The following is a 230,686-nucleotide window of genomic DNA, read 5'->3' on the forward strand; positions in this document are numbered from 1 at the left end:
CCGCTAATTACGGATTCGACCGAGTACGGGTCGGGGTGCGACTCGTCGCGGGCTTTTGTCCCGACACAGTCCGGACTTTGCTATCGCGTTTCGGCGCCGTTCCAGCAGTCTGGTCAAAATGTCGGTTCAAGGCACTGGTGATGATGTCGGTAATGTCATCAGCGTCGCGATGAAAAACCACCGAGGAATTCAAGTCAGCGGCAATCGACCGCGGATCCGAATCAATCGACTTGGGCCGACGGAAACGCATGACCAGCGAATAACCTTTTCGTGTCGCGAAGACCTGGACGATGTCTTGAACTTCGCCGTGGATCGTCTTGTAGATCTCAGCTTGGCGGCGCTTGAACTGTCGGTCCTTGTTTTGGACCTTGGCTTCGAAGGCCGCTTTCTCCGTGGTGAAACGGCTTTCCAGCGCGGTGTAATTGTCGCTGTCCTTTTTGAAGGTGGAATCCTTCAGTTGTCGTTCAGCCGCTTGCAGCCGTTTGAACGAACCTTCCAGTTCGGCCTTACTTTTCTCCATATCGGCTTGGAGCTCTTCTTGAAGAACGGTAAATTTTTTGTAGTTCTTGAAGACCTCCTCCATGTCAATCAGGCCCACCTTGTTACCGGATTCGCCGGAATTGCCCTGAGCGTAGGCTTGCGAGAAAATCAACGAGGCTCCGACCAGAGCCATCGTGACGGCGAAAATCAATCGTGTCTTTGTCACGGCGTTTGCACTCCTTTGCTGTGCCAAACCGGAAGGTGACGCCCGGTGTGATGTGTTGCCGAATTGCCGGCAACCGTCTTTTGATCGAATCACGATCAACATTGTTAGCTACTAAAAAACTGCTTGCCGATCACATCAAATGCCCGCGAAAGCGGCCCTCAAATAGGCCGTCCTCATGAGATCCATTCGTCACGACCTTCTGGCATTTCATCGTGCAGCTAAGCCGTGCATCCTCGCACGACCTGACAACACGCATAAAAAACTGTTGAAAAACCTTCAGGGAGGTGACCTCGAATGCGGCCGAGATGGTCTGCAGAGAAAGCACTGCGGGCCATGGAACCGGTTCGAGACGATTGGATTGTGTCGACTGAGGCGGGTATTTTGCATAACCGGCCAAACAGGTCAATACGAGACTGACACCGTCTCATGCGGAAAATGCTCATTGCTGAGAAACATTTTTTCAAACGCCTGGGCCGAAACGGACGTTGTACGCACACTGCTTCGGATAAAACCCGCTTCCAGTGCCCTGCTCTGCTTGGCGGATTGCGTTGAAGCAATAGTCTGATCGTAAGCGGATCGATTTCCCCCCCCACATTTTGAGATGAAATGACCGTGAGAAAAGGAAACCGCTGTGGAATCTGGGACTTGAGTTGGGACGTACAGCGTGTCTAATTGCGACAACCGGGGTCTAATTGCTACAACCGGGAGAATCACTGCCCGACTCTGGCATCGACGCGGTTTGAGATGGCACTTGTCGAAGGGTCGTTCATAGCGATAGACTGAACTTGAACTGATCGCACGCCAGGGCTGCGCACCCCCCGCGATAAAGTAATCGATGAAGTAATCTATTGATCACACACTTCGATGTACGGTCCGAGAATGAATGAGCGGGGTAGGATGATGGATGAGGTCATTGCGACCAAAGACAAGGGCGCCGAGGGGATCCGCTACGCGTCGTTGAAAAAAACGCGAGCTCGTGCTGAAGAGATCCTAGAAGCGGCTGCCGAAGTGTTTACGGTCAAAGGATTTGACGCGACCTCGATGAACGACATCGCCAAGGCGGTCGACCTGACCAAAGCGGGGCTGTACCACTACATTCGCGGAAAACAGGATCTGCTGCACGCGATCATGGATTTCGCCATGGATGCCATCGAGATGCAAGTCTTGGAACCGGCACGTCAGATCGCCGATCCGACGGAGCGACTGGAAATGACGCTCTACAAGCATATTCATTTGTTCGAGAATTATGGCACGCATGTCACGATTTTGATCGATGAAATGACGGCACTGACTCCCGCACACCGGGAACACATTATCCAGCGCAAACGCGCTTATCTGGATTTTGTACGGAATACCCTCTGCGAATTGAAAGCTGCAGGCCGGATGCGCGACCTGGATGTCACCATCACGTCGCTGAATATCCTCTCCACCATCGTCGGCATGGCGCGGTGGTACAACACGGATGGAAAAATGCCGCTGGATCACGTGTCGGAACAGACCATCCGTTGGATTTTGCGCGGCGTGCTGAAAGACGAGTAGGCGAGTCGCGTAACCGGTCGAGTGAAATCGTCGATTTTCAGACGAGTGGACGTCACGGCATCTTTATTTATTTTGGGTGCCACTGGCTTTGCCAGTGCAACTTGAAAAGCATGCGATACTTGCGAAACACTGGCAGAGCCAGTGGCACCCGCGCGCCCCGCTTTTTCCCCGGCAAGCTAGAAGTGCAGGCAAAATTTTTGCACCGGTCGTCATTTGAGCGAATTGCGCGCGCGTTGGAGGTTTTGCTTAGCGGCCTCAAATTGGGGACTGATGGCCAAAGCACGTTCGAAGCTAGCGGCAGCCTTTTGCATTTGACCACTTTTGGCAAAGGCGATTCCTAGCGAGTTGTGCGCCGAGGCCAAATTCGGTTCCAGTTGTATCGCCTTTTCGAGGTGTTCGACGGCCTCTTCGATTTTATTTTGATTCAAACGGACATTCCCCAGTTCCTCCCAGGAACCAGGATGCTTCTCGTTCACTGAAATCGACGTCTCAAAGCATTCAGCTGCGAGATCGAGCTGATTCAATTCTTGATAGGCCAGTCCCAAGTTGTAGTGGGCCCCCGGATAATTCGGGTCGCTTTCGATGGCTCGCTGAAATGACTTGGCAGCTAAATCCCATTCCTTCAACCGGCGATGAACGTGGCCCAGGTTATAGTGTGCGTGAGCATAGTCCGGCTGCAACAGGAGAGCCTTTTCGTAGGTTTGTTTAGCCTGTTCGAGCTGGCCATTTCTTTCGAAGTCGTACGCAGCCATGCAAAGAGTTTCGGCATCCTCCGGGAGTTTGGAGGCTGCCAGCTGCGAGAGTCGCCCCGCCTCTTCGTACTTGCGTGCCCATGACAACACTTTAGCCAGGTTGCGGAGTGCGGTTCCGTGGGCTTGATCGTCGATACTCGCCATGACCTGTTCATCGATTTGCTTTCGAGATTCTTCGTTCCACTGACTTTGCGGCTTGACGATCCCTTGCGACTCCAGTTCGTTGAGCAAGCTCAACGCCAATTCTCGATAGCCATCGATGGTGGGATGGACGTGGTCTAAAAACCATTCCTCGCCTGTGATCCCGGTTTCGGTCTTGGTTTCAACCAGCTCTTGAAAATCGACGAGCGGAACCTCGAACTGAGCAGCGACCTCTTTAACAACCGTCTGCATTTCGGGCAATATCCGCAGTGGGCAGACATCTTCGTCAATCGCACGCTGGAAGGCCTGTTTGGCTTCGGGATACTGTTTGAGTGCATAGAGAATCTCACCCCGTACGAAATGCGCTTGCGCATAATGCGGATCGATGGCGATGGCTTGATCCACTGACTTTAACGCTTCTTCAAATTCCCCTGACTGTTGTTGAGTAGCCCCCTGCTTCATAAGTTCCTGCCAGCGGGCGACCTCCCCCGGCTTTAAACCTTCGCTGTGCTGATTTTTGAAGGGGGACATATTGCGTTCGTTGGCAGCCGGATTCACCATCACCACGCGCGCGCCGACGGACCGAGCGATTTCGATCATTCTTTCGAGGTTGAACCGAAAGTGCTCAATGGTCTGTGTGCGTTGTTCCTCATCCCGGATATAGTCATCCGGTCCGATGGAACCGTCGAGAATCGCCTCGACTTCTTCGGGAAGCTTGTTGGTCGCCGAAGAACTCTGCGCACCACCGCCACGGCCCAGCATGGTGCGAACCGAGGCATAAATCCGCGATCGCGCCACGAGGGCTCCCGTTTCGCGCACGGCGCTGGGCGTGGCCATCAACTGGCTGTAGGTCCGCCGTTCTAGAAATTCGTTTTGGCCGCAATAAATGATGAACAGATCCGGTTGATATTCAACCAGTTCTTCCATCAGAGACGCGACACGATAACTGGCATAGCTGATGCCGCCGACATTGATCACTTCCCAGGGATGGCTGGGATCAGCAGCTTTTAAGTACGTGCGCAACCAGCCGGCGAATGAAGTCACGTCGTTATACGGGCGGCCGTAGGTTGTGGATCCCCCGACACAGAAAATACGATAATCGCCTTTTACCTTCTCCGCGGGGAACGCTTGCGGATTGAACCATTGCAGTTTTTTGGAGGCAGTGGCGTAGACCGTCGTCCCGTCGGGTGTCCGGACTTCTTCAAACAATGGCGACCGGGACGTGAATCCGACGAACGGATCTTCGTTGTAAGTGATCGGATTCACCCCAAAGGCGGCAAGCATCAGTTCCATGGCTCCGAAAAAGACCACGGTGGCCACGATCGAAAAGAGAACCTTCTTCAGCGGGGAAATCCGGCGACGTTTCTTCGATTTTTGGGGCTTCTCAGCGTTTGACGAAGCTGGTTCGCTTGGAGGTTCTGCCATCGATTTTCCCTTAGAAGTGCTGCCGTGAAACAACTCAGAGCAATTAGAATCTCTGGTTTTTCCTGATGTGGCTTCAGTTATTTTCGAGTACGGTAGAGACCCTGTCAAGGGGGTGGCAGACGGGCCAAACGACCGGCGGCGGTCGCATACTTCGCCAAGCCCAACACCGTGTTGGCAAGGCTTAGTCTTTCAATCACCTGATCCAGCGTACGACTGTCATTGCGATGTTACGTTGTTTGTGAAAATCCTTACCAAATCCAAAACTCTGGTGTTTCGCATCGGAATCCACTGTGGTGCGTCTCTTGGCGTGGGGGGCCGTGTGCGACGGCAAGCCGTCGGTTTGGGGACTGACCTTCCGACGCCTTCAAATCTGTGTTGCATCTGTGGCTAATTAACAACGTTGTATTCGTTCCGGCTCCGCCGCGCTGGGTGTTTCTTCTGCCGAGAAATCGAATCCATTTCTTTTTTCCAATTGTTGCGAGATTCGTTTATTCGGAACGGAACATTCAAAGCGTGGAGTTCAACGCAGCCTGCCTCCTGTTTTGACAAATCACGGCGGCCAATGCTACGCTTTTTTCAATTCCCGGCGATTTCCTGTGCCCCTCACCACTCACGCCTCTTTCGGAACCGGTTATGTCCCCTACTACGCTCAATGCCCCGAATCGTTTGCTCTCGATTGACCAACTGCGAGGGTATGCGATTTTTGGGATGATTCTGGTCAATTCCAAGGGGATGTTTGGGGTCAAAATCGAGCAGTTGAGTCACTTCAAAGATCATTTCACCTATGCCGATACGATTGCTCCGATTTTCATGTTTGTCGTAGGAATCAGCATGCGTTTGTCCTGGCTGCGTCGGAGTGAGGTGACCGGCATAACTGCCACGCGGATCGCCATGGTGAAGCGGTTCACCACGTTGGTGCTCATCGCCTTTGTGATCTATATGGGCTGGCTGTGGGATGCGCTCATGGACATCGGTCTAGCCGGGCTCTTGGCGGTCATGTTCATCGATAAGTCCCCCAAAGTGAGAGCTATTGCCGCTTGCAGTATGGCATTGCTCTACCAGGCCCTCGTCAGTTTTACGGTTTACGGTCCGTGGATCATGAGGACGGGAGACCTGACGGACGAAAATCTGCCCTATCTGTTCAAATGGATTCCGTATCAGTCGACCCTCTTCGATGTGCGGATTAACGGGGGCCCCTTTGGGCCATTGAGCTGGTGCTTTATCTTATTGCTGGGGACGATTGCTTACGACATCATGAAAAGCAATGATCGCCAGCGGATCGTCACCTATTGCCTGTCGCTGGGTATCGGTTTGTGTGCGGCGGGCTGGGCGCTCAGCATGCCGTGGGGAGACGTCAAACCATTGTGGCCCATCACGGCTTATCACATGACCTTGCCGTTTCCGCTCTGGTCCACGGGCCTATGCTTTTTGACGTTGCTGGCCTTCTATTTCCTCTGCGACGTGGGGGGAATTCGCATCCCCACATTCACCTCCGTCAGCATGAACGCCCTGTTCATCTATATCGTGCAATGCGTGATTTCCGAAACCGAGGCGCCTAAGGAAATCATCACGAAGAGTTTCGAGTGGATCCAAAAACCATTAGTCGAATCCAACCCTTCACTCGACGTCCCACTGGGGATCTGCGGAATTCTGGCCTACTACGGACTGCTAGCGGCGCTGGCCTATGTGTTGCACCGTAAGAAGATCTACATCAAAGTTTGAGTGGATCGTGTTTCAGTCGCTCGCAAGTTCTCCCAATTTAGTGACTCGCAATTCGATCGTCATAAAAATACGTCGACAAACGTGGGAGATCAACAAGCTCAGGATTGCAAGCCCGTCAGAAAGGCAACAACCATGTCGAAATATCACGATGACCGGACCGCTGCATCAGACCCGATCGGCGTCTACCTTTCTCGGCAGTTGCTTCACGAGCATTTTCCGAGAAAATCATTCTGGGACCATATCCAGAAGCTTTTGGGATTCGCTGAGAAGTTTGAAGAGATGCTAGATGAACATTTGAGTTTTGGCGATTCCCGTGCCGCTGTCGTGGTCACTCCCGATCCTTTACTTGTTGCGGCCTATACCGACGAATTTGACTGCACGGCCGTGCTCGCATTTCCTGAAAGCATTGTGGCCGAGTTCGGCCCGTTCAAGACGGGGGACCGGCTCTTGACTGTGAATACGTACCGGCCAGGTGGACCTCTGGTGGCTGATCTTTGGAATGGGGAAAGAAGTTATCGCCGGTACGCCAATTTCTTTCCGGTCATCGTCGATTTCCTGTCCGAAAATAAAGCACAGATCAATCGTCGCAAAAGTGCCATCAGCGAAGAGGAATGGGAACGCTGCCTGTCACAAGCGCAAGAATACCTGGACAAAAACAACGGCAGATTTCGAAATGGCTCCCCATTAAGAAGCTATCGGCCCGCCTAATCAATTTCAACGCAGGTTTCTGGGGACAATTGCCTAGGAGCGCTGGCCCGCGAGCCAAACCCCAACCCGCCCTTGACACCTTTTCCCGCATGCACGATTCTTGCACGCGTGGCTGCGCAGTCGTTTTTCGCAGCAACGCATCGATTTTTCCAGCAAAGTGAGATCCTCCCGGATGGCTGATGCTCCTACGCTTGTTGATATTCAAGGCCTCAAGACCTATTTCCACACCGATGGCGGAATCGTCAAAGCAGTCGATGACCTTTCGATCAAGATCAAGGAAGGGCACACGCTGGGACTGGTGGGGGAATCAGGGTCCGGCAAATCGGTCACCTCACTGACCATCATGCGGCTGTTGCCCGAGGTTTCGGCCAATATCGAAGCGGGGTCGATTTCGTTTCTCGGCCGCGACCTGGTCCGGCTGCCTGATGCGGAGATGCGATCGATTCGGGGTAAAGATATCAGCATGATCTTTCAGGAGCCGACCACCTCGCTGAACCCCGTGTTCAAGGTGGGCAAACAGGTGATGGAAGCGATCATCCTGCACCAAAAAGTCTCCAAGTCCGAAGCCCGCAAACGAACAATTGAGTTGTTCGAAGAGGTCGGTATTCGCGATGCGTCGCGGCGGGTCGATAGTTATCCGCACGAAATGTCGGGCGGACAAAAACAGCGGGTGATGATCGCTATGGCGCTCAGTTGCAACCCGAAATTGCTCATCGCCGACGAACCGACAACGGCCCTGGACGTAACGATTCAGGCGCAGATTCTGGATTTGATTCGCGAATTGCGCGACGAACGGGGCATGTCCATTTTGTTCATCACGCACGACCTGGGGGTGATCGCCGAAATCGCCGACGATGTCGCTGTGATGTTCAACGGCAAATTGGTCGAATACAACACCATCCTCGAAATCTTCACCAATGCCCAGCACCCCTACACCAAAGGCTTGCTCGCTTGCCGGCCGCAATTGGAATCGACCTTCCGGCGGCTGCCGACGGTGGTCGACTTTATGGAGACCAAACAGGTCGGCGACCAGACCGAAGTCATCGAGCGGGTCGTTGACGAAGAGCGAATGAAAGCCTTGGTCTCCAAGGGCCGCGGACGCTTGTTGCATCCCAAGGCGGAACTCAAATCGATGGGGCATCCATGGGAGGAAGGGCAACACGAAGCCGATACAACAACTGTCCCGGACGGTCAGTCGCCGGTCCTCGCCGTTGAGGACTTAAAAGTCTATTTCCCGATCAAAAAAGGAGTCCTGTCCCGGACGGTCGATCACGTCCGCGCCGTCGACGGGATTAGCTTCAACGTCTACAAAGGGCAAACTCTGGGCTTAGTGGGGGAATCGGGTTGCGGGAAAACCACAACCGGCCGGGCAATCCTGCGGTTGGTGCAACCCACGTCGGGGAAAGTGACCTTCGAGGGAATCGATGCCACCACGGCCAGCGGTTCGGAACTCCGTGCCATGCGACGGCGGATTCAGATTATTTTCCAAGATCCGTATGGCTCGCTGAATCCCCGCATGACCATCGATGCGGCCCTCACCGAACCAATGATGGTGCACAAACTCGGCGGGTCCCGCAAAGATCGCCGCGAGCGAGCGGCCTCGCTGTTGGAAGAAGTCGGCCTAAAAGGGGATTTCCTGGGACGGTATCCGCACGAATTTTCCGGCGGCCAACGCCAACGGATTTGCATCGCCCGTGCCTTAGCGGTCGAGCCGGAGTTCATCATCTGCGACGAATCGGTCTCTGCCTTAGATGTCTCGGTCCAAGCCCAAGTGCTGAACTTGCTCAAGGACCTGCAGGAAGAACATGGCCTGACGTACGTCTTCATCAGCCACGATTTGAGCGTCGTCAAATTCATGTCGGATATGATGGCCGTCATGAATATGGGAAAAATCGTCGAGTTCGGACCCTCGGAAAGCATCTACGCCAACCCGGTCGAGGAATACACCCAACGCTTGATCGAGGCGATCCCCAAGGACACGATCAAGAATATCGAACGCCGTCAGAGCGATCGCATTGCGGCGCTGAAAAAACGCCAAGCGGGGTGATTCACCACGGAGGCACGGAGGCACGGAGGCACGGAGGCACGGAGGCACGGAGGCACGGAGGCACGGAGGGCACAGAGGTCGGAACCGCAACTCAGCGTGTCCGTTTTTCTTAGCCACAGATTGAACACAGATAAAACACAGATTTTCAACGTGACTCTCGAAAATCCCAAACCGACCGCTTGCGGTCGCGCACGGCGTCCGCTTATCGCAAGGCGATGCAGTGAGAACTCTGTGTCATCAATCTTCTGATCCGTCCTCACATTTACCAGTGAAGACTCATGAGACAGTCGCGGCGAACAATTGGACAATGTACAATCATTGACTGAACATCCTTATGATTGTGGACATTGTACAAAAAGACCATGGATTACACTGTTATTATCGGCCTGGAAGTGCACGTGCAATTGCTCACCGAGAGCAAGATCTTTTGTGGCTGCGCGAATAAATTCAACCCTGACCATCCCAACACGCAAACCTGCCCGGTCTGTCTCGGACTGCCCGGGGCGTTGCCGGTGATGAACCAGGAGGCGTTTCGGCTGGCTGTAAAAACCGGCATGGCGCTCAATTGCGACATCCCAAAGTTCACCAAATGGGACCGCAAACAATATTACTATCCCGATCTGCCCAAGAACTATCAGATCAGCCAATACGACTTGCCGTTCAGCCAGGATGGTTGGGTCGAGATCGCTGTCGATCCCGAGCAGGACGAACCGCGCAAGATTCGTCTGATCCGCGCGCATCTCGAAGAAGATGCCGGCAAGAACATGCATGACGAATCGGGCGGCGGTGCGGATAGCCTCGTCGACCTGAATCGTACCGGCACGCCCCTATTGGAAATTGTTTCCGAACCGGATCTACGCTCAGCCGCCGAAGCCAAGGCGTTTTTGCAAGAACTCAAACTACTGTTGGGGTACCTGGAAGTCTCCGACTGCAACATGCAGGAGGGGAGTCTGCGGTGCGACGCCAACGTCAACCTGCATGTGCACCAAGACGGGAAGAATATCCCCACGCCGATTGTTGAAGTAAAAAACCTCAACAGTTTTCGCGGCGTGGAAATGGCGATCGACTATGAGATCAAGCGGCAAGTCAAAGAATGGGAATCGAGCGGCAAAACCATGGGGGAGGTCGCCAAGGAGACCCGTGGTTGGGATGCGGAGCGAGGCATGACCTTCTCGCAACGGGGCAAGGAAGAGGCGTCGGATTACCGCTATCTCCCCGACCCCGACTTGGTGCCGGTGATCGTCAGCGAAGAATTCTTAGAACAGATTCGCAACGACACCTGTGAATTTCCCGCCGACCGTCGGACGCGAATTCGCGAAGCGTATAGCTTGTCGCAATATGATGCGGCGGTGATCGTCGACCAGGGCCGCGCATTCGCCGATTACTATGAAGACGTTGCCGGGCATTGCGGCGACGGCAAGCAAGCGGCCAACTGGATGACTCAAGACGTGCAGCGTGAGCTGAACGAACGCAACATCGGTATCCAGGACTTTCCGCTACATTCCTCAGTACTGGGCGACGTGTTGAACCGGATCGTGAAGAAAGAAATCACGACCAAGAGCGGCCGCGACCTGTTTGCGGAGTTGCTCAATATCGACAGCGACGAAATCATCACTGCCGAGCAGATTCATCAAATCATCGTCGACAAAGGACTGGCGGTCGTTTCCGACACCGGCCAATTGGAAGGCGTGATTGCCGCCGTGATTGCCAAAAACGCCAAAGCGGCCGAAGACCTTCGCGGTGGAAAACAAGCCGCCGCTGGGCCGTTGATCGGTCAAGTGATGCGCGAAATCAAAGGCGCCGACCCAGCGATAGTACGGCAGATGATTCTCGATGCGGTACAGGAGTAACGGTGAGGCTTGAGGCGACAGGCTTGAGAATAGTGGTTTGCCGGTCGGTTTGTTCAACTTTGGGCCGTCGGGTTATGGCCGAACTCCTTCGGCATCTTTGTCTGTCTGTAGGTAGTAGCTGACATCCCAATCGGAAATCGCCTTCATTTGCTTAGCGGTTCCGAAGTACGTGCCTCCGAACGGTTTACGGGTGGCAGTATCATACATCGTCAGATGCAGGACTCCACGGTGTTTGATCGTAATCTTCAGGGTGAATTCTTTTTGCCCTTTCCGCACGAGAACTGTCTGTATCGAGTCGGTTTCCTCAATACCATCGCCTTCGGTCTGCGTTAGAAGGAGAGACAATTGTGCCTCTTCACGACTATCTAAACGGATACGTCCCCGGACCGTGACGGAATCACCCTGCTCCAACCGAGGGGAAGTTGCGGTGATGTCCATGATCTCAATGACGTCCCCATCGAGGTAGGCCTTGGGGCCGAGCACTGCTGTGACCGAATCCTGAGCAGGAGGCCCGGCAAGAGCCGTTGAAACAATCAGTAGCGCAAGCGGCAGTGAAGTCGTCATAATCTCCCCTTTTATATTCTGGAACGGAAATGTTTCCCCTACAGAGTGTTAGGCCCGCCAAGGTTGACCAACCGCAATTAACGAACACCACACATGCATAAGATTTCAGAAAACCGTTGCACCGGTCAAGTGCAAAGCTAACCCGTGACTAGGTTAGATGCCCCCGGTAGCGAAACAGAAATGTCCGAAATCCCCCCGGTCAAGAGGACACGGAGGCCATAAGCCCCGCGTGCGATGTCTGGTCTATCTTTTGTGTTCGTCGCACACGTCATCCCGCTAAAATTGCTTGAACGCGCATCGATTCGCGTGTAGATTTGTGGTTTCTACAACGATTTCACCTACGAGCATACGGGAACTGCAAATGTCGATGTCGATCTCGATTGCGATGGTTGCATTTGATAAAGGTGCCAAAATATCGCGATCGGCGGTCTATAAACATTTGCAGGCGACTTGGCCGAAGCTGCCGGCAGCGACTGCCAGCGAGAAGACCGATAGCCTGTTTAGTTTTCAGTTTGGTGAAACATCGATCATTTATGGGCTCATGCCTGCGCCCATTCCGTGGTCCGATCTGGAGGGGCCTTGCAAATCGAGTTGGTTGTGGCCCGAAGCTTCGGAAAAAATGCGCGGCCATTCCAGCCACGTAATCGTAACCGTCGCGTCGGACCGCCCCCCCATTGAGCGGCAAACGCTTTTAACGCAGGCGACGGCATCATTGGTGGCGACGACTACAGCCACTGCGGGAGTCTATTGGTGTGGTTCCACATTGGTGATGGCGCCGGATATGTTTTGCGATTTCGCCATCAAAGTCATGCCGGAAAGTCCGCCGCTCTTTCTCTGGATCGATTTCCGTACGGGAAGTAGCAAAAACGGCGAGGTGCGGGGCTTCACGAATGGAATGCGGTCGTTGGGGCACATGGAATTAGAAGCACTGGACGCATCCGAAACCCCCGGTGGATTGAAAGAACGCTTCTTCGGCTTAGCTGGCTACCTGCTCGAAAACGGCCCGGTCATCAAAGATGGCGACACGATGGGCGAAGATGAGGACGAACGGATTCAGGTTGTCTACAGCGACTCCACCTTCGGCCAAGAGGAACAAGTGATGCGACTGGTGTACGAGCCCACGAAGCAAAAGAAATCCTGGTGGCGCGGTCGGAATTAACACGCTGCGGTTTCCCGGAGCAGTTAGTTTGGGACCTGCGGTTATCAGATCGCAATCGAGTGATCGATGACAATACATTTTGAATAAGAGCGGTCTTGCTTCAAAGTCATGTCCGAACACGATCGCAAAAAATGGGATGCCAAATACGCTGACGTCGACGAAGTCGGTGCGGCTGGGGAAAATGATTGGCTCACCCAACAGGTGCAAAACATCCAACCGGGCCGGGCATTGGATTTGGCCTGCGGGCTGGGGGCAAACGCCATTCTGCTGGCGCAGTGGGGATGGACGGTCACCGCCATCGACATCTCGCCGGTGGGATTACAAATCGCCGCTCGCAGCGCTGCTGCAGCTGGTGTGCAGGTCGATTGGCAGGCGGCCGATTTGGAGACATGGGAACCTCCGGCGGCAACGTTCGATCTGGTGACGGTTTTTCGCTATCTCGATCGTGAGCAGCTGCCGCAACAGATTCAAGTGGCGCTCAAACCGGGCGGAACGCTGTTGTATGAGACGTTCGTCGAAGGTCCCAATAACACGGTCGGCGGCCATGTTCGCAACCCAGCCTTTATTCTGCAAAGCGATGAACTGCCGACCTTGTTTCCTAAATTGGAAGTCATCGAGTATTCTGAAATCCAAGTCGGCGACCACTACGTCGCTCGATTGCGATCACAAAAACCCGCTCCCTAAGTATCGAGGCGCAAAGAGATCATGCCCGACGTCGATTGGAAACCGCTAGATTTCGATCCAGAAGCGCGCCCCGCCACGGATGCAAATCCAATTCGTAATGTCGCCCAGGGGAATTGCCCTGCCGTCGTATTCCGGCAAGCGTTTCCTGCCGAACAATGTGCAGCGCTGGTGCAATATCTCATCGACGAAGATTTGATCTACGACAGCACCACAGCCCTGGTCGCTGAGAAAGCAGTCTCCGCGGGAGTGACTGACAAGTGGACCGGTTTGAATCTCAATCCCGACGGCAGCCCGCGTCGGCGAATTGATATTGGGACCAGCCTAGGCAATATCGGTGAGGATCAAGAACGCTTTCTGAGTGAGTCAGCCGAGACGCACCGCCTCTTCGGGCGATTATTCGCCGACCGGCCCAATCCGATTCAAGTGATCTATGATCGGTTGCAAGACATTTCGCCCGGCAAGTCGGTCGTGACGGCTCACGAACCGGACGGGCGGCAATACGGCCCGGCAATCTTTCGCGTGCATTACGGCGGATACGCCTACGGACCCCATTTCGACAGCGTCCACAATCGCGAAAAACGGACCAACTATGCCGTCTACAAATACCAATCGCAATTGGCCGGCGTGCTCTGCGTGCAAAACACCACGCTCAACGGCGTGACGGCGCAAGGAATTATTCACCGTCAATTTTGGAATGAGCAAGTCGATCCCTGGTTGGCATCGGGACGGTTTCACGATTATGCGGAACAGCAAAACATCGACCGCGTGCAAATTGAATTGCAGCCGGGAGATTTGTATTTTTTCAACACCGGCCTGATCCACGAAGTCCCCGGTGTCCCCGGTGACCTCCCGCGAATCGTGCTGGCGACATTCATTGGCTACAGTGACGATGAAGACGAAGTGATGGTGTGGAGTTAGCCAGAACGCGTACACTCTAGCAAGATTTGCCCGCTCTTCGAAATTGGATTATAAAAGTCCCCATGGTTCACTCGGCATGCAAATCGAATAAGAAAAACCAACAAGCAAACGGAATCCAAAAGCCCTTCCCTTGTCGATGAGCGGCAAGTAAAAACCTTTACCTCCGGCGTCATGCGCCCCAGACGTCAGTGATCGACGGATTTTAGAATCCGCCACCTGTTCAAGCTCGTAAATCATCTGACTCAAGGGCTCTAATTTCACCGAGGGGAATTACCATGAAAATGCGTTGGGAACTGTGTGACAGGGCAGGAGTGGCTGTTATCGGATTGGCTTTGGCGTTCGCGGCCTTCGCGATCCCTCCTTCACTGTGTGCCCAAACTGTAGAACGCCAAAATCATCCGTTGATCGTACCATTGTATCCCGTTCGATTCGGTGACCGATCCTTGGAAAGCACGATTCGCACAGACGAACGCTATGGCCACGACGGTTTGTTCCAAGGTCCGCGGGGATGGGTCTATTGGAATTACCTCGAAAATCCCAGGCCGATCCAGAATTCCAACTTGTGGCCCGACATGCGGTCGACCTATTTCATCGGGCGGTTTGCAATGCCCGCCGGAAGTTCGATGACCCTGCGCGGTACATTTCCCTATGCGCGATTTTTCCAATTCGCGCTCTACCGGTTCGAACGAAATACGTTTGTCGCCTTTGGGGAGTCGTTGCGCGGACCGGACATCGAACCGGACTTGGGGTCGACCAATCCATTTCGAGTCGGCGCGAATCGCTTAGAGGAGGACCGAGACTTTACGATCCATCTCCTTGCTGAGGATCCCCCCAAAGATAGGGCACAGCGAGCCAAGAATACGCTGTATATCGGCCGGAAGGGCAACGATATCGAAGCCGTCATCCGCATCTATCTAGCGGACCAGAATAAGGACGGCACGGGTTGGGGGCCTCCGACTTCGCCATTTGCCAAGCACGGTTTACCAACCTACGAAGCCACACTTGCAGACGGAACCCAATTATCGTCTGAGCAAGTGGTCGAGCAGTTTGCTAAACCGATCGTGGGCGAAACCCAAAAGCCTATGACGGTGGATCAATGGGTACAGCTCGTCCAGGCCAAGGACAACGACCCCCAAATGCCCCCCGAAACGACACCTGCTCGTCATCCGCCTCGTTGGGAGAAGTTTTGGACGATTGCCTATTCCGTCGTGGGCATCTTCAAATCGGCTGAAGCCCGCGCCAAGATCCGATATGCCGGTGCCATGGAGGGGGGCGGCGAGGGGCCATACCTCGTCACCTATCTGTCCCGCCAGTACGGCCCGGTCTACGTGATGCAGGGCAAGATGCCGACATTCCCCGATACCTATGCCGGCAAAGACGGCAAGGGAGCCGCCACCATGCCGGCCGCGCAAACACAATATTGGTCGCTGGTCAGCTGCGAATCGGTCCCCAGCGGTCAGGTTGTGGATGGTCTCAGCGATTTTCAGATTCCCCTGGATAAAGACCGTAACTACACCATTGTTGTTAGCCGTCCTGAAGACCGCCCCAAAAATGCAACACGCGAGAACGGCGTAGCTTGGATCAAATGGAGCCCGCGCGGCGAAGGGCTGGAGGATCCGAGAAATCGACCGGACTTCGGGATGTTGATCCTGCGGATTATGGGAAATGCCCCCAGCTGGAAGCAGCGCCCCGACAATATCTTGACTCCCGGCACTGCGGAAGAAGTGATGGGGCCTTATTTCCCCAAGGGCCGCTATACAACCAAAGAAGCATTTGAGTCGCAGGCCGCAAAAGCGACCATGATCACCGGCCAGGGCAAGACGATGACGCTGACAATGCAGACATTGCCCAACGCGCGCGGCTATCAATACTGTGAGTTGGTGTTCAATTACGGCACAGCCGGCAACGAGATCTACAGTACATCGCCATTGGCCCAGGCCGACCTCGATTGGTGGAATAACCTTGATCTCAAAGCTCTCGCCAAGGAATTCGGCGCAGAGTCTGTGTATAAGAATGGACCGCAGTGGTGGTCGATGGATGAAGTTGGGGTAATGGCATCTGAGCCTGTGCCAGTCGCCGGTGCAAAAATGGTTTTTGGCGCGCATCTTCCCGCCGGCACGTTGAAGATCCCGAATTACACCGTTTTCAATCCCGCCAAAACACAGAACCTTTTGTGGAAAGCGGGCAAACCCGTGTATCAACTCATAGATCCTGACGGCCATGTCTACGTACTGCAGGGACAAAAGATACCGAAAGATTCGATCGCCTCGCTGGGAAAACGATTAAAAAAAATGCCTGAAGGATGGAAGTTTCGCGTGAAGGTTTTGGACGAAGATTTGGTGATGAAATTGTCACCCCAGAAACCGATTCCTTCTGTCCAAGACGAATTTAACCAGATCTACATTCGGATTCCGGAATAGCGTCTGATTTCGGTGGTGCAGTTTTTGTGAAGTCATCCCCTAAGTCGGGGCCCCTGCCCGGTCCACAACCTTTGCGAGCAACTTTCAAACATGTCAGAAAATCCGGAAAATCAAAACCAACCCCTCGAAGGGCATGCGGCGCATGCGCGGGAGGCAGCCAAGACCGGGGTGTTGGGCTTCGCCGTGGTGACGTTGTCCGATACCCGCACGGCGGAGAATGATAAGTCGGGGCAATACCTGCACACTGCGATCGCAGCTGCCGGGCATCGCGTCGTGCAGTATGCCGTGGTCAAAGACGAACCGGCCGATGTCGCCGCGCAATTGCAATCCGCTCTTGATGATCCCGAGGTGGCGATCATTGTGACCAATGGCGGAACGGGTATCGCCACGCGCGATACGGCCTATGAATCGGTCGTGGGCATGCTGGAAAAACAGCTCGATGGTTTTGGCGAGTTGTTTCGCATGTTGTCCTATGAAGAAATCGGCGCCGCCGCCATGCTCAGCCGCGCCGTCGCCGGCATCGCCGCCGGCCGCGTGATTTTTTCACTCCCCGGCTCGACCAAAGCCGTTCAATTGGGAATGGAAAAACTGATCCTACCGCAGGCCGGGCATTTGTATTACGAGTTGCACAAGGATGGCGGAACGGGGTGAGGCTTGAGGTGACAGGCAAGAGGGATGGTGCTGAGCGGTGATGGCTGAAGCCATCGCATCGAGAACCCCCGTAAACGGGGGTAAATTTCTGACTGAATATCCGTCACACAAACCCGACGTAAACGACGGGCCTAATACCCGCTTTCAGCGGAGAAAGTCCCGTAAACGGACTCGATAGATTGCTGATTTGCTGGGCGCGAAGTCAGACGACCACCACAAGACAGCAACCACTCGCCACTTCTGGCCACCGGCCACTGACCACTTCCCCACAACCAGAAACTGAATAGCCACCACAGCAACCGTTTTCTATGATGTCCGCATGGATGCTCCCAATGCTGTTCCCGAAACCTCACCCTCGCCGCTGCGCCGGTTGTGGGGCGTCGTCAAATGGGTCTTGTTTGCTCTGCTGTTGGTTGTGGTCAGTCATCGCGGGTGGGGATTGTGGAACGATGTGCAAACCAAGGATGTGCAATTGCACTTTGGTTGGCTCGCCGCGGCGGTTGTGTTGTATATCGCTGCTTGGACTCCCGCTTGGTGGTATTGGCGATGGCTGTTGTCGGCCGGGGGTGATGATATCTCTGCGCTCCAAGTCGCCCGCGCCTACTTTTGCGGGCATTTGGGGAAATATATCCCCGGTAAAGCAGGCGTGATTTTGATTCGGGCGGCAATGATCGCCGGGGCGGGGGGCACGTTTGTCCGTGGCGGACTGACTGCCGGATATGAATCATTGACAACCATCGGCACCGGCGCGGCCGTGGCGGCAATGCTTTCGCCATGGATCTTTCCCGGTCTCCCGCAACGTCCCGGTTGGGAATGGCTGTCGTCGGTTCCCGGTTATCCGTACACTGTTCCGGCAGTGGTGATCGTCGCCTGTTTGGCGGCATTGCCGCTGATCGCCAAACTGTTTACACGGTTGTCCCGCAAGGCGGGTGGCAGTTCCGGCACGGCGGATTCAGACTCTTCGTTGCTAGAGAGTTCCCTCGTGGCGCAAGGGGTTTCCACGCGACTGCTGTTGGTGGGATCGCTGATGGTCATCATCGGTTGGTCTGTGCATGGTTTGGCGCTGGGCTGTATCATTCGCGGCAGTGGCGTCACAGACGTAAGTCTCCTCGACTGGCCGTTATGGACCGCCACCATTGCTGCGGCCATCTCGGTTGGATTTGTGGCAATTTTCGCGCCGGCCGGGATTGGGGTTCGGGAATTGATTGTGGTCGAATCGCTGAGAAATTACGTCAGCCCGCAACAAGCGATTGCGGTCGCGGTACTGTTGCGATTGGTGTCGTTAATCGGAGAATTGATTGCGGCCGGCGGATTGTGGCCGTTTGGTGCGAAGATACAGCTTGATGTAAAGAATAGTGAGGGAGCGACGCCATAATGCTATCGATTGTGATCCCCGTCCTGAACGAATCGGAAAGCCTGCCGCAGTTGCACGCGGAGATCGGCACCGTCGCGGCACAAGAGAATCTGGACGTCGAACTGGTCTTTGTCGACGACGGCTCGACAGATGATTCCTGGCAGGTCATCGAGAAACTCGCCGAACAGGACCAACGCGTGCGGGCGATTCGTTTCCGCCGCAACTTCGGCAAAGCAGCAGCCCTCTCGGCCGGATTGGAAATGGCGGACGGGGAATTCATCATGTCGATGGATGCCGACCTGCAGGACGACCCGGCGGAGATTCCGCGCTTTCTGGAGAAACTCGCCGAAGGGAACGACGTCGTCAATGGGTGGAAGCAGCGGCGGTTGGACCCTTGGCATAAGGTGTATCCCAGCAAAGTCTTCAACTACATGGTCAGCAAACTGACCGGGTTGAGTCTGCACGATCACAATTGCGGCGTGAAATGTTTCCGCAGCCAAGTCGCTCAGGAGATCGAACTGTACGGCGAGTTGCATCGCTTTGTGCCGGTGCTAGCGCATGCGCAAGGTTTTCGCGTGGCGGAGTTGCCGGTGAATCATCGTTCGCGAGAATTCGGGCATTCCAAATATGGAGTCCGACGTTTTCTGCGAGGGTTTTTGGATCTACTGACGGTCAAATTCCTGACCGGTTTCGGCCAACGACCGCAGCACATGCTGGGCGCGACCGGGTTGTTGTTCTTTGGGATCGGCGGTTTGGGGATTGGGTACCTGACCTTGGTGTGGATCCTGACCAATGTGTTCGAATTCGGATTCGGCCCGATCGGCGGTCGGCCGTTGTTGGCCTATTCGATCGCGTTTGTGCTGCTGGGCGGCCAGTTGATGTCGTTGGGCTTTTTGGCCGAATTGGTCGTGGCGAACAGCCCCCGCTCGACGCGACGGTATAGTATCCGCGAGCGAATTGCGGGGGCCAATCAGGCCGAGGAGGCTGAGGGAACCTAAGCTGGCGTCGAGAGGATTTGTCCGGCCAATAGCTCCCCCGGGAAGGTTTGCACTAGCGTTGCCGTATTTGTAGGGTAAAATATCCCTAAGCCTGCTCACTGTTGGTCGGTTCAAAACGAGTGATGCTTGTCACCGCTAGGGAGGTGTTTATGGTCGATCCTCAAGATGAACAAACGTTGAATCTCGAAGTCGATTGCCTCGATGAATTAGGACGCGCCCTCTCTCCAGAGCAATCCGACGATCCGCAACTACCGGTCGATCAAACGATCCCGGTCCCCGGCCATTCCTGCCACCGCGACTCAAAGCCCAGCGAGCTGAGCGCCAGCGATTTCGGTATTCCCGAAGCGTAGTCGGCGCAGCTGTGCTCGATCACCCCGCCCGCAGTTGGCCGCGTGTCAGTCGTTGAACATAGGTGACCTGGGTGTCACTGGCTTTGCCACTGTTTCGTAAGTATCCCGCGCCTCTCAAGTTGCACTGGCAGACCCAGTGGCACCCGGCCTAAATCATCATTCCGCACAATGTACTCGTGTTGTACGGCGCTGTAGCTGCGCGCGAAACCGCGTGCGTTAGTTCCCCCCAGGCAAGGTACAGGGGGCGGTGCGCGCAGCGGGGTTTTGCGCGTCTGGGTAGAAATTTCCGCATAAACGAAAAAATTGGCGATTTATCGTTTGCAGAATCGGTACCACACGGGTAATCTTAACCGCAGATGTGGGGAATCGACCCAAAATGTTCTTTAACAACCAGTTGATTGTGGGTTTCAGGCCCAGTAGAATAAACGTTCGTGGTCACCGTGATCACCAACGCTTACGCATCCTGTTTTTCCACCCTTTCCGAGTCAGCGAGTTCAGCCTTGGCGACCGCACAACTCATCACCGGCGAATTCCGGCGGTCCTTAGATGACCGTTTCCGGCTCAGTTTGCCGGCCGAGATGGCGACAGCGGTCACCGATGAATCGGGTGAAACGATTCTGACCAAGGAACAATACGGCTGCATTAGCTTGTGGCGGGCGGAAGAGTGGCAAAAACGGATTGATGACGGCCTGGGATTGATACAGCAGAAGATACAAGCGGGCAAGATGGAGCAACGCTGGGAACAAGTCCAACGTTTTGGGCGGTTGCTCTCCACCCGGTCGCGAACCGTCAAATTGGCGAATCGAGCTCGGTTGGTGATTCCAGAAGGCTTTCGCGAGTTTCTGGATGTGCCGGCCGGCAGCGATGTCATGCTTGTCGGAGCATCGATCTGCGTTGAAATCTGGAATCCACAGGCTTGGCTCGACTACTTGCGTGGTGAGATGCCGGAGTTCGGACCGCTGTTTAAAGATTTAGCGGACTGACCCCTCTTTCACGCAAAAGCAACTTTTATGCATGCACCAGTTGATATGCCCGGCACGTTTCGTGAGAAGGTGATTAGACTTACTCGGTCACCCCTTCCTCTGCCAAAACGACCCATTCTTGAGTGTCGCTAACACGCATTCAGACCATGGACGGACAATTCGGCAGGGATGCCGCTTTCTCTAATAACGGCCGGGCATGTCGCATTCTTTGGGCGCAATTCCAGCGCTGCGACATCGATACGACGATTCGTTCAGGGATCGTTCTGTAGAGACAAACCCGCAGCGCTTGCCATTCAACAACTATCTCAAAATGGCTGCCCTTGCCAATTTTGGAGAATTGGAAACAATAGAGTGTAGCCCCACCTCGATATCTCGTATTTCATCATCATGCTTATAACGGGGCAAAACTGGAGAGGAGAGGTTGTCGAAATGAATGACTTTGTAGAACCTTTGGGAATGACGATTTTGATCCGCAAGGACGAAAACCGTCAGGTCACCAAAGGAGGAATTGTCCTACCGGATCAGGCGGAGATTCCCACAATCACTGGCCGGATTGTCGAGGTCAGCGCTCAGATTGAGCGCGATGACGACTTCCCGGTGCGCAAATATGATAAAGTGCTGTTCAATCCCAAGCACGCCATTCCGGTCGATCTGGAATCGGATAATGTACTCTTTGTTGTGCCGATTGAAGATGTGGTGGCTGTTTTTCGCCGGGCCCCGGATCGGGCACCGACGGCAAGTTCGACCGATGAAGACGCGAGCGACCGCCTGGACGGCGACGAATTTGAAGACTAACGTGTGTGTGAGGCGATTCTCGCGATGGTGCGGGACTTGGCTATGACGATTGACGGATTAATCGCAACAAAGGACAACCGCACGTGCCCGACGCCGCTGGAGAACCGACGCCTACGAATCCGCCTGCTGCTGCGGAGGATCGCCACATTGACTGGTTGCCGGCCGGGAGTTGGATCCTCTACGATCTAGCGAACACGATCTACGCCGCTGCGATCACGTACGTGCTCATGCCGTATTTCAGCGACACGTACAAGTATTATACCCCCATCGGCGTCACGCAAACGCTGACGATGATCGCCTCGGGATTTGCGGTCCCGATGATGGCTTCGATCTGTGATCGCACGGGGCAAACGCGGTTGTATTTGACGGTGTTCACTGTCATATGCATCGGCTCGATGTTTGGTTGGGCCCTCTGGACGACCGAGTTTGCGCTGTTGGCTTTTCTAGCGATCGGCGGCTTCGCTTATCAAAACTCACTCGTGTTTTACAACGCGCTGTTGCCCTCGGTGGCGCCACGTTCGCGCACCGGTTTGATATCGGGTCTGGGGGTTGGCCTGGGCTACTCCGGCACGATCGTGACGATTCTTATCGCGCTGCTACTCACCAAGTATTTCGGCTTGGGATTTAAAGCGACGTGCGGCGTTTGTGCGGCGCTGTTTCTGCTGACCGCTCTTCCCTGTTTGTTGTTCGTCAAAGAAAAACGGCACATTGACCGCCAGCCGCTTTCGTGGGAGGTTGTGCGTGAACGGGGCGCCGATTTGTGGGGCACGATTCGTGCGATGCCTCAGCACCGCACGGTGATGTTTTTCTTTCTGGGGAATTTCTTTTTGGTCGACGTGCTCAACACGGCCATCCTGTATTTCGCCGCATTCACGCAAGTCATTTTTAAGGCCCAAGCTGAGGCCGGAGATTTGTTTCTCTTCGGCATGAAGTTTGATCAATCCAGCACGTTTGCCATGATCATGGGATTGGCGCTCTGTTCGTTGGCACTGGTGTTTGGCAGTTTCAGCGGGTGGTTGTCGGACCGAATTCACCCGTTGCAAGTCTTGCGCGGCTCAGGCTGGTGCCTGTTGGTCGGCTTGGTCGGTGCGATTCTCACCGGGGGCAAATCACCGGCGTTGTATCTACTGACTTTGGGCGGCGCGGGAGCATTTGGCTTGGCCGGAATTTGGACCTCCGGCCGCAAGGTGCTATTGTTGGTCGCACCTCAAGAGGACATCGCGCAGTACTTCGGCCTGTACGGAATCACGCTGAAGCTATCCGTGATCGGCAGCACGACGTTTGCGTTGGTCTCTGACACGATCTTCAGATCCGAAAAAGCCAAACTCGGTTTCGAGGTCGCTCAAACCCAGGCCCAAAAAATCGCGGTCGATCTCGCACATTCGCACAGCCAGAAGGTCGCCATCGCCTGCCAGCTCATCCAACTGCTGTTAGGGCTGGGCTTGCTGTATGTCATCAACTGGCGCGATATTCCGGATCGAGATTTAGACGACGTCATCGCCGCTGAAATTCCCACGGCGTGATTGAGGGGCGTTGGGACGTCTGCTGTAGCGCGAAAACCCTCACCCCCGGCCCCTCTCCCAGGGGGAGAGGGGGGAGTAATGGGGGATGACGCTGTGCGCTTTTCACTGCTCCCTCTCCCTCTGGGAGAGGGTCGGGGTGAGGGGCAAGCAACGTTAGACGCACAAGACTTAGCAGTTCAGCTGCCCCCGCCAACGAAACTTGGCTCGTTGAAGAGCGCGGTAATTGTGGCTTCTTGCGGGTTGCGTTGGGCTCGGGGTTGAGGTGCGTTGGGGCGTCTGCTGTAGTGCGAAAACCCTCACCCCCGGCCCCTCTCCCAGAGGGAGAGGGGGGAGTAATGGGGTGCGATTTCACTGCTCCCTCTCCCTCTGGGAGAGGGCCGGGGTGAGGGGCAAGCAACGTTGTGCGATCCCCTGCTAACAAGTCGTCCCGCATCGGCTGCGGGACATTATCCCCACAGCCTATTTCGCGGCTTCGGCGACGCTGCTGGCGAGTTCCGTCAGCTCTTCGGGCGCCATCTTCCGCATGTCTTCGTTGATCCGCATCGAGCAGAACTTGGGGCCGCACATCGAACAGAACTTGGCGCTTTTGAAGGTTTCTTGCGGCAAGGTTTCGTCGTGCATTTCACGAGCCCGTTCGGGATCGAGCGACAGTTCGAATTGGCGGTTCCAGTCGAATTCGTACCGCGCTTTGGAAAGTTCATCATCCCGATCACGAGCACCAGGGCGATGGCGGGCGACATCGGCGGCGTGGGCGGCGATCTTATAGGCGATCACCCCTTCGCGGACGTCTTTGGCATCGGGCAGTCCCAGGTGTTCCTTGGGAGTGACGTAACACAGCATCGAAGCGCCGTGTTGTCCAGCGATGGCAGCACCGATGGCGCTGGAGATGTGGTCGTAACCCGGCGAGATGTCGATCACCAACGGGCCGAGCACGTAAAACGGCGCGCCGTGGCAGACTTCGATTTGCCGTTCCATGTTCATGGGAATCTGATCCATCGGCACATGCCCTGGACCTTCGATCATGACTTGGTTGTTCTTCGCCCAGGCACGCTTTGTCAGTTCGCCCAGCGTATCGAGTTCGGCGAACTGCGCCTTGTCCGACGCATCCGCCAGACAGCCGGGACGCAATCCGTCGCCGATGCTCCAGGTAACATCGTACTGGTACATGATGTCGCACAGGTCTTCGAAGTGCGTGTAGAGCGGATTTTGTTGGCGGTGGTGCATCATCCATTGTGCCAGCAGCGAGCCGCCCCGGCTGACGATTCCCGTGATGCGATTCATCGTCAGCGACAAATGCTCGATCAGCACGCCGGCGTGCAGCGTCATGTAATCGACGCCCTGCTTGGCCTGATGTTCGACCATGTCGAGCATGTCTTGCGGCTTCATGTCCAAAAATTCGTTGAGGTTCTGCACGACCTGATAGATCGGCACGGTCCCGATCGGGACGGGGGACGCGTCGACGAGGGTTTGGCGGATCTCATCGATCCCCGCTCCGGTGGAGAGGTCCATCACCGTGTCGGCACCATAGTGGACGGCGGCGTGCAGTTTGTCGAGTTCTTCACCGGCATCGCTGGTGACGGCGCTGTTGCCGATATTGGCGTTGATTTTGCACTTGGCGGCGATGCCGATGCCCATCGGCTCCAGGTTTTTGGCAAGGTGGACTTTGTTGGCCGGGATGACCATCCGTCCGGCGGCAACTTCGTCGCGAATCAATTCCGGCGCTAATAGTTCGCGAGCAGCGACGAATTCCATTTCGGGGGTAACTTCACCCTTGCGGGCACGTTCGATTTGGGTCATGGCAGCGACCGCCTCCGTTGCGTGTGGTTCGATCCGAGGTTTTCGGCTTTATCGGCCGGTCGTCTCGCGGTAATGTGGAGTCGTGATAGGTGCGGCAACTGGGAGGGCAAACGCCATCGTGTGTCCTCCCGTTGCTAGTTCTATCGTAGTTTTCCGGATGGGAATGTCAACGCGGCGGGCTGGAAGCGGCATTTGCCGCACAGCCGCCCTAGCCTTTGATCAACGGTGGAGCGCCCAAACCATGTCCGAGCCCAGTCAAGTCATCTTTTCGTTCGGATCACAACTCTGGAAATTCTTCCCCCAAATCGGTGGGGTCGGAGTGATTTGGCTTGTGGGGCTATATCTGTGCTATTCCCGCCGCGACCTCCCCCAAACCCCACGGATGTTGATTGCGATATCGCTGGGGACCCAGTTGTTTTCGCTGTTCGCGATGATGGTATTCTCATGGATTGTGATGACGATCATGAATGAAACCAGCAATTCCCACGACGATATTCGCTGGTTCGCATTGGTCTACAATTACACTCAGGCGTTTTTGCGGATGCTGGCCCAAGGGTTGATGCTGTACGCCATCTTCGGCAACTTTCGCAGTCGCCCCAACTGGGATGCGGTGGCGATGGAGTCGGAGATGCCGGAGGAGTAAACCACGACGATTGGGATCGTTACTTGTGGTCGCTGTTGGGGCTGAAGTCCTGCTGCGGGTCCTCAGGTTCGGCAGCTGGCGGTGCGTCTTTGTCGTGCGCGGCCAGCCATTCCCGCAAATGCCGGCCCAATTCTTGGCCGATTTCTTGTTCGTCGCCAAAAATAATATCGGCGCCGCTGATGGCGAGGTCGTTGACATCGCGCTGGTAACGGGACCGCACGACCACGTGTGCATTGGGGGCCAAGCCGCGGACCGCCTCGACGACCATTACAGCTGTCCGGTTGTGCGGCACGGTGACGATCACCGCTTTTGCGTCGCGGACGCGGGCGTGTTCTAGGACCTCGTATTGCGTGGCATCGCCAATATGCCCGTCAAATCCCAACTCCTTCGCTTTTTTGACACCCTCATGGTTTAAGTCGACAACCACAACTTTGATGGACGAAGCACGAAGCGCACCAGCGGCGATTCGGCCGGCGGGTCCAAAACCAACGATGACGATGTGTCCGGTCACAGCGGTCGTCAACGCGCCGGGTGGGCTGACGCTACGGCCCCGAAAGACGAACTTTGCCAACCGGTAACCGACGCGTCCCGCATAGGAGAGCAATAGCGGGCTGAGCAGCAGTGAGACAATTGTTGCCGAGACAATCAACAAATGGGTCTCACGCGATATCGCGCCCACCGTGCGTGCGACCGCGCCCAGGACAAACGCGAATTCGCCAATTTGCGACACACTGATTCCGGTGGTCGCTGCAACGGCCGGGGACTGCCCCAGTCGCTGAAAGATAATCCACGTCACCGCCAGCTTGACGAGCATGATTGCTGCGGTTGCCCCCACGACCAGGAAGAGATGGCTGGCAATCCAAACCGGATCAGCAATCATCCCAGCCGATCCAAAAAACAACGTCAGCAAGACCACGCGGAGCGAAGAGACGTCGGCGCGGATTTGCGTGGCGAACGGCGAGCCTCCCAAAATCATGCCCGCAATGAACGCTCCCAACGCGGGTGAGATCCCCGCGCGGTGCGCCACCCAGGCCGAACCGAGTCCAATCACCACAGCCAGGATCGTTGTCAACTCACGGTTGCGGACCAACGTCAATCCCCCCAGCGCGCGGGCGGCGACGACGTTGAGCAAAATGTATAAACCGGCAATCAACAATCCGGCGGTTAGCATGATCCAACCGACATTCACGGCGATCTCACGAGCTCCTTCTCCACCGGCGAGTACGGCAATCAGAATCGCCAGTGGGACCACTGCGATATCCTGCACGAGCAAAATCGCCAAACTGTTTCCGCCGTAGGGCGTATCGATTTCGCCGCTTTCCATCAACGTCCGCAGGACCACTGCGGTGCTGCTCAGGGCGACCATGGCGCCGACAGCGACCGCTTCGCGGATGCCCAGGCCATATAAGCAGGCGACGCCGGTCATCGCCGCCAGCGTGACGGAGACCTGCAAAATCCCGCCAATCAGCGCTTTGTTGCCCAGTTTGCGGAGCCGTGCCAGCGAAAATTCGAGTCCTAAGCTGAACAGCAGCAGCGCGACTCCCAGCTCGGCGATCACCTCGATTTCCTGTTCGGATTTGACGAGATGGATGCTGCCTGGGCCGCCCAATAGCATTCCCGCGATCAGATAACCGACGAGCGGGCTTTGTCCGAAACGGGCGAAGACGCCCCCCAGGATCAGCGCGCCGGCGAGCAAGGCCACGATTTCAAACAGAAGTTGCCAGATGTCCAACGTTACAACCCTTCTTCCACGATGAGCGCACTCACAATGGTGGTGCGTCGCAGAAGAATACACGCCGTATCAAACCCAGCACAAGAGCCATCAAGGCCCGCGGTTGCACAATTCGACGTCGTGGCCAAATCCCCGAGCCTTGCCGTGGACCTGGAAGCGAACCCTTGCCTTCAGAAAGCAATACCGAAAGACCGCAGCGCACGTCTTCAGCTGCTACTTGCGTTTTTTGTCGAGGTTCTGCTTCAGTTCCTCGGGATCGACCTGAGAGGCGATGCCTTCGGCGGGGACTTCAGCGCCGGCGGTCCAGGCAATGGCGTTGAGAACCAGCTTGCGGAAATCGTCGTCGCCCCAGTTGTTGTGGAAGTGCCCCCCGGTAAAACCGAAACCACGGCCGCCGTCGGGACGCTCGATGGCCCAGCTCAATGTTTCTAAACGACCGGGATGTTCAGCTGCCGCTTGGGTGCGACGCACGTCATCCGGCGGGGTCGCCTGGACAATTGGTTGGACATGGTCCGCTTCAACAGGAAACCGGATGTTGAAATACCATTCGTCGTTGAGATGAAAGGGTTTCACGCCGCGCGTGATTGGATGCTCGGGCAGGCTGTCGACGTTGGCGATCCAATGCGGATTGGTTGAGTAGTCGGTCTCGTAGTAGCCGCCGATCCAATCCAGGTATTCCGGTCCGCCCCGCTCTTTGGGGACTTCGACGGCGTAGTGCACACAGGCTAGGCCGACCCCTTTTTTCATGAGGTCGTGCATCTCCCGCAAATTTTCCCCTTGGATTACCGGATGCCGCGATCCGCCATCCATGAACAAAAAGATGGTATCGGCGTTGTCAAAAGCGGTCGGATCTTTGGGCCAGCCGTTCAAATAACCTTGGGCCAACAGTCCGGGGACTTCGTTGACGCAGCGTTCTAACAATAGCACTCCAGCATTGAATTCGTGATGCCCCGGCGCGTGACTGGGGGTCCCGGCAACCATCACGACCTTTTTGCCTTGCGCCAGTTTAAGGCGTTTGAGACGGATGTTGCGAAACTGTACGGTCATCGGCGGACCGGCGTGCAGTTGCAACGCCAACAAACCCTGCATGGCCCGTTTTTTGGCATCATTGTCGGTCAGGTCGATGGTGACATGCCCATTGATCTTGTGGATCAAGTGGTTGCCTTCGGCGATGATCGTGTAGTCGTTCCAGTCCTCTTTTTTAATCGACTTTTGAATCGCGGCTGGATCGCCGACGGAACCTGAGGGCGTGATTTTTCCGTCCGCTCCGATGACCACTTTTTGCCCGCGTAGCGCTAGAATCCCGCGGGCCTTTTCTTCGTAAAGAATGCCCGAATACTTCTCACCCGCTTCGTAGTCGGCTTGATATCCGCTGAGCACCCATTTGTCGACAGCCTTGCTGCGATATTGAATGCCGCTGTTGCCGTCGATGATTTTGACTTGCAACCGCAGTTCAAAGTCGTCGACTTTGCCACCTTCCCAAATCAGGAACGTGTTGCCCTTTGTGGGATTTTCCTTGGTCGTCTGACCGGTGATCGCACCGTCGCGGACCGACCAAAACTTGGGATTCCCATCCCAACCGGTGAGGTCCTTACCGTTGAAAATGCTTTTAAATCCCGGTTCCGGTTCTTCAGCATGGGCGAGTGTCGCGCCCCAAAGGACGAGACTCCCTAGGAACAAAACCAACAGGCGGCGAGATGTAGCGGTCATGGAGTCCTCTCTGCGATTTGTCTTATTTTTAGGTGTCGGCGGGGGGTAGCTGGCTGTGTTGGGTCACACGAAATACGGTCAAAAAATGGCCCGCATTTCGTGCTTTCCCCAAGTCTACAAAGTTTGCCCAAATTGCACCAGAAACCGGAGAGCCAAGTTGTTGGGCCAAACCCCACCTGCCAGACGTCGCGCCGCAGCTTGCGGCTAGGCAGGTGCTGCACCCGCGTCGTCCATGCCGGACGGCATATTCTTGGCGGCAAAGGCGAGCATGACCATCGACCAACCGCCGATCAACATGTCGATCCCGACAAACAGCCCGATGACCCACAGACCTGATTCGGGCCATTCCTGCAGAATCATCCCGCCCAACACGATTGACACCACACCGTGCAACAACAGCCAGATCTTGTGTTCCATTTTTGTCATCAGGCAGATGGCAATACGAAAAATGCCGCCGGCAATCAACAGAATCGCGATGAGCATGGTAAACGCGACCGCACCTTCCAGCGGATTTTTAATGAGCACGATGCCCATCAGAATATACAACGCCGCACTGACCGCATCGATAAAAAAGCCCTTCCACTGTTTCCGCCAAAAGAAGTTGGCTGCCTGAATCACACCGCTGAACAGCAGCAGCCAACCTAAAAACATAACGGTCAGGCCAGTCATCCAGACCGATGACCCGATGGCGGCCATGCCGGCGATAATCAAAAGCACTCCCAGCCCCAGGAACCAACCCCAGTTGTGACGCAGTTCTTGAATTCCGACGAGCATTGCTGGTGACGACGGGCCGAGTTGATCTTGTGACATGTGCGTGTTTCCTTTGTCGCGGATAAGGTTTTCTATGAGAGTTTTCAGACAGAACGGCAATCTGCAACAACAGCGGGCACTTGGAGCCCCCGCTAAACTACTCGACAGCTGGGGCCAGTTTTTTTTGCAGGACGATATATCCTAGCACACCCGAAATGGCCGAAGCGGTCAACACGCCCAATTTTGATTGGCTGTCGAACGCTTGGTCCGTAAAAGCAAGCCCACTGACGAACAACGACATGGTGAATCCCACACCGGCTAAGCAACTAATGCCCCACAGTTGTCCCCAGGTGACGCCGGCGGGCATCGCGGCTAGTCCGCTGCGGATGGCCAACCAGCTAAACAGCATCACACCAATTTGCTTGCCGACGATCAATCCCAACATCACGCCGAGCCCCACGGTGATGGGGGCACCTGAGAGACTCTCGATGTCGATTGGCACGCCGGCATTGAGAAGCGCAAATAGCGGTAAGATGATAAAGGTGGTGATGGGGTGCAGTCGGTGTTCCAGATTGATACCTGCCGGGATCATATCCTCGCTGGCAACGTAAATATCGCTCAGGTCTTCCAGTTGTTTTTGATCGCCGATCATACTATCCCGCGTGAATTCGGCCGCTTCGAGCTCATCGAGCTTGCCGCGGCAAAGTTTGAGATACTCTCGGGGATCAATTTTTGCCCGCACCGGGACGAGTAGCGCGATCAACGTGCCGGCAATCGTGGTATGCACTCCCGAGGCCAAGACCGCCACCCAAACGGCGACTGCTAACAACAGATAAATTCCGGTGTGACGCACATTCATGCGGTTGGCAACGAATATCCCAGACAAAAATGCCGCCGCCACGGCCAATGCCATGATGGATATTGTGTCCGTATAAAAAATGGCGATCACGACGACCGCTCCCAGGTCATCCACAATGGCCAATGCTGTGAGAAAAACTTTGAGCGAAACCGGTACGCGGCTGCCAAACAGCGATAGCGCGCCCAATGCAAAGGCAATATCGGTCGCCATGGGGATTCCCCACCCCCGCATGCCGGGGCCGCCAAAATTCAAGAACGTGAAGAGCAGCGCCGGGACCAACATCCCCCCCAAAGCCGCACCAACCGGCAAGGCCGATTTCTTGAGTGAGGAGAGCTCGCCGACCAACAACTCCCGTTTGATTTCCAAACCGACGACGAAGAAAAAAATGGCCATCAACCCATCATTCACCCAGTGATGCAGGCTCATTCTGAAATTGTGCACATCTGCAAACGAGGTCGCCCCTTCCGGCCCCCAATCGAGCCCAATATGTTCGTGCAAGACATGGTGATAGCTCTCGGCCCAGGGAGAGTTGGCCCAGATGAGCGCTATCGCTGAACAGGCTAGCAACAAGATGCTGCCGGAGACTTCCGATTGGAAGAAACGCTGAAACGTATTGGGAGAACTACCGGAAGCCGGTGAACCCATGCCTTCGTCCTTATCAAACATCGGTGAGGAAATCGTGGAACGCGGACATGATAGCGGCTAGTTGTGCCACCACGCCAGAACAAATAACAAGGAGTCCGTGGGAGGGAAGTCTGGAGAGTCGGCAGGTGCTGCCCACAAGCTGAACATCGCCTGGATCGGTGGGTCGCTAAAACGACTTCTGGTGGGATCAGGGGTCGTTGACGTGCAGTAAGATTTTCAAAGTATCCGTGGTGCGTGCGATTTCAAAGGCTTCCAATGCAGCGGATAACGGCAGCCGGTGATCAATCAAGGGAAGGACCTCCACTTCGGCATTTTCCAAAGCAGACACAGCCCGGTCAAACGGTCCGCAGCGTGATCCGACGACCGTGATCTCATCAATCACCAACGGGGCCAACGTCATTTCCGGCGTTCCCGCCACGGTGGTTTTGAGCACAATCGTGCCACGTGGTTTGATAATCTGGCAAGCCGTCGGCAATCCGCTGGGAGATCCTGTGCAATCCACCACCATATCCGCACAGCGGTCGGGCGAGAGGTTTTCTAACAGCTCGGTGGCAATCCCCAATTTTTCCAACAGGTCTAATTTCCGACGATGTTTGCCGACCACCGAAACCGTTGCTCCGGAGAGGCGGATCACCTGCGCGCACAAGTTGCCCAACCGACCATCCCCGAGGACCACAACCTGCATCTCTTTGGAGAGCGGAATCTGCGCCGGAATCTGGAATGCCGCTGCCAATGGCTCGGTAAAGACAGCCGCCTGAGTAGAGATTTCATCCGGTACCCGATGCAGATTCGCTTCCGGGATAGCAATGTAGTCAGCAAAGGCGCCGTCGTGATTCAAAATGCCGAGTACCGTGCGGTGCGGACAATGTGTGGCCAGCCCCTGCCGGCAAGTTTCGCAGCTACCACAGGAGCAATTGATTTCACCCACAACGCGTTGCCCGGCAAAGCGTCCCGTTTCGGCAACGCCCACAAATTCGTGTCCTAAGATGCCGTGAAACCCCATGTAGCCTTGGACGAGTTGCAGGTCGGTCTCACAGAGACCTGCCAGCAGCACGCGGACCAACACTTCGTTTTCGCGGCAAACGGGCTGCGGAATATTCTCGCGAAACGAGATTCCGGTTTCATCAAACATGACAGCGCGCATGGAACGGTCACTCACTTACGGTTTTTGACGGGGCGACCGAGAACGGACGTTCAGACCAGCACATCCCAGATCCGATTCAAGATCAGCAAAATCCCCAAGCCGGCCCACATTCTCATTTCGTAACGGATCCAGCGGGGATCGCTGACGCGCTGCTGCCAGGGAATCAACAGTCGATAGGGGACCTGAGCGAGGATGACCAATAACACCAGCCACCCTAATCGGTGCACGCTCAACGACTCGGCCAGTTGACCATGGACCAGATGAATGGTGCTCCGCGTCATCCCGCAAGCGGGGCATTCGACTCCCAGCCAACTTCGGGAATAGCATATATCTGGCAGCTGCCAGCTTGAATTGCCGAGGAGAGACACGTGGTCGGTCCCCACGACCTGCAGGAACCAGCCGGCCAATGGGATCAACACAGCCAATGCTATCCAAAACCAATCGCCGCCACGAATCCGCCGCCGTACTGCGGAGGCAGCGGACAAACGGCCGGACGAGTTGGCGGGGGCAATCGGCATGTGGAAGCCGCAAACAACAAATAGGGACGAAGGGGATTCGATCACTCATCTGTCGACGTCGACATTCGGCGTCTGGCCCACAGTAAATGGTGGATGCAAAAATCGGGAATAGTCCGGCGCAATTGCACATTGGAGAGTCGGGGCGTATTTTCTATAGTATGCGGACCGAAACGGCCTCGCAATCGAGTTGATCGACCTAGTTCACATTGCCGGTGACATCGTGCATGCCGCCGGCGGATCGGAACGGATAACCAAGGGGAGCCAGATGACAGACAGTGGCCCAATTTTACAGATCTACAGTACCGGACCGATGACGGTCTTGGGGTTTGGTGGGCGTGAAATTCTCGATCAATTGGATATTGGCGCGTGCCGCAGCGAAATCATTGCGCTGGTGAAAGAGCACAGTACGGAAAAACTGGCGTTTGACCTGACAGGTGTCAAACTGGTCCCCAGCGGCATGTTGGGGCTGTTGGCTTCCCTCAGACAACTGAATGTGGAAGTCCACGTCTGCAATCCCAGCGACGATGTGCGCGAGGTCTTAGAAGTCACCAAGCTGGATCAGATCTTGCAGGTCTATGATGTCGAGATCGAGAAGGGCGAGCAGTGAAGCACGCTTTGGTTGCTCATCACGACAGACACGCTTGAACGGAGGAGGTCCCTTTAAAGCCGCAGCAACGACATGCTCACCCGCAAGAGTCTTTGGTCCAGCATGATGGCATTGGGATCATTCAATTCAAACACTACGCAAATGAATTCCAGCCCCTTAGCATAGGCGATCTCGTAGGATTCACCGATGATGACCGAGGGGACGGTGATCTTTGAGAATTGAAACTCCGATTTTGAAAGTCGTGCCTTAATTCCCCCGGCAATGATGTTCGTCAGTTCGCCAAATCCATCGATGATTTGGGCAGAGAGCGTAGAAAAATCATCTTGCAGCAATCCGCCGACGACCTTCATTGCTAGCGTCTCGGAGGAGTTCACCGTCACAAATCCGGAAGCACTCCCATGCACGCCGATCAGACCGGTGATCGTCCCATTGCCCGGGATCGGCACCGACGAAGTTCCCACGCATGAAGCGACCAAACCGCCCATTGACAGTGCGTCTTCCACGCTGGTAGAAATGGCACGAAATAGCTTTTCGTTCACTGGCAGGGTGGCTGTCGGATTGTCACTGGCTATTGCCGCTACCATGTCGTCTCCTCTGAAGTCTGCAGACGCCAAGAATTACATCACAGGCTTTCTTATCGACCCTGGGGTTGGCGAATGTGCGAACCAATCTCAAAACGAACGGTAATGGTTGGCAATTCCCAGCGAGCGACCGTTTGAGTGGCTCAAGTCATGTGTTATTCGTAACATTTCAAACCGTCAGAAACGTCAAGGCTTTGCTTGCCGGGAGAGTTTGATCGGGACCAGTGTGAATTACCCTACAGATATAACACTCCCAATCCTTTAATTGTGTGATATCGATCCTTATTGCCATGTTCTGTCCTTAACGAAGAATCGTTCGCCTTATGAAATCGTCGGCGATCCGCATTGGCGTTTTGGTTGTGCTCGCCGTCGTCGTCATTGCAGCGATTGCGATTCTGCCCACCAAAGAGTACTTGCTGCAATTTGTCGAAGCGGTCCAGCGGATGGGGTCCACCGGCCCGGTGGTCTTGGCAGCCGTCTATGTGGTGGCGACGGTTTTATTTGTCCCGGGATCGATCCTGACCTTAGGGGCCGGCTTTCTTTGGGGAGTGCCGATCGGCATTGTCACGATTTCGGTGGGCAGTACGCTCGGCGCAGCAGCAGCGTTTGGGTTGGGACGTACATTGTTACGTGACGTGATTGCCGCCAAGGTTGCTAAGAATGAAAAGTTTCGCTTGATCGATGCCGCTGTCGGTGAACAGGGATTCAAAATCGTGCTGTTGACGCGGCTTTCGCCGGTGTTCCCTTTCAATCTGCTCAACTACTCTTTCGGCCTCACGCGCGTTTCATTCCGCGATTATATCCTCGCCTCCTGGATCGGCATGCTGCCCGGTACGGCGATGTATGTGTACATCGGATCGGCTTTGAAAAGCTTGGCGGATCTTTCTACGGGAAATTATGACGGTGGCTTGGGGCAAAAACTGCTGTTTGGATTCGGTCTGGTCATGACCGTTGTCGCTACGGTTTTCATCACCCGCATCGCACAAAAATCGTTGCGAGACGCACTGCCGCCCAGCGCACCCACTGAAAACCACGAAGCCCAGCACAGCTCCGACCAATCACCCCCTGACGGAGACTCACCCGTTGTCTGATCCGATTGAAGTCCTCCCAGCCGATCCCTACAACGCCGAGCTCGTCGCGAACGTGCACCCGTCGGACTGGGAAAATCCGCAACCGCAACCACGGTATCATCTCGTGATCATCGGAGCTGGCACCGCTGGACTGGTCGCAGCCATCGGTGCCGCCGGATTGGGTGCCAAGGTGGCGCTGGTGGAACGGCATCTGATGGGTGGCGATTGTCTCAACGTAGGCTGCGTCCCCTCCAAAGCGCTGATCCGTTCCTCGCGCATTGCTGCTCAAATCCGCCATGCAGCTGAGTTCGGCGTGAATGTCGCCGGCGAAGTCACTGTCGACTTCGCCACCGTAATGCAGCGCATGCGGCGGTTGCGGGCCGAGATCAGTCCGCACGACTCGGCGGCGAGATTTCGCGACAACGGCGTCGATGTCTTTCTCGGCCAGGGAACTTTTACCAGCGGCGATAAGATCGAGGTGGATGGACAAACGTTGAAATTCAAGAAAGCCGTGATCGCCACCGGCGGGCGGGCAGCAACGCCCCCGATCCCCGGACTCGACGAGGTGGCCTATCTCACCAATGAAACTCTGTTTTCCTTAACCGAGCTTCCCCGCCGACTGGCCGTCATCGGCGGCGGTCCGATCGGCTGCGAAATGGCGCAAGCCTTTGCCCGCTTCGGCTCGCAGGTGACCTTACTCCAATCCGCCCCGCACGTCTTGCACCGAGAAGATGCCGCCGCAGCAGCCATCGTTCAACAGGCCTTGATCGCCGATGGCGTAGACCTCCACGTCAATTGTGACATTGATTCCGTCCGCGACGACGGTACTGAAAAATCAATCACCTTCACCGCAGGTGGAACATCACGGCAGATCGAATGCGAGGCCATTCTGGTCAGTGCCGGTCGGGAACCGAACGTCGAAGGGCTTGGCCTGGAAGCTGCCGGGGTTGAATACGACAAAAAAACCGGCGTGGTCGTCGATGACCATCTCCGCACAACGAATCGCAATGTCTTCGCAGCCGGCGACATCTGCTTTCCCTACAAATTCACGCACACCGCCGATGCCATGGCCCGCATCGTCATCCAGAACGCGCTGTTCAAAGGCCGGGCGAAAACGTCGTCGCTCAACATCCCGTGGTGTACATTCACCGACCCAGAGATCGCCCACGTCGGGCTCTCCGACCACCAAGCCCGTCAACAAGGTATCAAGGTCGAAACATTCACGCAGGAACTGTCCGGCGTCGACCGGGCGATTTTAGATGGCGAAACGGATGGCTTTATTAAGATTCACTTGCGGCGCGGCACCGACAAAATCATCGGCGCCACCATTGTCGCCTCCCATGCGGGAGAGATGATCTCACAAATCACGACAGCAATGACCGGCAACGTGGGCCTTGCAAAGATCGCCAAAACGATCCACCCCTACCCCACCCAAGCCGAAGCCATCAAACGCACCGCCGACGCCTACAACCGCACCCGGCTCACACCGTTGGTGAAAAAGCTGTTCGAGAAATGGCTCTCCTGGACGCTGTGAACTAAAGCTAGCCCGACACGTCCAACAATTCCCGCACGCGGTCCAAGATCTCGGCTGCTTCTGCCATGCGGCCGGGGCCGACTTGGCCGCAGCTGAGCCAGCCGCTACCTGGTTCGATGAACAGCACGCCATCTTCGCGCAGTTGTGCGATGTTGCGCTGCACAGATGGCTTTTGCCACATTTCGCTATTCATCGCCGGCGCCATCAGGATTGGGCCGGTATGCGTCAGTGCAATGGTGGAGAGCAAATCGTCGGCGAGACCGTGTGCGAATTTTGCCAGACAATTTGCCGAGGCGGGAGCCACGACCAGCAAATCCGCACGGCGGACCAAGCCAATGTGCTCCCCGATATGGTGTTCTTGGGGCTGAAAGAGTTGCCGATGCACCGGGCGGCCGGTCAGGGCTTCAAACGTCGTCGCGCCGATGAATTTCTCGGCGGACGTCGTCATGACCACCGAAACCCCCGCGCCGGCTTGAACCAACCGGCTGCAGAGTTCGGCCGTCTTATAGGCAGCGATGCCGCCTGTCACGCCCAATAATACTTCGCGGTCATTCATGGATCGTTCTCAATCTGGCCGGGGCGGCGGGATCACCCTGCCATTCCCAGTCATTGAATACAAAACCTATCCACCGAGCATGATGCGTGACTGAAATATGTCCTAGAGATCTTCCAGGCTGGGACCGGCATCGTCACCGTCGGCATCCGGACCTTCGTCGGCGGCAATCGCCAAGTTGCCTGTGTTGTCGAGGTAGATTTTATCTTCCATGATTTCGCGAATCACGATTTCCATGGCGTCCTTGGATTGAATTTCCACCAAGGGCCGGGAACCGCGGTTGAGCGCCACCATTCGCTTTTGAATCAATGTGGACAGTTTAAAACGGCCGCCCACTTTATTGACAATCTGTTCTTCCATCAGTTCATCGTACAATGTCTTAACCCTCCGCACTTGCAAGTATGTGACAGATCTCGGAGACCGCTCGGTCCAAGTCGTCGTTGACTACGATATGTTTGTATTCTTTAGACAGTTTCAATTCTCGACGAGCCGTTTCCAGTCGCTGCTGGATCGCATCCTCCGACTCCGTCCCGCGGTTGCGCAAGCGTTGTTCATAGTCCCCTTCCGAGGCGGTTGTTAAAAACACCGACACGGCGTCAGGATATTCCTTGATGATCGACAACGCGCCTTGGACGTCGATTTCTAAGAAGGCCCATGCCCCGGCTTGTTGGGCGCGAGTCAGTTCGCTACGCAGTGTGCCGTACCAGTTACCGTTGCCGTGCACTTCCTCGCATTCGATGAATTCTCCGGCTTGGCGTTTTTGCTCAAACTCCTCTGGCGACAAAAAGTAGTAATCCCGCCCGTTGACCTCACCCGCGCGCGGTGGTCGTGTTGTGGCTGAGACCACCTTGACCAACTGCACCGGCGCCACGTTCACCAGACGGTCCACAATCGTCGACTTTCCGCTTCCACTTGGTCCGGAAAGCACTAAGACGCGAATATCAACAAAAGAGCGAGTTTCCGGTGCGGTCACGGTGCAAGCTGAGTTCGACAAAATGGATTAAGGGGTAATTGTGTGAATTCAATTCCCGTTTCGACACGGCAGTTTACCGGTCGGCCGGGGCGGGCCTATTCTATATTCTGCAACATTTCCCGCATTTTTTCGATGGCGGCCTTCATTTCCACCACGCTGTGGGCAATTTGCACGTCGTTGGCCTTGGAACCGATCGTGTTGATCTCGCGAAACATCTCTTGGCTGAGAAACTCCAGCTTCCGCCCGGACGACGACTTCTCGTTCAGAAACGCAGCCAATTGATCCAGGTGGCACTCCAGACGCGCGATTTCTTCGTTAATGTCGGCGCGGTCGGAAAAGATGCTGACGTCGCGAATCAGGTTGGATTCGTCGACCTTGGCATCCGTTTCGGCCAATGTCTTTCTTACGCGGTCTAGGATTTTCTCGCGGTATTCACTGACCACCAACGGGGCGCGTTCTCGTGTTTTTTGTAACTGTGTGGCAATAATCTCTTTTTGCAGGAGCAGATCCTCACGCATGGACCGGCCTTCTTCTTCGCGAAACAGTTGGAGGTTCTTGAGTGCTCCGTGTAGGCAGTCTTGAATGATTTTCCAGTCGGCGTCGATGTCGATGTTGCGTTTACTGTCATCGATCACAGCATTGGGCAGGGCCAACAAATCAGTAAGCGGCCCGACCGCCACGTCACCCATTTTTGCTGCGAGTCCTTGCAACTGCTCACTGAGAGTCTGCAGCGCCATTTCATTGAGCCGCACATCGGCAGCTGTGGCAACCCGTTCCACGCGGACCGCGACCATCACCGTTCCCCGCGAGATATACTCGCGCGCGATCTTCTCGATTTCGCCTTCGAAAGCACCGTACACATCGGCGCATTTGATAGACAATTTGAGGTAGCGATTGTTGACGGTACGTACTTCGACGGACACGCTCATGCGGTCGTCTTGGTGGCGCGTTTCGCCAAACCCGGTCATACTCAACAGCACGTCGATTACGCCTTGTTGCTTATATCAATGGCCATTCGCCGATTGCGGCGTAACTGTGGGGGTCCGTCCCGAAACTATTCCTGCTTTTCGGGAGTGCCGCTCTTCGTCTCAGAGGGGGGAGTTGCCGGTTGCGTTTCTTCTTCGAGTGAACCCAGGTCCAACTCACCGGCCGCTTCATCGCCGTCGGCTTTGGGAGTGGCGTCCTGACCTTCCGCATCCCCTTTGTCCTCACCGGCACTCACACCGGCAGTCGGATTATTGCCGAGGGTTCCACCTTCGTACAAGCTGTTCGGCTTGACCACAAAGATCGAGACGCAAGCCAACACGACCCAAAACACGGCGAGTCCCACCGTGATTCGTGTGAACACGTCGCCCGCTTTGGTCCCGAAGGCGCTTTGCCCCCCGGCTCCGCCCAAGGCACCTGCCAGCCCGCCGCCACGACCTCGTTGCAGCAGGATAATAAACATCAACAACAGACCGGTGATGGTCAGCAAAACTAAAATGAAAGTTCCCATGACTTCCTTTCAACGCCGCCGCGGATCGGCGTCAGCAAATTAAATGGACGTGCCCCGTGGCGTTGGTCCCGGTGGTCGTGAATAGGTCAAATGCAATTTAAGACGTGGCAACTTGCCGCGCCGCTTCGATGATCGGCACGAATAAATCCGTTTTCAGACTCGCGCCGCCGACCAGAACACCGTCGATATTCGGCTGCGACATCAATTCCGCAGCGTTGTCCGGTTTGACACTGCCGCCGTAGAGGATCCGCGTGGCCTCGGCGACCTCTGAATTGTAACGACCCGCCAGCCAATTGCGAACATGAGCATGGGCGGATTCCGCTTGTTCTTTGGAAGCCGTCACGCCGGTGCCGATGGCCCACACCGGTTCGTAGGCCACTGCGACCTGCGCCATATCCGCGTCGCTGACTCCCTCCAGCGATCCGGCCAATTGTGCGTCGACGACCGCTTCGGTTTGATTGGCTTCGCGATCGCTCAACAATTCCCCCACGCAGAGCATCACTTTCAGCCCCGCTTTGAGTGCTGCGGCGACCTTTTTATTGATCAGTTCATCGGTTTCGCCAATCACGTGACGCCGTTCGCTGTGCCCCAAAATCACCCAGCCGCACCCGACGTCAACGAGCATGTCGGCCGAAACTTCGCCCGTGAATGCCCCTTCAGGTTCGTGATAAACATCCTGTGCGCCCAATTGCACACCACTGCCATCAACGGCCCCGCCCACGGCCCGTAGATACGGGTAAGGGGGACAAACCAACGCGTCAATCGCTGACTCATCCGCCGGAACAGCCGCTGCGACCCCCTCAGCGAGTTGCTTTGCGGAGGCTCCCAGCAGGTTCATTTTCCAGTTCCCGGCAACAAATAGCCGCCTCATAACACCATATCCTTCAAATTAGCTCTCTAAGAATTTGCCGCCAGTCTGCACATTGAGCAACTGCGGCACAAATTGTATGTTCAACGGTCCCCCCACCGGCGGTCGATTGCCATAAGGCACTGCAGCGACGCAAATGCGGACCTTCGCCATCGGGAGACGACTCTGATCGGGAGGGAGGGAGCGCCCCGTCGCGATTCTCGTAACCACGCGGGGAAACGTCAAGGCGGACGCAGCCCAGAAAATCCCCGTAGTTTGCCAAGAACAGTCAGGACCGTTGCACAAAACCAACTGTTCCGTGCACAACGCAGCGATCTATCGAGGGAAAGTGGTTATTCAATCGACGGACTGCGGGGATACGAACCTAGCACTTCGATCCGCACCGCACGCCGTTCCAGTTCTGACAACGCACGTTTGACCCGGGCCTCTTTGGCATGTCCTTCAAAGTCCAAGAAGAACAAATAACCACCTTCCGGCCCCTTGAGCGGAAACGACTCGATCCAGGTGAGATTGACCTTGTTTCGCTTGAAGATCGCCAATGTGTCGGCCAATGAGCCTGGTTTGTGCGAAATTTGCAGCAGAATCGCGGTCTTATCGTCGCCCGACGCCTTGTTCACGTGATCACCGATCACAGCGAAGCGGGTGACGTTGTTCTTGTTGTCTTGAATGTCCTCGGCCACGATCTGCAGGTCATATTCAGTCGAGGCCTGCCAACTGGCGATGGCTCCCACACCCTGCTTGTCTCGCGCCAATTGAGCGGCGGTTGACGTGCTAGTGACCTCAATCAACCGCGCTTGCGGCATATTGCGGCTGAGCCAATCACGACATTGCGACAGTGCCTGCGGTTTGCTGTAGATTTCCGTGATTTCACCCCGGGGACAGCGTGACATCAGGTTGTGATGGATGCTGATTTGGACTTCGGCGCAGATCTTTAACGGCAACCGCGTGAACATGTCCAAAGTGTCGACCACACGTCCATCGGTACTGTTTTCGATGGGAACGATGCCAAAATCGGCCAGTCCACGATTCACTTCCTCGAACACCGTGGCGATACTATTGACCGGAATGAAATCGGCAGTCTTGCCAAAACGTTCGATGGCGGCGAGATGCGTAAAGCTAAAAGCGGGACCCAAGTAAGCGATCCGCTGGGTCTTGACTAAGCTTTTCCCACCGTTGATGATTTCCCGAAAGACGCTGCGGACCGCTTGGATTGGCAGCGGACCTTTGTGGGCGTTTTGAACTTGTTGCCACATTTCATCGTCAATAGCGGGATTGAACGTGGCTTGTTGGGGGTTGGGCAACTTATTGAGCGACTTGGCCGTGAGCTCCGCGCGCTTGTTGATCAGCTTGAGGATTTCGCGGTCCAACTTTTTCAACTGGACGTCAATCGTTCCGCCGCCGCGTTTTGCAGGTGCCTTCCGGGTGGCTGGCGCTGCCGCGGGTTTCTTGCGTTTCGCGGACGCAGCTTTCGCCGCTGGCCGTTTGGCAGCTGGGCGCTTGGTTGCGGTCTGTTTTTTCGCAGGTCTTTTAGCTTTTGCCATGCGAGCCTTTCGGGCGGAGTCTAACGCCCCTGGTCAGAGGGTGCCGGCCGCCCGTCAAGACTGCGGGCGTAAGTCATTATTGTGAATACTGTTGCGTCTGTTCGCTCGTCTTGAGTCGTGAATGCCGTCCTGGTAGCCGTCCTACTAAGTGGGGGGAGCGATGCACGGCTCTCACCGAACGTTGCTCAAGTCTCCATGCGAATGCGTACGGGGAATACGTTGCGCCCCGTTTTTGCCGGATTTTTACCCAAAATTCGCAAGTCGTTGTTGTACTTCTCGGTGCGCCAAGTGTCAAGTTGCGAGAGACACCAACAGGGCTGACTACTTCAGGCACTGCAGTACACATCCCCTAAACCATCAAGTCTAACAAATGCAAGATTCAACGACCCGAGAATCCGCTTCGATGGCATGCATTACAGTTACCTACTGCCTACAAATGGGTTACGTAAATTTAATCCGCGCGGCAGAGGTCTGTTACCGAGTTTTTGCTGCGGGAGCGCATTGTCTGCGGCGTGTCAAATTGGCAGTTGCCGGGAAAGTGTCGAAACCGTCGAGATGGTGCCAATATGGCAGCCCCGTCGTGGCGGCGCAAGAAAACCGGGTTGATTGTTGGTTCGTAACACTTTTGCTAAAAACGGGTTGTGGTTTTCCTCAAAACATCGCACCGCTTGGCGCACACTTTGCTATTAGTATCAGCAACAAGTACAAGCGTCGATTTGACTATCAGCCGGACAATTTCTGAGACGGTAACGTGGTCGTGAACCGACGCTCACTAAACTGATCATTCTCAGACTTTGATTCACGACAGAAATACCCAACGCAGCTGTTAATTGCTGCACGCGCAATGAATGCTTCAACGTATGAGGGATTCGCGCGGAACTGAAAAAACTAACTATTGAATTACGTAGCATAAGGAGTTGGACATGGCGGAAGGCGAAAAAATTATTGGCATCGACTTGGGGACGACCAACTCCGTTGTCGCGGTGATGGAGGGCGGCGAAGCCAAGGTGGTCGCGAACCTGGAAGGAAACCGGCTCACCCCGAGTGTGGTCGCCTTCACGGACAAAGGCGAGGTGTTGGTCGGTGAACCGGCGAAACGCCAAGCTGTGACCAACCCCACGAACACTGTTTACTCCATCAAGCGATTCATGGGACGTCGGCACAACGAAGTGCAGTCCGAAGAAAAAATCGTGCCCTACACAGTCGTGGGGGGCTCGGGTGATTACGTGAAGGTGGAAGTGGCCGGCAAGGATTACACACCGCCGGAAATCTCAGCGCGGGTCTTGCAAAAACTCAAAGAATCCGCGGAGAGTTATTTAGGGCACAAAGTAAAAAAGGCCGTGATTACCGTTCCGGCTTATTTCAACGATGCCCAACGACAGGCGACCAAAGACGCCGGACAAATCGCCGGATTGGAAGTCTCGCGGATCATCAACGAACCGACCGCAGCCGCTTTGGCTTATGGGTTGGATAAGAAAAACGAAGAACGCATCATCGTGTTCGACTTGGGTGGTGGAACGTTCGACGTTTCGATCCTGGAAGTCGACGATCAAGTCGTACAGGTTTTGAGCACCAGTGGTGATACGCACCTGGGTGGCGACGACTTCGATGAAGAGTTGATCAACCTGATTGCAGGACGCTTTGAATCGGAACAAGGCATCGATCTCCGCAAAGATCCGATGGCGTTGCAACGGTTGCGCGAAGCGGCCGAAAAAGCCAAGAAGGAATTGTCGACCTCGCAAACGACCGATATCAACCTGCCGTTCATCACGGCTGATGCGTCGGGCGCGAAACACTTGCAAATGAACATCACTCGGGCGGAATTTGAAAAAATTATCGACTCGTTGGTGGAACGTTGCCGCAAACCGGTCCAACAAGCGATGGATGACGCAGGATTGAAGCCTGGCGACATCGATGAAGTGGTCCTGGTCGGTGGATCCACGCGGGTGCCGAAAGTCCAGGAATTGGTACGCTCGATGTTCGGCAAAGAGCCGCACAAAGGTGTGAATCCCGACGAAGTCGTCGCCATCGGCGCCGCCATTCAAGGGGGTGTTTTGGCCGGCGATGTTAAAGACGTGCTGTTGCTCGACGTGACACCGTTGTCATTGGGGATCGAAACCGAAGGTGGCATCATGACCAAATTGGTCGAACGCAATGCCACGATTCCGACCGAGAAGAGCGAAACGTTTTCGACAGCGGCCGACAATCAGTCGGCGGTGACCGTTCGCGTGTTCCAAGGCGAACGCGAAATCGCGCAGCACAACCGTTTGTTGGCTGAGTTCAATCTCGACGGAATTCCGCCCGCACCGCGGGGAGTGCCGCAAATTGAGGTTTCGTTCAACATCGACGCCAACGGCATTTTGCAGGTGAGCGCCAAGGACAAAGGCACCGGCAAAGAACAGACCGTTAAGATTGAGCAATCGGGCGGATTGTCCGAATCGGAAATCGAAGCGATGCAGAAGGATGCCGAAGCACACGCTGATGAGGACAAAAAGCAGCGTGCATTGGCCGAGGCGAAAAACAAGGCGTCTTCGCTGGTCTATGCGACGGAAAAACTGACCAAGGAACATGCCGACAAGATGGACGACGCTTCGAAGTCCGCTATCGAAACGGCAATCACCAAGGTCAACGAAGCGGCCAAGGGCGACGATGCCGCCGCCATTGAGCAAGCCATTGATGAGTTGACGCAAGCGTCACACGCATTGTCGCAACACATCTATGCACAGGAAGGCGACGGACAAGAGGGTCCCGATGCAGCCACGGAACGGGCATCGGGAAATTCGGAACCGGCCGCCGCTGATGGCGAAGAAGTGATCGACGCGGAGTTTGAGAAGAAGGATTGATTGCTGAACAACCCGCTGCGAGCGGATCAAAAGACTGTTCTCTCTCTCCCATTGGGAGAGGGAGACAGATAAATAGCCAGCCGTGATTGCGGTGGCCGAAGATATGGAAAGGTGCGTTTTTAACGCACCTTTCTTCGTAGGGGGACTGATGATCGATTGCTCAAACGACTCAGCAGGTGTTTCGCGCTATCGGCGCGTAAACGCTGGTAATCTTTTGGAATGGGGTGTCGCTCGCTAAGGCGAAAACCCTCACCCCGGCCCTCTCCCGGAGCAATCAATTGCATCTACGAGATAAGTAATCAAGCAAGTGTTCGGATGGTAAAGAGTTCAGGGTAGCCGCGATTGCGGCAGCAATCGGGGCGGGCGCAGCCCGCACGAAGCCGCAATTCCCACGCTCTGAAACCAGCAAAGTCTCATCGGCAGGGACAGCTGAAACTGCTGCTTCTTGTGCCTACGGCACACCGATTGCCGTTGGCAATCGCTGCCACCCGATGATTGGTTCGAAAACCCTCACCCCGGCCCTCTCCCAGGGGGAGAGGGGGGATCGTTTTTACCAGCCTTGGTTGCGGTGGCCGAAGTTTTCCCAGCGGCTGAGGATGACTTTTTGTTGGGTGAAGAACTGCACTCCCTCGCTCCCCTGCATGTGCAAATCGCCGAAGAAAGAACCGTGCCAGCCGTTGAAGGGGAACAGCGCAGTTGGGGCGGGGACGCCGACGTTGATGCCGACCATGCCGCAGTTCACGCGTGAGGCAAATTCGCGGGCGGCGTTTCCGTTCGACGTGAAGATGACTGCTCCGTTGCCGAATTGACTGCGATTGGCGAGCTGAATCGCCTCTTCGAGTTGATCGACCCGTTCCACCGCCAGCACCGGGCCGAAGACTTCTTGTTGCAGCAGATTCGTTTCCGGCGGGGCGTGCTCGATGATCGTCGGTCCAACGAAAAAACCTCCCGGTGCATCGGCAACTTGTGTGCCACGGCCATCGACGGTCACTGTACCGCCCCCCGCTTCGGCGTGATCGATAGCGGCTTGAATCCGCGATTGTGCTTCGGGGCTGACGACCGGTCCCATTTCCGTTTCGCCGACGATGTCGGTCCGTCCCACTTTGACGGCAGCGGTGAGTTCGTTGAGGCAGTCAAGGTGCTTGGTAATTCGAGCCCCGACACCAACGAGAACCGAGCTGGCCATGCAACGCTGGCCCGCGCAGCCGAAGGATGATCCGATCACGGCCCGTGCAACGGCCTGCGGGTCGGCATCGGGCAGGACGACTGTAAAATTCTTTGCCCCGCCTCCCGCTTGGCATCGTTTGTTGTGTGAGGTGGCCAGTTGATAAACGTCGCGGGCGACTGCGGAGGAGCCGACGAAACTAATGGCGGCGATTTGCGGATGCGTCGCCAAGGCTTCGACGACTTCACGTCCGCCATGCACGAGATTGAACACGCCGGGAGGCAACCCCGCTTCGAGCAGCAATTCCGCCAGTCGTTGCGCAGCCAGCGGGACGCGTTCGGACGGTTTGAGGATGAACGTGTTTCCGCAGACCAGTGCGATCGGAAAGATCCACATCGGCACCATCACCGGGAAATTAAACGGCGAAATCCCCGCACAGACGCCGAGCGGTTGTCGGATGGTTTTACCGTCTAAATGCCCGGCGACATTTTCGAGGCATTGCCCCATCAATAGCGACGGCCCGCCGCAGGCGAATTCGACGACCTCCATTCCCCGTTGCACTTCGCCGCGCGCTTCGTCGAGCGTTTTGCCGTTTTCCAACGAGACAAGTTGCGCGAGTTGTTCAAAGTCTCGTTTGAGCAGTTCGTGAAAGCGAAAAAACAAACGCGCCCGTTCTAAGGGAGGCGTCGCACTCCATGAGGGAAACGCGGCGGCGGCCGCTTCGGCAGCACGGTCGACGATCGCGGGCCCTTGCAGCGGCGTCTGCGTCAGTTCGATTCCCAGCGACGGATTCCAAACGGGGACCGATTGCTCCCCATCGGCGTCACTCCACGTTTCGGCAATCAAGTTTCGGACCGCGTAGGACATTGATAATTCATCCTGCTGCAAGACTCAAGAAATGCTCGTGAAGCCGGGGACCACAGGCGACTCGACTCTATTTCCGCGTTTTGTAGGTTGCCGGTTTGCCATCCCGGCCGATTTGCACGGTATAACTTTCACCATCCGGAGCGATCGTGGCTTTGACGAATGTGCCGTCGCAGTGGTCGGAGGTTTCTGCGGAGTTGGCGATGAATTCCGGCGGCGTTTGGTCTTCTGCGGCGACCTTAATATTGCGGTGCAGCTGATAGAGCGCCTGTAGCGATTTCACGCCTCGCAACGTTTTCAAGGTGTTGGGATGCCCCCCCTTGACCGGGCCGTTGCACATGACAGCTACGATCGGATCGACGGCGTGCACCAGAACAGGATTGTTGCTGACCGGCAGGCCGTGGTGCGTGACCATGAACAGGTCGACTTGACCAATCGGGTTGTTGGGTGTCACCAATTTTGCTTCGACATTCCACGTCAAGTCACCGCAGCAGAGGAATTTGAAGTCGCCGAAACTCAGCAGAAAACTCAAACTGGCGGCGTTGTCGCTTTTGTCGCGTGGTTTGGGTTCGTTTGTTTTTGCAAACGGGTTGGGCGGACCGTCGTTGGGAATCACTTCGCGACTAGCGGTGATGATCTTAACCGCCAGCGGCGTCTGACCCGACTTGAGCGGCAAGCTGTCGCCGGCGGCGAGTGCTTTGGATTCGTTTTGGGACGCAGCGCGATAAAAGCCGATCCGTTCTTCGAAATTTGGATCCTCCGCCAAGGTTTCGGGAATGCCGCGGTCCCAGAAGTTTTTGATTTCAATTTCCGACGCCAGCGACGCATGATTGCCGAAGTGGTCCAAATGCCAATGTGTGACCGCAGCGTGGTCAAGGTGGTTTAAGTGTGCTTCATCACGTAGGACTTTGAGAATGCGATCGCGATCGCGGCCGTTGTTGTCGGGATATCCCGAGTCGATTAGTAACGATTCACCCGCGGGAGTGACAAACAGCGTAGCAGCGCCTCCTTCGACATCGATGAAATAGATCGTCAATGGCCCCTCGGCAGCGATGGCCGGCGGCGCGGCTGCGGAAACAAGCAAGGTGGCGATGACGGTGCTGATCGCAAAAAAGAGTTTCTCGCGCATGGTATTTTCTCGTTGAGATAAGGAGTGAGTCGAAAGTGGTTCGTTATCGTTTCCGGCGGCGTTTGCCGGGGTCTTTTTTGTGCGGCTTCGATTCCGGTTGTTCCGGGGGAGCGGGTGGCGGTGTTTTTTCCTCGCCGGCCATGTCAGGGGGGATCGTGTTGTGCATCATGTCACTTGCGGATTTGGCTTTGATGTTGGCGAATTTCTCTTCGGAGAACGCTTTGAGTTCCGTATTGAATATCTTGACCAAAGCATGCAAACAACTGGCCACGGTGGGACCGACGAAGATGCCCCACAACCCCATTGCTTGCAGGCCTCCCAACACGCTAACAAAGGCCAATAGGGGATGCAGTTTGGCATCGCTATGCAAGACATAGGTGCGGATGATGTTATCCAGCGTGCCAATGAAAATTGTGCCGTAAGCGGTCACAAACAGCGCGCTGCCCCAATGACCGTCGGCCGCCAACCAGATTGCCACCGGAGCCCACACCAACCACGTGCCGATCAGTGGGATCATGGCGGTCAAGGTGCAGACAATGCTCAACAAGAAAAAATGGCCGACGAAAAAATAGAGGACCGCCGCCGTGGCGATTCCCTGCCCCAATGCGGCTGCGAATGTCGCTAAAACGACTGCGCGGATCACTTTGTTAAAACGGTGCAGGAGTTGTTGTTGGTAGTCCTGATTGACGGGAATCAATTCTCGTGTCGCTGCGAGCAACACCGGACCATCGGCTAGAAAATAGAACAGCCCGATAATAAACATCAATCCGCCGACAATGCCCGAGACGATCCGGCCCACGATGCCGAAGGTGGAAGCTGCAAATCCCATCGTCCGCTCTGCGACACGGTCGAGCGCAGCTTTGGTATTGGCGCGGATGTTGGTCTCGACTTGTTCGTGAAACCGAGCACGACGAGCTTTCCATTCGTCGAGTTGATCTTTGTCGGTGGGTGGAGGACTGAAGCGGTCATAGACGCTGTCGATGATTTCGTCGGCGTCGAACCGTTCGCGAAATTTCCCATAGGCCGGTTTCCATTGCGCCGGCTCCAGCCGCTCCTGCGCGAAGGCATATAACTCGGCCGTTGCGATCACCGTGCCGGTTGCTAAGGGCACGAAAATGATTGCCAGAATCGCCGCGGTTGTTAGTCCGGCTGCCCAATGGGTCTTGTCGTTGGTTCGGGTTAGGAAATAGCGAAACATCGGTTGGCAGAGCAACGCCACGACACCGGCCAAAAAGAGCGGCAGCAAGAACGGAGCGATCACCTGAAAAAAGGTGATGCCAAGAAAGACGATCAACACCGTCAGCACAATGAGCGATACGAGCCGCGCCATGGAGAGTTGCCTAGCTAGGAAGTGAAACACCGGCCTGCGGCTGAGCCGCGAAAATGTGGTTCAATTAGTGTAACCAATTTCTCGGTGCGGCGCAATATGCTGCGCGACGTTACGGCTGATGGAATGATTCCCCCTGATAAAGCGAAGGCTGCTCAGCACTGCTGGACAAGCCAGCAGTGACACCCGATTTGCCATTCAATCGACTGCTAAGGCTTCGTTGAAACGGGCAATCAGGTCTTCAGGTGGTTCCAGCCCGACGGAGACGCGCAGCAGGTAGCGGGAGACGCCGCAGTCTTCGGCGAAATCGAGTTCGCCGTAATGCGCTAGGATTGTATAGGGACAGACGAGCGTGTAGTTCGTTCCCAGGTTGGGTCCCTTGCAGACGCGCAGAGCATCGAAGACGCGGGGAGCGCGTTTCGCCGGTTCGGCGAATTCGACCGACAACAGCCCGCCGTATCCCCCGTCTCGTTTTCGAAACGCCCTGTATCGCTGTGGCGTTTGGAATTTGGGGTAATTCACAGCCGTAACGCGAGGATGCTGCAACAGATGATCGGCCAATTGTTCGGCGTTGTGATTGATCTGCCGGACACGCGCTTCGAAATCGCGGGAATTTTCCTCCAGGACCAGCGCATCCTCACACCACAGCAAATCATCCTCTTGGCTGAGAGCTGTTTTCAGTTCGTTGTAAAACGGGCCATTGGCATTGAGCACAACCGAACCGGCTGTGACGTCACCGGCGCCGGAGAAGAATTTGGTCAAACTGGAACAGACAGCGTCGGCCGCCGAGAGGACATCGGCATTGACGGATGTGGCGACAGTGTCGTCGACGACCAGCGGGCAACGGTGGGCACGCGCCAGTTCCGCCAGCCGCGCCAGGTCGGGGCTTTTCAATAACGGATTCGAGGGAAATTCGGTGTAAATCCCGCTGATCGGCTCGGCCGCCAAAACCTCAGCCAGCTGATCCAAGTCTGCGGATTCTCCGTGTGGATAAAAATGCACGCCCGTGCCGCAGGTTTTTTGGATTTTGAGCGTATCGACGTAAGGAAAGCCGAACTGCGCGCACTTGCGATCCGGAAAAGTCGCTTCCAACGCGCGATAGAGCGAGAATATCGCATTCATTCCGCTGGGAAAGAGAAACACATCCTCCACAGTGGCGCTGGCAGCATCGGCGATGCGTTGCCGGAGAATTTGTTTTGCCGCCGTCGCGTCGGGGGCGGTACGGTTTTCAAGACAGGCTTCGGCATGCCGGGAGGAAATCCCTTCACCGAGATGTTGCCAACCTGCTTTGGCGGTGTCGGCAAATTGTGTCGGAAAGCAGGCCGCTTGGACGCCGTGTCGGCCGAAGTCGCAGAGCCGAGGTTTTTGTCCGGTCTGCTTGGCAAAGAACTCGACGAAACGCTCAGCGGCGACGACCGACGGAAATGCCAAACAGGATTCATCCGCAGCGGCGAATTTTGCATGACACTCCGCAAACAATTGTTGGCAGAGATGATGGAAGACAAAGCGGGGGTAGCCATTGTTCAATTGCTCAATGACGCGCGGTGTTTTCTCTTCATAACCAATATTGTCAGCCCATGTCGGCAAACAGACAGAGACGGCGTGCGGAGAATCGGGGATCGGTCGCCCCAGATCAGCGGCGTTGCACAACGGAGTTTCGAATAATGGATCAAGCACGTTCATGTTCAGCGGAGGGGACTGTCCCGCGGAAAATCCGGGGGTGGGGAATAATAGAGGAGAGAAATTGCGTTAGCGAGAGGTCAATTCACCGTAGACGAACTCAATATTTTCCGTCCGTTCTCGGACATCAACGCCTGTCCATTCTTGATAAAAGGGCAGTTCGATATCGGCTTTGATCTCATCCAGCGATTTGCCATCGTCGATCGCCTGTTGAATGGTTTCGCGCAATTCAACGAAGTAACGTTTTTGCAGGGGAACCAGTTTTTCGTCACCCACTTCTCCGTGGCCGGGGGCGACGGTTTTGATGGGGAGCGTTTGGATTTCCGTGAGCACGCCGACCCAACTGGCCGTGTTGCTATCACCGGTGTAATTGAAGGCTCCGTTTACGACGGCGTCGCCGCTGAATAGGATCCCCTGTTTCGGCAACCAGGCCACCGCGTCGCCGGCGGTGTGGGCATGACCGAAATGCAACAATTCCACCCGCTGTGTGCCATCGTCAATCACCATTTTACGGGGGAACAGCAACGTAGGTTTTTCATAGTTGAGCGGGCCGTATTCTTCGGGTTTGCTTTGTTGCGACTTACGAAATCCGTCAAGACCCTTGGTGTCGAATAACAGTTGGCTATTCTCCGAAGCGATAGCGGTCGCCCCCTGGGCGGTATAGATCATGTTGCCGTCCGCGTGATCGCCGTGGTAATGGGTGTCGAAGACGTAACGGATCGGTTTGCCCGTATGTTTTTTGATCAACTTCGCCACTTCGGCCGCCTGATTGGGAAAGTTGGCATCGATGACCAGCACGAAGTCTTTGAATTCGACCCAACCTTGATTGCAGCCCAGAAAGACCGGTTCGGTTTGCGATTTGCGGAAAAAGACGCCGGGCGCCAATTCCGTGATTGTGGTTTCATTCGGTGAAAACCACCCGGCGGCGTACCCCCCGGCGGACGTCACGACCAGCGTCGTCAACAGCGCGATCCATCCGCGTCGTGAGTATTTCATAGGTTGTTGCGCCTTAATGATTTCGCGATTGTATGGGTAGGTCATGCTGTGCATGACGAATCGGGTAGCGTTGAGCGTTTGTTTTAGCAACGTCATGCACAGCATGACCTACGAAAGGGGAAGTATAACGTCAAATGGCGTGCGAACGCGAGTAACCCCAGGCACTCCAAAACCCATAAAGGGTTGCCGATATTTACCACGTTACGGTACGATGCTTCCGTCGTTAATTTGCAAAAACCCAGATTTCACCAGGATTTTTGTATGGCCCCTGTTCGTTGCCCCGGTCCGGTCAATCGCCGCGAATTCTTGCGTATTGGATCGCTTGCGCTGGGGGGAGCGACATTATCAGAAATTTCCGCCGGGCGCGCGGCGGCGGGAACGTTGAACAGCGACACGTCGGTTATTTTGTGCTATCTGCACGGCGGTCCGTCGCAACTGGAAACCTACGACCTCAAGCCGCATGCGCCGGTGGAAACACGCAGCGTCTTCTCGCCGATTTCCACATCGGTGCCGGGGATGGATATCTGCGAACACTTTCCGCTACAGGCGAAGATCGCGGATAAGTTTTCGATCGTCCGCTCGCTGAACCATGACGTCGGGATTCACAGTGACGGGGGCATTATTGTTTGCACCGGCAAACGTCCGGCGGTCCTCGATCCCACGTCGCAATCCAAAAGCGAACATCCCGACATCGGCAGTATTGTCAGCCGCGTACGGGGCGGGCATCGCTCGGGGATGCCGCAATATGTGGCGACACCCTCATCGTTTTATTTCACGCGGCCGACCTACTTGGGTGTTGCGCAACAACCCTTCGTCGTCGGTAATCCTGCCGCCAAGAGCTATGCCCCGCCCGAATTGAAGATCGCGCCGCAACTCCAAGAACGGGGGCTGGATGACCGCAAGGCACTGCTAGCGCAGTTTGATCGATTTCGCAGTGACTTGGATCTCAACGAGGCGCTGGCCGGGACGGACGCGTTTCGCCAACACGCCTTCAACATGCTGACCACTCCGCAAGTCGCCGAGGCCTTCGACATCAATCAGGAACCCGACAAGCTTCGCGATCAATACGGCCGCAATATGTGGGGCCAATCGTTTTTGCTGGCGCGGCGTCTGGCCGAAGCGGGGACAGGGGTCGTGAGCCTGATGATGAACTCGCCAAAGAGCGGCGAGGAATTCACGAACTGGGACGACCATCCCGGCAATGCCGGCCGCCCGGGACATTTTGCGACCTTCATGCGGACACGCTTGCCCTATCTGGACCAAGCGTTGACGACGATGATCGAAGACATTTGGGACCGGGGTTTGAATCGCCGGATCATGGTTGTGGTGGTCGGCGAATTTGGCCGCACACCACGGATTCGCAAGGGAGCACCGAATGACTCCGTTGGCCGCGATCATTGGCCCAATGCCTATTCGGCGTTGATCTCAGGCGGTGATTTGCAAATGGGACGCGTTATCGGAGCCACTGACAGCAAGGCCGCCTATCCGGTCGAGTCGCCGCATTCGCCGCAAGATTTGTTGGCGACCGTTTATCGGCATTTGGGCGTTGATTATACGCAGCAGTTCGTCGACTATGGAGGACGCCCGATATCCATTTTGCCGTTCGGCGAACCGATCGCGGGATTACTTTGAGTTTGCGGCGACACGTTTCAGGAGTGATCTCATGCTGACTCCGGCCCATTGGAAATCGATGTTAACACGGCGGCATTTTTTTGGCCGTTCCGCCAGCGGCATCGGCGTGGCGGCTTTAGCGTCGCTGCTGAATGAATCCCCCACTGCTCAAGCGGCCGAGGGAGGGGGATTGCCGGGGTTTCCTAATTTCGCCCCGCGCGCGAAACGGGTGATCTATTTGTTCCAATCGGGTGGTCCCTCGCAGATGGACCTGTTCGATCACAAGCCAAACTTGGGCGAACTCCGCGGCACCGATTTGCCCGATTCGATTCGCCAAGGGCAGCGACTCACCGGAATGACCTCGCGGCAAGCCCATTTTCCCGTCGCGCCGAGCAAATTTCGTTTTGACAAACATGGAGAAAGCGGGCAGGAAATCAGCGAGCTATTGCCGCACACAGCGAAGATCGCGGACGATATTTGCATCATCCGTTCGTTGAACACCAAAGCGGTCAATCACGACCCGGCGATTACGTTTTTTCAAACAGGAGCCGAACTCGCCGGGCGGCCCAGTATGGGATCGTGGTTGGCTTATGGTTTGGGCAGCGACAATCGTGACTTGCCGGCGTTTGTGACGATGGTGTCCGGCGATGGCGGACAACCGCTTTACGACCGGTTGTGGGGCAGCGGTTTTTTGCCCACGCAATACCAGGGCGTCAAATTCCGCTCCGTCGGCGATCCGGTGCTGTTCCTCTCCAATCCACAGGGAATCGACGATCCCACGCGACGCCGCGTGCTGGACGACTTGGCGGAAATGAATCGGCTGAAGCTGAACGAATTCGGCGATCCCGAAATCGCGACCCGCATCGCCCAATATGAACTCGCCTATCGCATGCAGACCTCGGTGCCGGAATTGACCGATGTCTCCAGCGAACCGCAACATATTTTTGACCAGTACGGTGCCGATTCCAAGAAGCCGGGAACGTTCGCCGCGAACTGTTTATTAGCGCGGCGGTTGGCTGAGCGCGGGGTGCGGTTTATTCAGTTGTTCCATCGCGGTTGGGATCAACACCTCAACTTGCCCAGGGACATTGGCAAGCAATGTGCTGCCACCGATCAAGCGTCAGCGGCGCTGGTTCAAGATTTGAAACAACGCGGGTTGCTGGAAGACACGCTCGTGGTCTGGGGCGGGGAATTCGGACGCACGGTTTATTGCCAAGGCAAGCTGACGGCCGACGATTACGGTCGCGACCATCATCCCCGTTGCTTCTCGATGTGGCTGGCCGGCGGCGGAATTAAAGGCGGACTGACGTTCGGCGAGACGGACGACTACAGCTACAACATCACCGCTGATCCGGTGCATATCTATGATTTGCATGCCACGATGTTGCATTGTCTGGGAATAGACCACGAGAAATTGACATACAAATTCCAAGGCCGCTATTTCCGGCTGACGGATGTGCATGGGAAGATCGTGCGCGAGCTGTTAGCGTGATTTTCTGTTGAGTGTTACCTGCCTGATGAGGGACGCAACTTGTTGTGCGCGGCTCAGCGGGAGCTTCGCCCTCCCGGGGGGCGGGATTGGGATCAATTGAAATCATTTGAGACACGCTATTGTGTTGTTTGAGGAGTGAGATTCTGTGCGGCGCACTACGATGATAATTGCTTTGATCGCTGTGATGATTCCGTCCACAGCTACTGCGGACGACCTGAGCGTTGATGAGGCGCAACACGCCCTGCGGCGCGGGGTGGAATACTTTCGCGATCACGTGTCGATCGAAGGAGGATACCTGTGGCGGTATGCGGCGGATTTTAGCGAGCGCGAAGGGGAAGTCCCCGCATCTGCAACAACCGCTTGGGTGCAACCACCGGGAACCCCGTCGGTCGGAGCAGCCTATCTGGATGTCTATGAACTGACCGGCGAGGAATATTACCTCGAAGCGGCCCGGGAAACGGCGCTCGCATTGGTGCGGGGACAACTGCAATCCGGCGGCTGGGATTACCGAATCGAATTCACCCCAGAGGATCGCAAAAAGCACGCCTACCGGGCGGATGCGAACCAAAGCGACGACCAAGACAAATCCACCCCGGATGATACGCGTGATAAGAAAAAGAAAAAACGTCCGCCGCGGAACACAACGACTCTGGATGACAACACAACACAAGCCGCGCTGCGGTTTCTGATGCGGATTGATCGTGCGCTCGGTTTTCAGGATCAACCCATTCATGAATCCGCGTTATTCGCACTGCAATCGCTGTTGGATGCGCAATACCCTATTGGCGCATGGCCGCAACGGTTTTCGGCGGCGCCTGACCCGGATAAATTTCCCGTCAAATCGGCAAGTTTTCCTGACCAGTGGTCACGGACCTACCCGGCGATCGATTATCGCAGCTACTACACATTCAACGACAACACGATCGCGGACATGGTTGATCTCATGTTTCGGGCGGCGGAAATCTACGATGACCCCCAATATACGGCCTCTGCGGAGAGAGCGGGTGATTTTATTTTGTTGGCGCAACTGCCCGAACCACAGCCGGGTTGGGCACAACAATACGACGCCGAGATGCATCCCGCTTGGGCACGCAAATTCGAACCACCCGCGCTCACCGGCGCCGAGTCGCAAGGCGTGATGCGGACGCTGTTGCGGCTGTATGACCGGACCGGCAAGGCGAAGTTTCTGCAGCCGATCCCACGCGCCTTGGCTTATTACCAATCCGGCGTTTTGCCCGATGGACGATTGGCGCGGTTCTATGAAATGGGGACCAACACGCCGTTGTACTTCACCAAGGATTATCAGTTGACCTACAGCGACGACGATATGCCCACGCATTATGGATTCAAAACCCGCAATAACCTGGACGCGATCGCCAAAGAATACGACAAACGAAAAAACAGCGATCATCCAGGCTCTGCGAAACCGCTCACCGAACTTAACAAAGCACCGCGCTTGTCAGCGAAATTAAAACAACGAGCTGCCGCTGTTGTTGACGCCCAACAGGAAAACGGCGCGTGGATAGAACCGGCTCGTCAGCGGAATCGCAGCCACATCCCGGCCAATGCCCCTTGCATTAACTGCCAGACATTCTCCGACAACATCGTGACGCTGGCGCGCTACATTGCCGCATCGAAAAACTCACGCTAACTGGTCGTGATCGGGTCGGCGGCAAAGCGTTGGCGGATTGTCTGCTGTCGGTACGAGAAAATTCGTTCCAGGTCACGTTTCACCAACAGGCGATGAATCAATGCTCCGCCGGGGACGGAATAGTGGACGGTGTCGCCTACAATCGTTCCGCCATTGTCTGTGCGGAACGTATGCTCGTGTTCCCAGTGCCTGTAAGGGCCTTTGCGCTGAAAATCTATGAACCGGAAAGGGGGTTCCCAGACGGTGATTTCGCTCCGCCAACGCATCGGAATGCCGTGCATACGGAGCTTGTAATCGATCAGCGTGCCGGCGGTAATTCCGATGGGAGTAGGGGTTACGACATGGAAATTCAGCCAAGGGGGCGTAATCGACTCCAGGGCACAGGCATCGGAAAAAAAGTCGAACACCTCCTCCAGCGGAGCAGGCAGTCGTTGTTCGCAATGAAGTATAAAACCACCGCGTTGCAGGTCAGGGATGATGGTGATCGGCATAATCTAAGGATCTATCTCATATGAATGGATAGCGGCAATTTCGTACAATTCTAGTCACTCGCGGGATGAAGCCAACTTTTTTTCCGCAAGTTTCACCGAGGAATGAAAGGGCGCGGTCTGTGGCACCGCTTTTTTTTATAACCATAGGAAAACTGCCTTGCGGCAGCTTGGGAATGTCGTGACGATAGGGAGTCAATCCTTGTTTTCTTATCGCATTCATCAATTTTCAAAAAGAAACGGCGGACGCCCTGATTTTGAAAGGTCTTGCCATGAACCGTTTAATCTTGGGTTTGATAGTGGCCACCGGGTTGTCCTGCATGGTGGCCTGCCTGGGGACCAAAGAGGAAGTCGAGAAACCTGCCGAGGCGGTCCCCGTCCCTCCCAAGGTCGACCCCAGGCATCAACCGCAAACCGAGCGAGTTGAAAAGGCTGCCGTCGAGATCAAATCGATGGAACGCGTTGGAACCGAAGAACACGCGTCGATTGCAGCGGAGTTTTTCGTCAAGCGGTTTGTGCAGCAGAAATATCGCGCCAACGGCGACTATCGCGACCCACTGATGAAGTATTTTACTAAGACCGAAGAATGGTCCGCATTCGGCATCCTGCAAGGCAAGGACCCCAACCTGCCCCGTTATACGGTGGAATGTTTTGTGCACCTGAATGACCAGGACGAATGGGAATGCCGGTTAATGCGGATCGACAAACAACAGGTTTATGGCATGGATGTCCCCGACCCGGATGTGACGTTGCCAAACATCCAGGTGGGCGCTAACGGGAAAGCCAGACCGGTAGAAGAAAAAGCATCCGCCGCTGCCGATGGCGAGACTGAAACGTCGCAGCGAACGGCTGACACTGAAGCCGCCGGCGATCTACGAATGGCCAAATCCTTGATGAAGCGAACCCCAGAGAAAGCAAAGCAACGATTGCAGGCAATCATTGCTGAATTCCCTGAGACCCCGGCAGCCGCAGAAGCCCGTGAATTGATCCAAACGATCAAGGAATGAGCAGAGCGAATGCGAGACTGATAATACTGCTTGACAGCACGAATTGGCGGCGCAACGTATCGCTACGACGCGAACGCACAACAGATACATAATTTTCATAGATCATCATCAACGCGTGAGGAGTGCAGCGAAATGAATGTTATCCGAGGAATTCTGGCAATTGGCTGCGTGTTTGCATGCAGCATCACCGCGGCGGTTGCGGAAGACGAGAACAACGGCAAGCGGTATTTGATTATTCATTCCGACGATGCGGGGATGTCGCATTCGGTCAATCGTGGGACGATTGAAGCAATGGAGAATGGGATTGTCTCCTCGGCGAGCATCATGGTCCCCTGTCCCTGGTTGCCGGAGTTCGCTGCCTATGCCCGCGAAAACCCGGACAAGGATTACGGCATTCATCTGACGGTCAATTCGGAGTTTAAAAACTACCGTTGGCGGCCCGTTGCTGAGCGGAACAAGGTTCCCAGCCTGTTGGATGAAGATGGGTACATGCACCGCGGCGCCGCAGCAGTCGTCGCCAATGCGCGGGCGGATGAGGTTGAAATCGAACTGCGTGCGCAAATCGAACGTGCCAAGGAAATGGGGATTCCACTGTCACACCTCGACACCCATATGGGCACGCTGCTGATGCGAGCCGACCTGTTCGAGATCTATGTGCGATTGGGCGTCGACTACAATTTGCCAGTCTTGTTCATGGCGAATATTCCTCCCGAACGTTTGAAACAATACCCGGGACTCAAAGACAACTTCGACGCCAAAAAACAATTGCTGCTATCCAACGGCCTGCCGGTCTTGGATTTTGTGACCATGTATTATCAAGGCGGCCCGCACGAAGTTCGTAAAGCCCATTACATGAATGTGATTCGCAATCTGAAACCGGGACTCAGCGAAATCATCATTCACTGCGGCTACGACGGACCGGAGCTTGAGGCGATTACCGGCAGCTACAAATTGCGGGATGACGACCGCCGGATCTTCCAGGACCCGGAAGTCATCGCAGAGGTCAAAAAACTCGGCATCGAAGTCATCACCTGGAAACAGGCGCACGAGATGGTCGAGAAACCACAGGCTGCCAAGTAACAGCGGTTGGTGCCGTTAAAAAACGGTGAGCAGCAGAAATTGGGCGGAACGGATCAACCAGGGACGTTCACCGGAACGGAGTTCTCCCCGCTCGATGATGCTGCCGAATTTGGTGTGGATGTTTGAGACGAAGAATTTTTGCACACTGCCCATTTGCAACGTGCCCTCCTCCTCAGCTGCGAGGATTTTTGAGGTGATTTCGTAGAGTGTTTTCACCTCTTCGATGTCGGGTGTCGTTTGCGACGTCCAATGCGGCGGTTCGTCCCCATTCGCCACGCTTTGGGAAATTCGGAACACCAAACTGGATATACGGGCCAGTTGCTTATAATCGATGCGGTCGGCCGTGTCGCGAGGCGTGTGATAGTCGGGATGTTCCCCGGTGGAGAAAAACAAAAACGGAATCTGCCGATCGTGAAACGGCCCGTAGTCGCTGCGCGTACCAATCAAATCGACCCCCAACCGATGCACCTTCAATCCGTCGGGCTGTCCCACCTGTTGCATGTGATCGCGCAAATTCGGCGCGAGTTCGCTACCGATGACGAACACCGATCGTAAGGGAAGATCCCCCAACGAACGTCCCAGCAAATCGGCCGTGATGAACAGCTTGACCCGTTCCAGCGGCCAGGGAGGATGTGAGGCAAACCAACGCGATCCCCACAGCATGTTCTCTTCGAGATCGAAATTGAGAAACACGATGCTGCGTCGCGGCGGCTGGGCAGCAGATGTGAACTGTCGCGCCGCTTCTAACACCATCGCCACGCTCGAGGCATTGTCATCCGCCCCGGGATAGACTTTGCCCCGCCGTACTCCGAGGTGATCATAATGCGCACTAATGATCACAAACTCGTCACGTAACTGCGGATCGCTTCCTGGCAACCATGCGCCGACGTTGTATCCGCGAATCGAAGGACGGCCGTCAGTGGTCGTCGATCCGGGAATCGGCTGCAGGTAACTTCCACCGGAAAAGAGTGGTTTCAGCCCGCAGTCGGTATATTGTTTAATGAGATAGTCACGGGCCAACCGTTTACTCTGCTCATTGCCGCGCCCCTCCAGGCGCGGGTCGGCCAGAAACCGTACGTGAGGCTCGACCTGAGCCGCTGTAATGGGGCCGTTAAAGCTGGTGGACTGACGAGAGTTTGCCGGTTTTTCGGCCGCTGAAAGCGGTGGCAGCGACACACAAAACAGCAGTAAAACAAGCAAATATCCGGATAATTTACGGCTCGAAATCATGCACAATACTCCCGGAATTTCCGTCGAAACGGCGGTTGGCGAGGAGTCGTTAAGTTAGTGGGCTGTTTGAATTTGGGCAATACCGAATCACCGGACATCATGGCCGCGCGACTCGAGATCAAGAGGGCTTACGGATCGGCTTCGTAAACCGATGGTACCGAACTTCCCGTTTATTCCTGTTGCAAGGGACGGTAGGGCGCCGATGAATAGTGTGGTCGCGCCGCTCATGCTCGGCTAGGTTCCGTTGATTCGGGCCACAAAAGATTACAGACGAAAGACCAATCGTTCGGGGGATGAAACGGAGCATCATCCCGCCCTACGAGACGGAGGACCAGCCGGTTCGGGTAAGACCTTGAATTTGGCAGGGACGCGGTTTGAGTCGTGCCGGACCCGTATTCCGTCAACGCACGATAAAAACATCATCAGCCGTTTTGGGTACTAAGGAGAGATCCCCATGCGTCGGACCCTATTGGCAGGATTAATTTTCCTGTCGACCATTATTGGCATTCCCACGATGGATTGCTCAAACAGCACGGCCCAAGTCCACGCCGCCGGCGTTGGGCAACCCAATGATTGGGGCCGTTTTTACCACTACCCGTATGTGTATTACCCCCGCAACTACAGCGCACACATGCGATCCTATGACAGCTTGTATCACCGTTATCCGCCGGAAATGCGGATCCCGGTCTACAATCCCGCCTGGCACAACTTCTACCCGACCGAACGCCCCTACCACTCGGGGAATCACTTCAAATTGGATGTGTTTTAGTCATCGTTCACGGATAGAATTCGCCAAAAAATTCGCCGCCGCCATCAATTGATTGAGACAGGATGTCTCGCGAAGGCGGAACACACGGCATTGATGCCGTCGACGGGCAGGAAGCCTCTCGACGGCATTTGGCGTTGGTACCCTGCCAAGTTGCCAAAAATCCGCACGCCGCCGCTGGATTCTGCCCCCCAGGTTGCAATGGGGATGCATCATGCAATCTGCCCGTCATTTCGGTACCAACGCTGTGTCAACACCGCGCAGTTTAGACTTGAACACGGCTCAACTGACGGTAGAATTGAGATAAGCCCCTTCGAACGATTGGGTTTGCCCTTGCCGGTACACGTCATTGGCTGAGCGATGGCTTCCCAAGCCAAACGAAGCGCGAGGGCAAAGCTGCCGAGCCGTTTTTAATTTCTGCACGCAGGTTCACAACCAAGTCGTGAACCGACCATTTCTGAGATTTCTCTCATCATTTGCCAGAAACGTCCTGACAGTCGCAGGTTTTGATCGGTCCTGAGCAGTTGGTTACAGACAATCAGCAGTGTGGAAACTGCTGGTAGGAATTGATTCGGTACAAACGTCGCTCAGTTTCAAGTGAACTTAAACCAAATTGCGATGTGGAGAACCGATCGATGGCCCGGCCTATTGGATCGATCAAAGATCATCTTGTCTTCCTACTGACTCTCGTCGGGTTTGCTGGTCTGATTCTCTACGCCTATTCTCGGCAGGATTCTCAACCAGCGACGACCGAAGTCGCAAAACCGCCAACCCCCACCCGCCCGGCAGGGCCCGTCCGGGTTCAAGAGTTTGGCCAATACGCACTGTGGTGGGATGGCATCCCTGAACAAGTCAAAGCGGATCGCGTGGACACCGGGGCACATACCAACATCTACCCGTCCGATTACAGCGGTCCCGAGTCGTGTCGCAAATGCCATGAGGAAAATTACGATTCATGGTCAAAGCACCCGCACCATTGGATGAATGCGCTAGCAGACGCTGAAACCGTCAAAGGCGATTTCTCGGGAAACGCCAAAATCGAGTACTTGGGTGGAACGGCCACGTTCTACCGCGATGGCGAAAAGTATTGCATGCAACTCGAACGTGACGGCGTGCGGCACGTGTCCGAGATTAACCAAACCATTGGATCGCGTTTTTACCAGTACTATGTGGGTCGGCAACTGGAAGGGCCAGAACCGGCTGACCATCCTCGTTACACCGAGGACCATGTCCTTCCGTTTGGTTACTGGTTGGATCGCAAGGAATGGGTTCCGATTGTTCACGTACATGAACCGGACCGGGAAAGTAAGGATTACGATCCCTTCCCGTTGCAAGCATCACCGCCTTGGAACGACTGGGATACCTATTGCGACCAGGCAACCGATCTTTACCGGGCGCAGTGCAATTTCTGCCACACAACGTTTCCGGTCGGTGATATGCTGATGCGCGATCAGCAGAAGATCGGGCTGTTTGTGCCGGTGAATTTAAATCTTTCCCTGCCGGACTACGTGGCGAAAGCCACACCAGAGTTGTGGGATCCTCAACGGCAGCCCTGGGAAGTCACCAATGACGAGATTGTTTCAATTCTTAGAAAATATCGTACGTTCGAAGCCAAAGACAAAGCAGTGACCCTAGGAGTCAGTTGCGAGGCTTGTCATTTGGGGGCTAAAGAACATGCGGAAAACAAAGCCATCAAACCCAAATTTTTCCCCGCAAGCCCCGACCTCGCAATCCATACCGCTGATGGTCAGATGGATTTTGGCCGTACCCATGACAATGTGAATTGGGCTTGTGGTCGCTGCCATGTCGGCCCTCGTCCATCATTTGCCTCAGGCAGTTCGACCTGGAACTCGACCGAGTATTCCGACGCGATGAAGGGGAGCTGCTACACAAAGCTGACTTGTATCGAATGCCATGACCCGCACGAGGCGACTGGACCGAAATGGTCACAGACACCTGCCCAGGATGATGCGTCCTGCCTGAAGTGCCACGAACAGTTCTTGCCCACGGACGCTCGGCAGGCACATACGCACCACCCGATCGACAGCGAAGGAAGCCGCTGCATGAACTGCCACATGCCACGGATCAACGAAGGGCTGCAAGACGTCGTTCGCACACACACGATTTTCTCACCCACCAACCCTGACATGATCGAGGCCAACGAACCCAATGCCTGCAACATGTGTCATGTCGATCGCCCGATCGACTGGACGCTTGAGCATTTAAAAGAATGGTATGACACATCGTTTAACGAATTCGCTTTGAAGAGAAACTATCCAGAGCGTGAAGCTCCCGCGGCGATCGGCTGGCTGAAGAGCGACAAAGAGCACGTTCGACAGGTCGCCACTGATGCCTTAACACGCGAGGACTCAACCTGGGCTCTGGCCGATTTGCTAGGCGCACTCGATGATCCATTCCGTACAAATCGTCAATTTGCGCGTATCGGCCTGGAAAGAATGTTGGGCATCCAACTTTCTGATTATGGCTATCAGTACTATATGACCGAAGAACAACGTCAAGAACCATTAAAACGAATTCGCGAAGCTTTGATCCCGGAGGATCTCCCCTCAAAGCCCGATGGATCGTGAGAGTCTGTTGCGACGTTTTTTCGAATTGGTAACATAGACGCTAACTTTGCGGGCGTAGCTCAGTGGTAGAGCGTTAGCTTCCCAAGCTAAATGTCGAGGGTTCGATCCCCTTCGCCCGCTCTGCGGCTCAGCCACTTGGTGCGAGCTGCCGCTCGGAGGGGGCGATTGCCGCTCCCGTTGGTCGCTTGCATGGAGAGTGTAAGGCGTTGGGCAACGCTGCTTTACTCTGGATGGGCATTGGGCAAATGCTACCCTTTACGCGACTCCGCAAAAACCATCGCCCACCCGACCACCCCCCGTAGCGACCAACGGGAGCGGCCTCCCCCACCTCGAGCGGAAGCTCGAACCAAGCGGCCACGCCGCCGCTTAGGAGATGATTTGGTTGATGACTTTTCCGTGGACGTCGGTGAGTCGGCGGTCGATGCCGTTATGGCGGAAGGTGAGGCGCTCGTGGTCGATGCCGAGCAGGTGCAGCAATGTGGCATGGATGTCGTAACAGTAGGCCGGGTTCTCGACCGCTTTGTAGGACCATTCGTCGGTTGCTCCGTAGGTCACGCCCCCTTTGATCCCACCGCCCGCTAGCCAATTGGTAAAGCCGAAGGGGTTGTGGTCACGGCCCACATTGCCTTGGCTGCAGGGCATGCGACCGAATTCTGTGGTCCAAAGGATGATCGTATCATCCAGCATACCGCGCTGTTTGAGGTCCTTGATCAGCCCGGCGATCGGTTTGTCGATGCTGGTGCCCAGGATGCCGTGATCCCGCTCGACGTCTTCGTGGGAATCCCAGTTCCGTCGCGGATGCCCGTTGTCTGCTCCGCTCCAAATTTGTACGAACCGCACGCCTCGTTCCAGCATCCGCCGGGCGACGAGACAATTCCGGCCGACTTCAGCTGTCTCGGTTTGGTCTACGCCATAAAGTTTTTGCGTTGCTGCGGTCTCTTCGGTGATGTCCAATACTTGCGGAGCGCTGACTTGCAACTTGGCTGCTAACTCGTAGGAACGAATGCGGGCCGATAAACGCGAATCGCCCGGTCGTTGGTCCGCATGCCGTTGATTGAGTTTGGCAAGTACGTCCTGCCCGGCGGCATCGCCAGCGGCGGTCACGTAACCGGCTTCGGGGGGAAACAAATCTGAGATTGGGTTTTTGGCCGAGGGGCGAATCATCGTGCCTTGATACGATGCCGGCAAAAATCCAGCGGACCAGTTTTGCGGACCCGAGGGCGCAAAGCCGCGACTGTCGGGCAACACAACGAACGCAGGGAGATTGTCGTTTAGACTCCCCAGCGCGTATTGCACCCACGATCCCGCGCTGGGAAATCCGGGGAGTACAAAACCAGTTGCCTGCATCAGCGTGGCTGGGCCGTGAATATTGGATTTGGCGACCATTGAATGCACGAAGGCAATGTCGTCGGCGCAGGAACCGATGTGCGGGACAATGTCGCTGATCATCTTGCCGCACTCACCATGCGCCCGCCACTTCCAGGGGGACTGCATGACCTTGCCGGGGCTGGATTGGAACAGCTCGACCTTTTCGCCGGGATCAAACGGCTCGCCATTTTTCTTGAGCAGAGCGGGTTTGTAGTCGAACAGATCGCATTGGCTGGCAGCGCCCGACATATAAAACTGCACGACCCGCTTCGCACGCGGCGGATGATGCACGATCGGCTCGCGTCGTCCGGTGGAGGTCTCCGCTAACAGCCCGTCGCGATCCAGCAACGACGCCAGCGCAATGCCTCCCAAACCACCGCCATACCGCCACAGAAATTCGCGTCGATCAATCGCCACAGGGATTCCGCCTTTCACCAAACCAAGTTTGCGCTACGTCCAAGAACCATTATTCGTGGTTTTGCAGTGGTGAGCAAGTGCTTGAAAGAATTCACCACGGAGGCACAGAGTTTACTAGACCATAGGCTATAGACCGTAGGCTTTAGGGTTGAGCTGCAAATGCCCTGCCTACGGACTATGGTCTAAAGCCTACAGCCTCTTTCCGCCTCCGTGGTGAATCGTCACAGCGTTACTTCTGCTGCCGATAAACCTCCGCCAGCAAGTCCTCGATCGATTTGAACTTCTTGCCGCTCTCCGCAACCGTTTCGATTTTCAGTCGAGCGTCGGCGGTGGAGTGTCCTAGGCTGAGCAGGGCTTCGTAGGCCTCGGTGAGAATGTCGCCGTCGGTGCTCTTGTCGTCGGGGAAGTCGCGTTCGATCATCAGTGCGAATTTCGCCATTTTACGGCGCAGTTTGGCGACGATGCGTTCGGCCACCGCCGGGCCGATGCCGGGCAGCGCGCTGAGTTGTTTGACGTCCTGTTCCTCAATAGCGGTCGCCACCTCGCGAACCGGTCGGACGATCGCCCGCAGCGCCTTTTTGACGCCCACACCATCGACCGAACAAATTGCGTCGAAGAACTCTCGCTCGACGTCATTGGCAAACCCGATCAGCCGCGGCGTGAGGCGGCCTTTTTGCGGATTGCCTTCGATGTATTCGATGGTCTTTAAGCTGACTTCTTCACCAATTTTCGACTGCAACTGCCGTCGTACGAATTCGGGAATGAAGACTTCATATTCAAAGGCGCCGACGGCAATCGTCGCTTCCCCCGCAGATAGCCGCACCAACGGACCGGTAATTTTGGTTCTCAATGTCGTTCCCTCAAGTATGCTGTGCCGCGCGTGTAGGATGCGTCGTGACGCACCTTTCTCGCGTAGTACGAATAATTTGCCATCACCATAATAATCGATGCATAGAGATCATTGGCGACTGGCATTCTAAGACGGTGGCGGTGAATCGCAAGCCGAGTCCCGGTGGACGGTGTCGGGAGAAAACGCCGGTAGGCAAACGGCGATATATTCCGCCCCGCCCTCGCCCGGCGTGCTATACCGTACCCATTCCCCCGGCTGTGCGACCACGGCTTGGCCGACTTGGACATCAAACTCGCCGGTTTCGTGTTCGACGTGCAACGTACCGCGGATCACGACGGAGATTTCTTGAAATTGCGGCCGCTGCCCCGGTTCCACCCAACCGGCCGGCGAAACCATCCGGGCGACGCTCACATCCGACTGCCCCGTGTTCACCCGCCCGGCGAATTCCTGAATTTCCTTGGGCAAATTCCCTGCAGCTGCAACAACGGTTGGTTGGTTGATCAACGTCGGCATAGACCACCGTCTCCAGAAAGAGTTTCAGTTTTGTTGCATGCGTCATGACGCACCCTACATTCCCTCACGCCTGTTCCCTCAAGCCTCACGTCTTTTTCCACGCCTGTCCCCTCAAGCCTCACGTCTACTTTTCACTTCTGTTCGGCGAACATGAAACGGCCTTCCAGTGGTAGCATGGTTGAGACGGGGCCGACGATGAGTGGGTCGGGTGCTACGGCGATGGATTCGTTTTTGTCGGGATAGGGGAGCCGGTGCAAAAACTCTTGCATGGCGCCGATACGGGCGCGGCGTTTGTCGTCGGAGCGGATGATCGTCCAGGGGGCGTGGTTAGTGTCGGTGAATAAAAACATTCCGTCGCGGGCTTTGGTGTAATCGTCCCAGCGCTGCATCGCTTCAAAATCCATCGGACTGAGTTTCCAATGCTTGAGCGGGTCGTCTTGGCGGGACTCGATGCGACGACGTTGTTCTTTGCGGCTGACGTCAAACCAGAATTTGAAGAGATGCAATCCGCTGGCAATTTGTGCTGCTTCGAATTCCGGCACCTGGTGGATGAAGCGTTGGTAGTCTTCGGGAGTGCAATACCCCATCACCGGTTCGACCCCCGCGCGGTTGTACCAGGAGCGATCGAAAAACGTGATCTCTCCGCGGGTGGGGAGGTGCGCCACATAACGTTGAAAGTACCATTGCCCCAGTTGGGCTTCGGTTGGTTTTGGCAGAGCGACAACGCGAGCCAAGCGGGGATTGAGGTGCTGCAGAAACCGCTTGATGGTCCCCCCTTTGCCAGCGGCATCGCGGCCTTCAAAGACGATGGCGATCTTTTGATTTGCATCCAGCACCCATTTTTGGACCTTCATCAATTCAATCTGCAGTGCCAGCAACAGCTTGTCGTACTGTTTGCTTTTCAGTTTTTTGTCGTAGGGATAGGGACCATCGGCCGACTGGACCAGCGGAGCTTTTGCGTCGGCACGGGGTGCGCCGTTTTCCTGTTGGGATTCGGATTGTGATGGTTTCGTTGCCATGGAGATTCACCGGTTTTTGAAGCGTTGAGAGATGACGGAGTTGAGAGCAGCGCCACCCTATTATAGGCATACGTGCGGGTGGAAAGTCGAACCAAAATTGCGGCGACAATGCGTGAGAATCTCACTGAAATCGCGCCGCAGGGGACCGAATCAACGGCTTGTTTTTATCCTGTGCAGAAAAATCGTTATGACTGACGCAAAGTTTTGAGACGAAGCGACGAAATTGAGATAGCGCAGGATCGGACAACTTGTCAGGGATGAAGAACGGACTCGCGACACAAACCTTTTCACAGACAGGCGTTACAAGACAAGACCGTCAACAAGACCACATTGACCGGTATCCGCACGACCGATATACTCCCGCCCCGTCTCAACTATCCCATGCCGAGCCATCCCAGGCTGGGCTTGCTCTCATTTTTGGTCAAGGACGACCCGCATGAGCGCGTTACAACCCGCATCAGTCATCCCCACCGTCGAGGTGGTGCGGCTTCGCGCGGGAAAACAGATTATTCGCGAGGAAGCTACTGCGCTGAGTTGTGTGGCCGAGAATTTGTCGGTTCAGTTTTCGCACGCGGTCGAGACGATATTGGCATGCACCGGTCGCGTGGTGGTGACCGGCATGGGCAAAGCGGGATGGATCGGGCAAAAGATTGCCGCCACGTTGTCGTCGACCGGCACCCCCGCACAGTTTTTACATCCCGCCGAAGCAGTACACGGCGACTTGGGGTGCTTGCACGGTGACGATGTCGTCTTAGCTTTGTCCAATAGCGGCGAAACGGATGAAATCTGTCAGTTGATTCACCATCTGAAATCAATGCAAACCAGCTTGATTGCAATCACCGGGCGAGAAACCAGTACCTTGGCAGCGGCGGCCGATATTACTTTGTCGTTAGGTCCGCTGGGCGAAGCAGGACAACTCAAACTCGCGCCGACGAATAGCACAACAGCCATGTTGGCCGTGGGCGATGCGCTGGCGCTTGTGATCAGTGAAGAACGAGGATTCACCCCCCAAGACTTCGCCCGGTTTCATCCAGGGGGAAGTTTGGGCAATCGGCTCAAAACGGTCGCGGAAACCATGCGACACGGTTCAGATTTGCGGATTTCCAACGAGACGCTTTCGATTCGCGACGTGTTGGTCGGTCTCAGCCGTCCAGAACGCCGCACCGGTGCGGTGATGTTGGTCGATGCCGACGGCGGCTTGACGGGGATTTTTACGGATAGTGATTTAGCGCGACTGTTGGAACAACGCGCCGACGAACAACTTGATCAACCAATCAGCAAGGTCATGACACAGCGACCGGTTACGATTGCCGCCGATGCCATGCTGACTGATGCGCTTGCGATACTCTCGCAGCGACGCATTAGCGAATTGCCGGTCGTCGATCCCGAGGGCCAGCCGGTGGGACTCATCGACATTACGGACGTCATCGGTTTGCTGCCGGATGTCGCCGCCCGCCCGGCTTGACCGTTTTATTCGCACAAACACACTTTAGAGAATCATGTAGGAACTGCTTTGCTGAAACGTCTGGCGATCACCATATTGGCCACCGGCAGCCTGTGCGGCGCATACGGTTTGTATGCGCTGTGCGTCACGCCGATGGTGCAGCGTGAGATACCGGTCGTCCAACAGCAAGTGAAGCCCCGTGTTGTTGAACCTGGCAAACGCGGGCAGCGGAATGAGATTTCAACAAAGCATCTGCCCGATTCAAAATGGGCGTGGGATGCGCTGTATCAATTCCATGACGGCAACCGGTATATCTTTACTGAGAAATGGGAACGTAAACCCGAAGTGCCTTCGAACATTCCCGGCGCGAATGGCACGAAAGGGGAAATTGAATTCACTCCGTTTGCGATGGTTATCGTCAACGAGGATGACCCGAGCGAGCCGCCCTATACGCTGGTGAGCCGTTCCGCCGAACTGCATTTCGAAAACGGTTTTGAATCGACAAATTACAATCCGGGCCGCATTGTTGGCGGAGCGTTGAAAGGCGTCTACGAAATCCGCGGACCGCAAGGCTTGTGGGCGCGGGGTCGCAACTTTTTCTTTCAAGAAAATCCTCCACGGAATCCTCAATTCGCCAATGCAGGCGATGCATCGCCAAAAGCGTGGAGCGACGACAAGGTCGTCTTTGAATACGACGGTCATCGCGGGACTGGCCACGGGTTGGAGCTGAAGCTGATCCCCGACAGCAAGTCGAACAGCCGCGATAAACCGGCAATCGCCGGGATCCATACGATCCGCTTGCGTGATCATGTCGAAATGCATTTGCTCAAAGCGGGCAGTCGCCCGGGGCAACCGGACGAGCGCGTGCAAATCAACAGCGACGGCCCGTTTGTGTTTGACATGGTCTCGAACACGGTCTCTTTCAGCGAAGTCGTCAAAGTCATCCGCCGCACACTGGAAGGCAACGACACGTTGGACAGCGATATGCTGCATATCGTTTTCCGCGAAGTCAAAAAAATCGTTGAACAGCCTGCCGAGGAAGCGGACGCTGCTCCGCCGCGCAAAAAGAAATCCTCGAAGCGGGAATTCAGCCGACTGTTAGCGACAGGCAAGCGCGTCTTATTGAAGTCGCAACACAACAACGTGAATGCGACCATGCAGGAATTGACATACGACGGCGACAAAAAACAAATCGTCATGAAGGACGGTCATCGGGTCCACGTTCGTCAGAAAAACAACGATTTCTACTGTCCGGAATTGACGATCAACCAAGACGAGAACAACGAAATCATCTCCATCTTGGGCCGGGGTGTCGGCTTTATGACGTCCAGTGACCCGGACACGCACCAATTCGCTTATCGTGCTGAATGGCAAAAGCAGATTTGGAAACGGCCTGACCCGAAGTCCGACCAAGACATCCTGGAATTCCAGGAAGGCGCCCGCCTGCTTCAATATAATAAAATGGGAATTGAAGCTGAACTGATCAGGGTCTGGTTAGAAGAAGACAAGGCACCGCGCACAGCGAAAACGGCGCGGGGCGACGATGATGCATTTGGCGCAAGTCGAAATATGAAAATCCAACGGCTGTTGGCGCGCACCAATGTAGTCTTCGCAGCCAACCAACCGGAAATGTCCGGCAGTACCAAAAAGCTAGAAGTCTGGTTCGAGGAAGGTAAGATTCCCAGAATCGACGAAACCGCGTTGACCACCCCCGCACCGCGAGAACGGCTGGTCAAATTGAACTATCAGCGCCCACAAAAACGACAGCGTAGGCCGAGCAGTCGGACCACGCTCGCCGGCAAGGCATCGCAACCGCCACACCGTTTGACCAGCCGCAGTCGCGGTCGCGGTCAAGCATTGGCCTCGACCGAAGATGAGATCTCCGCCAGCGCGCTTGATGCTCAGGCTAGTCCTGACCGGGCCGCTCCTCCACAACAGCTGCGGCAACCGCCCGCAAACGATCAAGAGCCCTATCTTATCGATGCCGACCGGATTCAAATTCGCGTTATCCGCGAAGGCGAAGAGCATCATGTTTCTGAAGTGCGCACTGTGGGGCATGTCTCCATTATCCAGGAGCATAATAACGGTGATGAGCCGCTGACCATCGATTGTCACAAAATGACGATTCTCAATGAAGATCAGACCAACGATCATCAGAAGATTTGGATCCAAGGCACACCTGCGGACGAGCATACGCCAGAAATGCGTGCTCACCTTCGTGACAAAGGCATGCATGTCGAAGGACTGGAGATCTTTACCAATCGACGCGAGAATCGTATCCAAGTGGGGGGAGCGGGGCTGATGCAGCGGCCGGTCGCAAACCGACTGGATGGTCAAGAACTGCAAACGCCGGAATTGCTCACCGTGTGGTGGAATGAACGCATGACGTTCGACGGATTGCACGCACGGTTTTATGACAATGTGCGAATCGTGCTTGAGGACAGCGAACTGACGTGCGGACAGATGGACGTGGAACTGACCAATCGCATTTCGCTGATTGAGCGGGACGGCGACCCGCGACAGGTGGCGGAAATCCGCAAGGTCATCTGCCGCGACGGCGTCCGCATGGATAGCAAACAATTCGAGGGGAACCTGCTCGTCGGAACCCATCGGGGTGAAATCTTTGAACTGGCGATGAATCAAGTGACCGGAGAAATGACCAGTTCCGGCGGCGGTTGGATGGAATCTTGGCGGCGGGACAACGGCAAGGGAGGGGCGCTGGGACCGGGAATTTCAGCATCCTCGAACCGCTCCGTCCGTTCGGGTGACGTGCAGGAATGGAAATACACAAAAATCACCTTCCGTGGCCATATGACTGGCAACATCTCCAGTTTCAGCGATTCCAATAGCGCGGCCATGACAAAATTCCATGACGACGTCGTCGTGATTTATGGGCCTGTCAAACGTCCCACGCAGGTCATCGATCCCGATGACTTACCCGAGATGGGCGGGATGTTGGAGTCCGATACGTTGAGAGTGCGGCGATTGCCCGCTACGAATCAATCGACCAAGCCTTACATCACGCTATTGGCCACAGGTAATGCCCGACTGGACGGACAAAAATATTGGGGACGGGCCGACGAGGTCACCTATGATGGTTCCATCGGACAGTACACGCTGCGAACCGCACCCAAAAAAGGTTATGCCGAGTTTGGGGTGCGGGAACGATTTCAGGGAAAACGTTCCGCGGGTTCAAAAGCTCAGCAGTTTATCGTCAATGAGTTGACGGGAGAAGGTCGGATAATCAACGGTGCCTCGATAGGTGGGGGGTACTAACCGCTAGGCCGGTTAGTCGCGAAACTTCAATCGTTCCCGCTCCAGCCGCTGGAATAAAAACTCCACCGTTGCCGGCGCCATGTGGTTGAAGTACTCCCAACTGTGCCCCCCGGCGGACGTCGTCAGGTCCTTTTCGTAAATGATACCCGACGAGGAGAGCTTGCTGATCAAGCGGTCGGTCCCCTCGAAACAGTCCGCGTCGCGCGGGTCGCAAGCAATGAATTGTTGCGGCGGCCAATTCAGCGGATGGATCTGCAGCGTCACCGTATCTTGGCGAGCATCGAGCGGCGACTCGTACATCTCGTCGAGCGGAATCCCCTGTCCGAGCCAATTTTGAAAATCGACGGCCGGTGCTAGTGCGGCGACCACGGGAAACTCCCGCGGGTACCAGTACGCCAGTCGCAACGCCCCCTGCCCGCCCATGCTCACTCCACTCACAGCGATTGCCGGTGGCTCCGCCCCGAACTGTTCGTTGATGTAGGGCAGCAGGTGCTGACGAATATAGTCGACCGGCGAGATCTGCGCATCGAACTCAGAGCAGATGCGTTTGCCCCACCACGAGCGTTTCCCATGCGGGCAGACGGCGCGGAGTCCGTATTTTTCAAATTCCGCTGTATAGACCGCATTGTCCCGCAACGTCCGCCCACCGTGACCATGCAAATGCAACACGACATAATTGTGTTCCGACGGTTGCGACGGCTCGTAGACATCAACCGCTTTGCCGGCGACTTCGACTTGTTTCCAGGTTCCGACGGATTCGCTCATGATTTTATTTTTGGGGAGAGGGATCGAGGCAAAATGTGAAATGCTCCCCGACAGAGTCGGACAGCTATGTAAATGATGATTGCAGCGGCAACTTAAGTGCCGGCGATCAGGTCCAGGAATTGCTCAGCGCGTTGTTCAACGACATCCAGACTCTTGTTCCAGAAATCAGGTTGTGTCAAATCGTAGCCAAACGTCGACCGGACTGCGTCTTCCGCCGACATACAACCGGTGGCGATGAGGAATTCTCGGTATTGTTTGGGAAAGTCCCCGCCCGAATCCTGAGACAGCTTGTAGACGCCCAACGACAACAAATATCCGAACGTATAGGGGAAATTATAAAACGGCAATTCGCTGATGTAGAAATGAAGTTTGGAGGCCCAGAAATTCGGGTTCCAACCATCATCGGCCAAGGCATCGCAATACGCCTGACGTTGGGCGGCTAGCATCAAGTTGTTGAGTTGCTCCGGCGAAAGTTCTCCCTGCTTGCGTTGGAGGTGCATCTCGTTTTCAAACTGAAACCGCGCATGGATATTCATCAGAAACGCCACGGCATCCCCCAGCATGGAATCGAGGATCGCAATTTTTTCATCGCGACTGTCGGTCCCCGCTAAACGCTGTTCCGCGACAATCGCTTCGGCGAACGTCGATGCGGTTTCAGCCAGATTCATAGGATAGTCCTGCAGCATCACCGGCTGATCCTTCAAGACCCAACTGTGATAAGCATGTCCGAGTTCGTGAGCCAACGTGGAGAGCGCGTCCTCGGAGTTGGTGAACGTCATAAAGATCCGCGACTGTTTGTGTCGCTCGAATCCGGTGCAAAAACCTCCTTGCCGTTTTCCGCCACGATCTTCTGCTTCAATCCATCCCCCGGCACAGGCCAGTTCGGCGAATTCCCCCAAATCGGGACTGAAGCGTGCGAACGTCTCCACGATTTTCTGAACCGCCGCATCATACGTCACGTCCTTAGCCGTTACGTTGGTGGGATACGCCGTGGTCAGGTCGTACCAAGCTGGTTTCTCCAAACCCAACGCGCCCGCTTTTTTTTGCAGATAGGTCACCAAAACCTCTTTGCGGGCATCGATGGCTGACCACATAGCATCCAGCGTTTCCCGCTGCATGCGATTTTCGTGCAGCGGTACAACCAAGTGGTCTTCCAAGCCGAGATGGTCGTAGAGCGTCAATCGGGTTCCGGCAATATGATTCAAGGCGTCGGCACAGCTGCCGGCGATGGAGTCCCAGGCTTTGGTTGCCGCGAAGAAATTGTTTTCGCGCACTTCGCGGAGCGGCGCGTCGAGGCGAATCTGCCCCGGCGATTTCCGAACGACGTTCCCTTTGTGCATGACCTCCACCCGCAATTCGCCCGAAATTCGGTCATACATCCGCCCCCAGGCATGCAGACCGTCGACCGACAAATCGGCAAAGAGCGTTTCCTGGGGTTTGGGCAGCCGCAAAGCCGCATGCCGGCGCGCTTCGCCAAAAAAGAACGCACTGTCGGCCAACTGAGGGGCCGCTGCTAAGAAGGCCTCGAATTCAGCATCCGTGGCATCCTTCAGCGCAAACTCGAGATTCGTCGCCATACGTTGTTGATACGGCATTAATGCTGACAGCGACGCTTCGAACTGCTGATAGCATTTGTTCTCCGCATCAGCCGCGCAGTGACAGCCGATGAAGGAATGCAACTCATGGGCACGACTGGAAATGTCCTCGAAATCCTGAAAGAACTCCACCCAAACCGTGACCCCCTCGGCTGCCCCGCTCACCGGGGGAAGTTGGTCTGAAGCCTCAGCGACTTTTTGTATGTCGGCGCGAAACGCATCGAAGACAGCTGCAAACTCAGCGGTGGAAGGTTCTGGGTATAATACGTCCAGATTCCAGTTCAGCGGATAGTGATCGGTCATCATGGGGCTTCCGCAAAGTATTACAAGTCGTTTCAAAACCCTCTGACGCGTCTCACTGACACTGATCTAAACGTTTCGAGAACAAGCGCAATCGGGTTTTGAAACTGGTTCTAGGAAACTACGTTCGTTCGGCATCGCCTCTGAGTGTAATGTGCGGCGGCGTGCGGCTAAAGCGTCTGCGGAAATTCGGTGACTCACCCGCGTAAAAGGAGAAAACTGAAAAAAATTGCAGGCCGTAAAATCCGGAATAATGCGACCGAGGGCATTTCAACGATTGTGAATTGTGGATCGAGACCACTACAATCCCAACTGCTAGGGGGGAATCCAGATCGGGCGCGGCAAAAAGCCGGCCTAGGGGTAAGCTTCGAGATACGAATTCGCACGGCAGCGAAGCGATCTCCGTTCCGTGGATACGTCAATGCCATCAATTCCTGATGCGTTAGGTTGAGACATCTCAGCGCGAACAACTTTCCATATTAGTTTGCGTACCGAGTCTCCTAATCCTCATGACGCCTATGAGCCGTTGCAACAACGCTTGAATCCCCGCGATTCCGCAATAAATCTGCGCTCGCGCGAGACGTGGACACTACATCTAAAGAAAAGGATCGGATCATTATGTCGAAATACCTATTCCCGGCCTTGGTTCTGGCAGCGGCGGGGTTGTCCGCTTGTTGTCTCACATCTGTTGCGGACGAACCGTCAAAACCGCAAGAGAATCATGCAGCCATCCAAGAGTCGGCCGAAAAATTCACAAAAGCGTTCAATGCGGGCGACGCAGCCACAATTGCTGCGCAGTTCACAGAGAATGCGGAATACCTCTCGGAGGACGGTAGTGTCATTGCCGGCCGCGAGGCGATTCTCGAGGATTTCACTGAAACGTTTAAGCAGTCGCCCGGCTTGAAAATTGAAACGACCATCGAGTCGATTCGTTTTCTCGGCAAAGGGGTGGCCATTGAAAAAGGGACGACATGGGTCACCCGCAAAGAGGGGGACGAACCGATTCAAGGCGGTTATGCCGTGCTGCACGTCAATACCGGCGAAGGTTGGCAAATCGCCCACGTGCGTGAAATCGCTGTCCCACAAACCTCGAACTACCATCGGTTGAAGGAACTGGAGTGGATGGTCGGCGACTGGGTCGATGAAGGGAACGATTCCTTAGTCGTCACCTCCTGTCGCTGGTCGAAGAACAAAAATTTTCTATTGCGCTCATTCAAAGTTCGCATAGCGGGACGGGATGCGTTGGAGGGAACGACTCGCATTGGTTGGGATGCTGAGGCCAAAAAGATCCGTTCCTGGACATTCGACGACGCTGGTGGATTTGCTCAAGGTTTTTGGACAAACGACGGAGATCGCTGGATCGTGAAGATGAACGGCATTGTCAATGATGGACAAATCGCATCGGCGACGAACGTCTTTACTTACATTGATTCCAATACCTGCACATGGCAATCGATGGATCGAGTTCGTGGCGACGAAGTCATGCCGAACATTGACGAAATCACCATTGTCCGCCAGCCACCGCCCCCGCAAATAGACAAATAGACAATAACTACACGTTTTCAATGAACGTCCCGTTGCTTCCCGCAACGCATGAATATCCACCTCACCGTTGAGGCGACTCATAATCCGCTTCAAAGCGAGTTTTCCGTTTGAGGAGAAGGTTCGATGAAAAAATACATCTCGATCACCATGGTCATCATTCTGGTCCCCCTGCTGATGAGCGGTGACGCCTTCGGTCGCGGCGGACGCGGAGGCGGAGGCGGACGCGGCGGAGGAGGACGGGGAGGCGGACGCAGTGGCGGTGGAGCACGTAGTGGTGGTGCACGTGCTGGCGGTGGATCGCGTGGCGGTGCCAACCGGAGCGGCTCATTCAGCCGTCCCAGTTCACGCCCGAGCTCGCGCCCCAGTTCACGTCCCGGTGGTTCACGTCCCAGTACACGCCCTGGAGGTTCATCACGTCCCAGCACGCGTCCTGGTGGTTCACGTCCCAGTACGCGACCGGGTGGAAGTCGCCCCGGTATTGGAAGTGGGAACCGTCCCGGTGGCAGTCGCCCCGGCTCAGGTAATAACAACCGTCCCGGGGGCAGCCGCCCCGGCATTGGGAATGGCAACCGTCCCGGTGGCAGTCGTCCAGGTGGCAGCCGACCGGGGAATGGCAATCGCCCCGGAGGAAGTCGCCCCGGTATCGGTGACCGACCCGGCAATGGAAATCGCCCAGGCAACGGCAATCGCCCCGGCAACCGACCCGGCGATGGAAACCGTCCAGGTAACCGACCTGGCAATGGCAACCGACCTGGAAACCGCCCCCCCGGCAATCGGCCTGGTAACCGACCTGGAAACCGTCCCGGAAACAGGCCTGGCTATGGCAATCGCCCGGGGTACGGGAAGCGTCCCGGTTATGGGGGAGCACGATGGAACTACCACAACAACCGTTACAACAACTGGCATCATGGGTACTGGAACGGACACCGGGGCTATGGCTGGCGCGCGTATCCGGTTGCCTGGGGTTTCGCCGCCTACGGTCTGGGCAGCGCGATCTACAACTGGGGATATGTTCCGTATAGCAATCCGTATTATGTCAGTACTCCCAGCACTTCTGTTGTTTATAACTACTCGCAACCAATCGAGGTGGCTGCGCCGGATGAATACGGTGAAATCCCAGCGGATTCAGCCCCCGATCCGGCGATGGATCAATTTGATCAAGCCCGTGAAGCCTTTAAGCAAATGGACTACAAGCGGGCTTTGCAACTCGTCGATGAGTCGCTGAAAGAAATGCCCAACGACGCGGTCTTGCATGAATTCCGCGGATTGGTTTTGTTCGCGATGGGCGACTACGACCAAGCAGCCGGTGTGATTTATGCCGTGCTCTCCGCAGGGCCGGGATGGGATTGGACCACGTTGAGTGGCCTGTACGCCGATCCGGCGACCTATACCGAGCAACTGCGAAAGCTGGAGAAATATCGCAACGAACATCCCGATTCGGCCAACGTGCGATTCTTGTTGGCCTACGAGTACATCACCTGCGGCCATAACGAAGCCGCGGTCAAAGAACTCAAAAAGGTTGTCGAGTTGAACCCGAATGACCAGTTGTCCGCCCAATTGTTGGCCGGCATGACCGAAGGCAGCGACGGAGAGGATCCGCCTGCCGCAGTCGAACCACCCCCGAGCAATCCACAGCCAGAAGGCGCGACAGTCGACGGCAAATGGTATGCGGCGCGTGGCGACGATCGGTTTGACTTAGACCTGACTAAGGATGGCAAGTTCACTTGGGTCTACACCAGCCAAGGCAAGACCGACAAGTTTTCCGGAACTTACACCGCCGGCAACGGCATACTGACTCTCGTTCCCAGTGACGGAGGCGGAGCAATGGTCGGAGACATGTCGTGGGACGGCCCTGAGGGCTTCAATTTCCGCATGACGGGCGGAGCCCCCAACGATCCGGGACTGAATTTCAAGAAATAGTCCCATCAGTGCGATTCGGCAGCAGTTTCAGGGGAAATGATGTTGGCGCAAGCTGATCATCATTTGCGTTGAGGGTCCGCCCACGGTAGCATGAATTCTGCTCTTCTCTGGTTATTCAACTCGGAATTCTCCCCTCTCCAAAGGATCGTGATCCATGAGATTAAAACTGCACTGCCGAATCCCGCTGGCGGCCGTTGTTGTTGCGTCGTTCGTTTGCACGGCCAATCAGGCCGAGGCACAAATCAAAAAACTATCGACTTATTTGCCGGCTGAAACGAATGCGCTGATCGCGATTGATGTCGATGCACTGGAAGCCTCGGAAATGGCCAAGGCTGAAAAGTGGAAAGAGCAGCGGGAAGCAGTCCGCGAAAAGACGGGGAGAACCGGTCCTGAAATTAATCAGGTGTTGATGGGAGCGATGGTCCAGCCGATGAACATCGAGTCGACGTGGGAAATCACGTTGATCGAAACAGAATCTGCGCCAAACATGCAAGACGTGGCCGACCAGCTCAAATCCAACGTCGACAACATTGAGGGCAATCCTGCTGTGGAAACCGGTGGGGAGTCGTATGTCGTTCGTATTGGGGAAAAACAAGAGGCCATTTTGCATCCCGCGAACCGGCAAAAGGTGGCACGTTGGTTGCGAGCCAAAAAATCCTATGCGCTCGGTGAGTATCTGCAGAAGGCTATGCAGAGGGTGACAGATCGCACGCCGATTGTTATGGCTTTGGATTTGCAGGATATTACAACTCCCGATGTCGTGCGCGTGCATATCGCCGATCATGAAGCCTTTGAAAAACATCAAGACCAAGTTAATGAAATCGCTGAAATAATCGCCAGCGTGCAGGGTTTGTCATTCGACGTGCAGATTTCGAAAAATGCTGCCGCCACTTTACGCTTTGATTTTGACAAACCGGCCGGTCCGCTGAAGGACTACAAGGATCTGATGATCGACCTGTTAGCAGACATGGGGATTCATGCTGACGAGTTCCGGGAATGGAATGCCAGTGCGTCGGGCAAGACATGGATGCTGCAAGGCAAACTGACCCGCCAAACCATCGACCGCTTGTTTGCGATGGTCGACACACGGTTCCAGGCAAAAATGTATGGAGCCGGAGACTATCCCGGCGGTAACGAGCCTGAGGACGAGGCAAGCAAACAGGCACGAATGGCCCTCAATTACTACCGGGATATCGAAGACATCGTGGCTAAGGTTGGGGACTACCGAGGAGCGAACGCAACCATGTATGCACGCTGGTTCCGCGAACGCGCTGACGACCTGGAAGCCCTCCCCACGCTGGGCGTCGATCCACAGTTGGTCGATTTCGCGCTCAATGTCGCCATCACCTTGCGACAGACAGCTGCTACTCTGCGGGGAACATCGTCGCGCAAAGTGCTGCAACAAACCAGTGTGAATCTCAGTCGCGGCGGCTCATACGGCGCGTTCTATGGCGGAACGCGGTGGGGTGGATGGGGTGGCAGCTCCAGCTACGGCTATTACCGTGGAGGTGGTCTGTACAACGCCAACGCCGAAGCGGCCGGCCGCGCCCGACGTGGTACGCAAAAGCGTATGATCAGCGTCGAACAGCGGTCCAAAGCGGCCTCTGCCACGTTCAACACACTGGATGCCATCGCAGAAGAGATGGCCAAACTACGGCTGCAAATGACGGACAAATACAAGGTTCAGTTTTGAACCGAACGCCTTGAAAGTTGTGTGACATGCAACGCAGGGCTTTAACGACCTATTCATGAAAACAGGCTGGACCAAAATTGGTCCAGCCTGTTTTTTGTTTGCCACGTTTGCAACCGTCACCGGTCGACAACAACTGCTTACTTAGCAGCTTTGCGTGTGCGAGTGGCCGGTTTCTTGGCCGCAGCCGGTTTGGCTTTAGTCGAGCGAGTGGCCGTCTTACGAGTGGTGGCCTTGGCGCCAGCCTTGGCTTTCGTCGAACGGGTGGCCGTTTTGCGTGTCGTGCTCTTGGCACCGGCTTTGGCTTTCGTCGACTTGGCGGCGGTGGCTCGTTTGGCCGTCGCTGGTTTGGCCTTGGTGGTCTTTGCAGCACCGGTCTTGGCTTTGGTCGACTTGGCAGCGGTGGTCCGCTTGGCTGTTGCCGTTTTGGCCTTGGTCGATTTTGCAGCTGTGGCCCGTTTGGCCGTGGCCGGTTTGGCCTTCGTGGTTTTTGCAGCTCCTGTTTTGGCTTTTGTCGACTTGGCAGCTGTCGCCCGTTTGGCGGTTGTCTTAGCTGCGCCGGTCTTGGCCTTCGTCGACCGGGTCGCAGTCTTGCGTGCGGCGGCCGGTTTTGCGGGGGACTTTGATTTCTTCGCAGCTGTACGTGTTGCCATATTCCGTGGCTCCTAGACTTGAAAAGAAGGCACCGGCTGTCTTAGAGGTGCTTCTCTTGGGCGCCCAATACAAAGAGAAGCGACGGTTAAAACACTTCATCGCAAAGCGTGCGATGTTTACACAAATTCTTTTGCAGCCATTTAACCCGATCCATCTGCGCGCACTTATAATAGCTTGCAAAAAATCCGTCAAGCGGAATCTCTTGCCGTGTAAGCCGTTGCTGAATTTCACCTGCCCGTAACCGGCGTCGTGGTGCAACGCAGAGATTGACGTAACTCGATCGGGCCCGCGCAGACCGCCGCCGACCGATGCGAAAAATTGGGATTTTGGCACGTGAGATGGCCAAGGCACTTGACGCCTCGACACCCGGCGAGAACAATCGACCTTGGGTTCCAGCAAGCCCTCGATTTGTGTTTCACGCTATCTTAAAACGAAGTTCAGAATCGCCATGAAGATCTCCGCGTCCATTCGCTCCCTGAAACCATCCGCCACGATTGCCGCGGCCGCTAAGGCCAAAGAGCTGAAAAACAAGGGCGTTAAGGTCTATGAATTCACGCTAGGCGAACCGGACTTCACCACCCCGCAGCACATACAAGACGCGGCCATCGCCGCCATGAAAGCCGGCCATACGCACTACACCCCCTCAGGGGGAATCGCTGAATTGAAGCAGGCGATCTGTAGCGCTTACGAACGGGATCACGGTCTGCAGTATCAGCCCAGCGAGGTTCTGGTCTCCAATGGCGCCAAACACTCGATCCACAATCTGCTCACCGCCACCTGCGAACCGGGCGACGAAGTCATCATCCCCACCCCCTACTGGGTCAGCTACAGCGCCCTGGTCGAACTGACCGGCGCGACCCCGGTGATGGTCGACACGACTGAGGAGAGTGGATTTTGCATGTCGGCTGAGCAATTCGAGTCTGCCATCACTGAAAAGACGCGACTGATGATGCTCAACAACCCCTGCAATCCCACCGGCGCCGCCTATCCGGTCAAGGCATTGGAGGCCATTGCCCAAGTCGCCGTCGAACGCGACGTGCTGGTCATGTCGGACGAGATCTATGAAAAACTGATCTACGAAGGCTCCGAGTTCCGCTCGCTCCCCACGCTCCGTGAAGGGATGTGGGATCGAACGGTGGTGGTGAGTGGTGTGAGCAAAGCCTATGCGATGACCGGTTGGCGGATTGGTTGGGCGATGGGCCCGGCGGAGGTCATCAAGGCGATGGACAAGCTACAAAGTCAGGAAACCTCGAACCCCTGCAGCATCAGCCAGTACGCAGCCATTGCCGCATTAAACGGGCCGCAAGAGTGCGTGGAAGAGATGCGCAAAGAATTCGCCGTGCGACGGGAATATGTGCTTGAGCGGTTGCGCGCCTTGCCGCAGGTGACCTTCGCCGAGCCGGGAGGCGCGTTTTACGCGTTCTTTAATGTCGCAGCACATTTCGGTCGGCCGTTGGGCGGTGGTAAAGTCGTCGACAATGCCAGCGATTTCTGTACCGCATTGTTGGAAGAAGCGCACGTCGCCCTGGTGACGGGCGATGCCTTTGGTGCTCCGGGATACGTCCGGTTGTCGTTTGCGACCGACATGGAGACGCTCAAGGCGGGCTTTGATCGGCTCGAGGCGTTTTTGTCGGCCTGATCTCAGCGCAGCCATTGCGTACGGCCGGAGTCAGGCAGGTCACGTTGCCCTGATCCGGCCCGCTCGCTATGATGCGCAACCGGTATACTCCGCCGGAGTTGCGCGGATTATCTGCCGCCAAGACAACAACCGTTTTTGCTAGAAATGGCTTTCCATGAATCCGCCAGATCTCCGTGTGGGGATGGGTCACGATACGCACCGACTGGAAATGGGACGCCCATTGGTGCTGGGTGGTGTGTCGGTCGAATTCGATCATGGACTGGCCGGTCACAGCGACGCCGATGTGTTACTGCACGCAATCATCGATGCCCTGCTGGGAGCAGCCGGAATGGGCGACATCGGTGAGGAATTTCCCAATACCGATGCCCAGTTTGCCGGGATCGATTCGGCGGAGTTATTAAAGCGGACCTGGGAAAAGGTCCGTGCTGAGCGTTGGCAACTCATGAACTTGGATTGCACGATTCACGCCCAACAACCTAAGCTCGCACCCTACAAACCACAAATTCATCGACGCTTGGCCGAACTGTTGGGCATTGCTGAAGCGGTGGTCAACGTGAAAGCCAAAACCGGCGAACACGTGGGGCCGATCGGTCGCGGCGAATCGATGGATGCGACAGCGGTGGTTTTGTTGTGGCGAGAGAATTCTTAATCACAGATCGAATACAGATTAAACACAGATTCGCGGACGGGGAACTAAAAAGTCCCAAACCGACGGCTTGCCGTCGTTCAGAGCGAGCCAGAATTTTTTAACTCCCCCAATGTCAATTCGACAATAGTAATGATAAGCCTCCTTTCCTTTTAAACGACACGACACGGAAGACCTATGACACTGCGCGTTTACAATACGTTGACCCGTCAAAAAGAAGATTTCCAAACCGTCGTGCCCGGCAAGGTGGGCATGTATTTGTGTGGGCCGACGGTCTATAAACCGGCGCACATCGGGCACATGGTCGGGCCGGTGATTTTCGACACGGTCAAACGCTATTTGACCTACGTCGATTATGAAGTCACCTTTGTGATCAACATCACCGACGTCGACGATAAGTTGATCGTGCGGGCAAATGAAAACGGTACAACCGTCGAAGCCCTCGCCAAAGAGATGACACAAGACTATTACGACAACCTCAAGACGATGGGCGTCGAATCGGTCGATCTGTTTCCGCACGCGACGGAGCACATTCAGGAGATGTTGGACATCATCTCCAACTTGATCGAAAAAGATGCTGCTTATCCGCTGGAAGGAGATGTCTATTTCTCGGTCGATGCGGATGAGGATTACGGCAAGTTGAGCCGCCGCAACGTCCAGGAAATGATGGCCGGCACCCGCGTCGAAGCCAACGATCGCAAACGCAATCCCGCCGATTTCGCCTTGTGGAAAAAATCAAAGCCGGGCGAGCCCGCTTGGGAAAGTCCCTGGGGACCGGGACGACCGGGATGGCATATCGAATGCTCGGCGATGAGCATGAAGTATTTGGGCGAGACGCTCGACATTCATGGCGGCGGTTTGGACTTGATGTTCCCGCACCACGAAAACGAATTGGCTCAATCCGAAAGCTGTACCGGCAAGCCCTTTGCCCGCTATTGGCTACACAACGGTCTGATGCAGGCCAGCGGTGCTCCAGGGAAAGTCGGCGGCGGACATGATCGGCACGGTGATGCCACCGACCAAGCGGCGCAAGAAGCCAATAAACTCGCCGGGTCCAAAGGGGCTGCTTCGGTGAAAGAATTATTCGCCGTGCACCAGCCGGAAACGGTCCGCTTCTTCCTCTTGGCAACGCACTATCGCAGCCCGATCGATTTCGGCGATGAACGGATTGCCGAAACCGGCAAGGGACTCGATAGCTTCTATCGGTTATTTGAAGCTTACGAGCGAATCAGCGGACAAAGCTTTTATGACATCCAAGCTCCGACGAAACGGGAATCGACCACGCCTCTGAAGGGGGGGCCGCCCGAGTTGTTCGAAGAACTCGAACAGTTGCGTCGCCGGTTCTTGGATGCGATGGATGACGATTTCAATACCGGCGGCGCCATTGGCACGTTGTTTGAAATGCGCAAAGCCATCAACGGATTTATCAATGCCAACAAACTGGCCGACGGCGGCGCAAATGAAGAGTCAATCGCCACGCTGACCACCGCACTGACCATGCTCAAGGAATTGGCCAACCTGCTCGGCGTGTTTATCAAACCGCTGGAAAAAATTGGTGGCGGCGCGGACGACGAATTCGCTGCTGCTTTGATGGACTTGATCCTCGACATTCGTGGCGAAGCGCGTGAAACCAAAAACTGGGGTGTCGCTGACAAAATCCGTGACAGCCTGGCGGCACTGAACGTTGTTGTGGAGGACCGGCCTGACGGTGTGCAATGGAGTCGGTCATAAAAGGAGTGGCCAGTGGTCGGTGGCCAGTGGCCAGAAATGAGGGAGCGCGTTCCTACTGCCGTAGCGATATCGTGAGGTAAGGTACGTCGGTCGCGTTAACTGAGGATTCCACTATGGATGGTGTTCCGACTCATACGATTCCGCAACTGGGCGAGCGGTATGTGGGGATTGATCCTGGACTGCATCGCACGGGTTATGCGGTGCTGGAACGTGGGCGCCGTGAACCCCGCTTGCTTGAGGGGGGCGTGATTTCCTCGACAGTCGAGAACTCGCTGCACAAACGCGTGCACGAGTTGAGTGTCGGCTTGCAAGAAGTGCTTGATGAGTTCCAGCCTGGTTGCATGGCGATCGAGCAGATTTTTTCCACCGGCAAATATCCCAAACCGGCGCTGTTGATGGCTCACGCGCGCGGTGCGATATTGTTGGCAGCTGCCGAGCGGAACATGCAGGTCGTGCACTACACACCGACACAGATCAAACGTCTGCTCACCGGCAGTGGACGGGCCTCGAAGGAACAGATGCAGCACGCCATCAAAAACGAGTTGCGTCTGGAGGCGATTCCCGAACCCAACGACGTCGCCGATGCCTCAGCGGTGGCCCTGTGTCATTACTACAGTAGCCGCATCACAAACATCAACGCGCTGACGTAAGTTTCCTGCGCACGTTATGGGTGATAGACATCCAGCGGCTCGTTCCCGCGCCCCAGGCGGCGGAGGTATTTCTCGCCCGCTTCTCCACGATACCGTCGGACCCATTCGTCGTACAACTGTCGTTGGTCTTTGTCACTGAGATCCCCTTTGGCGGCGTTCGTCAATGCTTCTTGCCGCAGTGTATAGAGCGTAATCGCCGCGGAGACGGAGACGTTGAGGCTTTGCGCGAATCCGACCATGGGGATCAGAAAACGCATATCCGCCTGCGAATCGGCGAACTCGCTCGCGCCGGTATGTTCGTTGCCGAATACCAACGCCAATGGTTGCGACTCCAAGACAGGCAAGAGATGTTGCGGCCCCGGCAAGGCATCGTCTGAGAGCCCGCTGACTGCAATTTTGAAACCGTCGCGGCGCAACTCCGCATACGCCTCTTCGATATTTACGTGCGTGCGGATATCAACATGATGATGCGAGCCACCGCTGACGCGACGATTCACACGGTAGGGTGTCTCACCCACGATGACATGCAGTCGGTTGATGCCAAATGCGTCACAGGTTCGCGTGACAGCTGTGGCATTGTGCGGATCGTGGCAGTCCTCAACGACGACCGCGATTCGTCCGGTCCGTCGCAATAGCACTTGGCGATACCGCGCGACCCGTTCTGCGGTCATCTGCGCATCGAGTGGATGTTCAGGGACGGGGCTGGCCAAAATCGGCAAGTCGCGAACCGCATCGCGCGTGCGGCCATTGGCGGCTTTGGGCATGGTGACATTCGTTCCCGCAGGGCAAACACAGTCCGCCCGTCGGCCAACTGCTTCTGTTCACACGTCGTAGTACATGGCGAATTCAAATGGATGGGGTCGGGCGCGGAGCGCCTCCACCTCATGTTCTGTTTTGTACCAAATCCACGTGTCAATAACATCCTCAGTGAACACATCGCCGCGCAACAGGAATTCGTGGTCATCCCGCAACGCATTCAATGACTCTTCCAAAGAGCGCGGCGTCTTGGCGACCGTCTCCAGCTCATCCGCCTGCATGTCGTAGATATCCTTATCCAATGGCGGACCAGGATCGATCTTGTTCTGGATCCCGTCCAAGGCCGCCATCAACATGGCCGAAACCGCCAGATAGCCATTGGAGGAAGGATCGGGGCAACGGAATTCAAAACGCTTTTTGGCTGGACTGGGACTATAAACCGGAATGCGGATCGCTGCCGAACGGTTTTGACTGCTGTAAGCCAAATTCACCGGGGCCTCAAACCCCGGCACCAGCCGCTTGTAGCTGTTGGTCGTCGGAGAACAAAAGGCCAACAATGCCGGAGCATGTTTCAAAATCCCCCCCATCGCATACATCGCCACGGGGCTTAAGCCCGCATAGCCGCTGCCGGCAAAGAGGGGTTCGTCATTTTTCCATAACGAGAGATGAATGTGCATGCCCGACCCATTGTCGTTCCAGATTGGTTTGGGCATAAAGGTCGCTGTCTTGCCATGCCGCGCTGCGACGTTTTTAACGACGTATTTATACAACAGCAGATTGTCCGCCATATTGACCAGCGGCTGATATTTCATGTCGATTTCGCACTGCCCACCGGAAGCGACTTCATGGTGCTGCGACTCGACCTCGACACCGCAATCCATCAACGTCAGCATCATCTCGGTACGGATGTCCTGCAGCGTATCCGCCGGTGGGACAGGAAAGTAACCTTCCTTGTAGCGAATACTATAACCCGCATTGCCTGCTGCTCCCTCGCGGCCGCGATTCCATTGGCCTTCGCTACTGTCGATGTGATAATAGCCTTCATGTTCGTTTTGCTCAAATCGCACGCCGTCGAACAAAAAGAACTCCGCTTCAATGCCAAAAAACGCGGCGTCGGCCAGACCGGTCGACTTCATGTAATTTTCGGCTTTGCGGGCCACGTTGCGGGGATCCTTGGCATATTCCTCGCCTGTGACGGGATCGTGAATGTTACAATACAGCGCCAACGTACTTTGCATGAACGGATCGACCATCGCCGATTCCGGCACGGGGATCAACAGCATGTCCGCTTCGTTGATCGCCTTCCAACCGCGGATTGACGAACCATCGAAACCGAATCCATCCTCGAAGCTCTCCTCCGTGAGCGCTTGCATCGGCACGGTAAAGTGCTTTTGCATTCCTGGAAAATCCATGAACCGCAGATCGACAGCTTTGATTTCCCGTTCGCGGCAGAGCGCGAGAACTTCACGTGGGGTCATGGAATTATTCCTGACAGTCGGTTACGTCAACATGTATGATTGCAGGGTGAAATATTCGGGCGACAACTTCATTGCGGGGAGACCCCAATGCCACCTGTAGCCTCCTGCGAGGCCGCACAATAGCCCACCAGAATACCCGAACTAGAGCGAAACACGCGCCCTTTGGCGAAAAAATTGGAGCCAAAATCGAAAAATGCCTAATTTTAAGGCAAAATTTGTGGTGCTCGTGCATGATTGGCCCGAATTGCACTGGGACCTCATGCTCGAAAAACAGGCATCTCTGCGCACTTTCCGGCTCTCCCACCCGCCCGATCACCCCAGTGCAGTCGTCGCGGAACCACTCCCGGATCACCGGAAAGTATACCTGGACTACGAAGGCGAGGTCAGCAGCAACCGAGGAACCGTCACCCGCTGGGACGTGGGTGCATACGAATTGCTGTCCGAAACGGATCTGCGAATCGAATTCCGCTTGGAGTCTGAGCGCTTGACCGGCACGGCGGTGTTGTCGCGGGAGACGGATGATGACGACTGGACGTTCGCCTTTACGTCCGCCTCGTGAGTTGTGGATCGCAACAGAATGCCGCTGCAAACTACTCGGCCGATTCGGTTTCGAACGTCGCCAGTTGGGTCGGCGATTCGTTCAGCTCCGTGGACTTGTTGAGCAGGGCCATTTTTTGCGACGTATATTCCGCATCGGTCAGCGCACCGGAGTCAAAGGCCGCTTTGAGATGCGTCAATTGCTCGCCGACCGAGGGAACGACGGTTGTCTTTTCGCCGATCGTTAAGGCCAAGCAACCGATCAGCAAATTCAACAGCAACAACGCTCCGCACAGCAAGGCAGGACGCATAGAACGACTCCGCAGCATTGAGAAAAGTGAGGCGCAATTGGGAGTAAGAGAGAGGAGAGGGGCGGGAATTTAACCGGGCCATCAAAACCGGTCAAGGCGAATAGCGACCCCGAACGCCTATCTCAATGGGCAGCGCTTGCCGATAGCGCGTTTGCTGGTGCGCGTTGTGGGCCTAACCTAAGTGGCCGTCTCATTTGATTTCACCTGCAGGTACGCCCGTTGCCAATAATAAAACGTCATCGGGGTCACGAAAAACAGAAATATGAACGCGAGGCCCCAAATGAGTTTGTCGTAACGTCCCGGAAAGCAGTCGTCGGGCAAGAGCATCAACGTGATGAACCGCCGGAACCATTCGTAGAAGAAAATCGCCAACACCACCGCCAGCAGAAAGAAAATACCCATGCGAAATCCCAATCCCTGTTATTGCCTTGTGTGAACGCGGAGCGAAAACGTTGCTGTTCGCCCAACAGACTTTACCGAAATTTGGTGCGGAGATCACGGGAAATTTTGGCGGGGAGGGGCGTGGGGGGGCGTGGGGGGGCGTTGTCAGTTATCCAAGAGTTTTTCTCTTGCATCGCGACTCACCCCTGGCTACACTGCATTAGTGCACTAACCCAACGGTGGAGCAGCAAGTGATTATCGATCCCAAAAGCCACGTTCCCATCTATAAACAAATTGCATCGCAAATCCTGCAAGCGATCGACGCGGGAATCTATCGCGCGGACGAAATGCTGCCGTCGCTGCGGGCTTTGGCGGGGGAGATTCGCGTCAATCCCAACACCGTACAGCGGGCCTACGACGAACTTGAGCGTGCGGGGTTTGTTTATTCGAAACGAGGGGTCGGTTTGTTCGTGGCTGGCGGACAGACCGCGTCCGCGCGGGGCGCGGCGGAACGGAAAGTCGTGAAACTGCTGTGCACTGCGATTCGTGCCGGACATACAGCCGAATTGCCGCCCGACCGGATTCGGATGCTCTTTGAGAACGCTCTCAGCCAATCCTTGGACCAGCCAGGAAATCCAATCAAATCATGATCAATCAAACCGAAGCAGCCATCCAACTGCAAGGCCTGACAAAGCGGTACGGCAAGACGACCGCCGTCGAAGACCTGAGCCTCGTCATCCCCCGTGGCAGCACGTTCGGCCTGCTGGGGCCAAATGGAGCGGGTAAAAGTTCCACCATCAAAATGTTGATGGGCATGCTCTCGATTGATGCCGGAACGGCGACTGTGTTGGGAATCAACGTGGCGGATTCTCCGTCCGCCATGAAACAACGCGTCGGCTACGTCCCGGAATTACACCACATCTATCGCTGGATGACGGTTCGTAAAGTCATTGGTTTCGTAAAGTCGTTTTATCCGTCCTGGAACGACGAATTGTGCGACGAGCTATTGGATCTATTTGAGCTGCCGATCGATAGAAAAGTCGCCCAGTTATCTAAGGGCATGGTCGCCAAATTGTCGTTGTTGTTGGCGATGTCCCACGAACCGGAGTTGCTCGTGTTGGACGAACCGATGTCTGGGTTGGATCCCCTGGTTCGCGAGGAGTTTTTGGATGGCGTACTACGGACCATTTGCCGCGGCGATAGTACCGTGCTGTTTTCCAGCCATTCAATCGACGATGTACAACGTCTGGCCGATGATGTGGGCATCATGTATCACGGCCGATTACTCGTGAATCGCCCGTTGGATGATTTGCTGGGTTCGACGAAACGGGTCCGCGCGGTGCTGCGCGACGGCTGCCTGCCGCAGCATTTACCCGAGGGAACAATTTGGCAAAGCGTGCAACGGCGCGAATGGTCATTGACCGTCGCAGGGTTCTCGACAGATGTCCTCACCCAATTGCGGGCGGAAAACTCGGTCGAAGTGGTCGACGTCGCCGACCTCTGTTTGGAGGATTTGTTCAAGGATTATGTCAAAGGAGCGAAGACAACGATATGAAGGCATTATTCTGGAAAGACGTGCGCATTAACCGCCTGCCGCTGATCGCGGGACTGTTTTCTCTTGTGGCCCCATATGTGCTTGTCGCTCTCGTACCGAATGCGGGTTCGCCGACGTCGTTTTGGCCACGCATTCTGATGTCGGGAGGCTCTCTCGGCTTCGCTGGTTTTTACATCAGCATGGCACTGCTGGGTGGTAATATCATTGCCACGGAACGCGCAGACCGTTCCGCGGAATTTCTCGCTTACCTGCCTCCCTCTAAGCGGCAAATTCTCGTCAGTAAGGGAATCTTGTTGTTCGGGGTGGCGGCGATCATGATTGGCTGGAATCTGACAGCGATTGGAGTGGGGATCTTTCTGAAAAGTGACATGGAATGGGCAGGAAGATTCTATGAATTCTTATGGACAATGGGGGCAGTGGGGGCATTCGGAATTGCGGCGGCCGGCACGGGGTGGTGCGCGTCTTCAATGCTTTCGAGTAACGGCGGACCGGTAGGGCTGGGGCTACTGGTCCCATTGGTCATTGCCATCGGGATAAGCGTATCGAACATGCTAATGGGGGTTCCTAGCGATGCTTGGTTCCCTCAGACAATCTGGGCCGCCTGCAGTTTGGTGGGGGTGGCGTCGTTTATCGTCGGCTGCGTGTATTATTTGCGCCGTGTCGAGCCTTGATAGAGTTCGGCTGTTTGGCGTATGGCGTGGTGCCCCCCGGCGGAGCCGGGGGCTGGGGGGCCCGTTAGCCTTCGGCGACGTTGACGTACACCTTCAGCGCTGATTTCTCTTCCACCAGCAACCGCATCATCTCGGCGTAGTTCTCCAAACCATCGACCGGGTTGGTTAGGATGCGCTCCGTGACGCCGGGGTAGGTGACTTCGCCCAGGGCCATGTCGGCGATGCCCGATTCGAAGTGGCGGTAGTTGGCGTTCACTGAGCCCAACAGTAGTTTGTTGCCTAATACCCAGTTGAGGTTTACGTGGTCGGAGGGGATTTGGATGTTGCGTTGGCCGCCGGTGATGCTGGTCCAGACGATCGCGCCGTTGTGGCCGAGGACTTCCATTGCTTCAAAGGCGACTTGGCTGCTGCCGGTGGCTTCGATGATTAAGTCCGGCTTGCCGACCTGTTCGACCAACTCCTTGAGCGATATCTCGCGGGTGCTGACGTAGGTCGCGCCGTAGGCTTCGGCGATTTCGGCTTTCAGGCTGGGCTTGCCGCTGCGGGCGATTGTGTAGACTTCCATGCCCCGCAGTCGCAGGATCAATGTGGCCAACAGGCCGATTTGCCCGGCACCGGTGACGAATGCCCGCTCTGGTTTCCAGACCTGCAATCGCTTTTGCGCTTCGAATGCCTGCTCGACCGCCTTGGCGGCGCAGCTCATCGGTTCGGCCAGTACGTGCAGGTGCTTAAGCCCGACCGGGACGCGGACGATGAATTCCGCGTCGTCGACGAAGTATTCGGTCAGATAACCGTGCAGCAGGTTAATGCCCCGCTCGTAGTAGACCTCTTCGCTGGTGATGTCGCTACGGCCAATTTGATCGAAGATTGAGCCACCGGGACGCCGCACCGTGCAGGTCACATAATCGCCCGGCTGCACATGTTTGACGGCCGGGCCGACTTCTTCAACAATGCCGAACGATTCGTGCCCGAGCACCAAAAAGTCGTATCCTGGCGGCGAGGCACCATACAGGGCGTCGTTGATTTCTCGGTCAGTGGCATCGACGCCAATTTTCAGCACACGGACTAACACCCCCCGCCCGTCGGGAACATCCGCGACAGCAGGCTTGGGCAACTCGGCCATGTGAACACTATTGGCTTGACCAGGACGTACGGCGATGGCTTTCATTGGTTTCCAGTTGAAGCAGTGGCCAGTGGCGAGTGGCCGGTGGCCAGAAAAAAAGCTGCGGAATGCCACCGCCATGGGGGTGGCTTGGTCGCAAACCGGCAGCCTGAAAATGGATTAAAAACTACGGAGACTGGCCACTGACCACCGGCCACTGACCACTCTTTTTAAAGAGTCCATCCTTTGCGATATTCGCGTTGGATGTATTGATCGGCTTCGGGGGCGTTGGTGGCTTTTAGGTTTTCTGCGTCCCATTGCAGTTCCTTGCCGCCGGTGCGGTAGGAGACATTGCCCAATAGGACCGCTTCGGCCAGTGCGCCGGAGTAGTCGAAATTGCAGGTGGTCGGTCCACCGGTTTTGACAGCTTCGACGAATTCTTTGTGATGGCCAATCGAGTTGGGAATCGTCTGTTCGACCGGTTCGGCTTCTTTGCCGTTGTCGAGAAAGACTTTTCTGGACCCATAATCGGCGAGGATGCGGCCTTTATCTCCTTCGAAGAGCACGGCCGATTTTTTGTTGTACACCTCGGCCCCTTCGGGCATCCAGCCGCCGTGGTACCAGGTGAGGTGGACCGGGGGTTGGTCGCCGCGGGCGGGGAATTGGTAGTCGACCTGCATTTTGTGCGGCACCTCGTTGTCGCCCTCGTGCGCCTTCTCTCCTTTAGCAACCACGCTGGTTGGGTAGCGCAAATCGAGAGCCCAAAACGGCAAGTCCATGTAGTGGCAACCGAAGTCAGCCAACCAGCCGCCCCCAAAATCCCACCAGTAACGCCAATCGAAATGGAAGTGCGAGACGTGAAAGGGACGATAAGGTGCCGGTCCGAGCCACAAGTCGTAATTGATGCCCTTAGGAACTTCGGCTTTTTTGACACGTTTCCCCACGACGGTCGGCCCATTGCCTAACCAGACATGCACGCGTTTCACATCGCCAATGGTTCCTGCTTGAACTTCTTCGACCACGCGGCGGTAGTTATCGCCGGAATGAATCTGTGATCCCATCTGCGTGACCGCTTTTTTCTCGGCGGCCAAATTGCGAATGACGCGGCATTCATGCACGGAATGCGCCAGCGGTTTTTCACAATATACCGCCATGCCCCGTCGCAATCCCTCGGCAACCGGAATCGCGTGGGTGTGGTCGGGGGTGCCGACGATCAAGATGTCTAGGTCTTCGTAATCGAGAACGTGGCGAAAGTCCTCGAAGGTTTTGGTCTTGGGAAACGATTTTGAGGTTTCCGCCATGCGGTTCGCATCAATATCGGCCATGGCGACGATGTCGACACCGGCCTTGGAAATGCCGTTAATGTTGGCGCGGGCTCGAGCGAATGTGCCGACCGCTCCGGCACGCAGCCGTTCGTTGGGGCTATTCGATGCGGCGCAGGCAGTGGGAATGACCGCAGGCAGGGCAATGCTGCTGGCAGTCGCTAACGACGCTGCCTGTTTCAAAAAACGGCGGCGACTTCGGGGATCGTTTGTGAATTCACTCATGGGGCTACTCCTTGGGGCAGAATGACGCTATCGCTTGTTTATTAACGCGGATTCGGGCGTTTGAATCAAGGCTCAAACAAATCACCCGCCCCCCCGGAACCAAGCCGGGAGGGCGGGCACATCGAATCCGCGCATGATAGACGTTTTTTATAGCTTAGAATTCGCCCAAGATCTCTCCGCCGGAAATCGTGCAGAGTCCCTGATAGACGCCCAGGTCGATCGATTCGGAGATAAACTTCACACGGCCGTCGCCGAAGACACAAAAAATCCCCCCCGTGTGCATACTGCTAAAATCGTCGAGATGCGCGTCGGGGTGATTGGGGGTATGGTCGGCTGTTCCCAAAATCCGGGCAAAAGCCTCTTCCCCTTCCGGCACGACTCCCAACCAAGTGGACATATCGATTGCCGAACTCCGTTCGGCGGCCATGATCACATTGCTGGTCCCGTCGGACATGTTCTTCAGTCGGACCGAACTATTGTGGTAGAAGGTCCCGTCTCCGCTACAGATAAAACCGGGAGCCTGGCCTTCACAGTCCTCCATTTCAATGGTCCCAATACAGCCGACGTAATTGGATGTCGCCAGTTCCGTAATCGGCATGCCGGTTCCTTCGTTATTGATCGTCCAAGTGGGAGGGCCGGGGTCGGTCGGACAGCGAAAGGCACTGAGCGTATACACACGCTCCGGATCGTTGGTCGGATCCAGTAGCGGAGCCTGTAAGTCGATTGCTTTATACAGCGGGTCTTGTTCGAGCATCGGCAAAATCATGGTTGCCCAGCCCCAACCGCCATCCCCTTCGACCCAGGGCAGGTTCGTGGAACCATCGACGCCGATCCAACCTGGGGGCAATGTCAAATGGATGTCGTGGTAGTTGTGGAGCGCCAAGCCGATTTGCTTGAGATTATTGCGGCACTGGGTCCGCCGTGCGGCTTCGCGGGCTTGCTGGACAGCGGGAAGAAGCAGTGCGATGAGGATGGCGATGATCGCGATCACCACCAAAAGTTCAATCAGAGTAAAACCCCTGCGGAGGCGTTTGGAATGCATGTGACGTACCTTATGAAGAAATTTTATGAGGAAATAATGACGCAATAATCTGTGTGTATAACCGCGCATCGAAGTCCGCTTCGCGCAGGCGCGAACCGATATCAGCAAGATGCCTGATGGTCTGAACCGACCGCTGCTGCCGAACATCGCGAAGGAGATACGTGCAGATTCAATACATCACACGGCGGCCTGCCCTGTTGGGGCGATGACAGAAACGCGGACGCTTTAGAGAATCGACGCATCGCACCTGGCGCTGTCGGCTCGCGGGGAGTCGCCTGTTGAATTTCCAGCAGAAACTGGTGAAACGGGTACTACCGGTGGATCGTCCACCGGTGTTTACGCAGGTCGCGATTAGGCACTGGCGGACAAGCCGCCAGTGGCACCCTGATTCAACGGGCGAAGTTATGCTGGCGGTGCGCGAGGGTTGCCGCCAAACGGTTGATAAACCGTTTGCAATGGCGCCGCTGTCGCTACCGACACTGCATCCCGGGGCGCCTCGGGCAGTTCCACTGCGTCGGCAACAATGGCCATCGTCAGAGCAGTGAAATGGCAAATGAGACAATCATGATCGTGCCGAGGTTGCGGCGCATGGTCATGATTGCTGTGAGGCAACGATGTCTTGTTGGCCTCCGCCTGAGCCGTCTTGTGCACAGGGCCATCGTGGTGATGATGATGACCATGGTGATGCCCATGATGCTCCGATTGCGTGACCGATTCCGGCGTAGCTGCCGCATGGGCCGTATGGTCGTGATCGCAGGTGACGTCATGCAATGCATGCCCGCCCACGGCCAGCCCGATATAGGCGGTGACCGCGACGATGGCAATGCATTTGCGTACGTAGCGAAGGACCATCACTGAAATTCCAATGGAAAAATACGATTCATTGCGGCTTACGTTTTTGCTTCATGAACGACTCGCCGTTCATTGATTATGGCAACGCCGCAAACCGATTGCAATAGCGCATTCGATGCAGATACAGCAATTCTCCCGATTTCTATGTGAAGAAAACTGCGATGGCAATGTGCTCGTCGCCCCCTGCTCTCACCACGCTTTTCCACGAGGAAACGCCGAATTTCTACAAACTTACTGGCCGATAAGAGTTTTTCTTATTGCGGCATAATTCTGACACGTTCAAATGGTGCTTAAGAGCCGTTTGAGTCGCGGTGCAGATTTTTTTTCGAAGGACCGCGTCTCATCCCTTCATGCTGATAACTCAGTCAATTGAGTTTCAGCCATCACATCTAAACGCACGGTTCTGACCAATCTGTTCAGATTTTCATTTCGGCCCGTAAACCACGGGGCTATGGTGATCCCCTCTACAAAGGTATACTTTCGCGAGTGCAACACTGTTGGCGAAAAACGCCCGATCCCGGTCCTTTTGACAAAACCGGAGCGGGAAGCCTGTTTTACTTGCGAGGTCACGGATGGTGCGGAAACCGATCATCGGCGGCGACAATGACGATCAACATGACGTTCATGAGAATCAACTTAGCGAAGACAACAGCGGTGGGTTAGGGACCCCGTTGTTTGACGAGGACGGCCTGGACGACCTTCGGCCTCAACGGCTGGCAGACGTCGTGGGGCAGCAGGCTGTCGTCGAACGGTTGCAGATCATGCTGAACGCTGCCCGCAAACGGGATGAGCCGCTCAGTCACCTGTTGCTGGACGGCCCTCCCGGCTTGGGTAAAACCACCTTCGCGACCGTGCTCCCCCGCGAACTGGGCACGGAATGTCAAATCACCTCCGGGCCATCGCTCAGCGCCCCGAAAGACCTGTTGCCGTATCTGACCAATGCGAGTCACGGTTCGGTGCTCTTCATCGATGAAATCCACCGCATGCCTCCGTCGGTCGAAGAATTTATCTATCCGGCGATGGAAGATTTTCGCGTGGACATCACTCTGGGCGAAGGGCTCAATGCGCGGACGATTAACATGAAGCTCAAACGCTTCACCCTGATCGGTGCCACCACACGGAGCGGCATGCTGACAGCGCCGCTGCGAGATCGTTTCATCAATCGTGAACACCTTGAGTTTTATACGGTCGAGGAACTGACGGAAATCGTCACCCGCAATGCGAAAAAGCTAAACGTCGAAATCACGCACGATGCTGCAATCGAGATCGCTCGCCGCAGCCGGGGGACACCTCGCAACTCGAATAGCTTCCTCCGCTGGACACGGGATTTCGCCGATAGCGAAGCGGACGGCCGCATCTCCACCGAAGTAGCTGTCGAGGCTCTTAAAAAACGGGAAATCGATGTAACGGGTCTGGATCGCCAAGACCGCCGCTACCTGGAAACGCTGATCCGCGTCTTCGACGGCGGACCAGCCGGTGTGGCAGCGCTGGGACATAGCATGAACATCCCCCCCGATACGCTGGAAGATGAAATCGAACCGTTTCTGTTACGGAGCGGATTCATCAAACGTACCCCCCGCGGCCGGATGATCTCCCTATCCGCCTTCCAACACCTCGGCCTCGCCACCCCCGCAGACGACGGCACAGGACAAGCCAAACCATTCTAATGCGGCGGCACAGCCGCTTGGTGTGAGCTTCCGCTCAATTTGTATAGGCCGCTCCCGTTGGTCGCTGCGCGTTGAGAGGTGGTGAGGTGTTTCCGGGAGGGCGAAGCTCCTGCTGAGCCGCATCGTTGCGTTGGGCGTGATGCGGGAATCATTGAACAATTGACAGGTTACGGTAGCGCGCGGCTCGGCGGGAGCCTCGCCCTCCCGGGAATGCTGTATTCCCAAATCCCAGCGACCAACGGGAGCGACAATCGCCCCTCGAGCGGAAGCTCGCACCAAGCGGCTGTGCCGCCGCTAGTTGGCGCGGACGTTGAATTCTAGTTTCCAGCGTCCGTCGTTGGTGGTGCTGACGCCCCACAGTTCGAACATTCCAAGCTCGGTGATTTTGGCGTGAAATTTGACGGGCACGTAGCCTTCGTCGGTCTCGGCGGATGCTGGTAATGTGGCTTCCAGTGGATCGGTTTCGGTGATTTCGTCGGTCGTCCAAGAGGCAATCACGCTGCCTGGTTGGTCGTCGCGGCGCGTGGCGGAGCTGAAGAAGCGAAATTGCGCGGGCTGGCCGACGACCAAACCGATTTCGGCGGAAGGCACGTCGACTTCGGTGCCTTCTTCCATTCCCAGGGCAGCGACGCACAGTGCGCGTAAGGGACGGGGGACGCCGGGAATCGCCGGGCCGGAGGTCTCAATCCCGACGTAATACGCATGCGACGTCCCGCCGCGAATGCGAATGCCGCGGCCTTGTTTGGCGCGGGCATAGTAGGCAGCACCGCGCGCTACGGCGTAATCGAGATCGTGTTCACCGTCGAGCAGCTTCGGCTTCACCTCGGACCAACCGGCGATGGTTTGTTGTAGGCGTTTGCGCAGCTCAGCCGCTTTGAAGACACCGCCGTTGAACAACAGCCGTGTCGGCTGTACTGCTTCCCCGTCGCCCTGCGCGCTGAGGAATGCCGCCAAGTGCCGCGTTACTGCTGTGTCTGCTTCGAAAGGTAAACCGATTTCTTGAAATCCGGAGGTCGCCGCCGCTTGCGGTTTTTCTGTGATGTCGCACTTGGGGAAAAAACCGTCCAGTAGCAGCGACGCTGATTTTTTGCAGTCCATGTCGATGGAGACGGTGCCGCCAATCAACTTACTGCCGCGCCCCAGCACAGTGACCGGATGCGTGTCGGGGCCCTCGGCGGCGAAGATTGTTTCTTTGGCGTTGCGACAGGCGTGCCATAAAGAGACGGACTGCCAAGCGTCGAGTTGGGTTCCTTTTTTTGCGAACTGGGCAGCCGCCTGATGCGCCAAGGCGAGGTCCATGTTGTCGCCCCCCACCAACAGGTGATTGCCAACCGCGCGGCGCTCTAAGGTTAGCTCACCCTCCTCTTCGTTGACTTCAATTAACGTAAAGTCAGTCGTACCACCACCGACATCGCACACCAATAGTATGTCGCCGACCGACAACTCTTTACGCCATGCATCACCGGCAGCGGCCAGATAGGCGTAGAGTGCCGCCTGTGGTTCCTCGAGCAGCACAAAGTCTTCGGGCAAACCGGCGGCCAAGGCTGCTTCGCGGGTCAAATCCCGCGCGCTGGCATCGAATGAGGCAGGTACCGTGAGTACGACGTGCTGCTGGGCTAAAGGGGCGTCGGGATGGGCGGTGTCCCAGGCGGCGACGAGATGGGCCAAGTATTGCTGTGCGGCGGAGACGGGCGAGACCTTGGGAATGTCCTCCCCCGCACCCCACGGCAGGATGGGTTCGTGACGATCCACGCGATTATGGCAAAGCCAAGATTTCGCCGAGACGACGGTCCGCGTGGGGAGGTCGGCTGCCTGTTTGTGGGCCAATTCGCCAGTCGTTACGGCTGGGTGGTCCTCCCAGGGAAGTGCGAATGCTTTTCCGGATTTTTCCGTTTCGGTGGGGATGTAGAGAAACGATGGCAACGCTTTTTTGGCGTCCACGGTTCCGGCCGCCACGAGTTGCGGGATCGGTAGCAACTGGATCTCCGCATCCTCGCTATCCAGTGAGGAATAGGCCAATACGCTGTTCGTGGTACCCAGGTCGATGCCAACGGCAAATTCAGTCGTCATGGAATATCAATGCTTCAATTCAGGTGAGGACGTGCGTGCCGCGCATTCTAACGGGCTCGGGACGGCGTGCAAGAAACGCGCACCGTTTCAATTGGCCATCAATTCCAACACGCGGGCAAATGCACCATAACTCCCGCCGCTGAAGAGAACAAACCGGACCAACTCCGGTCGCCCCTGCTGTTGCAGAAAGTCACGGACAACGGCCAGTGAAGTTTCGGCCGCTAGATCGATGGGATAACCATAGACGCCGGTGCTGATGGCGGGAAAAGCGATCGAGCGACAATTGTGCTCAACCGCTAGTTCCAGGCAGCGACGGTAGGCTCCGCCGAGCAAATCGGCCTCGTTCTGTCCGCCGCCCCGCCAGATCGGACCGACCGCGTGGAAGACAAACTTGGCCGGCAATCCGTAGGCTGCCGTGGCGACTGCCTCACCAGTGGGACAACCGTCGGGATAGGCTCGGTCTGTTTCCTGCATCAATTCCGGACCGGCGGCGCGGTGAATAGCACCGTCGACTCCGCCGCCGCCATGCAGCCCGCTATTGGCCGCGTTGACAATAGCGTCGACCTGCTGCGTGGTAATGTCCCCTTGCGCGAGTTCCAAGCGACTCTCACCGAATTGCACCAACATGATTTTGAATTTCTCGACTACAAGTAGTTTCAAAGCCCTCTGACGCGTCACGTAATCTCTTGTATTATAGATTCCTGAACAGGCGCAACCGGGTTTTGAAACTGGTTCTAGGGAAGTCACCAGGGAAATGAAAAGGTACCCTGAACACTACAGGCTTTCTAAAAACCGAACTAGATCTTTGAACTCTTGTGCCCCCAAGTCGCGATCCAATTGGTGCTGATGCTCGGTGAACACAGCTCCGAGCGTTGCGGCACGTTTGTCGTGAAAAAATCCTCGGCGTCGGCCGATACCGCGCAGGGACGGTGGATTGAACTTTCGGTTGCCGACCTCATCGACCAGATCCACATCGAAGACTCCGCCAGTCGTATAAGTCACCGGCGGGACGTGGCACTGGATACAAATCATCTCATGAAACAACGTCTGGCCGCGGGTGAGACTGGCTTCATCCGACGCATCGATTGTTTGCGGCCGTAAAGGGGGTGGCGGTTTGAGGGTCTGCAAGTAGGCGGCCAGATCGTTCACGTCTTCCCCGCTGGGAGGATCGCCGTGCAGCGTGGTGCGGATCGATTGATCGATTTGATCATGAAGTTCTTTCATGCTGCCATTCCAGGCCCACAGATCGGTTTGCGAGACGCCGAGTAAGGTTGGAATGCGCTTCGGGGCACCGTACGAACCGTCTCCTAATGTGTCAGCTGTTAATCCGTTTGTGTGTCCGTCGGTGTGGCAACTGTGGCAGCTCATCCAACTGTCGTGCGAAATACCGGCGTCAAAAAATAACAACTCGCCTCGTGTCTGCGGGGATGGATCAGGTGACGGACCGAGGGAAATGTCTCGCACGGGTGGATCAGCGGCGGGGTCGATCACGGAAATGGAATCGGAAAGTGTGTTGGCCACGACCACCTCACCGGAATCGACGGTCGCGAGCAGGGCTGTGGGGCGTCGCCCCGTTTTGTAGCGCCGCATGTCGCGGCCAGCAAGATCGGTGATCGCCACTTCGCCCGTCCCGGCGAAGGCAATGGCTATGCGGCCTTTGTCCAGCAGGGCGATATCTGACGGGTCAGCCGCGCCATGGCCCACGTCTCCCAAACGGACAGCCCCCCGCCCGTCGAGCAAGTTGTCCATCGGCGACAACAACCGCTGGACTGAAATCGGGCGAGCGACGTTGTTGGAGAGCATCCCCCAGTGCAGATCGTTAAACGTCGCACGGGCCAACGGATTGAGTTGTTGATGCGTGATCAACACCGCATCTTGCGCGTGATTGAGTGTCAGGCCTTGTAAGTTGTGGGCGGGGAGGTCACGAACGGATGCGACTTCGCCGGATTCGGCATCCACAACCGCAAGCTGTCCGCCGAAGGCGTCTGCGACAACCAGCATCCGGGCATCGCCGAGTAACAGCAGCTTTCGCGGCTCGAACGGTAACGCGACGGTTTTGAAGATTTGCAATTCGACATTCGAATCGTCGTGCGACGAGACACTCACAATCGACAGCCGCCGCGACCACAGCGATGCGACGTAACAGCGCGTTGCGTCGTCGTTGAGAATCAATTCTACGGGAGACGGGCTAACGGGGAGGCGTGCGGTTTCCTGTAGTGCATCGTTGTCGTAGCGCAGCGCGATCAATTCATGACTCGCCTCGTCGGTGACTAATAGTTGTTTTCCACCGGGAAGAACGGCCAGGTCCGACAATTGTTTGCCCGCCGGAAACTCGTTGATCACGCTCCACGTGTCGGTGTTGAGCAGACTGACAGTGCCGCTACGACGGTTGGCAACGGCAAGCCGCGCTGCGTCATCAAGCCACCCCAAGGCGATGGGGCGGCGGAGCTGTGTGGGCAATGGGGGCGTGACTTCCTGTGGCTCCCCAGCCCAGGCAGGTATCAATGCGCTGAGAGTCAAAAAGGCGCTCAGGAAAATGCAGCGAGCATTCATATTCAGCATGTCTGTTTGGCCTAACAATTAGTCGACGGTCGGTTTTGTTTTTTTGAATCCCTTCAACAAAACCTCTTCCGCTTTTCTTCTTTTGTTGACATTCGCCAAAATCTCCGCTGATCATGTGGTATTGATCATACCGCATCAGCGGTGATCAAGCGCTGCTGTGTCCTACGTATCCTTATCAGCGGGTCGGGAGATGTCGTAGACGATGATCGTGCCGTTGCCTAACAGGCAGAGCAAACGCTGGCTATCGGCTGTGAACAGGACTTGATCAATCCCATCCACTTCGGTGCCGAAATCAAACAACGGTTGACCGGTTTGGCAGTCCCACAGTTTCACCACTTGGTCATTGCCACCGGTGACAATCGTCTTGCCGTCCGGTGAAAACGCGACGGTCTTGATTTTATCGACATGGGCGATCACCGAGTACAGCTTCTCGCCGTTGTGAGCATTCCACAGTTTTAACGTTCGATCATGGCTGACCGTGGCAATCAAATCGCCGCTCGGATGATAGGCACAGTCTGACAATGTGCTGGAGTGCTCATTCAAAGTAAAGAGTTCCTTGTTGTGAACGATGTCTACAACAATCAGGTCATTCATTGTTCCGTATGCCAAGCGATCCCCATCGGGGGAAAACTCGATCGCGTGGCTTTGCGTGGCGGGAAAACGCTGGATTTCATCCGGCTGATCCAAATCGTAGATCTCGATGTAGTCCACGCTTGACCACCAAGCGGTGGCAATTTTTTGCCCGTCGGGCGAGACTGCTATACGTGGATCATCAAGCTCAGGAGAAATTGGCCACGAATGGATGAGCTGTTGTGAATCGAGATCAAACAGGCTTAATTTTTTCTTGTCGGTCGCCGCCATCCGGCGACCGTCCTTCGAGGTCCCGATCGACATCCAACGCGGTTGTGGGGTTGTAAAGGCGCTAGTCCCTTCGCGCCGGGCTAGATCGTATTGAATAATGTCTTTATCAGCGAGATACAGCTGACTGTTTTTCCCGATCGCCATTTCTGTAACATTCAGTCCCGGTGTCGCGATCTTCCATTCAGCGGACTGTGGGTTGGTTGCCCACATGTTGATCACACCATCGAGTCCGCCGGAGACCAGTAAATTACTCCCAGTACTGACAGCCAACGCTTGAACGCGATCAGAGTGCGCTATCCAGTAGGGCATAATTTTCTTCTCTGACATCGAGTTCTCCTGACTGGCGCCTGCGGTCACCGGCCAAAGATGAATTGTCGCGCCGCGATCGCCGGTCGCTAGCCAATCGCCGTCGGCCAAGAACGTCACCGACTCCACACCATCGGGTTGGCTGCCCAGCTTTCGGTACTCCATGGTTTTTGTATCAATCAGGAACACTCCACCGTGGACTGTGCAAGCGGCTATGTGGCGACCGTCTTGGGAATAGGCCACACACAACACACGTGAATCTTTGAGATCCCAGACAAATGGTTTTTCTTGTTGATTCTGCAGATCCCACAACCGCAAGGTGCGATCACTACTCGCGGAGGCCACATATCGACCGTCGGGAGAGACCGCAAGTTGTTCTGGATCCCGTTCGTGTCCGGCGAACTCTCCCAGTTTTTTGCCTGTGGTGCGATCCCACAGATAAATCATTTCGTCATCGCCGGAGGAAACGATCGCCGCATCATCAGGCAGATAATGCAGGCAGTACACCTCTCCATCATGTGCATCGATCGACTGCACTTGCATTCCATCAGAGACGTTCCAGGATTGGATACGGCCGCTGGAATCGGCAGTTGCAATCTCCGCTTGATCGCTGGTCCAACAGACGTAATTGGCGGATTCCGCCCCGGTCGGAATCGTGCGGACCTCCTGGCCCGTCTGCGTATCGAAGATGTAAATATTGCCGTCGCCGCAAGCGGCCGCCAAGAGCAATCCATCGGGAGAGGGTTGCACACAAAAAACGCCAGCAGGACAACTGATCGAAGCATGGCTGGGGAGTTCGACGAGTCGGTTCATGTAATACCATTCAAAACCGGGCAGATCCTCCTCACTTTTCGCTGGATGATGATTATTCAATAAATCGACCGCCGAGGGAATATCTTCGCGGCGCAGCGCGTCGGCTGCGACCTTCATTTCTGAGACATACAGCAGCCGTTGCATGCGGTTGTTCGCTTGTTCTGCCCGCTCTCTTTGCAAATCGGCAGTTTCTGAGCGTTCGTCAGCAATTTTCCAGGCACGGTGCATTTCCAATGCCTGCCACGTACTGACGGCGATGCCTAGAATTAAACTCAATGCAATCGCAGCGGCGGACCCCAAAGCTGTCCGGTGCCGACGGGCAAATTTCCACAAGCGATACGAAGCCGAGGGAGGCCGCGCGGCGACCGGTTCATCGTTAAGAAACCGTTGCACATCGTCGGCAAATTCGCCCGCTGTTTGATACCGTCGCTGAGGATCTTTTTCGATCGCACGAACGATAATCCAATCCAAATCGCCAGTGAGGGTTTGGCCCAATCGTTTGCGATCCGTCCGGCGACATTCCAAAACGTCGGTCAACGTTCCTTCGTCCAACGTGTTAATGCGACTACTGGGGCGTAGCGGTTCGTCCTCGCGAATAATCCGCCGCATTTCGTCCTGAGTCGCTTGATACAAAGCCTGCCGGTCAAATGGCGTGGTGCCGGTTAATAGTTCGTACAGCAGGACGCCCAGCGCATAAATGTCGGTCCGAGTATCGACGTCCGCCCCGCCCCATTCCGCCTGTTCGGGACTCATATACAGCGGCGTCCCCACAAGCTGCGCGAACAACGTATGTGCGGTCTCCTCACTACCTTCCTGATTGATTGCCTTGGCGACACCAAAATCAATGATCTTAGGAACGGGAGTTCCATCGTGATGTGTGACCATCACGTTACTGGGTTTGATGTCGCGGTGAATAATCCCCTTTTGGTGCGCATGCTGGACCGCGTAGCAGACTTTGATGAATAGCCGCAAACGATCCCGCGCGCGCAGCTTGGCGTCATCGCAATAATCGGTGATCGGCTTGCCCTGCACCAACTCCATGACGAAATATGGTCGGCCCGATTCGGTTTCACCCGCATCAAAAACATGCGCGATGTTGGGGTGATCCATCATCGCCAACGCCCGTCGCTCGATTTCGAAACGGGCGATCACCTGCTTGGTGTCCATTCCTGGTTTGACAACTTTGAATGCCACCCGCCGCCTGACCGGTTGGGATTGATGGGCGATGTAGACGACGCCCATCCCGCCTTGGCCAATCTGCTCGGCCAACTGATAACCATCGACAACGGTCCCCGTGAGATTGCCCATGGACTGCGATTTGCCGAGGGACGCCAAGATCGTTGGAGGTTTGTCGAAGTATCCCGACACGATCTTGTGAGCGGCAAGCAGTTCCTCAACGCGCGCTTGAAGCGAGGTGTTCTCCCCACAGGCATCACGCACGAATTGGTCCCATTGATCAGCCGGAATCTCATCAACGGCTCTTAGGAATATCTGTTGTGCGAGCGCGGACTCCGAATCGTCCAGCGGATCTGCCATGCCCAATCTCTCCCCCCACTGGTCACCTAGACTTGCCAGACCAGCCAGCGATGACGACTGAGCGACCGCACGACATCGCTGTTGGCACAACGAATCTCAATCGTACTGCACAATTTGGGCCGTCACAATGCTGTTTGGCGGGGAGGGAGAATGCGTTAGCGGACGGAAAGTGCTTCCCGCTCCGCTTGCCCTAGAAATAATTCCGCCAATGTGATGTCGCCGGAGTTGAGGCGCCGACCTGCAACAGAGAGCGAACCGGGACGGACTTGCAGCGATTCCAAGACAGGCTGTTGAAAACCAAACTGACCTAATTCGACAAGAATCACCTGATTTCCGTCGCGTTGCGTGAAGACATGCAGGCACCCCGATTCGGTCAACATTCGCGACATTTCAGCCAACACATCGTCCATTGGCAATGGAATCCCGCCGGCGCGCGCACTAGCAAATTCGACTGCCAAACAATCCGGAGTTTCGATATCGGGCTTCAACTGCACGCTAATGACCGTGTCCCAATATTCGTCTCGATAATGAAACGCGAGGTGGATCGTATCCTCAGTAAAATGTAGCCGTGGTTCACTCACACCGATCGGCAACCAATGCGCGCGATGTCGGGGAAGTTCCTCGGCCAACCAACTGTTGATTTGGGTCGCTGTGAATTCTTGCGACCATTCATCGGCATGATAAATGTCATCGACCAGACGCAGTGTCCGCTGCTCCAGATGTTGGGCTTGTTGTTGCCGCTGTTGGGGATCGGCTTGTTGCTTTAAGGCGTCTTGGTAAAACCGGGGCACTTGGTGAAAGGACCAGCCCGTGGCCGCGGCGACCGCGGTCAGTAAGAGGACGACTAAACAACCGCCGATCAATGCATGTGATCGTTTCATGAGCAATTCTCCCCGCGGACGCCATGTCAAAATGAAGTCCGCGTCGAACTGTCGTCAAAACTGCCTTACGCGTGTCAACATCAGCGGTATCTTGCTATCGCCGAAACTCGTAAAGTCGGTTTTGCACCGCGTTGCCGAATTTGACTTTGCGTGGAGTCGATTGCTTCCTGACACCGCACGGCGCAGGGAGACACAATGAGGCCCAGATAGGTTGGGCAAGACGACTCAGGGGGACTCCGCGAAAATCCAACGTTTGAGGGATCACGATATGGAGACAAACGTCAGCCGACCTGTCACCGATGACTTGGCGACTGCCGTGTGAGGCGGGAATGCCTCAACTAAAAAAGAGGGGACTGAACTTGTGACTGATTGCGATGAGAAACGGGTGTACGCCCATGCGAACACCGGAAAATGCAATGGCAACGTGCTGTGAAGTTCGTCAAAAAATGATGTGCATTGCCGCGCGTCGCCCCAACCGGACGAGAGTGCGCGGTGGAATCCTACGGCGGAAGGTGAAATGGGTCAAGATGTGTCCGCTGGCGAAAGTTGACACCGACCACATAAGTTGGAATCTCTTTCACAAACGGCTAGAAATTTATCGTTTTATGACTCGCCCGATTCGCCTTGTAATGGCACGTCGGACATGTCGTCCAGTGGCTGGATTGTCGGCATCGGGGAATCGTTTTTCAAAAATTTCCGATCACGGTTGATGATGCCGCGGCGCATGGCGCACGTTAGGCAAAATCGCTCACCACCATTTTCGAGATAGATTTCTCCGGTGATCAGTAAATGGAAAAAATCTTGGCCGGGGTGTTGGGCAAAACAGCGTTCTGTGCCGCCGGAATGTTTGATATGCGCCGACCAGCCTGTGGAGTGGGGCACGTATAGTCGTTCGTCGACCGCCGGTTGCGTATCCTCAAGAACTATTCCGTCGTGGTCGCTGTTAGCCATGCCTCACTCCCGAAGTAAATCAAAATCTTTGTGCGGCGAAAAATTGCACAACTGGTTCTGCCGAGGTCATCATCTCAAAACGTACCCACCGGCGCCTAGCAAGGCGCCCGATTCTCGCGCGGACCGCTAAGATCAGCACGATCCGAAACGGACTCTCAACCTCGACAACTCTTCTAAACCAGACAAACAGATGCATTGAAGGGCTTACGGCACCGATGCTGCGGCCCTTTTCCCTCCGTAATACTTCCGCCGCTAATGAGAGTATAGGGCAATTTGTGCAATTGGTGCAGTCTAGTCAACAGAGCTCGTCGTTCAGCGTGCCCGACAGCGGCTTCCTGCAGCTAAAATTTTAGAGATCCAATTGCGCAAACCACAACGTCCGCGCAACGGGTACCGGTCGAAACGCCGGTCTCCATCATCGCCAAGCCCAAGCAACGGAATCGCCGATACCCGTATCGCTAAGTCAAGACGATCACAGCAAAACGCGACGGGGAGGAATCGCGATCGGCATGCACGCCGGCGCGATTCTCGGTTGGAAAACCGAACTCTCCTTGCGTTTGAGAAACACGCCCCTCCGAATGACTCAGAGGTACCATACACGATGTTAGAATGCGTTGACGAGATTCGTTGTTTGGATGATTTGCGAAACTTTATCCATCACAAATTGTGTGAATGCGAAAACCTGGTTCTCGAACAATTTTCCATGAGTGAGATGCAACTCACTCGCCGGGGCCGCGACTGCGGATTGCAATTCTCGCTGCAAGGCCCCCGTAGCGTCCGCTTGGGAGCCATCTGGGCCTCCGACCACAATATCATTTATTTTTACGACGCACGCGGCATCCGTTACCTAAAAGTCAAACTCCGCCAACGGTTGCTCCCTCAAGCCGCGTAATTTGATGCGACAAACCGGATGGTTGGCGGGACAGGTCTGGAGAATGCGTCGTTTAGCCAACCGTTGAAAAACAAAAACATACGAGAATCGGGTGCCACTGCTGGCTTGTCCAGCAGTGTATTGCCGGTCGCTCAGTTTGCACTGGCTCAATAAGCCGCCAGTGGCCCCCTTTTTCAACGGTTTCTTGGCCCACCCTGCCTGCCCCGCAGACTATTCGGTCGTCGCCCGGCGTTGTTTGGCCAGCCAGGCGCAACATGCTTCGGGCAACCCTTCATGACCTCCTTGAAAGATGGTCACCCGTGCGTTGCCTGATTTGCGCCGCAATATAATATCGCGGCCATAGGTCTCGTCGGTCACCTGATCGCTCGCTTGCGGCGCGGTCAGTTTTTGCGCCGTCCACAATTGCTCAGCCTCGTCGTCGGAGACCCCATCGTCGCCGTTGGTTGTTGCAATGCGATTGAAGGCATTCAGCGAATGCGCGATCGGGACCGACCCGGTATGCCCGTCTTTGACCCCGGCAGCAATGTCGACGTGCAGGTCGCCCACTTGATGCAGAAAATGAATCGGCGACCGCGCACGATAGTCGGCATCGATTTCCTCTGACTCGCCCGGTTTCCCTTTCAGGACTTTGAGGATGTCGAGCGCATAGCCTGCGGGTTTGCCGTCCGGTGCATGAAAGTTGTACCACTGCGGCAGGTCCGTGATTCCGACCCAGGCCGAAACCGCTGAGAAACGCTGCGGATAGTATCCGGCCATCAACAACGTCATATGCCCTCCGCCGGAGGCACCGGCCAAGTAAACCCGCTGCGGGTCGACCTTGTAGTGCTGTTCGACATAATTCATCGCATCGATGATGTCGGTCCGTGCCAATTTCGATCCGCACGCCTCGGGGCGCTTGTTGGGTCCGCGAAAATTGGGCAACAACAAAATCCATCCGCGACGGACGGCTTGCTTTTGATACTCGAGCGATGCTTCCTGCCGATAATCCGCGCTCCAAGAGTGCAACCAAATCAGTAGCGGCGTGGGTTGCTCGCGGGCCGTCTCGGGCGCCCACAACAAGGATGTTTGCGGCGTCCTGTCGAGTGAACTGGTTACGGATATTTTTTCGAGCATGGGCAATGGGTCCTCACCACGGCAGACGGAATCCGGCCGTCCGAATCCGCTGACTACCAACAAGGCCAACAGTACGCCGACGGCACGACTCATTCCACGGTCTCCTGGGGTTTTTGCAAAACTCCGATGATAAAGAATACAGCGGCGAACAACAAATATCCCACCGCAATCTGATTAGCACGAAATGCCAATGCCCCTTGCATCGGTTGGGTTGCTCCGAACAAATAATCGAGCGCATTACCGCTAATTTGATAAGCATGTGTCAATCCGCAATAGGCAAACGCTGCGGCAAACAGCGACCAGATGGCGGCCGTATAGAAACGCTGCTCGATCAAAAACACGGAGATCGCAGCCAGCATCATACAGGTAAAAATGTAACCGCGTTCCATCACGAACATGCCATGCAGCAAAAAACCATTGACGGCGACTGTGGGGTTGGCTTCTAACGCTTTTTGCGCCGAGCCTCCCGCTTGAGTGTAAGCACCTAGCACGACCGTGGCGCCCCAGGCGGCGATGGCCGGGAAGAGTCCGACCGCCACGGCCGGTGCATGTTCACGCGGCGTACTTTGAAATGCTTGGGCCGTAATGATGATGCCGATCCACAACACGATCGCAATCCCCGCTTGCATCGGAATCAGGCTATTGACCAGCGCCACCGTTCCGGTCAGGCACATCAAAGCAATCACCACGCCGTTGAGCGTCGAGTAACCCGCCCGCGCGCCGAGCCCTTTCCAACCGGGGTGTCCGATGTAGATCGTCGTCGGAAAACAACTCCCAAACCCCGCCGCTAACATCGTTCCCACGCCATTAACGGCCAACGAGGAGCGCGTGTCGTACGAATCGCCGGCGGCTTCGGCCGATTCAATGTTCTGCAAACTACCAATAACGTTGAATAGTCCCATCGGCACAATCACTGAGAGATATCTCAACCAATGACTATCAGCGGTCAGCAGTTTCCAAATCTCCGCGCCGGCGAATTGCGGCGGGCACCAGCCACGTGCCTCCCATGCCTGGGTTGTTTCATGCAGCCCGACGGTCACTCCCGTTATGTCGGCCGGCAGTACCCAGGCAATCAGCGTGCCCAGCGTGACTGCAATCAATCCGCCGGGCAGACCCCAGGGCAACGAGATCCTAGAAAAATAGGTAATCAAAATCACCGCCAACGGCAGCATCGCCACGAGCGGGTATTGAAAAATCTCCAGCGCGAAGGTCATCGAAATAAAACCGATGGCGATCCCTGCCAATGTCGACAACAATGCAGCACGAGGCGTGTTGCGGCGAACGGTATCGGCCACGAGCGATCCTGAAAATTCAATCAACCCGCTCCCCAAACAGGCGAGCAATCCCATTTGCCAAGCCGCTTCGGCACTCTGCGTGTCGTCATAGACCGGTTTGATCACGAAGAACACGAATACCAACAGGGAGACCGTATTGATGCCATAAGGCAAAGCGGTAACATCATCTCGCCCCGTCCGTGCTGCCAGTCGATGGGCCTGCCAAGCATAAAACAGATTGCCAAAAACGATGCTGACAGCAGCGCCGGGGAGGATATGTTGATACAAATACCGGGCATCCTCACCCGACATTCCGCACAGACCGGTACACAGACTGATGATCAACAACAACTGCACCAGGTTGTCGACAAACAACCCGAAGAAGCCATCAAGATCGCGGCGGACAAATAATGGATAGCGTGTTGACATAGCCCAGGCAGCCTAGCGGGCAGGCAAAGGGGACGTCAAGTTCGCCCTGGCGCGAGGCTTGCGGCCGAAGTGCGACGGTGGTTCTCGATTGTGAGAACATATCAGGAACTGCTAGTCACCATCGCCAGGGCGGCATTTCTCGTGAAAACGGGGTGGAATCGGCTGTGGTCCGCTGAAATCGTGCCCTGCAGAGTTGAACAGCCCTCCCGTCAGCCGCTAAGCTTGTCGCTTATTCACCACCGAACTATTCATCACCGAACAAAAATCGTATCCCGGACGAGGCTGGATCGCTCTGCGCCCATGTCCCGCCGTGAACCAACCCCCTTAATACGGGAGTCGGCGACCAACCGTCGATTCACAGAGAGCACACGCAACGTATGGCCCGCGATTTTCTTAAAGACGCCCGAGATCATTACGACGTGATCGTCATCGGCAGCGGATTGGCCGGTCTGACCTCCGCCAATATTCTGGCCCGCGCCGGACATTCGGTCTTGTTGCTTGAGCACCATTACCAACTTGGCGGAATGGCGACATGGTTCAAACGCGCCGGCGGCCACATTTTTGATATCTCACTGCACGGCTTTCCCGTCGGCATGATCAAAAGTTGCCGCAAGTATTGGACGCAGGAAATCGCTGATTCGATCGTGCAGCTCAAAGGCATTCGCTTTGAGAATCCGCAATTCTCATTGACGACGACTTTCAATCGCGAAGATTTCACCAAACTACTAATTGAAGAATTCAAAATCACCCCCGAGACCGTCACGCGGTTCTTCGACACGGCGCGGAAGATGAACTTCTTCGACGATCAAGCCAGAACCACGCGGGATTTATTCAACGAGTTTTTCCCCGGACGGGATGATGTCGTGCGGCTGCTGATGGAGCCGATCACCTACGCCAACGGTTCTACGCTCGAAGACCCCGCACTGACGTACGGTATTGTCTTCTCGAATTTCATGAGTAAAGGGGTCTTTACCTTTCGAGGCGGCACCGACCACCTAGTCAATCAAATGAAGGCCGAGATGTTGGCCAATGGCGTCGATTTGCGGATTCGCTGCCTGGTGGAAAAAATCGAAGTCTCCCCCGACCGCAAAGTCACCGGGGTTGTGGTGAATGGGCGACGCATTGGCTGCAACGCAATCGTCTCCAACGCCAACGTCAAATCGACAATCCTCAACCTTGTAGGCGAAGACAAGTTTGATAAGTCTTATGTCGAAGAGGTCAAAGCGGTTCGTCTGAACAACAGTAGCTGCCAAGTTTACATTGCTCTAAAACCGGGGGTTGGATTTGAGCCGTGCGGAGATTTGTTATTTCACTCCGAACACCGCGGATTCGATGTCGAAGCCATGCTCAGCCGCGATGTCAGCAGCCGGACGTTTTCGTTCTACTATCCCGAAACCCGCCCCGGCAGCGACCGGCATTTGATTGTCTCCTCGACAAACGCCAACTACAAGGATTGGGCGGAGTTGTCGGAAGAGGAATACCAAGCGGCCAAGCAGGACCTGTGCGACACCACGCTCGACTGCCTGAATCAATACGTGCCGGGCATCCACGAAAAAGTGGCGCACGTCGAAGCCTCAACACCGCGGACCTTCGAACACTATACCCGGCACATGCAGGGCGCATCGTTCGGAACCAAATTCGAAGGCCTCAAAGCCAGCAAGGAATTGTCCGAGCAAATCAGCGGCCTGTACCATGCCGGCTCCGTGGGCATCATCATGTCCGGCTGGCTGGGAGCGGTCAATTATGGCGTGATTACGTCCAATGAAGTTGATAAGTATTTGACACCGGCGATGACTTGATTTGAGTGGCCGGTGGCCAGAAGTAGTAGGCAGTAGACGGTAGGCAGTAGGCAGAAAGATATTGGTTGGGGCGTCCCTGGTCTTCCTCAAGCCTGTTCCCTCACGCCTCATGCCAATCGTCCCACAGCCTCATTCCCCCAACACAGAGGTTTTTTACCCCCGTGGATAGCTCTGAGATTGAAAAACTTATTCCGCATCGCGATCCCTTTTTGTGGATTGATCATGTGACCGAGATCACTGAGACGGGGATTCGGGCGACGAAAGTGATTGATCCGGCGCTGGATGTCTTTCGCGGGCACTATCCACACTTTCCGGTGTTGCCGGGCGTGTTGATTTTGGAGGCCTGTTTTCAAGCTGGGGCGATTTTCATTAGCCGCACCGCTGAGATCGATGCGGGGATGGTGCCGGTGGTGACCCGGGTGAACAACGTCAAATTCCGCCAAATGGTCCGTCCGGGAGACACGTTGGATATTGAAGCGGAATTGACCGAACGGCTTAGCAACGCCTATTTTTTCACCGCCAAGGCGACCGTTGCCGGCAAGGTCGCTGCTCGGGTCGAGTTCGCCTGTGCCGAAGCGCCGGCGGAATGATGGGCAGCGCCGACGCCCGGTGATACAATCCTTTGCCGGTGTCCCGTCATCCCACGGTTGTCACAAGATTCGAGCATTCCCATGGCCGACGATCCCAAGATCACTGCTGAAACCGTGAAACAGATGGCAGCTGAATTGCTCGCGCTGCCTCTAGACGAATCCGAACAGGAGATGGTTGCCGGACTGCTCAATTCGCTCCACAAGGACATGCGGGCGCTGCGGCGGTTGGATATCACCACGGCCGAACCGGCAACGCTCTATCGACCGGGGGACGGGCCGGGAGAAGGGGACGCATGATCTTTCAGCCTCCCCATGTGATTGAAATCGCAACCGCCGTACGCGAACGGCGGACACTGGCTCGCGAGATCATTGACGAAGCTCTCTCACGCATCTCCCGTTTTCAAGAACCGTTTCATCTGTTTACGGCCATCTTGCCCGAGCTGGCGCGGCAACAAGCCAAAGCCGTCGATGCCCGCGTGCTCAAAGGGGACGACTTACCGTTGGCCGGCGTGCCGTTTGCTGTCAAAGATTTGATCGACGTCGCCGGCGTGCCGACCACGTGTGGTTCGCAGGCGTTTGCGAATCACAAAGCGGCGGCCGATGCCACCGTTGTGAAGAAACTGGTCGACGCCGGAGCTGTGTTGTTGGGCAAGTTGAACATGCACGAATGCGCGTTCGGCTTTACGGGCGAAAATGCGATCTACGGCAATTGCCCCAACCCGTGGAACACCGAGCGGATTGCCGGTGGATCGAGCAGCGGGTCGGCGGTCGCGGTTTCACTGGGAATTTGCGGATTCACGTTGGGGTCCGATACCGGCGGTTCGATCCGCATGCCGGCGGCGCTGTGCAATCTGGTGGGCCTTAAACCGACTTACGGCCGCGTCAGCCGCGCGGGGGTGATCCCGCTGTCGTGGTCGATGGATCATATCGGCCCACTCGCACGCACAGCAGAGGAAACCGCGGTTGTGTTGGGGGCGATGGCCGGGGCGGATGGTCTCGATGAATCGAGCAGTTCCAGCGGTGTGCCGGATTACTCGGCCGAGTTAGGCCAAGAAATTCGCGGCCTAAAAATCGGCGTCCCCCGCAATTGGTTTTTCGATTCGCTGCAACCGCAGGTCGCCCAAGCGGTCACAACGGCGATTGATCGGATGACGGCGCTGGGAGCGAAGCGGGTGAAAGCCACCTTGCCGCACCTACCAGAAGTCCTCGGTGCGCATCGGGCCATTATCCTTTCCGAAGCGGCCAGTGCTTTTGAACCGTATCTGCGCGACCGGCCGGAAGATTTCTCGGTCGATATTCGCACGCTGCTGCAAGGGGGGCAATTCATTCCGGCGGTCGATTACCTCAAAGCCCAGCGGGTGCGGCGGATTGTGCGACGGGACTGGGCCAAGGAGTTTGCACGCTTTGATTGCCTAGCCACCCCCACATCGGCGACGGTGGCGACAAGTTACGGGCAATCGAAGGTCAAACTTCCCGGCGGCGACACGCCGTTGTTGAACGCCTATCTGGACATGACGATGCCGTTTAACCTCAGCGGCCAACCAGCGCTGACGGTCCCCTGCGGATTTTCCGACGACGATTTGCCGATCGGCCTACAACTGGTCGGCGCTCCCTTCCGCGAAGCCATGCTACTGCGCGTCGCACACCAATACCAACAAGAAACCGCCTGGCACCACCGCCAACCTCCACTGGGCTAATCGAATCCCAATCCCACGGCTCCGCCGACGTGCGCGGCGCTCATTCGTCCAATTTGAACCGGCTGGACAAACGGCGTTGCAATCGCCATTCGGCCTGTGAGGTCACGTTTGTATCGTACAACGAAACCACCTTTAGGTTTTCCAGCCAATACAAATGCTGCAAGCCTTCGTCAGATATCGAAGTTCCGGAAAGGAAAAGCTTCTGCAAATTGAACGACATGGAGAAATGCCCCAGTGCCTCGTCGTCGAACGCTTTGTCGCTCAACGACAAGACTTCTAAATGTTCGAATTGCGCAAGTTCTTTAAAGCTCCGGTGCGTTAGATTGCTTCGGTCAATCACAACGGTCCTGATTCCGTGGAGATCGTCCAGCGGAACAACGTAACGAATAAACACGGCGTCGGTTAGTTTCTCTTTTGGTGGGCCAGACCCCACACCCGAGATACTTGGCAACGTCCAAGCCCCCGATGTTCGAGGTTTTTTCCAACTCACTTGCTCCGGAGCATCAAACGGTTTCATCCACTCATCACCCACGACATCTCGCAACCATTGCGGGCCACCCTGATTGAATCCAACTCTCCCGCCATGCGCTTCAATCCCCGCCACCAACTGCCACGTGCGATAATACCTCCAACCAAAAGGCACCAACACCGCCGAGAGCAACAAACAAACCGCCAGCGCAATCAACCACCCCGGCCGGTGGAGCAGCCGCTTCCACAATCGCGTTTTCGGAGTTTCGTCGTTCATCTCCTCCGCCCCTCACCGCCGTGGCCGGCAGCTATTAATCGTCGGAAACATCCAACCCCGGCAAATGCCGCTGCAATTCCGAGACCCCTTCGTCGGTGACATCGGTGTTGGACAGCGACAGATCCGTGAGGTCCTTCAATCCCGACAAGTGCCGCAGGCCTTCGTCAGTGACGGATGTGCCTGAGAGATCGAGCGAACGCAGTTTGTAGGATTTTGAAAAATGTGACAAGGCGTCGTCGTCGAACGCCTTGTCCCACAAAACCAGAACTTCCAGTTGCTCGAATTGTCCCAGTTTTTCAAAACTCAGCTGTGTGAGATCGTTTTCCGTAAGCTCTAAAGACTTTATTCCAACAAGGTCGTTCAGGGGGAGGATATAGTCGAGAAACTGATCGTCACCAAGGGTTTCCCTTGGAGTCCAGGAGGAATTACGAGATTGAGAAGGGGTAGAAGCATCAAAAACAAGTCGAAACGAAGAGACGTGGTTGGGGGCATCGAAAGGTTTCATCCACTCATCTCCAACGATATTCCTCAACCAAGTCGGACCGCCCAGTTCAAAATTCACCGCCCCTCCACATGCTTCAATCCCCGCAACCAACTGCTGTGTGCGATAGTACCGCCAACCAAACGGCACCAACACCGCCGTGAGCAGTAAACAGACCGCCAACGCAATCAGCCAGCCGGGCCGGTGGAGGAGTCGCGTCCACCAGCGTGGTTTTGGTGATTGAGTATCCATTTGATTAGCCTTTTCGCCGCCGTTACCAACAGCGTTTAGTGGTTTGAAACCTTCAATGCTGGCAACCGCCTCTGTAATCCCAAGACTTCCTTGTCGGTGACGGATGTACCACCGAGGGAGAGACTACGCAGCTTTGATGCTGGGGAAAGATACCCCAACGCCTCGTCGTCAAAGGATTTTCCTGTAATTAAAAGAGCTTCCAAATCCTCGAATTGCAAGAATGCTTTAAAACTTCGGTGCGTCATTTGCTGCCTGCAAAGGGCAACACGTTTGAGGCCGTAGAGGTTGTTGAGGGGCACGACGTTCGTAAGGAAACCAGCATCATCAAAAACCCCTACCTTGTGGAATGGTCCCCCCGCAGATATCGGCGACGGCAATTGGCAATAGAGTTCGTTGGGAATATCCAACGGTTTCATCCACTCATCTCCAACAATATTCCTCAACCAAGTCGGACCACCTGGCTCAAATCCCACTCCCCCACCACATGCCTCAATCCCCGCCACCAACTGCTGCGTTCGATAGTACCGCCAACCAAACGGCACCAACACCGCAGCCAACAGTAAACTAACTGCCAGCACTGCCAACCAGCCCGGCCGGTGGAGGAGTCGCGTCCACCAGCGCGGTTTTGGGGTTTCGTCGTTCATCAAATCATTGTCCAGCCGAGTAAGTCGGATCGTTGAAAAACACTTCGATGTTTGAACCATCCGCCCGTGCGGTGCAGGCGCTGAAACGATCTTGCGTCATACCGCACCAAAGTATGCTGGTGGATCATATCGTACGGGGTGGAACAAACGCAAAAGTATTTCAGACTCCACCCGTTTCTTGACCAGCCGTGACGCCCATATTGCACTGTTAAAAAACTGCGGCGATTCCCATTTGTTTTCAGCGCAATTTCCCCCGATCTTGGTTATCATTCGCAGAGAACAATGGAGCGACTTATGTCGCGAACCAATGGAGAGCCTGCCAATCAGAAGTTGCCCAGTCCAGGGCCAATAAGTGAGATCTATGGAGTCCCAACCATGAAGTCGCTACTCGCTACCATCACCTCTGTAACTTTGGCCCTCATTACTTTCACAAGCGCTCAGGCACAGGATCCGTTGCCGTCTTGGAATGACGGTCCGGCTAAGCAAGCGATTCTTAACTTCGTGCAGGTCACCACCGACAAGTCCAGTCCGCAGTACGTGCCGATCGAACAACGGATCGCCACCTTCGACCAGGATGGCACGCTCTGGACCGAACACCCCATGTATACGCAGGTGGTCTATTGCTTGCAGCGCGTCCCGGCGGTCGTGAAGGCCAAGCCGGAATTAAAAAATGTCGAACCATTTAAAACGGTCCTTTCCGGCGACCGAGCCGCCATTGCCAAATTGCAGTTGAAGGACCTGGAGGCCATTCTTTTAGCAACGCTGTCGGGCATGACGACCGAGCAGTTTCAAAGCGAAGTGCAAGCGTGGCTTAAGACGGCCCGTCACCCGCAGTTTGATCGGCCATATACCGAGCTGGTCTTTCAACCGATGCTCGAAGTACTGAAGTATCTGCGGGCGCACGGGTACAAGACCTACATCGTCACCGGCGGCGGCCAGGATTTCGTCCGCGTCTACGCCGAACAGGTGTACGGGATTCCGCCCGAACAAGTGGTCGGCACAGTGGGGGAAACCAAGTACGGCTATGGCAAAGAGGGCCAGCCAATTCTGACCAAAGAGCCCAAGCTGATCCTCAATGACGACAAAGGGGGCAAACCGGAAGGCATCCACATGATGATCGGTCGTCGCCCGTTTGCCTCATTCGGCAATACTCCGGGCGATCAAGAGATGCTGGAATACACCACCGCCGGCGAGGGTGCTCGGCTGGGAATGCTGGTCCTGCACGACGATGCTAAGCGCGAGTATGCCTACGGTCCCGCCCAGGGACTGCCCGCAACAAAAGTCGGTACCTTCCCGCAAGCCCTGTACGACAAAGCGCATAAACGAGGATGGTTTGTGATCAGCATGAAAAACGACTGGAATCGCATTTACCCGTTTGACAAGTAGCCCCAAACAGACAACAACATCGATTCTAGCGCCGTAATGCGGCCGTTCTCTTTGGCCTGATCGAATACGTATGTTGTCATTCGGCTGGTTCTGTGGGGATGATTTGAGCCTGCCAAGCTGAGCGTTCAGCGACCATCTGGTCTCAAAACCCAAATTTCCGTGGGGAGAGTCTGCCCGCTGTTTTTACTGAGTCACTAGCCGCAAGCCGTTTGAATGAAACGGTTTGCGCTCTCGGGTTATTTTCTTTGCAGCTTACGGTACACAACTTGCGAGTGGTGTTGATTCCTAATGAGCCAGCCCTTCTTTAGATGTCCAACTTGTGGAATCGGGGCGGCAGGTTTTTGCCAATCAAAGGGGATCACCATGTTTTACCGTATCGCACTTTCAAGCGGCCTGGGGCTCGTTCTAACCGCGTTGGCTATTAGCTACAACAGCGACCACTCCGAACTTGCGGGCGCTGACGTGCCAGAAATGGCCGACGAAAATAATCGCTTGTCGCAGTCACTCGACACAGCGGATTCGAAACAGTCACAAGAAAATCAAAAAGCATTGCTCGCCGACCTCAAACAGGCACGCGCGGTTGTGCGTAAAATGCATGGATATGAGGCGCGTTTCATTCGCCAAATTCGTAAAGACGATGAACTGCGTGACCCGGAGGAGATTCACTTAAAACTGCGTCACCAACCCATGAGCGTTTATCTGCGTTGGGAAACGACCGGCAAAGAAGTGTTGTACGTCCAAGGTCAAAACGACGACAAACTGCTCGTCAAGCTTGATGAAGGTTTGCTGAGCTTTGCCGGAACGCTGGCGCTGCAACCCGACGAGAAAAAAGCGATGAGAGACTCGCGGTATCCAATTACAAAAATTGGTCTCCTGAAACTGGTGGAGCGCATGCTCCAAGAAAACAAAGGTTTGGAATTAGAAAAGACCACGTGTAAAATACACGATGAGCTTGTCGATGACATGGAGTGCGTTTGTTACACGATCGAATTCTCCGGACCTGAGGTGCACCCGGAATACTCCAAGACCGTGCTGCACATCTGTGAGGACTCAAAGCTGCCGGTCTGTATCGCCAGCTATGGATGGAATGACCGCAAACCAGGTGAACTCGTTGAACGGTATGAATACCGCGACCTCAAGCCTAGCCAGAACCTCACCGACAAGGACTTTGATCCAGCGAATGATGCTTATAACTTTGAATAGGCTGGAATGAACCAGATTGCGTAATCGTTTCATCTAACATTTGCAATTTGGTGATAGACTCACGAATTCCAAAATCAACATCGATATGGATTTGAGGTGCCCGATGGAAACTGCGAAACCGCAAGACAACGAATTGTTGGAACACCTGGAATCGTTAGAACGCAGCCTGGACGTGCCGCTCGTTCCAGGGGAATTGGGGCAATGGTTGGAAACGGTGCAAAGTGAATTGGAAAGTACAGTGCGTGTATTGCGCACGTGCATTGAGTCCAAACATTCCAAAGAATTCCAACAAATCGGCAGCGAAGACCCGGGACTTTTCGGGCGTGTCCGGGAAATGCAACAAACCGATCAAGAAAACCTCCAGCGATCCGCCGTCCTCCTCGCAAAACTGGCCAAACTCAAACCGCTTGCGGATGCAGTCGGGGCCGACGAAAAACAGCTCGAGAAACCGATTGAAAATGTCGTCAAGCACGGCTTGGAATTCGTGACGGAAGTCCGCAAGCAAGAAACGGTAATCGATACTTGGCTGTTGGAAGCGTATGATCGCGATCGTGGTGTCGGCGATTAATTGTCGGCACGATTGGCTCATTCGTAGCCTAAACCGCAGTGCATCATGCACCGCCTGCGCTTCGTCACAACTCAAAGATTCCTAATTCGTTTTACCATTCTCGCCTTGCGTAACAACAGGCTGGTGACATCGGTCTGCAATACGCCCTCTCCCCTTGCGCTCCCACCGGCTTCATCGCAGACCTCGACTTTTTGTTTGGCAGTCTCTCTGCCAGGGGTTAGACGATCTCCTCGTCGTGGCTGGGAGCGGTGCATTCTCACTTGCGGGTAAACAAGCCGCTCCCACCGTGCGCTGCCATACATAACGCCGCCTCGCCCGTGGATGCCGGTCGACCACATCGTACGCCGAACGATCAGCCGAACCATCGAATTGGCATGGTTTTGGGGGAATCGGGACTTTAATTCCGTTCGGCATCAATTGTGCAGAATTCATTGGCATCGAACGTCGCTGAGGGCAAGACGGTGACGAGAATTACCGGCCCACGCGACGGAATTTTAAATGTCTTAGCAATAGGTGAAAACATGTCGACTTCAATCAACCACGAGCCGATCCGCGCGGGAATATTTACAACCGTCGAAAACGCAGACCGCGCCGTCACCAAGTTGCTGGACGCCGGTTTTGAAAAAGAAGAAATCACGGTGATCTGTTCCGATGAAAGCAAGGAACAGCACTTCGGCTCAATGCGCCAAAGCGAGGGAATTTCCAAAACCGACCAACAGGGTGTGGGCAAGTCCGGAGTCATTGGCGGCGCGCTGGGGGCACTGGTCTCACTGGCCGGTGTGGCAACGACGGGGGGAATGGGAATCGTCGCCGTAGGCCCGATTTTCGCCGGCGGGCTAACGGGAACCTTGTTGGGGATTTTTGTGGGAAGTGGCGTCGAGAACGAACTGGCCCGCTTCTACGACCAGGAAGTGACCCAGGGGAATATTCTCGTCGCCGTCGACCTTCCAGACGACGACCCTCAAAAAGCGGGCCGTCTGAAACAGGCTGGCCAAATACTTGAAGAAAGTGGCGCCTCATCTTTGCCGTTGAGTGAAGGTTGAGCGAATCAGCGCACTCGATCGGGCAGTTCGACAATTTCACCCTTCTCGCACTTTGAGTTGAAATATCATGGATTCATTCACACATCACAACCTGTTGCAACTCGTCACTCACAGCGATGGCGTTAAGGCTTCGTTGTACATGCCCACCGTCCGCTCTGGCCGCGAGGTGCAACAAAACGCCGTCCGCTTCAAAAACCTGATCAAACAGGTCAAGCACAAACTCGATGAGCAAGCTGTGAACATAACGCAGATCGACGCACGCGTTGACGAGGCGTTGAAGTTGGCGGCAAATGATCAATGGTGGCAGCATCAAGGTGACGGTCTCGCCATGTTTTTTGCTGATGACTTGATGGAAACTTATCGCCTGTCTGCTGAGATGCCCGAATTGGTCCTGGTGGGTCAGCGGTTTCAGATCACGCCCTTGGTGCGGTTGTTGCAAGGGGATGGACAATTCCATGTCTTGGCAGTCAGTCAAAACAGTGTCCGTCTTTTTCGGTGTACGCGTTATGACATCACTGAATTGCAACCGGCCGAACTCCCCTCGGACCTACGTTCGGCTCTGAATATCGACGAATACACCAGCACTTTGCAGCACCATACCGCGGGTGCCTCGCGGGCGTCTGGGGGAACGATCTTCCATGGGCAAGGAGCGGCTGACCTGGATGTCCAAAAGAACAACGAAATCTCGCAATACTTCCAGGTCATCAACCGAGCGCTGAGTAACTATTTCAACGACGATCGCGTACCGCTCGTGTTTGCCGGCGTCGAATATCTGTTTCCGATATTTCGTGAGACGTGTAAGCACAAAGGCATCTTCGACGAGCCGGTCGCAGGCAATCCCGATGATGTCTCCGCTAAGCAATTGCATACGGCAGCGTGGCGACTCGTTGAACCGATGTTTTTACGCGATCGTGAATCTGCGCTGACGCAGTTCAATAAGTTTGTCGCCAATGAAAAAACAACGACCAAGCTGAACCAGATTGTGAGTGCGGCACAAGAGGGGGCGATCGAGACCTTATTGCTGGCCGAAGATGAGCAGTTGTGGGGCCTGCCGGGCGACTCCGGAGCAGTTGCCAGTCAAGTGGAAATAAAAAAGGAAGAACTTCTAAACTACTCGGCCGTGCTAACACTCGCCACCGGCGGGACGGTTTATACGTTGCCCAAACATCGGATGCCTCAAGAACAACGGTTAGCGGCAATATTACGTTTTCTGTCCAGATAGCCACGGCCATCTCTATCCCGAATTCTCAATAGATCCAAAACGCTAGACCCAGTTTCAAAACCCGGTTGCGCCTGTTCGAGATCCTAGAATACAAGTGCGTGCCTGACGCGTCAGAGGGTTTTGAAACCAGTTGCAAGGAGCACGAGATGAAACTCATAGACATCATGACCAAGAACGTCGAAGCCGTTTCGGTGGAAACCACAATATCAGCAGCCGCAAACGTCATGGCGCGGCACGACATTGGTTTTCTACCAGTCATCGAAGGGGACAAATTGGTCGGAACCATTACTGATCGCGACATCGTTGTCCGGGGTCTGGCCGAGAACAATAATCCGACTACAACCCCAGTCAACGAAATCATGACGAAGTGCCTAGAGACATTGTCACCCGATGAGGATGTCGAACAGGCGGCGGCACTGATGCAAGAAAAGCAGATTCGCCGTTTGGTACTGCAAGATCGCGATGGCCGCTACGTGGGCGTCGTGTCGTTGGGCGACATCGCTCAACACGCACACGATTGGAAAATGTCCGGTGAGTCGCTCGATAAAATTTGCGAGCCGGTGGCAACTGGTCCGTGACGATGGGCAGCAGACGAATCGGCATATCTCGGGTTCCGTTCACCCGAGTCTCGTTCACCAAGCAGTCAATGGAGTTAATAATCATGGGTATTTATGTCATTGCGAAAAAAAATGTTACTGAGCTTCAGACAGCGGTTTTCTACGCTGACGACGATGGTCAAGAAGAAGCGGTTGCTGTGTTCACAAACGACGATCGGGCACACGTCTACATCACCGATTCCGATTGGGACCAAACAGAAACCATTGCCGAGTTGACACCCATTGATTTCCTGCAATGGCTCACCTCGATTCACAGCAAAGGGACCCACTATTTAGCTGTCAATCCTGTCCGCGACGATCAGGAACAAGGGATTGCCCAACCGGTGCTGAACATCGAAGAACTGTTGTCGGAGTTGGCGGCCGCTTTAGAAGGCAAACTCAAAGCCCCCGCCCCGCCCCCACAAATGCAAACCCACGAAGTCGAGATCTACCATTGCGAAAAATGTGGCGAGGTCCTGCGGCAGCCGTCAGGTCGCGCAGTCCCAGCCTGTTGTGATCAGGAAATGCAAAAGCCAGCCGTTGACAAAGTAACAACGCCCCGTAGCGGGAAGGTCCCCAGCGCCTGAGTTTTCAAAATCACCGCTGTCCACTTACCGGCTTTAGGGTGTGCTCTCAGACCACCAACCGTTGGTCGGCAACTATCAAAAACTGAGAGACGTCCACAAAGGAGGACCTGATGAACCATCTGAAACATCGACATCCCAAGAGTCGGTCATTTTTTCCCCACTTCCGCTTCTCCAATTGGCACGAAACGATTGTTTTCGCGGTAGGACTCGCCATCTTAGGCACGCCGTTTCTGCTGGGAGATGAGTTGCGAGAGGCAGACACTGCTGCCAACACTCCGAGGCGTGGATTGGCTGACAGTGAAGTCACCGTCGACAACGACGGAAAAGGTCTCCATGAGGGGCCAGTGAAATTTGACTCCGAGAAGGACTCATCCAAAACCGCCTGGATTTTTCGCACCAGTGCTATTGTTAACACCCCCGTCGTTGGCGAGTCGGGGCAGGCTTTGGGGCATGTTGATGAACTGGTGATAAACGCTCGTAACGGCGACGTGCGCTATGCAGCTGTGGAATTGCCCAAGCTGCTCGGTCGTGAAAAACTGCTGGCGATCCCCTGGAACTCGCTTGTGCTGCATAGAAACGAAGATGGTCGCCTGCACTTCGTCGTCAATATCCCCCTCGAAAAACTAAAGAAGGCGCCAGGATTCGACCGGGAGCATTGGCCAAACGTGGGCAATCGCAAGTGGGCCGATGAGATCGCCGTTTACTACGGGGTTATCATCAAAGAAGGAGATTTGAAGTCGAATTTCGGGACAGACGTTAAACCGCTCGATCAGGTCCCCTACTTAATCCGTTCAAAACAGATGCTCGACATGCCGATCAACGATTCCCAGTGTGAGACGGTCGGCCATGTTCGCGATCTGTTGGTGGATTTCGCGACTGGCTCAGCCCGTTATGCCATTTGCTCCCGCGAAGAGAAAAACAAACAGCACAAGTTGTTTGCCATCCCGTTATTCGTTTTAAAGTTTCAAAACGGCTCGCAGTCGCCGCATTTTGTTCTAACCATGGAACGCGAACGCCTTGCGGAAGCGCCTAGCTTTGAAAAATCAGCATGGCCCAACATCCGCGAACCAATGTGGTCTCAATATATCGATGCATTTTATCAAGCCAATCTCAAAGCCAATTAACGGTTGCTGCGCAAGCAGAGCCAACGGGAGGGTCACGAGTTGTTCTATCGGTGTCACTTTAGTCCACAATCATCCCCAAGACTGTTGCCCGCGGTTTTTCAGCGGAGCATTGCAATCGACACCCACCGGTACGCCTACCGCTGCATGGTAAACGTTCTGGCATGTGTGGTCGCTATGATTGCATTGTCCACACACGGTCTTTCGGCACAGGAAACCGAGGCAATCGACCAAGCACAGCCCGCCGACCCACAGCCACCGGTCGAAGAACCCCAGACCGACGAGGCGACACTCGCCACGCCTGACAAAGTCAATGTGGAGCAAATCGTAGGTGACGACGCGATTGAAGCGAGACTGCAACGGATCCTCGAAGCGACGGAATGGTTTGAAAACCCGCAAGTCCAAGTCGAAGATGGAATTGTCTTTCTCGCCGGATCGACGCAAAACGAGAAGTATCGCGAATGGGCTGGGAAGGTCGCCGGCAACACGCAAGACGTCGTTGCTGTCGTCAATCGCGTCAATGTTGTGACTCCCTCAATCTGGGATATGTCTCCCATGTGGGTGGTTTTAAAGGATCTCACCCGCACCACTGTGCAATCCATACCGTTGCTCATCATTGCTGTGCTCATTCTCGGCATCACATGGATACTTCTGAAACTCACAGTGCTTATCGCCGACAAATCTGTGCTGAAACGTGTGGACAACAATCTCTTGCGCGAGGTCGCGCGCAAGGCGTTGGCCATCCCGGTTGCTTTGGTGGGTCTGTATCTGGTGTTAAAGGTTTCCGGCATGACCCGCCTAGCAATGACGGTTCTTGGCGGGACCGGCCTGGTTGGACTTGTAATTGGCTTTGCATTTCGGGATATCGCCGAAAACTTTTTGGCCAGCATTTTGTTGAGCGTGCAAAACCCGTTTCGCTATGGCGATCTCATCGAAGTGGCCGGCTATCTGGGATATGTCCAACGCGTTAACACCCGGGGAACGTTGTTGATGACCATGGAAGGCAATCATGTACAAATTCCGAACTCGACAATCTACAAGGAAACCATCAAGAATTATTCAGCGAACCCCAATTGCCGTTTCGATTTCGGCATTGGAATTGGATACGACGTACCGATTACGCGCGCTCAAGAAGCTGCAATGAATATCCTCGCCGACCATCCCGCTGTCTTGAAGGACCCCGAGCCGCAGGTACTCGTGGAAAAACTCGGTGCTGCGACTGTGAACTTGCGAGTATTTGCTTGGGTGAATGCGCAGAAGCATAGCTGGATTAAAGTCAGGTCGTCTCTGATCCGCTTAGTCAAAAGCGGCTTTGAAAGTCAGGGATTTGAAATGCCCGATGAACAGCGCGAAGTCATCTTTCCCAATGGTGTCCCGATTCTTGGAGCGGTAACAGCCTCCCAAGATGACGATCCGCACAAATTGCCAGAATCCCGTGGCAATGGTCAGCCTCAGCGGCTAGTCGCAACTGAATCCGAACAACTGACAAACTCAGCCGAGGGCGCGTTGGCCAGTGAAGAAGAAACAGTCAGGCAACAGGCGCGTCAGTCACGTGACCCAGAAGATGGAAGCACTGACCTCCTCGAAACCCAAGCCAAAGTATCGCCGCAAAATCCATAATCTGGCCAATCCGCAGCCCAGGTGGTCATGGCCCTTCCCCTCAATGAAAGCTGGTCTATAACCATCCCAGCAGCTATTGAATCCCCTGTATTAATGATGCTGACGATCGCTTAGCGGGAACCGACTAGTCCGCCTTGATGTATTCCTCGATTTACCTTTGATTGTTGCTGGCAAAAAAGTTGCATAAAATGAGTATGCCCGATTAAGAACCGGCCGGTCGCCGTCAGGAGAATTGAATACAAAGGGTTCGCATGTCTGAATTGCACACAAACAAAGCGTCGTGGCCGGCGGATTGGCTGCGATTTGTACGTGGGTTTCTTGCCAATCCCAATAAGGTGGCCTCCATCGTGCCGAGCTCACAATATCTGCAGCACCGGATTAGTTTGCTGCCGTGCGTTCAATCAGCAGAATTTGTTATCGAACTCGGCCCGGGCACGGGCGAAACTACGTTGGCCTTGCTCCGCCGGATGCCGCCAACGAGTCAGTTGTTGTGCATCGAGATCGTTCCTGAATTTGTCGAACATTTACAGCAGATCCGCGATCCGCGACTGAATGTCGTTCAGGGGAATGCTTTAGACCTTGCCGAGATTTTGGCCGAGCGGAATTTACCGATGCCCAATACCGTTGTTTCCGGGATTCCCTTTTCTCACCTTTCGCTGACAGAAGGCCGGGAATTGGTACGGATCATCCATTCTGTTCTTGCTCCGCAAGGCACGTTTCTCGCCTACCAATTTCGCGACCGAATCAGTGAACTGGCCGACGAAGTCTTCGGCGAACCCCAGACTTCGTTCGTTTTCTGGAACATTCCACCACTGCGCATCTGGCAATGGGAAAAGTCCAGTCAAAGCCCCCCAATTGCAGCTCCCAAATATCATGAATCCGTTCCCATGGCTAGCATCAATGATCTGACCTAAAGCGAGCGGCGACAGTGTCATCTATTCGCTTACACCACCTATATGAGAACAAACTGATTCCTCCAACCAGCTTGCCATGAGTTATTGCATGACCGGAACGATACCGTTTGGTGAAGTTTTGGATGTCCAAAAAGTGGACATCCAGAATTCAATGGCGTTCGGCCAGAATCAGATTTTCCCTTGGGATGTGTGGTCTGTTTTGTCAGACAGTTGTACTTGAATTACCCCGTTTTCAATCAGCAGCAGTCTTTCCAGCACTGCACTCGAATCGGACGTGAGTATTTTATGAATTCGTTGGAATCGATTTCTCAGGAGCGATAGAATTAGGGGAGTGGGCCCTCTTGAATATGTGGGATCTCTTTGCTGAAAATGCGCCGCCAATGAAAATCAAACCACGGTCCACCTTCGCCAGCTACGGTTTGGCGGTAGTCTTCACAGGACTGGCCACGGGACTACAACTTCTGGCTCATCCCTATTTTGGTGGTGCTGTCCCATACATTCCCTTTTGTCTAGCGGTTTTTGCTACTGCCTTAATAGCCAAAGCGGGCCCCACGTTACTTGCTATTCTCTTGAGCGACCTGGCAGTCCTTGCTTGGTTTCTTCCGCCGCCAGATTCGCTTCTTCCGGCCGACACAGCTGGTTGGCTGGGATTGATGCTCTTCAGTCTCTTCGGAATCTGTGTGGCGATTTTGAGTGACGGAAGAAGACACAAAACGGAGCAATTCCAAGGTGAACGCGAACGTTTCTTGGCCACGCTCTCGAGCATTGAAGATGGCGTGATCGTCACGGACAGCAACGGGCAGGTCACATTCCTCAACACCGTGGCGGAAGGCATCACAGGCACAGGCAACGCTGCTGCACAGGGAAAGCCGCTGGATGTCATTTTTCGCTTGATCAACGAATCATCTCGACAGCCAATTGAGAATCTCGTCGACAGGGCAGACAGGGAGGGGCACGATATCGGTCTGTCCGATCAGAGTCTGTTGATCGCGGACGATGGCACGGAAAAAGCGATTGAAGGGACTGTCGCCCCCATCCGCACTCAAGTCGGAAAATTTGCTGGGTGCGTGATTGTGTATCGGGACGTGACCGAGCGGCGACGACTGGAACGGGAAGGCGCAACAAGCGTAGAGACCTCCCGGCTCTTGGCAGCCATCATCACATCTTCAAATGATGCGATCATCAGCAAGTCACTGGATGGCATGATTCAGAGTTGGAACACCGCCGCCGAGCGAATCTTTGGTTTTACTGCAGAGCAGGCAATCGGTCACCACATTTCCATTTTAATCCCCGCCGAACGAGCCGAAGAAGAAAACCGGATTATTGCCCAATTGCGAAAAGGGCAGCGTGTCGAGCATTTCGATACGGTACGGCTCAGGAGCGACGGCCAAAGGGTTTTCGTTTCGCTGACAATATCTCCGGTCAGAAATGCAGAAGGGCAAATTATCGGGGCCTCTAAGATCGCCAGAGACATCACCAAACAGAAGAAGGCTGAGGAGCGACTGCGAGAAAGCGAAGAACGATTTATCCAGCTGGGGAATGCCATCCCTCAGATGGCGTGGATGGCCCAGCCGGATGGACACATCGATTGGTATAACGACCGCTGGTACGAATATACCGGCACGACGTTTCAGGAGATGGAAGGTTGGGGTTGGCAAAGTGTGCCTGCCCCTAACGTGTTGCCAGAAGTCATGCAGCGCTGGCAGAAGGCTTTAGAATCTGGCGAACCGTTTAACATGGTCTTTCCCTTACGGGGAGCAGATGGCGAGTTCCGGCCGTTTCTCACTCAGGTTCTGCCGTTTCGCAATGGCGAAGGCAAGATCACCCGTTGGTTTGGGACGAACACAGACATCAGTGCGATCAAGCGGACCGAAGACGAACTGCGCGAAGCGCGCTCGCGTCTCGAATCCACCTTAGCGGCAGCTGAGATTGGAACCTGGGAGTTTGACGCGGTCAAGAACACTGTTCGAGCCGACCCCAACCTGGCACGCATGTTTGACGTGAGTCTTGAAGACGAGGCCAGCAATGCGCTTGAAAGTTATCTCAAGGCAATCCATCCCGATGATCAGAAACGGGTCACAGAAGGAATCGAACAGGCAATAAAAGCAGGATCAACTTACGAAAACGAATTTCGGATCGTTGGCAGTGGTAATGAAGTTCGCTGGGTTGTCGCTCGTGGTCGAGTGGAACGTGACAACACCGGGCAGGCGATCCGCCTCCCTGGTGTCGCGATGGATATTTCAGAGCGCAAGCAGGTTGAAAAAGCACTCCAAGAAAGCAAAGAACAATTTCGCTTAGCACTCGATTCCGCTGAACTTGGCACTTGGAGTGTCAATCCAGCCACCTATCATCTCACCTGTGACGAGCGGTTCCGTATCATTTTTCACGGCTGCGCCGATCCCATTACTTACGACCAGGCAATTGCCGCCATCCATCCCGACGATCAACAGCGGATCCGCGATGCTGTGGCAAAGGCAATTCGTCCCGATAACCCGGCTCGTTACGCTCAAGAATACCGGATTGTACAACCAAACGGGACCAATCGCTGGGTGTTTGCTAAAGGACGTGCAAACTTTGAGCCAACCGACGCGGGGCAGCGACTCGTCAGCTTCGACGGTACATTGATGGACATCACTCAGCAGCGGAAAATGCAGGAGGAACTCCGTGAGCTTGCGTCCCGTTTGGCCGAAACCGACCGTCGTAAAGATGAGTTTTTGGCGACGTTGGCCCATGAACTTCGTAATCCGCTGGCCCCGATTCGTACTGGGCTGGAGATCATGAAGTCCGTGATGGACGACCCCGAAACCATGGAAGACATTCGCTGCACGATGGAACGGCAGACGCAGCAGTTGATCATGTTGGTCGACGATCTCCTTGACGTGTCACGTATCAGCAAAGGTAAGCTCAAACTTCGCAAGTGCCGGGTCAAACTGGCCGATGTCATCCAGAGTGCGGTCGAAGCTTCGAATTCTTTCATTGACGAGTCCAACCACAAACTGATTACGGACATTCCCTCAGAGCCAATCTACTTGAATGCCGACCCAAATCGTTTGGCGCAGGTCGTGTCCAATCTGCTCAACAACAGTATCAAATATACTCCCGAAGGCGGACGCATTCGATTGTCCGCAGAGCGGCAAGAAAATGATGTCGTTGTTTCGGTTGAGGACAACGGCCTCGGTATTCCTGCCGAGATGCTCGACCGCATTTTCGAGATGTTCGCCCAGATCGACCGTCCACAAGAGAAAGGCTACACGGGGCTCGGCATTGGTCTTTCCCTCGTCAAATCACTGGTCGAGTTGCACCAGGGCCAGATCGAAGTTCACAGCGAAGGCATTGGCAAAGGCAGTCTCTTCAGTGTTCGACTACCTATCCACATCGAAACGCATGCCGAAGAACCAACCTTGTCTCGGATCGACCAGACCGCCACGGAAAGCACCAACCGAAAAGTGCTGGTCGTGGACGACAACAAAGCAGGTGCGAAGATGTTGAGTATGATCGTTAAAATGCTCGGCAACGACGTCCGCAAGGCCTACGATGGACAAGAAGGGATTGAAGTCGCCGAAGACTTTCTGCCGGATGTCATCCTGATGGACATTGGTATGCCCAAAATGAACGGCTACGAAGCTGCCCGCTACATACGCCAACAACCGTGGGGCAATAAGATCATGTTGGTTGCCCTAACGGGGTGGGGTCAGGATGAAGACAAACAGAAAACGAAAGCAGCAGGTTTTGACCACCACTTGGTCAAACCCGCCGAGCCAGCTGCCATTCAGGAATTGCTTGAAAACGTCAACTCGAATCCCAAACCATGAAAATATTGCAGCGGAGAGAATTGCATGAGTTTAGAACAAGATTTGCCACCCTCATCCGATGAAGAACGCCCAGAAACACTTCGGCGACTCGCACACGACATCAAATCCTATCTCGGCGTCGTGACGATGGGGATGCAAGCCTTGGAATTAGTACGGGAGGACCCCGAAGAATTTGCGGAGATACACAAATCGATTGAGGAGGAGGGAGTTGAACCCTTGAAGGCGATCGTGGCTCAGATTGTCGATCTTGCTCTTTCGGAAACAGGCTGATTGCCTGCACAAGCTTATTGTCGACGATCACCGGCGACTTACTCTTCTGGTTGGTCGGTCGCATGAGGTTGGTTCAGCGCCTCGACTGTTGCGGCTGCGTCCTTTTGGTCATCGGCATCAAGATCAGGTCCCGACTGCGTATTTTCAGCACTGGGTTCATAACTCAAGACGACCGACAACGGCAGATGATCTGACCCGATTGTTGGCAATGTCTGTAACGAGACAACGCGAAAATCGTCGGAGTGGAACAAGTGATCCAACGGATAACGCCAAATCCACGAATTCGCATTGAACGTCGGATACAGCCCGCGTCCTTTACGCGGATCGAGTAACCCGCTGACCTCTTGAAACAGGTCGGTCGTGCGTGACCAACCAACGTCGTTCATGTCCCCCAGGACGATTGCGCTCTCACCGTCACCAATTTCTCGCCCAACCAGCACCAATTCACCGTCTCGCTTAGTCGTATCCTCCCCCGGCCGCGGGGGATTGGGATGGATCACAAACAATCTGACCGGTTGCCCGGACGGGAGTTGGATCGTGGCATCGATCGAAGGGATCGATTCCTTAACCATGGCTCGAATCTCAGACGAGACGATTTCGAGGTTCGAATACATGGCGAGACCGTATGTGTTTTCCATCGGTTTTTCGACATGAAATTTAAATTTTTCGCGCAGCGACACAATCTCATCGATCCAACGTTGGTTCACTTCACAGAGAACAACGAGATCCGGGGACTGCTCGTCAATCAAACGCAGCAGTGCGGCTGAGTCTTCATTTTCCTGAAGAACGTTTGACATCATGATCCGCAGCCGCACATCCTGGTCTTGCGACTCGGCCCACTCAACTTGATTCGGAGCAACGGGCAGATACGGAAAGATCCAGTACAACTGAATGGCGATACTCGCCACCATCAATCCCGCCGCCGGCTTCGCGTAGGGCTGTTTGTACAGCACCCCCAAGACCAGCAGCCAAACCAAATACGCGACGAGTAGCTGAACGCGCGGGAAGTCGCCAATCCGAACCCACCACCAATCGACTGGCAAAAGCGGAGCGAATGCTGTGACGGCCAATATTGCGGAGATAAACAGGACGAAATACATGAGCTTCCAGTTTCGTTTGTATGCAACCACTCCGTCAGTGGCTTTGCCTTCGTCAATAGACGGCGTCTGATCACCGTGAGGGGACGTTGTCGAAAATGATTTCGGCTTCACCATCTGCAGAACTCTCATTCAGGCAAGATTCGCGAACGGCGGTTTCCATTTTCCCAATTCGGCAAGGTTTCATGGTTGCCATCCTTTCTCAATATCCATCCCGAGAACAAACAGCAACCCCCATGCCAAACTGCGGGATTATGGCCCGACGGTGCCTTACCGCATAGAGTGTGACAAAAATCAATCAGCGCGGTCGACAACTAGACGGAGCAGAGAAGTCCTGGTAAGTACCAATGACACCTAAAAGAAACGGCACTAGAACCAGTTTCAAAACCCGGTTGTGCCTGTTCAGGAATCTATAATACAAGAGATTACGTGACGCGTCAGAGGGTTTTGAAATTACTTGTAGTAATTCATGTGCCCCAGGACCGCAGCGATTAGTCTGGCGTTGGCGATTCTGGTTGGGTCGATTCCACATTGCCGTGGCGTTGTAGATAGGCCGTAACCATCCAACACAAGATCGCCCAGCATGCTCCCAACGTCCAACCCGCTAACACATCACTCGGCCAATGCACGCCGAGGTAAACGCGGCTAATGCCCACGCTGATCGACAGCAGAGCTGCCAGCAGTAGAAAATAAGCTTTGAGCCGTCGCCCGGTATGCACGCGCGCCAACAATGCCCCCAGTGTCAAATAGGTCGTTGCAGCCATCATGGCATGACCGCTGGGAAAGCTGGCTGTGAGGACATGGGAACCATGCGGCACCAGATCCGGGCGTGGACGTGCAAACTGCCACTTTAATAAATAGCTCACAACAAGTCCTCCGACGACAGCAACCAGCACCAGCAGCGCCGCCGAATTGTTCCGCTGCAACAATAAATATCCGACGACGGCCAGAGTAATCAACGTGAGCACGCCAATGCCCCCCAAGGCCGTTATGTCGCGGACAAGTTCCTCGACCCACTGCGGTCCCCAGGGATCGGAGAGATCGCTTGGGTTACGCAATGAAAGCAATATGGCACGGTCGACCTGTTTGGTTTCCCCTTCACGAACCTCTTCGGCAAGCTCGACGAACAGCCAAAGTCCCGCGGTCAAGAGCACAAAACCGACCAACGTCGAAAGCTCGTGACTTCCCAACCAGAACATAAACCGGCGAAATCCGCACGTGAACCTGTCGTACATCGTTTTCAAACCCTTCCCAAACTCCGCCTAAACAAATCGCAATATCGTGACGTAACCAGGCTCGCAGCAATGGACGTTCCGAACAGGTCGTTTCATTGCAAGTTCAGCCACAGGCATCAAACAACCAGAGGGAAACAGCGGCGTTCACAACCTTCAGTCACACCCAAGTTGCATCCGGTCGAGACCACAACAGGCAATTTGCGAGCCAAATCACCGGCAATCGCCACAAAGCGAAATTTTCGCAGCGAATTAGCAGCACTCCACCAACTGGCAGCCTGCCCTTCAACCAGAATGGTCGACGCGCGATCATCGAGTTCGGGAGCCACAGCATGACGATGAGTCAGCAAGCGACTCTTGCGATGTATAGCCGCGCGGGCTGATCGGATTTCCACCAAGACTCCGGCGGGGAGCGGATGACAAGCAGCCCACCCCAAAGAACGCAATAAGCCCATGCAAGACATGGGCTTATGCAAATGAGGGCGCAGGGGCTCGAACCCTGGACCTACGGATTAAAAGTCCGTTGCTCTACCAGCTGAGCTACGCCCTCTGGGGTGATCGAATGCGCTTCGATCGGCGTCTGCTGACGCGATTTGGCGTCGTTTGGCGGGTTTTTTAATAATCCGCCAAACGGGTCGCTAGCTTAGCAATCGAAAGACAATTCTAAAAGGGACCCGACGCCAGAAGTTGGTGGTTTGGGACACGATTTTTTTAACTCTGGTTCGCGTTTTTGATCAGAGGCACGATTCTCAGCCTACGGATAGGCTGATTGGGGCAGAATTTAGATCTGAGGACCCGCATTCAGGATCTCTGAACTGGCTCCAGCGGCGTAATTTTCGAAATTGCGGGCGAACATCGTCGCCAACTTGGCGGCCGTCTCCTTGAAAGCGGTCGGGTCGTCCCAGGTCTTCCAGGGCAAGAGGATTTCGTCCGGCACATTCGGGCAGGTGGTGGGGATTTGAAACCCAAAAACGGGGTCTGCTTCGCACGGAACGTCGGACAACTCGCCGCTGTGGATGGCGTCGATGATGCCACGGGTATAGGCCAGTTGCATCCGCGCCCCGGTCCCGTAGGCTCCCCCGGACCAGCCGGTATTGACCAGCCAGGCGGAACTGCCGTGACGTTGCATCTTTTCGGCCAACAATTCGGCATATTTCGCCGGGTGCCAAACCAAAAAAGCCGCTCCGAAACAAGCTGAAAAGGTGGCTTGCGGCTCGGTGACTCCGACCTCGGTGCCAGCAACTTTGGCGGTGTAGCCGCTGATGAAATGGTACATCGCTTGCTCCGGCGTGAGTTTGCTGACCGGGGGCAAAACACCAAAAGCGTCGCAGGTGAGCAGGATGATGTTGCGAGGATGTCCGCCCACGCAAGGGGTCTTGGCGTTGGGGATAAACTCGATGGGGTAGGAGGTGCGTGTATTTTCCGTAATGGACGAGTCGTGGTAATCGACCTCACGCGTGTGGGGATCCATGACGATGTTTTCCAACACCGCTCCGAAACGGATCGCGGAAAAGATGGCCGGTTCCTTTTCGGCGGACAGGTCGATCGTTTTGGCGTAACAGCCCCCTTCGATATTGAAGACGCCGTTGTCGGACCAACAATGTTCGTCGTCTCCGATCAAGGCTCGGTCGGGATCGGCGGACAGCGTGGTCTTGCCTGTCCCGGACAGCCCGAAGAACAGCGAAACGTCGCCCTCGGATCCTTCGTTGGCGCTACAGTGCATCGAAAGCACGCCGATTTTGGGCATCAGATAGTTCATGACCGTGAAGACGCCCTTTTTCATCTCACCGGCGTACTGCGTGCCCAAGAGCACAAATTCGCGATCCTTGAAACTGAGAGCGACACTCGTCTTGGAGGTCACGCCTTCGATGTCGGGATCGGCGTCGGTGGCGCCGCTGTTATAGATGACGAAATCGGGCTCGCCGAAGTCGGCCAATTGCTCCGCCGTGGGACGGATCAGCATGTTGTGCATAAACAGCGCATGATACGCCTGGCAACAGATCACCCGCACCTTCAACTGATGCTCCGGATCCCAGCCGGCGTAACCATCGAGCACGTAGAGGTATTTGCGCGAGTTCAGATACTCGACTGCCACAGCGCGAAGTTTTGTAAAGCTGTCATGCTGGAGCTTGATGTTGACGTCGCCCCACCAAACATCTTCACTCGTCTCCGCATCCTCGACGACGCGTTTGTCCTTGGGACTGCGACCGGTCTTCTCGCCGGAGAGTGTTGCTAAGGCGCCGGTGGAGTTGATCTGTGCGCCCGCGCGGGTGATCGCTTTTTCATACAATTCAGCGGGGGCCAGGTTTCGATGAATGGTTTCAACAGTGATACCGTACTGATTCAGATCGACGTCCATGACCATGATGATCCTTGTTGACTATGCTGTGTCGGGAGTTTCCAAAGAATGTGTGAACGTATTCCTATTCGTTGATATGGATGCAAGCCGACACATCCGCCGGGCGTCCGCCGATCGTCAGCGGCCCCTGAAGAGATTGTCCCAGTGCTAAGAGGGGACAGTGATTTTCACATAATAGATACAAGGAGAGAGATGTCAAACCCCAACATTTGGGGATTCTGCACAAGCAATAATCAGAAACTGATGTGCGGCAAAACGCGCTAGAACGTCTGGGTCGCGCCCGCTTAATCCGACCATTCGGATTAAGCGGTGCCGGATAGTGTTGGACGGCGAATAGAATCGGGCGAATTCCGACACGGCGTGATTTTTGAGGCTACACTTTGACGCGTACCCCGAGGAGATTCCTTCCCCCAACCCTCTCCTCACCGCCTCCCGCCGCTTTTCGAAAGAACTCGGCGCGTCGGCAATTTCCCACCCCCGGGAGTCAGAGACATGCACCCAGCTCAATCCTCAAAGGCAAAGCCCTCTGCCAACGAACGTCCCTTAATCAGCCGCAGCACGATTGTCATTCTACTCAGCTATCAAGCCGGCATGCTGATTGGGAACGGAATTCCGACGACGCTCTCGGCCATGATGTACTTGGCAGTCACGGTTGGCCTGATTTCCTACTTGGGCATTGCGCTCGTGCGTCAGGAAAGCGTGCGACGGCGCGAGGCGAACAAGCATCGTAAAATCGCTCAGCGAATCGACCGCCGCATTCAAGCCCACATCATCGACCCGCCTGTCCAGTCGCCAAAGGCACCCATCCAACCCAAGCTGCGCGCGGATGCCGATTTCATTCCGGTGGTCAACAATTGGGCCTAAGCCTGGAATTGCGACGGCAATTACGGTCCCCCGAGGGGATATTCTCGCAAGAAGGCGGCGACCATTTCGCCGCGAATACGGGCCATCAACTCAGGCGTCATCAAGCTGCTGTGATTTTTGCCGGGATAGATTTCGACAACGGCATCGCTGCCAAGTTTGCTCAGTGCTTCTTTGAGGAGCACAGTCGCCCCGTCGAGGTAGAACGTATCCTCGTCTCCCATGAAGACGTGAATTTTTCCCGCCAGTTTGGGGCCGAGCGTTTGCCAATTCTGCTCAAGAATTAACCGGATGTCGTACTTCTCCCACGTTTTGGCCACCTCGGTATCGACCGCACCTGTTTCGCGATCCCAGACGGATAGTGGCTTCCCTGCTTTGTCGCGGGGACTGAAGACAGCTTCGAAACTGTGCAGTTGTCCGCCGTAATCCAGCGCCCATTCCATGTCGGCGAAATCCTGATACCACAACACCGGCTGATTATTGAGGCGGGCCAGCGGACGTTTTTGACCGTCCTGATCGACGTACATATTTTCGCCGGCGCGGTACAAGTCGATTTGCTGAAAGTCTCGGAAATCGACCGGGTCCGGAGCAGTGCTCCAGGTGCCGCCGAAAAAGTCGGGATAGGCCACCTGCAACCACAGGCTCGACCAACCTCCTGAGGAATGCCCGGTGAGGAACCGCGCGGCCGGTTGATCAATGGTGCGGAATTCGTCATCAATGTGGGGAATCAATTCATCAGTCAGCGCCTGCCCAACCGGCCCGTTGTTGGCCGAGTCGGCGAAGACGTGGTGTCCGCGTGGGCAGTTGGGATCGAGCATCACGCGCATGAACTCCACCCCTTCCTCGTTCTTCTCCGCGACCGGTTTGCTTCGTCGACCGTGAAAGTGTGTGCCACCGAATCCGGGGATTTGATAGATCACCGGGTAGCGCCGCTGCGGCTCGTCGTAGTAACTGGCCGGCAGAATCACGGCAGCCTTCATTTCGACATCGCGTCCGTAAAAATCGCTGAGCAACGGACTGCGCATGACGACTTCTTTGGACCACTTTGATTCCTTAAATTTCGGGGGCTCGGCCAATTGATCGACGCGCAGATGCAATGTTTTGGCCGGTGCCTTGGCATCGACTCGCACCACGTTGCTGAATCCATTCCCAGCGCCTTGGCCGACTTCGCGCTCATGGGGATTGAACCGCACGACCGCTTGGGCATACAGGCCATCCAGCGAGACTTCGGCAAATGATTTGGGGAATGTCCGCAATTCTTCCAGGTCGCCGGGGGCAATCCTGAGCGGTGTGCCGGGTTGCCAATCTTTGACTTGCGTTGAAAGAAATGGCTCTGGGCGAAACCAGTTGGGACCAAAACGAGGGGCCGGGGTTTCGCGTTTGCTGAAAAACAGGTAGACGCGGCCCGTAAAAGGTTTGTCGTGGATGGCCTTATCGAAACTGACTTCAAACGAAAAATCCGAGGCCGCCGCCGGGGCGGGCCGATCTGAGAGATAAAAGAAAAGCAACCAGGCAAAAAAGAACAGCAGCGTCTTAGCCGACCGTCTAAGGAAACGACGTGAATTCGCCATAAGTTTGCTTTCAGTAGGGGCAGCAGGTGTGCTGATTGTGCGCATGCGGCCGAGAAGGGGCTATGCTTATAGAGCGACAAATATGATCTACCAAATAGTTTATGCCCCACGAAGAAGACTTTCCAGCCCGGTCAGCTCGGGGTGCTATTCGGCGCCTCGGTCGCCTATAATAACGAACCTGGTTGAATCGAACTTGTCTCCAGACTAGCAAATGTCATGCAAAAACCCTCACCCCGGCCGTCTCCCAGAGGGAGAGGGAGTTTGAATTCAGGGTGCGTCGCGACGCACCTTTCTAGGTAGGACACCCGACGCAGATCACGAAAACAGCGAGAACCACTCAACCTGAGTTCAACCTGTAATCGATCTGTGACAAAATAAGAACCCGCGGACGGCGCAACTTGGGAATATCAGCATGGGTAAAAAGAGTAAAAAAAGCAAAAAGAAGAAATCGACCGAAGATCCGAATTTCAAAACGATCGCCCGCAACCGTAAAGCGCGGCATCAGTACGAAATCCTGGACGAAATGGAGTGCGGCATCGTTCTGCAAGGGAGCGAAGTCAAAAGCGCGCGGAGTGGCAAGGTCTCACTGGACGAGGCCTACGGCCGGGTACAGGGGAATGAGGTCTATCTGGTCGGCTGTGATATCGCGGAGTACCCGCAAGCCAACCTCATGAATCACGAGCCGAAGCGGACGCGCAAGCTATTGTTGCATCGCCGGGAGATCAGCAAATTCGCCGAAACGGCTAGTCAAAATGGTCTGACGCTCGTGCCCACAGCGATGTACTTCAAAAAGGGCGTTGCCAAAGTCAAACTGGCCACCGCCCGTGGACGCAAACTGCACGACAAGCGGGATAAGCTCAAAAAGGATACCGCCCAAATGGAAATCCGCCGGGCGATGACCCACCGCCGCTAGGCGGCCCAAGAAATGTGGCTTGGTTGACCATGCCTATCCCCCGAGACCTGCGTTGGAAACACAACTTTGGTGACGCGGAAAGCACGTCTGGCATCACCGTGGTGAAACCGACCAATTCTTTTGGTGGGATCGTAAAAAACCGGGCCGCCACCCGTTGTCAATGACATCCTCCGGCCTAGAAAGCCGTCGAGCGATGGGAGACAAGTGGTTGTGAGACAGCCGCTTGTTTTCAAAAGTCGCTGACATCACCTTCTGCTGAGTGCGCGATTCCGACAGCTGTACGGATTCAGCAAACCAGCCTCTGCGAAGTTTGGAACCGGGGCGAAATCTGGGACCGACGTTCGCGAGTCCACATCACATTTCTTGGAGACCGTTATGCGCACACTGCTATCACTTTCATTCGTCGGGCTGATCTGCACAACTGCCGTCGCTGGTAACTGCCCCAATAGCCGACCGGTTCAACACACCTCACCGCAGCGCGTGGCTTACTACCATCCCGCCCCACCGCCTGCTGCGAGCAAGAAGTCGACACAAGCTGACATTGTTGACACGGCAGTCAAGGCGGGTTCGTTCAAGACGCTGGTCGCCGCCGTCAAAGCGGCTGGACTTGTGGACGCACTCAAGAGCGACGGGCCTTTCACAGTATTCGCTCCCACCGACAAAGCCTTCGCTAACTTGCCCGAAGGGACTGTAGCGAATCTGCTCAAACCCGAGAACAAAAAAACACTGCAAGCGATCCTGAAGTACCATGTGGTGGCCGGTCAGGTGGCTGCGAAGGATGTCGTCAAACTCTCCAAAGCCAAAACGTTACAAGGTGACGATGTGGCAATCGCTGTTGCGGACGGCAAGGTCAAAGTTAATAACGCGAACGTTGTGAAAACCGACATCGTTTGCAGCAACGGGATCATTCACGTCATCGATGCCGTGATTCTGCCTCCGGAGAAGTCTCCGCAAGCATCGAATACGTCAAAAGCCAAAGCGGATGTCGTAGATACCGCTGTCGCTGCAGGTTCGTTTAAAACACTGGTTGCCGCTGTCCAAGCAGCAGGCTTAGTGGAGACGCTCAAAGGGGACGGGCCGTTTACAGTCTTCGCACCGACTGATGAAGCGTTCGCCAAACTCCCGAAGGGGACTGTCGAAGACTTGCTCAAGCCGGAAAACCGCGAGCAGTTGCAGGCGATTTTGACTTATCACGTTGTTCCCGGTCGTGTCATGGCTGCCGACGTTGTGAAGCTGAAGTCGGCCAAGACGGTCAATGGCGAATCGGTTTCGATCGCTGTCGATGATGGGAAGGTTCGCATCGATGAGGCCACAGTGGTCAAAGCCGACATCGAGTGTGGCAATGGTGTGATCCATGTGATCGACGCAGTCATTCTGCCGTAAGGGTTGGGTGGGGCAGAAGTGAATAAGGGCGCCGGCGGCTACTCGCCTCGGCGCCCTTATGTTCGTTATCAACGAGCTATTCCGGCGTTCAATGGGCTGCGTTTTGGTCGCGGACCTGCACTTGCAACGCGCCTAGCATGCGGGTGAGTTGTTCTTCCTTACGATTGATGAAGAACACATTCTCCAGAATGATGGCTCGACTTTCACCGCGGGCCTGCAAGATCAGTCGTCCTGACCGCAGCAGCACATACTCGAAGACGTCGTTGATCTCCTTGTCAATCCGCAAGTTCGGAGCGGAGTAACGTTTCAAGTCGCTGAGAATACCGTGGTGATGCAACAGTTCGTTGGGACGGACTTCCCAGTAGTCGAACTGCACGTTGATCGCTACGGCGATGAAAATAATTCCGATCATCGTGGCAAAGAAGTAGAAAAAGTGGGAATTAGCAAAGGGGTGGAAGAGTTTGAGAAAATCTGTGATGGCCGGGACCAAGTCGGGGTAGGTGCGAAACAACAACACACCGCCGGTGATGATGGCCGCAACAAAGAAGAACAAGGTCAACGACGTGGTGCGGGGGAAGTCGAAACTGAGCACGATCATATTGACCGCCAAGACGCACAGAAACAAAGTCGTAATCACCGCCCCGCTGGGGTCGGCCGGCTCGGCGCCCGAAAAGGTCATGTACAGCCCGCAGAACAAGGCCGCCAAAAACGTTGGATAAAGAAAGACCACTTTCGGATACGAAATCAAAAAGATGCTCTTAGGAATGCCGCTGCCCGCGGCTGGTGCGTCTTGGCTGATTTCCGGTGACGGTGATGTCGCTTCATCTGCCATGAGTATGTGTCCTTCCAATTGTAAGCAGAGGCTATGCAGGATATCCGCGGCAGTAGCCACGGCATTTTCAAACTTTAACCATCTTGCGGCAACGATGCCAGAGTCGACCGAGAATCTTCCGGTCTATGACATCCGCCCTCAGCAGGAACGCAATTTCGGTGCGGTTGGATCATTCGGTTTGACGACGACCGTTCAAAACAACAAGCTTGCCCTAAAACGCATTTGTGAGCTATAATCTGCATTGGTGGTCGAAGGGCTTGCTAGGCAAGTTTCCATTCTCTACCACAGGCTCCTCCTGGATCGCGATTTTGATCGGTGATGGAGTTGGCCCATGATGGGCCGCACGCGTTGGCTCGCTGCTGAGCGCCGCATTGTGGAGCACGTTTGCTCCCGCTGAATTGTTTTGCCGCGATGGCAAATTCGACCAATGGTCACGCCCCCGTCATGCGTTTTCAGCCCCTTGTGTTGGCCCGTCTGTTGCGTCTAACTTCGAGCTGGGCAACTGCGGGAACTGCCGGAATCTTACAGTCGTCGGGGGTGGGGTGAACCAAAGTTGTTGGACTGACCGATCTGGGTTTAAAAAAGGAGCAATCATGGGGCTTTTTGAAAACGTCAAAAACGAGACGGTCAGCCGCTTGGCGTTGCGACCGGTGGTGACTATCAAGACAGGGGCAACGGTCCGCGATGTTGTCCAGCAATTGCGCGCGGCCCAGTTGGGATGCGCCGTCGCTGTCGATGCTTCCGGAAAGCCGCAGGGCATGTTTACCGAAGCGATGCTCCGCGGTCTGCTGGCGCGGGACCCGGCGACGATCAACGATCCCATCGAGTCGCACTTGGCAAAGACCTTTCCCTGGGTAAAAACTAGTGACCCAATCGAAACCGTCTTAGCAGCGATGGAAACAAAAAATATTCGCTTCGTTGTGGTCGTGGATGAAGACGACGCGGTCGTCGGAATCACGGGCCAAAAAGGGCTGATGGAGTATGTCGCGGAACACTTTCCCGGCGAGGTGCTGGTGCAGCGCGTCGGATCCAAAGGCTATCCCGAACAACGAGAGGGGGCTTAGATCATGGCCAACGAAAAACAAAACGAAACGCCCTTCCAAGATCCATTGGAAAACTACGATCCACCGACATTTGACGATCCCATCGAGCAGGCCTTGCATGAGGAAACCGTGATGGCGATCCAGTCGCGGCCCTATGCCTGCGTCCCTATCGACACGACCGTTCAGGAAGTGCTACAAACGTTGGTCGGTGAGGGCATTGCCTGTGTATTGATTGAGAACCAAGGAAAACTGGTGGGGTTGGTCAGTGACCGAGACATACTGGAAAAAGTGGCACTGGAGTACGCCGACGTGAAGGACAAATCGGTGCAAGAAGTGATGACGGCCAGTCCGGTCTATGTCGACGAATCGGATTCGGCCGCATCGGCACTGGCGGTAATGGCGGTTAGCGGTTATCGGCACGTGCCAGTGGTGGACGGGGATGAAAACATCGTCGGCATCGTCAGCCCGCAGCGGGTCACCAAGTTCCTGCGGAAATGCATGGACGACCAATAACACCCAATCGATTTACTGCGTCAGTTGCCAGCGGCCAATTCCTACAATGAAAGACAAATCATGTTTTCTCATGAAATCCACTGCCAATACTACTCCCAAGAAGACCTTTTGGGAGCAGGGTGCCTGGACATTCGCATGGCCATGCAGGCCGCGGAGGAGGCGATCATTGCGTTTGATCAGGGGGACGTGATCTTTCCTGATAAAATCGTGCAGATATTCAACGACGACACCCAGGAGCGAATCAACTGCTTGCCGGCGACGTTCAAAACCCGCAAGATTTGCGGCGTGAAGTGGGTGTCGGTCTTCCCGCCCAACCCGGTCAAACATGGCATTCAAAACCTCTCGGCAGTGATTATTCTCTCGGAAATCGAACACGGATTTCCGATCGCCTTCATGGAAGGGACCCTGTGCTCCAACGTCCGCGTGGGGAGTATGGGTGCCCTGGCTGCTAAACATCTGGCGCGGCAGGATGCGGAAACGATTGGATTCATCGGTGCCGGCGAGCAGGCAAAAATGCATTTGATCGCCATGAAGACCGCCCTGCCCTCGCTGAAACGCTGTTTTGTCGCTGCCAAGCTCCCGAGCGAAGAAGCACAATTTCTGAAAGAGATGTCGCCGATTTTGTCCGACATGGAGATCGTCGCGTGCGACTCCGATCTGCGGCGGGCCGTCGTCGATGCCGATGTGATTGTGACCGCCACCAGCGCACAGGCCCCGCTGCTCAAAGCAGGCTGGATTAAGCCGGGAGCGTTCTATAGCCACGTCGGGGGCTGGGAGGATGAATTCGCCGTGGCCAAACTGTGCGACAAAATTGTCTGCGATGATTGGGAAACCGTCAAACACCGCACACAGACCCTCAGCCGCATTTATCAAGCAGGGGAAATGACCGATGCGGATATCCATGCCGATCTGGTCGACATCTTAATGGGCCGCAAACCGGGACGCGAAAACAACGAAGAGCGGATCTATTTCAACGCGGTCGGATTGGCCTACGTCGACGTCGCCATCGCCGTCGCCATGTACGAGCGAGCCGCAGAAGCGGGTATGGGGCAGGACCTCAAGATCCAACACGAGATGATTTTCGAGCACGCGCATTTGAAGGATTGGGTCCGCGTGTGAAGACGCGCGGGCTTGAGCACAATTCCCCGCGGCGGCTCAGCAGGGGCTTCGGGGCGGGCGCAGTCCGCAAGAAGGTACAATTCTCGGGTACTGAACGATCAATGTCTCGTTGGCGGGGACGGTTGAAATTGCTGTCTCTTGTGCCTGCGGCCCACCGGTCGCCGTGGGCAATCGCTGCCACCCTGTCATTGATGCCAGACTTAAAAAGGTGCGTCGCCCTCACTCGGATTAACCGACGAGCATCGATTGATAGAATTGCTCGAACAGGTACCGACTGTCGTGGGGGCCGGCGGAGGCTTCGGGGTGGTATTGGACGCCGAAGGCGGCGTGTGTTTTGTGGCGGATGCCTGAGACGGTGTCGTCGTTGAGATTCACATGTGTGACTTCGACGTCGTCGGGCATCGTCTTGGCATCCAGCGCGAATCCGTGGTTTTGCGACGTGATTTCTACACAGCCGGACTGTTTGTTCATCACCGGTTGATTCGCGCCGCGATGACCGAACTTCAGTTTGTAAATCTCCATCCCGGTGGCCAGTCCGAGCAATTGCTGCCCCAAGCAAATCCCGAAGATTGGCTTTTTGCCAAGTAATTCCTGGATGGTACGAATCGCATAATCCAGCGGTCGTGGATCACCTGGGCCGTTGGAAAGAAACACGCCATCCGGTTCGAGTGCCAAAACCTCTGCACTGGTGGCTGTGCCCGGAACAACCGTGACGCGACAGTTCAGGTCCGCTAGATGTCGCGGGATGTTCCATTTCATGCCGTAGTCGATAGCGACGACATGTGGTTGCGGTCCGCTTGCTGGTTGTTTTTCGATCGTCGAGGCAACGTTGGCCCAAGGGGAGAGTTTCTCGTCCCAGCTGTATGATTTTTCGGGAATGACTTCGTTGACCAAATCGCGACCGACGAGTCCCGGGCTAGCTTTGGCTTTGGCGACAAGCGAGGCGTCATCCAGATCCGTTGTGGACAACACGCCGGTCATGGCGCCGGCGGTGCGGATATGTTTGACCAAGGCCCGCGTATCGATGCCGGACATGCCAATCACGCCGGCTTCAGCCAGGTAATCTTCCAGCGCAGCGGAAGAGCGGAAATTGCTGCGGCGGCGGCTGAGTTCGCGAACGATGAATCCTGACAGCTTTAATCCGGAGCTTTCGACATCCTCGGGATTGACCCCGTAATTGCCGATCAGCGGATAGGTCATCGTGATGATCTGACCGCGGTAGGAGGGATCGGTGAGGATTTCCTGGTAACCGGTCATACTGGTATTGAAAACGACTTCGCCGGAGATTTCCCCAACGGCACCGAAGTTTTCTCCAGTAAATACGGTCCCATCTTCCAGTGCAAGTTTAGCGGCGGGCATGGGCGGAGTCTGGCTCAGTTCATCATCCGGGCGGGTGTCGCTGACATCGGCATTTCTGCAGGTTTGGCGCGGACACCGGGCGATCTGCCAAACGCTTCCGTTTTAGCAGACCGCCGTGCGGATGAAAAGCGACTCCCACCTTAGAAATAGGCTCGGGGCTTGAGGGGACAGGCTTGAGGACGTTTGCCGTGCTCGTCCAGACCTGCCCCGTGCTGTGTTAGCCTTCGGCGTGCGTGAGGACAAAATCCTCGAAGCGAATTTCACCGTCGCCCGACAGGCCGGCAAAGGCTTCGGACATTAGGCGATAGAAGTGTTGCCGACGGACATGATAGAAATTGTGCTTTCCATCGCGGCGAGCTTCGATCAATCCTGCGACGCGGAGCAGCGCCAAGTGATGGCTGACAGCCGGTTGGCTTTGGCCCAGGCGGTCGCACAACGCGGTGACGTGTAATTCGCCTTGCTGCGTGAGATACAGCAGAATCCGCAATCGCGTTTCGTCAGACAACAACTTGAAGACTTGAACCAAGTCTTTTTCGAGTTGCTCAGGAAGTTGCGGAGCGTCGGTGTCGGAGATCGAATCATCGACAGCGGTTTCGTCGTGGGGGATGACGTTGGAGATCATAATCTCCTCTTAGCTTTCAGACTGTGAGAACATTTAACCAGCGATTCCGGCATGGTTCTCGAGTGAACGGTAAAAACGATGCGACGAGCACCAAAAGTTGGCCCGGAAATGCGCATCACAACGTTGAGCGTACAGACAAGGTGGACGCCCTGAGGGAATCTTTAGGATTGGTGAAAAACGATTAGACTGGCTTTTAAAAAAAGACGTGCCCATGGCGCAGCCCAAGAAAAGGGTGCCGCCACGAAATGCTCAGTACGCGTTTTTCGCCGTTACGATAGAGAAGAATTCTCTCAAGATAGGGTGCTTAAATACGGCGCGACTTCGTACCTCGCTACTCAACTTTAAAGGACTCAAATTAGCTCTTCATCTCGCATTATTACCGTCACATGTGCAAACGTCAATAAGATTCGCCCAATTTTGCATTTGAATGTCCTAGAACGACCTCCTGGCAGATCCCCAGAATTGAGCCGAAACCGTCGCTGCGCGAACTGTTGCGTGTTATGTTAGCGAACTGTACCGATGCCAAACTTATCGCCTAACGGAACACAACTGTGGCGCGGAGGTCGCACACATTAAGGAGACATCAACTTTGAAATACATCCTACTCAGCCTCGTCGTCCTGTCCTGCAGCAGCGGTGTTGTACTCGCCCAAAGCGATGTGCCGAATTGGACCCAGGTCACCGACCATGCGGCTTGGCAGCCGCGTGATTCGCAAGGGGAGGTCGTCTTCAAGGATCAACTCTGGGTCCTCGGAGGCTGGTTCGGTTCCTTTGAAGCGCCGCCCCGCGATGTTTGGAAATCTCCCGACGGAAAAAACTGGACGTTGGTCGACAAGCAGGCACCTTGGAAACATAGCGACTTGCCGATGACGGTGGTGTTTGACGACAAAATGTGGTTGATGGGAGGCTGGTACAACGGACGCCTGCCGGGCCACTCCGCCAGCAACGAAGTTTGGTCGACGAGCGACGGAGTAAAATGGGAACAGGTGACCGACAACGCCGGCTGGTCGCCGCGCCTGGCGGCCGGGCTTGTCGAATTCAAAGGGAAGATGTGGATTCTGGGCGGCTCCGAAAACTATTACTTCGGTGACGAGAAGAGCCTGAAAAACGACGTCTGGTCATCGAGCGACGGCAAGACCTGGGAATTGGCCACGGACAACGCACCCTGGTCGCCGCGTTCGTATCACGCCGCTGTCGTTCATGACGAAAAAATGTGGGTCCTGGGGGGTGGGAACTACGTGCCGGAGTATTCCGCGAACAACGACGTCTGGTGTTCCGAAGATGGCAAGAATTGGACCGAGGTCACGGCAGAAGCGCCCTGGGGGCCGCGACTTTGGTTTTCCGCAGTCACCTATCGCGACCGCATCTGGGTACTGGGCGGGTGGTCCAACAATCCCTCGACTAATCTGGGGGACGTCTGGTATTCGCGCAACGGCCGGGATTGGACGGAATTGAAATCAGAAATGATTTGGAAAGCACGGCACGAACATTCCGCCTACGTGTTTCAGGACAAACTGTGGATTGCGGGAGGACACGCGCGGCCGCTGAATAACGAAGTCTGGTCGTTGGATGTCAGCTCGAAGTGGCTCGACGACCATTGAGAACGTGCGGTCGATTTCGGGCAATCGCCAGACGGCGTGAAAAAAATTTGACTGCGTGAAAAAGTTCGGTACGATGGCGTTCAGGTGTAAGCCTTTGCGTATTGGGGGGCGATGCGCCGGATCAATGCGTTCAGGAGTTCGCCACTCAACATCCCGTCCTTTCATGAGGTGCTCGTCATGATGTCCGTTCGGCTTGCTAACCGTTGCACTTCCAGCTCGGTCAGCGATCGATTTGTCAGCGCCTCGCCGCTTTGCGCTCGCATTCTCTCGGCCTGGCTTTCTCACAGACCGTTGCGCAATTGCCGCTAAACCTATGGTTTACCCTAAATCCGTCGAAGAAAGTTAGACAATTCGCGAACGACAAGAATCTTAGTTCTTGAGATATCAATTTCCGAATCCTTGAAACACCCCTCCTGTAATTTCTTATAGAGGCCGCTCATGACCGCAGCGAATGAAACCCCGGATATTTCCGCGTCGCCGGAGGAAATCCAAGCCGTCGACCAATTGAATGCGCAGTACCAACACATCTGCGGACAAATGGGAGGCGTGATTGTTGGGTTGGAGGATGTGGTCGAGCAAACGATGATCGCGATCCTGTGTCGCAGTCATTGCATTTTGCAGGGCATGCCGGGCTTGGCGAAAACGATGTTGGTCTCGACGCTGTCGTCGCTGTTGCACCTGTCGTTTCGCCGCATTCAATTCACACCCGACCTGATGCCGGCCGACATCACCGGGACTGACGTGCTGGAGGAGGATCACACGACCGGCAAACGGGTGTTTCGATTCATCAAGGGGCCGCTATTTGGCAATATCATTCTAGCCGACGAAATCAACCGCACCCCGCCCAAGACGCAAAGTGCCCTGTTGGAGGCGATGCAGGAACGGCAATTGACCATCGGCGGCGACACCTATCCGCTCCCCGACCCCTTCTTCGTATTGGCCACACAAAATCCCATCGAACAAGAAGGGACCTACACGCTCCCAGAAGCACAGTTGGACCGCTTCATATTTAAGATTCAGTTGGGTTATCCCTCCTTCGAAAACGAAATCGAAATCTGCAAGCGAGCGACGACCGAATACGCCGCCGAGACCCAACCGGTGCTGACTGCCGAGCAATTGATTCAGATGCAAAACGTGGTCCGCAAAGTGCCGGTGGCAGATCATGTTTATAAGTTCGCCGTCACGTTGGCACGGATGACGCGGCCTGAGGAAGGGAAACTTCCGGGCGATCTGCAAGACATGGTGCAATGGGGCGCCGGTCCGCGGGCTAGTATTTTTCTTTTAATGGCAGCCAAAGCGCGGGCGATTCTGCACAAACGCTATCACGCGACCGCCTCGGATGTCGCCCACGTGGCACTGCCAGTCTTGCGGCACCGGATCATTCCCACGTTTAACGCCGAAGCGGCAGGCGTTTCGACCGACGATATCATCCGCAAACTGATCGCCCAGTTGAAACCGCCGCAGGGACGGCAAGAACGTCAAGGAGCCGCTGTGGCGGGGAGATAGTTACGAGAGTGGCCGGTGGCCAGAGTAAAAAGCGACGGTGACCATTTCACCTACAGTCTAAAGCCTACAACCTAAAGCCTATTTCCCTATGTCAACCGCGCCGAACGGTATTGAGCTTTTGGATTCCGAAGCCTTGGGCAAAGTCGGAAACTTGGAATTGTTGTCGACGAACGTTGTCGATGGCGTCTTGTCCGGGTTGCATCGTTCGACGCTTAAAGGGGGGTGTTTCGAATTTGCCGAGCACCGCGCCTATTCCGCTGGCGATGAAATCCGTTTGATCGATTGGCGGGTCTATGCCAAGAGCGATCGCTATTACATTAAGCAGTTCGAAGAAGAGACGAACCTGCAGGCGGTGATGGTGGTCGACGCCAGCGGATCGATGCAATACGGGCACTCGACGGTCTCCAAACTGGACTACGCGCGCATGGCGTGCGCTTGTTTGTCGCGACTGATGTTACGGCAGCGCGACGCGGTTGGGATTGCGTTGATTGATCAAAAGATGCGGCAATACATTCCTCCACGAGCGCACGCCCATCATTTGCAAGCGATTCTCGATGCCCTGCGCAGGAACGAAGCGGGGGGCATGACCTCGTTGGCAAGCAACCTGCAGGAAGTCGCCCGCCGTATCAAACGCCGCGGCCTGATCGTGATTTTCTCCGACTGTTTTGGGGAATTGGAGCCTTTGAAAAAGGCGATCCACCACCTGCGGCTGCGGGGGCATGAGGTGTTGATCTTTCATGTGCTAGCCCCTGAGGAACGGACGTTTCCGTTTGATCGTTTTTCGCAGTTTGAATGTTTCGAAGAAGACGGCCTGCGAATCGATCTCGATCCCCCCTCGGTACGGAAAGCCTATTTGGAGCGGATGCGGGTCTACTTAGAGGACCTGCAAGAAAGCTGCGCGCGGCTGGCGTGCGATTACGTGCCGCTTTCGACGGAAGATAATCTGGGAGACACATTGGCGTATTACCTCAACCGCCGCGCCGCCCGGATCAAGAAATGATTTCCCTAATTTTTTGTGTGAGGCTAGCTAAGTGACACTTTGAGTACCGTTGGTTTTGCCTGTGCGAAATCAAATGTTGGCACTCCCTGCAAAACACTGGCGGAGCCAGTGGCACCCAGTGGCACCCAGTGGCACCCAGTGAGATGCGTCAGTGGGTTTTGAAACGACTTGAAAGACGAATATGAGTTTTCTGAGTGGCATATTTCTGTGGGCGTTGCCGTTGGTCGCGGTTCCGTTGTTGATCCATCTGTTCAATCGCCGCCGCCGCGAAGTCGTGCAGTGGGGCGCCATGCAGTTTTTGTCCGACAGCCTTACTAAAAAACGGCGGATCATGCGGGTCGATGATTTGATCCTGATGGTGTTGCGGGCGCTGGCGATCTTGATGATCGTGGCAGCCCTGGCCCAACCGATGGTGCAGTCGCAATGGTTCGGCAGCGCAGCGGGGCGGGATGTGGTGATTGTCATCGACACGTCGCTCTCAATGTCGCGAGAACTCGACCAGGGGACAGTGTTCGACCGGGCGATTGAACGGGCAAATAATCTGTTGGCCGAGCTGGGCGAAGGAGATTCGGTGCGGGTGTTGCTTGCCGGAAATCGTCCGCGCTGGCTGACTTCCTCCGCCGCGGTGGTTGATTCCGGGACAACCGACCAACTCAGGCATGCACTCTCGGAATTGGAGCCGACGTTAGCCACGGCCGATCTGTTTTCAGCCGTTCAAATGGCGGCTGATGCTGTGCCGGCAAGCAGTGCGACATCACGCACCATCGCGGTCTTGACCGACGGCAGTCGGCATGGTTGGCAAAGCGACGCAACCGCTGCCTGGACCGGCGTGGAACGACTCATCGAGCAAACCGCGATTCCCACAGTGGTGAATGTGTTGGAATTGGCGAACGTTGATACCGAATGGACGAACCTCTCGGTGGACCAGTTACAAACGTCGCGTAAGTTGGTCGGGGTCGATGACGAATTCACCGTACGGGCGGTGCTCACCAATCGTGGTCCGCAACCGACTGCGGCGATGTTATTGAAGTGGGAGTCCGACGGCGAACCTCTGGGCGTCTCCTCCATTGACCCGCTCGAGTCAGGGCAATCGGTCACGATTCCTTTTCAACACGAAATCGAAGAGGCCGGCGTCAGTTCGATTCAATGTCGCATCGACGGCAGCGACAACTTGAACGCCGACAACGTGGGGTCACTGGTCGTTGAGGCGGTCGAGCGGGTGCCGTTGTTGATTTTGCGACCAGAGGACGACGAGATCAACGGCCGTAGCGAATCGAGTTATTTGCTGGCGGCTCTGGGACAAGTGCAATCAATTGACGATGACGAACAGCAGGCGATTTCCGTCTTTCAACCAACCGTCGCCCGGTTCGACGAATTGGACACGCTGACATTGAGCGATTATTACGCGGTCGTACTGGCCGATGTCCCCAAGCTTTCCGAAGAGACCACCGAACAGTTGTCAGACTATGTGCGTAGCGGCGGTGGATTGTGGATTGCGCTCGGCGAGCAAGCTGATGCGGAGACCTACAATACGTTGCTGCATCAAGAGGGCCAAGGCATCGCGCCGTTACTGCTAGAAGAGCCGACAGGCGATGCGAACGATCGCGACAAATTCGACTTGGTCCATCCTCCCGAAGCCGAGCATGTGGCTACGGAATTGTTAGGCGATACCCAGCGATTGGATGTCGACGAAGTCAAAATCTATCGTCGCCACCAATTCCGTAATCCGGGATCCGATAGCGGGATCTCGGTGTTATTGCGTTCCGACCGTGGAGCGATTTTGGCGGCGGAAAAATACTCAGGCGCGGGGCGTGTGATCGCCCAGTGCATGCCGGTTGGGTTGAGTTGGAGCAATCTGCCGTTGTGCCAAGTCTATGTGCCGATGGTGCACGAATGGCTGTGGTATCTTTCCGAACCGGCAGTCGCCAAACGCAATCTGCAGCCGGGCGAACCGCTCCTGTTTTCTCAGGACGTGGGACAAAAGGAATCGAAGGCGTTATTGCAGCCGCCAGTCGGTGAGCCAATCGAGTTATTACCGGAATTGACCGACCGCCATGAAGTTTTCGAATATCACCGAGCCTTTTTGCCGGGCAACTATCTGCTGACGGTCAATCCCGGCGCGAATTCCGAAGTCCAGGTGCCGTTTCATGTTCAACGAGATGCCGCTGAATCGGATTTGACGCCGCTGGACGAACCGCAGCACGCACTCTTAGCCCAAGCGGGCGGACTGCGATTTACGGAGGAGTTATTGTCGGTACCGGCGGGGCAGACTGTGGAAATCCGCCGCGAGCCGATTTGGAGTCTGTTGTTGACGGCGTTTTTACTGTTCATCGTTGTGGAGATGTTGATTTCCGCTTGGTCGACCAACCGGCGGTACGCATACCGTGCGGCGCCGACCGTGTGATAGAGACATAACCCGCAGCACGTCGGCAGACACGTTCACGATTTCTCTCAAGTTCAAAAAACATAATGACAGCGCCGCAAACCGAAACGATTGAAAAATTTGCCTTCGAAGGCCCGATAACCGTCACACAAGCGGTGCTGTTGGCGGCTGTCTTGGCGGCGCTGTTTGGTTGGACAATATGGCGTGAAGGACGATTGACGCGGCGATGGTTGATCCCCCTGTTTTGGGTGTTGCGGGCGGCGATGTTGGGAGTCGTGTTGTGGATGTTGTTGGGGCCGACGCACGTGACAATCAAACAACATTCCACCCCCCGCACAATCGCCATCTTTGCCGACAATAGCGGCAGTATGGAAGTTGTGGATGCTCCGCGCGCCTTGGAGGATTGGCGGTGGGCCTTGGCCCGCCGCAAGAGCGCTGCTTTGCATCCGCTACAAGCGTGTGATCGGGCGCGGATCTCCGCCGTGGCCGCCGAACAACATTTTCGCAGTGCCACCGACGCTCTTGACCGAGGCGTCCAAGACAATTCCCTCGGTCGTGCGGTCGCTGCGTCCCATCGCTGTGCTCTGCGGCTGCAAGAATACCTGGAGACGGTCAAAGATCTTCCCGCCAGCTCTCGATTTACCGCAATCGTTCAGGATCAACTGAAAGACATCGGCGTGCTGATCCCCGAATTGGGCACGCTTTCGGAGGAGCTGCAATCGTCGCCCTTAGTGCCACAGGACGGCACGGCGAAGATGTATGCCATGCTGCCGCGACTAGAACGGGTCACGCGCGGTGTGGAGCGTTTATCGGTTATGGCCGATCAGGAGGGAGACGCGTTTTTTAATTCGCAATCCAATACCCCGCTACAAAGTGAATTGGCCTACAGTCGCCGTGACAAAGTCATGCAGCTGTTGAACTCGGCCGAAGAGACTTGGCTGAAAGAACTCTCCGAATCGGTACGGATTCGGCGGTATCTGCTATCCGACGCGGCCAATGCGGTCGCCGACGCAACTTGGGAGATTCCTGAAGATCCCGCAACCGCTGAAGCGAACGACGATCCGGCGCAACGGATTACCAATCTCACCGCCGGTTTGGAGCAATTGAGCCGCGATGCCGCTGGCGAGGATGTTGCGGCGGCACTGATCTTTTCCGACGGACGGCACAACGCCGTGGAAGGCCGGACTCCCCGCGACGTCGCAGCAGGTTTGGGAAAACTGCCGGTGCATGTTGTTCCCCTGGGCATGGCCGATATGTTACGGGACGTCATCGTGCACCATGTCGACGCGCCGCCGGCAGTCGCTAAGGACGACCTGATCTCCATCGAGGCCATCGTCACCACGTATAAGTGCGAAGGCGAAACGCTGGATATTGAACTGCTGCACCAGGATCGTGTCATCGATCAGCAACAAATCACCGTCTCTTCCGACCGGGCGGACCACCGCGTCTTGTTTTCAAAAGTCGCAGATGAATATGGGCGGCATGCTTTTCAGTTGCGTGTGAAACCACTTGTCGACGAAACCAACAACGACAACAACTACGCTGCCTTCGAGGTGGAGACGATTGAGGATTCGATCCGCGTCTTATTGGCCGACAATCTGCCGCGCTGGGAATTTCGTTATCTGTCGAACCTGTTCACCCGCGACAAAAGTCTCGAATATGAACAATTGCTGTTTGCACCAGAGATTGCCGGGACCGGGCGGCTACAGCGGTTGCCAGAATTTCCTCGCAAAGTGGAGGAGTGGAGCTACTACCGGATGGTGATTCTGGGGGATGTCACTCCCCGCCAACTCGACCAGGATAGCCAAGAGGCGCTGCGCGAATATGTGACTCGCCAAGGTGGGACGCTGGTCATCATCGCCGGGCAGGAAGCAATGCCGCACGCCTTTCGGGGAGACCCCTTGGAAGAATTGATTCCCGTCGAGGAGTCGTCGGAGATTGCGGATCGCAAAAACGGTTTCCACCTGCAATTGACGGCCGAAGGCAAATTGGCCGACGCTCTGCAAATTGGCGAAGATGCTTTTAGCGGGGACCGCATTTGGCAAGAGATGTCGCACTCACTTCCGGTCTATTCCATGTCGGACTACAGCCAGCCCAAGCCGACCAGTCATACTTTGATTCGCGCCGTAGCGGCGAGCGGGACGGAAAGTGGGGACTCGGGACGGGCCTTTTTATGTTGGCAAATGGTAGGCCGCGGACGGGTGGTTTATTTGTCGGCGCCGACGACCTATCAACTACGGATTCGCAATGGCGATCGATACCACCACCAATTTTGGGGGCAACTCATTCGCTGGGCGATCGCTCGCGACCTGTCGACAGGTTCCAAAACGGTCCGCATTCAGACCGACAAATCGACCTACAACACCGGCGAGGGTGTTGAAGCGATTGTGCAATTGCGAACTCTGAATGGCGCGCCGTTCACCGGAGCACAGCTTGAGGCACGCGCACAACAAAATGGCAAAGTCGCAGCATCTGTGTCGCTGACCGAGGACACGAACATCCCTGGCCGCTACACAGGACGCTTTGACGGGTTGGCTGTCGGTTCTTATGCCGTGGCTGTCACCGGCGGTGAAGTCGAGGAGCTGTTGAGATCCGAAAAAGCCGAAGGCCCGATTGAGACACCGATTTCGATTGATCCCACATTGTCCATGGAAATGGGAGACACCCGCTCCAATCGCCCCTTGTTGGCACAAATCGCCGAATTGACCGGCGGGCAAGTGGTCCCACCAACCGCGGTCAGCGAAGTGTTGCAAACAATCAATCTCTCGCCGCACGTGACCGAAGAGACGTCGCGACAGGCGATGTGGGATAGTTGGTTCTGTATTTGGGTGATCTTTATTTGCTTGGCCGTGGAATGGACAATTCGCAAAATGACCGGCTTGGCCTAACCTGACGTTCACGTTGTCCCGGCCTTAACTTGTTGTAGTTTCTGTCAGAAAAACAGTTAAGATGAATCGTCCCGCCCAACGTATGTAGTTGAAGGAGTCGCACGATGTCGACGACCACGCGCTCTGTTGAAGTTCCCGCTCCCGTCCGCCAAAAGTTGCGCGATGTCCGGGGCCGCAATACCAAGTTGCGTTTTCTGGCCGGCGCGATGACTGCGCTCGCGGGGTTCTTGGCGGTAATGATGGGCGCCATGTTAATCGACTGGCTGTTCACGCTGTTTAGCACCTCCATGCGTACGCTGTTGACGGTGATCTCGTTGTCTGTCGGTGGCGTGTTATTGCTCGCTTGGGGGCTGCGTCCACTGCTGGCGCGGTACCAACTGGGCGACGTGGCCCGCGAAGTCGATGAGGCCGTTCCGGAACTGGAAGAACGTTGGTCAACGGTCGCGGAGTATTCCGAAAATGACGACCCGCTGGAAATGCGGGGCGCAGAGGCGATGATCCAAAAAGTCGCGAGCGAAGCGGCCGATCTGGACTCTGTGGTCACAACAGATGCAGTCGCTAAAACCGACGGCGTGCGGCACGGTGCTTATATTCTGGGCGGCATCTCCGCCATGTTGTTGTTGGCCATGGCCATGGATTGGCAGCAGACGTCGGTGTTGATCCGCCGCTTTTGGATGCCCGCGGCCAATATCAGTGTGACCCAAGTCACAGCCGTCACGGGCGACACGCTGGTCGGCCAAGGCGAACCGCTGCACTTACAGGCGACCGTGAAAAACCGACCGCAAACCTCAGCGCTGTTGTTCATGCGCTATGCCAATGGAGACGCGCCCGAACCTGTCAAGTTGTTTCCTCCCGGAAAAGGGGACCAGACGACTTTCACGCATGAAGTGCCGGCGGTCGAAGAATCGTTCGAATACCGCATCCGCAGCGGTGACGGCCAAACGGCGTGGCACAAGGTCACGGTGGTCGAACGTCCAAGAATTGCGGCGATTGATTTCCGTATCACTCCGCCCGCCTATAGTCAATTGGCGGCAGTGCACCAACAGGGCCTGCCTCGTAAAATCAAGGCCTTGGAAGGCAGCCGACTGGAGGTTTCCTTTCAAGCCAGTACAGCCTTATCGACGTTTGAAATGCTGCTGGGAGATGACCAGTCCGCCATGTTGTCGGCGAACGGCGATGGGAAGTATGTTTTTTCCACACTGCTGACCAAACCGCTGACTCTCTCGCCGCTATTGACCAGCGAGCATGGTTTGAAAAACGACAGCCCGCCGACCTGTCGCGTGATTGTGTATCGCGACCGCGCACCACGTGTGAAAGTCACCACCCCCGACAATGAAATCGCCGTCCGCCCCGATGACACGGTGACCGTGGAATTCGCCGCCAAAGATGATTTCGGCATCACGAAAGCCGAGCTAGTCGTCTATGACGGACATGGCCCCGATGCAAAAGAATTGAAGGTCATTGAAATCCCGCTCGACGACCAAGAAGGAGCCGAAGCAATCGCCGGTGAAGTCGACTTGGAACTCAAGGAGTTCGACCTCAAGCACGGCACGGAAATCAGCTACGCCGTACGGGTCTTCGACACCAAACAAACCATGACCGACACACGACCGGACCAGGAAACGGCTGTCGCCGACACGCAATCTGACCAACAACCGAGCGACACCAAAGCGGCGTCCGATGCACAACCCGCGGACCAGAAACCGCACCCCCCGACAACCAATCCAGAAAACCAAGATCAAGTCGCCAGCAATGATCCAGCGGCAAACCCCAACGCCACGAACACTGACAATCCTGCAGCCGATACTGAATCGGGATTGTCAAATGATCCCCCGGATGCTTCATCCCCACAGGATCAAGCATCGACAAAACCGAATAACGAGACGCCCGACGAAAACGACGGTAAAAAAGCTGGTGAAAAAACAGGGAACACAACAACCGGGCAATCCAAGCCAGCACAAGACCCCACGGGGACAGAGCCCGGCGAATCCCAAGAGAAACAGCCAACCGATCCGTCCCAACCAGCTGCTCCGTCTCAACCGGGAGATTCCCAGCCCAATGCAGCGAAGAAACCTCCTCAGCCGGGCGAAGCGTCGTCAGCTGGCTCGCAGAATTCAAAAAGTCCCCCAGCAAAACCTGAGGAGAACGACCCGCAGAAACCAGGCGGCCAACTCGCCGGTGCCCCCAAACCGGGTGATGAGATGACCCGCCGAATGTTGGATGTCGGCCAACGCAGTTCCAGCAAACCGCTGCGGCTGATGATCGACGAATGGGCCGGTTCGTTCGCCGGGCAGGCTCGCGAAAAACTGCAACTGCAAATCGACCCGGTTTTAAAAGAATTAGACGAACAACTCGCCGCTGCCGAACAACGCGTCAACCCGTTGGTCTCCGGCAGCCCCGACACGAATTGGGACGCGGACAAAGCCGATTCGGCCGGTCAAGCTGACGGACATCTCGCCGCCGGTGAAGCGACGATTCTGAAATTGCGTGAGAAGTCGGTCGATACGCCGTATGCGTTTATTGGCCTGCAGTTGATCAACATCGGCCAGGAACACGTGGGCCCGGCCCGCGAACACTTGGCGGCAGTCACCGCCGAAACGGCGGAAACGCGCGGCAAAGATTTGCAGCGTGCCCAACACCATATCCGCCGCGCCCGCGAATTGCTGGAACAACTGACGCATAAGTACGAGGTAGTAAAACTCAACGAAAAGCTCGATGAGACCATGGCGCAAATCAAGAAAATGCACCAGTTTTATGTCGAAGGAACGTTTGCGCTACTGCAGTCCAAAAAGCCGACACTGAATCCCAAGAGTCGCAAGTTTCTGGAATTCGAAATGGACGAAGAGTTTCGTAAGAAATTTCAAGAACTGTTGGAACGCAAACGAGACATTCAAGCCGAGCTGGCCAAGGCCTTGGCCAACGATCCCCGCTTGTTGAGGCGGTACATGGCGGCCACACGGTTACAGGCCGACACACTCAGAGATCAGTTGACGATCCTCGCGCGGCGGCAACAAGAATTGAACAAACAGGTCGCTGCGTGGGCCAAACTGCCCGAAGCCGAACGAACCGAATTGGCCAAACAGGATATTCGATCGTGGCAACTACGTTCTTCCACCGAAATTGCCGCGGGGGCAGCGACGATGCTCGATAACTATGTCACTTGGATTCCGCTGGACTTGGATGTCAACGAAGGGGAATTGGCAAAAATGCAAGAAGCGGCAACGATGTTGGCCACCACGGCACGATCGTTGACCGATGCCGCCGCCGGCAATGACGCTGCGGACGCGCGGGAACAAGCAGAATCCTTGCACCGACAACTGAAGGAATTTCAAACGCGGTTGCCGGAAATCATGAACGACCATCCGGAACATAACCGTTTGGCGATACACGTCGCGAATCGCCTGGCGGAGGTGAAAAAACTCATCACACAAACCTCCGGATGGGTCTATCAGGCCAATACAGTCGCCGACGGCTTACATCATCTGGCGGCCGATGTCGAGCAAAACCGCATCGCCATCGATACGGCGCATCTGGCTGTCAAACTGGAAAGCCTGGAATCGACGCTGGCCGGCATGCCGGATCATCTGATTCAGCTAGCGCAAGATCTGTTTGTGACATTCGACGAATATCTGCTACCCGATCTGGTGGCAACACAATTGGCACTGCAACAAAACCAAATGCCCAAAGCTGTCGAGCAACAGGTCACCGTCTCCCAAGATTTCGCCCGAGCCGAAGAGCAACTCGACGAGATCATGGACGGCATCATTAAAGTGCTGGACGCCGCTCCGGCGAATGCCAAGCTCGAGGGAGGGGACAATTTACGGGCGCAGACTCTGGAAGAATTACTGGCCATGCTCGAAGATGAAAGATTGGCGGCAGAAAATCTAGGAATTCCGCCCCGCCCCAATAACATCAACATCGAAAAAGATTGGCTCGCTCCGAATAGCGGACAGGGCGGCGGCATGGCCGGCATGGCCCAGGGGCAAGAAGCCGCCAAGAATTTATCCAAATTGCAACAAGAACTGCGCAAAGCCAATCGGCGATTAAAACAAGTGGATCAGTCAAAGGCGAATCGCAAAAATCGCCGCGATCAAATTCGCTGGAATACGCTGGCCTCGGAACTGGAAGACAAACTCCGCCAAGGCCGCGGCCACACCCCCCCGGAACAATACCGCCGCGCCATCGAACGCTATTTCGAAACCATCACCAAAGAGGATACCGCCAACCCGTAGGATGCGTCGCGACGCACCTTTCTCGCATAGGACGAACGACGTACAACGTCAGTGAACAGCTCTGGTCAAGGAATCCCCTCCAGGTAACCTCCCCGAATTTCCCAATTGAAAATCTCAACAACCGCGGGGAACAGAAATCCCGGTTCACTCGGCGTCCCGTGCAGCGGTATTAGCCCCTGCGGGTGTCTCGGCCAATCTGACAATTTCACAAACCGATGGACCAGCCGATGCGGAATTTGTTTGCGGGCATCCCCGCTGAATTGCCCGACGAACTCACTCAAACGGTGCTCGACGCCGCGAACGTTCGTATCGAACGGATTGTCTCCCACGGCCAAGCCAGCCCCGCCGGGTTTTGGTACGATCAATCCGAGCACGAATGGGTCCTGGTGTTGCAAGGGGCCGCCCGGCTGTTGTTCGAAGGGGACGCTGCACCGGTGGAAATGCACGCGGGCGACTACCTTGAGATCCCCGCGCACCGTCGGCATCGAGTGGAGTGGACGCCCCCCGACGAACAGACCGTCTGGCTGGCCGTTTTTTATTCCGTGGGATAGCACCGGCGGGTTTCCTAGCCATATTTGTGCTACGATACTCGGCTCCCGCGGGAATTCCATGGGGGCACCCGGTGATACACCGTCTGGCATTCTTTCAATTTCCGACGAGACATCATGAAACCATTGATGCGTCGCGGTCTGGCAAATTTCTATTATCTGCGGCGGCCGCTGTTTCGCTTTTCGCTGTTACTGCTTGTGGCGGCGGGGCTGGTCGTGGTGGGGGGATTGTGCTTTCACGACTATTATCGCCACCAGCAAATGAGTTATAGCGAGGCGTTCTATACGACGTATTGCTTGATCTTCATGGAGCATATTTACGAGTATCCTGAGCATTGGCTGCTGCAGTTGTATTATTGGGTATTGCCGCCGCTGGGACTGGCGGTGATTCTCGACGGCATTGTGCAATTCAGCTACCACCTTCTCCGGCGCGACGAAAACAGTAAGGAGTGGATGCAGGCCATGGCCAAGACCTACAACGATCACGTCATTTTATGCGGATTGGGACGCGTGGGATTTCGGATTCTGGAAGAACTTCAACATCTCGGCGAGCACGTGATCGTGTTGGAGAAAAACGCGGATTCAACCAACATTCCTTATGCCAGAAAACGCGGCATTCCGCTGTTTGTAGGTAGCGGTCGCGAGGAAGGCATTCTGGAAGAATTGAATCTGGCCGCAGCCAAGTCGATTATTCTTGCCACGGACGACGACTTAGCGAATCTGGAAATGGCCCTCGATGCCCGAAAGCTCAATCCCGATGTCCGCATTGTGATGCGGATGTTTGATCAGGATCTCGCCTCTAAAATTCGCGAAGCCTTTGGCATCGATCTGGTGTTTAGCACCTCGGCGGTGGCGGCGCCGCTGTTTGCCACCGCATCGACCGATCGTTCGATCACCAACTCGTTTTACGTCGACGGCAAACTGCTGGTGGTGGCTGAAGTCGACGTGGCCGACAACTCGACCCTGGTCGGCCGCGACATCCGCACGCTCCGCCGCAAACACGACATCTATGTGATCACCTGTAAACGCGCTGGCCGCTCAGATTTCTATCCCGAAGGCGATCTCAAACTGGCCGTCGCCGACCGCATCACCATTCAAACCGAGCCGGCCATGCTGAAACAGATCCACCGTTGGAACGGCGGCGAAGTCGTGCATTGAAGGGCATTCTGCTTTTGAAGTCCGCTCTCCCAGCTTTTTCCTTCAAACAGAAGCTTAAGTCCCAAACAACCGTTTTGCATCACTCGGCGACTGGCCACGGTGGGCACGATTTTCCAGATTGGTTCTCCAAGACTCTGAGAGTTCCGGACAACTCGCCAATCGCAGGTCGTCCTCATGCCGCCTTGGCTTGGCATACATGACCGAACTGGCCCAGGAGAGGGTTAACTCGGGGTGGAGACGTTCGACGAGATCAAACGGCATGTCGGCCGCGATCTCGCCTTCTTCCAGGACGCGGAGGTACCATCCGGTGCGACCTGTTTTTTGGACCAACACCGACAGATTGGGGATGCCCCAGCGTTTCGAGAGTTTCCAACAAGGCTGACGCGGTTGCGAGACCTGCAATAAACATTGGCCCACACGGAATGTGTCGCCAATGCAACAGCACGATTCATCAATCCCCGAGACGGTCAAGTTTTCGCCGAAGCCGCCAGCGGGAAACTCAACGTCCTCGATCTCAGAATTCCACGTGGGATAATGACTCGCCGCATACGCCAGAACAGCTTTGTCGGGTCCACCGTGGTGTTTGGAGTCAGCCTGTTCGTCGCCGGCAAGATTGGTACGGCTTACAAAGACCGGACCCGGAACGGTCTGTTTGATAATAGCCGAGGTCCAGGGCTTAGCGGATTCGCCCTCGACATCGAACTGTTGAGGGCGGCCGATCTGAATAGATTCAATTCGTGGGGACATAGCGGATGATTTGAACTCCCAAAGGACCGCGAATTCGATTCAGTAAGCTACGATGGCTTGTCACCGGTGCCGAGCAAGCCCAAGACACCCAACGCATAAAAGGTATATTCCACGTCCGCTTGTTCATCCCAACCGGCGCCGCGAAAACCGCCGGCGGGAAACTCTAGCGCATTGATAAATCGCTCGACGGTGTGCGGTTTGACCACGTTGTCGATGCCCAAGTCCTGACAAGTCAGCAGTCCGGTAAAGGTCGACAGCGAATCGGAAAACGGGATGCGGGTGTTGGCCTGAAAACCTCCCTCGTCGCCGCGGACTTCCCGTAAGAACGCGCGGACATCTTGGTGGAATTCATCATCAAAGGCGTTGTACATCCGCAAGACGGCCACGGCAGCGGCGGTCGGGTTGGTGCCGCTGCGTTTCATAGGACCGATTTCCACAAACCCGCCATCTTCCCGCTGCCGATCATAGATGAATTGCACCAACCGCTCAGGATGGGGAATCGTGCGGCCGATCAATTCATAACACAGGGCGATCAAAAACGTATGATAGGTACTCCCGGCAGCCCCTTCATGGGTTTTGGCGTACCCGCCGTCTTCGGTGCGAAAGCTCTCTAGAAATTCCGCCAAATGCACAGGCCAGTCTGAATCGTGCTCGGCCAGTACGTCGATGCCGGCGGTCGTTTGTACGATCAACGCGCAGTACAACCAACTGACAATATCGATCACCGACCCGCCAAACGGATCGATGCTTTTCAAATATCCGGCAATCGGCCGGCAGTCGTCAGCAGTGATCGCCCCCATCACTGCTAGGCTGCGCACCGCAAAGGCGGAGTAATAGAGGTCCGATTCACGGGGAGCGTCCTCGTCACCAGGATCGCGCAGTTCTTCGGGAGCCTCCCGCCCGCAAAACCCGCCATCGGCGGTTTGCTGCGCCAGAATAAATCGGCGATGCCGAGCGCGCCGCTGCGGATCCAGTCCTGCCAATCCAGCGCTGAGGCGATTGCCTAGTTCGAGGAGATAAGGTTCCGCGGGCATGGTGGAGAACGGCCGTTTTCAACCAGTTGAAAAACTGGAAATCGCTAGAGGGTCTGCATTTTCAACGGGCCGTTAGGCGCCGACGGTTCCCAGAATCGGCAGGGGAGCGAGGACCGTCGTGGCGGGGGATTGCTGTGTGGACTCTTCGGCGAGAACCGTGTCGACCATGAAATACAACAATTGCCGCAGCGCATCGGGTTGTACGTCGTCGGCCAGTGCCTCGGCGCGTGCGCGGGATTTTTCGACCAGGGCATGCGCTTTGTCGAATACGCCGCACTCGTCGTAAATCCGCCGCAAGCGGCCCAAACGAAATCCTCCGTCGCCCTCTCCGGTGAGGATTTCCTCCAGTTCGCTCCGCTGCTGGGCATCGGCCGCTTCGAGTGCCATGGCCAACAACAACGTCGGTCGTAGCGAGAGGGCGTCTTGACCGGCGATTAGTTTATTATCGTCGTCGCCCTGCCAGTCCTTCAGGTCGTTGAGAATCTGGAAACCCACCCCCAAGTGCCGGCAAAATGCGGGGATCATTTCGCGGTATTCGTCGATCGCTCCCCCCATCCGCAGGCCAGCAAATAGCGCTGCCTCGAATGCGGGGGATGTTTTGAGGGCATAGATTTTGAGAGCATCGATCGGCGTGAGATCGATTTCGCCATTGGCTTGCCACCGCATCTCGGCGCCTTGGCCGTCGCACAATTTGATATGTGCTTTCGCCATGCTGTCCAACACATCAGCAACCACATCACCCCCCAATTCCGCAGCTCCACGGCTCACCAACCGGTAACCCAGGCCGATCAAATAATCGCCCACATTGATCGCCATGCCTGTGCCGTAGCGGCGATGCAATGTCTCTTGGCCATAACGGTACAGGTCGTCATCTTCGATGTCATCATGTGCCAATGACGCTTTGTGGAACGCTTCAATCGCAATCGCGCCGCGACGGACTGCGACTGGAATATCGATGTCATCTTCGAATCCCGCCGCCAAACCGCTGCTGCCACTCACCGCATCATAGGCAGCCAGTGTGATGAAGGGCCGCAAGCGTTTTCCGCCGTGCGCCAGCCAGTCGTAGGAGATGGCTTCGGTCGAGGCCAATGGGGAATCGACATCGGTTGAGGCCCCCGTACTGCGAATCGGCGGAACCAACTCGTCGAACTGTTCCTCAAACATGCGATTCGAAGCCCGCATCAACGGGATATATCCATTGGTCTGCGGTTCGGGAAGCGGTTCGTATTTTTCCAAACAGTCCCAAATCCACGATTCGTCCAGCGTGGTGTTTTTGCAATCTCCCGTATGCAGCGGCACCGCATACGAGGGGACGCCGGCGACCAGGACTTTGTCGATCGCCTTTTCCAACACGTTGAGACAAGCGACTCCCAAGATACCGTCGACATGGCCCGAGACAATAATCTTCAGGACAATCGGCGACCCTTCAGCAACCAGGACTTTGTACCCCAGTTGCTCGGCGCGGACTTTATAATCAGCGATCGAGCAGGCGCCGCATTTTTCGCAATCGAGACCGAACTCGTCGTAGTCGGCTGGACAGCCTTCGGCATGTTTCAAACAGTGCGGCAGCAATAACAAACGGCGGTCGAATGGTAAGGCGAGGAATTGGCGCTTCCAGTAGAAATTGCCAATGAGCACCATGACAAAGCCGAGGAATTTTTCCGGCTGATTGATCTCTTTGAGCAGCTCGTGGCCGTAAGCTTCCAACTCGCCTTTATTGAACGGCTTGCTTTTGTCGAGACGCTCCACGAAGCGCTCGGCCTCGTCGCGCATCGATTCTCGCAGTTCGAGCGTTTCTGGAACCGCTTTCAGGTGGCTGGTACTGCGTCGTTTCGCCCGCTTGACCGGCTTTGCCGAGGGACTGTTCGTTTCGCTGACCGTCGCAGTGGTCGCACCTTGATCTCGCCCGTGTGATTCGCTGGATGCGATCGTCAAGGAATTCTCCTTCTCTGTCGGTCAATCTGAATGCGAACTATGTAACGGAGTTTTGGTAGGGAACGTCTCGTCGCGAGTCGTCTGGCTATATTTCGCCCGCGCGCAGCCCAGGGCGGCTACGGTGAAGATTATCGGATATAACCTCTCAAAATACCACAATTTGGCGAAATAAAAACCAATAGGGGTCGTGCGAGCGAACTCATTTCCATCCACACAGCTTACCAGCCAGCCCACCCCGCGACCAGCGGCAGGGGATATCTCCGTTTCCGCCAATATTGCTTCAACCGCCAGCGCTGTTTCCTCGACACTTGAGGAAATACCGGCATTGCCGCCCCAACCCCCGTCGGAATTTTGCACCGATTTTATCCATTTCAGGCCTTGTTGCGCCTGCGGCGAGTCGTAACGCCCAGCCTCGGCGTAGGCTGCCAAGACCCGTGCCGTGCCGTAGACCGGGTTTTCATCATCCGGTGAAAACTGATTGCCAAACCACAGCGGCAGCCAGGAGCCGTCAGCCCGCTGGACTTTGCTCAAGTAGGCAAACCCCCGCTGGATGGCCTGAGCGGACCGTGACAACAACGCAGGCTCCGCCTCCGGTTGCCGTGACTTCCAGGCGAGCAATGCCCGAATCGCGTGTGCTGTCAAATCCGCGGCGCTGCGGTCGAATGGCAAGGCGCCCCAACCGCGGCAAAACGTGGGCCAGCCGCCGTCGCGATTTTGCAAATCCAACAACCAATTGACCGCAGCCGCGAGTGCCTCCGCTTCGTCGGCGGGAATCGTTTCCTCTGTGCGCAATTTGAGTAACGCTAAGATGGCCCCGGGCGTGTCGTCCGCATCCGGCACGCCGCCCGATAAATCGGTCCACGCCCATCCGCCCGGATCGGCATTGGTGTAGGGATGCACCTCGCGATATTGCTGCTGCAACAGCCAATCGCGAATTGCTGATTGGTCCTCGACGGAGAGATCGTCTTGCAAAGCGTTCACCGACAACGTCGTGGTCCATGTCGCAAGATTTGTATCGATCGGCCAACTTCCGTCTGGGCGAACCGAGTCGCGTAAAAACTTCACCCCTTGTCGCACCACCGGATGATCCGTCAACCCGCAGCCCGCCAAACTCATGGTGACGAAACTCGTCAGCGGCGCTGCTTCGAGAAATCCGCCGCTGGTCGGTTGGATTTTCTTTAGCAATCGCAGACTCCGCCCAATCGCTGCCTGCCGCAACCAGCGCAACGGCAGAAACCACGGTTTGCGATGCTGAAACCGGACTTGTCCAATCGCAATCAACGCCGGCAAGGCATAGCTAACGACCGGCAGTCGTATGGTCTTATAGAATTGGGGCGGGATGCAGGCCAATTCGAACGGCAGTGCGGAGACCTCGCTCCAATCGACCAAACCGGCCAGGGCGCAGTGCGTCAAAATTGGGACCGAAAATGTCTTGTCTTTTCCATAACGCGCAATGACCGCTGGGACTCCGCCTGCGGTGTCGATGTAATCGCGAGCAGCGGTTACGGTCGTGGAAAACGTATCTACTGTGCCGGTTGCGTGAAACACCGCGTGGGCCAACATCGTGGTCGAAATGTTGCTGAGGCTTTTGACCGTATCGCCCCACCCGCCATCATCGTTTTGGTGATCCACCAACCACTGCAACCCGCCATCAATCAAATTTTGATCGTCCTGCGTCGCTGGTGTGCTGTGTTGCTGCACCATGTGTAGCGCCATGACCGCTGTTGCAGTCGAGAGCGCCGACGTCGACAGCTCTCCTTCCCAATGTCCGGCGGCATTGCGTTCGGACAACAGTCTCTCCGCTGCCGTTTGATAACAGCCTTCGATGCGTTCGAGAGTCAGGGGGGATTGTGCAAACACGGGTGGGCCGCATGCAGACAGTAGGGTCCGCTGTGCGGACCGTGCAAGGAATTTCGGTCCGCATAGCGGACCCTACGACTACTTAAAAATCGAGGTCATCAAGACCGTCAATCAGGTCGTCGAGTTGATCGCGCTTTTGCGGTTGGGAATCTTGACGTTTGGGAATGCCGACGGTCATTCCCACCGCATCCCGTCCATCTGCAACCAATTCGGTATCGCGTTCCTGCGCCGCCAACTCCATGGCTGACGGGGCGCCAAACAGTTTGGAAAGATCGATCTTGAGATTTCCAATGCCCCCTTCTTCCGAACCGGCAATCGCGGGGGTTTTGTGACCGGGAAAGATGATGGCATTCTCGGGGCAAACACGACTGCAGGCAGGGCAACCTTTTTTACAGTTGTCCTGTTGTTCGACCAAAATCCGTTCCGCTCCATCGACGCCATACACCCCAAACAGACAGAAGTCGATGCACTCCATGCAATTGGTGCAACGGCTGTAGTCGATCACCGGATACCAGCGACGTTTGACCGGACCACCTTCGAGATCAATGGGACGGTGACCATTGCTGTCAGCGGGGCTGTGCCCATTCCCATTTCCATTGACCGGCTGTCCGTTGCCGTTTTCATTTTTTTGCGGATTCAAGTATTGCTGCATTTGGTCGGGGCGGGGCGTGCCGCCGATCCAGTCCAGCAACTCAACGGTTTGCACAGCAGCGCTGTTGGCGATCCGCTGGATCTCGCCCAGAAAATCGGCCGCTTGATCCCGGGCGCGGAGATCGATTGTATAGATTTTTCGGTTGGGAACATCTCGAGCGCCGATGGCATTGGCTGACGGTTGCAATTCTTCCTCGTCGACCTCTTCTTCCTCCTCGGACTTCAGCTCGCTTTTGCCCTCTTGTCCGCTGATGCCGTTGCGATCCAGAATCCAACGCGAGGCACGGGGGTATAGCCAGGAGAGCACGATCAGATCGCCGGGGACCGATTTGAGGAACAGCATGCCGGGATGATCGGTGGTCAGATCATACAAGTGAGGAACCAGCGACACCTCCACTTTGCCGTCGAGCATGAGTTGCGTGGCGATATCTTCTTCCAAAGCCCGCAGTTGGGGATTTTTGCTTTGAGCCTGGGAGATAACCACCGTAATCCGCTGACCTGCCATAAGTCGCCGCCTCTGTCGTAAAAATTCCGCCTGCGGACATCGCAGCCGCCTGCCTCGATTATAAACAACCGTGAGCGTAACCTGTAGCCCGTGGTGCGACAAATGCTGTTACGGATGTCATTGTCCAAAAAAGAAACCGCATTCCCTGACCAGTTTTGGGGCCGATTAGTCGTTCATTTGCCCCTTGATGATCCGCTGCGTCGCCTCCCATCCCGCGTCGAGCAATTCGAGATACTCCGCTGGCGCCAGCGTGGGGGCTTCGGTCGCAAACTCGAATAACCACCCCGCGCCATAATTGTCGGTGTTGATCAACGACGGATCATCCAACACCGCATCGTTGAACGCCACGAGACGTCCGTCGGCGGGGGCGTAGAGGGTGGAGAGCGCTTTGGAACTTTCGACCTCACCGACTTCTTGCTTTTTGCGAACAGCCGTATCCGCATCGATCGTCCAATCCAAAAAATAAACGTCCTGCAACAGCCGTACGGAATAGGCGGTGAAGCCGACGCGGTACACCTCACCCTGGGGTTGAAACCACAGGTGGCTTTCCACGTAGTTGCGATCTTGGGGAAACCGAGCTTCGTAGCTTCCCATCATAAAAATCAAATCATCGGACATGCATGTTCGCCGTGCGGAGTGGAGGATCGAATTGCGGATTGCGTACGGGGATGGTTAGCTGGGATTATCGACGTTCGGAGCGATCTCTTCAACGTCGACCATAAAATTCGCAGCCGGTTCTCGAAGCGGAAGAATCCAAAACACCGTCAAAGCACGTCCCACAAACGAAATGAGAAACAACAATTGATAAGGATCCGCCGTGAATTCCCATCCCATCGCAAGAGTTCCCTGCTCTGCCAATCTGGCGAACAGAAATCCACCCAGAATTCCGCTCACACCGGCAATCAACCCCGCTACATGCCGGAACAGTGCGATGTTGGCGGCATTGTCGCTACGCGGCGAAAGTTTGAGCATCAAATTGGGCGCTGCGATATTCACCGCTCCCCATCCGCCCCACATCACATAGGCTCCAAAAACCCACCACCACTGCGCGATCCCCGCTAGACAGAAAAACAGCATCGCCGCAGCCGTTGCCAGCACGCCCAGGATCAGGGCCGTCTTGTTGCCAAACCGGTCGGCGACGATTCCCGTCTTCCAAGAAATCGGAATTTGCACCAACTTCATCACGCTGGAGAGCAGATAATAGGTGCCGAGCGAAATCGCCAACGGTCCATACAAAAATTTGAAGATCACCACCTGCGTCAGCCCGGACCAAAAGGCCAACCACCAACTATAAAAACATAGCCGACGAAACGGCTGATCCGCGAGCGCCCGGCCAATTCCCTTTAGCGTCACCGATCCGCCCGTGAAGCCCCGACGCTGGTACTCCAAGTCCGCTGAGGATTCCCGTATGGGAATCGACCGGATGTGGAGCATGGGCCATAGCGACGCCAAGAGCAATCCGATGCCGAGGAGCATGGTCCCCATCAACGCCCACAGGGCTTGTTGATCGGAATAACTACTGCGCCAATATCCACGCGCATAACCAGCGGCGACCGGTACGACCAACAACACCACTAAGGTCGCAATTTGCCGCAACGCAAAAAACCGTCCCCAGCGACGACCGGGTACTAAATCGGACAACCACGAAAAGTAAGCGACGAATGCAACCGCCTGTGCCGCTTGAGCAATGGCCAAACAGCCGATCATAATCCAGACAGGATCAATGCCAGCCGGCCTGAGCGTGGGGATGGCCAGCAAGGGAATTCCACACAGCGCCCCGCGCGAAATCAATGAACAGACAAACCACGTCCGTTTACGGTCACCCAACCAACGGATAATCGGCCGCCCAGCGAGCGCCATGATGCCAACCGTTTCGGGCGTTGCCATCAGCACTGATAAAATAAATGGGCTGGCATTTAATTCCGAGGCGAAGTAGCTCAAAAACCCGCCCGAAGTCAGCGCATTGCCGGCCGTCCACAACATCGAATTCCACAGCACCGCGCGAGTAACGGCATCGAGGTGGTCGCTGGGCTTCACGAGGCGCTCCGTTGGCCGTATTGCGAACTTAGAAAGAAGAAGATCGGCAGTAATGCCACACCGATCATACCACGTTGTGTCGCAAATTGCAGAGACGCTGCCTTGTGACATGGTGAATAATCATGGTCAATTTCACCCAACAGGTTGTCACGGATTATTCACGAATCTCTTAGGCAAATCGGCCATAAAGCGGCGGGCCGAGGATCAGCAGCCCGACAATCACCGCCGCAATCGCCAGGACGAGCACGGCCGCAGCGGCCACGTCCTTGGCGGTTTTTGCTAATTCGTGTCGCTCAGGCGAGACAAGATCGACGATTACTTCCAGCGACGTATTGAATAACTCGGCGGAAATCACTAGAGCAATTGTGAGTACCAAGATGGCCCCATCCCGCGGCGGGATCTGTAACCAGCCCGCCAGTCCGCAGACGGTCACCGCAACTACGACATGAATCCGCAAGTTCCGCTCGTGACGCCACGCTTGCCACATTCCCGAAAAGGCGTGCACGAAACTTTGCCGCAGCGGCGTCCGTTTCATTCTGCTGCCCCTTCCAAGCCTCCGAATTGCCGCACCGCTTCGTAGATCACCGCTGTTGCTGTGCTGGCCAAATTCAAGCTGCGGACCTCTTCACGCATTGGGTATTGCAGGCAATGCCCTTCGTTTTCCTGTAGTAGTCCGGCGGGAAGTCCGCGGGTTTCGCTGCCGAAGACGACGACATCGCCTTGCCCGAACTCGGCGTCCCACACCTGTCGGCGGCCGAATTTGGTGATGTACCACCACGTGCGCTCAGGAAGCCGTGCGCGGATTTCCCGCAGATCATCGACCGCTTCCCAATCGACAAACTTCCAGTAATCCATCCCCGCCCGGCGAAGATGTTTGGCGTCGAGATGAAATCCCAACGGCCGCACTAACCACAACTTGGCTCCCACCGCGGCGCAGGTGCGACCGATGTTGCCGGTGTTCTGCGGAATGTCCGGTTGATAGAGGACAATGTGTAACAGCGGTTCACTTTTCTCAGACATCGCCACCACACACTCAATAGGGAATCAATAAACCATCCAAATCACGCAGCGCCGCATCACACCTTGGCAATCGCCAACGCGACATCCGCGGGGCCGACACTCACACTCTTAGCCCCCTCCGGCGATGTCTCGGTACGACTCAACGCGTCGGCGAGGGTTTCGCCGCAGACATAATCCTGCCACTGCTCGATCGCCGCCACAACTTCCGCATCGTCTGTGCAATATGTCACCGCGATGCGATTCTCGATATCCAAATCCGCATCCTTACGCAATTGTTGCACGTGCCGCACCACGTCGCGGGCCATCCCTTCGCCGATTAACTCCGGCGTCAGTACCGTGGATAGTGCAATCTGCACGCCATCCTGATCCGCCGCCGCCCAATCGGCCGCTTGCTCGGTGCCGACCATCACGTCGTCCGGTCCTAATTCGAGCTCTTCGCCACCCAGCGTAACCGTCACCGACTCGCCACTGCGTAACGGCGCCAACAAGTGACCATCCAAATTCGGCAACTCCTTGCGAATCACACCCAACAGTTTCCCGTACCGCGGTCCAAGTGTTTTCAGGTTCGGCTTGTAGGTGTACGAAACCAATTCGTCCAGGTTTTCGCAACCGGTGATCTGTTTGATGTTCAATTCTTCCTTGATCACATCCGACAGATTTTCAATCGCCGAGAGATGCGCCGGGTTCGCGCAGGCAAATCGCAATTCGGCCAACGGTTGCCGCACGCGGAGGCTCGTTTTTTCACGCAGCCCGTGGCCGAGATTCACGACCAGTTGCGCCAATGCCATCCGCTGGCTCAATTCCGGATCGAGCACCGCTGGATCGGCTTGGGGATAGTCGCACAAATGCACGCTTTCGGGGGCCGTCTTATCGACTGCACAAACCAGGTTTTGATACAGCCGTTCGCTGAGAAACGGAATCACCGGGGCGAGCAATTTCGTCAGCGTGACCAGCACGTCGTACAACGTTTGATAGGCGGCCAATTTGTCGCGATCGCCCGCATCCTTGGAACGCCAAAACCGGCGGCGGTTGCGGCGGATGTACCAGTTTGACAGATCATCGATAAATCGTGCCGCCTCTTTCAAAAATCCGGCGACGTTGAAGTCTTGCATTTCTGTATTGGCCGTTTGGACCAAGGCATGCAGGTTGGCCAACACCCAACGGTCGATTTCCGGCCGCTCTGCCACCGGAACCGGCGCCGCAGCGGCGTCAAATTCATCGAGCCGGGCATAGTTGACGAAAAACGTATAGGTGTTCCACAACGTGATCAAAATCTGCCGCCGCGTTTCATCAGCGGGGCCGCTCACAACGGCGCAGGTGGGAACCCCTTCGGCCGTCTGATCCACCGGCCCATTGGGCGTTTGCAGCGTGACTGGTTTGTCCGGGTTACGATGCCCAAACCGCAGGTCGGTCGCCGGGTTTTGTCCTAGGAACATCCACCGCATCGTATCGACACCGACCTGCTCAGCCGCTTCCTCAAACCAGATAGCGGTGCCGTCGGATTTGTGCATCGGCTTGCCCTCTTCGTTCATCACCAGCCGGTGTCCCAGCAGCGTTTTGAACGGGGGCGTGTTGTCCATCATCGTGCCCATTGCCAGCAACGCATAAAACCAATTGCGGAACTGGCCGGGGAAACATTCGGTGACGAAATCGGCCGGATACCACTTCTGCCATTCCTCGCGATTGCTGTTGTAGTGCATCGTCGAGAACGGGACGATTCCCGCATCGAGCCAGGGATTACCGACGTCAGGAATCCGTGACATCACGTTGCCGTTCTTCGGATTCGCGATTTTAACTTTGTCGATCCAAGGCCGGTGCGGCGTGTGCCCTTCGAATTCATCCCAGCCTTCGACGGCGCGTTCTTTCAGCTCCGCCAATGACCCGATGACTTCAAAATCGCCGGTTTCCTCATCGACCCAAATCGGCAGCGCCAGTCCCCAAAAGCGTTTTTTGGAGATCATCCAGTCCCGCATGTTGGTCAGCCATTCGATTTCCCGCTCCTTACCGTCGATCGAATCGGGGAGCCAGCGGATTTGTTCGGTGACCGCTTTGATTTCGTCCCGCCAATCCATATCGATGAACCATTCGTCGACGAGCCGAAACACTAACTCGTCGCCGGTCCGCCAACAGTGCGGATAGATGTGCGGATAACTCTCGACCGCAACCAACAGATGTTTGGCCTTCAGTTTTTCGAAGACCAACTCAGCGGTCTCCGGATCGTTGGCGCGACGGCCGGCGAAATCTCCGAATTCCGACGTGAAGGTGCCATCCTCTTCCAACGGGGCAATGCCGACAATACCCTGCTCCGCGCCGAGCTTGTGATCGATGTCACCGCAACCGGGAGCGATATGCACGATGCCCGTTCCCTCCCCAGCGACGACGTTCGGTTTCCCTTTGGAATCCCGTCCGCCATCGATGACGCGGTGGCAGCTGACACCAGATTTGTCGGCCAACGATTCATCGGTCGGCACGCCACCTGACTGTTGTTGCGCAGCAAGATCATCGAATGGTCCGTCGTACTCCCAACCGACCATCTCCGCGCCGAGGATCGTCGCTTCGATTTCGAACCCGCCCTGCTCTTTGAAAATCTGCCCCAACGATTTCAGCTTGGGGACATCCTTGGGCCATTCCCATTCCGGGCGGCCGAAGCCTTCTTTGAATTCGCGTGACAGACGTTGAAAGTCGAGGTTTTCTTTGGCGAAATAATAGACGGCCCCGTCGCGTTTGGATTTGAGTTTGACGTATTCCAATTCGGGATTCACAGCGGCGGCAACGTTGCTGGTGAGCGTCCAGGGCGTCGTTGTCCATACGAGCAGGTATTCGTCCGTGCGGCCGCGTAAGGGAAAGCGGACAAAGACCGATTTGTGCACCGACAGCTTCCGGCCGTCAGCGACTTCCATCTGGCTATAGGCCGACCCAGCGCGGCCCGACCAGGGCATCACGTCGTGCCCCTTCTTGATTTTGCCCCGCTCAAAACACTTCTTCAGAAACGTCCAGATTGTCTCGTTGTTTTCGGTCGAGAAGGTAAAGTAGCTTCCCCCCCATTCCGGACAACCAAGCCGCCCCACAAGTTGATGCGCCGGACCGGTCGCGGTTTTGCCCGACGGTGTCGTGATCGTGACCGGCTCGTCCTTGCCAACATTTTCGGACAACTTGCGCAGCTCTTCTGGACTGTCCCAATCCATCCAATAACCGAGACGAATCGACTGCTCGGTTTGCCGCGCGGCAAACTTAAGCACGCGTTGTTTGCAGGCATTTGAAAAGGTGTCGATGCCCATGGATTCGATGCTGGCTTTGGTGGTAAAACCAAGATCGCGTTCGACTTCGATCTCGACCCACAGGCCTTGGCAATCAAACCCGTTTTGATAACGCAGTTCGTGGCCGTTCATGGCGAAAAAGCGTTGGTAGGCATCCTTATAGGTCCGCCCCCAGGCGTGGTGCACGCCCATTGGGTTGTTGGCGGTGATCGGTCCATCCAGGAAACTCCAAGGGGGCTTGCCCGCGTTTTTCGCGCGCAGCTTATCGAAAATCCCAGCGGACTCCCAAAACTTGAGAACCTGATGTTCTCCCCCCACAAACTCGGCGTCGGCCGAAACTTTTTCAAACATGACTCTTCAATTTTCCTGATGAATTAAAACACCGCGCCCAATTGATTCTCATTACTCTCGTTCCCAAACTCCGTTTGGGAACGCATCCCTGCGAAGCTCCGCTTCGCTCACTCAAAGACAAAGCTGTCGTCCACAGGCCATCGGGTGCCGAAGCAGAGCTTCGGTTAAGTCCGTTCCCAAGCGGAGCTTGGGAACGAGGTAAATATTGCTGGTAGAGCATGCACAGCATGACCTACGCATCGGCCAATCGTGTGAGGACGTCGGGGATGACTTTTGCCAGACGTTCTCCCCCTTCGCCGGCGACTTTGATGATCGCAGCTATGTCGACCGGTTCCAAGGCATCGGGCAAGCAAACATCGGTCACAATCGAAATCGCCAACACCCGCAATCCGGCGTGAGCGGCGACGATGACTTCGGGAACGGTCGACATGCCCACCAAATCCGCCCCCCAACTCCGCAGCATACGATATTCGGCCCGCGTTTCTAAATTGGGCCCCGCCACAGCCACAAACACGCCCCGATGGGCGCGAATTCCCAATTCCAAGGCAGACGCTTCCGCCAAGTCGATCAATTCCCGGTCGTAGGGAGCACACATATCGGGAAACCGTGGGCCGAGACTCTCGTCGTTGCGGCCGATCAGCGGGTTGTCCCCCATGAAATTAATGTGGTCTTCGATCACCACCAAATCGCCGAGATTGTGCTGTGGATTCATCCCGCCCGCGGCATTGGTGACCAATAAAATCTCCACGCCGAGTTCCTGCATCACCCGCACGGGAAACGTCACTTCCCGCATGGAATACCCTTCGTAGAAATGAAACCGTCCCTCCATAGCCACGATCGGCAGGCCGCTCAGGGTGCCGCAGACCAGTTGCCCGGTGTGCGACTCGACCGTCGATTCGGGAAAGTGCGGAATTTCGTGATAAGGAATCGTGGCGTGCTCGTCGATTTCCGCCGCCAATCCCCCCAGTCCCGTACCCAAAATCAATCCGACCCGCGGTTTGGTGGCGAATCGCTCACGCACAGCCTTGGTGGCCTGTTGAATCTGCTCCAGCTGCTCGCTCACGATGGTTCACCCTTTGTTGCTCGTCTCTCCGAAATCGGCCAAACATCTGCGACCGGAATGCCCCGATTGTACAGTCCTCGGCAGGAGGCGAAAGGGACAGTCACTGCAGAAATCGTCACAATTCGGCAGAGAAAAGGGCAGCAGCAAACCCTGGCAGAGTTGCCCAGCGAACAGGATCGGGCAAAGATTGAAATCTTCCCGAAACGGATGGCAGCGAAGAGCGACTCTGCTCTCAATCCTCGAGAAGTTCAAAATCAAGATCCGACAGCAAATCTTGAAACTCCGGGACGCTGTGCAGACCGGTCAAATCGGGGTCCATCAGCAGATGATCGATATCCCAATACCCGAGCTGAATCGCGCGGCGTAGCGCGTCGAGTGCTTCATGGGTCCGCCCCAACAACGAGTAACTGCACGCCAAATTGTAAGCGACTTGAGGCACCTGCGGCCGTAATTTGGCAAGTCGCCGATCAATATCCAGCGCCTCGTCATGCCGCCCCTTGAGCGTCAGCAATTGACCGAGCTGTACTAAAATATCAGCGTAGCACGGAGATTGAGCGGCAATGCGACTGAAAAAGTCCAATTCAAAATCCGATTGCGAACGGCCAATGATATCCGCCAGAGACATTTCTGTCTGCGGTTCCTCTTGTCGCGTTGCCTTCGAGTTATGCATGTTGGACATGATGAGCAGCCTCCTAGGCTTTATTTCAGTTGTCGGGTCCGCATCATTGCGCCGCGGAAAATAGCGAGCAGTCGCCTTGGATTGGTCTTAAAACCCAGAGATGGCCAAGCGCTGATGCGTTATCGCCATCGATACATTTTGCCTCGCTGATTGAATTATAGCGCACCGCCGCAGCAGAGCAACGGGCGCAAACCGGTCCTCCCCCTGACCAATGACTTTTGGCGGCGTATCTGCATAAAGTCGGGGCAATATGGCCAATTGTCAGTTCGCGTACCGCGAACACAACTTGGCCATGCTCGCCTGCTGGCGAGCATTAGACACTTGGGCTGAGGGAAATGACTTGCTTGGGGGGGGGGAGGGAGTGACGTGAGCGACATTCCGACGGGTAGGTTACCCGCCGCAATCGTCGCTTGATTGGCCAACGTCAAGAACGTGATCGGGCAACGGTATTAAAAGTCGTCGTCGAGATCGTCGCCGTAGTCGTCGAGATCATCGTCGTCCAGATCATCATCGTCTTCTTCGTCATCTTCGTCTTCGAACTCGTCGTCTAATTCGTCGTCGTCGAGGTCGTCAAGATCATCGTCCAGATCTTCCTCTTCCACTTCACTCTCGTCGAACTCATCGAGCTCATCGTCGAATTCGTCGTCGTCATCGTCGTCATCGAATTCGTCATCATCCAGTTCTTCGTCATCCTCGAGAAGAACATCGGGCGGAAACGGCCGATCGGCGGCCGCCCAGAATTCGGGCGCTTCGCCGCTCTCTAAAAGTGGCCAAGCCGTCAAACCAAAGTCAGGGCTCACAACTTGCATAGTGTTCGTCCTCGAAAGCATCCTTCTTGCGTAATCCTCAGATGAGCCGCACGAATCACTCCGATCCGAACGCCAGCCCCGTGATGTTACGGGAAATCTGAATCTGTTGTACATTGACTTCTAGAATATCAAAAACAAATCCGCTTGCGACCGACAATCCGAATTCTTTGAAACGTCGTCAATCGCACACCCCGCCGTAGTTGTCGTGCCCAATTCACTACTTGTGAGATGGAAACATCTGAGACGGAAAACTGGACGATCCTACCGAAGTGGCGCTGTCGCAGTTGATTTTTAGTTGAGCAAATCCAACCCGGCGCTGCAAGCCGAACCGGACAGTCTGATTGCCCTGATTATTAAAGTTTCCGCCCTTTGTCAAGCGTTTCCGCGACATGCATTGTCGACAATTTTTATCCATTTCCGAAGATACAAAATCAGATAGCAGCCACCAACACAGCGAGACAATTGTCTCAATCACACTCCCGATTCTGCCCTGGCTGTTTAGACTTAGCAGGATCGTCGAATCCAATGCCCCACATAATGCAATTCGTTTGTAATCACACCGTAATCGACGAGGGGATTTGGCGATTTATTTCGTGCAGGGAATCAATGCCAAACAGAGCAAATCGCCACTCAGGACAACGCTCTATTCGCAAAGTTGGCTACCATCGCTCCACGGGTCCATTGGGAACGCGGACTTCGGCCGTGGGGCGCGGGTTTTTGCGTTCGCCGTGTCGCTGACGAATCTGCTCCACAATCTCGCCAAACTCGGCCTCCGACTCAAACCGTCGCAGACGGTCTTCCAAGTCTTCGGGAATTCCCAGACGGGCACCATTCCAAGCGGCAAACTTGCGAAACATCAAACAGCTCATCGCCTCACCATGCTGCTGCAACATCAGCCGAAAATGCCGTTCCAGGAATTCGATCTGCGCTTCGGCCGGTGGTTCCCAGACACTTGAGTCTCCCATGTTGACTCGCTGGAGTCGATGAAATATCCAAGGATCCATGAGCGCACCACGGCCGATCGCCACAGCAGCGCATCCGGTGATTCGCCGCATAGCAATCGCATCGGCGACGGTCCGCACGTCGCCGTTGCCGATCACCGGAATCCGCTGGACCGCCGCCACCGTTTCGCGAATCCCCTCCAGCTGCACATTCCCGTGAAACCCTTGCTGTCGCGTACGGCCATGAATGGTGATCGCCGCCACGCCCAATTGTTCAAACGCCCGTGCCAACATCGGTGCGGTGATGTGCTCCCGATCCCAGCCGAGTCGCATTTTCACCGTCACGGGAATCGCGACCGCTTCGATCACGGCCGACACCGCACGACTGGCGTTGTCGACGTCGCACATCAACCGTGCACCGCCGCCATTGCCGGTGATCTTGGCCATGGGACACCCCATGTTGAGGTCGATTCCCTCGTAACCTTGATCTTCTAACCACCGCGCTGCCCGGACAAGTTCTTCGTTCACACCACCGTAAATCTGCACCGACAACGGACGGTCCGCAGCGTTGGTGGCAATCAGTTCCATCGACTTACGGCTTTTGTGGCTGAGTTGATTGGCGAGTACCAAATCGGTCGTCGCTAAACCCAACCCGCCCAGTTCGCGTACGACTTGCCGAAAGGCCAGATGCGTATAACCCGCCAGCGGCGACAGAAAATACCGCGATTCCATCGTCCGTCCGCCAATGCAAATCCGCGGATCTTCATCGCCGAACGGTCGCGAGTCGGATGAAACCGTCGCTGGTTGCGCATTGAGTGGATGTTGGTCTGCCGTTTTCATGACGTATTTTTATAAACGGGAAACGGGCGGACGACTTAGCGGTTTTGTTCGTTCAAAATTTCCCGCAACACTTCCAACGGCAAACCGATAACATTGCTCAGGCTGCCGGAAATGGATTCCACGAACATGCTGCCGGCCCCTTGAATGGCATACCCACCTGCTTTGCCGTGCGGTTCATCGGTGGTGAGATACCAGTTTAACAGTTCGTCATCTTCTGCGACCATAGCGACCTGTGTCGCGGCGATCCGTTCGACTCGCGCGCCGCTGGCATCTGCCACGCACAACCCTGTGAGCACCGTATGTTCGCGGCCGAAATAATAATCGCGAAACCACCCGGCGACCGTCTCCTGCCAACGCGAATCCTGCGGTGGCTGGCCGAGCACCACAAGGTCTCCGTCTTCACCGCCGCAAACTCCAACCGTATCGGCCGCCACGACCAGATCATAAGCTGCGCCGGAATCGGCTAATTGCCCGCAAACGTCGTCACATTTCTCGCGGGCGATATTGAGCAACTGAGATTCGATCGACGCCCAATCCCGCAACCCTTCAAACCCAGCTTCATCGGCGCTGCTCGGCGGCAGAACCTGAATGGACTCTTCCGCAACGAGATGCGCCAACAGTTCTCGACGGCGTGGGGAACGGGACGCGAGAATCACACGTTTCATGAATTCGTTGATGTCGATGAGGGACTCGTCGTCGACGCCCAGTCCTGCAATGCACGGACACGCGGCTTGGGATCCTCGGCCATCGCTTCCATCGCCCGCGCCACGGCCTGACAACCGCTCAAGGTCGTAATGCACGGAACGCCGTGTGCGACGGCGGCAGCGCGAATTTTGCCTTCGTCAGTCCGCGCCCCTTTGCCGTTGGGCGTGTTGAGGATCAAATGAATGTCACCGTTGGCCAAGAAATCCAACAGGTTCGGTCGGCCTTCTTGAATCTTGCGAACCGTTTCGACTTCGATCCCCGCTTCCCGCAAGACCGCAGCCGTACCGGCCGTTCCCACCAGCTTAAAGCCGCGGCGATACAACACGCGCGCCGGACCAATGATCGCCTGCTTGTGCGGCGCGGCCACACTGACGAAGACTTTGCATGGTTCGCGCGGCAATTGTGACCCTGCAGCCAATTGGCTTTTCGCAAAGGCCAATGAAAACCGCTCATCGATCCCCATTACTTCGCCAGTGGAACGCATTTCCGGACCGAGAATGATATCCACACCCGCAAACCGCTGAAACGGGAACACGCTTTCCTTGACCGAGTAATACTCCGGCCACGGTTCGGTCGTGATCCCCTGCTCTTCCAAGGAGACTCCCACCATGATCTTGGCCGCCATCCGCGGCAGCGAAATGCCGGTTGCCTTGGAGACGAAGGGACTCGTCCGACTCGCCCGAGGATTCACTTCCAGAATGTACACCAGATGGTCGCCGTTGACTTCTTTGACGGCGAATTGAATGTTCATCAACCCGCGGACTTTGAGCGCCCCCGCTAAGGCATAGGTCGCTTCTTTGATCTCCGTAATCACTTCATCGGAAAGTGAAAACGGTGGCAATGCGCAAGCGGAGTCGCCCGAATGCACACCCGCTTCTTCAATGTGTTCCATCACTCCGCCGACCAGCGTCAGCTTGCCGTCGGAGATCGCGTCGACATCGACTTCGGTCGCATCTTCCAGAAATTGATCGATTAACACCGGATGGTCCGGCGAAGCATCAACCGCCTCGGTCATGTATTTCACCAGCGACGGCTCGTCGTAACAGATCTCCATCGCTCGCCCGCCCAGCACGTAACTGGGACGGACAAGAATCGGATAGCCGATGCGCTCCGCCGCTTGCCGCGCACCTTCGACATTGGTGGCGATGCCGTTGGGGGGTTGTCGCAAACCGAGTTGCTCCAGAATCCCCTGAAATTTTTCGCGATCCTCCGCGGCATCGATCATGACCGGGCTGGTACCGATGATTGTCACACCGGCTGCTTCCAGACCGCGCGCCAGATTCAGCGGCGTTTGCCCGCCGAACTGCACGATCACACCATCAGGCTGCATGCGGTCGCAGATATTGAGCACATCTTCGGTCGTCAGCGGTTCGAAGAACAAGATGTCCGATGTGTCGTAGTCGGTCGAAACCGTTTCCGGATTCGAGTTGACCATGATGCTTTCGATGCCCAACTCCCGCAGCGCAAAGGAGGCTTGGCAACAGCAATAGTCGAATTCAATCCCCTGCCCGATCCGATTCGGGCCACCGCCTAGAATCATCACCCGCTTTTTGTCCGACTGTTTGGCGGGCGTTTCGTCTTCCGATTCGTACGTCGAATAGTAATAGGGTGTGTACGCTTCAAACTCCGCCGCACAGGTGTCGACCTGTTTGAACGTCGCCACCACGCCCCGCTCCTTGCGGTGCTGACGAATGTCCATTTCCGACGCGGCCCACCAAAAAGACAACTGCCGGTCAGAGAAGCCATGCCGTTTGGCTTTAAGCAACAGACTGTCGTCGACATCCTCGAGCCGCGTGACTTGGCGGAGTTCCGCTTCGATTTCGGTCAACTCCAGGATGTTGTCCAAAAACCAAGGATCAATTCGCGTCAGTTCATGCACATGTTCTAACGACATTCCGGCTTTGAAGGCGTAGCGGATATAGTACAACCGCTCATCGTTGGGAGTCGCCAATTTGCGTTGGATCTCATCATCGGCCGGTTGCTCGCTCGTACCCCACAGGTCGTTCTTGCCGCCACCCAGGCCGAAATGCCCCGTTTCCAGTCCGCGAACGGCTTTTTGTAGTGACTCCTTAAAGGTACGGCCGATGGCCATTGTTTCGCCGACCGATTTCATTTGCGTCGTCAGCACCGCATCGGCTTCGGGGAATTTCTCAAAAGTCCACCGAGGGATTTTTGTGACGACGTAATCGATTGTCGGTTCGAAACAGGCCAATGTTTCGCGTGTGATGTCGTTGGGGATTTCGTCCAACGTGTAACCGACCGCCAATTTGGCGGCGATCTTAGCAATGGGAAATCCGGTCGCTTTGGAGGCCAGTGCGCTGGAACGGCTGACGCGGGGGTTCATCTCGATCACGATCATACGACCGTTTTCGGGATTGATGGCGAACTGCACATTCGAGCCACCCGTTTCGACTCCAATCTCACGCATAATGGAGATCGTGGCATCCCGCATCCGTTGATATTCTTTGTCGGTCAGCGTCTGCGCCGGAGCCACGGTGATTGAATCGCCCGTGTGCACGCCCATCGCGTCGAAATTTTCGATCGCACAGATGATCACGACGTTGTCGTTTTTGTCGCGCATCACCTCCATCTCGTACTCTTTCCAGCCGATGATCGACTCTTCCAAGAGCACTTCGCCGACCGGTGACAGGTCGATCCCCTTTTGGACCATCGCGTCGAATTCGTCGCGGTTGTAGGCGATTCCGCCGCCCACGCCGCCGAGCGTGTAACTCGGACGAATGACCGTCGGCAGCCCGACCACTTTCAAAGCGGCGCGGGCCTCCTCCATGTTGTGCACGGTTTCGCTGATCGGCACGTCCAGGCCGATTTCGACCATCGCATCTTTGAAAGTCTGCCGCCCTTCGGCTTTAGCGATGACATCTTCTTTGGCGCCGATCAATTGACAGCCCAGCTGTTCCAAAATCCCCCGCCGCGCAAGGTCCATCGCCGTATTCAACCCGGTTTGCCCGCCCAGTGTGGGCAACAGAGCATCGGGCCGCTCGACTTCGATGATCTTTTGGACATATTCCCAGGTGATTGGCTCGACGTAAGTCCGATGGGCGGTATCGGGGTCGGTCATGATCGTGGCTGGATTGGAGTTGACCAATACAACCTCATAACCCTCTTCCCGCAACGCCTTGCACGCCTGAGTTCCGGAATAGTCAAATTCGCAGGCCTGACCGATCACGATCGGACCGGAGCCAATAATCAGAATCTTGTGAATGTCGTCACGACGAGGCACGTCGGTAGTTCCCTCTAATCTGGCAGGATTGCAGTCGGAATCCACAACCATCACCATCGGGGGATGCCACTAGCGGCGTGTCCGCCAGTGCGCGCAGGCATCCCACAAGGCTGTTTTTCGTGGAAATCTGCGTAGAAAACCCCAGTTTCAGGATTTTCGGCGCAAAGTTGGTCCAGGATAGCAAGATGGCCGGGAGAATCAAATCCAGGCGAGGGGGAATTTGGTGGAGGGAGACGAGATGTCGCCGGGAACAGGTGGAGCCGAACACCAAAACGCACTGTTCAGACTGGGCGATGTTTTGCCGCGGTTCAACGGACAAAGGTCAACTCGTCGTCGCCGTATTGCCGACAATCCATGCCATAGAAAACGATGTATTCATCATCCATGTGATCGTCGCCAAGTGTTGCAAATGGCGCCGCTTGGTCAAGGAGAAACTCTCGCAACGTATAATTGTCCAGTTGCTTTACGCATTCCTTGAGATCGACGTGGGTGTCAGACGGGAGAAAAAAGGGTGCGTCTCCAAACACAGCGCAATGATCGAAATATTTGTCGTAGTCGAGTACATTGCAGATATAGTAGTCATGATATTTTTCGTGCACGCGGAATAACCCGTTGTCCGGCAACTCGTCATCGTCGTTCCGAAAACATACGAGGTCGCTAATTACGATTGTCGTTTCATCAAATGCTGCCTTTAATGGCGTTTCATTGCTGACACCATATCCACGCACGTATGGTGCCTCTAAAAAACTGGCGAGAGAGTCATATTCCAGCGGAGCCAGCAGATCAGATGTCTCACACTCACCAACAATTAAAATTGCGGAATGCTCGACAACATTCGACAAGTAAACGATAGCAGGACGTGAATCATTTAAGTGAGCGATTCGATCAAGCTGAGACTTCCCGGATATCGCGTACGAGAAGATCGGGTCGTCGATGATTTCTGGAGTCGTGTCGAATTGAGTTGCTAATTGCGCTGCCATTTTTTTGAAATGGCGACGACCGCCACGAGGCAAGTGAAAGTCAAAAGGAGGGACAAAGGTTCGGAGCATGTTTCACCTATTCGCATAAAGTAGCACTGTCTAACAATGCCATTCTGGGGTATCACTGGCACGACCAGCGCTGCCGTAGGCTCACGGAATTCGACAGACCTTCCGAGATTCACCGGCAATTCAAGTCCCTTTGTAGCACAGCACGGGTCTCAGCTCGCGTTCGATTCGCGTCAGGGCGCGCTGTGCCCGCATGACCCGCCCAATCTCCTTATAGGCCGACGGGGCTTCTTCGCGGAATTTTTCCATACGCCGCCGATCAATCCAGACATCCTGCATCTCGCGTTCAAGTTTTTTCTGGCCGATGACCCGCCGTGCGTCGTGGCGGCTGAGTGCGCGGCCGGCGCCGTGGGAACTGGATTGGAGAGCCTCTGCACAACCCCGTCCCACGACGTGAAAACTGCGTGTGCCCATCGAACCGGGAATCACCCCCTGCTCTCCCGCAGTCGCCGGCAATGCCCCCTTGCGATGCACCCAAAGCTCGCGGCCGAAATGTGTTTCCTGTCGGACATGATTATGATCGCAATGAATCAGGGTCTCTCGTTGCAGATCGATGGCGAATTCTTGTTGGAGTAGTCGACCGATCGCCGTCATCATGGCCAGTCGATTTTGCCATGCATAGGCGATGGCCCATCGCATGTCGGTGAGATAGGCGGCGCCGTTGCGAGATTCGGCATCCCATGCGACTGTTTTGTTTGGCGAACACGCGTCGACCGCCAAATGATGCGCCGTGATCGCCTGTCCCATTCCTCGTGAACCACTGTGCAGCATCAACCACAGCCGGTTCTCTGGATCGGCCTGGAACTCCACGAAATGATTTCCGCGGCCGAGTGTGCCCAATTGCACCCGACCATCTCGACGACTAAATGTTTCTAGTCGCGGATGGCTCAGCGGCAAATTGTTCAGTTCCTCCGGGAGCGCCGCAACCGTGTGAGAGCGACGATGCCGGCCGGCGGGAACACATTCATACAGCCCGGAGAGGATCTTTGCCGCAGCCACAGGGTTGTTGATGCGGTCTGCGTCCGCGGTTAAGGCGACGGCAAGCATGCCGCAACCAATGTCGCCTCCAATCGCTGCTGGAAAAATCTGCGTCGCGGTCGCGATAACGGTTCCCACACAGACATGGCGAGCCAAATGTACATCCGGCATGACGGCCATGTGCCCTACATCGTCGTGCGCCGCTAAACGATTGAGCGACGCACGAACCTCGCCAGGCATTGGCTCGCTGAGCCATGCCTGGATTTTCTCATGTAGACCTGAGTCCTTCATTGTTGGTCCTCCTGTTGCGAAGGAGTCTCCGCCGGAGAAGCCAGGACCTGAAACATCAACTCGGGGGTGCGACGTCGATTGATCGCGGCGGCAACTTCACTGCGAAGTTTACCCGCCACATGACCAAGCCGCTCGAGCACCTGGACCGGTTGGAAAACCGTGTCCGTAAAATAAGGGCAGAGTGTCACCAGCAATCGCGACGCATCGGGTGCCGGTACGACGCTGCTGACGTAAAAATCGCGCAGAACATCATCGTCGCATTCGCCAGAAAGTACGTAGCCAAGAACCTCGTCGACCTGCTTACATAGTTGATACGTTTTGCGAAGCGACTTATCGCGTCCGCGCTGTTTATGAAATTCGCGGGGATCCGAGCCATCTTCGGCTCCTGGAGATCCGCACAAAGACTTGAGAATTTCCTGCAACTGTCGTTCAGATTTCATACCGCTCCCCAATGCCTGTCGACATTCGGCCGTGGCGCGAATCAGACGGGCATCTAGATTTTTTGAAGAGATTTGGCGCGCAGAACGAGTACGGCACAGCCGCAACTCGGCGCGAACGGTTCACTCAGAATCGTTGCTCGATCGGGGAGGAGCCTAGCTCGGCAACCGGGGAGGAATGAGCGCAGCGGTAGCCCGGCAACTCAGGTTGCCGGCAAAGCGTCTTATCTCCGTGCCATGCACAGGCTCGACGGAACAGTAAAGCGGTATGAAATACGCATCGTCGGCCTCCGGGAAATAAGAAGTGGGCGGTCATTAAAAAATCGAAGCTTTGGGGGGACACCACTGCAGCCTTTCAGGTTCGCTTGGCCGACAAGTTTTTCCCAAGTTCAAGCAATGCTCTCTGGCCGCGACGTCTTTCAGCTCGATTCCGATCAACACTGGCATTGCAACATTTGCGTCGGTACGATTCGAGAATCGGTGCTAATAAAACATCGCGACGGACGAATTGCCCGTTTTCGGCGTCAGGGCAACCATTGAAATGGACTTTTAAAATCAGGGAGTTGGAAATGAGCGGGGTGGGAATGGGATTCGCTGAAATATTGTTGATTTTGTTGACAGGCGGTGGGCTGGGGCCGTTGTTGGGGATGCCGCCGGGACCGCGTGACGAAGCGCTGCTGCGTTTACCACCGACCAATGCGATTGTTTACACCGAATGGGCGGCGCGCGGAGCGGGCAAAGCAGGAGCGCCGGGCGTCGAAGGGATGATCGCCGATCAGGAAGTCGCACAATTTCTCGAAAAAGTCCATTCCGCCATCGTCGACGGTGTCATTGCCGAAACCGAAAACCGCTCTCCTGAAGAACAAGTGCTCGGCGAAGTCCTGCCCCGCTTGGGCTTTGAACTACTCAAACATCCCGGCTGCTTGTACCTCAGTTACGAGGAAGACCACATCATCAACGGCGACACGCCGCCGGCGATGATGATGTCGGTCGCTCAAGGGGTGCGGTTTGCTTTGGTCATCAACGGCGAAAAACAGGCGGACCAAATTGCCGCCGACTTTCTGGAATTGACGCAATTTCTTCCCGGGGGGGAACGCCGCGAATCATTGGACCGTTTGCAACTCCCCGTACCGCTGCCGGGGATTCCTGTCACCGTTCACCGCCACAACGACTACTTCATTCTGGCTCTGGGCGATGGCACGTTGGATGCGGCGATTGCCGGTCTCGACGGTAAATCAAACGGTCTGGCCGATGACGAGCGTTTCCAAGCGGGAGTCAAGCGGGTCAGCTTCGAACGCGCTGGCGGAGTTACTTGGGTCGATACACGGCAATTGCTCAAGGTCGTCACCTCGATCCTGGAACCGGCCGGCATCGATGCGGCGGGCACTGCCCAGATGCTGGGGCTGGATTCATTGGACTACTTTGTCTCGTCCAGTGGGATTGAAACCAATGGCCAAATCAGTTGCCGCAATTTCATCGCCACCGGCGGCAAGACCAACGGCATTCTCAAGTTGGCAGCTGCTCGGGGCATCAAAACCGAGGACGTGCAGCACATCCCAGCGGATGTCGACTTTGCATATGCTTTGAGCATTGATGTGACGAAAATTCTGGAGGAAGTCCGTCAGATCCTCTCAGCCGTCGGACCAGGCCCGGCGCAGGCTTTGGAGGACGCGATCCAAGAAATCGATAACGAAACCGGCCTGTCGGTCGAAAACGACGTGCTCACCGCCGTGGGTGACGTTTGGACTTTGCACAATAGCCCCTCAAGTGGCGGACTGTTGTTCTCTGGAATCGTGTTGACCGTCGACATCCGTGATGCGGAACAGGCGCAAGCGACCTACGATAAAGTCTTGGAACTGATCAAACTCAACCTGCCGGGCATCATCAACAACGGCATGAGCGCACGGGGCGCCGAGATGAAAAACCGGGAATTCCTGGGGCAAGATATCGACTACCTGAATGTCGTGGACGATGACGACGTCCCGCTGGCACCGGCGCTCTGTTTGACCAAGGAGCGATTGTACTTGGCGCTGCACCCACAAAGCATCAAGTCGCAATTGCGATTCCTCAAGTCGAAAGAGAAATCGTTTGCCGATCAAATGGCGGACGATTTCAAGCTCCCCGACGGCGACCTGCTGTCGCTGACCTATTGGGATGCGGAGGCGACCACCAAGCTGCTCTATTCGCTGGTCCCCTATTTCGGTCAAATAATCATGACCGAGGTGCAATCCAATGCGGCGGTGACGATCGACATCTTCGACATCCCGTCGGCCCGCGCGATCCTACCTTACATTGGCCCGTATACGTCGTCGACTGTCCGGACTCCTGAGGGGATCATGACGACCTCGACCAGCACGCTGCCGCTGCCTGTTGGATCGGCCATGAGCACGATCATCCCAATGTTTAGTGCTCGCCGCGTTCAGCACTTCGCCCCAGTGCAAGAGGCCGTTCCGGCTGACGCAGATTTTTAGGCCCGCATATTTCAACAGGTCTCTACGCAAAGTGGCCGGCGCATTGCGCCGGCCACTTTTTACGTTCTTAGCACCATAAATAATCCGTTATCGACGAACCTCGTCCACCGCTACAGCGTTCGCGGTTGTTTTCTTGCCGCTGACTGCCTTCTCTAGATTTTCCAGCAGCATGGCCTCGGTGTACAAGTCGCGCAGGACGATCGCCTTATCGGGCTGACCGGCGGGAAAGATCACCGTGAGCGGTACGCTGATGCTTTCGAAGTTATCCAGCCAGCGTTTGATCTCCTCAGACTCGCCGGTGTAGTCAGCATAGAGCGTGACGACATCATGGTCTTGGACCAAATCCAAAGTCTTTTTGGTGTTCAATGCAAACTTTTCGTTCCGTTTGCAGGTCAAACACCAGTCGGCAGAGAAATCGACCAGGACCGTTTTATTCTCGGCCAACGATGCATTCAACGTGGCTTCCGTGAAAGGCTTCCAAGGCAGTTCCGTTTCGGATTTGAGCGTCAGATTGAACCCAAACAGACAAATAACGCCGGTCAGTACGATGGCAGAGACCCGCACGGTCGTTTTGTGACGGATGTGCGAGTTGATGTCGTACAAGTTGCCGATCATCCACAAACCGAGTGCAATGCCGAGCAGCATGACCAACGCCGGGATGGTGTAGTCATCCTGCAGAATGTGCACGATGAAAATCACGGTTCCCATCAACACGAAACCGGCGAATTCCTTCAACCGCACCATCCAGTTCCCCGGCTTGGGCAGCCATTTGACCGTCGAGGGAAATGCGCCGATCATCAGATACGGAAACGCCATCCCTAAGCCCATCATGCCCCACACGAGGTAAACAATCAGCGTCGGTTGTGTAATCGACCAACCCAGCGTCGCTCCTAAAAACGGCCCGCTACAGGGGGTCGCCAAGAGTGTGGCCAGAATACCTGTGGAGAAGGCCCCCACCAGTCCTTCTTGATGTTGATTGCCGGCTGCCGCGCCGACCATACCCGGCATGGGAATTTCAAACACGCCCAACAGGCTCAGTCCCATAGCAAACACGACGCACGCCATGATCAGATTGAAATTCGCATTTTGAAACAGCCCGCCCCAACCGTAACCCAAAAAGACCGCCAAGGTTGCCAAAACCATAAACACGGCAAGTACACCCAGCGAATACACAACATTGAGCTGAAAGATCCGTGCACGGCTTTCACCCGCTTGTTGTGCGAAACTCATCACTTTGATCGCAATCACCGGCAACACACAGGGCATGACATTCAAAATCATGCCGCCAATGAAGGCGAACAGTAGATACATCGCCAATCCATAGTCGGAGTTCTCTTCTCCGATGACGGTATAATTCGCGTCCCCACCATTGGCTTGCCGCTCCAACCGCATCTCGGCCCGCTGTGCCATGACCTCTTCGATAAACCCAGCCGCCATACCGCCCTTGATGGGTGCGGAAACACCAAACACCACGGGAGAAACTGCCGGTGTGGGGGTGACCGTCAGATTCCCCTCAAAATTGAACGCGACAGGCGAAACGCATTTCACGCCGGTGCATGACTGAAAAGCGACCTCGCCGCCAATGGGGTAATCGCCGGGCGACGCATCGGCAGGAACCGTAATCGAACGGGTCCACACGACACGCCCAGAATGTTCTAAAACTTCAATGCCGCCGAACAACGGTTCGTTCGCAGCGTGCGGAGCCGGTTCGACCGTCCAATCTCCATCGAGTTTTAACTCACCATATTTTTGAATCTGTAACGCCGTCGCATACGGTCCCAATCCCTCAGGACGGGTTTGGTCCAAACCGTACGTATGCCAATCGTTTTTGATATTCGCTTCGACGCGCAGTTCAACCGTCTCTCCCGGAGCTGCTTCGCCCGAGGAAAGCGAGACGAGCCACACGCTCGAATCATGTTCGAATTTCGTTTCACCGGTGGCCGCGAGGTTCGCTGACGATTTGCCTTCGCCGATCTTCACCGTGGCCTGAAAGGCTGACTTGCCGGGAACACAAAGCCCTTCGCTGCAGACCTGATGTGTGATCTGCCCGGAAACGGTGACTTCTCCCGGACTGGCATCGGCGGGAATTTGAAATCGCCGGGAAAACGTGACCTGACCGTAGTATTCCTCCAGCCGCATTTGCGTCTCGCCCAGTTTCTCTTCATGAATCTGTGGCGCTCGAGAGGCGGTAAATGTTTTGCCCAATGGTTTCAACGGGCCATGGTCGTCCAGCGCAATCACCGTCGGTGATCCGCCAAACCCGGTTTGGGTCAGAGAAAAGGTATGCCAACCCTCAGCAACCGTGGCGGTCAACTGCAAAGTGACTTCGTCCCCCGGCGCAGCATCAGCGGGCACGATTTTCGCGTCATATTTGATCGCGTTTTTCGCATCGTTGACCGGCGGCTTGCTGCCGAAGAGATCCGTCTGGAAAAGATCGTCCTGCGCCGCCGCAGTCTGTGGGGCGAGTCCCACCACGGCAACCAGCAGCAATGCAAATAGCGAACCGAAACCATTTCGGGACATTCTCATGGGGGTTTCCTGGGCAACTAAGAGCGATAAAGGGGAGTTTGAGATGCCAACTAGCAGTTTGTCATGACATTATTATTTGTGTTGGGTGCCACTGGCTTTGCCAGTGCAACACGAAATGGGGGCAAAACTTGTAAAACACTGGCAGAGCCAGTGGCACCCACGTTTTTCAATTCGACGAAACGCTGGGGAGCGACAGCCAGACATTCACCGACATTTCTTGGCGCCGGTAGAGACATCGTGACAGAGTATTATCGGAAGGCAATCCCGTGGCGGTCTGTGCCGTGGATTACAGTTCATGTTGTTGACAGTATTCGCACACGCCCAACTGAGAGCGCGGCGCACCAATCGCCGTATCATACATTAAATTGCAAAATCGCGGCAATCGGACTTGTTGAAGAATCGCCATCTCATTGCCCAGTTTTCTCACGTTGTCGCCCTCCAGCGTGCGGGGAATTCGTCGCCGTTAGAACCGTGGAATTAACGGTTTAATCGCGCTAACCGGCATGGGCTCAACGGCATGCTGTGAGCGGGGCCTATCTCAAAACAGGCGAAAAACAGCGGATTCCAGCAGTAAATCTCAGGGGTTCCCATTTCCGCTACCTGGTCGACACTTCGTACGATTGATCCGGCACGCTGCGTGCAATACCATAATTAAGAAGAGAGAACCCGCATTTAACCGTGATTGAGCGTACTCTCCTTGTCACCACTTAAAATTGTTGCCGTGAATTGTCGCAGCGAATACCTTGGTTGCATCAGCTAACGTTCCTATCTGGAGAGAACTCGAATGACCTCAACACGACGTGACTTTCTCAAAAAATCGGCCGCGACCGGTGCACTGGTTTCGGCCCCGTTGATCTGGACGCCTGACACGGCTTTTGGTCGTAATCTCAACAGCAAGCCGACCGTCGCCTCCATCGGTGTCGGCGGCAGCCGGGGACGTTACAATCAAGGTGGACACATCGCGCGCAAGGCCTCGAAACTGGGAAAGACGATCGCCGTTTGCGATGTCGACTCCGTGCATACAGCTGAATTCAACAAGGATTTCGGAGGTAAGCTCAACGAGTACACCGACTACCGCGTTTTGCTTGAAAAAGAAAAACCGGACGTCGTCACCATCGGCACCCCCGATCATTGGCACGTGCCGATCGCCATCGCCGCCCTCCGCGCTGGCTGTGACGTCTACTGCGAAAAGCCGCTCACGCTGACCATTCAAGAAGGTATCGACGTCCGCAACGTCGTCAAAGAGACCGGCCGCGTGTTTCAGGTCGGGACACAACAGCGTAGTGAAAACGAGAACCGGTTCCTCAAAGCGGTCGCCATCGTGCAAAGCGGTCGTCTGGGGAAAAACGTCAACGCCTACGTCGCCATCGGCGGTGCCCCCAGTGAAGGCCCCTTCGAATCGACTGCTGTCCCCGAAGGTCTCGATTGGGATTTCTGGGTCGGCCCCGCACCGAAGGCCGATTACTCCGAAGAACGCCGCAAGCAATTCCGCTGGTGGTTTGAGTATTCCGGCGGCAAAATGACCGACTGGGGCGCGCACCACATCGACATCGCCCAATGGGCGCTCGGCTACGACAAGAGCGGCCCGGTCGAAGTCGTGGGCAAGGGAACCTTCCCGCCGATCGTCCCCGACGATTTCAACTGGGATGCGTTCCTCAATGGCGACGCCAAACTTCCCAGCGGGTTCAATACCGCTGTGACGTTTGACATCGATTTGAAATTCAAGAACGGCTCGGTGATGAACGTCAACGACGTTTACAAACGCCCGGACTCGAACATCGAATTCGGGAACGGCATCTTGTTCGAAGGTGAGAACGGTCGCATCTTCGTCAACCGTGGCAAACTGGAAGGCAAACTCATCGATGAGTTGAGCGAATCCGACCACGAAGAAATCAATGCCTTGGTGGCCGAGTTGTACAAAGGCAAAACGCCTGGCAACCACATGCAGAACTTCTTCGAATGTCTGGAGGATCGCCAGCAACCGATTTCCGACGTCAGCACACATCACCGCACAATGACTTCTTGCCATCTGTGCAACATTTCCGTGATGTTGGGCCGCGACCTGAAATGGGATCCCAAAGCCGAAAAATTCGTCGGCGACGAGCAGGCTCAAGCGTTAACCTCACGCCGCAGCCGCGATTCGTATTTGGTCGCCAGCGGAACGTAGTCGATCATTGATTACAGGGTGCCACTGCTGGCTTGTCCAGCAGTGTTAATTCCATCGCACGATTTTGCACTGGCGGACAAGCCGCCAGTGGCACCCGATGTTGAGTTGTTTAGTTGAGTTTTTTAAGCGGACGATGCATTAGCTTTGATCACGGTGCGCCCCCATTACCGGGGCGCGCCGCATTTCCACTCGGCCTATACGGGCAGTACATTTCACCCAATTTGCGTTCACCAAGGAGATGGCCATGGGATTGCTTGATAAACTGCGCGGCGAATTGGTTGATATTGTCGAATGGATTGACGACACCAACCACACACTCGTCTGGCGGTTCCCGCGGTACCACAACCAAATTAAAAACGGCGCGCAATTGATCGTGCGTCCCGGACAAACCGCTGTCTTCGTGCATCGTGGCGAATTGGCCGACGTCTTCGAGCCGGGACATTACGAACTCACCACCGATAACCTGCCAATCCTGGGCACACTGCAAGGCTGGAAGCACGGCTTCGAAAGTCCGTTCAAATCCGAAGTCTATTTTGTCCGCACCACGCAGATCACCGATCTAAAGTGGGGCACCCCCAACCCGATCATGCTCCGCGACCCCGACTTCGGTCCCATCCGCCTCCGCGCGTTCGGCACCTACACCCTCAAAGCGGTCGAGCCGAAATCGCTGCTCAAAGAATTGGTCGGGACCGACAGCGATTTCTCGTCGGATGAAATCAACGAGTTGATGCGTTCAATCATCAGCGAAGCCTTTGCCACCATGCTGGGCAAATCGCAAATCGCCGCATTGGACCTCGCCGCCAACTACCGCGCCCTCTCAGGCGACCTGCGCGAGGCAGCCGTCGAACGGGTCGACGATGAATACGGACTCGATATTCCGCAGTTATTCATCGTCAATATTTCACTCCCCGAAGAAGTCGAAAAGGCGCTCGACACCCGCAGCAGCATGGGAGTCATCGGCGACATGAGCCGCTACCAACAGTTCCAAATGGGCAAAGCCATGACCGCCGCCGCGGAAAACCCGGCCGGTGGCGGCGCGTCCGAAGGGATGGGACTGGGGATGGGATTTGCCATGGCCAATCAAATGTTCCGCGGCGCGGGGCAAGCAGGACCCGGCATGCCCGCACCTCCGCCTCCCCCCGGCGCCGTCGCTTGGCACATTGCTGTGGGGGGCGAAACACAAGGCCCCTTCACTGCACAACAACTGTCGCAAGGCATCGCTGCTGGACAAGTCACAGCCGATTCGATGGTCTGGTCCGCCGGCATGCCCGCCTGGACAACCGCCGGACAAGTCCCCGCACTCGCCTCGCAATTCGCCGCGACTCCGCCGCCACCGCCGCCGGCGAAGTAGGCTTGAGGCGTGAGGGGACAGGCTTGAGGAAGGTACTTGCCGATTACGGTTCGTTGGGCAACGCTGTCATTAACTGCGCGGCGGCAGTTTGGCTGTTTTCCATTGAGCAGACGGCGCTGCTGACGGCGACTCGCGTGGCGCCGGCTTCTGTGACCTGGGCGATGTTGTCCGCTGTGATGCCGCCGATGGCGTACCAGGGCAGGGTGATCTCCGCGGCAACTTGGCGGACGAATTCCAGCCCCGCCAGATCCGTGAACTGTTTCGTCGTGCTGGAAAAGACCGGACCGACGCCGATGTAATCGGCGCCCTCCATTACGGCTTGCCGCGCTTGTTCGATGGTGTGCGTGGAGACGCCGACTAATTTTTCCGTCCCCACGATCCGCCGGGCATCTTTGACCGACAGTTCCTCTTGGCCGACATGCACGCCATCGGCATCGGTCAGCACGGCTAAATCGGGACGGTCGTTCATGATGAACAATGCTCCCGTTTCGCGGGTCCACTGCCGGACGCGGCGGCCGAATTCGACCAATTCTCGATCGGGCATTTCCTTTTCGCGTAGCTGCACAATGCTCACGCCCCCGGCAAGCGCCTCGCGAATCGCCGGTCCGCTGCCGTGATGACACAGCGCTTCGCTGACCAGCAAATACAAATTGCGTCCAGCCAGCCGTGATTGATTGTGCAGCGTCGACAGGATCGATTTTTCCAGCGTATAAAACCGATAGCGGAGTTGTTCGAATTGTCCGCCCAGGTCCGCAGCGAGGACTTTGCCGTACTCCTCCAACGTCCGCACCGCTTCCTGCACGCGTTTCAAATTCGCCTGTAGTACCTCTGCGGTGGAATCACGCTGCGCTTCGGCGGTTGTGGAAATCGTCGTCCCCACATCCGACAGGGTATCCCGCGCCGCTGCCAAGTCGTGCGGCGCGATTGTGGAGATTGCCGCAGTGAAATCGTGCCGCCAACTTTTGAGCAGCGTAGACAAATGCGCATCGTCGCTGATGAAACGGACGTAATCCTCGACGACACGCACCCCTTCGCGAGCGCGGTTGGCAGCAGCGTCGATGATCCGCAGCGCATTGTGCCGTTGCGAAACACTGGGTTGTGAGAATTCGATCCTGACGTCGGTGACCAGCGGCTCAGCGGAGAATCCTGTTTTCTCATCCACAAGTTGCGTGAGCTGTTCGCGCTGCACGCCTTGTTCGTGGAGCCACGTCGAAACATCGGAGTCGACGACCAGCAGTCCCCAGAGCAGATGTTCGGTCCCGACCTCACTGTGCCGTCCTTGAATACCCGCTAAGTGCCGAGCTTCCTGAACGGCCAAAGCGGCCTGTTCATCCATCGGGACCAGCTTAGACTGTTCCGATTCAGCGGTCGTCTCAGCAGTCGGCACGCTCTTCTCATCAGGGAAAACCGTCTCCACTGTGGAAATCGCCACATCAAATCCGCCCAGAATCTCGCTCGCACGCGATTCTTCCAGCAAAAGGCTACGCAATAGATGCAGCGGAGCCACGGTTGCCGATTGGCCGGCTGTGGCAATTTCGGTCGCCCGGTCTAGAACTCTTTGGGCAGCGGGAGTCAACGGTTGTTGCATTTTGGATGTGCGGCTTTGGGGCCAAATCGGCGAAGTTCAATGAAATTGGTTTATTGTCGAGACAGTCAGAGCCGGTTTACGACTTTCATGCACAGCAAAGGTGTCTTCCAATGCAGGGCAATCTTTGCAAGTCATGCACTCGCCGCCGCTTAACAGGCTCCGCCTATCGGAACGTCTTGCCATTGGCGCGAACGGTTACTAGAATTCGCGGTATATCCTGATAATTTCAATGGATGAGGAAGACTTTGCAGTTGGGCGAGTTTGGGTTTGTTCGACCAGCAGCCTCGGAACTTGCATTGTACCGAAAAGGGAATCGAATTGTGAAGTTGCTGCTTTCACAAGGATCGTGAAAGTTGGCTCTGCCGCTTCTGTTGATCTTTCCGGTTCTATGGAGACGAGAACACCGTCTCCACGAGTCAGAATATAACGGATGACTGTGGAAACCCAATCAACTTTCCCGGTAGTAACGTCTGCGATTCCCGCAGCCTCAGGAACTTTGATGTTGCGGAAAGGAAACCCCGTTCACACATCGAAACGTGAAGTATTGTTAAGTGACCGTCATCCCGCGGAAGGCACGGATCGTAGAATCATTGTTACGAGCGTTGCGATCGGCATCTGTGACGTGTGATGGCGGATTAAAAAAGAAGACTGAAACATAGGTTTTGAAATAATAAAACAAGCGCCGATAGTCAGCGTTTGAGAAATTGTCTTGCACCCTCGCAAGATTTAGGGAGAACCTCGCATGTACGAGCGATTTACCGACCGAGCCCGAAAAGTGATGCAACTCGCCAACCAGGAGGCGCAGCGGTTCAATCACGAATATATCGGCACGGAACACATTCTGTTGGGACTGGTCAAGGAAGGCTCCGGCGTTGCCGCCAATGTCCTGAAAAACCTGGACGTCGACCTGAGAAAGATCCGTTTGGAGGTCGAAAAGATCGTCCAATCCGGTCCCGATATGGTGACGATGGGCAAATTGCCGCAAACGCCGCGGGCTAAAAAAGTCATCGAATACTCGATGGAAGAAGCCCGGAACCTGAATCACAACTACGTCGGCACCGAACACATTCTGTTGGGCTTGCTGCGAGAACAAGAAGGTGTGGCCGCCCAGGTGTTGATGAACCTCGGCCTGAAACTGGAAGACGTTCGTGAGGAAGTGTTGAACTTGCTCGGCCATGGACTGGAAGGCGCCGAATCGGGCGAACGCAGCCCCGCCGCCGGAAGTCCCAAAGCGGGCAAAAGCAAAACTCCCGCCCTGGACAGCTTCGGTCGCGATCTGACCGAATTGGCCAAGCAGGGCAAACTCGATCCGGTGATCGGTCGTACCGATGAAATCGAACGGGTCATCCAAATCCTCTGCCGACGTCAAAAGAACAACCCGGTCTTGCTGGGTGAAGCGGGCGTGGGCAAGACGGCCATCGTCGAGGGCTTTGCCCAAATGGTCATCGATAATAACGTTCCGGACTTGCTGCGGGACCGCCGGATTGTCGTGTTGGACTTGGCGATGATGGTCGCTGGAACCAAATATCGTGGTCAATTCGAAGAACGCATCAAAGCGGTTATGAACGAAGTGCGTCGTGCCAAGAACACGATCTTGTTCATCGACGAACTGCACACTCTGGTCGGTGCCGGTGGCGCGGAAGGGGCGATCGATGCCTCCAACGTGCTCAAACCTGCTTTGAGCCGGGGCGAATTGCAGTGCATCGGAGCCACCACGCTCGACGAGTACCGCAAATACATCGAAAAAGATGGCGCCCTGGAACGCCGGTTCCAGACCGTGATGGTCGAACCGCCCAGTGCGACCGAGACTGTGGAAATCCTCCGCGGCTTGCGGGATCGGTACGAATCGCACCATCGCGTGCAAATCACCGATGACTCGTTGGAAGCGGCTGTGGAATTGTCCAACCGTTACATCACCGGCCGTTGCCTGCCGGACAAGGCGATCGACGTTATCGACGAAGCGGGTGCTCGTATCCGCCTCAAATCGATGGTCCGCCCGCCCGATTTGAAGGAACTTGATGAAGAAATCGAAGGCCTGAATCAAGCCAAAGAAGAAGCGGTCGCCAATCAAGACTTCGAAAAAGCGGCCAGCTTGCGTGATCAAGCTGACAAGCTGAAGAAGAAGAAAGAATCGTTGACCCGCGATTGGCGTGAGAAATCCCGCGAAACCGACGGTGTCGTCGACAACGATGTGATCGCCGAAGTCGTCGCCAAGATGACCGGCATCCCGCTGACACGCTTGTCGAGCGAAGATGCGGTGCGGTTGCTGCAAATGGAAGATGAACTACACAAAAAGGTCATCAGCCAGGAAGAAGCAATTAAACAGGTCGCCAAGGCGGTCCGTCGTAGTCGTAGCGGGTTGAAAGATCCGCGGCGTCCCACGGGTGTCTTCCTGTTCGCCGGTCCGACCGGTGTCGGGAAAACATTACTGGCCAAAACGTTGGCGGAATTCATGTTCGGCGATGCCGAATCGCTCATTCAAATCGACATGAGCGAATACATGGAGAAACACAACGTCAGCCGTTTGATCGGTGCCCCTCCTGGTTATGTCGGTTACGAAGAAGGGGGCCAACTGACGGAAAAAATCCGCCGCCGTCCCTATGCCGTGGTGCTGTTGGACGAAATCGAAAAAGCGCACCCCGACGTGTTCAATATGCTGCTGCAAATTATGGAAGAGGGACACCTCACCGATAGTTTCGGCCGCAAAGTCGATTTCAAAAACGTGATCTTGATCATGACCACCAACGCCGGTGCCAAGGTGATTCAATCCGGTAGCGAATTTGGTTTCGTCAAGAAAGACCTCGATCACAGCTACGATGGCATGAAACGCCGTCTGATGCACGAAATCGAAGACGAATTCAAGCCGGAGTTCTTAGGCCGTGTGGATGACGTCATCGTGTTCAAGCATCTCGACCGCGAGAACTTGAAGCTGATCATCGACATCGAGTTGGAGAAGGTCTACGAACGTCTTGGAGAACGAGGCCTGAATCTGGTCCTGACCGACGAAAGCAAAGAACTGATCATCGACAAGGGTGCATCGGACATCGATTACGGTGCCCGCCCACTGCGTCGCTGCATCGAAACCTTTATCGAAGATCCGCTTTCCGAAGAGTTGCTCCGCGACGCCTTCGAAGGCAAAAACACAATCACCGTTCGCGTCAAAGAAGTCGGCGATACCAAGCAACTCGACTTCGATGCCACGTTCGAAGAATCAGCTGAGCCCGAAATGGCTGCGGTTGGTTCCGAGGACGAAAATAGCGGCGAATCCGAAGAATCGTAAAACGCGAGTCCAATCGCGAAAAAACAAGAAACGCTCCGGTTCTTACAACCGGGGCGTTTTTTTAATTCCCCTTAGTTCCCAACTCCACTTTTTGCCAGAAGGACCCGGCGATGCCGCTGCAACGCATTCTCGAACCGGAAGTCATGGACTCCGCCCAGGAAGCGATCGACTACGACACGATGGACCATTCGAACGTCAATCGCGTCTTCGTTGATGACCTATTGGCATTCTCGCAGTTTGAAAAGCCGTCCGTCACTGAGATGCGCGTATTGGATGTTGGCACCGGGACCGCACAGATTCCAGTGGAATTATGTGGGCGGCAACTCCCGCTGCACGTCACCGGGGTCGACCTCGCTGAAGAAATGCTCAAAGTCGGCAACCAAAACGTCGCCGCCGCCGGTTTCGCGCAGAACATCACGCTCGAACGCGTCGACGCGAAGCAACTTCCCTACGCGGCGGGAACATTCGACGCTGTGATATCCAACAGCATCGTGCACCACATTCCCGACCCCTTGCAGGTGATCGCTGAAATGGCCCGCGTGGTGCGCGCGGGCGGAGTGCTCTTCGTCCGCGATCTGCTGCGTCCCGATGACGAAGCGGAACTGGAGCAGTTAGTCAGCACCTATGCGGCAGACACCAACAACGAGCAACGACAACTCTTTCGACAATCGTTGTATGCGGCGCTGACGGTCGCAGAGGTCAAATCGCTGCTAACGACTGCGGGTCTACCAGCACAGTGGTGTGCGCAAACGACCGATCGCCACTGGACCATCGCCGGGCGATGCGGAGTGTAACGGTTGTAAGCAATCGAAGGCGCCCGCACTCGTTGCGCCGTGCGCAATTCTTGTGCAGGCTGTGTGGATTGTGAAGAGTCCTTCATAGTCAACACCGAGATTTTATCTCCAAACTACTCAAGCCTCTCAAAACGCAATGTCGATGGTGGTGTTGGGATGCAGCAATGTCCCCACGCAATCGAAGGGGCTGTTAGGATTCGGTCCTCGCAGTCGGGAGCAAGGCAGCGGCAGAGAGAGCGATTGAGGGAGCCGGAGAGTGTCCGGTCGTAGCCACGGAGGCGATGCTGATTTGATTGACGCGAAATCATCATGTTGGAGTATTGAATGACCCATCACGCCGATGTGGATACTGGACATCGTAAAGTTGTCAATTCTTGTTTGGGACAGTCGTTACACCGTTTGCAGCACAACATGAATCATGTCCGACAAAGCCAATCGCGGGACGAAGGGGAATTTCTGTCCTGGTTGAAGCAATGGTCCAAGCGCAGCGATCAAATCGCCATGCGGTTGGAGCTGATCGACATGCAACTCGACCGCATGTTCCCCGCCCCCGAACCGGAGGTGCAGTTGCGGGTCATCGACGCCGACCGCTGAGCAACGGGCCGCGGTATAGCCCAGCGCGCCGTTTATCCTAGCGCGCCGCAGACAACGATATACGCGGCCACGCCCAGCAGCGTGGCCGCCGCGATCACTTGCAACCGATTGCGCCACCGGTACATCGCCAGCATCCCCATGACAAAAATAATCGTCATGCCTGGATCGCCCCAGTGGACGTGCGGATAAATCCACCCCTCTGTGGAAAACGGCCACAGCAACTGCAATTTCCAGTCGCCCAACGTTGCCGTCCCGGACACCACCAAATCGGCGGCAAGATGGCTCAGCGCAGCCGCCAGTGCCACAAGCGTCCACACGGCATATCCGGCAACTGTTCGCTCCCGGCGTAGCGGCAGCGATCCCAGTCCTTGCTCGGCAGGGAGTACCAGCCCACAGCGCCGCAGTCCCCGTGCACTGACATTGGCCAGTCGCGTGACGACATCGAATCGATAATCGAGGACGCCGATCAGGATCCCCAGCAGGCCGCACGTCAAGAAACTATGCCCCCAGACTCTGTGAGCCTGATCAAACAGCACTGGACCTAGCACCAACGTCAGGCCGTCCCAATCCGGGCTGATTGCCACCAACCCCGCCAGGGCGACCACCTGCCAGCCATAGCGGCGGTGTAAACCCGTAGCCAATGCTCCGTTGATGCCCAGCAACGCATGTTCAATTGTTGTCATAGACGCCAGTGCTTCAAACTGTTCGGAAGATTACTACAACCAGTATGACCGGACCGCCGCCCGATTGCCAATTGGGGCATCCTGCATCCACAACCGCCAAGAAACAATGCAGCAGTTCGGCGAAAAAAACAAAAGTCGTTGTCCTTCGCTGTGGCTGCTATGATAAACTGGATGAGGCGCTCTACGAAGTTCTCTACGCGGATTTCTACAAGTACCGGCGGATCACCCGTCGGACGAATCGTCAGTGGACGAAGATGAATGTGTGCAGTGCGATCCGATCATGCGATCGTTCCACACATTTGCGGCAAGCAGGCATTTCATGAGTAGCGTCGATCCCTTGGAAACATCCAGCCCAGTTGAACCGGCACCGCGGGTTCCTGAGGGAGCATGCGCCCAGCTGATGTTTCGCGGACCGGACGGGCAAACCATCGAGAAGAGCGTCCTCCGCTATACGACGTTGATCGGTTCCGGCCCCCGCTGCAACGTGCAACTGCTCGATCCGGAAATCGCCGAAGCGCACTGTATCGTGACCGTCGAATCGGGCGTGCTCCGCGTCCGCGACCTCCGCAGCGCCGCGGGCACACGCGTGAACGGCCAGTCCATCCAAGTCGCCACCCTGGCCGAAGGGGACACGATCGAGGTGGGCCGCTTTTCGTTTTTAGTGGCGACAGATCTCCAAGGCGCTCCCCCCATCCCCGATGTGCCCACAGCCACTGAGGGTGAAGAGCCGCCCTTTGCTGAACTCACATTCGTTGGGCCCGATGGCGCGCCGCTGAAAAAGAATATCCTCCGGCCATCAACGTTGATCGGATCGGCCCCCGGCTGCAATATGCAACTGGTCGCCAGCGCTATCAGCCATGCGCATTGTGTGCTGACGATGGAGTACGGCAGCCTACGTGTGCGAGACTTGCGGAGCGAAACAGGAACCAAGGTCAATGGCGTCTCCGTCGAAATCGCCGCTCTGACAGATGGCGATAAGCTGGAGATCGGCTCCTTCGCATTTTTGGTGAAGACCAACCTTGCCCCACGTCCTCTACTGAGCGGACTACCATCACAGCCTCTCCCCGTCGAGACAACCACAGCTTCAGCCCGTGAGGAATTGGCGGCCCTCCAGTCCGAACTGGCGGCTGCGCAGGCTGAATTGGCCGAGGCACAAAAGGAACTGGCCCAAACACAAGCCCAGCAGTCTGCGGCTCAAGCAAGTTTGACCGAAGCGACGGAGAAACTCGAACTTCAACAGCAAAAATTCCAACAACAGCTCACGGAGTTCGAAACCAGGCAGGCGGAATTTCAAAACGCACAACAAGAACTCGAGCGTGGGCAACAGGAACTCGAGCGCGATCGCGAGCAGCTGGAAACGAAACAGCAAGCCGCTGATGAGGCAGCAGCGCAATTTCAGCAGCAGCAGAAAGATCTACAGGCTGAACAATCACAGTTCGCCGAACGGCAGCGGGAATGGGACACCAAAATCCAGGAGCACCAGGATCACGTCCAACACTCAGAAGCCGCGCTGGTCGCGCTCGAGTCCAACCGCAAGCAACTCGAACAACAGGACGCGGAACTCACCGCTGCCCGCGCGGAATTGGGCGAACGCGAACAACTCCTAGCTGACCGTGAATCCGCAACGGCCGCACGGCAGTCGACGTTGGATTCTCGACAAACCGAGTTGGAAAGCCGACAGAGCGCGTTGGATGAGTTGCGTCAAACATTAAATCAGCGCGACGCCGAGTCGCTGTCTACACTCGACCGTATTACGCAACAGCAAAAAGCCTTGGAAACGGAACAGGGCCAATTGACTGCGCAGCAGAAGGCGGCCGAGGATCAGCGTCGCGTCTTGGATCAATTGCGTGAGGAGCTAGACCAGCGCGATACAAAATCACAGTCGCAGCTCGATCGCCTGGCGCAGCAACAAGAGTCGTTGGAAGCGGAACGCGTTAAGTTTACCGCCAAACAACAAGACTTGGCTGCGGAAAAACAGCGGCATCAAGAGGAGGTCGCCAAGTTCGAGACAGAATGGATGCGCGTCGAAGAGCAAAAAGACCGGGACCAAGCCAACGGCGAAATGCTGCGGATGCGTTTTGACGAACTCGAAGCGAAACGTGCCAAATTCTTATCAGAGCAAGAAACCTTCAGCGCAGCCAGTGTCGCATTCGAAGCCGCACAAGCTGCCGCTCAAAAAACGCAGGATGAAGAAAAACTCAAACTGCAGGAACAACAAACGCTCATAGAGTCGCGTGAAGCCCAGGTTGCTCGCCGCGAACAAGCAGCCGAAGAAGCACAAGCCGCGCATGATTCAGCAGTCGCCGCGCTGCAACAGGATCAAGAAAACCTGGAAACGGCAAAACATGAGTTGGCGCAGCAACAAGAATCGCTCGACGAACTTCGCCGCCAACTGGACGACGAAACCCGCAAACTCGCCGAGCAAGAACAAGCACACGACGCACGTCACGGCGAACTACAGCAAGAATCGGAATCCTTGCGTGAGCAGCAACAAGCGCTCAAGGAACAACAAACCTCCCTCGCGCAGCAAGCCACTGAACAGGACCATCAACGGGAAGAATTGGAACAACAGCGGCAAGAAATCCTCGCCAGCGAGCAACGTCTGCGGGAAGAACAGGATGCCCACGCCCGCGAAGCCGCCGAGACCAGCGCTGCGAGGTTGGCGTTTGAGACCGCTCAGTCGACAGCAAAAACGGCTACCCTCGAAATCGAGGAACAAAACCGCGAAACCGCCCAGCGACTTGAGCAGGAACAGGAGCGTTTGACCGCGGACCAACAAAAGTTAGCCGACCAGCAAGCGGAGCTGGAGCAACAAACCCGGCAGTTCGAAATCGAGCGGCGGGAATTGAGCGAACTCAAAATCGAACTGGAAGAACAACAGGCGACGCTCAAGCAGAAGACAGACTTATTGGAACAATCCGCTGCCGCCCACGAAACCACCGTGCAAACCTTCGCTGCGCAAACGGCCGAACACGACACCGCGCAGCAAACGCTCCACGAAGAGCGGGCGCAGTTGGAAACAGCGCAAATGGAATTCCTCCAGGCGCTGGCGGTCTTGAAAGCGGACCAGAATGAACTCCAGCAGCAGCGCGAAGCGGCCGTGCGGGCCGAAGAGGTTATAACGCGTGAACGGGAAACACTACAGCAAGTCCGTGCTGCGCTCGATGTAGAGTTAGAGACACTGAGTCAGCAACAGGCCGAACATGCCCAACAGGCGGCCCGGCTGACTGACGAAGCGGCGGCTGTCGAAAAAGCTCAACAGCAACTACGTGAGGAAGAGGCGCAACTCGCCCAACAGCGCGACAGCCAAGCGGACAAACAACACCAACTGGAAGTGATGGCCAGCGAAATCGAATTGCAGAAATCCACCCTCGAAAACAACGAAGGCGAATTGGCCGAAGCCCGCGCCGCTTTCGAAGCCGACGTAGCTGCGTTCCAAAATGACGTCGCAGAACTCGAGACACAAAAAGCAGATTTCGCCCAGCAACAATTAGAAGCGACCTCGAATCTGATCGACGAGTTTCACAACGTCTCGGCCGAGATGGACGAATTTCAGTTGGAGATTTCCAACCCGCCCGCCAACGGCAATGGCCACAATGATCAACGGCCTGCCGAATCGGGCAATGCTTCCTCGGTCGTCGCCGTCTCCGCCACCTCACTCGCGGGCGGCGGCATGGGACGCACGCATATCGATTGGTTGCTGGACGGTCGCCGTTACCGCGGATTTTTCATCGGACATTTCCGGATTCTCGAACTGCTCGGCACCGGCAGCACGGGTTGGCTGTATGAAGCTGAGGATACCCGCGACGGCAGCACGGTCGTCCTCAAAGTGCTCTCCGCCCAGCATCTCGCCAATGCCGGTATGCGGGCACGGTTTGATTTGGAATCCCGCGCGGCGCTGGAGTTCGATCACCCCAACATCATTCGCGCGATCGAGTCGGGCAGCGCCGACGACGCCCAGTACCTCGTGATGGAGGTCGCCTACGGGGCGACGCTGCAGGAACTGATCGAACTCAACGGGCCGGTTCCCTGCGCGCAGGCTTGCGACATCATCGCCCAAGCAGCACGAGGGCTGCAGCACATTCACGAAGCGGGTATCATCCATCGCGACATCAAGCCGGCCAACTTATTACTACTGCACGACGGCGAATTGAAGATCATCGATTTCGGGCTGGCGCTGATTCGCGGCGACGCTGATGAGCTAAGCTTGAAAGTCGACCACGGGCACGACTGCATGGGCACGCCGGACTACATTCCGCCCGAACAAGCCCGCGACAGCTTCTCCGTCGACGCCACCGCCGACATCTACAGCCTGGGCTGCACGCTATATTTCGCACTCACCGGCGAAGTTCCCTTCCCGCACAACGCCGTCAACGACAAGCTCAAGGCACATCGAGAAGATGCTCCGCGGCAAGTCAGTGAGTTAGTCTCCGACGTTCCGCAGGAAGTCTCCGACATTGTCAGCTTGATGATGGCCAAGGACTGTAACCAGCGCTACCAAACGGCCGCAGAAGTCGCGCAAGCACTCAAGCCGTTTGCGCAACGCGGCCCGGTTTACTTCGACTTTCACAAACTCCTGGCCGACCGCGCCGTCACGGCAAAAAAACGTATGTTCCTGCTCGCCAACCACGACATCAGCCGCCCGGTGACGAACACCAACGTCAAAAGCAAAACCGCCGCTGCCAAGAAGTCGACCCCCGCCATCGAACCGGAACTCGCCGGCTCGTGAGGGGCCGTAGCTCAATCGCTCGCCAACTCATTGCTTCTTGACCAACTGCGATTCCAGCCAATCGGCCAGCACGGCGACCTCTTCGGGGATCGTTGGCCAGGGATGTCCGCCGCCCGGTTTGACGATCAATTTGACTTCGACCCCGGCGTTTTTCAGGGCTTCGACCATCACCTCGGATTGTTGCAACGGGACCGCCGGGTCGGCGTCGCCATGAATGAACAAAAACGCCGGCGCCTGTTTGTGGACCAGCTTCGCCGGTGATATCGCCTCGATTTTCTTGGTGATTTCCTCATCGCTCAGGCCGTCGATGCCGTCACGAAATGCCAAGGCGCGCACAATTTGACCAAACCGGTCGTCCCCCTTGGGATCGACGGCTGTGGTGCCGTACATTGTAAAATCGGTCGGCGGAAAGAAGATCGCCGTCGCTTTAACATCTGTGCCGTCGGACTTCTCCCCTTTGTGGGCGGTCACTGAGGCCAAACAGGCCAAGTGCCCGCCGGCCGAAGCGCCGGTCATTCCCAAATTATTCGGATCGACGCCATACTCTTCCGCGTGCGCCTTCACCCAGCGGACGCCCTGCTTGATGTTTTGCAGCATTTCCCCGGCAGAAAATTTGGTAATCGATCCGGGCCGCACGGCGAAGACCGTGAATCCCTTCTTGGTGAAGATGTCGTACATCTGCGCCATTTTGTGCTGTCTGATCTTACCCCGGTCGGAATGCCAAGCGCCGCTCACAACATCGACAATTCCCACACCGTTTTTCTCACCGGTCGGCACAAAAATATCCATCACCAGCGCCACACCGTACTCTTGGCCATACACCACATCTTCGTGCTGGACGTACGGTCCTTTTTCTGCTGCGCTCGCCGAAGTAGCGGCCACAGCCAACACGAACATCAACGCCATTGCCAACATGCGATTTTGAATCATCAATCCCATCCCCTGTCTATCGAGGTCACTCGTTTCCAAAGACCGTCACGGTTAGTTATTAAGCAGAATTAAGTATCGATGCCAATGAGCCCGCTTCACAAAAAGGGTGCCACTTGCGGCTTATCCACCAGTGTAAACTGTGTGACCATAAAGCCACTGCTGGACAAGCCAGTATTGGCACTCGACTCTCGTATGTTTTGGTTTTTCAGCGAACTGCAAAGCGTTTTTATGTGCATCCAGTCATGCCTCGACCGGCGATGAACTCCAACCGCGCAGCGCGTTTTTCCCCGCTGTGCGCCCTGTGTCGATCAATTCCTGCGGCGTGGAAAAATCAAACCACTGAATGCCCGAGACGTCTGGACGGATCACCAGATCCGCTGCGTCGCGCACCTGTTTGCGAAACAGACTCTCGCCGATTTCGTCCATCCGCATCAACACGTCGAGTGCCGTCCCGCATTCCTGAATCCGCTGCATATCGGAACTGACGTCGACCGCAATCACCTGATGCATGCCGTAAGAGCGGGCCACCGTTGTGGGCAAGGAATAAAACACTCCTACGTCGCTGAGCAACATCCCCTCGAATTCCACCGGTGGAAAAATCCCCGGCAACGATGACGAAGCTCGCACTGCTTCGCGCACCGACCCCCGCTCCAGAATTACCTTGTGACCGCTCCGCAAATCGACAGCAACAATACTCAAGGGAATCACCGCATCGGCGATGTCGGCATCGGGGAGTAGATTGTCAACCACATCCCGCAACACCAGTCCCGGCAGAAGGGAAGGGTGGCTAATCACGCGGTGAAAAATACGATTCGCGCGGAGGTAATCCTTGGCCCGGCTATACCAGGCAAAAACACCGCCGGTCGTCTCCGCCGCACCGTCGGAGCCCTGCGTGCCGAACATGATTTTTTGATGCCGCTGAAATTCCTCAGACAGCAAATACTCCAGCCCCGACTTTTGAGCATAGTGAATGTCCGGGTTAAACGCATACATGGCGCCGGCCAAACTGCCGATGCTCACGCCCACAATGCGATTCAGCGAGATCTCCGCCTCCAACAACGACTCGATCACGCCGAGATGCGCCAAACCGCGGGCACCACCGCCGCCTAGTGCCAAAGCTGTGCTGCACGAATCCATGTTCCCTGTCCCAACACCTCACACCCGAATCAATCCAGTAGGTTCACGATGTTGTTTATAATGACCGATGCCGGGCGTGCGCGTCCACCGAAAGACCTGCGAGCAACCGACGAATCTAATACTCCTCCGGCGTATGTCGCCCGAGGCCGCCAAAGAATAAGAAAGGCCGCGTGGCAGAAGTTGAGTTTCTACCACGCGGCCCAGGTTCGTATTATTTGTAAGGCATCATGATTTCATCAGGCTCCAAGCCAGAGATCGACTTGAATCCGCCATCGACGATCGCCTCGCCCACAGCAGTCACGCTGCGGAAATAACGGTCGCTGGGGCGCTGACCCAACAGCTTGGCTGTCAGATGCTGACAGAAGCAATCGGCCGCATCCTGCACCAAAGTGTCGGTTTGCCGGGCGGCGTACAAGGCTGTGCACAACATCGTAGTGGCATCTTGAACCCGCTGCGACAATTCGGACATGCGGCATTGACGGTCCGCCAATTTCAATTGGAACTTCCGCATCGTGCCGGTGATTTCCAAACTGGAACGTTGCAGCCAATCGGCGGCGAACTCCGCATGGGCTTTGAGATTCTTCGGCATCCGTGGCCAATCGGGCGTTTGGCTCCGCTGCAATTTGCGAGCAGTCAGCCATTTGCCGTACTCCATCATCGGCCCCGAGAGCGCCATCAAGTGCGACGGGTTCATCATGTTCGGCTGCTTGATACCCGCTTTTTGCAGAGCAAAACCGATCGGCTCGAAGAACTGCTTGCCGTGTTGCTTAACCAACGATTTGAAGTAGGCCATGCCGAGCATTTCCCCTTCGCCTTCGTAGATACACGGCGCCAAAAACTCGTGGATGTTGTCGCCCAGAATATGCCCTTCCAGGAACGAACGTCCGCCGTGCGTCTTCATGAACAACTCAATCGCCGCATCCTTCTGGGCTTCGCTGCCGAAGATCTTGGCGATAATACATTCCATTTCGCCGCGATATCCTTGGTCGATCAAATTCGCGCACCATTCCGACAGTCCGTCGGCGGCACCGATGTAGCCGGCCAAATGCCCCAGACGGCGCTGCACCAATTCCCGCGTGGAAATGGTCGCACCATAAGTCTTGCGGTACTTGGCCCAAGGAATCATGCTGGCCATCATATTCCGCATGTTGCCCGAAGCTGCCGCACACAAAGCGACGCGGCCCAGGTTCAGACCATGATAGGCAATCGTCAAACCATCGCCACGGCCCGGCTTGAGCAAGTTCTCGGCCGGCACGCGCAGGTTGTTGAACTTGATCCCCATGTTATACGTGTGCTTCATCGCATAAATGCCGTAGGGGACGAGTTGGAAGTTCTCGTTTTCCTCATCCGGCAAGTCGACAATCAACACAGCAGGTTTGTCTTCGATCAGGCAAACCAACCCGATCGTCCGTCCCGGCTGCACGTTGGTGATGAACAATTTTTCGCCGTTAACGACATATTCATCGCCTTGCAATTCCGCAACGGTACTCAGCGCCGTCAGGTCCGAACCGGCACCTGGTTCGGTCAGGGCGAATGCGGAAAGGCGTTCGCCCGAGGCGAGTCGCGGGAGAAAGCGTTCTTTTTGTTCGGCGTTGCCGAAGGTCCGCACCGGATCGACCGCGCCGATACAACCATGCACCGACGCCAATCCGCTAATCGTGGGATCCAGCATCGCCATTTGTGTCAGGAACTGCGCGAAGTTCGCGAACTTCGCACCCGATCCGCCATATTCTTTGTCGACCAGCAAGCCCCAATAGCCAACGCCGCCCAACTCCTGCAATATTTCGGGGCGGATCTTTTTCTTCTCGTTGAGAATGTTGCCCGCTTCGCGATGCTTACGCACGATGGCCAGGGAATCGTCCATGACCTTCGCCACGCCCGCTTCGGGAGAGCTGGTCGTGAAGTCGAACAAATCGACCGGGACCTTACGATCCCAAACCGCCCGGTGCGCTGGACTGTTGGCCGTTTGATACTTTGGCTCAAACATCTTTTCGACTTGATCGTCGGCGCTATCCACAGCCCCGGTGCGACGCGCTTCATCGTCGCTCTTGCCGGCCAGCTTGAAGGCGGTTTCGGCGAAGGAAACTTCCTCGCGTTCTGTTTCATCGGATGGCGAAACCGGTTTAGTCTCCGCTTTGGGGGTTTCGGTGCTCATGTTCTACTCCAGTCTCCTGGTTCCATGCCCAAGTCTGCTGGGCCGATAATGATGGTGTCAGATTCCCGGCGATCAAACATCGCACAGGGCGAATTACGTCCGCGCCAAGTTGTACCCAAGAACGTTGAAAGAAGCCGCAGGGAATCCCGGCCGATCCAGTCACCTAGAAAACCGACCGACCGTTCGGTCGGGGTCGATGATAAGACTGTGTATTATACACGATCATCTTATTACAGCAATAATGGTTTTACAGTTTTTGCTAGGGCTGTTTCCTAGACCAGCCCTGGGTGAGGCAGACCGCAAGCCTTCCTTGAAGCACATTCGTCCGACAGACCGGACGCAAATCGGGAGCTTGTGAAGGATCGCGTGTGTCAACAAGTCGTCGAGCGTAACACTTTCCACAACACCGCCTTATTACGACACTGCTCAGCAAGTGCTGTCAAACGTGCCTCGCGACCAATTCGACACATTGGATGCAATGCGACAAGGTCCACGAGGGATCGGGATGCACCACTGAGTCGATCCTGCTCGCGTCTCTGAATTGGAGGACTTGCAGCGTCCATCGTGGCAGAAAACCCCGCGACTCAGTACGATTCTGTCTGATATTCGCCACCTTGAGGCGAGCGAATCAACGCGAGGAACCTGGCATGTCCAAACTCACGACCGTCAGCCATAAGGACGACACACGCTCTTGGCGCGAACGGTGGTACGAGATCATCTTCGAAGCTGACACACCCGCCGGCAAGCTTTTCGATGTACTGCTGCTAATAGCCATTCTCCTCAGTGTGTTAGTTGTGATGTGCGAGAGTGTCGAAGCAATTCGCGAAGAATACCCCAAGCTGCTGGTCAGGGCGGAGTGGTTTTTTACGCTTCTATTCACTTGTGAGTATGCGATGCGGATCGTTTGTGCCCGCCGTCCAATGCGCTATATTTTCAGCTTCTACGGCATTGTCGACCTTTTAGCGATCTTGCCGACGTATATCATCGCCCTGCCCTTTTTCGAGGGGGGACGAAGTGCACAGCGTCTGGCAGTCATCAGGGCAATCCGTCTGTTACGTGCCTTTCGAATTTTTAAGCTGGCCCACATGCTGTCAGAAGCGACAGCACTGCGACAGGCGATTTGGTCGGCTCGTGCCAAGATCGCTGTCTTTTTGTCATCCGTGCTGATTGCCGTCGTCATTGTTGGGTCGGCCATGCATTTGATCGAAGGTGGACGCGAAAATTCCGAAGGCCAACCGATCCACGGATTCGACTCGATCCCGGAGAGCATGTACTGGGCTATTGTCACAATGACGACCGTTGGTTACGGCGATGTCTCACCGACAACGGCACTCGGAAAGGCTTTGGCGGCTTGCATGATGATCCTAGGTTACTGCATGATCATTGTGCCGACGGGTATCGTATCGGCCGAGCTGGCTCACGCGGGGCGTAAAGGCCTGACCACACAAGTCTGCCCCGAATGCATGGCGGAAGGGCATGACAGCGACGCCACCCACTGCAAGTATTGTGGGGGGAAATTGTAGAGGTTGCAGGATTCAAAGCGACAACCGGACTCCCTTGGCGATTCGATTGGCGACGCTTTGTTCTCGCGAGCGCATTTTCCACGCGTATGTTGTTTGTGAGTCCGAACAAACAACTAATTTTTAAGTCCTCGATGGCCGCTGTGTGGTCGAGGGACTTGACAAGGCGGCCAAACTATGGGATCAGGGGCGTCTCACGGTTCAAAGGAGAGTATGGATTTTCTGAATCAGAGAGTCTGGTCATCGAGCTGAAAGCTAACGACAAGGAACGATAGATGAGTCAAATAGGCCCCGTTGATAATGATGCTCCGGAAGAATTCACAGAGACCGATTCGGGACTCAAGTATCGCATTCTGCGAAAATCTGACGGCAAAAAAGCTACTGCCAACGATTCGGTTACTGTCAACTACCGGGGGTGGCTCGATGATCAGACGGAGTTCGACAGCTCCTACGAACGTGGCGAACCGATTTCGTTCCCGCTGAGGGGGGTGATTCCAGGCTGGACTGAAGGGATGCAGCTTGTTGGTACCGGCGGGATGATTGAACTGACGATTCCCGCTGAGTTGGGCTACGGACAACGAGGTGCCGGTGCCGCGGTTCCACCGAACGCTACACTGCATTTCATCGTCGAGTTGATCAGCGTGAACTGATCGCGGGGCCAACGCGTCCATCTGATTGATTTCAGGGACCCGCCACGGGGGAATTCGAATGATCGAAAGTGAGGTTCCCTTTTGCAATCTCTTCTGCGTTCAGGTTGTGTTCTAGCTTTGCCAATTCTTGCGGTGACGCTTGCGAGCGTTGGCTATTCCGATGAACTGCAGCGACCTGACTCTGGTAAGAAGATAAAAGTCGTTCTCTTCGCTGGGCAGTCCAACATGGAGGGCCGGGCCAATGGACGCAAAATCACACGAGAGGACCAAGCACGTTTAAAGAATGTGCAAAAGCGCATTCAATTGGCTTTCAACCACGAGCCCATTGGTCCACTCGACGTGGTCTCCCCGTCGAAAGAGATTCGTAAGAGTTACCGCCGCGACCGAATATTCGGCCCCGAACTGTTTTTCGGGATCTCTCTGGCCGAAGCCATGCCAAACGAGAAATTCCTGTTCATCAAACGCACAAGGGGTTCCTCGTCACTTCACGGCTGCTGGAATCCGGAATGGAGCGAGGACAAGGCTGTCCTCATGGGCGAGGCGAAGCACCCCAAACTCTACCGCGAATACGTCGATTACGTGCGGCGGGTACTCGATGGTTATTCGCCTGAAGACTATGAGCTTTGCGCCATGCTCTGGGTGCAGGGTGAATCGGACGACAAAGCGCCCGAAGCTGAGGCTGCGTATGGGGCCACACTGCGGATGCTCATTGAACACGTCCGGTTGGACACCAAGGACAAAACTCTACCTTTCATCCTATTCCAAGTGGGCTCCCCGCAAGTCGTCGACGGGATGAGGCAAACTGCAGCCAAGGTTCCGAACGTCACACTCATCCCCCAAAGCCAGAACCCTGATTCGCCGGACTTCTACGAGAAAATGGAAAATGGTCACTACAACGATAAGGGCATGAAGAAGCTTGGCACACGTTTTGCCGAAGTCTTCTTGCGCACCTACGCGTCACCGCAGCAATAGTCGCTCCGGGGATCTTTCAACGGGCTACAATAAGATCGGCATCGCCAATCAAACGTACTACCGCTGGCGTAAGGAATACGGGGGCATACGTACCGATCAGGCGAAGCGTCTGAAGGAGCTTGAGTAAGAGAACGCGCGACTCAAGCGATTGCTCGCCAATGCGGAACTCGACATGGCGATCTTGCCCGAGGCGGCTTGGGGAAACTTCTAAGCCCGGCACAACGTCGACGGGCCTTCGAATGGGTGCGTGAGATGATCGCACTGGCAGAGCAGTCCGGTCGTTGTGATTTTCGCCGGGTGAGTGAGCTACTCAGACGGAAAGGCTGGAATGCGAATCACAGGCGGATCAAACGACTGTGGCGCCGAGAAGCATTCACAGTCCCGGAATTCCCAGCCGGGAGGGTCCGGGCTTGGCTCAGAAAAGTAGAGCTGGTCAAAAAGCGGTATGCTGTACCGCCATCCAGGCTTCACTGCCGCGCTGCCGGAATGTCCGAAAGGTGGCTAAATCCAAGCTTGGCAACAAATTGTAAAAAGTGGAGCGGAGGGGACTCGAACCCCCGACCTCTGCATTGCGAACGCAGCGCTCTCCCAGCTGAGCTACCGCCCCCTGTTCTCTCTTCGTCTTTCAACCGCGTCTTTCAACCGCATCTCTCCATCCGCTTTCGTCCAGCCAAGGTCGCAACGATACTGTCACGGCCATAAGCGAACAACAAGCTGATGGATGTCGTTTGTCGTCCTCGCAAGCGTTGACATTGCCGAGGCGTTGTCTCGCTGGACGGAGGGCGAAAGCGGCACTCATTATAGAGACCGATCAGGGGCTGGCAAGCCTGTCGTGGCGGCAACCTTCGCCCAAAATCCACAAATCGCGTTTATAACAAGATTTGCAGAATGTCAATTATCGCCAAAGGAGTGCTTGACACCTATTTCTGGTACAATCAGAATCAGTAGGTGTAGACAAATTTATTTCGCAGGTTGTGACTGCCACGGCGAAGACCAACGCAGACGCAAGCCTAATGAAATCCGAGGATAAGGTAGAGCGGCTGGTTCTCAGCTCCGTTTCCTCTCCTCAATACTATCGTGAAATCACCGTGACGAGTTGCCTCTTCCCCCCAAAGGCCCGCCACCGGCAGGTCTTTTGAGTGGGTGACATCCCGTTGCTGGTTTTCGTTTAAGAGTTTGTTGGTCTCTTTGAGACCGTGCCTGTCGATGCATGGTTCGCATCTGCCGGCCGGCAAAGGGGGACCGGTTTTTGGCCGTGGCGGGAGAATCAATGCAACAGTTAGTCGATTCGGGCAAAATCTCAGCGGACCAGCTTGCCGAGGCGCAGGGCATGGCGGCCAGTATGGGAATTAGCGCCGACGAGGCATTGGTCTCGTTGGGGTATGTGACCGCTGAAGACATCGGTCAGGCCCAAGCATCAGAACATGGTTATGAGTGGGTGGACATCGAGGGCCGGCAAATTCCCATGCAGGTGATCGAATTGGTCCCTGAATCGGTCGCCCGGGAAAACACCGTAATTCCCCTGGCACTGGAGTCAGAAGCGCTGATTGTCGCCATCCACGACCCGATGGCCTATGAGGTGCTGGACAAACTGCGCTTCATCCTCGACCGAGATGTCGACGTGGTTCTCGCCTCGAAAGAAGCGATCCAGGCCGCCATCAACCGTCACTACGGCCAAAGCGAAACAGAGTCGGTCGACTCCATGCTCGCGGAATTCACCGAAACGGCGATCGATTTCACCGAAACGGACTACGGCGACGGCATCGACTCCGACGAGGACTCAGAAGCCCCGATCATCAAACTGGCCAACCTGATCATCCACGAAGCGGTCAGCATGCGAGCCAGCGACATCCATATCGAGCCGTTCGATGACCGCATCCGTATTCGCTACCGGATCGACGGAGTACTGGTGGAACGGGATAGCCCGCCCCGCCGCCTGCTCGGTCCGTTGATTTCCCGTATTAAAATTATGGCGACGATGGACATCTCCGAGAAACGGCGTTGTCAGGACGGGCGGATCAAGACGCGTGTTGCCGGGCGAGATTTCGACCTGCGGGTCAGCATTTTGCCCTCCAACCATGGCCAAGCCATCGTGATGCGGATTCTAGACCGAGACAACATCAAAGTCGGTATCCGGAATCTGGGATTCGGCGAAGACAACTACCGTCGTTTTCAAAATATCATCCGTCGCCCCAACGGAATTTTCCTGGTCACCGGTCCCACGGGAAGTGGGAAAACCACCACCTTGTACAGTGCATTAGGTGAACTAAACCGACCAGACCGCAAGATCATCACCGCCGAGGACCCGGTCGAATATTACCTGCCGGGGATCAATCAGGTCGAGGTGAAGAGCAAAATCGGCCTCGATTTCGGCCGCATTATTCGCGCCATGTTGCGGCAAGCCCCGAATGTGATCCTTGTTGGAGAAATCCGCGATACAGAGACTGCCGACATGGCAATCCAGGCTTCACTGACTGGACACTTGGTATTCAGTACGTTACATACGAACGATGCGCCGGGATCTGTGACACGCCTAATCGACATGGGAGTGCAGCCATTCCTGGTCGCTTCGAGCTTAATGGCGGTTATGGCTCAGCGGTTGGTGAGGGTCAATTGCGTGAAATGCAAAGTCCCCTATGAGCCCGACCCGGGCGAATTGCAACACTTAGGAATTACCCCCGAAGAGGCGGCGAACGCCAACTGGATGAAGGGGAAAGGATGTTCACACTGTCAACACACGGGCTATCGAGGCCGCTTGGGTGTGTTTGAATTGATGTTCATGAATTCAGTTTTGCGAGACATGACCTTCCGCCGCGAGCCGACACAAAACATCCGCCGCCAGGCACGCCTGTTCGGCATGGAGACGTTAGTGCAAGACGCGACAAAGAAGGCTGTTGAAGGACTTACGACGCTGAATGAGGTTTTCCGACTCCATTCGGGGGGCCATTGATCCCCAGCGACACCGAGCGGCAACACCTGGGACCGGCAGGTCGCTGCAGCAGGGAAAACAACACGGAATCGCGTTCCTGGCTGAATCACAAACAGCCTGGGATTCAAAGGGAACTTCGGAGACAGAAAATGGGCCCCAGCAAGCCAGACGTGGCTCGCCAACTCAGGCGAAGCTGGGGAGAAGTGGTGAAAAATGCTGCATCGCATGTCGAACGAGCCAGAGAGCTTCGATTTGCAGGGTTTCACTCAAAATCGAGTTCGTCCCTCGCAAATCGACTGATTTAGTGATTTGGCGTTTTAGGATAGAAAAGCCGGCAATTCGCCGGATTTCTTGAGTGAGGTGAAATTTCTGCTTAAAGTTCAAAACCTGTCCGAAAGCAGAGGCGGCCACAACGGCCAATTTGCTAAGAGACAAAACTGATACAAATCGAAACCCTGGATCGGCCCAGGACATTGATTGACATACCGTAATGAATTTCGAGGTCACGATTTTCTAAGTAGCAATTTTGACGCAAACGGTATGAGAGGATTGATAGAATGAATTGCGGGGACGGGCAGAATAAGTTGGCCCTCTGAAGTTGTGGGGCCTTGCCCGCGCCGGTTGGTGGTTGCATCGACTGGATTGATTTTCGCGTTCAAGCGTTTTAGCGAGTTGAGGAGCAATCGCCATATGGCGACGATTCAAATTGATAAATTGCTGCAAACGGTCGTCAACCAAAAGGCGAGTGATTTGCACATCACGGTCGGCCAGCCTCCGGTGTTACGGATGGGTGGACGGATGGTGCGTCTGGACACGAAAGTGTTAGAGGCGGACGATTGCATGTCACTGATGAAGAGTGTGACGCCGGAGCGGAATCAGCAGGAACTGCAAGAGGTCGGGGGGACGGACTTCGGTTTTGCCTTTGGCAAACTGGCTCGTTTCCGTGTGGCGGTCTTCAAGCAGCGCGGCAACATCGGCATGGTGTTGCGGCGAATTCCGAACGAGTTTTTAACCTTTGAACAATTGGGACTGCCGCCGATTGTGCGGGATCTGATCATGCGTCCGCGGGGGTTGTTCTTAGTGACCGGCCCGACGGGAAGCGGTAAGACAACCAGCTTGGCGAGCATGATCAACTATCTGAACGATACGGTCGACCATCACATCATTACGATGGAAGACCCGATCGAGTATTACCACGAGCACAAGAAAAGCACGATCAATCAACGGGAAATTGGTGTTGATGTGCCGGACTTTCCTGAAGCCTTGCGGCGTGCGTTGCGGATGGATCCCGATGTGATGCTCGTCGGCGAAATGCGGGACTTAGATACGATTCAAGCGGCGATCACCGCTGCTGAAACCGGACACGTGGTATTTGGTACGTTGCACACGACCGGGGCGGAGGGGACGATCAACCGGATCATCGACGTGTTCCCCACAAGCCAACAAGAACAGATTCGTACACAGTTGTCGGTGGCCATTATTGGGATTTTGAGTCAGGCCTTGTTGCCGCGCAAGCCCAAGGGATTGGTGGCCGCCTACGAGATGCTGGTCGTGACACCGGCGATCGCCAACTTGATTCGTGAAAACAAAACCTATCGTGTGCCATCGAGTATTCAGACCGGTAAAAAATACGGCATGCAATTGCTCGACGACAACCTGTTCGACCTGTGGAAAAAGGGCATGGTCGAAGAGCACGATGTGGTGAATCGCTCGAATCAACCGGGCGAGATCAAGGCCAAGATTGCGATGGCCAAAAAGGGATTGCTCTCTGAAGATGAGGAAGAGGACGAATTCGATTTTGAGTAGCGTATTCTCACCGGATTTGGACACTTCTCGTGTTCCCGGTTGTGCCTTGGACCGTGTGGAATTGTCCACACGCATGACTCTAACGAAAGATTGACAATGGCTGCCCGACGACTGGGACAGATTCTGGTTGACCTGGGGTATCTCACCGAGGACCAATTGTGGGATGTCCTTGAGGAGCAAAAACAAAGCCCGGGTGAAATCATCGGCCGTGTCGCGGTCCGTATGGGCTTGGTCACCGAAGATCAAATCAGCGAAGCCTTGGCCGAGCAGTGGGGCATGCAGGTCATCAACCTGCCGGAAACCAACATTCCCGCTAAGGTGCTGGAATTGGTCCCTGAGACGATGGCCAGTATCTACAAAATCCTGCCGGTCGCGCTGGTAGACAACACCCTGACAGTGGCGATGGCGGATCCACAAAATGTGGGCGCGCTGGACGACTTGCGAAACTTTCTGGGATACGACGTGCGGGGAGCTGTCTCCTCTGTCGAGCATGTCGAAGAAGCGATCAACCGATATTATGCCGACAAACAAGACAGCATCGAAGATGTCATCGGTGAGTTGGAGGGGGGAGAGCTCAGCGATGCCAAGATGTCCGATCAGGTCTTTGACTTGGCATCGGTCGAAGAATTGCAGGACGCGGCACCGATCCGCAAGCTGATCAACATGGTTTTGCTGCTGGCCATTAAAGACCAGGCCAGCGACATCCATTTCGAGCCTTTCGAAGATGAATTCAAAGTGCGTGTGCGGGCCGACGGCGTGTTGTACGAAATGGTTCCGCCGCCGCGGCATTTGGCCAGCGCAATTGTTTCGCGGATTAAGGTGATGGCGGAACTCGACATCACTGAACGGCGGATGCCGCAGGATGGCCGGATTGAATTGAACGTAGGGGGCAACTCGGTCGACCTGCGGGTGAGTGTCTTGCCGACGATGTTCGGTGAGTCGGTCGTCATGCGGGTCTTGGACCGTACCGTGGTGCAGTTGGACCTCAACAAGATCGGTATGGATGCGGGAATTCTCACCAAATTCCGTGAGGTGATCCGGCGTCCCAACGGGATTGTGCTCGTGACAGGGCCGACAGGAAGCGGAAAAACAACAACGCTGTATTCGGCGCTCAACGAACTCAACGACATCGGCACCAAGATCATCACGACCGAAGATCCGATTGAATACGACATCGATGGTCTGGTTCAGATTCCAATTAATCCGGACATCGATGTAACGTTCGCCACCGTGCTGCGAGCGATTTTACGACATGATCCCGACTTGATTCTGGTTGGCGAAATTCGTGACTACGAAACAGGCGAAATCGCTGTACAAAGCGCGCTGACCGGTCACTTGGTCTTTAGCACATTACACACCAACGATGCTCCCACCGCGATCACACGTCTGCGCGACATGGGGGTTCCTCCGTTCTTGATCACGGCGACCGTCGAAGCGGTTCTCGCTCAGCGGCTCGTGCGGCGGATTTGCACCGAATGTCGCACGCAATTCGAGCCGAGTGACGAGTTGCTGATGGAATTGCAGATCCCGATCGAGACAGCGCGGAAGTACAACTTTTATTACGGCAAAGGCTGCGCTCGTTGTAACAACACCGGCTACAAGGGCCGCGTGGGTCTGTATGAATTGATGGATATCAACGACGATATGCGGGATTTGATCGTGGCAGATGCCTCGATCGATGATTTGCGAATTCTGGCCCGCAGCCAAGGCATGACAACCTTGCGCGAAGCCGGTTTGAAATTGATTTTTGACGGGCTCACCACGATTGATGAAGTTGTGCGTGAAACCGTGATGGAGAATTTGGATTAATACGGCCCGCTGAATCAGGGTGCCCTGGGCGGCTTGCCCGCCATTGTGAAGGGCGAGACCGGCAAAACAGTGCTGGTCAAGCCAGCAGTGGCACCCGACGTGGGGCGTTTTTGGCGAGTAGTCCGGCGTACGGCGCGGTGGACCGAATGACGATTTCGTGATTAAGCCGCTTGTCTCAAGACAGAGTGGAGAAACTTCTGATGCCAAAATTTCAGTTTGAGGCGATGGACCACAAGACGGGTGCCGAAGTTACGGACACCATTGATGCTCCCTCAGAGGCTGAAGCGCAAAGCCTGATCCGGGAAAAAGGTCTGCTCGTCACCAAGATCACAGAAACGGGCCGTAAAAAAGCGACCAAAACGGCGACCAAACGTCGCGGTGACGGCAAGAAGCGGGCCTTCACGCTTGGGAAAATCAAAGCCAAAAGACTTTGCACTTTCACCCGTCAACTCTCGACACTGCAAGATGCCGGCTTGCCGATTTTGCGGAGCTTGAGAATTTTGGAAGGGCAATCCAAACCGGGCGTCTTAAAAAACACGTTGATGAACGTGATTGAGGATGTCGAGTCGGGAAACACGCTGTCCGAGGCGATGTCCAAAAACCCCAAAGCCTTCGACAACCTGTACGTCAACATGGTTAAGGCGGGTGAAGCGTCGGGTGCCTTGGAAATTATCCTGCAACGCTTGGCCGACTTTAAGGAACGTGCTCAAAGCCTGAAGCGGACCGTCCAAGGGGCCATGATTTATCCGGTGATGGTGATCTTGGTCGCCACCTTGATCGTCGGCTTCATCATGTATTGGATCATTCCGAAGTTCGCAAAAATCTTTGAGGACTTCGACACGGAACTCCCCGGCATCACGATTTTGTTGATCACCATGAGCGAATTCGTGGTGAACTATTTTTATCTATTCCCAGCAGTCCCATTCGCGCTTTGGCTGATGAATAAAATCATCAGAAAGAACAAGACGGGCGAGTATATCTTGGACTATATGCTGCTCAAGATTCCTGTACTCGGAAAAATTATTTCTAAGTCGACCACCGGACGGACTTGCCGAACCTTGGGGACGCTGATCGCTTCGGGGGTGCCGATTCTCGAAGCCTTGATCATTGCCCGCGATACATCGGGCAATGCGGTCTTCGTCAAAGCGTTTCAAAACATCTATGTGGCGATTCGCGAAGGGGAATCGATGGCGGTGCCGCTCAAGGAGGCCCGCATCGTCGATGACATGGTGGTGAACATGGTCGACGTCGGTGAAGAAACCGGTGCGTTGGACGTCATGCTTTACAAAATCGCCGACACCTACGATGAGGAAGTCAAGATTTTGGTCGACGGTATGATCAGTTTGCTCGAACCGTTAATGGTCGTCGTACTGGGTTTCATCGTCGGATTTATTGTCATCGCCTTGTTCATGCCGTTAATCAAACTGCTGAACGATCTGGCATGATTCTTCATGCCGGTGGCACGGACGCGCAACTTTAACACCTCAACAATTGAATGTTTATCCAGCGGGCCTGCTCATCCCCACGCGGCTACGGCGGAGACTCCTCACCCCCATAACGGCGAGGTTTTCGTAGCCCGACCGGGAGTGGCGGCAATTTTTCAAACCGCGATTTTCTGAACACATCAGCCTTATCCAGCACTAGCTTGGAGCCAGAACGCCATGCACTATCCCCTTCGCCGACGGAACTCGCCGCAACAGGCTCGCCGCGGCTTTACGCTTGTGGAACTGTTGATTGTGATTGTGATCATCGCCATCCTCGTCGGACTCTTGGTACCGGTGGTGATGGGCGTCATGCAAAACGCACGCATCGCTCAGGTGCGGCAGGAAATCTCGCAGTTGGAAAATGCGATCACGGCTTTTAAAACCACGTATGGCGTCGAACCGCCGAGTCAATTCAGACTGTACGACGATTTTAATTTGTACCTGTCTGTGGATGCAGCCGGCGCAGGCACAATCGAAGACACTGCGAGGATAAAGAGTGCCGCACTAATCCGGCGCATGTGGCCACAGTTCGATTTCACGGCAAATCGAGACTGGGATGGTGATAGTGATATCTCGGCGACTGAAGCTTACATCCTGTCCGGTCCGGAATGCCTGGTCTTTTTCTTGGGAGGTATCATTCCAGCTGGACCAGGATTGCCCAACTTGAATGGTTTCTCAAAAGATCCGCAGCATCCTTTTAACGACGTGGGGTCATCTCGCGAGGGACCGTTTTTAGAATTCGCAGCGTCACGTGTTCGGGATAATTCTGGAAACCCTGGCTTCTTTGAATATTATGACCCGCTGGCCGGTCAAACAAATCCCTACGCGTATATCCACAGTGATGATTACGAATTCTTCGATCCTCCCACGAATATCGGTACGTTGGCCACTTACAAACAAAGTGAGGCGACTGGAAGCTACTACAAGAAGAATACCTATCAAATCGTTTCACCAGGCTTTGACGGACTCTATGGCTACGGTGGGGTCTACGAAGAAGACGATGCTGGCCACGACGGGTCGATCGGGCACATCAACTTCCAATATACGAGTTATTCTCCATCACCTGGAACCGGTGCATCGGATCCAAACCGGCCCGACAATGACAACATCACCAATTTCGCACCGGCTGAACTGCGGCCGTAAGTGTACTTTTTGTAACGAGACCCTGGGAGCAATTGGGACTCATGACAAGCGATATTCCTCATAAGCGACGGCGCGGATTTACGCTCATTGAGCTGTTGGTCGTGCTGGTGATTATTTCACTCTTAGCTGCGCTGGCGATCGGGGTGATCGGCGCCGTGATGGTCAATGCACGGACCGCTGCCACGTCGGCGACGTTGAGCAAAATCCAAGGACGTATGAAGGACCGCATTCAGACGCTCGCCGAATTGGATTATGAGCAATATGAACTCCTGGCGGAAAACGAAGGCTTTCAACGCAGCAACGAGAAGAAAGTCGTCGCCCGTAAAATCGCCATGCTGGAAGCCTTTCCGCAGACTTGGAGTGAGTTTGACACTCTGTTTCCAGAATTAGCCACCGAAATCACGAGCAAGTATGGATCGAACACATTCACCCCCGCCACCGAAAGTGCGGAGGTGCTGTACTACATTCTCACCGAAGGGCCGATTCCCGGCCGGGGTCGACGCAAAGTCATCTCCGGTGTCGGGCAAGTCCAAGCGGATGAATTCAATAGCTCTGACACCGCCGACATCGATGGCGACGGATTGTTGGAATTCGTCGACGGTTGGGGAAATCCATTGCGGTTTTATCGCTGGCCGACGCGGCTGGTTCGACCGGATGGAGCAGGGGCGACCATTACCGCCGCTCAGCTGGCCAATGCCCAGGTGCTGATTCCGTCACTGACGGCCGCCAATGCGGTCAAAGATGCCGACGACCCGTACGATGCGATGGCCGATTCGAATGATCCGGACCAGTTCGAAAGCGCCTACTTAACACCCAGCACCTACAACGTGCCGTTGGTGATCTCTGTTGGCGAGGACGGTTTTCTGGGCCTCTACGAACCGACTGACACGTCGAATTTTGGAAACCTGGCAAATTACGAGCAGACACCCGGCAATGCAATCGATCCGGCAAATTTCGAAAACATGTACGACAACATCAGCAATTTGAATAACTCCGCCGCCGGTAACTAAACCGTCGCATTGGCGGCAGAGCGTTTGAAACAAGGTAGATCAAACTATGCGTAACAAACATCAGACCAACAACGGCGACCGCCGCGGCGGGTTTACGCTGGTTGAAATGCTGATCGTGATTGCGATCATCGCCATCTTGGCGGCGATCACGGTGACGGCGATCTACGCCACCGCCAACAGCGACCGCATCCGCGGCGCCGCCCGGCAAATGCAATCAGCGATGCAAGGCGCCATGGCCAAAGCGGCCCGCGCCAAAAAACCGATCGGCGTGCGACTCGTACGTGATCCGTTGGACCCAACCGGGACCGCCAGCCAGACCATCAGCAGCATGATTTTCATCGAACAGTTGGATGACTTTGATGAAGGGCAAATTCTATTCGAAGAGGTTTCCGGGGTATTACGCTACATCCATCACGTCAATGCCGAGCCCAGTTGGGAAGAGCTACGTAACCGCGGCCTGCTGCCTGACATTACACGAATCAAAGTCACCGTTGCGGGAACCGAACAAATCTACATCGTCAATACCACGGAAACGGGTACCGGCGATGACAACGCAGACCGACTCATACTCGTTTCACCCGAAACGTTTACGACGGCTATTCCCGCAGGCAGGATTGTTCCCGACCCAGGAAACGCAAACTTTTCTTTCCCATATTCAGAGTACAAGCTTGAAATGGGGAACGGTCCGCTGGCAAATCAAGAGCCGTTGGAGATGCCCAATGGGAATGTGATTGATCTTTCCTACAGCCAAGTTCCGGCTGCCTGGTTGGAACAACAAACCGTTCCGGACACGACCGACCCCATTCCCGGGGGCTGGGTGAAGGTCGCCGATTTGCCGGCTTCCAATGAATTCATCCTTCAACGACAGATCGACATCATGTTCTCCCCGCAAGGCGTTGTGACAGGGCCGCTCGCGGCAGCGGGGAAGATTCATCTGCTGTTGGCTGAGATCGAAGATACCTTGGTCAATCGAGCGCCGGAGTTGGCCGAAGGGGAGAACATCATCACCTCGATCTATACCAATACAGGCAATATCGCGGCAGCACCAGTGGATAAAACAAATCCGCCGGCGTACTACAACTTTGCGGAATCTGGAGAGGTGGCCGGACGATGAATAGACGTACGAACCGACCCATCCGCTCGGCCACTTCGCCCTCCGCCCCTCGTGGCGGTGTGACGCTGGTCGAGGTCTTGATGTCCTTGCTGGTCGTGGGTGTTGGCCTGGTGAGTGTGGCGGTCTTGTTTCCGCTCTCAATCCTGCGAACCATCGAAGCGACACAACTGACCTCGGCGACGATGGTGCGGTACAACGCCGAGGAATTGATCGACGCGTTTCCGGGTATCATTTTTGATCCCGAAGGAGACGGAGACGCCGCCGAACACGCAAACACAAATTACATCGTCGATCCGTTCGGGTTCGACGTGCTGACGACGCTTTCCGGAGCAGCGGTGCCCGCCACGGGCGCATCACCGGTCCCCTTTGGTGGGGTCCCGGGTGCGTCAGGAGATCCGGGAGTTTTAGAGCGTTTTCCCGGCTCAATTTCCACGGGCACAATCATCCCCGATTTGACTACCCCCAATCCCTCAAGATCGGTCAATTTTGTAACGCAGCCCGATAGTTGGGACACGCTGCTGGATGAAACCAGTTCCATTCCTGCAAACTATCTCCCGGGAACTCCGTCGATCGAATTGCCCGGCGCTGCGGCGGCGATCGGCCTGACGGCGGACTACGACGGGACGGTACTGGGCGTGCCTGTGTACCGCGCGATCTTTTTCGATGCAACGGGCGATCGAAGCCACACGCGGGTGTTAACCGGTATTACGAATATCGCCAACAGCGTCCTGACCTGGGCTGACCCGTTGCCAAACGGTTTCGTCCCCGCAACCGCTTGGTTGCAGGTGCAGGAACGGCATTACTCCTGGTTTCTAACAGTGCGGCGGGGCACCCCCTCTCCCAACGGACTCTTCGATCCGGGCCTGGATGGCCAACCAGGCATCGCGACTGTTGATGATAACGGCGATACCGTAGTTGATGACGCTGGGGAATTAGGCTGGGCCGGGTCGGACGACGTCGCTCGATTGAGCGAAAACGCGCAAATTGAAGTGGTCGTCTTTTTCAACCGCACCGCAGAAAACGGCGACCCGATGTCCGATCCCCCGACCGGGGCCAATGCATTGGCGGAAAGCGCCTATCCATTGCTCGCACCAGGTTTCCAACGGGGAGTCGCTACCGTTTCGCTGGATTGGGGCACGAATCCTGAACCATTCCTCAAGGAAGGGAAATTTATATTTGATCCCGAAGGGGCGCGGTGGTATCGCATTTTGAAGATCACCAGCACCGGCGCCACGAGCGCGCGACTCGACCTGGACCGCGGAGCTGAAACGAACAGTGTGTTCAGCGAGGACGCAGCGGAACAAGGATTGGGCGTCTTTTTGCCCGGTATCGTGGATGTCTATCCGATTGCCACGAAAGCGGCTGAGTTTTAATGCTGCGTAGATTCTCTATCGATGGATTGGCCGAAACGTGCCTCTCTCGCGAGTTGCATTTTGAACACGAATAAAGTCAAACAAATCATGAATCCGATCTCCCGCACACCCCGAGCCGTCACGCGACCTCGACGTGGTTTTACGCTCGTCGAATTGCTTGTGGCGGTGGCGTTGGTCTTGTTGTTGATGACGCTGTTCGCGCAAATTTTTGCAACGGCGACCGGTGCGCTGAGCACCCAACGTGGGCTTGCTGAAAACGACCAACGCGCTCGGCGACTGCAAACAACACTGGCCAGCGACTTAAGCCGCATGACGTATCGCGCGCTGGAAGGCACCGACGGGATCGTCCCCATTCTCGATGACTTTACGTCTCCCATTGCCTGGGAACCGGTGGCTGGAATGCAAAACGGATATTTTTACCTGGCAGAAAATGATCCCAACAACGATACCGACGACGTACTGCAATTCACGATGCAGGCGTACGGTTCCCAGGTCTGGGCCGATGCCGATATTCCCCCATTCGTCGGCCGGGCGTTGTTCTTTCCCAATGGCGATGCTGCCACGGAACTCGATCAACCGGAAGCGGACGACGGAGACCTGAGCTGGAACGACTTGGCCGGTACGCTAGAGATTGACACCGTTAACGAAAACGATCGGGGTGCATCCCAGTTTGCGGAGGTGGTGTACTTCCTGCGGCATGGGAATCTGTACCGGCGAACATTATTGATTCGTCAAGGCTTCGCTCCTCCCGCATCGCCGGGCCTGCCGGAATTGAACGGCGGGAACTACGGCGGGACGAACACCTTCTGGAACGACTTTGATTATTCGGCATTCTTCGACAATGACGCAGTCACACCCGCTATGGTGATGCTGGATGAAAACGCATTGAATAACCAAACGGGCACCACCATTTCGCTGGGCATGCCTAAGTTCCGGTTTGGTTTTTGGGGCGACTTTACCAACGCCGAATCGGGAATGCCTCGGGAATTCACGGATGTCGCCGAAACGAATTTCATTGGTCGCTTCACGCACGAAGAGACTTCGAATCCAAACTTTCTGTATCCCGGCCAGGATGTGTCTGGGGGAAATCCTCACATGGATCGGCTGACCGCACTGAACTACGATGCCGCTCGCGGTATCGTGACCGACGGGACCGCAACAGTGGCGGGAACGGCGCCATGGGACCTTGCCAACGGTACACGCCGGTCGGAGGACATTGTACTGAGCAATGTGCACTCGTTTGATGTGCAAGTCTATGACCCCGCCGTGGGAGACTTCGTCAATCTCGGCCATTCGATACCGGGTGGAGATTTCAACCGGGAAAATAATCGAAACGTGGGAGCCGACGGCGCCCCCGGTGAAGCCGGGACGGACGACGACGGCATCAACGGAACCGACGATGATGGCGAACGGGGTTGGCCGGGTACCGATGATTACGGCAACCGCTACGACACTTGGCATCGGGATGCGGCACTCATCGGAAATCAAGGATCCCCCTATGCCTTTATGACAGCGGGACCAGATGGAGCTCCCGGTGATCCTGGAGTCGATGACAATCAAAATGGAATCGATGACGATGCCGGCGAACTGGGGTGGACCGGTACAGATGACGTGGCTCTCCGCGCAATCAAAATCACGATTCGTTACCTCGATACGACCAGCAATCAGATGCGGGACTTGACGATCGTGCATTCGTTCGCCGATCGCGACAGTAATTAACGCCGCACGAATAAAATAACAGCAGTCCAGGGCAAACCGACGCGGCAAAACGCGTAATAAGAAGTACAGCAGTCAAACAAGCCGGGCCTTTTCAGGTCTGCGGACGTTACAGCAAACGCAGGAGTGATTCGATGCGATCCAAACTCGCGAACAACCCAACCGGCCGCCGGGGCATATTAAGCGGCCGACGTATACCGCAAGTCGCTGCCGACCGTGGCGGATCGGTGTTGATTGCCGTGCTGTGGCTGATGGCCCTGTTGTGGGTCTTGGGAATCTTCTTTTTCCTGTTCGCCAACACCGAACAAAACGCCGCGCAGCACTACTCCGATGCGGCCAAGGTCGACAACCGTTGCGGCGTCGATCCCGACGTGCTGTGGGACTGGGCACTGCGGCAGTTGATTGTCGGCGCGAATTTCGACGACGACGGCGACTTCGACGTGATCGATGCGACAACGGGCGGATATGACCAGGAAAGCGAGAGCGCTCTGTATGTCTTCGACAACCGCAACCGGTTCAACGTGACGCGGAATTCGATCTTGGGGCATGTACTGGGCAACGACCTGCATGCCTACAACGGTGAAGGGATCAACCTGATCACCGACAACAGTGGCAACCCCGCCGTCGATCAGGACCGCGACGGCGTAGCCGATGCGGATCAGTCGTTGCTGGAGACCAACTACTCGGCCGTGACCAATGGCGGAATCCCGCAGGACGTGTCACTGTTTGCAACCACGCCGCCGACATTGGACGCCGGTTACACATCACCGGACATCAACGCACCGTTCTTAGCGTACCTCGGCACGACGCCCGATAGCACGCAGGTATTGATTCCCTCGTTTCATCGCCCGCAGTATTTACGTGACGGCGGAGCTGCAGTCACGGACTGGGACACGACAAATACAATCGACTTCAGTGCCCGCGTTTTTCGCCCACATCGTTCGCATGAATCACACGACGGCACGAATTCATACCAACGATACCTGACATCCCAGTTCACCAAACCGGATGGGTCCGTGGTCGAACCGTTTCCGTTTACGAACAACGCCACGAATATTTTTAACCTGAACGAAGGGGTCTGGACCGGCGCCGGAACAATTGAATATGACGCAGACCCGGATGGCGATGGGGTCAAAGAAGCGATCTGGATGGATTTAGGATTTCCATTACAAGAGTGCGACGGCAAGCTCTTCAAAACGTTGTTCTCCTATACAGTGTTGGATGCGGATGGTTTATTGAATCTGAATGTGGCGGGCAACACGACAGGGACGCGGTTTATTCCGTCGGGTGATTTTGATCCCGCGGCGGGTTTTCGCTTCAATCAGTCCAACCAAGCCTTGTCCCCTTCGGAATTGAACCTGCACTATGCGTTCTCGGCGGCGCCCTCAAGCGTTGTGGACACCGACCCGTCGTGGATTTCATACCGGGCAATGTTCGGCATCAACCCGGCGGCCATCGACCGCGACACGTTGGCCAACATGGAGACCTTTAAGTTGCTGCACGGCAGCGCGACTTATACCGAGCCGACTCCCGGCACGTATGTTTTTGATTCAGCACTGGCGGGACGTTACGGCGACATCGATTTGTTAAACGACCCGAGCAACGGTGTGCTGTTAAACGTTCCGCCGAATCCCAACCCCAACTTGTACCCACAGCCGGGAAACCCCGGGGTTGATGATGACAGCGACGAGAATCAGGTCGCATCCAACGATCCGTACAAT

177 protein-coding genes, 3 tRNA genes and 1 pseudogene (1 of these 181 only partly in view) are annotated in these 230,686 nt (G+C 55.6%); 96 read left to right on the top strand and 85 right to left on the bottom strand.

Features of this window, described 5'->3' with window-relative positions:
• Nucleotides 1-7: 7 nt before the first annotated feature.
• The gene (locus Mal52_RS22600; RefSeq protein ID WP_197534404.1) at nucleotides 8-706 is read right to left on the bottom strand and encodes an OmpH/Skp family outer membrane protein; all 699 of its coding nucleotides are present in this window, start codon (nucleotides 704-706) and stop codon (nucleotides 8-10) included.
• 897 nt (nucleotides 707-1,603) lie between these two features.
• Here Mal52_RS22600 and Mal52_RS22605 point away from each other — a divergent pair.
• Complete coding sequence (locus tag Mal52_RS22605) at nucleotides 1,604-2,245, top strand: TetR/AcrR family transcriptional regulator (RefSeq protein WP_197533418.1); 642 nt, start codon at nucleotides 1,604-1,606, stop codon at nucleotides 2,243-2,245.
• Between the two features lie 209 nt (nucleotides 2,246-2,454).
• On the opposite strand, the gene Mal52_RS22610 is transcribed toward Mal52_RS22605, so the two are convergent.
• Nucleotides 2,455-4,563 (bottom strand): tetratricopeptide repeat protein, encoded by a 2,109-nt coding sequence (locus Mal52_RS22610; protein ID WP_145378790.1) that lies wholly within the window; start codon nucleotides 4,561-4,563, stop codon nucleotides 2,455-2,457.
• A 633-nt stretch (nucleotides 4,564-5,196) separates the two neighbouring features.
• On the opposite strand from Mal52_RS22610, the gene Mal52_RS22615 reads away from it, so the two are divergent.
• The 4 genes from Mal52_RS22615 to gatB all read left to right on the top strand — a co-directional run bounded on the left by Mal52_RS22615 (nucleotide 5,197) and on the right by gatB (nucleotide 10,890).
• Nucleotides 5,197-6,285, top strand: coding sequence for a heparan-alpha-glucosaminide N-acetyltransferase domain-containing protein (locus tag Mal52_RS22615; RefSeq protein ID WP_145378791.1), 1,089 nt, complete (start codon nucleotides 5,197-5,199; stop codon nucleotides 6,283-6,285).
• 81 nt (nucleotides 6,286-6,366) lie between these two features.
• Entirely contained in the window at nucleotides 6,367-6,993 is a 627-nt protein-coding gene (locus tag Mal52_RS22620) for a hypothetical protein (RefSeq protein ID WP_145378792.1), read from the top strand.
• Nucleotides 6,994-7,165: 172 nt separating this feature from the next.
• On the top strand, nucleotides 7,166-9,040 hold the full coding sequence (locus Mal52_RS22625) for an ABC transporter ATP-binding protein (protein ID WP_145378793.1): 1,875 nt from the start codon (nucleotides 7,166-7,168) through the stop codon (nucleotides 9,038-9,040).
• Between the two features lie 362 nt (nucleotides 9,041-9,402).
• Nucleotides 9,403-10,890: an Asp-tRNA(Asn)/Glu-tRNA(Gln) amidotransferase subunit GatB gene (gatB, locus tag Mal52_RS22630; RefSeq protein ID WP_145378794.1), complete on the top strand. Its 1,488-nt coding sequence runs from the start codon at nucleotides 9,403-9,405 to the stop codon at nucleotides 10,888-10,890.
• A gap of 72 nt (nucleotides 10,891-10,962) precedes the next feature.
• Here gatB and Mal52_RS22635 read toward each other — a convergent pair whose 3' ends face one another.
• Nucleotides 10,963-11,454 carry a hypothetical protein gene (locus tag Mal52_RS22635; protein WP_145378795.1) on the bottom strand — a complete coding sequence of 164 codons (492 nt, stop codon included), beginning with the start codon at nucleotides 11,452-11,454 and terminating at the stop codon, nucleotides 10,963-10,965.
• Nucleotides 11,455-11,815: 361 nt separating this feature from the next.
• On the opposite strand from Mal52_RS22635, the gene Mal52_RS22640 reads away from it, so the two are divergent.
• The 11 genes from Mal52_RS22640 (at nucleotide 11,816) to Mal52_RS22690 (ending at nucleotide 23,289) form a co-directional block, all read left to right on the top strand.
• Nucleotides 11,816-12,613 carry a DUF4261 domain-containing protein gene (locus Mal52_RS22640; RefSeq protein WP_145378796.1) on the top strand — a complete coding sequence of 266 codons (798 nt, stop codon included), beginning with the start codon at nucleotides 11,816-11,818 and terminating at the stop codon, nucleotides 12,611-12,613.
• Between the two features lie 108 nt (nucleotides 12,614-12,721).
• Nucleotides 12,722-13,297, top strand: coding sequence for a class I SAM-dependent methyltransferase (locus Mal52_RS22645; protein ID WP_145378797.1), 576 nt, complete (start codon nucleotides 12,722-12,724; stop codon nucleotides 13,295-13,297).
• A 21-nt stretch (nucleotides 13,298-13,318) separates the two neighbouring features.
• Nucleotides 13,319-14,215: a 2OG-Fe(II)-dependent halogenase WelO5 family protein gene (locus Mal52_RS22650; protein WP_145378798.1), complete on the top strand. Its 897-nt coding sequence runs from the start codon at nucleotides 13,319-13,321 to the stop codon at nucleotides 14,213-14,215.
• Between the two features lie 275 nt (nucleotides 14,216-14,490).
• A complete protein-coding gene (locus Mal52_RS22655) occupies nucleotides 14,491-16,635 on the top strand; it encodes a hypothetical protein (RefSeq protein ID WP_145378799.1) in 2,145 nt (714 codons plus the stop codon).
• Between the two features lie 90 nt (nucleotides 16,636-16,725).
• Entirely contained in the window at nucleotides 16,726-17,286 is a 561-nt protein-coding gene (locus Mal52_RS22660; RefSeq protein ID WP_145378800.1) for a MogA/MoaB family molybdenum cofactor biosynthesis protein, read from the top strand.
• A 319-nt stretch (nucleotides 17,287-17,605) separates the two neighbouring features.
• A complete protein-coding gene (locus Mal52_RS22665; RefSeq protein ID WP_145378801.1) occupies nucleotides 17,606-18,661 on the top strand; it encodes a lysylphosphatidylglycerol synthase transmembrane domain-containing protein in 1,056 nt (351 codons plus the stop codon).
• Nucleotides 18,661-19,638 carry a glycosyltransferase family 2 protein gene (locus Mal52_RS22670; RefSeq protein WP_145378802.1) on the top strand — a complete coding sequence of 326 codons (978 nt, stop codon included), beginning with the start codon at nucleotides 18,661-18,663 and terminating at the stop codon, nucleotides 19,636-19,638. The genes Mal52_RS22665 and Mal52_RS22670 overlap by 1 nt, the downstream gene beginning before the upstream one ends.
• A 149-nt stretch (nucleotides 19,639-19,787) precedes the next feature.
• Nucleotides 19,788-19,988: a hypothetical protein gene (locus Mal52_RS22675; protein WP_145378803.1), complete on the top strand. Its 201-nt coding sequence runs from the start codon at nucleotides 19,788-19,790 to the stop codon at nucleotides 19,986-19,988.
• Between the two features lie 500 nt (nucleotides 19,989-20,488).
• Complete coding sequence (locus Mal52_RS22680) at nucleotides 20,489-20,971, top strand: division/cell wall cluster transcriptional repressor MraZ (protein WP_145378804.1); 483 nt, start codon at nucleotides 20,489-20,491, stop codon at nucleotides 20,969-20,971.
• Nucleotides 20,972-21,400: 429 nt separating this feature from the next.
• On the top strand, nucleotides 21,401-21,766 hold the full coding sequence (locus tag Mal52_RS22685) for a co-chaperone GroES (RefSeq protein ID WP_145378805.1): 366 nt from the start codon (nucleotides 21,401-21,403) through the stop codon (nucleotides 21,764-21,766).
• Nucleotides 21,767-21,849: 83 nt separating this feature from the next.
• A complete protein-coding gene (locus tag Mal52_RS22690) occupies nucleotides 21,850-23,289 on the top strand; it encodes an MFS transporter (RefSeq protein WP_145378806.1) in 1,440 nt (479 codons plus the stop codon).
• A gap of 459 nt (nucleotides 23,290-23,748) precedes the next feature.
• Here Mal52_RS22690 and thiC read toward each other — a convergent pair whose 3' ends face one another.
• Nucleotides 23,749-25,119 (bottom strand): phosphomethylpyrimidine synthase ThiC, encoded by a 1,371-nt coding sequence (gene thiC, locus Mal52_RS22695; RefSeq protein ID WP_338054799.1) that lies wholly within the window; start codon nucleotides 25,117-25,119, stop codon nucleotides 23,749-23,751.
• Nucleotides 25,120-25,327: 208 nt separating this feature from the next.
• Here thiC and Mal52_RS22700 point away from each other — a divergent pair, with 208 nt between their 5' ends.
• Nucleotides 25,328-25,729: a hypothetical protein gene (locus Mal52_RS22700; protein WP_145378808.1), complete on the top strand. Its 402-nt coding sequence runs from the start codon at nucleotides 25,328-25,330 to the stop codon at nucleotides 25,727-25,729.
• 19 nt (nucleotides 25,730-25,748) lie between these two features.
• Here the strand turns inward: Mal52_RS22700 and Mal52_RS22705 are convergent, their stop codons facing one another.
• From Mal52_RS22705 to Mal52_RS22730, 6 genes are all read right to left on the bottom strand, one after another.
• Nucleotides 25,749-27,461 carry a cation:proton antiporter gene (locus Mal52_RS22705; protein WP_145378809.1) on the bottom strand — a complete coding sequence of 571 codons (1,713 nt, stop codon included), beginning with the start codon at nucleotides 27,459-27,461 and terminating at the stop codon, nucleotides 25,749-25,751.
• 213 nt (nucleotides 27,462-27,674) lie between these two features.
• Nucleotides 27,675-29,171 carry a DUF1080 domain-containing protein gene (locus tag Mal52_RS22710; protein WP_145378810.1) on the bottom strand — a complete coding sequence of 499 codons (1,497 nt, stop codon included), beginning with the start codon at nucleotides 29,169-29,171 and terminating at the stop codon, nucleotides 27,675-27,677.
• A 204-nt stretch (nucleotides 29,172-29,375) separates the two neighbouring features.
• Nucleotides 29,376-29,981: an HdeD family acid-resistance protein gene (locus tag Mal52_RS22715; protein ID WP_145378811.1), complete on the bottom strand. Its 606-nt coding sequence runs from the start codon at nucleotides 29,979-29,981 to the stop codon at nucleotides 29,376-29,378.
• 97 nt (nucleotides 29,982-30,078) lie between these two features.
• Nucleotides 30,079-31,425, bottom strand: coding sequence for a Na+/H+ antiporter NhaA (nhaA, locus tag Mal52_RS22720; RefSeq protein ID WP_145378812.1), 1,347 nt, complete (start codon nucleotides 31,423-31,425; stop codon nucleotides 30,079-30,081).
• A 187-nt stretch (nucleotides 31,426-31,612) separates the two neighbouring features.
• Nucleotides 31,613-32,569, bottom strand: a complete 957-nt coding sequence (locus Mal52_RS22725; protein WP_145378813.1) for an MDR/zinc-dependent alcohol dehydrogenase-like family protein — start codon at nucleotides 32,567-32,569, stop codon at nucleotides 31,613-31,615.
• A gap of 50 nt (nucleotides 32,570-32,619) precedes the next feature.
• Entirely contained in the window at nucleotides 32,620-33,087 is a 468-nt protein-coding gene (locus Mal52_RS22730; RefSeq protein ID WP_145378814.1) for a DUF2752 domain-containing protein, read from the bottom strand.
• Nucleotides 33,088-33,352: 265 nt separating this feature from the next.
• Between Mal52_RS22730 and Mal52_RS22735 the strand changes: the two genes are divergently transcribed.
• On the top strand, nucleotides 33,353-33,694 hold the full coding sequence (locus Mal52_RS22735) for an STAS domain-containing protein (protein ID WP_145378815.1): 342 nt from the start codon (nucleotides 33,353-33,355) through the stop codon (nucleotides 33,692-33,694).
• Nucleotides 33,695-33,747: 53 nt separating this feature from the next.
• Here Mal52_RS22735 and Mal52_RS22740 read toward each other — a convergent pair whose 3' ends face one another.
• Nucleotides 33,748-34,278, bottom strand: a complete 531-nt coding sequence (locus Mal52_RS22740) for a chemotaxis protein CheX (protein ID WP_145378816.1) — start codon at nucleotides 34,276-34,278, stop codon at nucleotides 33,748-33,750.
• 320 nt (nucleotides 34,279-34,598) lie between these two features.
• Between Mal52_RS22740 and Mal52_RS22745 the strand changes: the two genes are divergently transcribed.
• Together Mal52_RS22745 and Mal52_RS22750 are read left to right on the top strand one after the other, a co-directional pair.
• Nucleotides 34,599-35,366 carry a TVP38/TMEM64 family protein gene (locus tag Mal52_RS22745; protein ID WP_145378817.1) on the top strand — a complete coding sequence of 256 codons (768 nt, stop codon included), beginning with the start codon at nucleotides 34,599-34,601 and terminating at the stop codon, nucleotides 35,364-35,366.
• The gene (locus Mal52_RS22750; RefSeq protein WP_145378818.1) at nucleotides 35,359-36,879 is read left to right on the top strand and encodes a mercuric reductase; all 1,521 of its coding nucleotides are present in this window, start codon (nucleotides 35,359-35,361) and stop codon (nucleotides 36,877-36,879) included. The genes Mal52_RS22745 and Mal52_RS22750 overlap by 8 nt, the downstream gene beginning before the upstream one ends.
• A gap of 7 nt (nucleotides 36,880-36,886) precedes the next feature.
• Here Mal52_RS22750 and Mal52_RS22755 read toward each other — a convergent pair whose 3' ends face one another.
• The 7 genes from Mal52_RS22755 to pheA form a co-directional block, all read right to left on the bottom strand.
• Entirely contained in the window at nucleotides 36,887-37,435 is a 549-nt protein-coding gene (locus Mal52_RS22755) for a flavoprotein (protein WP_145378819.1), read from the bottom strand.
• A gap of 102 nt (nucleotides 37,436-37,537) precedes the next feature.
• A complete protein-coding gene (locus Mal52_RS22760; RefSeq protein ID WP_145378820.1) occupies nucleotides 37,538-37,807 on the bottom strand; it encodes a DNA-directed RNA polymerase subunit omega in 270 nt (89 codons plus the stop codon).
• Between the two features lie 4 nt (nucleotides 37,808-37,811).
• Nucleotides 37,812-38,405 (bottom strand): guanylate kinase, encoded by a 594-nt coding sequence (gene gmk / locus Mal52_RS22765; RefSeq protein ID WP_145378821.1) that lies wholly within the window; start codon nucleotides 38,403-38,405, stop codon nucleotides 37,812-37,814.
• A 95-nt stretch (nucleotides 38,406-38,500) separates the two neighbouring features.
• Nucleotides 38,501-39,373, bottom strand: coding sequence for a YicC/YloC family endoribonuclease (locus Mal52_RS22770; protein WP_261343699.1), 873 nt, complete (start codon nucleotides 39,371-39,373; stop codon nucleotides 38,501-38,503).
• Between the two features lie 86 nt (nucleotides 39,374-39,459).
• Entirely contained in the window at nucleotides 39,460-39,900 is a 441-nt protein-coding gene (secG, locus tag Mal52_RS22775; protein ID WP_145378823.1) for a preprotein translocase subunit SecG, read from the bottom strand.
• Between the two features lie 97 nt (nucleotides 39,901-39,997).
• The gene (gene tpiA, locus Mal52_RS22780) at nucleotides 39,998-40,771 is read right to left on the bottom strand and encodes a triose-phosphate isomerase (RefSeq protein WP_145378824.1); all 774 of its coding nucleotides are present in this window, start codon (nucleotides 40,769-40,771) and stop codon (nucleotides 39,998-40,000) included.
• 329 nt (nucleotides 40,772-41,100) lie between these two features.
• A complete protein-coding gene (gene pheA, locus Mal52_RS22785; protein ID WP_145378825.1) occupies nucleotides 41,101-42,309 on the bottom strand; it encodes a prephenate dehydratase in 1,209 nt (402 codons plus the stop codon).
• A gap of 923 nt (nucleotides 42,310-43,232) precedes the next feature.
• On the opposite strand from pheA, the gene dnaK reads away from it, so the two are divergent.
• A complete protein-coding gene (gene dnaK, locus Mal52_RS22790; protein WP_145378826.1) occupies nucleotides 43,233-45,152 on the top strand; it encodes a molecular chaperone DnaK in 1,920 nt (639 codons plus the stop codon).
• 550 nt (nucleotides 45,153-45,702) lie between these two features.
• Here the strand turns inward: dnaK and Mal52_RS22795 are convergent.
• The 5 genes from Mal52_RS22795 to Mal52_RS22815 form a co-directional block, all read right to left on the bottom strand.
• Nucleotides 45,703-47,184, bottom strand: a complete 1,482-nt coding sequence (locus Mal52_RS22795) for a CoA-acylating methylmalonate-semialdehyde dehydrogenase (RefSeq protein ID WP_145378827.1) — start codon at nucleotides 47,182-47,184, stop codon at nucleotides 45,703-45,705.
• Between the two features lie 67 nt (nucleotides 47,185-47,251).
• Nucleotides 47,252-48,310 (bottom strand): ComEC/Rec2 family competence protein, encoded by a 1,059-nt coding sequence (locus Mal52_RS22800; RefSeq protein WP_145378828.1) that lies wholly within the window; start codon nucleotides 48,308-48,310, stop codon nucleotides 47,252-47,254.
• Between the two features lie 43 nt (nucleotides 48,311-48,353).
• Complete coding sequence (locus Mal52_RS22805; protein ID WP_145378829.1) at nucleotides 48,354-49,640, bottom strand: AI-2E family transporter; 1,287 nt, start codon at nucleotides 49,638-49,640, stop codon at nucleotides 48,354-48,356.
• A 195-nt stretch (nucleotides 49,641-49,835) separates the two neighbouring features.
• Nucleotides 49,836-51,314: an aminotransferase class I/II-fold pyridoxal phosphate-dependent enzyme gene (locus Mal52_RS22810; protein WP_197534405.1), complete on the bottom strand. Its 1,479-nt coding sequence runs from the start codon at nucleotides 51,312-51,314 to the stop codon at nucleotides 49,836-49,838.
• A 72-nt stretch (nucleotides 51,315-51,386) separates the two neighbouring features.
• The gene (locus tag Mal52_RS22815) at nucleotides 51,387-52,313 is read right to left on the bottom strand and encodes an MBL fold metallo-hydrolase (protein WP_197534406.1); all 927 of its coding nucleotides are present in this window, start codon (nucleotides 52,311-52,313) and stop codon (nucleotides 51,387-51,389) included.
• 261 nt (nucleotides 52,314-52,574) lie between these two features.
• Here Mal52_RS22815 and Mal52_RS22820 point away from each other — a divergent pair, with 261 nt between their 5' ends.
• The 3 genes from Mal52_RS22820 (at nucleotide 52,575) to Mal52_RS22830 (ending at nucleotide 57,067) form a co-directional block, all read left to right on the top strand.
• Nucleotides 52,575-53,945 carry a DUF1501 domain-containing protein gene (locus Mal52_RS22820; protein ID WP_145378832.1) on the top strand — a complete coding sequence of 457 codons (1,371 nt, stop codon included), beginning with the start codon at nucleotides 52,575-52,577 and terminating at the stop codon, nucleotides 53,943-53,945.
• Nucleotides 53,946-53,976: 31 nt separating this feature from the next.
• Nucleotides 53,977-55,416: a DUF1501 domain-containing protein gene (locus tag Mal52_RS22825; protein ID WP_145378833.1), complete on the top strand. Its 1,440-nt coding sequence runs from the start codon at nucleotides 53,977-53,979 to the stop codon at nucleotides 55,414-55,416.
• Nucleotides 55,417-55,576: 160 nt separating this feature from the next.
• The gene (locus Mal52_RS22830; protein ID WP_145378834.1) at nucleotides 55,577-57,067 is read left to right on the top strand and encodes a pectate lyase; all 1,491 of its coding nucleotides are present in this window, start codon (nucleotides 55,577-55,579) and stop codon (nucleotides 57,065-57,067) included.
• Here Mal52_RS22830 and Mal52_RS22835 read toward each other — a convergent pair.
• Nucleotides 57,064-57,558 (bottom strand): SRPBCC family protein, encoded by a 495-nt coding sequence (locus Mal52_RS22835; RefSeq protein WP_145378835.1) that lies wholly within the window; start codon nucleotides 57,556-57,558, stop codon nucleotides 57,064-57,066. The genes Mal52_RS22830 and Mal52_RS22835 overlap by 4 nt on opposite strands.
• 269 nt (nucleotides 57,559-57,827) lie before the next feature.
• Here Mal52_RS22835 and Mal52_RS22840 point away from each other — a divergent pair, with 269 nt between their 5' ends.
• Both Mal52_RS22840 and Mal52_RS22845 read left to right on the top strand, forming a co-directional pair.
• Nucleotides 57,828-58,562 carry a tetratricopeptide repeat protein gene (locus tag Mal52_RS22840; RefSeq protein WP_145378836.1) on the top strand — a complete coding sequence of 245 codons (735 nt, stop codon included), beginning with the start codon at nucleotides 57,828-57,830 and terminating at the stop codon, nucleotides 58,560-58,562.
• A 132-nt stretch (nucleotides 58,563-58,694) separates the two neighbouring features.
• Nucleotides 58,695-59,642: a polysaccharide deacetylase family protein gene (locus Mal52_RS22845; protein ID WP_145378837.1), complete on the top strand. Its 948-nt coding sequence runs from the start codon at nucleotides 58,695-58,697 to the stop codon at nucleotides 59,640-59,642.
• Between the two features lie 15 nt (nucleotides 59,643-59,657).
• Here Mal52_RS22845 and Mal52_RS22850 read toward each other — a convergent pair whose 3' ends face one another.
• Entirely contained in the window at nucleotides 59,658-60,872 is a 1,215-nt protein-coding gene (locus Mal52_RS22850; RefSeq protein WP_145378838.1) for a M28 family metallopeptidase, read from the bottom strand.
• 514 nt (nucleotides 60,873-61,386) lie between these two features.
• Here Mal52_RS22850 and Mal52_RS22855 point away from each other — a divergent pair.
• The 3 genes from Mal52_RS22855 (at nucleotide 61,387) to Mal52_RS22865 (ending at nucleotide 64,346) form a co-directional block, all read left to right on the top strand.
• Entirely contained in the window at nucleotides 61,387-61,641 is a 255-nt protein-coding gene (locus Mal52_RS22855; RefSeq protein ID WP_390816757.1) for a hypothetical protein, read from the top strand.
• A gap of 632 nt (nucleotides 61,642-62,273) precedes the next feature.
• Nucleotides 62,274-64,226 carry a HEAT repeat domain-containing protein gene (locus Mal52_RS22860; protein WP_145378840.1) on the top strand — a complete coding sequence of 651 codons (1,953 nt, stop codon included), beginning with the start codon at nucleotides 62,274-62,276 and terminating at the stop codon, nucleotides 64,224-64,226.
• A 48-nt stretch (nucleotides 64,227-64,274) separates the two neighbouring features.
• Nucleotides 64,275-64,346 (top strand) — tRNA-Gly (locus Mal52_RS22865).
• Nucleotides 64,347-64,592: 246 nt separating this feature from the next.
• Here the strand turns inward: Mal52_RS22865 and Mal52_RS22870 are convergent.
• The 4 genes from Mal52_RS22870 to ppk2 form a co-directional block, all read right to left on the bottom strand.
• Nucleotides 64,593-66,005, bottom strand: coding sequence for a DUF1501 domain-containing protein (locus Mal52_RS22870; RefSeq protein WP_145380754.1), 1,413 nt, complete (start codon nucleotides 66,003-66,005; stop codon nucleotides 64,593-64,595).
• Between the two features lie 235 nt (nucleotides 66,006-66,240).
• Entirely contained in the window at nucleotides 66,241-66,861 is a 621-nt protein-coding gene (ruvA, locus tag Mal52_RS22875) for a Holliday junction branch migration protein RuvA (RefSeq protein ID WP_145378841.1), read from the bottom strand.
• A gap of 126 nt (nucleotides 66,862-66,987) precedes the next feature.
• The gene (locus Mal52_RS22880; protein ID WP_145378842.1) at nucleotides 66,988-67,374 is read right to left on the bottom strand and encodes a cupin domain-containing protein; all 387 of its coding nucleotides are present in this window, start codon (nucleotides 67,372-67,374) and stop codon (nucleotides 66,988-66,990) included.
• A 131-nt stretch (nucleotides 67,375-67,505) separates the two neighbouring features.
• Nucleotides 67,506-68,393, bottom strand: coding sequence for a polyphosphate kinase 2 (ppk2, locus tag Mal52_RS22885; RefSeq protein WP_145378843.1), 888 nt, complete (start codon nucleotides 68,391-68,393; stop codon nucleotides 67,506-67,508).
• Nucleotides 68,394-68,829: 436 nt separating this feature from the next.
• Here ppk2 and Mal52_RS22890 point away from each other — a divergent pair, with 436 nt between their 5' ends.
• The gene (locus Mal52_RS22890; protein WP_145378844.1) at nucleotides 68,830-69,858 is read left to right on the top strand and encodes a KpsF/GutQ family sugar-phosphate isomerase; all 1,029 of its coding nucleotides are present in this window, start codon (nucleotides 68,830-68,832) and stop codon (nucleotides 69,856-69,858) included.
• A gap of 48 nt (nucleotides 69,859-69,906) precedes the next feature.
• On the top strand, nucleotides 69,907-73,113 hold the full coding sequence (locus tag Mal52_RS22895; RefSeq protein WP_145378845.1) for an LptA/OstA family protein: 3,207 nt from the start codon (nucleotides 69,907-69,909) through the stop codon (nucleotides 73,111-73,113).
• A gap of 12 nt (nucleotides 73,114-73,125) precedes the next feature.
• Here the strand turns inward: Mal52_RS22895 and Mal52_RS22900 are convergent, their stop codons facing one another.
• Both Mal52_RS22900 and Mal52_RS22905 read right to left on the bottom strand, forming a co-directional pair.
• Nucleotides 73,126-73,878 (bottom strand): alpha/beta hydrolase-fold protein, encoded by a 753-nt coding sequence (locus tag Mal52_RS22900; RefSeq protein ID WP_145378846.1) that lies wholly within the window; start codon nucleotides 73,876-73,878, stop codon nucleotides 73,126-73,128.
• A gap of 92 nt (nucleotides 73,879-73,970) precedes the next feature.
• On the bottom strand, nucleotides 73,971-75,779 hold the full coding sequence (locus tag Mal52_RS22905) for a M3 family oligoendopeptidase (protein ID WP_145378847.1): 1,809 nt from the start codon (nucleotides 75,777-75,779) through the stop codon (nucleotides 73,971-73,973).
• Between the two features lie 612 nt (nucleotides 75,780-76,391).
• Here Mal52_RS22905 and Mal52_RS22910 point away from each other — a divergent pair.
• The 8 genes from Mal52_RS22910 (at nucleotide 76,392) to ruvC (ending at nucleotide 86,248) form a co-directional block, all read left to right on the top strand.
• Nucleotides 76,392-77,318: a YybH family protein gene (locus Mal52_RS22910; RefSeq protein ID WP_145378848.1), complete on the top strand. Its 927-nt coding sequence runs from the start codon at nucleotides 76,392-76,394 to the stop codon at nucleotides 77,316-77,318.
• Between the two features lie 123 nt (nucleotides 77,319-77,441).
• Complete coding sequence (locus Mal52_RS22915) at nucleotides 77,442-79,238, top strand: hypothetical protein (protein ID WP_231962423.1); 1,797 nt, start codon at nucleotides 77,442-77,444, stop codon at nucleotides 79,236-79,238.
• A gap of 154 nt (nucleotides 79,239-79,392) precedes the next feature.
• Entirely contained in the window at nucleotides 79,393-80,931 is a 1,539-nt protein-coding gene (locus Mal52_RS22920) for a hypothetical protein (protein ID WP_145378849.1), read from the top strand.
• A 156-nt stretch (nucleotides 80,932-81,087) separates the two neighbouring features.
• Nucleotides 81,088-81,597: a hypothetical protein gene (locus tag Mal52_RS22925; RefSeq protein ID WP_145378850.1), complete on the top strand. Its 510-nt coding sequence runs from the start codon at nucleotides 81,088-81,090 to the stop codon at nucleotides 81,595-81,597.
• Between the two features lie 433 nt (nucleotides 81,598-82,030).
• Nucleotides 82,031-83,221, top strand: a complete 1,191-nt coding sequence (locus tag Mal52_RS22930) for a pyridoxal phosphate-dependent aminotransferase (RefSeq protein WP_197534407.1) — start codon at nucleotides 82,031-82,033, stop codon at nucleotides 83,219-83,221.
• A gap of 154 nt (nucleotides 83,222-83,375) precedes the next feature.
• Nucleotides 83,376-83,870 carry a 2-C-methyl-D-erythritol 2,4-cyclodiphosphate synthase gene (gene ispF / locus Mal52_RS22935; protein WP_145378851.1) on the top strand — a complete coding sequence of 165 codons (495 nt, stop codon included), beginning with the start codon at nucleotides 83,376-83,378 and terminating at the stop codon, nucleotides 83,868-83,870.
• A gap of 174 nt (nucleotides 83,871-84,044) precedes the next feature.
• Nucleotides 84,045-85,598: a cysteine--tRNA ligase gene (cysS, locus tag Mal52_RS22940; RefSeq protein ID WP_145378852.1), complete on the top strand. Its 1,554-nt coding sequence runs from the start codon at nucleotides 84,045-84,047 to the stop codon at nucleotides 85,596-85,598.
• A gap of 113 nt (nucleotides 85,599-85,711) precedes the next feature.
• Nucleotides 85,712-86,248: a crossover junction endodeoxyribonuclease RuvC gene (gene ruvC, locus Mal52_RS22945; protein WP_145378853.1), complete on the top strand. Its 537-nt coding sequence runs from the start codon at nucleotides 85,712-85,714 to the stop codon at nucleotides 86,246-86,248.
• Between the two features lie 14 nt (nucleotides 86,249-86,262).
• Here ruvC and Mal52_RS22950 read toward each other — a convergent pair whose 3' ends face one another.
• Nucleotides 86,263-87,012 carry a TrmH family RNA methyltransferase gene (locus Mal52_RS22950; RefSeq protein ID WP_145378854.1) on the bottom strand — a complete coding sequence of 250 codons (750 nt, stop codon included), beginning with the start codon at nucleotides 87,010-87,012 and terminating at the stop codon, nucleotides 86,263-86,265.
• Between the two features lie 57 nt (nucleotides 87,013-87,069).
• Complete coding sequence (glnA, locus tag Mal52_RS22955) at nucleotides 87,070-88,482, bottom strand: type I glutamate--ammonia ligase (RefSeq protein WP_145378855.1); 1,413 nt, start codon at nucleotides 88,480-88,482, stop codon at nucleotides 87,070-87,072.
• A 193-nt stretch (nucleotides 88,483-88,675) separates the two neighbouring features.
• Between glnA and Mal52_RS22960 the strand changes: the two genes are divergently transcribed.
• Nucleotides 88,676-89,041: a DNA polymerase ligase N-terminal domain-containing protein gene (locus tag Mal52_RS22960; protein WP_145378856.1), complete on the top strand. Its 366-nt coding sequence runs from the start codon at nucleotides 88,676-88,678 to the stop codon at nucleotides 89,039-89,041.
• Nucleotides 89,042-89,072: 31 nt separating this feature from the next.
• Here Mal52_RS22960 and Mal52_RS22965 read toward each other — a convergent pair whose 3' ends face one another.
• Both Mal52_RS22965 and Mal52_RS22970 read right to left on the bottom strand, forming a co-directional pair.
• On the bottom strand, nucleotides 89,073-89,330 hold the full coding sequence (locus tag Mal52_RS22965; RefSeq protein ID WP_145378857.1) for an SHOCT domain-containing protein: 258 nt from the start codon (nucleotides 89,328-89,330) through the stop codon (nucleotides 89,073-89,075).
• A 177-nt stretch (nucleotides 89,331-89,507) separates the two neighbouring features.
• The gene (locus Mal52_RS22970; RefSeq protein ID WP_145378858.1) at nucleotides 89,508-89,732 is read right to left on the bottom strand and encodes a hypothetical protein; all 225 of its coding nucleotides are present in this window, start codon (nucleotides 89,730-89,732) and stop codon (nucleotides 89,508-89,510) included.
• A gap of 230 nt (nucleotides 89,733-89,962) precedes the next feature.
• Here Mal52_RS22970 and Mal52_RS22975 point away from each other — a divergent pair, with 230 nt between their 5' ends.
• The 3 genes from Mal52_RS22975 to Mal52_RS22985 are packed head-to-tail and all read left to right on the top strand — an operon-like array spanning nucleotide 89,963 to nucleotide 91,937.
• Nucleotides 89,963-90,361: a GntR family transcriptional regulator gene (locus Mal52_RS22975; RefSeq protein ID WP_197534408.1), complete on the top strand. Its 399-nt coding sequence runs from the start codon at nucleotides 89,963-89,965 to the stop codon at nucleotides 90,359-90,361.
• A complete protein-coding gene (locus Mal52_RS22980) occupies nucleotides 90,358-91,266 on the top strand; it encodes an ABC transporter ATP-binding protein (protein ID WP_145378860.1) in 909 nt (302 codons plus the stop codon). Before Mal52_RS22975 ends, Mal52_RS22980 begins: the two co-directional genes overlap by 4 nt.
• Entirely contained in the window at nucleotides 91,263-91,937 is a 675-nt protein-coding gene (locus Mal52_RS22985) for an ABC transporter permease (protein ID WP_197534409.1), read from the top strand. The genes Mal52_RS22980 and Mal52_RS22985 overlap by 4 nt, the downstream gene beginning before the upstream one ends.
• Before the next feature lie 64 nt (nucleotides 91,938-92,001).
• Here the strand turns inward: Mal52_RS22985 and Mal52_RS22990 are convergent, their stop codons facing one another.
• From Mal52_RS22990 to Mal52_RS23005, 4 genes are all read right to left on the bottom strand, one after another.
• Nucleotides 92,002-93,105, bottom strand: coding sequence for a glucose 1-dehydrogenase (locus Mal52_RS22990; protein WP_145378862.1), 1,104 nt, complete (start codon nucleotides 93,103-93,105; stop codon nucleotides 92,002-92,004).
• A gap of 164 nt (nucleotides 93,106-93,269) precedes the next feature.
• Entirely contained in the window at nucleotides 93,270-94,586 is a 1,317-nt protein-coding gene (locus Mal52_RS22995; protein ID WP_145378863.1) for a Gfo/Idh/MocA family protein, read from the bottom strand.
• A gap of 154 nt (nucleotides 94,587-94,740) precedes the next feature.
• Entirely contained in the window at nucleotides 94,741-95,628 is an 888-nt protein-coding gene (locus Mal52_RS23000; RefSeq protein ID WP_145378864.1) for a DUF1559 domain-containing protein, read from the bottom strand.
• A 402-nt stretch (nucleotides 95,629-96,030) separates the two neighbouring features.
• Nucleotides 96,031-96,480, bottom strand: a complete 450-nt coding sequence (locus tag Mal52_RS23005; RefSeq protein WP_145378865.1) for a hypothetical protein — start codon at nucleotides 96,478-96,480, stop codon at nucleotides 96,031-96,033.
• 572 nt (nucleotides 96,481-97,052) lie between these two features.
• Here Mal52_RS23005 and ruvB point away from each other — a divergent pair.
• A complete protein-coding gene (gene ruvB / locus Mal52_RS23010) occupies nucleotides 97,053-98,147 on the top strand; it encodes a Holliday junction branch migration DNA helicase RuvB (RefSeq protein ID WP_145378866.1) in 1,095 nt (364 codons plus the stop codon).
• 294 nt (nucleotides 98,148-98,441) lie between these two features.
• Here ruvB and Mal52_RS23015 read toward each other — a convergent pair whose 3' ends face one another.
• From Mal52_RS23015 to Mal52_RS23040, 6 genes are all read right to left on the bottom strand, one after another.
• Nucleotides 98,442-100,217: an Hsp70 family protein gene (locus tag Mal52_RS23015; protein ID WP_145378867.1), complete on the bottom strand. Its 1,776-nt coding sequence runs from the start codon at nucleotides 100,215-100,217 to the stop codon at nucleotides 98,442-98,444.
• Between the two features lie 87 nt (nucleotides 100,218-100,304).
• Nucleotides 100,305-100,844 (bottom strand): O-acetyl-ADP-ribose deacetylase, encoded by a 540-nt coding sequence (locus Mal52_RS23020; protein ID WP_145378868.1) that lies wholly within the window; start codon nucleotides 100,842-100,844, stop codon nucleotides 100,305-100,307.
• A 147-nt stretch (nucleotides 100,845-100,991) separates the two neighbouring features.
• Nucleotides 100,992-102,779 (bottom strand): cytochrome c peroxidase, encoded by a 1,788-nt coding sequence (locus Mal52_RS23025; protein ID WP_145378869.1) that lies wholly within the window; start codon nucleotides 102,777-102,779, stop codon nucleotides 100,992-100,994.
• Between the two features lie 162 nt (nucleotides 102,780-102,941).
• On the bottom strand, nucleotides 102,942-106,295 hold the full coding sequence (locus Mal52_RS23030) for a protein kinase domain-containing protein (RefSeq protein ID WP_145378870.1): 3,354 nt from the start codon (nucleotides 106,293-106,295) through the stop codon (nucleotides 102,942-102,944).
• A 155-nt stretch (nucleotides 106,296-106,450) separates the two neighbouring features.
• Nucleotides 106,451-107,176: a hypothetical protein gene (locus Mal52_RS23035; RefSeq protein WP_145378871.1), complete on the bottom strand. Its 726-nt coding sequence runs from the start codon at nucleotides 107,174-107,176 to the stop codon at nucleotides 106,451-106,453.
• 603 nt (nucleotides 107,177-107,779) lie between these two features.
• Entirely contained in the window at nucleotides 107,780-108,127 is a 348-nt protein-coding gene (locus tag Mal52_RS23040; RefSeq protein ID WP_197533423.1) for a hypothetical protein, read from the bottom strand.
• Nucleotides 108,128-108,728: 601 nt separating this feature from the next.
• On the opposite strand from Mal52_RS23040, the gene Mal52_RS23045 reads away from it, so the two are divergent.
• Nucleotides 108,729-109,019: a hypothetical protein gene (locus Mal52_RS23045; protein WP_145378872.1), complete on the top strand. Its 291-nt coding sequence runs from the start codon at nucleotides 108,729-108,731 to the stop codon at nucleotides 109,017-109,019.
• A gap of 210 nt (nucleotides 109,020-109,229) precedes the next feature.
• On the opposite strand, the gene Mal52_RS23050 is transcribed toward Mal52_RS23045, so the two are convergent.
• Both Mal52_RS23050 and Mal52_RS23055 read right to left on the bottom strand, forming a co-directional pair.
• Nucleotides 109,230-110,225, bottom strand: a complete 996-nt coding sequence (locus Mal52_RS23050; protein WP_145378873.1) for an alpha/beta hydrolase family protein — start codon at nucleotides 110,223-110,225, stop codon at nucleotides 109,230-109,232.
• Nucleotides 110,222-111,835, bottom strand: a complete 1,614-nt coding sequence (locus Mal52_RS23055) for an NCS2 family permease (RefSeq protein ID WP_145378874.1) — start codon at nucleotides 111,833-111,835, stop codon at nucleotides 110,222-110,224. The genes Mal52_RS23050 and Mal52_RS23055 overlap by 4 nt, the downstream gene beginning before the upstream one ends.
• A gap of 377 nt (nucleotides 111,836-112,212) precedes the next feature.
• On the opposite strand from Mal52_RS23055, the gene Mal52_RS23060 reads away from it, so the two are divergent.
• From Mal52_RS23060 to Mal52_RS23075, 4 genes are all read left to right on the top strand, one after another.
• Nucleotides 112,213-113,634: a phytoene desaturase family protein gene (locus tag Mal52_RS23060; RefSeq protein ID WP_145378875.1), complete on the top strand. Its 1,422-nt coding sequence runs from the start codon at nucleotides 112,213-112,215 to the stop codon at nucleotides 113,632-113,634.
• Between the two features lie 161 nt (nucleotides 113,635-113,795).
• A complete protein-coding gene (gene fabZ / locus Mal52_RS23065; RefSeq protein ID WP_145378876.1) occupies nucleotides 113,796-114,224 on the top strand; it encodes a 3-hydroxyacyl-ACP dehydratase FabZ in 429 nt (142 codons plus the stop codon).
• Between the two features lie 81 nt (nucleotides 114,225-114,305).
• A complete protein-coding gene (locus Mal52_RS23070; protein WP_145378877.1) occupies nucleotides 114,306-114,521 on the top strand; it encodes a hypothetical protein in 216 nt (71 codons plus the stop codon).
• Entirely contained in the window at nucleotides 114,518-115,921 is a 1,404-nt protein-coding gene (locus Mal52_RS23075; RefSeq protein WP_145378878.1) for an amidase, read from the top strand. The genes Mal52_RS23070 and Mal52_RS23075 overlap by 4 nt, the downstream gene beginning before the upstream one ends.
• A gap of 40 nt (nucleotides 115,922-115,961) precedes the next feature.
• Here Mal52_RS23075 and Mal52_RS23080 read toward each other — a convergent pair whose 3' ends face one another.
• Genes Mal52_RS23080 through Mal52_RS23090 form a run of 3 tightly spaced genes read right to left on the bottom strand, consistent with a single transcriptional unit; the run spans nucleotide 115,962 to nucleotide 118,103 of the window.
• Nucleotides 115,962-116,666 carry a hypothetical protein gene (locus tag Mal52_RS23080; RefSeq protein ID WP_145378879.1) on the bottom strand — a complete coding sequence of 235 codons (705 nt, stop codon included), beginning with the start codon at nucleotides 116,664-116,666 and terminating at the stop codon, nucleotides 115,962-115,964.
• A 34-nt stretch (nucleotides 116,667-116,700) separates the two neighbouring features.
• On the bottom strand, nucleotides 116,701-117,399 hold the full coding sequence (locus tag Mal52_RS23085) for a leucine-rich repeat domain-containing protein (protein ID WP_145380757.1): 699 nt from the start codon (nucleotides 117,397-117,399) through the stop codon (nucleotides 116,701-116,703).
• Between the two features lie 35 nt (nucleotides 117,400-117,434).
• Entirely contained in the window at nucleotides 117,435-118,103 is a 669-nt protein-coding gene (locus tag Mal52_RS23090; protein WP_145378880.1) for a hypothetical protein, read from the bottom strand.
• A gap of 315 nt (nucleotides 118,104-118,418) precedes the next feature.
• Between Mal52_RS23090 and Mal52_RS23095 the strand changes: the two genes are divergently transcribed.
• From Mal52_RS23095 to Mal52_RS23150, 12 genes are all read left to right on the top strand, one after another.
• The gene (locus tag Mal52_RS23095) at nucleotides 118,419-119,429 is read left to right on the top strand and encodes an HAD family hydrolase (protein ID WP_145378881.1); all 1,011 of its coding nucleotides are present in this window, start codon (nucleotides 118,419-118,421) and stop codon (nucleotides 119,427-119,429) included.
• A gap of 288 nt (nucleotides 119,430-119,717) precedes the next feature.
• Nucleotides 119,718-120,632, top strand: coding sequence for a DUF1571 domain-containing protein (locus Mal52_RS23100; RefSeq protein WP_145378882.1), 915 nt, complete (start codon nucleotides 119,718-119,720; stop codon nucleotides 120,630-120,632).
• A 103-nt stretch (nucleotides 120,633-120,735) separates the two neighbouring features.
• A complete protein-coding gene (locus Mal52_RS23105) occupies nucleotides 120,736-121,200 on the top strand; it encodes a hypothetical protein (RefSeq protein ID WP_145378883.1) in 465 nt (154 codons plus the stop codon).
• 521 nt (nucleotides 121,201-121,721) lie between these two features.
• Nucleotides 121,722-122,243, top strand: coding sequence for a hypothetical protein (locus Mal52_RS23110; protein WP_145378884.1), 522 nt, complete (start codon nucleotides 121,722-121,724; stop codon nucleotides 122,241-122,243).
• Between the two features lie 67 nt (nucleotides 122,244-122,310).
• Nucleotides 122,311-123,465, top strand: coding sequence for a baeRF3 domain-containing protein (locus tag Mal52_RS23115; protein WP_145378885.1), 1,155 nt, complete (start codon nucleotides 122,311-122,313; stop codon nucleotides 123,463-123,465).
• A gap of 146 nt (nucleotides 123,466-123,611) precedes the next feature.
• Nucleotides 123,612-124,043 carry a CBS domain-containing protein gene (locus tag Mal52_RS23120; RefSeq protein WP_145378886.1) on the top strand — a complete coding sequence of 144 codons (432 nt, stop codon included), beginning with the start codon at nucleotides 123,612-123,614 and terminating at the stop codon, nucleotides 124,041-124,043.
• Nucleotides 124,044-124,126: 83 nt separating this feature from the next.
• Nucleotides 124,127-124,648 (top strand): hypothetical protein, encoded by a 522-nt coding sequence (locus Mal52_RS23125; protein ID WP_145378887.1) that lies wholly within the window; start codon nucleotides 124,127-124,129, stop codon nucleotides 124,646-124,648.
• Between the two features lie 110 nt (nucleotides 124,649-124,758).
• On the top strand, nucleotides 124,759-125,772 hold the full coding sequence (locus Mal52_RS23130) for a PRC-barrel domain-containing protein (protein ID WP_145378888.1): 1,014 nt from the start codon (nucleotides 124,759-124,761) through the stop codon (nucleotides 125,770-125,772).
• 174 nt (nucleotides 125,773-125,946) lie between these two features.
• Complete coding sequence (locus tag Mal52_RS23135; RefSeq protein WP_197534410.1) at nucleotides 125,947-127,389, top strand: mechanosensitive ion channel family protein; 1,443 nt, start codon at nucleotides 125,947-125,949, stop codon at nucleotides 127,387-127,389.
• Between the two features lie 251 nt (nucleotides 127,390-127,640).
• Nucleotides 127,641-128,303, top strand: coding sequence for a class I SAM-dependent methyltransferase (locus tag Mal52_RS23140; protein ID WP_145378890.1), 663 nt, complete (start codon nucleotides 127,641-127,643; stop codon nucleotides 128,301-128,303).
• Between the two features lie 380 nt (nucleotides 128,304-128,683).
• Entirely contained in the window at nucleotides 128,684-132,115 is a 3,432-nt protein-coding gene (locus Mal52_RS23145; protein ID WP_197534412.1) for a hybrid sensor histidine kinase/response regulator, read from the top strand.
• A 24-nt stretch (nucleotides 132,116-132,139) separates the two neighbouring features.
• A complete protein-coding gene (locus Mal52_RS23150; RefSeq protein ID WP_145378892.1) occupies nucleotides 132,140-132,385 on the top strand; it encodes a hypothetical protein in 246 nt (81 codons plus the stop codon).
• Nucleotides 132,386-132,423: 38 nt separating this feature from the next.
• On the opposite strand, the gene Mal52_RS23155 is transcribed toward Mal52_RS23150, so the two are convergent.
• The 5 genes from Mal52_RS23155 to pckA all read right to left on the bottom strand — a co-directional run bounded on the left by Mal52_RS23155 (nucleotide 132,424) and on the right by pckA (nucleotide 137,079).
• Complete coding sequence (locus tag Mal52_RS23155; protein ID WP_145378893.1) at nucleotides 132,424-133,485, bottom strand: endonuclease/exonuclease/phosphatase family protein; 1,062 nt, start codon at nucleotides 133,483-133,485, stop codon at nucleotides 132,424-132,426.
• A gap of 488 nt (nucleotides 133,486-133,973) precedes the next feature.
• On the bottom strand, nucleotides 133,974-134,717 hold the full coding sequence (locus tag Mal52_RS23160; protein ID WP_145378894.1) for a phosphatase PAP2 family protein: 744 nt from the start codon (nucleotides 134,715-134,717) through the stop codon (nucleotides 133,974-133,976).
• Nucleotides 134,718-134,833: 116 nt separating this feature from the next.
• Nucleotides 134,834-135,109 (bottom strand): hypothetical protein, encoded by a 276-nt coding sequence (locus Mal52_RS23165; RefSeq protein ID WP_145378895.1) that lies wholly within the window; start codon nucleotides 135,107-135,109, stop codon nucleotides 134,834-134,836.
• 82 nt (nucleotides 135,110-135,191) lie between these two features.
• Nucleotides 135,192-135,264, bottom strand: a tRNA-Lys gene (locus Mal52_RS23170).
• Nucleotides 135,265-135,495: 231 nt separating this feature from the next.
• Nucleotides 135,496-137,079 carry a phosphoenolpyruvate carboxykinase (ATP) gene (gene pckA, locus Mal52_RS23175; protein WP_145378896.1) on the bottom strand — a complete coding sequence of 528 codons (1,584 nt, stop codon included), beginning with the start codon at nucleotides 137,077-137,079 and terminating at the stop codon, nucleotides 135,496-135,498.
• Between the two features lie 486 nt (nucleotides 137,080-137,565).
• Between pckA and Mal52_RS23180 the strand changes: the two genes are divergently transcribed.
• Complete coding sequence (locus tag Mal52_RS23180) at nucleotides 137,566-137,937, top strand: hypothetical protein (RefSeq protein WP_145378897.1); 372 nt, start codon at nucleotides 137,566-137,568, stop codon at nucleotides 137,935-137,937.
• A 20-nt stretch (nucleotides 137,938-137,957) separates the two neighbouring features.
• Here the strand turns inward: Mal52_RS23180 and Mal52_RS23185 are convergent, their stop codons facing one another.
• Nucleotides 137,958-139,505: an alpha/beta hydrolase-fold protein gene (locus Mal52_RS23185; RefSeq protein ID WP_197534413.1), complete on the bottom strand. Its 1,548-nt coding sequence runs from the start codon at nucleotides 139,503-139,505 to the stop codon at nucleotides 137,958-137,960.
• Between the two features lie 412 nt (nucleotides 139,506-139,917).
• Between Mal52_RS23185 and smpB the strand changes: the two genes are divergently transcribed.
• Both smpB and Mal52_RS23195 read left to right on the top strand, forming a co-directional pair.
• Nucleotides 139,918-140,418, top strand: coding sequence for an SsrA-binding protein SmpB (gene smpB / locus Mal52_RS23190; RefSeq protein WP_145378899.1), 501 nt, complete (start codon nucleotides 139,918-139,920; stop codon nucleotides 140,416-140,418).
• 375 nt (nucleotides 140,419-140,793) lie between these two features.
• On the top strand, nucleotides 140,794-141,801 hold the full coding sequence (locus Mal52_RS23195) for a fasciclin domain-containing protein (protein ID WP_145378900.1): 1,008 nt from the start codon (nucleotides 140,794-140,796) through the stop codon (nucleotides 141,799-141,801).
• 88 nt (nucleotides 141,802-141,889) lie between these two features.
• Here the strand turns inward: Mal52_RS23195 and Mal52_RS23200 are convergent, their stop codons facing one another.
• Nucleotides 141,890-142,633 (bottom strand): hypothetical protein, encoded by a 744-nt coding sequence (locus tag Mal52_RS23200; RefSeq protein WP_231961955.1) that lies wholly within the window; start codon nucleotides 142,631-142,633, stop codon nucleotides 141,890-141,892.
• A 593-nt stretch (nucleotides 142,634-143,226) separates the two neighbouring features.
• Between Mal52_RS23200 and Mal52_RS23205 the strand changes: the two genes are divergently transcribed.
• From Mal52_RS23205 to Mal52_RS23215, 3 genes are read left to right on the top strand one after another with little or no spacing between them, the layout of a single operon-like run.
• A complete protein-coding gene (locus Mal52_RS23205; RefSeq protein WP_145378901.1) occupies nucleotides 143,227-143,697 on the top strand; it encodes a CBS domain-containing protein in 471 nt (156 codons plus the stop codon).
• A gap of 3 nt (nucleotides 143,698-143,700) precedes the next feature.
• Complete coding sequence (locus Mal52_RS23210) at nucleotides 143,701-144,189, top strand: CBS domain-containing protein (RefSeq protein WP_145378902.1); 489 nt, start codon at nucleotides 143,701-143,703, stop codon at nucleotides 144,187-144,189.
• Nucleotides 144,190-144,249: 60 nt separating this feature from the next.
• Nucleotides 144,250-145,308: an ornithine cyclodeaminase family protein gene (locus Mal52_RS23215; RefSeq protein ID WP_145378903.1), complete on the top strand. Its 1,059-nt coding sequence runs from the start codon at nucleotides 144,250-144,252 to the stop codon at nucleotides 145,306-145,308.
• Between the two features lie 228 nt (nucleotides 145,309-145,536).
• On the opposite strand, the gene carA is transcribed toward Mal52_RS23215, so the two are convergent.
• Nucleotides 145,537-146,667 carry a glutamine-hydrolyzing carbamoyl-phosphate synthase small subunit gene (gene carA, locus Mal52_RS23220; protein WP_145378904.1) on the bottom strand — a complete coding sequence of 377 codons (1,131 nt, stop codon included), beginning with the start codon at nucleotides 146,665-146,667 and terminating at the stop codon, nucleotides 145,537-145,539.
• A 217-nt stretch (nucleotides 146,668-146,884) separates the two neighbouring features.
• Complete coding sequence (locus Mal52_RS23225) at nucleotides 146,885-147,289, bottom strand: ArsR/SmtB family transcription factor (protein ID WP_145378905.1); 405 nt, start codon at nucleotides 147,287-147,289, stop codon at nucleotides 146,885-146,887.
• Between the two features lie 589 nt (nucleotides 147,290-147,878).
• Here Mal52_RS23225 and Mal52_RS23230 point away from each other — a divergent pair.
• The 8 genes from Mal52_RS23230 to Mal52_RS23265 all read left to right on the top strand — a co-directional run bounded on the left by Mal52_RS23230 (nucleotide 147,879) and on the right by Mal52_RS23265 (nucleotide 162,604).
• Nucleotides 147,879-148,889 carry a Kelch repeat-containing protein gene (locus Mal52_RS23230; RefSeq protein WP_145378906.1) on the top strand — a complete coding sequence of 337 codons (1,011 nt, stop codon included), beginning with the start codon at nucleotides 147,879-147,881 and terminating at the stop codon, nucleotides 148,887-148,889.
• A gap of 438 nt (nucleotides 148,890-149,327) precedes the next feature.
• On the top strand, nucleotides 149,328-150,395 hold the full coding sequence (locus Mal52_RS23235; RefSeq protein WP_145378907.1) for an AAA family ATPase: 1,068 nt from the start codon (nucleotides 149,328-149,330) through the stop codon (nucleotides 150,393-150,395).
• Nucleotides 150,396-150,483: 88 nt separating this feature from the next.
• Nucleotides 150,484-151,395 (top strand): DUF58 domain-containing protein, encoded by a 912-nt coding sequence (locus Mal52_RS23240; protein ID WP_145378908.1) that lies wholly within the window; start codon nucleotides 150,484-150,486, stop codon nucleotides 151,393-151,395.
• Nucleotides 151,396-151,576: 181 nt separating this feature from the next.
• Nucleotides 151,577-153,799, top strand: a complete 2,223-nt coding sequence (locus tag Mal52_RS23245) for a BatA domain-containing protein (RefSeq protein WP_145378909.1) — start codon at nucleotides 151,577-151,579, stop codon at nucleotides 153,797-153,799.
• Between the two features lie 65 nt (nucleotides 153,800-153,864).
• Nucleotides 153,865-156,666 (top strand): hypothetical protein, encoded by a 2,802-nt coding sequence (locus tag Mal52_RS23250; protein WP_145378910.1) that lies wholly within the window; start codon nucleotides 153,865-153,867, stop codon nucleotides 156,664-156,666.
• Nucleotides 156,667-156,770: 104 nt separating this feature from the next.
• Nucleotides 156,771-160,898: a hypothetical protein gene (locus Mal52_RS23255; RefSeq protein WP_145378911.1), complete on the top strand. Its 4,128-nt coding sequence runs from the start codon at nucleotides 156,771-156,773 to the stop codon at nucleotides 160,896-160,898.
• A gap of 227 nt (nucleotides 160,899-161,125) precedes the next feature.
• The gene (locus Mal52_RS23260) at nucleotides 161,126-161,449 is read left to right on the top strand and encodes a cupin domain-containing protein (protein ID WP_197534414.1); all 324 of its coding nucleotides are present in this window, start codon (nucleotides 161,126-161,128) and stop codon (nucleotides 161,447-161,449) included.
• A 114-nt stretch (nucleotides 161,450-161,563) separates the two neighbouring features.
• On the top strand, nucleotides 161,564-162,604 hold the full coding sequence (locus Mal52_RS23265) for a potassium channel family protein (RefSeq protein WP_145378913.1): 1,041 nt from the start codon (nucleotides 161,564-161,566) through the stop codon (nucleotides 162,602-162,604).
• A gap of 54 nt (nucleotides 162,605-162,658) precedes the next feature.
• On the opposite strand, the gene Mal52_RS23270 is transcribed toward Mal52_RS23265, so the two are convergent.
• The 19 genes from Mal52_RS23270 to Mal52_RS23360 all read right to left on the bottom strand — a co-directional run bounded on the left by Mal52_RS23270 (nucleotide 162,659) and on the right by Mal52_RS23360 (nucleotide 187,034).
• Complete coding sequence (locus Mal52_RS23270) at nucleotides 162,659-163,351, bottom strand: MOSC domain-containing protein (RefSeq protein ID WP_145378914.1); 693 nt, start codon at nucleotides 163,349-163,351, stop codon at nucleotides 162,659-162,661.
• Nucleotides 163,352-163,398: 47 nt separating this feature from the next.
• Nucleotides 163,399-164,385, bottom strand: coding sequence for a prenyltransferase/squalene oxidase repeat-containing protein (locus tag Mal52_RS23275; protein ID WP_145378915.1), 987 nt, complete (start codon nucleotides 164,383-164,385; stop codon nucleotides 163,399-163,401).
• A 72-nt stretch (nucleotides 164,386-164,457) separates the two neighbouring features.
• Nucleotides 164,458-166,320 carry a polyprenyl synthetase family protein gene (locus Mal52_RS23280; RefSeq protein WP_145378916.1) on the bottom strand — a complete coding sequence of 621 codons (1,863 nt, stop codon included), beginning with the start codon at nucleotides 166,318-166,320 and terminating at the stop codon, nucleotides 164,458-164,460.
• A 21-nt stretch (nucleotides 166,321-166,341) separates the two neighbouring features.
• The gene (locus Mal52_RS23285; RefSeq protein ID WP_231962425.1) at nucleotides 166,342-168,180 is read right to left on the bottom strand and encodes a prenyltransferase/squalene oxidase repeat-containing protein; all 1,839 of its coding nucleotides are present in this window, start codon (nucleotides 168,178-168,180) and stop codon (nucleotides 166,342-166,344) included.
• Between the two features lie 82 nt (nucleotides 168,181-168,262).
• Nucleotides 168,263-169,336, bottom strand: a complete 1,074-nt coding sequence (locus Mal52_RS23290; RefSeq protein ID WP_145378917.1) for an ATP-binding protein — start codon at nucleotides 169,334-169,336, stop codon at nucleotides 168,263-168,265.
• Between the two features lie 165 nt (nucleotides 169,337-169,501).
• Nucleotides 169,502-169,954 carry a glycine cleavage system protein H gene (locus Mal52_RS23295; RefSeq protein WP_145378918.1) on the bottom strand — a complete coding sequence of 151 codons (453 nt, stop codon included), beginning with the start codon at nucleotides 169,952-169,954 and terminating at the stop codon, nucleotides 169,502-169,504.
• A 54-nt stretch (nucleotides 169,955-170,008) separates the two neighbouring features.
• On the bottom strand, nucleotides 170,009-171,373 hold the full coding sequence (locus Mal52_RS23300) for an MFS transporter (protein ID WP_197534415.1): 1,365 nt from the start codon (nucleotides 171,371-171,373) through the stop codon (nucleotides 170,009-170,011).
• 169 nt (nucleotides 171,374-171,542) lie between these two features.
• Complete coding sequence (locus Mal52_RS23305) at nucleotides 171,543-171,908, bottom strand: diacylglycerol kinase family protein (RefSeq protein WP_145378920.1); 366 nt, start codon at nucleotides 171,906-171,908, stop codon at nucleotides 171,543-171,545.
• Nucleotides 171,905-172,393, bottom strand: a complete 489-nt coding sequence (locus Mal52_RS23310; protein WP_145378921.1) for a tRNA (cytidine(34)-2'-O)-methyltransferase — start codon at nucleotides 172,391-172,393, stop codon at nucleotides 171,905-171,907. The genes Mal52_RS23305 and Mal52_RS23310 overlap by 4 nt, the downstream gene beginning before the upstream one ends.
• Nucleotides 172,394-172,449: 56 nt before the next feature.
• On the bottom strand, nucleotides 172,450-176,001 hold the full coding sequence (locus Mal52_RS23315) for an isoleucine--tRNA ligase (RefSeq protein WP_145378922.1): 3,552 nt from the start codon (nucleotides 175,999-176,001) through the stop codon (nucleotides 172,450-172,452).
• Between the two features lie 232 nt (nucleotides 176,002-176,233).
• A complete protein-coding gene (locus Mal52_RS23320; RefSeq protein ID WP_197534416.1) occupies nucleotides 176,234-177,064 on the bottom strand; it encodes a purine-nucleoside phosphorylase in 831 nt (276 codons plus the stop codon).
• A 232-nt stretch (nucleotides 177,065-177,296) separates the two neighbouring features.
• Nucleotides 177,297-177,743, bottom strand: a complete 447-nt coding sequence (locus tag Mal52_RS23325; protein WP_145378924.1) for a TPR end-of-group domain-containing protein — start codon at nucleotides 177,741-177,743, stop codon at nucleotides 177,297-177,299.
• Between the two features lie 449 nt (nucleotides 177,744-178,192).
• On the bottom strand, nucleotides 178,193-178,552 hold the full coding sequence (locus tag Mal52_RS29960; RefSeq protein WP_197533428.1) for a hypothetical protein: 360 nt from the start codon (nucleotides 178,550-178,552) through the stop codon (nucleotides 178,193-178,195).
• Nucleotides 178,553-179,211: 659 nt separating this feature from the next.
• Nucleotides 179,212-180,333, bottom strand: a complete 1,122-nt coding sequence (locus Mal52_RS23335) for a tRNA dihydrouridine synthase (protein ID WP_145378925.1) — start codon at nucleotides 180,331-180,333, stop codon at nucleotides 179,212-179,214.
• A 35-nt stretch (nucleotides 180,334-180,368) separates the two neighbouring features.
• On the bottom strand, nucleotides 180,369-180,998 hold the full coding sequence (locus Mal52_RS23340) for a Maf family protein (RefSeq protein ID WP_145378926.1): 630 nt from the start codon (nucleotides 180,996-180,998) through the stop codon (nucleotides 180,369-180,371).
• Entirely contained in the window at nucleotides 180,995-184,279 is a 3,285-nt protein-coding gene (gene carB, locus Mal52_RS23345; RefSeq protein WP_145378927.1) for a carbamoyl-phosphate synthase large subunit, read from the bottom strand. Before carB ends, Mal52_RS23340 begins: the two co-directional genes overlap by 4 nt.
• A 308-nt stretch (nucleotides 184,280-184,587) precedes the next feature.
• On the bottom strand, nucleotides 184,588-185,328 hold the full coding sequence (locus tag Mal52_RS23350) for a hypothetical protein (RefSeq protein WP_145378928.1): 741 nt from the start codon (nucleotides 185,326-185,328) through the stop codon (nucleotides 184,588-184,590).
• A 120-nt stretch (nucleotides 185,329-185,448) separates the two neighbouring features.
• The gene (locus Mal52_RS23355) at nucleotides 185,449-186,594 is read right to left on the bottom strand and encodes an RtcB family protein (protein ID WP_145378929.1); all 1,146 of its coding nucleotides are present in this window, start codon (nucleotides 186,592-186,594) and stop codon (nucleotides 185,449-185,451) included.
• On the bottom strand, nucleotides 186,591-187,034 hold the full coding sequence (locus tag Mal52_RS23360; RefSeq protein ID WP_145378930.1) for a ribosome-binding factor A: 444 nt from the start codon (nucleotides 187,032-187,034) through the stop codon (nucleotides 186,591-186,593). Before Mal52_RS23360 ends, Mal52_RS23355 begins: the two co-directional genes overlap by 4 nt.
• Nucleotides 187,035-187,600: 566 nt before the next feature.
• Here Mal52_RS23360 and Mal52_RS23365 point away from each other — a divergent pair.
• The gene (locus Mal52_RS23365) at nucleotides 187,601-189,502 is read left to right on the top strand and encodes a hypothetical protein (RefSeq protein WP_145378931.1); all 1,902 of its coding nucleotides are present in this window, start codon (nucleotides 187,601-187,603) and stop codon (nucleotides 189,500-189,502) included.
• Between the two features lie 87 nt (nucleotides 189,503-189,589).
• On the opposite strand, the gene Mal52_RS23370 is transcribed toward Mal52_RS23365, so the two are convergent.
• Nucleotides 189,590-192,031 (bottom strand): protein-disulfide reductase DsbD family protein, encoded by a 2,442-nt coding sequence (locus Mal52_RS23370; protein ID WP_145378932.1) that lies wholly within the window; start codon nucleotides 192,029-192,031, stop codon nucleotides 189,590-189,592.
• 784 nt (nucleotides 192,032-192,815) lie between these two features.
• Here Mal52_RS23370 and Mal52_RS23375 point away from each other — a divergent pair.
• On the top strand, nucleotides 192,816-194,198 hold the full coding sequence (locus tag Mal52_RS23375) for a Gfo/Idh/MocA family protein (RefSeq protein WP_145378933.1): 1,383 nt from the start codon (nucleotides 192,816-192,818) through the stop codon (nucleotides 194,196-194,198).
• A gap of 244 nt (nucleotides 194,199-194,442) precedes the next feature.
• Nucleotides 194,443-195,549 (top strand): SPFH domain-containing protein, encoded by a 1,107-nt coding sequence (locus Mal52_RS23380; RefSeq protein WP_145378934.1) that lies wholly within the window; start codon nucleotides 194,443-194,445, stop codon nucleotides 195,547-195,549.
• Between the two features lie 43 nt (nucleotides 195,550-195,592).
• Here the strand turns inward: Mal52_RS23380 and Mal52_RS23385 are convergent, their stop codons facing one another.
• The gene (locus Mal52_RS23385; RefSeq protein ID WP_145378935.1) at nucleotides 195,593-197,137 is read right to left on the bottom strand and encodes a thiamine phosphate synthase; all 1,545 of its coding nucleotides are present in this window, start codon (nucleotides 197,135-197,137) and stop codon (nucleotides 195,593-195,595) included.
• A gap of 742 nt (nucleotides 197,138-197,879) precedes the next feature.
• Here Mal52_RS23385 and Mal52_RS23390 point away from each other — a divergent pair.
• From Mal52_RS23390 to Mal52_RS23400, 3 genes are all read left to right on the top strand, one after another.
• Nucleotides 197,880-200,417 (top strand): ATP-dependent Clp protease ATP-binding subunit, encoded by a 2,538-nt coding sequence (locus tag Mal52_RS23390; protein WP_145378936.1) that lies wholly within the window; start codon nucleotides 197,880-197,882, stop codon nucleotides 200,415-200,417.
• 110 nt (nucleotides 200,418-200,527) lie between these two features.
• Nucleotides 200,528-201,211, top strand: a complete 684-nt coding sequence (locus tag Mal52_RS23395; protein ID WP_145378937.1) for a class I SAM-dependent methyltransferase — start codon at nucleotides 200,528-200,530, stop codon at nucleotides 201,209-201,211.
• A 324-nt stretch (nucleotides 201,212-201,535) separates the two neighbouring features.
• A complete protein-coding gene (locus tag Mal52_RS23400) occupies nucleotides 201,536-201,805 on the top strand; it encodes a hypothetical protein (protein ID WP_145378938.1) in 270 nt (89 codons plus the stop codon).
• Nucleotides 201,806-201,837: 32 nt separating this feature from the next.
• Here Mal52_RS23400 and Mal52_RS23405 read toward each other — a convergent pair whose 3' ends face one another.
• Nucleotides 201,838-202,488 (bottom strand): metal-dependent hydrolase, encoded by a 651-nt coding sequence (locus Mal52_RS23405; protein WP_145378939.1) that lies wholly within the window; start codon nucleotides 202,486-202,488, stop codon nucleotides 201,838-201,840.
• A gap of 319 nt (nucleotides 202,489-202,807) precedes the next feature.
• Between Mal52_RS23405 and Mal52_RS23410 the strand changes: the two genes are divergently transcribed.
• Nucleotides 202,808-207,217 carry a protein kinase domain-containing protein gene (locus tag Mal52_RS23410; protein ID WP_197534417.1) on the top strand — a complete coding sequence of 1,470 codons (4,410 nt, stop codon included), beginning with the start codon at nucleotides 202,808-202,810 and terminating at the stop codon, nucleotides 207,215-207,217.
• A 27-nt stretch (nucleotides 207,218-207,244) separates the two neighbouring features.
• Here Mal52_RS23410 and Mal52_RS23415 read toward each other — a convergent pair whose 3' ends face one another.
• From Mal52_RS23415 to Mal52_RS23425, 3 genes are all read right to left on the bottom strand, one after another.
• Complete coding sequence (locus Mal52_RS23415; RefSeq protein WP_231962426.1) at nucleotides 207,245-208,147, bottom strand: alpha/beta hydrolase; 903 nt, start codon at nucleotides 208,145-208,147, stop codon at nucleotides 207,245-207,247.
• A gap of 240 nt (nucleotides 208,148-208,387) precedes the next feature.
• Entirely contained in the window at nucleotides 208,388-209,284 is an 897-nt protein-coding gene (locus Mal52_RS23420) for a patatin-like phospholipase family protein (protein WP_145378941.1), read from the bottom strand.
• A 211-nt stretch (nucleotides 209,285-209,495) separates the two neighbouring features.
• Complete coding sequence (locus Mal52_RS23425) at nucleotides 209,496-211,439, bottom strand: acyl-CoA dehydrogenase family protein (protein ID WP_145378942.1); 1,944 nt, start codon at nucleotides 211,437-211,439, stop codon at nucleotides 209,496-209,498.
• A gap of 647 nt (nucleotides 211,440-212,086) precedes the next feature.
• Between Mal52_RS23425 and Mal52_RS23430 the strand changes: the two genes are divergently transcribed.
• From Mal52_RS23430 to Mal52_RS30615, 4 genes and pseudogenes are all read left to right on the top strand, one after another.
• Complete coding sequence (locus Mal52_RS23430) at nucleotides 212,087-212,962, top strand: ion transporter (RefSeq protein WP_145378943.1); 876 nt, start codon at nucleotides 212,087-212,089, stop codon at nucleotides 212,960-212,962.
• 272 nt (nucleotides 212,963-213,234) lie between these two features.
• Nucleotides 213,235-213,609 (top strand): FKBP-type peptidyl-prolyl cis-trans isomerase, encoded by a 375-nt coding sequence (locus Mal52_RS23435; RefSeq protein WP_145378944.1) that lies wholly within the window; start codon nucleotides 213,235-213,237, stop codon nucleotides 213,607-213,609.
• A gap of 81 nt (nucleotides 213,610-213,690) precedes the next feature.
• Nucleotides 213,691-214,581: a sialate O-acetylesterase gene (locus Mal52_RS23440; protein ID WP_145378945.1), complete on the top strand. Its 891-nt coding sequence runs from the start codon at nucleotides 213,691-213,693 to the stop codon at nucleotides 214,579-214,581.
• 43 nt (nucleotides 214,582-214,624) lie between these two features.
• A pseudogene (locus Mal52_RS30615) lies at nucleotides 214,625-214,797 on the top strand (transposase); the annotation flags it as partial.
• A gap of 318 nt (nucleotides 214,798-215,115) precedes the next feature.
• On the opposite strand, the gene Mal52_RS23445 reads toward Mal52_RS30615, so the two are convergent.
• Nucleotides 215,116-215,188: transfer RNA gene (locus Mal52_RS23445), tRNA-Ala, on the bottom strand.
• A gap of 663 nt (nucleotides 215,189-215,851) precedes the next feature.
• On the opposite strand from Mal52_RS23445, the gene Mal52_RS23450 reads away from it, so the two are divergent.
• The 10 genes from Mal52_RS23450 to Mal52_RS23495 all read left to right on the top strand — a co-directional run.
• Nucleotides 215,852-217,531 (top strand): GspE/PulE family protein, encoded by a 1,680-nt coding sequence (locus Mal52_RS23450; RefSeq protein WP_145378946.1) that lies wholly within the window; start codon nucleotides 215,852-215,854, stop codon nucleotides 217,529-217,531.
• Nucleotides 217,532-218,200: 669 nt separating this feature from the next.
• Nucleotides 218,201-219,316, top strand: a complete 1,116-nt coding sequence (locus Mal52_RS23455) for a type IV pilus twitching motility protein PilT (protein ID WP_145378947.1) — start codon at nucleotides 218,201-218,203, stop codon at nucleotides 219,314-219,316.
• 96 nt (nucleotides 219,317-219,412) lie between these two features.
• Nucleotides 219,413-221,125 carry a GspE/PulE family protein gene (locus Mal52_RS23460; protein ID WP_145378948.1) on the top strand — a complete coding sequence of 571 codons (1,713 nt, stop codon included), beginning with the start codon at nucleotides 219,413-219,415 and terminating at the stop codon, nucleotides 221,123-221,125.
• A gap of 200 nt (nucleotides 221,126-221,325) precedes the next feature.
• On the top strand, nucleotides 221,326-222,570 hold the full coding sequence (locus Mal52_RS23465; RefSeq protein ID WP_145378949.1) for a type II secretion system F family protein: 1,245 nt from the start codon (nucleotides 221,326-221,328) through the stop codon (nucleotides 222,568-222,570).
• A gap of 216 nt (nucleotides 222,571-222,786) precedes the next feature.
• The gene (locus Mal52_RS30405; protein ID WP_145378950.1) at nucleotides 222,787-223,752 is read left to right on the top strand and encodes a type II secretion system protein; all 966 of its coding nucleotides are present in this window, start codon (nucleotides 222,787-222,789) and stop codon (nucleotides 223,750-223,752) included.
• A gap of 41 nt (nucleotides 223,753-223,793) precedes the next feature.
• Nucleotides 223,794-224,762: a type II secretion system protein gene (locus Mal52_RS23475; protein WP_145378951.1), complete on the top strand. Its 969-nt coding sequence runs from the start codon at nucleotides 223,794-223,796 to the stop codon at nucleotides 224,760-224,762.
• Between the two features lie 46 nt (nucleotides 224,763-224,808).
• Entirely contained in the window at nucleotides 224,809-225,876 is a 1,068-nt protein-coding gene (locus Mal52_RS23480) for a prepilin-type N-terminal cleavage/methylation domain-containing protein (protein ID WP_145378952.1), read from the top strand.
• Nucleotides 225,873-227,249 (top strand): hypothetical protein, encoded by a 1,377-nt coding sequence (locus tag Mal52_RS23485; RefSeq protein WP_145378953.1) that lies wholly within the window; start codon nucleotides 225,873-225,875, stop codon nucleotides 227,247-227,249. Before Mal52_RS23480 ends, Mal52_RS23485 begins: the two co-directional genes overlap by 4 nt.
• 60 nt (nucleotides 227,250-227,309) lie before the next feature.
• Entirely contained in the window at nucleotides 227,310-228,968 is a 1,659-nt protein-coding gene (locus Mal52_RS23490; protein WP_197534418.1) for a prepilin-type N-terminal cleavage/methylation domain-containing protein, read from the top strand.
• Between the two features lie 131 nt (nucleotides 228,969-229,099).
• On the top strand, nucleotides 229,100-230,686 hold the 5' portion of the coding sequence (locus Mal52_RS23495) for a hypothetical protein (RefSeq protein WP_145378954.1). The gene runs 3,198 nt beyond the window's last position; the window shows 1,587 of its 4,785 coding nt (coding positions 1-1,587); it begins with the start codon at nucleotides 229,100-229,102; the stop codon falls past the right edge of the window.

Origin of the sequence: Symmachiella dynata (genome assembly GCF_007747995.1) — a bacterium.
Lineage (GTDB): Bacteria > Planctomycetota > Planctomycetia > Planctomycetales > Planctomycetaceae > Symmachiella > Symmachiella dynata.

What these genes read in the sequence shown, in the direction of transcription:
- Mal52_RS22960 (WP_145378856.1), top strand. Translation starts at nt 88,676, where the DNA reads ATGCCTAATTTTAAGGCAAAATTTGTGGTGCTCGTGCATGATTGGCCC.
- Mal52_RS23205 (WP_145378901.1), top strand. Translation starts at nt 143,227, where the DNA reads ATGGGGCTTTTTGAAAACGTCAAAAACGAGACGGTCAGCCGCTTGGCG.
- Mal52_RS23340 (WP_145378926.1), bottom strand. Translation starts at nt 180,998, where the DNA reads ATGAAACGTGTGATTCTCGCGTCCCGTTCCCCACGCCGTCGAGAACTG.
- Mal52_RS22635 (WP_145378795.1), bottom strand. Translation starts at nt 11,454, where the DNA reads ATGACGACTTCACTGCCGCTTGCGCTACTGATTGTTTCAACGGCTCTT.
- Mal52_RS23325 (WP_145378924.1), bottom strand. Translation starts at nt 177,743, where the DNA reads ATGTCCAACATGCATAACTCGAAGGCAACGCGACAAGAGGAACCGCAG.
- Mal52_RS23295 (WP_145378918.1), bottom strand. Translation starts at nt 169,954, where the DNA reads ATGTCCGATGATTTGATTTTTATGATGGGAAGCTACGAAGCTCGGTTT.
- Mal52_RS22910 (WP_145378848.1), top strand. Translation starts at nt 76,392, where the DNA reads ATGTCGAAATACCTATTCCCGGCCTTGGTTCTGGCAGCGGCGGGGTTG.
- Mal52_RS22670 (WP_145378802.1), top strand. Translation starts at nt 18,661, where the DNA reads ATGCTATCGATTGTGATCCCCGTCCTGAACGAATCGGAAAGCCTGCCG.
- Mal52_RS30405 (WP_145378950.1), top strand. Translation starts at nt 222,787, where the DNA reads ATGCACTATCCCCTTCGCCGACGGAACTCGCCGCAACAGGCTCGCCGC.
- Mal52_RS23420 (WP_145378941.1), bottom strand. Translation starts at nt 209,284, where the DNA reads ATGGATTCGTGCAGCACAGCTTTGGCACTAGGCGGCGGTGGTGCCCGC.
- smpB (WP_145378899.1), top strand. Translation starts at nt 139,918, where the DNA reads ATGGGTAAAAAGAGTAAAAAAAGCAAAAAGAAGAAATCGACCGAAGAT.
- Mal52_RS23310 (WP_145378921.1), bottom strand. Translation starts at nt 172,393, where the DNA reads ATGTCTGAGAAAAGTGAACCGCTGTTACACATTGTCCTCTATCAACCG.
- Mal52_RS23060 (WP_145378875.1), top strand. Translation starts at nt 112,213, where the DNA reads ATGGCCCGCGATTTTCTTAAAGACGCCCGAGATCATTACGACGTGATC.
- dnaK (WP_145378826.1), top strand. Translation starts at nt 43,233, where the DNA reads ATGGCGGAAGGCGAAAAAATTATTGGCATCGACTTGGGGACGACCAAC.
- Mal52_RS23180 (WP_145378897.1), top strand. Translation starts at nt 137,566, where the DNA reads ATGCACCCAGCTCAATCCTCAAAGGCAAAGCCCTCTGCCAACGAACGT.
- Mal52_RS22980 (WP_145378860.1), top strand. Translation starts at nt 90,358, where the DNA reads ATGATCAATCAAACCGAAGCAGCCATCCAACTGCAAGGCCTGACAAAG.
- Mal52_RS22660 (WP_145378800.1), top strand. Translation starts at nt 16,726, where the DNA reads ATGTCAGAAAATCCGGAAAATCAAAACCAACCCCTCGAAGGGCATGCG.
- ppk2 (WP_145378843.1), bottom strand. Translation starts at nt 68,393, where the DNA reads ATGGCAACGAAACCATCACAATCCGAATCCCAACAGGAAAACGGCGCA.
- Mal52_RS22755 (WP_145378819.1), bottom strand. Translation starts at nt 37,435, where the DNA reads ATGAATGACCGCGAAGTATTATTGGGCGTGACAGGCGGCATCGCTGCC.
- Mal52_RS23045 (WP_145378872.1), top strand. Translation starts at nt 108,729, where the DNA reads ATGTTAGAATGCGTTGACGAGATTCGTTGTTTGGATGATTTGCGAAAC.
- Mal52_RS23370 (WP_145378932.1), bottom strand. Translation starts at nt 192,031, where the DNA reads ATGAGAATGTCCCGAAATGGTTTCGGTTCGCTATTTGCATTGCTGCTG.
- Mal52_RS23155 (WP_145378893.1), bottom strand. Translation starts at nt 133,485, where the DNA reads ATGTATTTCGTCCTGTTTATCTCCGCAATATTGGCCGTCACAGCATTC.
- Mal52_RS23150 (WP_145378892.1), top strand. Translation starts at nt 132,140, where the DNA reads ATGAGTTTAGAACAAGATTTGCCACCCTCATCCGATGAAGAACGCCCA.
- Mal52_RS22715 (WP_145378811.1), bottom strand. Translation starts at nt 29,981, where the DNA reads ATGTCACAAGATCAACTCGGCCCGTCGTCACCAGCAATGCTCGTCGGA.
- Mal52_RS23425 (WP_145378942.1), bottom strand. Translation starts at nt 211,439, where the DNA reads ATGAGCACCGAAACCCCCAAAGCGGAGACTAAACCGGTTTCGCCATCC.
- Mal52_RS23350 (WP_145378928.1), bottom strand. Translation starts at nt 185,328, where the DNA reads ATGCTCCGAACCTTTGTCCCTCCTTTTGACTTTCACTTGCCTCGTGGC.
- Mal52_RS23235 (WP_145378907.1), top strand. Translation starts at nt 149,328, where the DNA reads ATGACCGCAGCGAATGAAACCCCGGATATTTCCGCGTCGCCGGAGGAA.
- Mal52_RS23315 (WP_145378922.1), bottom strand. Translation starts at nt 176,001, where the DNA reads ATGTTTGAAAAAGTTTCGGCCGACGCCGAGTTTGTGGGGGGAGAACAT.
- Mal52_RS23260 (WP_197534414.1), top strand. Translation starts at nt 161,126, where the DNA reads ATGCGGAATTTGTTTGCGGGCATCCCCGCTGAATTGCCCGACGAACTC.
- Mal52_RS23050 (WP_145378873.1), bottom strand. Translation starts at nt 110,225, where the DNA reads ATGAGTCGTGCCGTCGGCGTACTGTTGGCCTTGTTGGTAGTCAGCGGA.
- Mal52_RS22950 (WP_145378854.1), bottom strand. Translation starts at nt 87,012, where the DNA reads ATGCCCAAAGCCGCCAATGGCCGCACGCGCGATGCGGTTCGCGACTTG.
- Mal52_RS23335 (WP_145378925.1), bottom strand. Translation starts at nt 180,333, where the DNA reads ATGAAAACGGCAGACCAACATCCACTCAATGCGCAACCAGCGACGGTT.
- Mal52_RS23210 (WP_145378902.1), top strand. Translation starts at nt 143,701, where the DNA reads ATGGCCAACGAAAAACAAAACGAAACGCCCTTCCAAGATCCATTGGAA.
- Mal52_RS22805 (WP_145378829.1), bottom strand. Translation starts at nt 49,640, where the DNA reads ATGGCGCGGCTCGTATCGCTCATTGTGCTGACGGTGTTGATCGTCTTT.
- Mal52_RS23110 (WP_145378884.1), top strand. Translation starts at nt 121,722, where the DNA reads ATGTCGACTTCAATCAACCACGAGCCGATCCGCGCGGGAATATTTACA.
- Mal52_RS22770 (WP_261343699.1), bottom strand. Translation starts at nt 39,373, where the DNA reads ATGACCGGGTTTGGCGAAACGCGCCACCAAGACGACCGCATGAGCGTG.
- Mal52_RS23245 (WP_145378909.1), top strand. Translation starts at nt 151,577, where the DNA reads ATGAGTTTTCTGAGTGGCATATTTCTGTGGGCGTTGCCGTTGGTCGCG.
- Mal52_RS23000 (WP_145378864.1), bottom strand. Translation starts at nt 95,628, where the DNA reads ATGCATTCCAAACGCCTCCGCAGGGGTTTTACTCTGATTGAACTTTTG.
- Mal52_RS22645 (WP_145378797.1), top strand. Translation starts at nt 12,722, where the DNA reads ATGTCCGAACACGATCGCAAAAAATGGGATGCCAAATACGCTGACGTC.
- Mal52_RS23095 (WP_145378881.1), top strand. Translation starts at nt 118,419, where the DNA reads ATGAAGTCGCTACTCGCTACCATCACCTCTGTAACTTTGGCCCTCATT.
- Mal52_RS22840 (WP_145378836.1), top strand. Translation starts at nt 57,828, where the DNA reads ATGAACCGTTTAATCTTGGGTTTGATAGTGGCCACCGGGTTGTCCTGC.
- Mal52_RS22610 (WP_145378790.1), bottom strand. Translation starts at nt 4,563, where the DNA reads ATGGCAGAACCTCCAAGCGAACCAGCTTCGTCAAACGCTGAGAAGCCC.
- Mal52_RS22970 (WP_145378858.1), bottom strand. Translation starts at nt 89,732, where the DNA reads ATGGGTATTTTCTTTCTGCTGGCGGTGGTGTTGGCGATTTTCTTCTAC.
- Mal52_RS22985 (WP_197534409.1), top strand. Translation starts at nt 91,263, where the DNA reads ATGAAGGCATTATTCTGGAAAGACGTGCGCATTAACCGCCTGCCGCTG.
- Mal52_RS23025 (WP_145378869.1), bottom strand. Translation starts at nt 102,779, where the DNA reads ATGCTGAATATGAATGCTCGCTGCATTTTCCTGAGCGCCTTTTTGACT.
- Mal52_RS23305 (WP_145378920.1), bottom strand. Translation starts at nt 171,908, where the DNA reads ATGAAACGGACGCCGCTGCGGCAAAGTTTCGTGCACGCCTTTTCGGGA.
- Mal52_RS22795 (WP_145378827.1), bottom strand. Translation starts at nt 47,184, where the DNA reads ATGTCCTACGCGGTCCGAAACTTGATTGCCGAAACGTGGAGTGACGCC.
- glnA (WP_145378855.1), bottom strand. Translation starts at nt 88,482, where the DNA reads ATGACCCCACGTGAAGTTCTCGCGCTCTGCCGCGAACGGGAAATCAAA.
- Mal52_RS23030 (WP_145378870.1), bottom strand. Translation starts at nt 106,295, where the DNA reads ATGGCAGATCCGCTGGACGATTCGGAGTCCGCGCTCGCACAACAGATA.
- Mal52_RS22915 (WP_231962423.1), top strand. Translation starts at nt 77,442, where the DNA reads ATGAAAAAATACATCTCGATCACCATGGTCATCATTCTGGTCCCCCTG.
- pckA (WP_145378896.1), bottom strand. Translation starts at nt 137,079, where the DNA reads ATGGTCATGGACGTCGATCTGAATCAGTACGGTATCACTGTTGAAACC.
- Mal52_RS23465 (WP_145378949.1), top strand. Translation starts at nt 221,326, where the DNA reads ATGCCAAAATTTCAGTTTGAGGCGATGGACCACAAGACGGGTGCCGAA.
- gatB (WP_145378794.1), top strand. Translation starts at nt 9,403, where the DNA reads ATGGATTACACTGTTATTATCGGCCTGGAAGTGCACGTGCAATTGCTC.
- Mal52_RS23405 (WP_145378939.1), bottom strand. Translation starts at nt 202,488, where the DNA reads ATGACAACAATTGAACATGCGTTGCTGGGCATCAACGGAGCATTGGCT.
- Mal52_RS23005 (WP_145378865.1), bottom strand. Translation starts at nt 96,480, where the DNA reads ATGGTCCTTCGCTACGTACGCAAATGCATTGCCATCGTCGCGGTCACC.
- Mal52_RS22730 (WP_145378814.1), bottom strand. Translation starts at nt 33,087, where the DNA reads ATGCCGATTGCCCCCGCCAACTCGTCCGGCCGTTTGTCCGCTGCCTCC.
- Mal52_RS23485 (WP_145378953.1), top strand. Translation starts at nt 225,873, where the DNA reads ATGAATAGACGTACGAACCGACCCATCCGCTCGGCCACTTCGCCCTCC.
- Mal52_RS23160 (WP_145378894.1), bottom strand. Translation starts at nt 134,717, where the DNA reads ATGTACGACAGGTTCACGTGCGGATTTCGCCGGTTTATGTTCTGGTTG.
- Mal52_RS22815 (WP_197534406.1), bottom strand. Translation starts at nt 52,313, where the DNA reads ATGAAATACTCACGACGCGGATGGATCGCGCTGTTGACGACGCTGGTC.
- Mal52_RS23145 (WP_197534412.1), top strand. Translation starts at nt 128,684, where the DNA reads ATGAAAATCAAACCACGGTCCACCTTCGCCAGCTACGGTTTGGCGGTA.
- carA (WP_145378904.1), bottom strand. Translation starts at nt 146,667, where the DNA reads ATGCCCGCCGCTAAACTTGCACTGGAAGATGGGACCGTATTTACTGGA.
- Mal52_RS22995 (WP_145378863.1), bottom strand. Translation starts at nt 94,586, where the DNA reads ATGAGTGAATTCACAAACGATCCCCGAAGTCGCCGCCGTTTTTTGAAA.
- Mal52_RS23035 (WP_145378871.1), bottom strand. Translation starts at nt 107,176, where the DNA reads ATGAAACGATCACATGCATTGATCGGCGGTTGTTTAGTCGTCCTCTTA.
- Mal52_RS23265 (WP_145378913.1), top strand. Translation starts at nt 161,564, where the DNA reads ATGAAACCATTGATGCGTCGCGGTCTGGCAAATTTCTATTATCTGCGG.
- Mal52_RS23435 (WP_145378944.1), top strand. Translation starts at nt 213,235, where the DNA reads ATGAGTCAAATAGGCCCCGTTGATAATGATGCTCCGGAAGAATTCACA.
- Mal52_RS23130 (WP_145378888.1), top strand. Translation starts at nt 124,759, where the DNA reads ATGAACCATCTGAAACATCGACATCCCAAGAGTCGGTCATTTTTTCCC.
- Mal52_RS22930 (WP_197534407.1), top strand. Translation starts at nt 82,031, where the DNA reads ATGAAGATCTCCGCGTCCATTCGCTCCCTGAAACCATCCGCCACGATT.
- Mal52_RS23115 (WP_145378885.1), top strand. Translation starts at nt 122,311, where the DNA reads ATGGATTCATTCACACATCACAACCTGTTGCAACTCGTCACTCACAGC.
- Mal52_RS23395 (WP_145378937.1), top strand. Translation starts at nt 200,528, where the DNA reads ATGCCGCTGCAACGCATTCTCGAACCGGAAGTCATGGACTCCGCCCAG.
- Mal52_RS22900 (WP_145378846.1), bottom strand. Translation starts at nt 73,878, where the DNA reads ATGAGCGAATCCGTCGGAACCTGGAAACAAGTCGAAGTCGCCGGCAAA.
- Mal52_RS22820 (WP_145378832.1), top strand. Translation starts at nt 52,575, where the DNA reads ATGGCCCCTGTTCGTTGCCCCGGTCCGGTCAATCGCCGCGAATTCTTG.
- Mal52_RS23270 (WP_145378914.1), bottom strand. Translation starts at nt 163,351, where the DNA reads ATGTCCCCACGAATTGAATCTATTCAGATCGGCCGCCCTCAACAGTTC.
- Mal52_RS23105 (WP_145378883.1), top strand. Translation starts at nt 120,736, where the DNA reads ATGGAAACTGCGAAACCGCAAGACAACGAATTGTTGGAACACCTGGAA.
- Mal52_RS23255 (WP_145378911.1), top strand. Translation starts at nt 156,771, where the DNA reads ATGTCGACGACCACGCGCTCTGTTGAAGTTCCCGCTCCCGTCCGCCAA.
- Mal52_RS22650 (WP_145378798.1), top strand. Translation starts at nt 13,319, where the DNA reads ATGCCCGACGTCGATTGGAAACCGCTAGATTTCGATCCAGAAGCGCGC.
- Mal52_RS23185 (WP_197534413.1), bottom strand. Translation starts at nt 139,505, where the DNA reads ATGGCGAATTCACGTCGTTTCCTTAGACGGTCGGCTAAGACGCTGCTG.
- cysS (WP_145378852.1), top strand. Translation starts at nt 84,045, where the DNA reads ATGACACTGCGCGTTTACAATACGTTGACCCGTCAAAAAGAAGATTTC.
- Mal52_RS22745 (WP_145378817.1), top strand. Translation starts at nt 34,599, where the DNA reads ATGAAATCGTCGGCGATCCGCATTGGCGTTTTGGTTGTGCTCGCCGTC.
- Mal52_RS23140 (WP_145378890.1), top strand. Translation starts at nt 127,641, where the DNA reads ATGTCTGAATTGCACACAAACAAAGCGTCGTGGCCGGCGGATTGGCTG.
- Mal52_RS23480 (WP_145378952.1), top strand. Translation starts at nt 224,809, where the DNA reads ATGCGTAACAAACATCAGACCAACAACGGCGACCGCCGCGGCGGGTTT.
- nhaA (WP_145378812.1), bottom strand. Translation starts at nt 31,425, where the DNA reads ATGGGTTCACCGGCTTCCGGTAGTTCTCCCAATACGTTTCAGCGTTTC.
- Mal52_RS22735 (WP_145378815.1), top strand. Translation starts at nt 33,353, where the DNA reads ATGACAGACAGTGGCCCAATTTTACAGATCTACAGTACCGGACCGATG.
- Mal52_RS22825 (WP_145378833.1), top strand. Translation starts at nt 53,977, where the DNA reads ATGCTGACTCCGGCCCATTGGAAATCGATGTTAACACGGCGGCATTTT.
- Mal52_RS22830 (WP_145378834.1), top strand. Translation starts at nt 55,577, where the DNA reads ATGATAATTGCTTTGATCGCTGTGATGATTCCGTCCACAGCTACTGCG.
- Mal52_RS22920 (WP_145378849.1), top strand. Translation starts at nt 79,393, where the DNA reads ATGAGATTAAAACTGCACTGCCGAATCCCGCTGGCGGCCGTTGTTGTT.
- Mal52_RS22685 (WP_145378805.1), top strand. Translation starts at nt 21,401, where the DNA reads ATGAATGACTTTGTAGAACCTTTGGGAATGACGATTTTGATCCGCAAG.
- Mal52_RS23380 (WP_145378934.1), top strand. Translation starts at nt 194,443, where the DNA reads ATGGGATTGCTTGATAAACTGCGCGGCGAATTGGTTGATATTGTCGAA.
- Mal52_RS22700 (WP_145378808.1), top strand. Translation starts at nt 25,328, where the DNA reads ATGTCCGAGCCCAGTCAAGTCATCTTTTCGTTCGGATCACAACTCTGG.
- Mal52_RS23475 (WP_145378951.1), top strand. Translation starts at nt 223,794, where the DNA reads ATGACAAGCGATATTCCTCATAAGCGACGGCGCGGATTTACGCTCATT.
- Mal52_RS22850 (WP_145378838.1), bottom strand. Translation starts at nt 60,872, where the DNA reads ATGATTTCGAGCCGTAAATTATCCGGATATTTGCTTGTTTTACTGCTG.
- Mal52_RS22880 (WP_145378842.1), bottom strand. Translation starts at nt 67,374, where the DNA reads ATGCCGACGTTGATCAACCAACCAACCGTTGTTGCAGCTGCAGGGAAT.
- Mal52_RS22855 (WP_390816757.1), top strand. Translation starts at nt 61,387, where the DNA reads ATGGATTGCTCAAACAGCACGGCCCAAGTCCACGCCGCCGGCGTTGGG.
- pheA (WP_145378825.1), bottom strand. Translation starts at nt 42,309, where the DNA reads ATGGCAAAAGCTAAAAGACCTGCGAAAAAACAGACCGCAACCAAGCGC.
- Mal52_RS23355 (WP_145378929.1), bottom strand. Translation starts at nt 186,594, where the DNA reads ATGAAGGACTCAGGTCTACATGAGAAAATCCAGGCATGGCTCAGCGAG.
- Mal52_RS22845 (WP_145378837.1), top strand. Translation starts at nt 58,695, where the DNA reads ATGAATGTTATCCGAGGAATTCTGGCAATTGGCTGCGTGTTTGCATGC.
- secG (WP_145378823.1), bottom strand. Translation starts at nt 39,900, where the DNA reads ATGGGAACTTTCATTTTAGTTTTGCTGACCATCACCGGTCTGTTGTTG.
- Mal52_RS23410 (WP_197534417.1), top strand. Translation starts at nt 202,808, where the DNA reads ATGAGTAGCGTCGATCCCTTGGAAACATCCAGCCCAGTTGAACCGGCA.
- Mal52_RS23430 (WP_145378943.1), top strand. Translation starts at nt 212,087, where the DNA reads ATGTCCAAACTCACGACCGTCAGCCATAAGGACGACACACGCTCTTGG.
- Mal52_RS22860 (WP_145378840.1), top strand. Translation starts at nt 62,274, where the DNA reads ATGGCCCGGCCTATTGGATCGATCAAAGATCATCTTGTCTTCCTACTG.
- Mal52_RS23415 (WP_231962426.1), bottom strand. Translation starts at nt 208,147, where the DNA reads ATGATTCAAAATCGCATGTTGGCAATGGCGTTGATGTTCGTGTTGGCT.
- Mal52_RS22655 (WP_145378799.1), top strand. Translation starts at nt 14,491, where the DNA reads ATGAAAATGCGTTGGGAACTGTGTGACAGGGCAGGAGTGGCTGTTATC.
- Mal52_RS23125 (WP_145378887.1), top strand. Translation starts at nt 124,127, where the DNA reads ATGGGTATTTATGTCATTGCGAAAAAAAATGTTACTGAGCTTCAGACA.
- Mal52_RS23390 (WP_145378936.1), top strand. Translation starts at nt 197,880, where the DNA reads ATGTACGAGCGATTTACCGACCGAGCCCGAAAAGTGATGCAACTCGCC.
- Mal52_RS22605 (WP_197533418.1), top strand. Translation starts at nt 1,604, where the DNA reads ATGATGGATGAGGTCATTGCGACCAAAGACAAGGGCGCCGAGGGGATC.
- Mal52_RS23455 (WP_145378947.1), top strand. Translation starts at nt 218,201, where the DNA reads ATGGCGACGATTCAAATTGATAAATTGCTGCAAACGGTCGTCAACCAA.
- Mal52_RS23250 (WP_145378910.1), top strand. Translation starts at nt 153,865, where the DNA reads ATGACAGCGCCGCAAACCGAAACGATTGAAAAATTTGCCTTCGAAGGC.
- Mal52_RS23215 (WP_145378903.1), top strand. Translation starts at nt 144,250, where the DNA reads ATGTTTTCTCATGAAATCCACTGCCAATACTACTCCCAAGAAGACCTT.
- Mal52_RS23460 (WP_145378948.1), top strand. Translation starts at nt 219,413, where the DNA reads ATGGCTGCCCGACGACTGGGACAGATTCTGGTTGACCTGGGGTATCTC.
- Mal52_RS23055 (WP_145378874.1), bottom strand. Translation starts at nt 111,835, where the DNA reads ATGTCAACACGCTATCCATTATTTGTCCGCCGCGATCTTGATGGCTTC.
- Mal52_RS23195 (WP_145378900.1), top strand. Translation starts at nt 140,794, where the DNA reads ATGCGCACACTGCTATCACTTTCATTCGTCGGGCTGATCTGCACAACT.
- Mal52_RS23020 (WP_145378868.1), bottom strand. Translation starts at nt 100,844, where the DNA reads ATGTTGGTGCAATTCGGTGAGAGTCGCTTGGAACTCGCGCAAGGGGAC.
- Mal52_RS23135 (WP_197534410.1), top strand. Translation starts at nt 125,947, where the DNA reads ATGATTGCATTGTCCACACACGGTCTTTCGGCACAGGAAACCGAGGCA.
- Mal52_RS23085 (WP_145380757.1), bottom strand. Translation starts at nt 117,399, where the DNA reads ATGGATACTCAATCACCAAAACCACGCTGGTGGACGCGACTCCTCCAC.
- Mal52_RS23450 (WP_145378946.1), top strand. Translation starts at nt 215,852, where the DNA reads ATGCAACAGTTAGTCGATTCGGGCAAAATCTCAGCGGACCAGCTTGCC.
- Mal52_RS22800 (WP_145378828.1), bottom strand. Translation starts at nt 48,310, where the DNA reads ATGCGCGAGAAACTCTTTTTTGCGATCAGCACCGTCATCGCCACCTTG.
- Mal52_RS22905 (WP_145378847.1), bottom strand. Translation starts at nt 75,779, where the DNA reads ATGATGACCGATCACTATCCGCTGAACTGGAATCTGGACGTATTATAC.
- Mal52_RS22665 (WP_145378801.1), top strand. Translation starts at nt 17,606, where the DNA reads ATGGATGCTCCCAATGCTGTTCCCGAAACCTCACCCTCGCCGCTGCGC.
- Mal52_RS23400 (WP_145378938.1), top strand. Translation starts at nt 201,536, where the DNA reads ATGACCCATCACGCCGATGTGGATACTGGACATCGTAAAGTTGTCAAT.
- Mal52_RS22615 (WP_145378791.1), top strand. Translation starts at nt 5,197, where the DNA reads ATGTCCCCTACTACGCTCAATGCCCCGAATCGTTTGCTCTCGATTGAC.
- Mal52_RS23290 (WP_145378917.1), bottom strand. Translation starts at nt 169,336, where the DNA reads ATGGCAGGTCAGCGGATTACGGTGGTTATCTCCCAGGCTCAAAGCAAA.
- Mal52_RS23375 (WP_145378933.1), top strand. Translation starts at nt 192,816, where the DNA reads ATGACCTCAACACGACGTGACTTTCTCAAAAAATCGGCCGCGACCGGT.
- Mal52_RS22625 (WP_145378793.1), top strand. Translation starts at nt 7,166, where the DNA reads ATGGCTGATGCTCCTACGCTTGTTGATATTCAAGGCCTCAAGACCTAT.
- ruvB (WP_145378866.1), top strand. Translation starts at nt 97,053, where the DNA reads ATGGTGCGGAAACCGATCATCGGCGGCGACAATGACGATCAACATGAC.
- ruvC (WP_145378853.1), top strand. Translation starts at nt 85,712, where the DNA reads ATGGATGGTGTTCCGACTCATACGATTCCGCAACTGGGCGAGCGGTAT.
- Mal52_RS23120 (WP_145378886.1), top strand. Translation starts at nt 123,612, where the DNA reads ATGAAACTCATAGACATCATGACCAAGAACGTCGAAGCCGTTTCGGTG.
- Mal52_RS23015 (WP_145378867.1), bottom strand. Translation starts at nt 100,217, where the DNA reads ATGACGACTGAATTTGCCGTTGGCATCGACCTGGGTACCACGAACAGC.
- Mal52_RS23200 (WP_231961955.1), bottom strand. Translation starts at nt 142,633, where the DNA reads ATGGCAGATGAAGCGACATCACCGTCACCGGAAATCAGCCAAGACGCA.
- Mal52_RS23275 (WP_145378915.1), bottom strand. Translation starts at nt 164,385, where the DNA reads ATGCCCGCGGAACCTTATCTCCTCGAACTAGGCAATCGCCTCAGCGCT.
- Mal52_RS23365 (WP_145378931.1), top strand. Translation starts at nt 187,601, where the DNA reads ATGAGCGGGGTGGGAATGGGATTCGCTGAAATATTGTTGATTTTGTTG.
- Mal52_RS22710 (WP_145378810.1), bottom strand. Translation starts at nt 29,171, where the DNA reads ATGACCGCTACATCTCGCCGCCTGTTGGTTTTGTTCCTAGGGAGTCTC.
- Mal52_RS23080 (WP_145378879.1), bottom strand. Translation starts at nt 116,666, where the DNA reads ATGAACGACGAAACTCCGAAAACGCGATTGTGGAAGCGGCTGCTCCAC.
- Mal52_RS22835 (WP_145378835.1), bottom strand. Translation starts at nt 57,558, where the DNA reads ATGCCGATCACCATCATCCCTGACCTGCAACGCGGTGGTTTTATACTT.
- ispF (WP_145378851.1), top strand. Translation starts at nt 83,376, where the DNA reads ATGAATCCGCCAGATCTCCGTGTGGGGATGGGTCACGATACGCACCGA.
- Mal52_RS22675 (WP_145378803.1), top strand. Translation starts at nt 19,788, where the DNA reads ATGGTCGATCCTCAAGATGAACAAACGTTGAATCTCGAAGTCGATTGC.
- tpiA (WP_145378824.1), bottom strand. Translation starts at nt 40,771, where the DNA reads ATGAGGCGGCTATTTGTTGCCGGGAACTGGAAAATGAACCTGCTGGGA.
- Mal52_RS23075 (WP_145378878.1), top strand. Translation starts at nt 114,518, where the DNA reads ATGATCTTTCAGCCTCCCCATGTGATTGAAATCGCAACCGCCGTACGC.
- Mal52_RS22725 (WP_145378813.1), bottom strand. Translation starts at nt 32,569, where the DNA reads ATGCGCGCTGTCATGTTTGATGAAACCGGAATCTCGTTTCGCGAGAAT.
- Mal52_RS23100 (WP_145378882.1), top strand. Translation starts at nt 119,718, where the DNA reads ATGAGCCAGCCCTTCTTTAGATGTCCAACTTGTGGAATCGGGGCGGCA.
- Mal52_RS29960 (WP_197533428.1), bottom strand. Translation starts at nt 178,552, where the DNA reads ATGCAAGTTGTGAGCCCTGACTTTGGTTTGACGGCTTGGCCACTTTTA.
- Mal52_RS23360 (WP_145378930.1), bottom strand. Translation starts at nt 187,034, where the DNA reads ATGAAATCTGAACGACAGTTGCAGGAAATTCTCAAGTCTTTGTGCGGA.
- Mal52_RS22740 (WP_145378816.1), bottom strand. Translation starts at nt 34,278, where the DNA reads ATGGTAGCGGCAATAGCCAGTGACAATCCGACAGCCACCCTGCCAGTG.
- Mal52_RS23225 (WP_145378905.1), bottom strand. Translation starts at nt 147,289, where the DNA reads ATGATCTCCAACGTCATCCCCCACGACGAAACCGCTGTCGATGATTCG.
- Mal52_RS23070 (WP_145378877.1), top strand. Translation starts at nt 114,306, where the DNA reads ATGGCCGACGATCCCAAGATCACTGCTGAAACCGTGAAACAGATGGCA.
- Mal52_RS23040 (WP_197533423.1), bottom strand. Translation starts at nt 108,127, where the DNA reads ATGGCTAACAGCGACCACGACGGAATAGTTCTTGAGGATACGCAACCG.
- Mal52_RS23385 (WP_145378935.1), bottom strand. Translation starts at nt 197,137, where the DNA reads ATGCAACAACCGTTGACTCCCGCTGCCCAAAGAGTTCTAGACCGGGCG.
- Mal52_RS23240 (WP_145378908.1), top strand. Translation starts at nt 150,484, where the DNA reads ATGTCAACCGCGCCGAACGGTATTGAGCTTTTGGATTCCGAAGCCTTG.
- Mal52_RS22640 (WP_145378796.1), top strand. Translation starts at nt 11,816, where the DNA reads ATGTCGATGTCGATCTCGATTGCGATGGTTGCATTTGATAAAGGTGCC.
- Mal52_RS23090 (WP_145378880.1), bottom strand. Translation starts at nt 118,103, where the DNA reads ATGGTTCAAACATCGAAGTGTTTTTCAACGATCCGACTTACTCGGCTG.
- Mal52_RS22990 (WP_145378862.1), bottom strand. Translation starts at nt 93,105, where the DNA reads ATGAAAGCCATCGCCGTACGTCCTGGTCAAGCCAATAGTGTTCACATG.
- Mal52_RS22965 (WP_145378857.1), bottom strand. Translation starts at nt 89,330, where the DNA reads ATGCGTCCTGCCTTGCTGTGCGGAGCGTTGTTGCTGTTGAATTTGCTG.
- Mal52_RS22890 (WP_145378844.1), top strand. Translation starts at nt 68,830, where the DNA reads ATGAGCGCGTTACAACCCGCATCAGTCATCCCCACCGTCGAGGTGGTG.